The organism is Amycolatopsis sp. NPDC114504 (assembly GCF_055633595.1).
Genome location: NZ_JBVKDU010000002.1, coordinates 726,857 through 943,146, shown reverse-complemented (window position 1 = coordinate 943,146; position 216,290 = coordinate 726,857). Strand labels below are relative to the sequence as shown.

Sequence of the window (216,290 nt, the reverse complement as noted above, 5' to 3'; positions counted from 1 at the left end):
AGGACGAGGGTGCCGATCAGCCAGAGCGTGCCGCTGACCACGGCCATGTCGACCGGCAGCCGCAGCGCGCGCTTGGCTTCGCTTTCCGACGGTGGGCGGCCGAGCACGAACCAGATCGCGGTGCGGCGCTGCAGCCACGCCGTCCACAGTGTCCCGGCGAGCAGCGAGACGGCGACGATCCCGGCCGCGGTCAGGCCGAGGATCCAGCCGCGGTCACCGACGTCGCCAGGCAGGCCCTGCAGCAGCAGGAGCAGCGCGACGACCCCGGAGCCGGCGACGCTGGAGCCGAGGCCGAGCCCGGCGAAGCCCAGGCTGGTGCGCAACACCACCCGGAAGTTGCTCACGGCGATCTTGCGCACGGCCTTGATCGTACGGCCGGCGTCGCGTCAGAAGCGGTACCGCACGATGTTCGCCATCTTCGCCAGCGCCGGGAAGTACTTCGTCATGCGCAGCTGGAACCGGGTGAACGGCCGGAGACGGGCCAGGACGTCCGGCGTCGCCCAGTGCCCGGCGTCCAAAGAGGACACGAGCGTGAGGCCGTCGCGCTCCAGCTCGCGGGGATCGTCGACGCCCCAGTGCAGGGTCGCTTTCGTGCGCCGGACCGGGGTGTTGAGCTTCTGCGCCTTGATGCCGAGCCGGTTGAAGACGTCGCAGATCAGCTCGCCGGAGGGGAACTTCGCGACCAGCCGCCGGATGAGCTCGTGGCCGGACTCCGGCGTCAGGTACATCGTCAGCCCTTCGGCGACGATCAGCGCCGGACGGTCCGACGGCACCTGGTCGAGCCACCCGAAGTCCGTCACCGACGTGCCGATGTTCGTGTGGTTCGGCGCGGCCGCGTAGAGCTTCTCGCGCAGCTCGACGACCTCGGGGTAGTCGACGTCGTACCAGTGGACCGTCTCGGGCGGGGCGAGCCGCTGGAAGCGCGTGTCCATGCCGCAGCCGAGGTGCAGCACGATCGCGTCCGGGTGCTTCTCGAGGTACTCGCCGGCCCATTCGTCGATCGGCTTCGCCCGCAGGACGACCGACACGGCGCCGTCGCGGTTGATGCCGAGCTTGGCGAAGTCGTAGTCGATCTGCCGGACGGCTTCGTCGGCGGCGTGGTCGCCGAGGATGGGGTGGGCGCTGCGGTAGTCGAGCGCTCGGCCGTAGAGCGTGGCCAGGTTGGTGGCCTTTTCTTCGGTGAAGTGCACCTTCTCCATCAGCGCTCCTCCGCGGCGAAGTCGTGGGCGTAGGTCTTGGCGTCGACCAGGTGCTTGAGGGTCAGCTCGCGCGCCGCGGCCGGGTCGGACCGGCGGATGGCGTCGAGGATCGCGCGGTGGTCGTCGACGGCCTTGCGGATCTGGCCGGGCAGCCGCAGCGCCAGCCGCCGCTCCTCGCCGACCAGGGCGAGCACGGACCGCAGCAGCCCGGCGACGTCGTCGTTGCCGGCGTTCTGCGCGATCACCCGGTGGAACTCGGCGTCGGCGGCGATGACGTGCAGCATGTCGCCGTCCTCGGCGGCCTGCGCCATCTCGGCGACGTTGTCCTCGAGCCGGCTCACGGTCTTCGCGGTGGCTTGCCGGGCCAGCCGTTCGGCGAGGGTCGGCTCGACGGTCGCACGCAGGTCGAAGAGCTTCTCGACGAGCTGGTCGTGCTCGGTGAACCAGGTGCGCAGCGGCTGTTCCTGCTGCTCACGGACGTAGGTGCCGGACCCGGCGCGGATCCGGACGTAGCCGATGGAGTCGAGCACGCGCAGCGCCTGCCGCAGCGACCCGCGGCTGATGCCGAGGTCCTCGCACAGGACCCGTTCGGCGGGCAGTCGGGAGCCCGGCGGCAGCTTCCCGGAGTCGATCATCGACCGCAACCGGTCGACGGTCGCGCTCCAGACCTGCTCGGTGTCCACACCGCCATCCTCTCAGCTCCGGAAACTGTCGGTGGTGACTGTCATGATCGCGGACATGGACATCCTGGGGGCGTGGGTGCGGGGCTGGGCGGTGTCGCGGGCGGTACCACCGCCGGTCGCGGAGCCGGACGGCCTCCGCGTCGACGTCGGCCTGCCCGGCCACCGCGTCCGCTACCTGCTGCGGTCGCCGTCGACGGTGGCCACGCGGGCGCGGACGGTGGCGGCGCCGGGCACGTGGCTGAAGACGTGCGGCTCGCGGGCCTCGGTGCTCGCGGGCCTGACCACGGAATGGGAAGCGGGGGAGACGGAGTACTTGATGACCTTCGACGGCGGCTTCCCGCCGGCCGAGGTCCCGGCGCCGTACTCGGTGACGGTGACCGGCGAGGGCCCGGTGTGGGAGGCATCGGTGACGGCCGAGGGCGCGCCGGCCGCGCGCGGCTGGGTCGCGGTGGCATCGGGGGCGGCGGTGTTCGACCGGATCGTCACGGAGCCCGAGCACCGGCGCCGCGGCCTCGGCCGGGTGGTGATGCACCGCCTGGGCGTCGCGGCCGGGGCGCACTCGAGCGTCCTGCTGGCTTCGACGGCCGGGCGCGGGCTGTACCGCGCGCTCGGCTGGCGCGTGGTGTCCGACGTCGTCCCCGCTCACGTACCGGAAGGATCGAAATGACCGCGCAGTTCAAGGACCTCGCCCTCGACGCGACCGACCACCAGGCCCTGGCCGACTGGTGGTGCCGCGCCATGGGTTACGTCCGCCGCGACTCCTTGACCGGTGACTCGCGACCGGACGACTGGCCCGTCCCGATCGTCGACCCGGCCGGCAAGGGACCGCTGATCTGGCTCAACCCGGTCCCGGAGCAGAAGACGGTCAAGAACCGCCTGCACCTGGACGTCTTCGGCGACCCCGCCGAGTTGCTCGAACTGGGCGCGACGCTGGTCCGCGAACGCGACGACGACATCGAATGGGAGGTGATGGCGGATCCGGAAGGCAACGAATTCTGCGTCTTCACGCCGCGGTGAGTGTCCGACCGGCCACATCTGCGTCGCGGGACAGGCTCACGATGCTTAGGCTCCGCACGTGAATGCTTCATGACGTGGTGGCACGCGGCGATCATCGTGGTCGCCGGGATCTGGGCGGGCACCATCAACGCCGTCGTCGGGTCGGGGACGCTGGTGACCTTCCCCGTCCTGGTCGCGCTGGGGTATCCGCCGGTGACGGCGACGACGTCCAACGCCATCGGTCTCGCGCCCGGGACCCTCAGCGGTGCCTGGGGCTACCGGCACGAGCTGGCCGGCTACTGGCCGCAGGTCGTGAAGTTCGCCGTCGCGTCGTTCCTCGGCGCCATCGGTGGCACCATCCTGCTGCTGTCGCTGCCGAAGGACGCCTTCGAAGCCGTCGTCCCCGTGCTCGTCGGGCTGGCCGTGATCCTCGTGATCGTCCAGCCGCGCGTCTCCAAGTGGGTCGCGAAGCGGCGCGAAGAGAACGGCGCCGAGCACAAAGCCGGCCCGCTGCTGATGTTCTTCATCTTCCTCATCGGCATCTACGGCGGGTACTTCACCGCCGCGCAGGGCGTGATGCTGATGGCCGTCATGGGGATGCTGCTGTCCGAACCGCTGCAGAAGCTCAACGGCGTCAAGAACGTCCTCGCCGCCGTGGTCAACGTCGTCGCCGGGGTGATCTACGCGTTCGTCGCGCCGATCAGCTGGCCCGTGGTGCTCTGGCTGGCCGTCGGGTCGACCGCCGGCGGCTTCCTCGGCGCGAAGATCGGCCGGAAGCTGCCGCCGGCGGTGCTGCGCGGCGTGATCGTCGTGATCGGCGTCGCCGCCGTGATCCAGCTGGTGGTCAAGCAGTTCAGCGACTGAAGTCGCGCGCCGCGGCCAGGAAGAGGTCGTTCTCCTCGCGGGTCCCGATGGTCACGCGCACGCCGTCGCCGGCGAACGGGCGCACCACGAGCTTGCGGTCCAGCGCGTGCTCGGCGAACGGCACGGCCTGGTCACCCAAGGGCAGCCAGACGAAGTTCGCCTGCGTCTCGGGTACCCGGTAGCCGGTTTCGAGCAGCGCGTCCCGCACCCGGCCGCGTTCGACGACGATCTCCTCGCAGCGCGCGAGCAGCTCGTCGGCCGCGTCGAGCGACGCCAGCGCCGCGACCTGGGCCAGCATGTTCACCGAGAAGGCGACGTACACCTGGCGAAGCGCGTCGGCGATCGGCTCCGGCGCGACGGCGTAACCGACGCGAAGGCCCGCCAGGCCATAGGCCTTCGAGAACGTGCGCAGCACCATGACGTTCGGGCGCGTCCGCGTGTACTCGACGCCGTCGGGCACCTCGGGGTCGGTGACGAACTCCTTGTACGCCTCGTCCAGCACCACCAGCACGTGCTCCGGGACCGCGTCGAGGAAGCGCTCCAGCTCGGTGCGGCGGATCGCCGTGCCGGTCGGGTTGTTGGGGTTGCAGACGAAGACCACGCGCGTCTTCTCGGTGATCGCCGCGAGCATCGCGTCGAGGTCGAGCTCCTGGCCCTCGGTGATCGGGACCTTCACGGACACGGCGTTCGCCACCTGCGTGACGATCGGGTACGCCTCGAACGAGCGCCAGGCGAAGATCACCTCTTCGCCGGGCGCGCAGACCGCCTGGATCGTCTGCTGGCACAGGGAGACCGAGCCGCAGCCGATGGCGACGCGCTCCACCGGCACGTCCAGCTCGCGCGCCAGCCGCTCGCGCAGGGCCTGCGACCCGGTGTCCGGGTAGCGGTTGATGCCCGCGGCGGCTTCGGCGATCGCCCGCGCGACGCTCGGCAGCGCACCGCCGGGCACCTCGTTGCTCGCCAGCTTGATCGCGCCTTCGATCGTCCGGCCGGGGATGTATTTCGGCAACGATTCGAGATCGGCACGAGGGGACACGGACGACATCTTCGGCGCTCCTCCGATTGAACGGGACGACCCGGTCACCGTATCTTTTCCGCCCGCCGCCCCGCGACTCCCTTCAGGCGGTATGTGACCCGTGGACCTGCCAAACTGGGTTCCCGCCGTTCACCTCCGAGTGATTGAGTGACGCAATGACGTCGACCAGCACCGTGGATTACCAGCGCACCGACGGCAGGGCCCTGCGCCTGACCTTCTCGGAACCCGAAGGCGCGCTACGCGGCGGTTTGGTGGTGCTGCACGAGGCGGACGGGGTCACCGACGGCGTCAAGCTGCTGCTCGCCAGCCTCGCCCTCGAAGGCTGGCTGACCGTCACGCCGCACCTCGAAAACGCGGAGCTGACGCAGCAGGACCTGCTCGACGCGACGGACATCACACTCGCCTGGCTCGTCGACCGCGGCGTCGAGGCCGACCTGCTCGGCGTCATGGGCTTCGACCTCGGCGGCACCGCGGCGCTCGTCGTCGCGTCGCACCGCCGGCTGGGTGCGGCCGTCAGCGTCGGCGGGCAGCAGGCCGCCGAACTGCCCGCGCTGGTCGAGATCGCCGGGAAGCTCACCAGCCCGTGGCTCGGCATGTACGGCGACGCCGGCGACGAGGCGGGCGGCGCCGAGGTCGAGCGCCTGCGCGACGCCGCGGCGTCGGCGAAGGTCGCCACGAACGTCGTCCACTACCCGGGTGCGAACCACCGCTTCGACGCCGACCCCGGCGCGGCCGCCGAGGCCTGGCAGCGCACGCTGAATTGGTTCGACGCGCACCTGCGGTAGGCGGGATTACAGTCGTGACGTGACGCACACCGCCGACGTCCCCGAAGTGCTCTGGCGACCTGAGCCGAGCCACGTTGCCGACACCAAGATCGAGGCGTTCCGCCAGTGGCTGCGTGCCGAACGCGGCGCCGAGGTGGACGACTACCGCTCGCTCTGGGAGTTCTCGGTCGAGCGCGGCCCGGACTTCTGGACGGCGGTCGCGGACTTCCTCGGTGTCCGCTGGCACGACCAGCCGGGCGAGGTGCTCTCCGGCGAGATGCCGAACGCGGTCTGGTTCGACGGCGCCACGCTGAACTACGCCGAGCACGCGCTCACCCCCGGCGTCGCGGGCGCGGCCAAGGGCGACGACGAGACCGCGGTGATCTTCCACCGCGAAGACGGCTTCGCGGACCACCTCACGTACGGCAAGCTTCGCGCGCAGGTCGCGGCCGCGCGGGCGGCGTTCCTGGAGCTGGGGGTCGGCAAGGGCGACCGCGTCGTCGCGCTGGCCCCGAACTGCCCGCAGACGCTGGTCGCGTTCCTCGCCGCGGCGAGCATCGGGGCGATCTGGTCGTCGTGCTCGCCGGACTTCGGCGTCCGGGCGGTGGCGGACCGCTTCGTGCAGATCGAGCCGAAGGTGCTCTTCGCCGTCAACGCGTACGCGTACAACGGCCGTCAGTTCGACATCCGGACGACGGTCGCCGACCTGCAGGCGAAGCTGCCGTCGCTGGCCGCGACCGTGCTCGTCCAGTACGTCGGCGAAGGACGGATGGACGGCGCGCTCGACTGGGACGGGCTGCTCGCGGCGAACGAGGGGGCGCCGCTGCTGTTCGAGCCGGTCGAGTTCGCGCACCCGCTGTGGGTGCTCTACTCGTCCGGCACCACCGGCCTGCCGAAGGGCATCGTCCACGGCCACGGCGGCATCACGCTGGAGCACCTCAAGGCCCTCGCGCTGCAGACCGGCCTCGGGCCGGACGACCGGTTCTTCTGGTTCAGCACCACCGGCTGGATGATGTGGAACTTCCTCATCTCCGGCCTGCTGGTCGGCACGACGATCGTGCTCTACGACGGCAGCCCGGGGTACCCGGACCTGAACGCGCTCTGGCACCTGGCCGAGCAGCACCGCGTGACGTACTTCGGGACGTCGGCGCCCTTCATCCAGAGCTGCCTGAAGGCGGGCATCAAACCGGCCGAGCGCTACGACCTGACGGCGTTGCGCGCGCTCGGCTCGACCGGCGCGCCGCTGAGCGTCGAGGGCTTCCGGTGGATCGTGAACGAGGTCGGGAAGAAGGTGCAGATCTGCTCGGTCTCCGGCGGCACCGACCTGTGCGCGGCCTTCGTCGCGTCGGCGCCCGACGTGCCGGTGTGGCTGGGGGAGCTGTCCTGCCCGGCGCTGGGCGCCGCGGTCAACGCGTTCGACGAGGCCGGCAACGCCGTTGTCGAGCAGGTCGGCGAGCTGGTGATCACGAAGCCGATGCCGTCGATGCCGGTCTTCTTCTGGAACGACCCGGACGGCTCGCGCCTGCGTGAGGCGTACTTCGAGATGTACCCGGGCCTCTGGCGCCACGGCGACTGGATCCGCGTCACCGCCCGCGGGTCGGCGGTGATCTACGGCCGCAGCGACTCGACGCTCAACCGCGGTGGCGTCCGGATGGGCACGGCGGAGTTCTACCGGGTCGTCGAGGGCTACGACGAAGTCGCGGATTCCCTGGTCGTGGACACTTCGGCCGTCGGAAACGAGGACGGGCAGCTGATCTGTTTCCTCGTGCTCGCGGACGGCGCCGAACTCGAAGACGTCGAGCCTCGGCTGAAGAAGGAGCTCCGTAGCGCGCTGTCACCGAGGCATGTACCCGATCGGTTCGTCGTGGTTCAGGAGATTCCTCGTACCTTGAACGGTAAGAAGTGTGAGGTACCGGTGAAGAAGATTCTCGCCGGTGTGGCTCCTGACCGGGCCGTCAGCCGCGACGCGCTGGCCAACCCGGCGGCGTTGACGCCGTTCGTGGAGCTCGCCGGCGGGTAGATGGGGGAAGCATGATCGTCCACAACGGGTTGTACGGGTGGTGACGGGGACACGCGCGCAGACCACCTGGCGGGTGGCGGGAGCCACCACCGTGGGGGTGATCACCTGGGTGACCCGGCTGGCGGGACTGATGACGCTCGTGTCGGTCCTGGTGCCGGCCGGGCGCCGGAACCTGCGCGGGCACCTGTCGGAGTGGCTGGAGCTGCCGCAGGAGGCGACGGTCGCGGCGGCGACCGTGGCGCTGGTGACGGGCGTGCTGCTCGTACTGCTGGCCGCGGGGCTGCGGCGCCGCAAGCGCCGGGCCTGGCAGCTGGCGATCGGCGCGACGGTGCTGCTCACGGTGTCGCACATCGGGCTCCGGCACGTCTTCGGCGCCGGGATGGTGTCGGTCGTGCTGCTGGTGGGCCTGATCGCGAGCCGGCGCTACTTCGTCGCGAAGCCGGACCCGGTGGTCGGCCGCTGGCGTGCGGTGCGCGTGTTCCTGCAGCTGGCGCTGGCCGGGTTCGCGATCAACGTCATCCTGCTGTCGGTGGCGTCGCGGGCGGTCCTGCAGCCGATGAGCTTCCCGGACCGGCTGGCGGAGTCCGCGCTCGCGCTGGTCGGTGCGAGCGGGCCCGCCGTCTTCCACCAGATGTGGCTGGAGGACATGACCGCGGCCGTCGGCCTGCTGTTCGGGCTGGCCGCGATCCTGGTCTCGGCGTACTTCCTGCTGCGCTCGGCCGAGCCGGCGCCACAGCTGTCCGACGACGAGGTCGGCCGCCTGCGCAAGCTGCTCGACGAGCACGGTGAGCGGGATTCCCTCGGCTACTTCGCACTGCGCCGGGACAAGTTCGTGGTGTTCTCGCGGACCGGCAAGGCCGCGGTGACCTATCGGGTGATCGCCGGGGTCGCGCTGTGCTCGGCCGACCCGCTGGGCGACCACGAGGCGTGGCCGGGCGCGATCGAGGAGTACCTGGAGGTCTGCCGCCGCAACGGCTGGGTGCCGGCGGCGATGGGCGTCTCGGAGCTCGGCGCGACGGTCTGGGCCCGGTTCGGCCTGGAGGTCCTGGAGATCGGCGACGAAGCGGTCGTCGACGCCGAAGGGTTCACCTTGGACGGACGCGTCATGCGCGGCGTCCGCCAGGCCGCGGCCCGCACGAAGCGCGCGGGCTACAAGGTGCTGGTGCGCCGGGCCGAGGACCTGCGCGAAGGCGAGCTGAACGAGCTGGTGACGCTGGCCGCGAACTGGCGCGGCACGGACACCGAGCGCGGCTTTTCGATGGCGCTGGGCCGCATGGGCGACGCGGGTTCGGTGCTGGTGACGGCCGAGCAGGGCGGGCGCGTGCGGGGCGTGCTCCAGTTCGTGCCGTGGGGCGCGAAGGGGTTGTCGCTGGACGTGATGCGCCGCGACCGCACGGCCGACAACGGCGTCAACGAGCTGATGATTTCGGAGCTCCTCCTGGCGGCGGGAAGGCACGGCGTCGAGCAGGTGTCCCTCAACTTCGCCGCGTTCCGCGCGTTGATGGAACAGGGCCAGCGCATCGGCGCGGGCCCGGTCGCCAAGACGGCGGCGAAGGTCCTGCACTTCTTTTCACGCTGGATCCAGATCGAGACGCTGTACAAGTTCAACGCGAAGTTCCAGCCGCGCTGGGTGCCGCGGTACTTGGTGTACCCGGGAGTGCGCGAACTGCCCCGGGTCGGCATCGCGACGTTCGAGGCGGAAGGCCTCGGCGGACGCTCTCCGCGCCTGCTCAGACTGCTGCGCCGGGCGTGAGGGGGGTGCTGTCGGAGGGTGATCGGGGGGTGTGTAACCTATCTGAGCAGTGGTCGTTGGGCCCAGGAGGCTTCGCCTAGTCTGGTCTATGGCGCCGCACTGCTAATGCGGTTGGGGGTAACCCCCCCTCCCGGGTTCAAATCCCGGAGCCTCCGCTGGTACCCGGTTCGCCGGGTGCTAGGTTAGAGAACAACTGAACACGCGCCCGTAGCTCAGCTGGATAGAGCATCTGACTACGGATCAGAAGGTCAGGGGTTCGAATCCCTTCGGGCGCACGTCTGGTTGAGACAGCACTGGAGCCCCCTCGCGAGAGGGGGCTCTTTTGTGTCCGCCTTCCGGTTGGAAGCCCGCTTCGCGACAGAGTCTCCGAAGCCTTGAGGTACCGGCCGTCCGTGGTGGCGCCCCGCCGAATCGGCTGCTTTGCGTAACTGGACTGGACCAGTGAACACGCCAACGTCTCAGCTGGTCACCCTGTGTCCACCACTCTCCGTGGTTGTCCTTCCCTAATTGGTCTGGACCACGTAACGTCTTCGCAAACGGCGCATAAACACCACCGGGTCCCCGCCTGAGGTGGGCACGCCGTCCCCCTACCTGGCTCAAGGGAGAGCGATGTCCAGAAAGAGATGGCACCTCCTCGGTCTGTTCACCGCGGTCGGCGCGATCGCGGTCGGTCTCGTCACCGTGCCGGCGAGCGCCGCCGGCGGCGTTGGCGCCAGCTTCACCAAGGGCTCCGATTGGGGCACCGGCTACGAAGGCAAGTACACGATCAACAACGGCTCCGGCTCGACGCTGGCCGCCTGGACGGTCGAGTTCGACCTCCCGTCCGGCGCGAAGATCGGCTCCCTCTGGGATGGCAGCTACACCGCCGCCGGCCAGCACGTCACCGTCAAGAACACCTGGAACGGCAACGTCGGCAACGGAAGCACTGCCAGCTTCGGTTTCAACGTCAGCTACTCCGGCACCTACTCGGCGCCCGCGAACTGCAAGCTGAACGGCGGGTCCTGCGACGCCGGCGGTGGCACCCCGACCACCACGCCGACGACCCCGACCCAGCCGACGACCACCCCCACCACCCCGACCACGCCGCCGACGACGACCACCACCACGCCGCCCCCGCCGGGTGGGCTGAAGAACGTCGGCTACTTCGTGCAGTGGGGTGTCTACGGCCGCAACTACCACGTCAAGAACATCGAGACGTCGGGTTCGGCGAACAAGCTGACGCACATCAACTACTCGTTCGGCAACGTCACGAACGGCTCCTGCACCGCCAACGACGACCCGTACGCCGACTACCAGAAGACCTACGACGCCGCGGGTAGCGTCGACGGTGTCGCCGACACCTGGGACCAGCCGGTCGCGGGCAACTTCAACCAGCTGCGCAAGCTGAAGAAGATGCACCCGGGCCTCAAGGTGATCTGGTCGTTCGGTGGCTGGACGTACTCCGGTGGCTTCGGCCAGGCCGCGCAGAACCCGGCCGCCTTCGCGCAGTCCTGCTACAACCTGCTGAAGGACCCGCGTTGGGCGGACATCTGGGACGGCATCGACATCGACTGGGAGTACCCGAACGCGTGCGGGCTCTCGTGTGACTCCAGCGGCGCCAACTCGTACAAGAACGTGATGTCCGCGCTGCGCTCGAAGTTCGGCTCGTCGTTCCTGGTCACCTCGGCCATCTCGGCGGACGGCAGCAACGGCGGCAAGCTCGACGTCGCCGACTACGCCGGCGCGGCGCCGTACCTCGACTGGTTCAACGTCATGACCTACGACTACTTCGGTGCCTGGGCGCCGCAGGGTCCGACGGCCCCGCACTCGCCGCTGACCAACTTCACCGGCATCCCGACGCCGGGCTTCTACTCCGACGCGGCGATCCAGAAGCTGAAGAGCAAGGGTGTCCCGTCGAGCAAGCTGTTGCTGGGCATCGGCTTCTACGGCCGCGGCTGGACCGGCGTCACGCAGTCGACCCCGGGTGGCACGGCGACCGGCCCCGCGCCGGGCACGTACGAGCAGGGCATCGAGGACTACAAGGTCCTGAAGAACACCTGCCCGTCGACCGGCACGTTCGCCGGCACCGCGTACGCGAAGTGCGGCAGCAACTGGTGGAGCTACGACACCCCGGGCACCATCGGCGGGAAGATGTCCTACGCCAAGCAGCAGGGTCTCGGCGGTGCCTTCTTCTGGGAGCTCACCGGTGACACCAGCAATGGCGAGCTGATCACCGCCATGAAGAACGGCCTGTCATGACGCGCCGGTGGTTGCCCGCACTCGGGCTGGCGGCCGCGGCCGCCACGATCGGCGCGATGTTCGTGATCGCTCCGGCGAACGCGGCGGGCGGCGTGTCCGCGACCTTCTCGAAGGGCTCCGACTGGGGCACCGGGTACGAAGGCAAGTACACGATCGCCAACGGCTCTGGCTCGACGCTCGCCACCTGGACCGTCGAGTTCGACCTTCCGAGTGGAGCGAAGATCTCGTCGCTGTGGGACGGCAGCTACACCGCGTCCGGTCAGCACGTCACGGTGAAGAACTCGTGGAACGGCAACGTCGGCAACGGCTCGAGCGCCAGCTTCGGCTTCAACGTGGCGTACTCCGGTGCGTACACGGCGCCGTCGAACTGCAAGCTCAACGGCGGGTCGTGTGCGGCCGGGGGGACACCCCCCACTACGACACCGCCGCCTACGACGACGCCCCCGCCCACGACCACCCCGCCGCCGGGCACCGGTGGCAAGGGCGCGCCGTACCTGTACATGGGCTGGGGCAGCCCGCCGAACCCGCAGACGGTGATGAACGCGACCGGCGTCAAGTGGTTCACCATGGCGTTCATCAACGCCTCCGGTGGCTGCAACCCGGCGTGGGACAGCAGCCGTCCGCTTTCGGGCAGCGCGGACGCGAACGCGATCGCGCAGATCAAGGCGGCGGGCGGCCAGGTCGTCCCGTCGTTCGGCGGCTGGAGCGGCAACAAGCTCGGTCCGAACTGCTCGACGTCCGCCGCGCTGGCCGGTGCCTACCAGCAGGTCATCAACGCGTACGGGCTCAAGGCGATCGATATCGACATCGAGAACTCCGACGAGTTCGAGAACGAGGCCGTGCAGGACCGCATCCTGGGCGCGCTGAAGATCGTCAAGCAGAACAACCCGGGCGTGCAGACCATCCTGACGTTCGGCACGTCGACGACCGGCCCGAACTACTACGGCAACCGGCTCATCGACCAGTCGAAGGCCCTCGGCGCGAACGTGGACGTGTTCACGATCATGCCGTTCGACTTCGGCGGCGGTTCGAACATGTACCAGAGCACGGTGAACGCGGCGAACGGCTTGCGCGACAAGCTGAAGTCGACGTTCGGGTGGAGCGACGCCACGGCGTACAGCCACGTCGGCATCTCGGGTATGAACGGCCTGTCCGACCAGCAGGAGCTGACGGATCTTTCGACCTGGACCCAGATCACGAACTGGGCCAAGACGAACCACCTCGGCCGGCTGGCGTTCTGGTCGGTGAACCGGGATCGTGGTTGTCCCGGTGGTGGCGTGCAGTCGGCCTGCAGCGGCATCGCCCAGAACGACTGGGACTTCACCAAGGTGACGGCGGGCTTCTGACGTCGTCGTGAAAGAGGCCTCCTTGCCGGCTCCCCGGGCCGGCAAGGAGGTTCTTTCGTCTGCTCAGTGCCCCACGAAGAAGTGCCAGCCGACCCACCACCAGGCCAGCACGAACGCGATCCGCGCGGTCCGCCGTCGCATCACCACGGCCAGGACGCTCGTCAGCTTCGGCACTTTCTTCGGCCACACGTGGCTCGCCACACCCAGCCCGATCGCCGCCAGGACGATCAGCCCGAAGCCCAGCTCCGTGATGATCCGGCTGTTCACGGCCGCCTCGCCGCGGCGGCCGCGCGGAGCATCGCCAGGCCGGCCGCGAACCAGCCCGTGATCGCCAGTGCCTGGACCCAGCGGCTGGTCAGCAGCGGGTCGACCAGGTCGCTCATCGTCGGGTGGGTCGTCGACAGCCCGCCCGCCGCCTGCTCGTAGACGAACGACAGCAGCTCCCACGCGCACCAGCTCAACGCCACCGCCGACCAGAGCCACGCCCGGTGCGGCACCGGGCGGTCCGCCGGCAGCGACGGGTCGCGCCATTCCGCGAACAGCGCGACCACGCCGATCGCCGAGACCGCGACCGCCACCGGGACGCTGTCGCGGCCGAACGCCAGCACCAGCAGTCCGGCCGCGACCACGGCGAACCCCGGCACGCGGAACGGTTCCCCGAACTCGGCTTCGTTCGCCCTGGGCCGTTCGGTGATCAGGAGGACCAGCGTGACGGCCAGGAAGATCAGCGCGTCCGCGGGTGCGCCCCGGATCCAGTGCGCGATCGCCGCGAGGGTGAGCGCGATGACCGGGAGGTCGACGGTGAGCGAGTGACTGCGGAAGCCGAGAGCCATGGTGTAGCTCCTTCGCGACAGGTCCTTGTCATTGCTAACAAAAAACGTCGCGCACGGCCAGCGGATTCCTCGATCAGAGCGTCTTGACGGCGTCCCCGATCGCCTCGTCCAGGATCGAAAGGCCCAGCGAAATCTCCTCTTCGGACGCCGTCAGCGGCGGCGCGATCCGGAAGACCCCGCCCATTCCGGGCAGCTGCACGATGTTCATGTGCAGCCCCAGCTCGAGGCAGCGGGCGGTGACGCGCGCGCCCAGCTCGTCCGAGCTGCGCTTGGTCTCGCGGTCGACGACCAGCTCCAGCCCGGCCAGCAGGCCGCGGCCGCGGATGTCGCCGACGACCTCGTGCCGGTGGGCGATGCGCTCGAGGCCGTGGCGCAGCAGCGAGCCCAGCTGGAGCGCGCGCTCGTCGAGGCGGTCGCGCTGCAGGACGTCCAGGACGGTGTTGCCGACCGCCGCCGGCAGCGGGTCCGCGACGTGCGTGGTGAAGAACAGGAACCCGCGCTTGTGCGCCTCTTCCTCGATCTCGGCGCTGGTCAGCACCGCCGCGAGGGGCAGCCCGGCGCCGAGCGTCTTCGACAGCGTCAGGATGTCCGGGACGACGCCGTCGCGCTCGAACGCGTACCAGTTGCCGGTGCGGCAGAGGCCGGTCTGGGCCTCGTCGAGGATCAGCAGCATGCCGCGTTCCCGGCACTTCTCTTGAAGCGCGGCGAAGTAGCCGACGGGTGGTTCGATGATGCCGCCGGAGCTGAGGATCGGCTCGACGATGCACGCGGCGAGGCTCCCGACCGACTGCGCGTCGATCATCTCGAACGCGAAGTCGAGCTGACGCCGCCAGTCGAGCTTGCCGTCGGCGTCGGTGAAGTCGGGCCGGTACGCGTTCGGCGCCGGGATGGCGAAGTTGCCGGGCGCGGCGGGGCCGTAGCCCTTGCGGCCGGCGCTGTAGGTGGCGCTCGCCGCCGCCTGCGTCATGCCGTGCCACGACCGGGCGAACGAGACGATCTCGTGCTTGCCGGTGACGAGCTTCGCCATCCGGATGGCGGCCTCGTTGGACTCGGCGCCGGTGGTCAGCAGCAGCGCCTTTTCCAGCGGTTCGGGTAGGGACTCGGCGAGGCGCCGCGCGAGGTCGACGACCGGGCGGCTCACCATGCCGCTGAACAGGTGGTCGAGCTTCGAAATCTGGCGCTGGACGGTGTCGACGATCTCCGGGTGCGAGTGTCCGAGGATCGCGCTCATCTGGCCCGAGGTGAAGTCGAGGATGCGGCGGCCGTCTTCGGTGAAGACGAAGCTGCCTTCGGCGTGGTCGATGATCTCGTGGGTGAAGGTGCCGCCGTAGCGCACGAGGTGCCGGTCGGCGTCGGCCCAGAAGGCGTCGGACGTGGACAGTTCGGAGGTCGGAGCAGCCATGCTTCGACGGTAAGTCCGGTCCGAGCGACACGTCCAGCTCACAATTCCGGCTTTCTTGTTCGGTTCTTCCGTACAAGAATGCGGTGATGTTGAACCCGTGGCGCCTGAGGCTGCTGAGCCGGCTCGACACCCTCGGGACGGTCCGCGCGGTGGCGCAGGACGCGAACCTGAGCGCGTCGAGCGTGTCGCAGCAGCTGGCCGTGCTCGAAGCGGAAACCCGCACCCAGCTGCTGGAACGCACGGGTCGCCGGGTCAGGTTGACGCCGGCGGGGCTGATACTCGCGCGGCGCGCGCGGGCGATCCTCGACCACATGGACACGGTCGAGGCGGAGCTGCGCAGCCTCGGCGAGGAGCCCGTCGGCCAGGTCCGGCTCGGCGCGTTCCAGAGCGCGATCCACACGATGGCGGTCCCGGCGGTGACGCGGCTCGCGAGCGCGTACCCGCACCTGGAGGTCGAGCTGCTGGAGCTGGAGCCGCACGAGAGCATCCCGGCCCTGCGCGGCGGCGACGCGGACGTGATCATCACGACGACCGACTTCGTGCAGCAGCCGCTGGGTCCGGACCTCGACATCGTCCCGCTGGCGACGGACCCGATCGTGCTGGTGACGTCGTCGGAAGGCCCTCGCGGCCCGGCGGACCTGTCGGCGTACGCGGACTCGCCGTGGGCGCTGGACGTGCCGCGGTCGTACATGGCGAACCTGACGCTGCGCCTGTGCCGCGAGTCGGGTTTCGAGCCGCGGGTGGTGTGCCGGTTCAGCAATTACCTGATGACGTTGCAGCACGTCGAGGCCGGGTTGTCGATCGCGCTGCTGCCGGAGCTGGCGGTGGACCGCCGTTATCGAGTGTCGACGCGTGAGCTGATATCCCCGGTGACCCGCACGATCGCGGCGGTGGTGCGGAGGGGAACACCGTTGCGCGCGGGGGTGAACGTGGTGTTGGACGTCCTGCGGCAGCCGCCGGACCTCCCGGCCCTCACCGAGTGGAGCCCGTAGCGGCTATTTCTTGTCGTCTTCGTCCGGGGTTTCTTCCGGCATCATCGACGGCTCGCCACCGCGCAGCGATTTGATCGTGTCGGTGAACCCTTTGAGCCCCCGCTCGGACAGCGCGGCGATACCCAAGGCGGCGGAGGTGAGGACGCCGATGGTCGGTTCCGGCGGGGGCACCGAATCGATCCTCGCCTCGTGACCGGTCCGGATCTCGGTCTTTTCGTGGCCGGTCTTGGGTTTCTCCTCGCTGGTTTCGGCTTTTTCGCTTTCGGGACGTCCTTCGATGACCGAGTCGACGTATTCTTCCGCTTCCTCGGACTCTTCCAGCTCGTCCTTCTCCGGATCGTCCGGCACGTCGTCGTCGGCGACTCCGACCTCTTCACGGTTCGGCTTCTCGCGCTCGGGAGCCGGCTGACCCGGGGTTTGCAGTTCCTCGAGTTCGCCACGTTCGTTGACAACGGCCAGATAGTCGTTCGGTCCCAGTTCCGGGATCCTCGACTCCGGCGGGGGCGGGCCTCCGGGGTCGTCGTCCGTTCCAGGGCCGTCGGGCGGGTCGCCGGCGTCGGGCCCGGGAGGTCGGCCGGAGTCCTGCGCTTCCGCGCCGGCCTCCCGGACGCCCAGGTTCAGCTCCTGCTGATCCTGTCGCGCGGGGATCTCGACGGGTGACCGCTCGGGGCCGGGGATCTCGGGTCGCGCTTCGGCTTGGTCCGGCCCGTCGGGGATTTCCTGGCTCGGGGCTTGCTGCTCGACCCGCGCCTCGGCGGACGACTCGTTCGCGGCCTGGGTGCGCGGGGTGAGCTCCCGTTCCCGCTCGAAGTCGCCGTGTTCCTCGGGCGCATCGCGTTCGACGGCCTGTTGCTCCTGCCCGGCTGCCGGTTGTTCGGTCTGGGCCTCGGAAGTCGTCGAGTTCCACTGGCCGTCCCAGCGCGGGTCGTCCGGCTTTAGTTCCCGTTCCCGCTCGGTGTTGTCCGGGTCGTCGGCGTCGGTGTCGGACTGGTCGTCGTCGGGAGGGTTGGGGTCGTCGGCGGGGTCGGTGGCTTCGTCTTCGCGGCGGTCGGCTTGGTCGGCTCGATCAGCCTGGTCAGCCTGGTCGGTTTCGTCGGTTTCGTCGGTGCGTTGGTCGTCGGCGGTTTCGTCTTCGCTGCGGTCGGTCTCGTCCGCGGTGTTGTCGTCCTCGAGGCGGTCCGCCTCTTCGGTGCGGTCTTCCGCGCCCTCGGTGTCGCCGGGAGGGTTGGGGTCTTCGGCCTGCTCGTCGGCGGCGGGGGTTTCGTCGGTGTCTTCGGGAGGGTTCGGGTCCTCGGCGCCATCGTCGGCGGCTGGGGGCTCGTCGGCGTCGTCGGTCTCGTTGGTGGCGTTTTCCTCCGGAACCTCCGCACTCTCAGGTGCCGGCTCGTCGTCCTCGACCGGGCCCTCGTCGGGCGGCGGTGCCTCGGCTGAATCCGCTGGCTGGGCGCCGTCCTCGACTGGGCCCTCCGCCGAATCCGACGGCTGGGCGCCGTCCTCTACCGGGCTCTCCTCCGACGACTCCGTCGCGCCCGGCTCCTCGTCCTCCACCGGGCCTTCCGCGCGGTCGTCCGATGGCGGGTCCGGGGGCGGCTCCGGCGCCTCCGGTGCGTCGCTCGTCTCGCTCAACTCAGCCCCCTCGCTTCGTGTCCATCCGCAGGACCCGGGCCGCTGGGAACCTCAGGTTCAAGAACCCCGTCGCCGCGTTGAACTGCTCCACTCGATCTCGCGCGTTGCTCAGGCGCCCCGCTGCCACGCTGATCAACGTCGGCGACGTCGTCCCCAGCACCGTCGCGTCGTCGTTGCGCCAGGTGTCCGGCCGCTGCCGCAACGCTGACAGCTGCTCAGCGGGCGTCGAACCCGGAAGCGTCAACCCCCGCGACGCCGTGTCCACCGGCTCGTCCCGCTTCAACGCCACCAAAACGTCGTACCAGCGGTAACTCCCCGCCTGCCAGCGGACCTCGACGCCGTCGCACCCCGGACTACCCGACAACGTCTGCCGGGCCGACGAAACCAAATGCGCCAGGAACGCGTCCGCCGGGTTGTACTCCGTGATTCCCGCGTACCGGGCGTCCACCGCGGTCTGGAGACGGTGCGCCACCGCGCACTCCAACGTCCGCTCGTCGTACGCCGCGTGCAGCGAAGCGATCCACGACGAGGACGGCGAAGGCGCGGGACGACCCGTGATGTGCGCGACCGTCAGCAACTCCAGCCACAGCACCAGGCGCGGGTCCTCGTCCGCGCGGTACACCGCGTCGCCCAGCTCTCGGAGCGAGCACGGCCGAGCGGCACATGACTGTCCACAAGCAACACTGCGCAGCGAAGCCAAAGCCGGAGTCGAAGAAGCCAGAGAAGCGTCCTCGAGAGACGCGCGCAGCGGCATCGACAGCCGCAGCGGGCGGTCCATTCCGTCCGTGAACACCGCCGCTCGGCCCGGGGGCAGCGTCACGACGTGGCGGGACTGGGCCTCGCTCAGGTTCATCGTCGCGCCGACCGCCGAACGGTCGTCCAGGGCCGGGAGGCGGTGGAGGATCTTGCACGCCGTGTTCTTGATGACGTCCGGCACGATCTTGCCCGGGATCTGCTCCGCCACGACGATCCCTTCGCCGTACGCCCGGATCTCCGCCAGCAGCGACGTGAACAGCTCCACCGCGTGCTCGGTCGGGCTCCCCGGCTCCGCCCGCTTCAGCAACCGGTGCGCCTCCTCCAGCACCAGCACGTGCTTGAGACCCGACGCACCGGCCACGTGGTGGACGCGCAGGTGCTCGAACAGGCGGATCAGCACCGCGCCGATGAAGAACGCCTTGTCCATGTCGGACCCGATGTCCTCGATCTCCAGGACGACGTTGCCGCGCAACAACTCCGCGACATCCAACGGGTGGCCGCCCTCGAAGAACCGGCCGGGCGTCCCCAGCCGGAGGGAGCCGATACGGACGTCGACGAAGCCGCGGACGTTGTCGGCGACCTCCTTGCCGTAGCCGATGCCCTTGACCACCTCGATCGCCGTCGTCTGCAGGTCGCCGAGGCTCGGGTACTTCACCGGGCCGACACGCCCGCGGACCTCGCCGGTCACCGGGTCCCAGCCCTGGTCGACGTAACACCTGGTCAGCGCCTGCGCGAGCACCTGCGGGAACGGCTCGTCCGCGTCGAACGCCGCCAGGAACAGCGCTCGCGTGAGGTCCAGATGCGTCTGCAGCGGGAAGCCCGCCGCCGGTTCCAGCGGGTTCAGCCCGGCCGGGTACGCGTCCGGGTCGCCCGGGCGGATCACCGTCACCCGCCCGGAAGAGCCCAGCCGGCCCGCCATCGCCGCGTACTCGGCCTTCGCCGGCTCGATGACCAGCCACGGCACGCCCGCCTCGTGCAGGCCTTCGAGCAGGTGCCGGACGGTCTGGGACTTGCCCGAACCCGTCGCGCCCGCGACGAACGTGTGGCGGTTGAGCGTGTCGAGCGCGACGCGGAACTCGCCCACCGGCTGGTCGGCGTCGTCGAGGACCGTGCCGAGCGGGATCTCGCCGGTGAACTCCGGGGTGACGTCGAACAGCGGTGGCTCGGTCATCCGGATCCCCGGCAGCTCGCGCCGCGGCGGGCGGGCGATCGCGGCGACGAACTCGCCGGGCGCCGAGAAGGCACCCTCGTTCTTCCACACCGCGTCGAACGGGACGCAGTCCGTGCCGGGTGTCAGCACGTACGGGAGCGCGTCGAGGTCGCTGGCACTGCAGAGCAACGCCGCCGCGGCGCGGGTGCCCGGCTCGTCCGGGCCGCCGACCAGGACGTGCACCGTCCACAGCCCGGCGGACTGCGCCCGTGACAGCTCCCGGTACCGGCCCTCCGCCCGCAGCAGCGCGATCCGGTCCGGCTCGGAGTTCTCCCGCTGCCGCAGCCGCGGGATCGTCGTCTCGAGCCCGAGCAGCTCCCGCTCGACGGCGTCGGCACTCCGGGGCTCGGCGATGATCAGCCAGACGAACTCGCCGGGCAGGTGGGCGACGTAGTCGTCGAACCCGCCGCGGCCCGGTGGCCGCTCGCCCGACTGCGGTGTCCACAGTGGATCGGGCGCGCCCGTGCAGCGGGTCCACGCGGGCAGCGCGGCCCAGTCCGGCGTGGGTACCGGCGTACCCAGGCTGCCCGGCGGGTAGAGGATCGGCGCCGGCCCGTCAGCCGGGCGCGCGACAGGCGAGTGCGGCCGGCCGCCGACCAGCACACGCAGGGGTCGTGCCCCGCCCGTGCGCTCCCAGGCGACGGCGAACGCCGCGTCCGGGCCGCGGTGGCGCAGGTCGGCGTGGGCCGCGGTCAGCGCGGCGAAGAGCTGGGCCGGGACCCGGCCGCCGGTCTCATCGGGCCGGTCGGCGTCCGTCGCCAGGTCGTCGCCGCGGGGAACGGACAGCAGCCGGTGGAAGCGGAAGCCCTCCGACAGGGACATCAGCGCGGCAGCGCGTCGCGGGCGACCCGGTCGAGCAGGACGATGCCGGGGTTGCAGTCGCCCATGACCACCCGACGCCCGGTGGGACCGGCCTCGACCAGCACGAACGCCGTCGGCGCGAGCGACTGCAGCGCGGTCGGCTCCACCTGGAACTCGTACACGCGGGCCCGCGTCTCGCCCTCGCTGCGCGAGATGGCTTCGGACTGGTTGACGGTGTCCTGCCAGTTGCTCTCGCGTGAGGTCGACGAGCTGGTGTTCCGGCTCCAGTTCGAGCCCGACGACCACGACCCGCCGCTGCCGCCGCTACCGCTGTTGAAGCTGCTGCTGCCGCCGACGCTGTAGCCGCGGCTGTTCGACGAGCCGACCGAGCCGCCGGTGCTGGACGAGTTGCCCTCGGTGAAGGTCTTGCCCATCTCGGCGGTCAGCTGCGAGAGGACGAACTTGAAGCCGCGGCCGATGAACTCCGCCGCGTTCGCCGCCTCGTTCGCGTTGCCCAGCTGCATCAAGAGGCTGACGCTGCCGGAGCCGCCGAGCAGCTTCTGCAGGTCGTCACGCAGGTGCCGGAGCAGGAAGACGAGCCGGACGCCCGCGCGCCGGGCCTGCTGGGCCATCGCTTCCAGAGCTTCGAGGCCGATCTGGTCCGCCCCCGCGACGACCAGCACCTCACGGCCGGTCGTGTCCCGCGAATGCAGCTCCTGGAGCGCGCGGTGGAAGACGACGTGGTCGAGGAACCGCTTGTGCCGCCCGATCTTGGTCCGGGTCGCGACGACCGAGAGGCCGCGCGACGGCCAGCTCGCCCGGAACCCGGTGGGCACGCCTTCGGCGGCGCTCTCGGCCCGCGCCAGCCCGCGGATCTCGCCTTCGAGCGCGATCAGCTCGTTGCGAACCTGCTCGGTGTTGCCGACGGTGTCCACATAGGAGTTGAGCTTCCGCAGCTCCTCGGCCGACAGCGTCTCGTCGGAGCCCGCGTCGTACACGCGGCGCAGCACCTGCAGCCCGGCGACGAGCTTGGTGAACGTGACCGGCCCGCTCAGCCGCTCGGCGACGGTGGTGAGCAGGTCGGCGTGCAGGCCGCGCAGGTCCTGCCCGAGTGCGGTCCGGTTCAGGTTGTACATGGCTTCGGCGAGGACCTCGGCCAGCTCGTGCGGGTCGAGGTCGCCGAGCAGGCCGAACGCGCCGAGGTCGCGCGGCAGCTCGTGCACCGCGACCTCGTAGCCCTTGGCGGCCGCGGCGATCGCCAGGTCGTCGCCCACGGCCATGTCGGTCAGGTCCAGCAGCAGCATCGACGCGCCGCCGGCCAGCTGGGCGGCGCCGCTGGTGGCGAGCAGGCTCGCCCAGCCGTCCTCGGTCCCGCCGAAGACGTCGACGCGGTTCGGCCGCGAGCTCAGCTTCACCGGCTGCCACAGCATCGCGGAGCCGAAGCGGTCGCGCTCGCGGCGGTCGTGCTCGGCAACCCGCTGCTCCCAGGCGAAGTGGGCCTGCGTGTACGACTCGAGCGCGCGGTTGTAGTTGGACTCGTAGCCGCGCTTCATGACGGTGAACCGCCGCCGCGTCCGGAAGAAGTGCACGACCGCGAGGATGATCCCGATGCCGAGCACGACGGTGGTGGTCACCTCGGCGGCCTGCGGGATGGTCTTCGAGACAGCGTCCATCATCCCGCCGACCATCACGACGAGGACGAAGGTGAGCGCGAGCCAGCCCAGCAGCCCCAGCCAGGCACGCTTGCTGCGCCGCTGCCGCAGCTGGTAGTCGTGCGGCGCGTACACCTGCTCGGCGACCGGCGGGGCGGCCGCCTCCGGGCTCAGGGTGACCGCCGCCGGCGGGGTGAACTCCCAGCCCCAGTTTTCGCGTGCCCCGAAAAGCCGCTCCCACATTTCGGTCGTGCCGCCGACCGCAACGTCCCGCCCCTGCACTGGCCCCTCCGGAGTCCGCCATTCGCCCGGTTGCCGGATCAGTGTGCCCCGGGGGACCGACGAAAGTGACAGCGTTCCCCCGATCGTCCACATCCGGCCACTGTCCGCTGGACGGCACGTGGCCGGGGGCGGACACTCGGTGCGTGCGCTTGGCGATCAGGGTCGGCGGGGTCGTGCAGGGCGTCGGCTTCCGGCCCTTCGTCCACGGTCTGGCGCTGCGGATCGGCGTCTCCGGGCTCGTCGGGAACGACGTCCACGGCGTGTTCGCCGAGGCCGAAGGCACGCCGGATCGGGTCGGGGATTTCGTCGCCGCGCTGACGGCCGAAGCGCCGCCGCTGGCGGTCGTCGAGCACGTCGAGACCCGCGAAATTCCCCCGATCGGGGACACCGGGTTCCGGATCGTCGCCAGCTCGGCCGGTGGGGTCGCCGACACGCTGATCTCCGCCGATTCCGCGACCTGCGACGACTGCCTGCGGGAGCTGCGCGACCCCGGCGACCGGCGGTTCCGGTACCCGTTCGTCAACTGCACGAACTGCGGCCCGCGGTTCACGATCGTCCAGGGCGTGCCCTACGACCGGCCGCTCACCACCATGGCCGGCTTCGCGATGTGCGCCGAGTGCGAGCGGGAGTACGACGACCCGGCCGACCGGCGGTTCCACGCCCAGCCCGTCTGCTGCCCCGCCTGCGGGCCCACGCTGCGGTTCGAGCCCGGTGGCGGGGAGCCGATCGCGGCGACCGTCGAAGCCCTGCGTGAGGGGAAGGTGGTCGCGATCAAGGGCCTCGGCGGCTACCACCTCGCCGTCGGCGCCCGGCACGAAGAGGCCGCGACGAAACTGCGTGCGAGGAAACACCGCGAGGACAAGCCCTTCGCCGTCATGGTCGCGGACCTGGCGCAGGCCCGGGAGCTGGCCGAAGTCGACGCGACAGCCGAAGAGGTGCTCAACGGCAGGCGGCGACCCATCGTGCTGCTCCCGAAGACGGCGGATCTCGCGGCCGCCGTCGCGCCCGGGAACCGGCGGATCGGGCTGATGCTGCCCTACACGCCGCTGCACCACCTCCTCCTGCAGGAGACCGGGCCGATCGTGCTGACCAGCGCGAATGTGTCCGACGAGCCGATCGTGTACCGCGACGAAGACCTCGGCCGCCTGCAGGGCATCGCCGACGCGTTCCTCACCCACGATCGGCCGATCCACGTCCGGACCGACGATTCCGTCGTCCGGATCACCCGCGGCGGACCCCAGGTCCAACGGCGGTCACGCGGCTATGCGCCGGAGCCGGTCCGGCTCGACGCGAAGCGGGACCTGCTCGGCTGCGGCGCCGAGCTCAAGAACACCTTCTGCCTCGCCAAGGGGCGCCACGCCTTCGTCTCGCACCACATCGGCGACCTGGAGAACTACGAGACGCTCAAGTCCTTCACCGAAGGCATCGAGCACTTCAAGCGCCTCTTCGACATCGAGCCGGCGCTCGTCGCGCACGACCTGCACCCCGAGTACCTGTCCACGAAGTACGCGCTCGACCTGGACGTCGACCTGCTCGGCGTGCAGCACCATCACGCCCACATCGCCGCCTGCCTGGCCGACAACGGCGAAGACGGTCCGGTGCTGGGCGTCGCCTTCGACGGCACCGGCTTCGGCCCCGACGGCACCATCTGGGGCGGCGAGTTCCTCCTCGCCGACCTGACGAGCTACCGGCGTCTCAGCCATCTCCGGCCGGTCGCGATGCCCGGCGGTGTCATGGCCATCCGGCAGCCCTGGCGGATGGCAGCGTCCTATGTGGACGAACTCGGGCGGCCGGCCCGGGAAGACGTCGTGAAGCTCAAACGCAGCGGCCTCAACTCACCCCTGACCTCCAGCGCCGGCCGCCTCTTCGACGCCGCCGCCGCGCTGCTCGGCGTCCGGGACACCATCACCTACGAAGGCCAGGCCGCGATCGAGCTGGAGCAGCTGGCCGACCCGGCCGAAACGACCGCCTACCGGGCGCGCATCGACGAGGAAGTCCACGGTGAGGACCTCATCGCCGCCCTCCTGGACGACCCCAGCGCGAAACCGAAGAGAGCCGCCCGGTTCCACAACGGCGTCGCCGACGCGATCGCGCGGACCTGCGACCGCTTCCGGGACCACAGCACCACGGTCGCGCTCTCCGGCGGTGTGTTCCAGAACGTCCTGCTGCTCGACCGGACGGTCGACGAGCTGGAACGACGGGGCTTCCGCGTCCTGACCCACCGGAACGTGCCCACCAACGACGGCGGGATCAGCTTCGGACAGGTCGCCGTAGCCAGTCGTACCACTCGGTGAGGCCGTCGCCGCGCGTCGCGCTGACCCGCAGCACTGCGGCCGACGGGTTCACGCGGCGGACGTCCCGTTCGAACTCGGCGACGTCGAAGTCGACGTACGGCAGCAGGTCGACCTTGTTCAGCAGCACGAGGTCCGTCGCGGCGAACATGTGCGGGTACTTCAACGGCTTCCCCGGCCCCTCGGTCACCGACAGGACCACGACCCGCGCCGTCTCGCCGAGGTCGAACAGCGCCGGGCAGACCAGGTTGCCGACGTTCTCGATGAACAGCGTCGAGCCCGCCGGTGGTGACAGCGAATGCAGCGCCCGGTGCAGCATCGACGCGTCGAGGTGACAGCCGGCGCCGGTGTTGATCTGCACCACCGGCGCGCCCGTGGCCTTGATGCGTTCGGCGTCGAGCAGCGTCTCCTGGTCGCCCTCGATCACCGCGCACGGCGCGTCCGAGGCCCGGATGGTCCGCTCCAGCAGCGTCGTCTTCCCCGCGCCGGGCGAGCTCATCAGGTTGATCGCGAAGACGTCCGACGCACGCAGGTGCGCGCGGTTGTGCGACGCGAGTTCGTCGTTCTTCGCCAGGATGTCCTGCTCCATGACCACGGTGTGCGCGTGGTCGGTGATCCGGACGGCCGAATCCGAGCAGCCGCAGGTGTCACACATGGCTGACCTCCACCGAAGTGATGCGCAGTTCCCGCCCCGCGAGCACCGAAACGTCGGCGCTGCCGCAGGGGCACAGCAGGATGAAGTCGTCGAGGGTGAACTCGTCGCCGCAGTCGCGGCAGCGGGCCTGGCCCCTCGGCTCGGCGATGTCCAGGCGGGCACCTTCCAGCGAAGTCCCCGCGCAGAGGACGTCGAAGCAGAACCGGACGCTGTCCGGCACCACCCCGGACAGCCGCCCGATCTCCAGCCGGACGCACGACACCGCCGCCTCGCCGAGGCGGGCGACGATCGCGTCGACGACCGACTGCGTGATCGCCATTTCGTGCATTCAGCAGATCCTCGGCAGCGGGTCCCCGACCAGCAGATCCACGATCCGGGTGCCACCGAACGCGGTGTTCAGCAGCACGATCCCCGGCGGGTCGTCGGCGATCCGGCCGATCACCGCGGCGTCCGCGCCGAGCGGGTGCGAGCGCAGCGCGGCCAGGGCGGCGTCGGTCTGGGCGCCGTCGACGACGACCACGATCCGGCCTTCGCACGCGACGTACAGCGGGTCGATGCCGAGCAGCTCCGACGCGCCGCGGACCTCGTCGCGCACCGGGACGGCCTTCTCGTCGACGACCACGGCGACCTCCGCGGCCTTCGCGATCTCGTTGAGGATCGTCGCGACGCCGCCGCGGGTCGCGTCCCGCATCGCGCGCACGCCGGGGACCGCGGCCAGCAGCCCGGCGACCAGCTCGTGCACCGGCGCGGTGTCGGACTCCAGGTCGGCGTCGATGTCGAGCTCGCCGCGGGCCAGCATGATCGTGACGCCGTGGTCACCGATCGGCCCGGAGACGAGGACGGCGTCTCCGGGCTTCACGGTGGCCACGCCGAGGCCCGTGCGGGTGAGCACCCCGACCCCGGCCGTGTTGACGTACACGCCGTCGGCCTTGCCGCGCTGGACGACCTTGGTGTCTCCGGTGACGATCTGGACGTCCGCCGCGAGCGCCGCCGTCTTCATCGAGTCGACGATCTTCAGCAGGTCCTCGACCGGGAAGCCTTCTTCGAGGATGAACCCCGCGGTCAGGTACAGCGGCCGCGCGCCGGACACGGCGAGGTCGTTGACCGTGCCGTTGACCGCCAGGTCGCCGATGTTCCCGCCGGGGAAGAACAGCGGCGAGACGACGTAGGAGTCCGTGGTCAACGCGAGCCGCGCGTCGCCGATGGTCAGCGACGCCGAGTCTTCGAGGGGTTCCAGCAGCGGGTTGCGGAACGCGTCGAGGAACACCGCTTCGATCAGCGTGTGCGTCGACTTGCCGCCCGCGCCGTGCGACAGCGTGATGCGCTCCTCGCGCACCTTCGCGCGCCGGCGCCGCGCCCGCTCGATGCGGTCGAGGACCTGCTGCTCGCGTTCCGTCGTGGTCATGCGCGGCTCGCCTCCCGGACGCGCTGACGGCTGAACCGGCCGAAGTTGTAGTACGCCGCGCAGGCGCCTTCGGGCGAGACCATGCACGTCCCGATCGGCGTCTCCGGGGTGCACGCGGTGCCGAACACCTTGCACTCCCACGGCTTCAGCACGCCCTTGAGCACCTCGCCGCACTGGCACGCCTTCGGGTCGGCGACGCGCAGGCCGGGGATCTCGAAGATCCGCTCGGCGTCGAACTTCGCGTACTTCGCGCGGATCGCCATCGCCGAATGCGTGATGAACCCGAGGCCGCGCCACTCGAAGTACGGCCGCAGCTCCATGACCTCGTTGATCGCCTTCAGCGCGACGAGGTTGCCGTTCCAGGGGACGACCCGGGAGTACTGGTTCTCGACCTCGGACCGCCCCGACGAGAGCTGGACCATCAGCATGTAGATCGACTGCAGGATGTCCAGGGGCTCGAACCCGGCGACGACGACGGGCTTGCCGTAGTCGCGGGCGATGAACTCGTACGGCCGGCAGCCGATCACCGTGGAGACGTGGCCCGGGCCGATGAAGCCGTCGAGCCGCAGGTCGGGGGAGTCGAGGATGGCCTTGATCGCCGGGATGATCGTGACGTGGTTGGCGAACACCGAGAAGTTCTCGATGCCTTCGGCGGCCGCGCGCAGGAGCGTCATCGCGGTGGACGGCGTGGTCGTCTCGAACCCGATCGCCATGAACACGACGCGCAGGTCCGGGTTCTGCCGCGCGATCTTCAGCGAGTCGAGCGGCGAGTAGACCATCCGGATGTTCGTGCCTTCGGCGTTGGAGTCGAAGAAGTTCCCGCCGGAGCCGGGCACGCGCATCATGTCGCCGAACGACGTCATGAGCACCCCGGGCTGCCGGGCGATGTGGATGGCGTCGTCGATGCGGCCCATCGGGATCACGCACACCGGGCAGCCCGGCCCGTGCACCAGCGTGATGCTCTCGGGCAGGTAGTCCTCGAGGCCGTGCTTGTAGATGGTGTGCGTGTGCCCGCCGCAGACCTCCATGAACTTGTAGTGGCGGCCCGGCTCGCACAGCGACGTGATCTTCGCGGACAGCGCCCGCGCCTTCTCCGCGTCGCGGAACTCGTCGACGAAACGCATGACGACTCCTCTAGTCGATCCGGGATTCGAGCAGGGCGGCCATTTCGTCCTCGTAGGCCTTGCCGATGCTTTCGAGGAACTCCAGGGCGGCCGCGGCCTCCTGCTCGTCTATTTTGGACAGTGCGAAGCCGACGTGGATGAGGATCCAGTCGCCCGGCTTCGGCGGGTCGTCGTCGAGCAGGCCGATGTTGATGAGCCGCTTGACGCCGCTGACCGAGACTTTCGCGAGGTCCGGGCGCTCCTCGCTGAGTTCGATGATCTCGCCCGGGATCCCGAGGCACATGGCTCAGACCTCCGTGGTTTGCAGCCTCGGGCTGGTGCCCCAGGCCAGTTCGGTGACGGCGCGGACCGCGGCGGGGACGGCCGCGGTCACCTCGGGTGAGAGTCCGATCCCTTCGTCGAGGCAGGCCGGTTCGCAGCCGACGAGCAGGACGCGTCCGGCGTCGCCGCCGAGCAACCTGAGCAGCCGGAACACCGCGTCCGGCCGCATGCCGTGCGCGTCGATCGACGCCGTGGCGGCCAGGTCCTCGGTGTCGGCCTCGATCAGCGAGAGCGTCCCGGGCGGACGGCCGTGCGGGGTCGCGTCGAGCAGGATCGTCGTGTCGTAGCCGCCCATCAGGTCGTAGGCGAGGTGCATGCCGGCGATGCCGTAGTCGGCGATCTGCACCCAGGGCGGCAGGTCGGTCCCCTCCAGCTCCTTGATGACCTCGACGCCGAAACCGTCGTCGCCCAGGAAGATGTTGCCGATACCGGCGACCAGGACTCGTGGCCTCATTCCGCGACCTCCAAGGGTTCGATCTCGTCTGGGGAGAAGTACCGGTACCGCCCGTGCGCGTGCTGCAGGTCGGCGCCGGGGTCGTCGTCGAGGGTGACCGCGACGTGCGTGCCGCCGTCCACATCGGACAGGACGAGCCGCACGGTGGCGTCCCGGCCGGTGAGGAACATGTCCTGGGCGTCCGTACCGCGCAGGTTCGGCCGCAGCCGCACGCGCGATCCGACGGCGACGCGGACACCGGCGACGACCACCGAGGGCTCGACCGGTCGCAGGGACCGGACCGCGCCGTGCAGCCGCTCCAGCAGCTCGGGCGGCATCGAGTCGACGCGGTCCACGATGGCCGCCGCGCGCGGGTCGGTCGCCCGGGCCTCGCGCTTCTCCTCGTCGGTCAGCGTCATCGTGCGCAGCGTCAGGATCTCGTCGATCTCCGTGCCGTCGAAGAGCTCCCCGGCGCTTTCGGCGGCGATGGACGGGTCGTCGTAGAGGATGATCGGCGACGCGAGCACCACCGTGCTGCGTGACGTGTCGCCGATCAGCACCGGCCACAGCCGCTCCTGCCGGCAGGCTTCGACCGCGGGTTTCGCCCACTCCGGCGGGTCCAGCATCGACAGGAAGTGCCCGGTGTCGACGCTGAGCACCAGGTGGGCGGCGAGCAGCGCGTGGCGGAGGGCGTGCTCGCGGACGCCGTCGGACTGCCACGACGTCGTGTTGTGCAGGTCCAGCCGCAGGCGGGTGCCGCCGAACGGCCCGTCGAGCGGGTCGGCCCGGGCGGTGAGGACGCCGGACAGCTCGTGCGTCCGCTGCCCGTCGCCCGGCACGTGGAACGGCGCTTCGGCCGGGAGTTCCGAGAGCGGCAGCTCGAAGTCGATCTCGTGCTCGACGGCTTCGTCCCACGTCGTGTCCTGCGTCCGGGTCTGCAGGAACCGCAGCTTGACGTGCAGGATCGTGTGGGCCAGCGGCTCGATGACGCACTCGACGCGGGCCGACGCGTGCTCGCCGATCTCGGCCGACGCGTACGACGGCGACATCAGCACGCCCCACTGCCAGCGCACGCGGTTCTTCCCCGCCGACGCCCGGTACGGGTAGAGGAGGTAGCCCTCGTAGAGCACGGCGTCGCCGACCGCGCGGGCCTGCTCGAGAACGTTCACGGTCCACCGGCCAGCAGCTGTTCGACGGCGGCTTCCCAGGTCGGGATCGCGTGCTGCGCCTTGTACTTGAGCAGCGCGTCCACCGTCTCGCGCGGCAGCTTGATCCACGCGACGTTCGGGAAGTAGCGGGACATCAGGTCGTCCCAGACGCTCACCGGCATCCGGCACTCGGCCTGCGTGTGCCACGGCACCTGCTCGACCCAGAACCCCGGCCCGCCCTTGCCGAACACGGTCCCGCTGAACAGCAGCACCATCGGCACGACGCCCTCGGACAGTGCGTGGAAGTACTTGCCGGCGGCGACTTCGAGGTCGTAGGTGCACGGCACCTCGGCGTCGACCTCGGTGGCGCCGGTGAATCCCGGCACGGTCACCGAGATCGTCGTGAACTGGAACGGCTTGAGAGTGTCGCCCCACCGGGATCGCTCGCCGAAGAGGTGGGTGAGCAGCTCCGACTCGTCGTCGGCGTACCGGCGGCGCTGCGGCTCGATGCGGATCTGGACGCGCAGCACCATCGCGTGGACGGGCTGCCCGCTCAGCTCGGAGATCCGCAGCTTGAACGCCAGCGTCGGGGACGCGGCGTACTTCAGCGGCCGGACGTCGATGCAGTCGAAGGTCAGCTCAGCCATCGCTGCGCTCCCGCAGCCGCGCGAAGAAGCCGTCGATAGCCTCGTGTGCTTCGGTGCCGCCGTCGAAGCCGCGCCACGTCGTCCGGACGAGCCCGACCAGCTCGTAGCAGACGTCGATCGGCACCAGGAACCCCTCGAAGCCGTCGTCGAGCTGGTTCACCAGGAGTGCTTCGACGTCGTCGGTGACGTCGGCGAGCAGGTCGTCGCCCGTGCCCAGCGGGAGCAGGGACTCCGTCGCACCCGCCGGGCTCGGGTAGAACGCGACGATGCGGTCCTGCACCGAGTTCCGGAACAGGAACGCCGTCCGGACCGGGATGCCGGCCGACGCCCACAGCGCGGCGCCGGGCTCGAAGTGCGGGAGGTGCCGGACGCGGTCCGGCACCGCCCGGTGCCGTTTCCCGCCCGCGCCGCGGTGGGTGAAGAGCAGGTAGCAGCCCCGGCAGGCGCACATGATCGTCCGGGATTCGAGGTCGATGACGTGCCCGTGCCCGTCGCCGATCGGTTCCGCGCACATCTCGCACTTCTCGCCCGGCGCGGCGCGCTGGACGGGAGCGCGGAACCTGCGCAGGCCGCCCGTCACGGGACCTCCACGGGACACGGGACCAGCGGCAGCAGCGGACGGCCGCCGGGCCCGGTTTCCTCCGGCACGACCCCTTCGACGACGACGTCGGAGATCTCCGGCGCGGCTTCCCGGACCACGCGCTCGATGGCGTACTTGGCGGTGACCGTCGAGGACGGGCAGCCGTCGCAGGTGCCCTGCAGCCGCAGCCGCAGGACACCGTCGGCGATTTCGACGAACTCGACGTCTCCGGCGTGCGAACCCAGGTACGGACGGACCTTGTTGAGCGCCTCGGTGACGCGTTCGTGCGTCGACCGGGGGTGCAGGTCGTGCAGCACGAGCAGGCCGCGGATGTGCTCGTCCGCGGCCAGCCGGTCCAGCATCGGCCGGTCGACGAGCTCGACGATCCGGGCCAGTCCGGCGCCGTAGAACTCGAGCAGCGTGTGGACGAGGTCCTCGGCGAGCTCGGCGTCCGGTCCGCCGAACTCGCCCAGCAGCTGCTCGATGCGCTCGCCGACCCGGTCGACCTCCGTCATCCGAGCTCCCCGCCGAACGCGTGCGGGGTGTGCAGCCGCTCGATGACCTTGCCCTTGCCGGTGTACATGTGGACGCCGCAGGGCAGGCACGGGTCGAAGCTGCGGACCGCGCGCATGATGTCGATGCCCTTGAAGTTCTCCTGCGTGTTCTCCTCGAAGATCGGCGTGTTCTGGACGGCGTCCTCGTACGGCCCCGGCGTGCCGAAGCTGTCGCGCACGCTGCCGTTCCACGGCGTCGGCGGGTACGGGTGGTAGTTCGCGATCTTGCCGCCCTTGATCACCATGTGGTGCGAGAGCACGCCGCGGACCGCTTCGGTGAAGCCGCAGCTCACGCCCTCGTCCGGGACCTTGAACGGCTCCCACGTCTTGGTGTTGCCCTTGCGGACCTCACCGAGGGCCTGGTCGGCGAAGTGCAGTGCGAGGGCGGCCGCGTACGCCTGGAAGTACGTCCGGGCGCGGTTGCGCTCGAGCGCGTTGCTCCACTTCGGGATCTTCCACTCGAACTCGACTTCGGGCTTGGTCGCCGTGCGCGGCAAGGAGATCTTGACGCTGTGGCCGGTCGACTTCAGGTACGGCGTGTCGACGAGCCCGGCCAGCGCCGTCACCCACAGCCGGGCGATCGGGCCGCCGCCGGTGTCGAGGGCCAGGTGGTCCTTGCCGTCGAACCAGCGCGGCGACATCGTCCACGAGTACTTGCCGTCGAAGTCGCGCTTGGCCGGGCGCGGGATGGTGTGCTGGTTCCACGGGTGGCGCTGGTCGACCGGGTTGCCCAGCGGGTCCTGCGTGACGAACATCGGCTGGTCGGCCCAGTCCTCGTAGAACGAGCTGCCGAGCAGGATCCGGATCCCGAGGTTGATGTCGACCAGGCTCGTCGTGACGAGCTTGCCGTCGACGACCACGCCGGGCGTCACGAACATCTTGCGGCCCCAGGCCTCCATGTTCTCGTAGGTGAAGTCGCAGTGCACGGGGTCGTTGAGGCTGCCCCAGCAACCGAGCAGGATCCGGCGTCGCCCGACTTCTTCGTAGCCGGGCAGGGCTTCGTAGAAGAAGTCGAAGAGGTCGTCGTGCATCGGCAGGCAGCGCTTCATGAACTCGACGTAGCGCATGAGCCGGGTCAGGTAGTCGGTGAACAGCTGCACGGTCGCGACCGTGCCGACGCCGCCGGGGTACAAAGTGGACGGATGGACGTGCCGGCCTTCCATCAGGCAGAACATCTCGCGCGTTGACCGGCTGACCTGCAGGGCCTCGCGGTAGAACTCGCCTTCGAGCGGGTTGAGCGAGCGCATGATGTCGCCGATGGTGCGGTAACCGTGGTCACCCGCGTGCGGCGCCTCGGTGCGGTTGGCCAGCTCGAGGACGCCGGGGTTGGTCTCGGCGACCATCCTCTCGCAGTAGTCGACCCCGACCAGGTTCTCCTGGAAGATGTTGTGGTCGAACATGTACTCGGCGGCCTCGCCGAGGTTGATGATCCACTCGCCGAGGTGCGGCGGGCGCACCCCGTAGGCCATGTTCTGGGCGTACACCGAGCACGTCGCGTGGTTGTCGCCGCAGATCCCGCAGATCCGGCTGGTGATGAAGTGCGCGTCGCGCGGGTCCTTGCCCTTCATGAAGATGCTGTAGCCGCGGAAGACCGACGACGTGCTGTGGCACTCGACGACGCGCTTGGCCGCCCAGTCGATCTTCGTGTAGATCCCGAGGCTGCCGACGATCCGGGTGATCGGGTCCCACGCCATCTCGACGAGGTCGGTCTTGTCCTTCATCTCGGTCATGACCGCGCCTCCGCCTGGTAGCCGGTGTCGAGCTTCTTGCCCGTGTGCCGCCACTTGGGCTCTTTGTCGAGCTTGCGCTCGGTGATCTTCCGCAGCCGGCGGATCACCGACCCGTACGCGCCGCTGGCCAGCGACGACACCTGCGCGCCCGGCGGCTCGTCCATGAACGGCATGAACTTGTCCGGGAAGCCCGGCATGGTGCAGCCGATGCAGATCCCGCCGACGTTCGGGCAGCCGCCGACGCCGTTGATCCAGCCGCGCTTGGGCACGTTGCACTTCACGACCGGCCCCCAGCAACCCAGCTTGACCAGGCACTTCGGGGAGCCGTACTCGGTCGCGAACTCGCCCTGCTCGTAGTAGCCGCCGCGGTCGCAGCCTTCGTGCACGGTCGCGCCGAAGAGCCACTGCGGCCGCAGGTGGTCGTCGAGCGGGATCATCGGCGCCTGCCCGGCGGCCTGGTAGAGCAGGTAGGTGATGGTCTCGGACAGGTTGTCCGGGTGGGTCGGGCAGCCGGGCACGCAGACGATCGGGATGCCGGCGCCGGACTTCCAGTCCCAGCCCAGGTAGTCGGGCACGCCCATGGCGCCGGTCGGGTTGCCCTCCATCGCGTGGATGCCGCCGTAGGTCGCGCACGTGCCGACGGCCATCACCGCCAGCGCCTTGGGCGTCAGCCGGTCGAGCCACTCGCTGGTCGTCATCGGCTGGCCGGTCTCGGGGTTGTTCCCGAAGCCGCACCAGTAGCCCTCTTCCTTGATCGCCTCGTTCGGGATCGAGCCCTCGACGACCAGCACGAACGGTTCCAGCTCGCCGCGGTCGGCTTTGTAGAACCACTCGATGAACGTGTCGGCCCCCTTGTCCGGGCCGCACTCGAAGTCGATCAACGGCCAGTGGACCGCGATCTTGGGCAAGCCGGGCAAAGCGCCGAGGACGATTTCCTCGATGCTCGGTTGCGTGGCGGCGGTCAGCGCGACGGAGTCGCCGTCGCACGAGAGGCCGGCGTTGATCCAGAGGATGTGGATGGGCTGCTCTTCGGTTTGTTCTGCGGCATGCGTCACGGCTGATCACCCTTGGCGAAGTCGTCGAGCGCGCCGAGGGTCAGCTCCCACAGCGCGTGGTAGAGGGTCGTCTGGGCTTCCTGGATGCGGTGCACGGAAGGTGACGGGACGACGAAGAGGTGGTCGATGCTGTCCAGCTCGGCCATCTTTCCCCCGTCGTAGCCGGCGATGCCGACGGTCACCAGGCCGCGCCGGGCGGCTTCGTCGAAGGCGCGCAACAGGTTCGCGGAGTTGCCGCTCGTCGAGAGGCCGACCGCGATGTCGCCGGGACGCCCGAAAGCACCGATCTGCCGGGCGAACACGACGTCGAACCCGATGTCGTTGGACAGGGCGGTCACCACCGCGATGTCGTTCGTCAGCCCGAAGGCGGGCAACGGCTTCGCGTCGCCCGCCGGGCTGAGGAACAGACTGGCGAGGTCCTGGGCGTCGGTCGAGCTGCCGCCGTTGCCGAAGGCGAGCAGCCTGCCACCGCCGCGGAACGCGCGCGCCAGGTCCTGGGCGCACGCGAACAGGCGGTCGCGGTCGGCCGCGAGCACGTCGCCGCGCAGGGCGACGATCTCGCGCACCTTGTCCACAGTGGACTGCTCGACCTGGCGGATGACGGCGTCGAGGTCACCGGAACCCGCGTACAGGAACGGGTACAGCGCTTCGAGACCATCGGTGACGGGGTGTTCCCGCGTCATGCCGGTTCTCCCGCGGCTAAGACTTCTCCAGACGTGCGATGGCTTCCCCGGCGTGCACCAGGATGCGGTCGCCGACGCCGGCCTCGACCAGCGCCACACTGACCTCTTCCCGGGTGGATCCGGTGTCCACGACAGCGAGCTCGTCTTCGAGGAGCTCGACCACGGTCACCTCGACCGCGGTGTCGGAGCAGGTGATGCACACCCCGTCGTGGCAGACGGGGCCGGCTTGTCTGTCGGCGTCACGGGCGTTCACGACGCCACCTCCGGGGACAGCAGGCCGGGTTGCTCGAAGAAGACGTGCACCAGCTCCCACAGCACGTGGTAGGTGGTCACGTGGACCTCCTTGACGACGCGGGGGTCGGCCGACCGGGCGACGAGGACGTGGTCGAGCCCGGGGGTCGTGGCGATCGCGCCGCCGTCGCCGCCGGTCAGCGCGACGGTGAGCATGCCGGCGTCCCGGGCCGTTTCGAGCGCACGGCGGACGTTCGCGCAGGCGCCGTCGGTGGAGATGCCCAGCGCGATGTCCGCGGGCTCGCCGATGATCCGCAGCTGGTGGGCGAAGACGTCGTCGAGTCCGACGCGGTTGGCCACGCCGGTGACCGTCGCGACGTCGGCGGTGAGCGAGAGGGCCGGCAGCGCCCGCTTGCCGACGATCACCGGGTGGACGAACTCGACCGCGACGTGCTGGGCGTCGGTGCTGGGGCCGCCGTTGCCGAACACCACGAGCTTGCCGCCGCGGTGGAAGCGGCGGGCCATGCCGTGGCACGCCTCGGCGACCGTGTGCGCGTCATCGGCCAGCGCGAGCACGGGCGCCTTGCGGCGCTCGAAGAGGGCGTCGACGGAGTCCGGGTGATTCGGTGACCACGGCATCGCGGCACTTCCTCGGGACGACTGCTCGGTGGTGGGAGCGCACCCCAGATTAGAGATGTGAGTTGGATCACACAAGAGTACGAAGAGGGTCTCCGCTACGCCAAGTGGGTCTGATCAGCCGCTCAGACGTGGTGCTCGCGGTCGTCCTGGAGGTGCTCCGCCCGGGCGAGCCACTGTTCGGCCTCATGGCCGGACCCGCGTGACCGCAGCATCCGGGCCAGGCTGAGCATGCCCTGGACGTCTCCGGTCTCCGCGGCCCGCCGGAACCACTGCTCGGCTTCCGCGAGGTCGTCACGGTGTTCGGCGAGGTGCCCGAGATTGGTGAGCGCCGGAACGCTGCCGTGTTCGGCCGCCTTGCGGTACCAGGCGGCGGCCTCGCCTTCGTCGCCGCGGTTGCGGGCGAGCACGCCCAGGTTGGTCATCGCCGCGGGGTCGCCGCGCTCGGCGGCGTCGAGGTACCAGTTCTCGGCCTCTTCGAGGTCGCCGCGGCGGTGCAGTAGCAGCCCGAGCCGGACGATCGCCTCGACGTGCCCGCCGGTCGCGCCCTGGCGGTACCAGTTCTCGGCGTCGGCGGGCCGGCCGAGGCGTTCGGCCTGCCGGCCCAGCTGGCAGGTGGCCGCGAGGTCGCCGGCCAGCACGGCCGAGCGCCACCAGCGGGAAGCTTCGGCGGCCTGACCGCGGTCGCGGAGCACGATGCCCAGGTCGATCATCGCGTTGGTGATCCCGGCGTCGGCGGCCTGCCGCAGCCACGTCTCGGCCTCTTCGGTCCGGTGCTGCTCGCGGAGCAGGTGCCCGAGCGCGGCGATCGAGGGCAGGTCACCGGTGCGGGCCGCCTCGCCGTACCAGTGCTGGGCGTCTTCGCGCTTGCCGCGCCGCTCGTACGACTTGGCGAGGTTCAGCATCCCGTGCGGCTCGCCGGCCAGGGCGGCCTCGTGGTACCAGCGCTCGGCCTCGTCGAGCACGCCGCGGTCGGCCAGCAGGTGGGCGAGCGAGGTCATCGAGACGCGGTCGCCGCCCATGGCGGCCTTGCGGAACCACGTTTCGGCCTCGGCGAGGTCCCCGCGCTCCCGCATCGCCGACCCCATGCGGGCCATGGCGACGACGTTGCCGCCCTCGGCGGCTTTGCGCTGGAAGAACTCGTCGAACTTTTTGAGCCGGCCGGGCATCGGCTGCTCCCTCCGGATGGGTCCTGCTCCGGTAGTCGCAGTTGATCGGCTTGATGTGACACCTCTGCCGTGGGTGGGCGAGGTCACATTCGCGCCAGGTCGTCGTGTCGGCGCGGTTTTCCCAGGCCGGCAGGGGTGAGACTACGCCGCGCCCAGGTGAATTCGAGAGGAGAAAATCGTGTCGGCCCGCGGCTTTCGGCTCAGCGTGACCCAACGATCTCTGCTGGTAGTCGCGATACTGGCGATCGCACTCTTCGGGTACTGGGCCACGAGCAGAAGCTCCGGCGCGACCCCGCCGCCGTCGTCGTCCTCGGCACCGGTTCCGGCCACCGCCGCCGACGTCCAGAAGCAGCTCGGCGAGCTGACCATCGCCGCGCGGACGTCCATGGACGGCTACTCGCGCGAGAAGTTCCCGCACTGGGTCGGCCAGGGTTCGAGCTGCGACACCCGCGAGGTCGTCCTGAAGCGCGCCGGCACCGACGTCAAGACGGACAAGGACTGCAAGGCGACGTCCGGGACGTGGAAGAGCGTCTACGACGACGCGACCTGGACCAAGGCGACCGACCTCGACATCGACCACATGGTTCCGCTCGGGCAGGCCTGGGCCAGCGGCGCCAAGACGTGGACGACCGAGAAGCGCCAGCAGTTCGCCAACGACCTCACCCGGCCGCAGCTGTTCGCCGTCACCGACAACCTCAACCAGCAGAAGAGCGACAAGGCCCCGGACCAGTGGAAACCGCCGCTCGTGGCGTTCTGGTGCACCTACGCGACCGACTGGATCGTGGTGAAGCACTACTACGGGCTGACTGTCACCGAAGCGGAGAAAACGGCCTTGACGGACATGCTGCGGCGCTGCTGAGCTGGCCGCTATGACGACCTTCGCGCTGATCCACGGGGGCGGCGGCAGCGGGTGGGACTTCCACCGGCTCGGCCCGGAACTGGTCGCCCGCGGCCACGCCTTCGTGGCGCCGGACCTGCCGATCACCGACTCCTCGGCCGGGCTTTCCGACTTCACGGACACGGTGCTCGCCGCGTTGGGCGACGCTTCGGACGTCGCCGTCGTCGGGCACTCGTACGGCGGGTTCACGGCACCGCTGGTCGCCGAGAAGGTGCGCGCGCGGCTGCTGGTCTACCTGGCCGGGATGATCCCGGCGCCGGGGGAGCAGCCGGGGCAGTGGTGGGGCAACACGGGCTTCTCGGCACCCACCGGCTTGACCGACCTCGAGACGTACTTCAACGGCGTCCCGGCTCCGCTGGCCGAGGAAGGCATGGCGCACGGGCGCGACCAGGTGAGCAAGGAGTGGGACGAGCCGTGGCCGCTGGCGGCCCACCCGGACGTCCCGACCCGGGTCGTCCTGTGCCGCGACGACCGGTTCTTCACGCCGGACTTCCAGCGCCGCGTCGCCCAGGAGCGCCTGGGCATCGAGCCCGACGAGGTCGACGGCCCGCACTGCGCGCCGCTGAGCCACCCCGCGCAGATCGCCGATCTGCTGGTGAGCTGCCTGTAGGCCGTTCGGCGGACCGGAAAACTTAAAGGTCTAGACCTATTGACTGTGTGGTCCAGGCCACTTAACGTCGTTTTCGCGGCGAACCCGCACCTCCCCACCCGCGTCACCTCCACCCCGGTCCCCCCCCATGGAGGTTCCTCGTCATGCGCTTCGCCAGGGTCCTCGGACTCGCCGCCCTCACGGCCGGCAGCCTCCTCGTCGCTCCCGCCGCACCCGCGTCGGCCGCTGCTTTGCCCGCCTGCCAGCACTTCTACCAAGGCACCATCCCCGACCGCCCGGTCACCGGCGGCCACGGTCCCGGCACGCTCGTCGGCGCCGTGAACGTCGGCAACCGCCTGCCCGCGCCCGGCTCGGTCGCCGGTGGACTGGGTGCCGACGGCAAGGTCACCTTCACCTTCGCCCGCGTCTCCGGCGCGAAGGCCTATCGCGCGTTCCGCAACGGCCAGGCCCTCCAGTGGATCAGCGACTGGGGCCAGCCGACGCTCACCGTCACCGACGCGAGCCCCTGCCTGAACGCGAACTACCAGCTCTACGCGATGACGGCCGAGGACAACTCGCCGGGCTCGCTCGGCCAGATCTCCACTTCGTACCGCCTCGACAGCGGCAACCACCTCGCGACCTACCGCATCCCGGCCGGCACCACGCTCAGCTACCGCGTCACGTCCTACAACGACGTCGCCCAGACCGCGCTCGGCTACAGCGCCGGGCCGGGCTTCTGCGCCGTCGACGCCCGGATCATCCCGTGGGGCACTCGGTTCTCGGTGCCGGGCTACGGCGAGTGCTACGCGGCCGACATCGGCAGCTGGATCAAGGACGACATCGTCGACGTCTGGCTGCCCGGCTCGCAGGCCGACGCCTGGGGCATCCAGCGGCTCACCCTGACCGTGCGCTGAGAGGGGACGCCATGAAAGCGAAGCTCGCGCTCGCCGCGACGGTTCTCTCGGTGGCGACGGTGCTCGTCGTCGCCCCGGCGAACGCCGCCACCGCACCGTCGGCGGCCTTCGCCAAGGACTCCGACTGGGGCTCCGGCTACCAGGCCAAGTACACGATCAGCGCGGGCACGTCCGCGCTGACGAGCTGGAAGCTGGAGTTCGACCTGCCGGCCGGCTCGACGCTCGGGTCCTACTGGGACGCGCTCGACACGCCCTCCGGCTCGCACCACTCGTTCGCCAACCGCGAGTACAACGGGAACGTCGCCGCGGGCGCGTCGACGAGCTTCGGCTTCCTGGTCAGCGGCGGCGGCCTGCCCGCGAACTGCAAGCTGAACGGCCAGCCGTGCGCCGGCGGTACTTCGCCGACGACCACGCCCACGACCCCGACGACACCGCCGACCACCACGACGACGACGCCTCCCACGGGCGGCAGCGCGCGCGTGTCGCCGTACATCGACATCACGATGGCGACGCCGTCACTGGTCTCGGTGGCGAACGCGACGGGCCAGAAGAACTTCACGCTCGCCTTCGCCCTCGGCAGCAGCCTCGGCTGCGACCCGCAGTGGGGCGGCACGGTCCCGCTGCTGGACTCGCGGATCATCAACGACGTCAACGCGCTCCGGAACCTCGGCGGCGGCGTCACGGTGGCGTCCGGGGGAGCGCTGGGCCCGTACCTGGAGAACGTGTGCGGCTCGGTGGACGCGCTCTACAACGCGTACGTGAAGACGCTGGACGCGGTGGGCAGCAACAACCTGGACGTCGACGTCGAGGCGTCGATTCCGACGGCGACGGTCAACCAGGCCCTGTTGCGGCTGCAGCAGCAGCGCGGCACGCACATCAGCTACACGATGCGGATCCAGGGCCAGGACTACGGGATGGACCCGTTCTCGGTGTCGATCCTGCAGGACGCGGCGTCGCGCGGGCTGAACGTCGTGGTCAACCCGATGCTGATGGACTTCGGCTACAGCGGTTCATGGGGTGACGCGCTGGTCTCCGCGGCGAACGCGACGCTGGGCCAGATGAAGACGATCTGGCCGTCGAAGTCCGACGCGCAGATCAAGGCCCTGCTGGGCCTGACCCCGATGATCGGCCGCAACGACACGGGCTCGGTGACGGACCAGGCGGCCGCGCGTCAGCTGCTGTCGTTCGCGCAGGCGAACCACGTGGCGAGCATCGGCTTCTGGTCCGCGGGCCGCGACAACGGCGGCTGCCCCGGCGGCGGCGCGGTCGCGACGTGCTCGGGGATTTCCCAGTCGCTGTACGAGTTCACGAACATCTTCAAGGCGTACACGGGCTGAGCCACCCGACCGCCGAAAGGCCGTGACGGCCTCCTTGCCGACGTCCCCAAGCCCCGGCAAGGAGGCCTTCATGGCGGTCACCAGCGGTCGAGGTGCAGGACCTCCTCGAGAGGCTGCCGCGCCGCCGGCTTGAACGTGTCGCCCGTGTAGAACGCCGTCGGGATCAATGCCGCCTGGTGGACATTCTTCGGCAGCTCCAGCACCTCTGCCGCTTCCTGCTCGTACGCCAGGTGCAGCGTCGTCCACGCCGTTCCCAGCGTCACCGAGCGGGCCGCCAGCATGTAGCTCCACACCGCCGGGAGCAGGGACGCCCACAGCCCCGCCTGGTTGCCCGCCGGCAGCTCCGCCGACGGCGTCTCCAGGCACGGCACCACGAGCACCGGGACGTCACCCATCCGGTCGGCCAGGTACTCGACGCTGCTGCCGACCCGCTGCTGCACCGGCGCGCGCGCCGGGTCGTCCGCGAACAGCTTGCCCGCCGCGCGTTCCGACGACAGGTACTCGTGGCACGCCCGGCTGTAGATCTGCCCGAGCGCCGCCCGCTGGGCGGCGTCGGTGACGACCAGCCACTGCCAGCGCTGGGTGTTCGAGCCGCTCGGTGCCTGCAGGGCCACCTGTATGCAGTGTTTCACCAGGTCGAGCGGCACCGGTCGGTCGAAGTCGAGGCGCTTGCGGACGGTCCTGGTGGTCGTCAGGAGCTCTTCGGGCGTCATCATCGGCCCATCATGCCGGGACTACCAGCGATCGTGCACCAGCGGCCGGATCAGCTCGTCATACGTTTCGCGGACGCCGGCCAGCGCCTCCGGCGACAACGGCGGAAGAGCGGCCGCCGCCGTGTTCGCGGACGCCTGCGTGGCGTTCCGCGCGCCCGGGATCACCGTGCTCACGCCCGGCTGGTCGACGATCCACCGCAGCGCGAACTGCGCCAGCGTCTGCCCCTCGGGCACCAGCCCGCGCAGCCGCTCGACGGCCGTCAGCCCGACGTCGTACGGCACGCCCGAGAACGTCTCGCCGACGTCGAACGCCTCGCCGTGGCGGTTGAAGTTCCGGTGGTCGTTCTCGGCGAACGTCGTGGCGGCCGTGTAGCGACCGGACAGCAGGCCCGACGCCAGCGGCACCCGCGCGATGATCCCCGCGCCCGCCTCCGCCGCCGCGGGCAGCACGCGCTCCAGCGGCTTGAGGCGCAGGCAGTTCAGGATGATCTGGACGGAAGCAACGTTCGGCCGCGCCAACGCCGTCAGCGCCTCTTCGCACGTCTCGACACTCACGCCGTACGCCTTGATGCGGCCCTCGGACACCATCTCGTCCAGGGCGTCGTACACCGCGTCGGACGAGTACACCGGCGTCGGCGGGCAGTGCAGCTGGACGAGGTCGAGCGTGTCGACGCCGAGGTTGCGGCGCGACCGGTCGTTCCACTCGCGGAAGTTCGCGCGGACGTAGTTCTCCGGCACCTGCTCGACCCGGCGGCCCATCTTGGTCGCCACGAAGACGTCGCCGCGCTCGGCGCGGAACCGGCCGACCAGGCGCTCGCTGCGCCCGTCGCCGTAGACGTCGGCGGTGTCGAAGAAGGTGACGCCGGCGTCGGCCGCCGCGTGCAGCACCGCGAGGGCGTCGCTCTCGTCGACCTCGCCCCAGTCGGCGCCGAGCTGCCAGCAGCCGAGCCCGACGACGGACACCTCGCGGCCCAGCCGGGTGATCTTCCGGTTCTCCATGCCGCGATCCAAGCACACCGCCCCGCCTATGATCGGCCGTCATGGCCATGACGTCGGGTCCGGACGGACTCGGGACCCGGATGCGGCACGTCCTCGAGATCCTCGAGGCCGACGTCGCGCAGTTCCTCAAGGACATCGGCCTCGACGACTACCGCCCGCGGTACTCGGGGGTCGTGCGGGCGCTGCTCGCGCGCGGCCCGCTGGCCATCCGCGACCTCGCCGCCGAGATGGGCGTGACGCACTCGGCGGCCAGCCAGACCGTCGCGCAGATGACCCGCGCCGGGCTCGTCAGCCTCGAACCGGGCGCCGACGCCCGTCAGCGCATCGTGTCGCTCACCGAGAAGACGCGCGGGATCCTGCCGCTGATCGAGGCGGAGTGGACGGCGACGACCGAGGCGTCGGAGGCACTGGAAGCGGAGCTGCCGTACCCGTTGCGCGGGGTGCTGGCGGCGATCGTCGAAGCGCTGGAGCGCAAGCCGTTCCGGCAGCGGATCGGGGAGACGGCGGCCGCTCGGGAGCTCTTGGAGCCCTGATCAGATGGTGGGGATCCGGAAGACGGCCCAGACGAACTTACCGCCGGGGCAGAACTCGAAGCCCCAGTCCTCCGACAGCGCCTGGACCAGCACCAGCCCGCGGCTGCGTGCCTCGGCCGGCGCCGGCGCTCGCATCTCCGGCAGCCGGCTGCCGGAATCGTGTACCTGCAGCGTCAACTGCCCCTCGAAGTAGGACAGCTCCATCCGCTGCGGACACTCGCCGTGTTCGAAGGCGTTGGTGACCAGCTCGGACGCGGCCAGCAGGACGTCGTCCAGCTGCGCCTCTTCCAGGCCGAAGCCGAGCAGCATCGAGCGGATCTCGTGCCGGGCCCTGGCCGGGGCGGTGACGTCATCCGGGAGCAGCACTGTCAACGGCGCGACCGGCACTTCGGTGCGGTGCGAGATGTTCATCGTCATCGGTCCCCCTCCCAGTGAGTTCCGGTACCGTCCGCGAAGTACCCAAGCCGTTCAGCGGCTAATCAGGTGCCGTCGGCCAGCTCGGATTCGTCCAGGCCCGAACGCAGCTTCTTCAGCGTCGCGGCCAGCAACCGCGACACCTGCATCTGGGAGACCCCGACGCGGCGCGCGATGTCCGACTGGCTCATCCCGGAACCGAACCGCAGCGCGACGATCTTGCGCTCCCGGTCCGGCAGGCTGTCCAGCATCGGGCGCAGCGCCTCGCGCAGCTCGGCCTGGCCCAGCTCGGCGTCCGGCGCCCCGAACCGCGTGTGCGCCGCGTTCTCCAGCAGGTGGTCCAGCGACGCCCCGTAACGGCCCTGACCGGCGCGAAGCCCCTCGTAGACGTCCTCGATCGGGACGCCGAGGCGCCCGGCGATCTCGCTGGGCTTCGGCGCGCGCGAGAGCTGCACGGTGAGCTCTTCGCGCGCGGCGGAGATGTTCGCGTTCAGCTCCTTGAGCCGCCGCGGCACCCGCACCGACCAGCTGTTGTCCCGGAAGTGGTGCCGCAGCTCCCCGGAGATGGTGGGGACGGCGAAGGCCAGGAAGTCCGTCCCCTGCTCGGGGTCGAAGCGGTCGACGGCGTGGATGAGCCCGACCGTGGCGATCTGGACCAGGTCCTCCATCGCCTCGTCGCGGTTGCGGAACTTCCGGGCCAGGTTGCGCGCGAGCTCCAGGTGGCCGCGCACGAGCGTGTCCCGGACGCGCTCCCGCTCCGGGGAGCCCGCCGGCAGCGCGACGAGTTGGACGAACAGCGCGCCGACGTCGAGGTCGTTCCCGCTGCTCCCGGCGGGATCGCTCACGAGTCCGCCGCCTGGCTTTCCCGGACGAGGTCGACCCGGGACAGGTAGCGCCCGTCCTCGGGGGTCACGGTGCGCTGCGCCGACGTCGCGAGCGCGGTCAGCAGCTGCCACGACAGGCCGGAGTCGTCTTCGTGGTCAGGAGTGTCCGAAAGCACCGAGACCGAGACCTCGATGCGCGGCCCGCTCCACGAGAAGATGCAGGTGAGGCGGCCGTCCGAGGCGGCGGGGAGCAGCAGCGAGCAGGCTTCGTCCACCGCCATCCGGAGGTCCTCGACGGCGTCGAGGTCGAAGTCCTGGCGCATCGCGATGTCCGCCACGATGGTGCGCAGCGTCGGCACCACGTGCGGGATCGCGGCCGTCCGCACCTCGATGACCTGCGCGCCTTCCGGCACGAGCGGGGCGTTGTCCTCCACGTTTGTTCCTTTCTCCGGCTCGCGCTCCAGGTGTCGGCGGTGTCCTCTTCACGCCCGGTCGCGAGATGCCCGTGGGGTGAGCAAACCAAACCCGCGTTTGATCCGCTCCACCGGCGGGCATGTAGCGATCGACATGCTCATCCTGGGAAAGGCAGGGACGACATGGCTGACGTCAGCCGGCTGCCCAACGTGGTTGCTGAAGAGTGGGAATGGCAGCTGAATGGCTCGTGCCGAGGTGCGGACAGCAGCTTGTTCTTCCACACGGACAACGAACGGGGTTCGGCGCGGGAGCGGCGCGAGTCGCGGGCCAAGGCCATCTGCCAGACCTGCCCGGTCCTGGCCCAGTGCCGCACGCACGCGATGACGGTACAGGAGCCGTACGGCATCTGGGGCGGTCTCGGGGAGATCGAACGGCGGCAGCTGTTCCTGCGTCAACGCAGGGCGGCGCGGAAGGTGATGAGTGCGCACTGACCAGGCAGGATTCGATCGAACGTGAGCAGTCAGCGCGAAAGGACGGCGGCCGTGGCGGGCTCGGCCGCTTCCTGGGTTAGGGTTGGCCCCGGAGTTGCCTTGACCGTGCCGCCGCGAGCTTCTGGAAAGGCACGGTGACACGGTTGCCGCTTGAGACAGCAGGCGCGTACCCGGCGCAGGAGCAGCGCCTGACGAGGAGAAACTGCATGCCCGCAGCCGACCAGAACGCCACCCCGCCCGGGTTCGGCATCTCGCTGGACACCGACGCGACGGAGCCCCGGGTGGTGGTCACCGGCGAGCTCGATCTGCTGACCAGTCCGCAGCTGCAGGAAGCCCTGGCGGGGCTGATCGCGGACAAGCGCGCGCAGCGGGTCGTGGCCGATCTGACCGGGGTGACCTTCTTCGATTCCTCCGCGCTGAACGTGGTGCTCCGCGCACAACGCCAGGCCGGCGAGCAGGATGTCGAACTCGAGGTCGTCCCGAGCCCCGCGGTGAGCCGGGTGATCGAGCTCACCGGCGTGGCCGAACACCTGAGCGTGTCGGAGGACCCCCAAGCCTGACCGCCCGCTACGGTTCCGCGGACTGATTTCAGTTCGTGGACCTTGGGGGCGGCACGATGATGGGGCGGACGCATGCCCTGACCGGCTGGTGCGCGGGCTTGGCCCTGGCGCCCGCGGTCGGAGCGGGTTCGGTGCACCAGGCGGTGGTTTTCGCAGCCACGACAGCGGGGTTCGCCCTGCTGCCCGATCTCGACCACCCCGGAGCGAGCGCGTCCCGTCTGCTCGGTTGGCTGACGGGTGCTCTGTCCTGGCTGCTGCGCCGCGTGTCGGCGTCGTTCTACGCGCTGACGAAGGGCCCGCGCGACGAGAACGTGACAGGTAAGCACCGCCACCTGTCCCACACGGTCCTGTTCGCGGCCGGCCTCGGAGCGTTGACGTCGTGGGGCACGGAAGCCGGCGGTCCGTGGGCGGTCGTCGGCGTGGTGGTCTTCGGCCTGATGCTGGCGGAAGGCGCACTGGGCGACTGGCTGCTCCCGGTGAGCGGCGCCGCGGTGGCCTGGTGGTTCTTCACGGCGCCGCCCGACCGGGCGGGTGAGCTGGAGTCGATCACGGGCTGGCTGGGCGTCGCGGTGGCGGCGGGCTGCCTCACCCACTGCCTCGGCGACGCACTGACCGAGGCCGGCTGCCCGTTCCTGTTCCCGGTCCCCATCGCCGGCGAGACCTGGTACGAAATCCGCCCACCCAAGGTGCTGCGCTTCAAGACGGGCAAGAAGGTCGAGAAGCGGCTGATCTTCCCGGTGTTCGCGGTGCTCGCGGTCCTGCTGGTACCGGGGGTGTGGAACTACTCGGTGAGCACGTTCGAGCGCCTGTTCATCCCGCCGGCGTCCCAGCAGGCGACCACGCCTTGAGCCGTTCCGCCGCCGCGGCGGTGTCCGTGTAGTCACGGGTGTGCGTGATCAGGCCGTCCTTGATCGTCATCACCATCACGTACGTCGCCACGAAGCTCTCGCCGGCCATCTCCTGGTGGAGGTCGAACTCCGCGACGAGCACCGCCGGGTCGGCCGTCTCGTGCACGATCACGTTGTCCGCCTTCGTGATTCGGCGGGATTCGCCGGCGCGGCGGAACCGGCGGCGCAGCTCCTCGCGGCCCTTCGTCACGCGGGGCGCTCCGGGGAGGGTGAACGGCATTTCGAGGGTGACGTCTTCGGCGTAGCAGTCGGCGAGGTCGTCCCAGCGGTTCTCGACCGACGTCGTCAGGAAGCGGTCGAACGCAGCGCGGATTTCGGACATCGGAATTCTCCTGGAAGACTGGACGTTGAATCGGAACGGTGCACCCGCTTACGACGATACGGAGCGCTCGTTCCGGTTGTCAACGAGGAGAAGACATGGAGAAGATGCGCGCGGACGCGCGGCGCAACCGGGCGAAGGTCCTGGCTGCCGCCGAAGAGGCGTTCGCCGCCGACGGGCTCGCCGTGCCGCTCGACGACATCGCGCGGCTCGCGGGGGTCGGCGCCGGGACCGTCTACCGGCATTTTCCCAGCAAGGAAGCCCTCTTCCAGGCCGTCGTCCTCGAGCGCATCGAGCAGTTCGCCGAGGAAGCCCGCGCGCTCGCCACGGCGGAGAGCCCCGGCGAAGTCTTCCTCGACTACTTCGTCCGCGTGATCAAGCAGGCATCGCTCAACCGAGCCATCTGCGACGCGCTGGCCGAGAGCAGCGGCCACGCCTTCAAGGCCGGCGCGGGCGACGACTTCCGCGCGGCCCTGGGTGAACTCCTCCGCCGGGCCCAGGAGGTGGGCACCGTCCGCCCGGACATCGACGGCGACGACCTGCGCGCGCTCATCGTCGGCTGCCTCGCGGTCGAGCGGTATTCGCCGGGCAGCCGTCACCTGGTCCGCATCGTGGTCGACGGCCTGCGGGCCTCAGCCGGGAACCAGGTCGCGTAGCTTCCGCAGCGGCGAGCACACCAGGATCGCGGCCGAGGCGAGCACGCCCGCCGCGGCGATGTGCAGCGTCACCCGCATCCCGAACGCACTGGCCAGCGCGCCGCCGGCGAGGCTGCCGAGCGGAATGGCGCCGAACACCAGCGTGTGCGTGATCGAGCTGACCCGGCCCAGCACCTCCGGCGGCGCGACGGCCTGCTGGAAGCTCATGCCGAAGACGTTCAGCACGATGACGCCGAAGCTCGCGAAGAACCCGGCGACGACGTAGCAGGCGAGCGCCCAGCCGCGGCCGGTGAACGGGTAGAGTTGGTAGGCCAGGCCGTACAGCACCGCCGCGCCCAACAGGGCCCGCGCGCCGCCGATCCGATCGCCGATCCGCCGCGCGGTGAGCCCGGCGACGAGCGCGCCGGTCAGCGTCGACGTGCCGAGCAGGCCGATCGCCCACGGTGAGAGCCCGATGTCGCGGGCGAGGAAGACGATCACGATGGCCAGGTGCACCGACTGGAAGAAGCTCGACACCGCGCCGTGGACGCTGATCGCCAGCAGGACGCGGTCGCCGCGGACCAGCCGCAGGCCGTCGCCGATCTCGCGGAGCAGCCGTCGTTCGCGGGGCTCGGGTCGCGCGTCCGGCGTCTCGATCCGGCGCAGCCAGAGGGCCGACCACAGGTAGCTGACGGCGTCGACGGCCAGGGCGACGGCGGTGCCGAGCACCTGGATGATCAGCCCGGCCAGGCCCGGACCGGCGACCGCCGCCATCGACAGGTTCGTCTGGAGCCGGGCGTTCGCGTCCGGCAGCTGCGCGCGCGTCACCAGGCTGGGGACGTAGGTCTGGTGCGCGATGTCGAAGAACACGCCGAGCAGCCCGACCCCGAGGACCACGGCCAGCAGCTGCGCCAACCCGAGCACGCCGAACAGCGCGGCCACCGGGATCGACCCGATCAGCACCGCGCGCCCGAGGTCGGCGGCGATCAGCACCGGGCGGTGGCGCACGCGGTCGCACCACGCGCCGACCTGCAGACCCAGCACCAGGTAGGGGAGGTTCTCCACGGTCCGCAGCAGCGAGACCTCGAAGACGGACGCCCCGAGCGTGGTGGCCGCGAGCAGCGGCACCGCCAGTACGTCGATCCGGCTCCCGAGCTGGCTCACGAGGTCGGCCAGCCACAGGCGGCGGAAGTCGCGGTTTCCCAGAGCCCCCATGATCCCAACCTGGCACGCTCAACAAAGTTGAGTCAAGCAGACTCAAGGTGCACAGTCTGTAACAAGAGCTAAGATCAACGCGAGTTAGTCCTCGTACCTGCGCTACGCGTGGCGAGGGGGTGCCCGGATGCACAGCCGACCTACCTGGGGCTCCACCGCGGTGACCGGGCTGGCGGGATTCGCCACCGGATTGCTGGTGGCCGCGCTGCTCGTCGCCGGCAAACCCGTCTCCAAGCCCGCCGATGTCGTTGCCCCGCCGTCGCCCAGCACCGTCTCCGCCGTGCCCGTCACCGTGACCGCGTCGGTGCCGCCCGCCACCGTCACCTCCGTCGAGTCCTCGCCGCCGAGCACCACCACGAGCGTCGTCGAGGTCACCGTGACGCCCACCCCGACGTCGACCACACCGACGTCGACGTCACCCGTTCTTCCGCTCACCAGCGGGTGGCGCGACTGACCCGTGCAACCCGGGCGCGATCGATTCCGTCTGGTCGGCATGCGCATGTGGATCGCGGCACTCCTGCTCGTCGCCGCCGGGTGCGGCCAGGCCGGCTCGGGGACGGAGGTCGCCTGCCCGGCGATCGGCACCCGGGTCGGCATCGGCCTGACCGTCCCCGACCCCGCCGGCATCACCCGCGCGACGCTCGAAGCGTGCTGGGGCGACCAGTGCGTCACGCGTCCCGTCGAGCTCTTCCCCGAGACGGCCGCGGGCACCCAGACCTGCACCGGGACCGGCCCGGACGCCTCCTGCGGCGTCTCGATGGTCCCGACCGGCGGCCTGCAGGGCTTCGCCGACATTCCGGGCTTGCAGGCCGAGCCGATCCGGGTCACCGTCCGCTTCGACGACGGCGAGCCGCACACCGTCACCGTGACGCCCGTCTTCGTCCACCCGGGCGGCCCCGCTTGCGGGCAGGGCGGACCGCAGGCCCAGCTCGTGGCCGGCCCCGGCCACGAGCTGAAGCCGCGCTAGCCGACGTCGCGGCGTCGCCAGCCCACCAGGCCGGCGACCAGAGCGACCGCCGCCACCGCCGTGAGCCAGACGAGCGGCGTCGCGACGAGCTCCTGGCCGGGGAGCTTCGGCGGGTGCTGGAACGGCGAGACGTCCAGTACCGCCTGCGGCAGGTTGACGATCGGGCCGAACAGGCTTAGCAGCAGCGCCAACGAACCGACCGCCCAGGCCCCGGCCGAGAAGCCCGGCAGGAGCCCGAAGATCGTCACGGCCAGCGCGACCACGACCCACGCCGCGGGCAGCTGGACGAGCATCCCGGCGAGGGAGTCGCCGATCGAGCCGCCGAGGTCGCCGGCGCGCAACCCGTTGGCCAGTCCCATGAACAGGCCGCCGGAGAGCAGCAGCAACGCCGTGCCGAAGAACGCGAACACGAGGTGACCCGCGGCCCAGCGCAGCCTGCCGACGCTGGTGGCCAGCACCGGCTCGAGCCGGATCGCCGTCTCCTCGCCGCGCATGCGCAGCACCGCCTGGATCCCGTACAGCGACGCGACCATCGCGAACATCCCGGCCATGGCGGCGAGGAACGCCTGCGTGAGCGCCTCGCTGCCGCCGAGGCGGGCCATGATCTCCTGCGCCTGCGGGCTCGACCCGACCAGGCCGCCGATGCCGCTGGCGATCGAGCCGAACACCGCGCCGACGACCGCCATCCCGATCGTCCAGCCGAGCAGCGGGCCGCGGTGCAGCCGCCAGGCGAGCGCGAACGGCGTCCGCAGGCTCGCCGCCGCCCGCGCCGGACCCGGCCGCGGCGGCAGGATGCCGACGCCGACGTCGCGCCGGGGCAGCAGCCAGTACCCGGCCGCACCGACGAGCAGCGCGAACGCCACCGGCAGCAGGAGCACCCACCAGCGTTCGCCGGCGAACGCGCGAACCTGCTGCACCCAGCCGATCGGCGACAGCCACGACAGCCAGCGAGCGTCCACAGTGGAGTCTCCGGCGCCGCGCAGCAGGAACGCGGCGCCGACCACGGCGGTGCCGATCCCGTTGGCCGTGCGCGAGTACTCGGCGAGCTGGACGGCGACCGCCGCGACGGCCGTGAACACCAAGCCCGACAACGCTTGTGACGCGCCGAAAGCGAGTGAGCCGGTCGCGGGCAGCCCGGCGCCGGCCATGCTGCCGTACTGGATCAGGCCGATCAGCACGCTCGCCCCGCCGGCCACCATGACGGCCGACGTCAGCGCCGCGTACCGGCCGACGATCGCGGACGCGAGCAGCTCCGCGCGGCCCGTGTCCTCCTCGGCGCGCGTGTGCCGCGTGACCGTGAAGACCACCATCAGCCCGGTGAGCAGGGCCAGGAACCCGCACATGCGCCAGGAGATGAACCCGCCGGCGGTGGTCAGGTCGAACGGCGGTCCGTAGAGCAGCGCGTACGACGGGTTGGTGTTCGCGCCGGCCTGCAGCGCCTGCCGGTCGGCGGCCGTCGGGTAGAACTGCGTGAACGTCTTGACCGTGCTGGCCGGGACGACGCTGAGCAGCACGATCCAGATCGGCAGCACGACGCGGTCGCGGCGCAGCGCGAGTCGCGTGAGGTGCCAGGTGCCCGCCAGCTCGTGGGCGGGCGCGACCTCGGCTTCGGCGCGGGAGAGCGTCGCGGTCATTTCGCGCTCGCTTCGGTGGTGTAGTGGCGCAGGAACAGCTCTTCCAGCGTCGGCGGCTGGCTGACCAGGCTGCGCACGCCGACCTGGGTCAGCTGCCGCAGCGCTTCGTCGAGCGAGCGCGTTTCGACGTCGAACCGGACGCGGTTGCCGTCGACCTTGAGGTCGTGGATGTTCTCCAGCGTCGCCAGCCCGTTCGGCGGGCCGGCGAGCTCGGCGGTGATCGACGTCCGGGTGAGGTGGCGCAGCTCGGCCAGCGTGCCGGACTCGACCGTGGCGCCGTTGCGGATGATGCTCACCTTGTCGCACAGGGCCTCGACCTCGGCGAGGATGTGGCTGGAGAGCAGCACGGTCCGGCCCTGCTCGCGCTCCTCCTGGATGGCGTACTGGAACGTCGCCTCCATCAGCGGGTCGAGGCCGGACGTCGGCTCGTCGAGGATCAGCAGGTCGACCCGGGACGCGAGCGCCGCGACGATGGCGACCTTCTGCCGGTTGCCCTTCGAGTACGTCCGCCCCTTCTTCTTCGGGTCGAGGTCGAACCGTTCGACGAGGTCGGCGCGCCGCTTCTCGTCGAGCCCGCCGCGCAGGCGGCCGAGCAGGTCGATCACCTCGCCGCCGGAGAGGTTGGGCCAGAGGTTGACGTCGCCGGGCACGTAGGCCAGCCGGCGGTGCAGGCTCGCGGCGTCCTTCCAGGGGTCGCCGCCGAGCAGCCGGACGTCCCCCGAGTCCGCGTGGAGCAAGCCGAGCAGGACTCGGACGGTGGTCGACTTCCCGGCGCCGTTCGGGCCGAGAAAGCCGTGTACTTCCCCAGTAGGTACCTGCAGATCGAGGCCGTCCAAGGCCTTGGTCCGGCCGAACGACTTGTGCAGGCCGGAGATCGCGATGGCATTTTCCATGCTTCGGAAGCTACACTGATTTCACGAAGTTGTGAAGTTAAGAAAATGTCTAGATGGAGTGATCTTGCTGGGGCGATACGGGAGGATGGGCCGATGACGACGCCTGACACGAAAAGAGATGAAGACGCCGTCCGCCGGTACGTCGAGAGCCTGGCCCTGGTGCTCTCGCAGATCGGGATGCAGCGCATGTCCGCGCGGGTCTTCGCGGCCCTGATGACCACCGACGACGCCCGGCTGACCGCGGCCGACCTGGCTTCGCAGCTGTCGGTGAGTCCCGCGGCCATCTCCGGCGCCGTGCGCTTCCTCGAGCAGATCGGCCTGGTCGCCAAGGAACGCGAGCCGGGCGAGCGCCGCGACCACTACCGCCTCTTCGACGACCTCTGGTACGCCACGTTCCTCAAGCGCGACCGCATGATCATCATGTGGCGCGACGCGGCGGGCGACGGCATCGACGCCCTCGGCGAAGACTCCCCGGCCGGGCAGCGGCTCGCCGAGATGCGCGACTTCCTGTCGTTCATGCTGGAGGAGCTCAACGGCATGTACGAGCGCTGGCACAAGATGCGCGCGGAGAAGAACGCCTAGAGCCCGGCGAGCAGGGTGTCCACGAGCCGGTCGGCGAGGTCGGCCGGCTCGCGCTCTTCGAACGTGGCCAGGAAAGCCTGCTGGAAACAAGCGCCGAGCAGCAGTGACGCGACGGCCTCGGCGTCCGTGTCCGCCTTGAGCCGGCCCAGCGCCACCTCGGCTCGCACGTAGTCTTCGACGCCCTTCAGCGGGATGCGCGGCCCGGCGCCTCCCACGCGGTCCCGGTGTGAGCGCAGCAGGTCGCGGGACGAGAACATCGAGATGGCGATCGGGAAGCTGTCGGTGTAGAACGCCAGGCCGAGGCGCGCGACGCGGACGAAGTTGTCGCGCAGCGGCGCCTGCCCGGGGTTCCCGGTCAGCTCGGCCAGCGTGGCGCCCAGTGCCGGCAGCTCGTCGGAGAGCACGCTGAGGAACAGGTCGGTCTTGTCGCGGAAGTGCTTGTAGAGCATGGCTTCCGAGTATCCCGCGGTCCGCGCGATGACCTTGGTCGTCGCGTGGGCGTAGCCCTGCTCGCGCATCACCTTCGCGGCCGCGGCGACGATCTCCTCACGGCTTCCCATGGTGGCTCCTGAGTGCGTTCTCAGCGTGGTTAGTGAACACTCACCCTACCTGGTGAGTGTTCACTAACCGACGAGGAGACACCATGAAGATCACCGTGCTGGGCGCGACCGGCGGGGTCGGCACCGAGGTCGTCAAGCAGGCGCTGGAGCGGGGCTGGGACGTCACGGCGGTGGTCCGCGACCCGGCCCGGCTGACGCTGCCGGCGCACGTCGTGGTCGCCGGCCTGCACGAACACGACAAGCTCGCCGCCGCCATCGAGGGGCGCGACGCCGTCGTGTCGGCGCTCGGCTCCCGTGACCGCGGGCCGACGACGGTCTGCGTGGACGGTGCCCGTGCGGCGATCGACGCCGGGGCGAAGCGCCTGCTGGTCGTCAGCGCCAGCGGCATGCACACCGAGGGGGACGGCTTCTTCACCCGCGCGCTCGTCAAACCGCTGCTCAACACCTTCCTCAAGCACGGCTGGGCGGACATGCTCGCGATGGAGGCCGTGGTCACGGCGTCCGACGTGGACTGGACCGTGGTCCGCCCGCCGATGCTGCTCGACGGGCCGCGCACCGGCAAGGTCGTGAGCCGGCTCGACGGGAACGTCCGCACGTTCACCATCCGGCGCGCCGACGTCGCCGCGTTCCTGCTCGACGCCGTGGCGGAGCCCACGCTGACCAGGGCGAAGGTTTCGATCGCCCACGGTTAACGTCGAAGCATGGTGATCCTCGCTCAAGCCCTCTACGTCAAGCGGAAGACCCCGCGGCTCCCCGGCGCCGCCGGTCCCACCGAAGGGCTCGTGCCGGGCGAAGGGACCCCCTTCCGCCTGGCCGTGCTGGGGGAATCCACAGTGGACGGCGTCGGCGCGGCGAACCACGAGGAAGCGCTCACCGGCTGCCTCGCCCGCGAGCTCGCGCGCGATGGCCGGGCGGTCCGCTGGCAGGCCGTCGGCCGGACCGGGGCCAACGCCCGGGTCGTCCGGGCCGAGCTGGTTCCGCTGGTCCGCCCGGCCGACCTGGTGGTCGTCGCGCTGGGTGTCAACGACACCATCGAGCTCCGGTCGGCCGCGGGCTACCGCCGTGACCTGCTGGAACTGGTGATCGAGCTGAGAAGGCGCCTCGGCCCGGTCGACGTCCTCCTGGCCGGTGTGCCGCCGATGTCCCGCTTCCCGGCGCTGCCGCGACCGCTGCGAGACGTCCTCTCGGCCCGCTCGACCGCGCTCGACGCCGCCGCCGCGGCCCTCGGCCGGATCCCGGGCGTCCGGCACCTGCCGATGGACCCCGCGCTGCTCGACCCCGCCGCCTTCGCGTCGGACGACTTCCACCCGGGGCCCGCCGGGTACGCCCGCTGGGCCCGCACCCTCGCACTCCCTGTGATCGGTTAGCCGCCCTGCGTCGATCTTCAAAAAAAGTTCGCGGTTCGTGTATCTGGCCGCCCCTCCATTGCGTCCTGTGGAGCAGCCAAGCACGGAAATGGGAACACGGCAGGGGGTGCCGAGTTCGAAATGCGCGGTGGCCGGGAGCCGAGGGGGCTTCCGGACACCGTCGGCCGGGTGCTCTTCGGGGGAGGGGTCATCCGGCGGGGCCCGTTGGGGAGCGGGCCCTTGAGGGAGGGGAGTACCGGTCGGCGCGGGTGACGCGCCGGCCGGTACCTCCCTCGATCGTCCTTGACCGGAAGCGCGACCGACGAAGTAAGTGACCTTGATGTATCCGAGATCCACCTGCACGCTCCTTCCCCCCGAAGGACCCGCGATACTGCCGAAGCCGACTCGAAGACTTTTCCGAAGAGGGGCAGATACGGTGACCGACGTGCAAACCACAGAGGTAGACCCGCCTTGGGAGGGCTTGACCGGCGCCGAGCTGCACGCCGCGTGCATGCAGGCCGCCCGGGACGGTGACCGCCGCGCGATGGACCGCCTCGTCGCCGAGCTGACCCCGCTGGTCTGGCACGTCGCCCGGGCCAACGGCCTCGACCGCTCGGTCGCCGAAGACGTCGTCCAGACGGTGTGGCTCGCCCTCTTCAGCCAGCTCGGGAAGCTCAGAGACCCGAAAGCCCTGGCCGCGTGGCTGATCACGACCACCCGGCGCGAGGCCACGCACCCGTTCGGCCGGCGCGTGCAGCCCGTGCCGTTGAGCGACGAAGTCGCCGAAGCCATGCCGAGCACCCAACCGGCACCCGAAGACGAAGCCGTCCGCGCCGACCGCGACCGCCGGGTCTGGCGCGCCTTCGTCCGGCTGCCCCACCGCTGTCAGGACCTGCTCCGGCTGACCGTGCTCGCGGGTCGCGCGGAGTACCAGCTCGTCGCCGAGGCGCTGCGCATGCCCCGCGGCAGTGTCGGCCCGACCAGGGGACGCTGCCTCGACCAGATGCGCGATCTGCTCGTCAGTGAAGGGGGAAGCCGATGAACGACCTCGGAACGCCGGGCGAGGCCTTTTCCGACGAATTGATCCTGGCCGGAATCGGCCGCTTCCTCGACGAGCTGGACCCGCCGCCGGACGACCTGGTGCAGCGGGTCCAGTTCGCGCTCGCCCTCGAAGACCTCGACGTCGAGGTCGCGCGGTGGGAGCGGCTGGACAACCTGGCCGGGGTCCGCGGTGGCGGCACCGGGACGATCACCTTCACCGTCAGCGACCTGACCGTGATGATCAACCTGACCAAGATCGGCAAGCTGCACCGCATCGACGGCTGGCTCGTGCCCGCCGGCCAGTACGGCGTCGAGGTGCGGGTCGCCGAGCACGGGACGTCGTCCACGACCGCCGACGAAGGCGGCCGGTTCGTGCTCGACAACGTCCCGCGCGGGACCACGCAGATCCTCGTGCACCTCGGTGACGTGACGTGCCGGCGGACCGTCGTGACGCCGACGGTCGTGCTTTAGCCCAGGAAGTCGGCGAGGGGGACGGGCGTCAGTCCGTCCTTCTTCGCCTGCTCCACGAACGCCGTGTAGTCCTCTTTGAAGGTCTTGCGGAAGTGCATCAGCACGACGTCACCCGGCTTGAGCTTGTCCCCGGCCTGGAACTGGACGTGCCCGTCGTTGACCGCGGCCGTCCACAGCACCGAGGCGCGCATCCCGCACGCGGCCGCCGCGCGCAGCGTGTTCTGGTCGTAGTTGCCGAACGGCGGCCGGAACAGCGACGGCCGCACGCCGAGGCTCTTCTGGAAGTCGTCGGCGTCGTCGCAGATCTCCTTGCGCTGGAACTCGTACGGCTTGCCCTTGAGGTTCGGGTGGTCGACCGTGTGGTCGCCGAGCGTCGCGCCGGTGGCGTCGAGGATCTGCTTGAAATAGGCCTCGTGGCCCTTCACGTACTTCTGGTTCAGGAACAGCACCGGGTGGGTGCCGTTCTGCTGCATCAGCTTCAGCGCGTCGGGGTCCTTGACCGCGCCGTCGTCCATGGTGAGGAAGACGTACGGCTTGTCGGTGGTGATCCGCTTGACCACCGGGACCTCGCCGTTCGCGATCGCCGGCGCCTTCTGCTGGACCGTGCCGAACGGGTACGGCGCCGACGTCGTCCCGGCGGGGCCTCCGCCGGGTGCCGGGTTCGGCTGGCTGGTGCCGAACTCCCGTTGGGCCGGCTCGCTCGCCGAGCAAGCCGTGAGTGCCAGTGCCGCGGCGACGACCACCGCTGCGACGCGCTTCATCCCACGTCCCCCTTCCGCGTAGTGCAGAACTACACGAAAGAGTGACGTTGGAGCCCGGGGTCAAGTTGCGTCGGCTGATCTTGTGTGGCCGGAGCCACCCAGGTCAGCGTCCTTTTTCGGCCGCCTTGACCAGCTTGCCGGAGAACAGCCTGATCACACGTTCGAGTCCGGCCGCCAGGATCGGGCCGCTGCCCTTGACCGGCTCGGTGAACGACCCGGTCCAGCGCAGGTGCGTGCCGCCGTCTTCGGTCGGCGTGAACAGCACCTCGGCGCGGTAGTCCTTGATCGGGTTGGCGCCGAAGAACGTGTAGACGTGCTTGTGGCCGGGCTCGTACTCGAGCGTCTCCTCGCGGATCAGCACCGGCCAGAGGCCGACCTCGCGGACGGCGCCGACGCCGGCCGGGTCATCGGCGCCCTGGCGCTTCCAGCGGGCCTGCACGATGAGTGGCTTTCCCCACTCCGCCCAGCGCGGGCCGTCGGCTTCGAGTGCGAACAACGCCGCCGGTGGCGCGCTGCTCGTGCGGTTGACCTCGAAGGAGAACTTGCGGCCCACCGGAACCTCCCACGTTGTTGACAGATTGATAATTAAGCGTTCCGCGCAGCGTAGGTCAAGATGGGGGCGTGAGCACGCCGCGTCCCGACATCGCCGCGCCGCACTGGCTGACCCAGCTCCTGCGCAGCAAGCCGGTCCCGGTGCCGTGGAACATGGTCGCCCGCGCCGTCATCGCGCTGGCCGTGCCGCTCGCGGTCGCCTACGCGGCAGGTGACATCGCCGTCGGCGCGCTGATCTCGACCGGCGCGCTGCCCGCCGTGCTGTCCGAGTCGGCCGGTCCCTACCGCTACCGCGCCCGCCGGCTCGGCGGCGCGACGCTGGCGGCGGCGTTCGGGTACGCCGTCGGGCTGCTCACCGGCGGCACGCCCGCGCTGTCCGTGCCCGCGGTGATCCTGGTCGCGGCGGTGTCCGCGCTGATCAGCGCGGCCGGCAGCAACGCCTCGGTCGCCGGGCTGCAGATGTTCGTGTTCGCCGTGCTCGGCACCGGCCAGCACGCGACCGGCGTGCGCGTCGAGGTCCTGTTCGGCTTCTTCTGCCTCGGTGCCGTGTGGAGCCTCTTGGTGGCGCTCGCCAGCTGGACGTTCCGGGCGACCAGCCCCGAACGCTCCGCCGTCGCGCACGTCTACGTCGAGCTGGCCGCGATGCTCTCGGCGACCGACGAAGCCGTCTCGCGGGTCGCCCGCCACCGGCTGACCACGGCCATGAACACGGCGTACGACCAGCTGCTCACCGCGCGCTCGTGGCTGTCCGGCCGCGACGCCGCCTACCGGCACCTGCTCAACCTGCTCTCGGCGACGACGCCCGCGGTCGAGGCGTCGGTTGCGATGGTCAACGCCGGCCGCCGCACGCCGCAGGAGGTCATCGACCACTTCGTCGCGCTGTCGGCGACGGTCCTGGCCAGCCAGCCGCTGCCGGAACCGCCGCCGAGGCCGGACGACGACGCCGACCCGGTGCTGGCCGCGCTGTACGCGGGCCTGGTCCGGATCGGCAAGGGCGACGACCGCAAGCGCCGGGAGCTGACGCCCTGGTACCGGCGCCTGCGGACGTGGGCGGGTTCGCTCGCCTCCGGCCCGCTGACGTGGATCGCCGCGCTGCGGCTGACGCTGTGCGTCGCGATCGCCGAGATCGTCGGGCTGCTCGTGCCGCTCGAACGGTCCTACTGGATCACCCTGACCGTCGGGATCGTGCTCAAGCCGGACTTCGGCTCGGTCTTCGGCCGCGCGGTGCTGCGCGGGATCGGCACGGTCGTCGGCGTCGGGGTCGGCGCCATTGTCCTCGGCGTCGGCGGGCACGGCTGGCTCCTGGTCGCGCTGATCACGATCTTCGCCGGCGGCGTCGCGGTCGGGAAGGTGCGCAACTACGGCATCCTCAGCGCGTTCGTGACGCCGTTGATCATCCTGCAGATGGACCTGGCGAACACCGGCAGCTGGAACGTCGTGGTGGCGCGGCTGGTCGACACCGTGCTGGGCTGCGTGATCGTCCTCGTCTTCGGCTACCTGCTCTGGCCGGGCAGCCGTCGTCCCCAGGTCGGCGGCCGGCTGGCCGACGGGCTGGACGCCGTCGCGAAGTACGTCTCGTGCGCGCTGGTCGAAGCGTCTTCCGGGGACGCGCGGCTGGCGCGTTCACGGGCCCGGCGCGGCGCGTACCGGGCGCTGGCCGACCTGCGGACGGCGTTCCAGCAGGTCGTCGTCGAGCCGTCCGCGAACGGCCGCCAGGCGGTCGCGTGGTGGCCGGTCATCGCCGCGCAGGAACGCGTCGCGGACGCCGTCACCGAGGTCGGCGTGACGATCGGCCGGGGCCTGACCCCGCCGGAACCCGGGGACATCGAGCTGCTCACCGCCGCGTTGGCCGAGCTGGCGTCGGCGATCCGCGAGCAGCGGGAGCCCGCGTCGATGCCGCTGCCGGACAGCGCGCAGCTGGCCGGCGTGGTGGACCAGCTGGAGTCGGCGTTCGACGCCGTCCGCGGCCCTGACCTGGTGGAACGCACGCCGCTGCGGCTCGTCCGGCGGTTCCTGCCCTACCACAGGCGCACGTGACGGGAGTGCTGTTCAATTACGGCCATGGGAATCGACTTCGATGCGTTGAAGGGCAAGGCCGAAGAGGCCCTGCGGGAGCACGGCGACAAGATCGAGGACGGCCTCGACAAGGCGGGTGACTTCGCGAAGTCGAAGTTCGCCGGGCACGACGAGCAGATCGACAGCGGCATCGAGAAGGCGAAGAGCTTCCTCGACAAGTTCGACGACAAGCCGGACACCCCGCCGGCCCAGTAGGTCCTACTGGACTTCGCCGGTCGCGATCCCGTCCGCGAGGCCGGTGATCCGGCCGCCGCGTTCGCCGAGCGCGATCAGGCCCTGCCGCGCGTCCGGGGCCGCCAGGCTGATCCGGACGCCGGCGCGTTCGGCGTCCAGGCTGGCGGCCAGCGCTTGCGCGCCCTCGTACCCCGCGTTGATCGTGGCCGCCAGGCCGCCGGTCGACGCGAGCGAACCGCGCGCGGCGCCGAGCCGGCCGAGGGCTTCGTCGACGATCGGCAGCAGCGCGTCCCGGTTGCCTTCGGTCATCGCGCGCACGAGCTGCGGGTTCGACCCCGCGACCCGCGTCCCGTCGCGGTACGACCCGGCGGCCAGCGACATGGCCAGCGGCCCGCCCTCGGCGCCGATCGTGGCGAGGATCGCCGCGAGCAGGTGCGGCAGGTGCGAGATCCGGGCGACGGCTTCGTCATGCGACTCGGCGGGCAGCGGGACGACGTGCGCGCCGATGTCCAGCACGAGCCGCGTGACCTCGGACCAGGCGTCGAGGTCGGTGTCCTCCTCGACGCCGACCACCCACGCCGCCCCCTGGAACAGCGCGGCGTCGCCGGCCAGCCAGCCCGAGTTCGACGTCCCGGCCATCGGGTGCCCGCCGACGAACCGCGTGTACGGCACGCGCCGGCGGACGGCGTCCAGCACCGGCGCTTTCACGCTGGTCACGTCGGTGAGCAGGCAGTGCGACGCGTGCTGGGAGACCAGGCGCAGCAGGTCCTCGACCGCGGTGAGCGGCGCGGCCAGCACCACCATCGCGTCGGCGCCGTCGGCGCGGTGCAGGGCGGCTTCGACGTCCGTCGTGACGTCGTAACCCGCTCTGCTGGCCGCGTCGGCGTCCACTTCGGAAACCGCGGCGCCGAACGCCGTGCGGCCGCTGGCGGCCGCCGCGCGCAGCAGCGAACCGCCGATCAGCCCGAGCCCGATCACGCATACGTCTCGCACGGGGCCCATCCTGCCAGTGCCGGACGCATCTGGTGCTACAGCGCGGCGGCGAGCCTCGTTCCCTGGTCGATCGCGCGTTTCGCGTCGAGTTCCGCGGCGACATCGGCCCCGCCGATGAGGTGCACCGGGAGCCCCGCGGCACGCAGCTCGTCCGCGAGGTCCCGCACGGGTTCCTGACCGGCGCAGACGACGACCGTGTCGACCTCCAGCAGCCGCGGCGCGCCGTCCACGGTGACGTGCAGGCCGGCGTCGTCGATCCGCTCGTACGTGACGCCGGTGAGCTGCTCGACGCGCTTGGCCTTGAGCGCGGCCCGGTGCACCCAGCCCGACGTCTTGCCGAGCCCGGAACCGATCCCGGACTTCTTGCGCTGCAGCAGGTACACCTGCCGCGGCGACGGCTCGGGCTTCGGCGTCGCGAGCCCGCCCGCCGCCTGCTCGGGGTCGGTGACACCCCACTCGGCCATCCACGCGTCGAGGTCCAGCGCGGGCGAGTCGGCGTGTGTGAGGAACTCGCTGACGTCGACGCCGATGCCGCCGGCCCCGATCACCGCGACCCGCGCGCCGACCGGCTTCCCGTGCCGGACGACGTCGACGTAGGACAGCACCTTGGGGTGGTCGATCCCGGGCAGCGACGGCACGCGCGGCGCGACGCCGGTGGCCAGCACGACCTCGTCGAAGCCGGTGAGGTCGTTCGCGGTCACGCGGGTGCCGAGGTGCAGCTTCACGCCGGTCACCTCGACCCGCCGCCGGTAGTAGCGGATCGTCTCGGCGAACTCCTCCTTGCCGGGGATCTTCCGCGCGATGCCGAACTGGCCGCCGACCTCGTCGTCGGCCTCGAACAGCTCGACGCTGTGCCCGCGTTCGGCCAGCGCGGTCGCGGCCGACAGCCCGGCGGGCCCGGCGCCGACCACGGCGACGTGCTTCGAGCGTCGCGTCGGGGCGAGGGTCAGCGTGGTTTCGTGGCCGGCACGCGGGTTGACCATGCAGGACACGAGCTTGCGCTTGAACGCGTGGTCGAGGCAGGCCTGGTTGCAGGCGATGCAGGTGTTGATCTCGTCCTCGCGGCCGGTCTCGGCCTTGCGGATCCACTCGGGGTCGGCCAGGAACGGCCGCGCCATCGATACGAGATCGGCGTCACCGCTGCTCAGCGCTTCCTCGGCGACCTGCGGCATGTTGATCCGGTTCGACGTGACGACCGGGATCCCGACGTGCGGCTTGAGCTTCCCGGTCACCCACGTGAACGCGGCGCGCGGCACCGACGTCACGATCGTCGGCACGCGTGCCTCGTGCCAGCCGATGCCGGTGTTGATGATCGTCGCGCCGGCGGCTTCGACGTCCTTCGCGAGCGCGACGACGTCCTCCCAGCGCTGGCCGCCGGGAACGAGGTCGAGCATGGAAAGCCGGTAGATGATGATGAAGTCGTCGCCGACCTTTTCCCTGGTGCGCTTGACGATCTCGACGGCGAACCGGCGGCGCTTCTCCGGCGTGCCGCCCCAGGCGTCGGTGCGCTTGTTGGTGCGCTCGGCCAGGAACTGGTTGATCAGGTAGCCCTCGGAGCCCATGATCTCGACGCCGTCGTAGCCCGCTTCGCGCGCGAGAGCGGCGCAGTTCGCGAAGGCGTTGATCTGCTGCTTGACGCCGTAGCCCGTGAGAGCGCGTGGCCGGAACGGGTTGATCGGCGCCTTGATGCTCGACGCGGACACGCTCAACGGGTGGTAGGCGTACCGGCCCGCGTGCAGGACCTGCAGCGCGATCTTGCCGCCGGCCTCGTGGACGGGCGTGGTCAGCTGGCGGTGCTGCTTTGCTTCGGCGGACGTCGTCAGCTTGGACGCGAGCGGCAGCAGCCAGCCGGTCTTGTTCGGCGCGAACCCGCCGGTGACGATCAGGCCGACACCGCCGCGAGCGCGTTCGGCGTAGTACTCGGCGAGCTCGGGGAAGTGCGCGGCCTTGTCCTCGAGGCCGGTGTGCATCGACCCCATCAGGACGCGGTTGCGCAGCGTCGTGAAGCCGAGGTCGAGCGGCGACAGCAAGTTCGGGTACGGGGTCATCAGGCGTCCTTGGTGTGGTGGAGGGCGGCGAGGACTTCGTCGAACCACTCGACCTGACCCTCTTCGACGCGGATGCCGCCGCGCAGGACCAGGTACTGGTGCAGGTGCTGGCCCGTCAGGGCCCCGGGCGCGGGGAAGTCGCGCTTCTCGATCTGGCGGTAGACGTCGAGCCGGGCGGCGTGGGCCGAGCGGTGCCGGACGATCTCTTCGGCGACCTTCGACGGGTCCCCGAAGGTCGCGCCGCGGATCTTCACGGCCAGTTCGACCGGTCCCGCGCCCGGATCGGGCTCGGCCAGCCAGCGGACGAGTTCGGCGCGTCCGCCGTCGCTGACCGTGTAGACCTTCTTGTCCGGCCGCCCCGACTGCGCGACGACGTCGACGGCGACCCAGCCGGCCTCTTCCATCCGCTTCAGGACGCGGTAGATCTGCTGGTGGGTGGCGCTCCAGAACAGCCCGATCGACTTCTCGAAGCGGCGCGTCAGCTCGTAGCCCGAGCCGGCGCGCTCGGACAGCGAGACGAGGATCGCGTGCTCCAGTGCCATCCCTGGAGGGTCCTATGCAACGAGTTGCAGTGCAACGAGGCACACATCACTTCACCCCCCTGGGTGGCACAAATCGGGTCGACTTCACCCCGGAAAAGACCAGGATGGGTGGAGTGCACCCGGTACTCGAACTGATCTCCGAACGGCTGGCGACGGGCAGCGTCCCGGGAGAACGCACCGACGGCCGCCGTCTGGCGCTGGCCGTCGAAGGCGGCAGCAGCCGCGGCACCTACTCCAGCGGCATGGCCCTGGCGCTGGACGAACTCGGCGCCGTCCCCGTCTTCGACGCCGTCTACGGCTCCTCGGCCGGCGCGCTCAACGGCGCCTGGCTGCTGAGCGGGTGCTCGTCGACCGGCGTGCGGACCTGGTGGAACCCGGTCGTCATGCGCCGGATCATCAACCCGCTGCACACCCTGCGCGGCCGCGCGGTGATCGACCTCGAATACCTCGTCCACCAGGTGTATTCGGTGCTGGAGCCGATGGACTTCCCGGCGATCCTGGCCAACCCGGTGACGTTCCACCCGCTCGCCACCGACGCCGACACGGGGGAGTCGACCGACCTCCACCCCTTTCTCGGCGACGTGGACGCGATCAAGGTCGCGCTCGCGGCGTCGTCCTGCATGCCGGTGCTGGCCGGCCCGCCGATCCCGATGGCCGGCCGCCGGTTCGTCGACGCGGGGGTCGCGGAGCCGATCCCGTACCGCACGGCGCTGGCCCAGGACGCGACCGACGTCCTGGTGCTGCGCACGCGCCGCGCGGACGAGCTGCCGCTGCCGCCTCCGAGGGCCTACGACGTCGTGGTGCCGCGCTTCTTGCGCCGCCAGGCTCCGGGTGCGATCCCCGCGTGGCGCGACACCTTCCGGCGCGACGTCGAGGACGAGGAGATCCTGGCGTCCGACCCGCGGATCCTGAGCATCCGCCCGCCCGTCGGGTCGCCGGACATCGCGGTGCTGGAGCGCGACCCCGAGGTGCTGCGCAAGGCCGTCGAGCTGGGCAAGGACGCGGTCCTCGACGTGCTGGACGGCCTACGCGAAGCTTCCTAGCCGGTCGGCTCGCGCCTGCACGACCAGCCGCTGCACCCCCAGTGAGACGGCCAGGTACAGCAGGATCGACCCGGCGCCGAGCCCCTTCGCCGAGTCGTCGAACAGCAGGTCCAGTCCGATGTGGACACCGAGCCCGACCACCCACAGCGCGGCCGTGAGCCAGGTGCCCTGCCGCCACAGCTGCCCGTCCTGCCGCCAGAGCCGCGTGCTCCGCGCCCGCACGACGCCGAAGCCCGCCGCGAGCAGCAGGCTGACCACGAGGGCGACGATCAGCGTGCCCGACGTCGAGGCGGTCTTGAGGTAGGTGCTCAGCTGGAGGATCCCGAGCACCAGCAGGATCAGCAGCACGACCGGCCGGCGGTCCTCGCGCACCAGGCGCCGCTGCGTCTGCCGCCACACCAGCCACGCCAGCACGACGAGTCCGACGAGGATGTTGGCCGAGCTGTTCACGGGCTTCCCTTTCCGCGGTGATCTTCCGATCACCACGGTGCCCGCGCGGCGGCGCCCGGACGTCAACCCCGGGGTTGAAGCCAGGTGGATCAGGGCTTGCGCGCGATCCCGCCGATCACCCGCGACTCCGACGGCGAGCCGGCGAACACCGTCTGCTCGTCGGGGTGCCAAGCGGGCGCGTAGACGAGCCCCGGCTCCAGCATCGGCCAGCCGCCGAAGAAGCGTTCGAACTCGGCCATCGGCCGCAGGAACCCCGGGTTCGTCGTGGTCTCGTAGTACTCGAGCAGGTCGACGAGCGCCTGCCGTTCGTCGTCGTTGGCCGGGTTCTCGTTCGTCATCTGCGACAGCACCAGCAGCGAGCCCGACGGCAGCCGGTCGCGGTAGTACGCCAGGAGCTCGTCCGGGTTCTCCTCGTCCTTGATGAAGTGCATGACCGCGTTGATCACCAGGGCGACCGGCTCGGCCACGTCGATCACGGCCGACGCGGTCACGCGGTCCCAGAGGTCCTCGGGCTGCAGGAAGTCCGCGGCGATGGCGTGGTGGCGCTCCGGGTCGGCGGTGTCGGCGAGCAGCAGCGTCGAATGCGCGAGGGCGATCGGCTCGTTGTCGATGTAGAGCACGCGCGTGTCGAGTTCTTCGCGCTCTTCGTCGGCCACCTCGTGGACGTTGCCCGCGGTCGGCAGGCCCGAGCCGATGTCGACGAACTGCCGGATGCCGGCCCGCACGCACTCGCGGACCGCGCGGCCGAGGAACTGGCGGCTCGTCAGGCAGTAGTCGCCCATGAGCGGCAGCCGGGCGCGCACCTTCTCGGCGAAGTCGCGGTCGATCGCGTAGTTCGTGGTGCCGCCGATGAAGTAGTCGTAGATCCGCGCCGCGGACGGGCGGTCGAGGCTGCTCTCGACGGCCTTGAGAGCGTCGTCGTGGTTGATCATGACCGGGCCTCTCGGTAGGCGTTCACCGACTCTGTCAGGCGGTCCAGCTCGGCGCGCATCCGGGCCACGCCGGCGTCGTCGAGGCCCATCGCGGTGCCGATCACGTCGGGGATGCCCTCGGCCTTCGCGCGCAACGCCTGCCCGGCGTCGCTGAGGCTGATCATGACCGCGCGTTCGTCGTCGGCCTGCCGGACGCGTTCGACCAGCCCGGCCGCGTGCAGGCGCTTGAGCAGCGGCGACAGCGTGCCCGAGTCCAGGTTCAGCTCGGCGCCCAGCTCCTTCACGAGCCGGTGGTCGCGCTCCCAGAGCGCCAGCATGACCAGGTACTGGGGGTAGGTCAGGTCGAGGTCCTCCAGGACGACCCGGTACAACGCCGTCACCGCGCGCGACGCCGAGTACAGGCCGAAGCAGAGCTGGTCGTCCAGCCGCAGTGATGCCATGGCGTCCTCCTTGCTCGTAACACTCCATGCTCCCGTTCGAGGTGGATCTCCGCAACTTAAGTGCCCTTAATCTCATTGGATGTAATTCAGTTGTGCACAACTTAGTTGAGGGCTACGTTCAGTCGTGTCAGCTTGACCGCCCCCGAGGAGGACGCCATGACCGCCAACCCGCACAACCTCGCCCTGGAACCGGCCGCGCAGGCGTTCGCCGAGGCCACCGACCAGCCGCCGTACCTGTTCCAGCTGCCGCCGGAGGAGGGACGCAAGGCCGTCGACGGCGTCCAGGACGGCGACGTCGCCATGGCCGACGCGTCGGTCGAGCTGCTGAAGGTGCCCGGCGGGCCGACCGGCGAGGTCGAGACCCGGATCGTCCGCCCGGCCGGCGTTTCCGGCCCGCTCCCGGTCATCGTCTACATCCACGGCGCCGGTTGGGTCTTCGGCGACTTCCACACGCACGAGCGCCTCGTGCGCGAACTGGCCGCCGGCGTCGGCGCGGCCGTCGTGTTCCCCGAGTACGACCGCTCGCCGGAAGCGCGCTACCCGGTCGCCATCGAGCAGAGCTACGCCGTGGCGAAGTGGGTCGCTTCGCACGGCGCTTCGCAGGGTCTCGACACCTCGCGCATCGCGATCGCGGGCGACTCCGTCGGCGGGAACATGACGGCGGCGCTGACCCTGCTCGCGAAGCAGCGCGGCGACGTCACCTTCAAGCAGCAGGTGCTCTTCTACCCGGTGACCGACGCGAACTTCGACACCGAGTCGTACCTGAAGTTCGCCGAGGGCTACTTCCTCGGCCGCGAGGGCATGAAGTGGTTCTGGGACCAGTACACGACGGACCCCGCCCAGCGAGCGGAGATCACGGCGTCGCCGCTGCGCGCGTCGCTCGACGAGCTGGCCGGGCTGCCGCCGGCGCTGGTGATCACCGGCGAGGCGGACGTGCTCCGCGACGAAGGTGAGGCGTACGCGGCGAAGCTGCGTCAGGCCGGTGTGCCCGTCACGGCCGTGCGGTACCAGGGGACCATCCACGACTTCGTGATGGTCAACGCGCTCCGCGAGACCCACGCGGCGGAGGCCGCGATCACGCAGGCCGTCACCGTGCTGACCCGCGCTTTGGCGGAATAACTGAGAAAACGCTGAGTGCGCGACGCGTTGCGGCCCTATGACCCAAATCACAGGGCTGCAACGTGCATGCCTGCTCAAACGTGATATATACGCGACTCCCGATCGATCCGGGCGCGCATTCCTGCCCGCCCGGAAGGACCGCACCATGCACATCAGCAGCATCCGGCTGGATTCGCCGGTCAACATGATCGTGGTGGTCGTGCTGACGCTGCTCGCGATCATCGCGGTCCCGTGGTTCTGGGACCGCTGGAAGCGCAAGCGGTTGTGGCGCAGCGCCACGGTGCTGCTCGCGGTCGTGCTCCTGGTGCTCTCGACGGGCATGGCGGGCAACATGATCGGCGGGTTCTTCCCGACGGTCGGCTCACTGCTCGGCACGGGCGTGTACGCCGGCCAGGGCACCGACGCGGAGGCGGCGCCGAACGGCGAGGACCTCGAGAAGCTGCGCGATCAGGCGGTGGCGCACGCGCGCGAGGGCAAGGGGACGCTCGTCCACATGAAGGTGACGGGCCGGCGCACCAAGCTGACCCGCGACGTCACGGTCTACCTGCCCCCGCAGTACTTCGACGCGGCGTACAAGGACGTCCGGTTCCCGGCGATGGAGTGGATCCCGAACTACCCGTCCGGGCCCGAGGTGTTCGCCATCTACGGCATGCCCGAGCAGCTCGACAAGGCGATCGCCAAGAAGGCGATCCCGCCGACGGTGGTGGTCGTCCCCGACCCGACGGGCGTCCCGAAGGTGGGCCACGACACGGAATGCGTCGACGAGGTCAACGGAACGGCGAACGACACGTACCTGACGGCCGACCTGCGCGACTGGGCCCTGCAGAAGCTGGGCGTCTCACCGAACCGCCGGGCCTGGACGATAGGCGGCTGGTCCTCGGGCGGCTACTGCGCGATGAACCTGGTGACGCGCCACCCCCAGTGGTACGGCCAGGCGGTCAGCGTGAGCGGCTACGACAAGGCCCAGATCGACGCGGAGACCGAGGACCTGTTCCACGGCCGCCAGGACATCAACGACGCGAACAACGTCCGGGTGAACGTAAGGCTGCACCCGTCGCCGATCGAGATCCTGGCGGTCTCGGGCGAGAAGGAGAACTACGAAAGTTTCGCGATAGACCAGATCCGAGCGGCGGCGCGGCCTCCGCTGCAGGTCTCGTCCTGGCGCATCCCGGACGCGGGCCACAACATGAACACGTTCAAGTCCCAGATCCCGGATGTGCTGTCCTGGATCGGAGCCCACTCCCAGGCGCCGTCGACGACCGGCCGCCAGATCGAGACGACCGGCGGAGTGCTGCCGTGGCCCCTGCCGCGGTCGGGTGCGCACGGCGCCTTGGCGGACACGGACCAGTAGCGAGGGGCTGGCGGGCCGCACTGCTCCGGGGCCCGCGCGCCCGCGATGTCGCTCAGGCCGCGCGCCCCGCCGCTCATCGTGGCTGCCGGCCCCGCGTCTGCCTCGACCGCTGCCGGCCGCGCCCGTCTCCCCGCGCGGGTAAGCGCTTCCCCGCCGGTCCGCCAACCGAGCCCTGTTCCGGCGCGATCAGCCGGTAGCCGTCAACGTGTGCCTGCCGTGCCACCTCAGCCGAGCACGGCCGAGACCACCGCCGTCACCCGCTTCGAGGCGGTCGCGTAGTCCACCGAGGCCGGGTGCTCGCTCAGCACCGCCACGATGTACCGGCCGTCCTCGCCGACCAGGCCCGACGTGTGCAGCATCCGCGTCGGCCGGCAGCAGGACCAGCCCTGCTTCACCGCCCACGGCCGCCCGCCCGCGGCGTCCGGGATGCCGAAGTACTGGCGGAAACCGTCCGAACCCCGCTCGGTCGCGGCACGCAGTGCCGCGAGGATCGCGCCGGGCGCGTGCGCCACCACGTACTGGTAGATCCGCACCACGTCCCTCGCCGTGATCCGCGTGTCGCCCCACCGCCCCGGGTCCGCGGGCGCGCGGGTGCCGGTGAGGCCGATCTTCTTGGCCCAGCCCGTCACGATCGACGGTCCGCCGTAAGCGGCCCAGAACTGGCTCGCGAGATCGTCGTCGCTGCGGGACAGCATCCGCTGCACCTGCGCCGTGGGGCCGCCCCGCTCGAGCACGGCCAAGGCGATCAGCAGCTTCACGAGCGACGCCGACGTGTACGCCCGATCCGCGTGCACCGAGACGGTCGTTGCCCCGGCCTGCCGGTCGAACACGACGACGCTGACTTCGCCCCCGGCCACGATCCGGTCCAGCTCGGCGGCGTCCACCGTGGACTCGGGTTTGGGCTCGGACTTGGCCTCCGATGACGGTGTCGGAGTCGCCTTCGGCGTGGAACTCGGGCTTGAGCCGGCCGTGACGGGCGATTCGGACATCGTTGTCACCGTTCCGGTGACGGCGATCTCACGCGGCGCCTGAGCCACCCCGTGACCGATCGTGACGGCCACCGCGCCGATCGCCCCCACGCACAGTCCCACCAGGAAGATGCCGCTCAGCTTGCGCATGATCCGGATTGCCGGGAGCGCGGCCCGGCGTTCCCCGGATCGGGTGACTTTGTGGGATAGCTCTCGGATCGGCCCGGATCAGCGAACGCCCTGGAGGTGTGCGGGCAAGCGCCGTCGTTTCGCGCCCTGTGTTCGCGGGGTACCTGTGTGCGGTGACGGTCGTCACCACACGCTGGGAAGGACTGGAGTCATGACTCACGCGAAAGGCGCACGCATCCGGGTTCGCGGCCTGCAGCCGGCGCAGGTGCTGGCCGGACTGGCCGGGATCGCGTTCCTCATCGTCGGCATCATCGGGTTCACCCGCACCGGGGTGGGCAACTTCGCCGGCCACCACGACGCCGGGTTGTGGCGGTTCTCCGGGAACCCGCTCATGAGCCTGGTCCGCGTCGTGACCGGCGTCGTCGGTCTGCTGCTGGCGTTCGGCTCGGGCCGCGCCCGGACGTTCGGCTGGTTGCTCTTCATCTTCTACGGCGCCCTCTTCGTGTGGGGCCTGATGATCGACGGTCTTATTTCGAGCAACCCGTTCGCCAACGCCGGCAACCCGATGGACATGGGTCGCGCCGACACTTGGCTGCACCTCGGTGTCGCCGCGCTCGGTCTGCTGATCGCCGTGCTGCCCGCCCGCCGCACCATCCACGTCCCCGAGGACGAGGTGGTCGACGAGCCGACCGTCGTCGAGCAGCGCACCGACCGCGTCGTCGACACCGACCGCACGGACACGATCCCGGCTTCGGCCGAGCAGCCGCGTCGCCGTTCGTTCCTGCGTCGCCACAATGACGAGCGAGGCCCGGAGGTCGCTCGCGAAGAGCGTCCGCCGGGCCTCGCCCACTAAAGAAGTTCCGCTGGGTGGCTCAGTAGGTGGTGCCACCCGAGCCGGAGTTGCTGGTCCCAGCGCCACTGTCAGCCGGAGCCTGGCTGGCGGTGGCGTTGGAGCCGGTGCCGATCTTGCACCCGGCGGGCTCGATGACGAACCAGGTGCCGTTCACGCCGTTGCCGTTCGCGTCACCGGGCTTCGTGTCCTTCGAGAAGGTGTAGACCGGCCAGCCGCCGATGGTGACCTGCTCGGTTCCGTCCGCGCGCTTGATGCTGCCGAGCAGCTTCGAGTCGATGCCCTGCAGCTCGACCTTGCCGTTGGAGAGCACCGGCGGCCAGGTCTTGGCGCAGTCACCGTTGCAGGCGGAGGTCTTGGCCTTCTTGGTGTCCTTCTGGAACAGGTAGAGCGTCATGCCGTTCTGGTCGGTGATCGCCGCGCCGAGGCCGTCGATGTTGCTGGCGCTCAGCTTGACGACGCCCGCCTCGCTGGCAGCCTGCCCGGCCTTCCCGCCCTTGGCGTTCGCCGCGTACCAGGCGCCACCGACGCCCTGGCCGGTCGCGTCGCCGGCCTTGGTGTCCTTGGCGTAGCGGTAGAGCGCCCAGCCACCGACGGTGATCTGCTCGGTGCCGTCGGAGCGCGTCACCTTCCCGACGAGGTTCTTGTCGACGCCCTGCACCTGCACGTCCCCGGTGGCCAGCATCGGCGGCCAGGCCTTGGCGCAGTCACCGTCGCAATTGGACTTCGGCGGCTTGGCCGTGTCCTTGTCGAACCGGTAGAGGGTCATGCCGTTCTGGTCGGTGAGCACCTGCCCGACACTGGCGACGTCCGCGACGACCAGTTTCGACTCGTTCGACGCCGGGGCAGCGTTGCCGACCTGCCCGTTGGCGATCTGGCCGCCGCCGGTGCCACCAGCAGCTGCGGGGGCGATGACCGGCTGAGCAGTTTCGGCACCCGAGCAAGCGGTGAGCACTGCCAGCCCGGCTGCCGCCGCGGCGACGGAGACGGCGATGCGCGTGCGAAGCATGGAAGTTCTCCTTGTGTCCGTTGGGTTTCCCGCCGCTCGGTGCGGCTCCTGATACCCACTACACGGACACTCGGCGAAGACGGTTCAAAGAATTTTCGCCGGGGGCTCACGCCTGGTCAGAAGGGTGCGTCGGCCGGGGCGGCTCGCCGAGGGCGCGGTCGACCAGCGTCGCCGCCGCGCCGGTGTACCCGGACGGGTCGAGGAGAGCGTCCAGCGCCGCCGGGGTGAGGACCTCAGTGATCGCGGGCAGCTCGTCCAGTACCTCTCGCAACGGCCGGCCGTCGCGCACCGCCCGCTGGGACGCCTCCCCGAGCAGTTCCTTGGCCGTCGCCTTGCCGAGCAGTGGCGCGAGCACGGCGGAGAGCCGCTCGGACACGATCAGCCCGTGCGTAGACGCCACGTTCGCCCGCATCCGCCCGGGCTGCGCGGTGAGCCCGCGCGCCAGTTCGGCAGCCGTGTGCGCGGCGCCGCCGGTCAGCCGGAGGCATTCGCGGACCAGCTGCCACTCGGCGTGCCAGACCCCGGCCGAGCGCTCGTCTTCGGTCAGCATCGACTGCGTGACGCCCGCGGCCAGCACCGGCACCTGCAGCGCGGCCGAACGGATCAGCGTCGCGAGCACCGGGTTCCGCTTGTGCGGCATCGCCGTCGAGCCACCCCGCCCCTCGGCGGCCGGCTCGACGACCTCACCGAGCTCGGTCCGGGTGAGCGTCGCGACGTCGACGGCCAGCTTCCCCAGCGCCCCCGCGGTGAACGCGAGCGCGCTCGCGAGGTCCACGACCGGCGTCCGCAGCGAGTGCCACGGCAACACCGACGCGGCCAGCCCGGTCTCCTCGGCGAACGCGGCGGTCAGGCGTTCCGCGTAGTCGCCGAGGGCGCCGTGATCACCGCCGGCCAGGCGTGCGTACTCGAGGTACGCCGCCAGCGTTCCGGCCGCGCCGCCCAGTGAGACCGGCAGCCCGCCGTCCAGCACGCGCCGGACCCGGACGGCCGCGTCCAGCACCAGCTGCCGCCAGCCCGCCGCTTTGAGCCCGAACGTCGTCGGCACCGCGTGCGCCGTCAGCGTCCGGCCGGGCATCGTCGTGTCCCGGTGCTCGCGCGCCAGCCGGGCCAGCGCCTCCGCTGTCGCGTCGAGGTCGGCGGCGAGCAGTCGCATCGTCCGGTCCGCGACCAGCATCATCGCCGTGTCGAAGATGTCCTGGCTGGTCGAGCCGCGATGGACGTACTCGGCTGCCTCGGGCGCGATCGCGCCGACGGCCGACGTCAGCGCCTTGACCAGCCCGACGACCGGGTTCGCCGTCGCCCGCGACCCGCGCGCCAGCTCGACGACGTCGATCCGCACGCTGCCCGCGGCCTCCGTGATCGCGTCCGCAGCCTCAGGCGGCACCGTCCCCAGCCGCGCCTGCGCTCGCGCGAGGGCGGCCTCGGCGTCGAGCATGGCGCGCAACCAGGCCTCGTCGCCGGTCGACGCTTCGGCCGGCGTACCGGCCCGGACCGGGGACAGGAGTCCGGAATCGGGATCGACGGTCATGGGCGCCAGCATCGCACGCGGCTGACCTCGGCTGCGTTCCCACAGCCAGGTCTGGCAGGCTCACCCGCCATGAGCAGCGCCACCTCCGACGAGGAGACCACCGCCTCCGAAGCCCGGGGCATCGCCGCCGAGCACCTCACCTTCTTCTCGGACGCCGTCGTCGCCATCGCGATCACCCTGCTCGCGCTCGAGCTGCCGCTGCCGGAAGGCGCCACCAACGCCGAACTGCTGCGCTCACTCGGGCATCATCAATCCGAATACGTCTCCTTCCTGATCAGCTTCGCCATCGTCGCCGCGCACTGGCGCGCCCACCACCGCCTGTCCCACTACGTCACCACCGTGCGCGGCGGGCTCCTGCAGCTCACCTTCGGCTGGCTGCTGATGATGGTGCTCATGCCCTTCGCCACGAAGGTGGTCGCCGAGGACGGCGGGTTCGAGTTCCGCTTCGTCCTGTACGCACTCGTGCAGGTCGTCGCCCTGGCGCTGTTCCTCGCGATGACCAGGCAGATCCAACGGCACCACCTCCACCGCGCGGACACCCCGCCGGAGCTCTTCGGCGAGTTCTACCGCGGCCTCGGCACGATGATCGCCGCCTTCGCCGTCTCGATCCCGGTCGCCTTCCTCACGCACTGGGCTTACGCGTGCTGGGTCGTCGTTCCGTTCGTGGGCAACCTCCTCTTCCGGCTTCGCCGCCCGGTGGCGGGAGCCTGAGCCGTCATTCGCCGGTGGCGCCGTCGATCCGCTCGCGGACCAGGTCGGCCTGACCGATGTGGCGCGCGTACTCGCCGATCATGCGAAGCATCAGCCAGCGCAGCGTGAACGGTTCGCCGGTGCTGATCCGCGTCCCCGTCTGCTCCAGCGAACTCGCCGCGACGATCTCCCGGGCACGCGCGCATTCCGCGTGCCACAAGGAAAAGGCCTCGCCGACGTCATCGTCCAACGCCGTGAAGTCTTGCTCCGGGTCGTCGTCGGAGTAGTACAGGTTCGGAACGTCCTCGCCCGCGAACTGGATCCGGAACCACCAGCGCTCGACGCCGGTGAGGTGCCGCAGCAGGCCGTGCAGCGTCAACGTCGACGGTGGTACGGACCGCTCGGACAGGCGGGCCGGGTCCAGGCCTTCGCACTTCAGCTCGAAAGTGCGCCGGTAGTAGTCGAGGCTCTCGGTCAGTGCCCGGCGCTCGTCGGCGACCGGAGTCGGGTCGACCCGGTCGCCGGTCAGGCGGTTCGGGGCGACCACCGGGGTGGTGTGTTCGGTCATGTGCGGAGCGTGCCACAGGGGTCTGACAATTTCGGTTCGCGAGGGCGGCCGGTGACCGGGCAACGGCGGGAAACCCCAGTTCAGACACGGTTCCGCGAACCCGGTAACGAATGCCGGGGTGCGACGATCTGATCTTCGTCAGCTGCTTCGATCACCCGTCCCCACCCGGTTGGAGCGGCACTTCCTCGTCCGGAAACAGGAGATCACGACCATGGAGCGAACCGGTCGAAGAACCGCCGTGCTGGCCGCGCTGACCGCAGCGGCCCTCTTCGCGGCCCCCGCCGTCGCATCCGCCGCGCCGGCCCCCAGCACGATCGACGTCAGCGACACTTCGCTTCACGCCGGCGACACCTTCACGGTCACCGAGCAGCTGTACAACCCGACGGACTTCACCGTCACCGGCGCGAAAGCGGCGGTCTACGCCAAGGAAAAGTCGATCACCGACCTGGTGGACCTGGTCTCCTGCGCCGGCACGATCGGCTGCGACCAGTACCTCAGCAGCTACCGCGGCGGCGTCGGCGACCTCGGCGCGGGCGAGAGCCGCACCGTGACGTTCACCCTCCGCGTGAAGGAAGACGTCGCGGGCGGCCAGTTCACGCTGCAGCACCAGTTCGCCGGCGACAACTACGCGTTCAGCGTCGAAGACGGTCCCGCGATCACGATCACGGCGGCGCCCAAGGCCGACGTCAAGGTCGCGCTGACCGCCACCCCGCGCGCCGGCCTGGTCGCCCGCGTCGACTACGTGATCACGGTGTCGAACAGCGGCCCGGCCACCGCGACGGGCGTCCGCGTGACGGCCAACGCCGGCTCGGGCCGCACGGTGACGTCGGCGACCGGGTGCACCCGCTCGGGCGCGAACGTGAACTGCGCGATCGGCACCCTGGCACCGGGCGCTTCGGCCACGGCGAAGTTCACGTCGGAGGGCGGCGTCTTCGCCTGGGGCGCGTTCACGGCGACGGCCCAGCGGGCCGCCAGCGCCCCGGCCGACCCGGTCGCGGCGAACGACACGGCGTCGAAGAAGTGCACGGCCTACACCGGGCTGTTCGTGAACTGCTGACGACTGTCCGTCCACATCAGAGCAAGTACGGCGCCGAGCGTGCTCGGCGCCGTACTGCGTCGGCGGTCTCTTCGATGGTCTGGTCCGACGTGTCGATGACGTTCTTCTCGAGCTCGCCGAGGCCGGCGAACGCGCCATGCATGCCGGTGATGGGCGCGACCTCGGTGAGCTCCCGGCCTTCACGCGCGGTCCCGCGGGCGAGGGTGACGTCGAGGCTCGGCCGCAGCACGACGTAGAAGAGACCTAGAGAGTCGCGCTTCGCGACGTCGCGGAAGGGCTGAAGCGCCCAGGGCCCGATGATGCCGTCGAGCAGGACGTCGTAGCCCCCGCGGGCGTAGCCGCACGCGGCCTCGGCGATCACCCCGAGCACGACGTCGTTCTGCCGCGCGGCCTCGGGCAGGTACGGCGCCACTAAGCCGGTCCGGATCCAGACGTAGAAGCTGTCGGTGTGCAGGTGCACGGTCGGCCGCGGCGCATGTTCGGCGACCAGTCGCGCGACGGTGGTCTTCCCGGCCCCGGGCGGCCCGGTGAGGATCAGCAGTGAACCTGGCATGCAGGCATCGTGCGGTCCGGGTCGATCGAGAACCAGTCTTGACCTTCGGCGCGGCCTCAGCCGGACCCGGTGTGCGGGTGGGTGACAGGCCCCTGGCTAAACTTGGGGCGCGGGCCGTTAGCTCAATTGGTAGAGCTGCGGACTTTTAATCCGTAGGTTCTGGGTTCGAGCCCCAGGCGGCCCACTCAAACTCCCTGGTCAGCGGCCTGCCGGTCGCCACCGGTCAAGATCGGCTCCCCGGGTTATCCCCGGAATTGGGTCCGACGGTTTATCCAAGAGCCCTGCAAGGCGGACCCTCCGGGGCCGGCGGGGCGTGCGAAGACCGGCTATGAACCTATAAAGGCGCCAGTCACCGCAGGCGACTCATTGCTCATGACTTCGATGCCGGCTTCGGCACTGTGGACGTGCAACGTCTCGTCTCGCCATGGTGCCGCCGCTTCGCAACCGAGAACGGCTGTCACAGCAAATGCCGCTGTGATCCAGAAGTTGACGTGGGTGGACTTGCGCAGGTCAAACGGAATCATGGTTGTCAGCCTGCTTCCTGAGCTATTGCGATTGATGCACAAGATGCCCTCGCCGGGCGGGCAGGTCTCCGAGATGGCCGGCCGGGGTGCGGAGCTTGCGTCCGTGTGCGGCCTGGCGGCATCTCGTCGACCTCCCCGAGGGCTATCACGTCGTGTCAAGGGGGCGGGCATCGAAGACGAGGTCGCCCAGGAGCTGTGGTGCCCCCTTGACACGACGTGACCGGGCTTCGCCAGGTCGACGAGATGCCGAAAGGCCACCCACTTGTAGTCAGGGATTGAGATCACTGAACAAGGGGGTATACGCGCTTCCTGGTCGGAGCTACCGTGCAGAAGCCCCGTGGTCCGAGGTGTTGGTAGCACTTCGGAACGCGGGGCTTCTCATCACTGGGTGATGGATGCGCCCGCAGCCTGGTTGATGATGAGCTGCGCAGCGTGCACCGCGTCGACGCGGTTGTGGTACCGCTCACTGGTGGCGAGCACGTTGCCGTTACTCGAAACGATGTTGAAGTACCACTGGTATCCCGACGGGATGATCTTGAACTTCATTGATCTGACTCTCTACTAGCTGGGGTGTCGCAGCGTGACCGCCGCGAACACAGCTTGACTGTTCGTTGCATCGTGCGCAACTGGCTCGTCAGTCTCAGACCACAACATGTGGGGGGGCAGATCCTACAAATCTGCAATATATAGCGATGTTTCGAGTGACAGTGTTGTAGTTACGGGCGCGTACGGTCCAAGAGTGACTACGGTAAGTGCGCGGCAAACGATTTCGGACAGTTAGCCTTACCTGAGATTCCTCGTACGCATGTTTGTCTCGAAGTTCACTCTTATGGGGTAATTTCGCGGGCTGCGCGCGCTTCATGGAAGGGGCTTGCTTGCCTTTCGGCCGGTACCTGCTGGCCACGATGGCCGCCCGGAGGGGGCTTGACGACAAGATCATCTGGCCGGATTGTCCCCGGAATTGGGTCCGACGGTTTATCCAGGAGCCCTTCGAGGGCCTTCGCCGTGATCGGGTCCACGGTCCTCCGGCCCAAGTAGGTGTCCTGCGTCATCGACACCCGAGAGTGGCCGAGGTGATCAGCGATCAGCCGCGTCGGGACGCCCGCGTCGTCCAGGGCGGTCGCCGTCGTCTTCCGGAAGTTGTGTGACGTCAGCCAGAGGAAGTCGTCCGATCCCCGGATTTCACGGAGTACCCGCAGGACGTTATTCGGGTCCCGCAGCGTGCCGGTCGTGCTGGCGAAGATCGGGCTAACCAGAGGCCGGCCATCCGCCTTCGCCTCAGTCCACCGCCGCTCCAGCAGGGCCAGCGCCCAGGAAGGCAGGGGGAGCGCGCGCATGCTCGATTCGGTCTTCGGCCGAGGCTTGCGGAGCAGGCCCTCACCCTTGACCCGCACGACCGTGTGCGTGATGTCGATCGTGCCCTCGACGAAGTCGACGTCATCCCAGAACGTCGCCAGTGCCTCACCGACCCGGACGCCCGCCGCCATCATGAAGCGCGAGAGGTCCGGCAGGTCCCAGCGCCGGGCCTTCTCGTTGGCCTCGACTCGCGCCAGCCACTTCGTGCGTTCCTCCGCGTCGAGGGCCCGAGGCTTCTTCTTGCTCTTCGGGATACGGCGGGTGTCCCGCGTCGGGTTGCTGTCGATCGCGTCGTACCGCGCGGCCAGGCCGAGCATCCCGGACAGCGCCGTCCTCGCGGTCTTGGCCGTCGACGCCCCGACGGTCCGTTGGAGAGCGCCGAGGAACCGGTCCAGCCGCATCACGGTCGCTTCGCGCACCCGCAGCTCACCCATCCCGGGGACCACGTGCCGCTTGAGGATGGACTCATAGGTGTTGATGGTCGTCGGCGACTTGATGCCCTCCCGCACGTCCTGCTGCACCTGTTCGATCCACACGGCGGCGAGATCCTTGAGCCGGGTTTCCCGCGTGATCTCGCCGGTCGTCGAGCCCGACCAATCGAGGATTGCGTCACGAAGTCGTTGTGCCGCTTTGCCTTTCGTCTTCCCTGAGCGCTCTACCTCACGCGTCTGGCCGTCGAAGTCGCGGAAGAGGGCGCGAGCCCGCCAGCCCTTCGCAGTTGCCGAATAGCGGATCTCCCCGTACGTCCCGATCTCCAGCTGAGGGCGAGGCATCACGCCACCTCATCCGACAGCTGATCCACCCACGAACGGACGTCCTCCTGGCGGTACCGGACGTACTTGCCGATCCGACGGCCGGCCGGACCGTAGCCCTTGGCCCGCCACTGGTACAGCGTCGACACCGGGACGCCCAGGTAGTTCGAGACGTCCTCGACCGTCCACAGCCGACTGAACCCCGCGTAGTTGTTCATGCCTCCCCCTTCCAGATCAAGCCACGAGCTGAGTTGCCGAAGTTTCCGGACGGTCCCCTGGTGGTCCGGCGGCAGCGAGTAGCGCGCGGTCGTACTCGGCCTTCCACGTGATCCGCTCCGCGATGGCCCGCATGACCAGGTGCGGACGGGGCGGTACTTGCGGGTCGCCGGGCTCGACCTTCCGCCACACCAGTCGGGCAGGGTCCGGTTGTGGCTTCTCGATCCCGATCGCCGCCAACGCCTGCGTGACGAACGCCTTGCGGTCGACTTTGTGGTCGTCGAGGGTCTTCCCGGACCACTTCCGCGACACCAGCACCCGACGGCCCGGTAGTCCGAGCGTGGTCCGGCGGTGAGCGCGTCCCTTGCACTGGCCGGGGGTGGTCTTGCTGCCCGCGCCCTTGGGCTGGATCCCGTAGAGCAGCCAGACCGCGCAGCGCGGCGAGCACGGCGTCACGGACAGCTCGGCGTGCAGCCGGTCGTGGTGATCCCGCAGCCGCGCCGTGTCCGCCTCGACCACCTCACCAGTCGACTTGGTCAGATACTTGGTCAGGTAGCCGATGTGGCGGCCGGCCTCTTCGGTCCCGCCGAGGATGCCCTTCGAGTGCACCTGCTCCCCGAAGGTGGCAACGTGCGCCGGCTCCTCGACCGCTTCAACCGCGTCATCCCAGCTGGTCAGCGGCTCGCGGGTGTCCGGGTCGAGGAACATCCGGGTATCGCCGTCCCAGACCGGCAGCCGGTCGACGTAGAGCACCTGGTCGTGGTTAGGCCACCAGACCTGGTGATACGTCGCTTCGGTGACCTGCCGGATGACGTCATGCGGGATCGCCCCGCGGATCGCAGCGTGCAGGTGCGGAGCCGTGCGCTTCTGGGGTTCGACAGTCGCGAAGTACTGCGCGTCCCAGCCGACGACCCGCCGGAGGTTCTGCCACCACCGATCCACCAATGCCGAGAAGTGCACCGCATCCCGAGCCGCCCGCCGATAGTCATAGCGCGACGGGTCGACCGGGGCCCCATCCCGGACGGGGCCGTAGGTGTCACAGGTGAGCGTGACGAACATCGAGGGGCGGAACTTGCCTGCGTACTCCCGCCCGATGGTGGTCTTCGCGACCTTGCGCCGGGGCAGGTTCGGCGCGTCCTGCCGACGGCGGGTAGAGCGCTTGACGGCCCGCTTGGTCGGGACGTCGAGGGCGGGCAGCCGACCGCGCATCCCAAGTTGCCGAAGTTCCGCATCAACCCCGGCGACCTCCTCCCGCAGTTCCTCAGCTTCGGCCTGGTCGTGGTCGACAACCTCCCGGTACGCCGCGACGAGGTCGGCGCGGTAGGTCAGCAGCTCCTTGTGGTCCTCCGACGGCGGCTCGGCAGCGAGGATGGGCTCGTCGGTCATGTGCCAGCCCTCGCGGCACTGGGCCTGCCGAAGCGCCTTCGCCTTCCGCGCACACGGCAAGCACACCGACTCCACAGTGGACCCACACGGCACCGGGACGTAGCGGAGTTCGCCGGTCTCGGTGTCGCCGACCTCCATCGTGAAGGGCCGGACGCAGACGCCGTGCTTCTCCGCCGTCGCCCGGATCACGTCGGCGGCGAGCGGTGTCCGCATCCGTTCAGCCCGCGTCCCGGCCGGTGAGGTCTGTTCTTCCGTCATCAGGCAGCCACCTCCCCGGGGCGGGACCATTGGCGAAGCTGGAACACGGGCATGTCCTGCCGTTGGCCGGCGGGCAGGTCCGGGAACGTCGCCGGGTCGTAGGCGACGCTGCTGTAGACGTGCACCGGGATGCCGCACGGCGTCCGGCCGTTGACCGACAGGTGCACCGAGCCGCCGTCGTGGACCCGCCAGAGCGAGGCCGACACGTCATCGAGCGTGTCTGCCCAGGTCAGCAAGGCCCTGGCGACGTCGGGCAGCCGGTGGGCGTCGAGCTGGACTGTCAGCGGGTCCGACCACGTCCGCACGGTCAGCGCTGCCACCGAGGGCAGTTGGTGCAGGTCGAGGTGGTCCCGGATGGTGTCGAGGAAGACCATCAGCCGGTTCACGCGGCCACCCCCTCGCCGCCGAGCGCGGGACGAGCCGTGCCGCCGTTGGTGACGTACTGCTCCAGCGCCTTCACGGTTTCGTCCGACACCCAGCCCGCGCGGATGCGCAGCGGTTCTCGGATGCCCTCGCCCCACACGAACCCCACCCCGGCTTCGCTGTCGCCGATGCGGTTGGCCCACGCGCCCCGCTCATAGGCGCCGTCGCCGAGGACCATGCCGACGTGCGTCTTCGACGTGACGCGCAGGCAGACGCGGCGCGTGAACAACTCACGGACCGGGACGGTGTCTTTGGTCGGTTCCTGCACGTAACCGCGCACGGAGATGTTGAGCGCCCGCCCTTGGGTGTTCAGCAGCGCCACGCGCTCGACGATCTGTTCGCGGGTCTTCCGGTCCGTGTACTTGGTCAGGGCGCCGATCTCGTCGAACTCCAGCAGCTCAAGCGGATAGTCGGTCGAGAGCGGGATGGTGCGGACGTGGCCGGCGAACTCCCGCTTGCGGGATTCCATCTCCTCGACCAGGCCGTCGAGCACCTCGAGCGCATCCTTCCCCGACACCGCGTACCGGGTGAAGATCCCGCGCCCGTAGGCCAGCTCCATCCCCTTCGGGTCGATCCCCGACATGCGCACCAGACCCGACCGGATCGCCGGTGCCGCCGCGACGAGCGGGCACCACATGACGCTGTTCTTGCCCGCACCCGACGCGCCAGCTGTCAGGCAGTGCGCGCCCGAGCCGAGCAACGGGACCCGCCAGTCGTGCCCGTACTCGGTGCGACCGGCCCACACCTTGCGGAGATCCACCGAGGATTGCCCCTCCGGCAACGCGGGGGAGTGCACGAGCGTGGCGAGCTGGTCCCGGAGTTGGAAGTCGACGGAGACCACATTCGGAGCCAGTTCCCGCACCTGACACCGGGCGACCTTCCGTGCCGAGGCCAGGGCGCGGGCCGCCTCGTCGAAGTCCTCGGGCTTCTGGCCGGGCACGAGCTGTACCCGCACCTCATCCCACGACGGCCCTGAGCGGACGCCGAGGACCTTGGGGACCTGCACCCCGGACTGCCGAGCCGTCGCCCGCGAAGCCTTACGACGACCTACCAGGTTCACGGTGACCTCGACCGGCAGCGCGGCGTCCCGGACGCTCAGGCCACAGGCGTGCAGCCAGCCCGGGAGCTTGAGGTGGTAGACCGCCCAGCGCAGCCACCACGACCGCAGCGGCCGGCCGCACCACTGGTCGAACGAGGTGACGTCGAGCAGTCGCCACACGCCGAGGATGAGGGCCAGGCCGCCGAGGTTGACGACGAGCCAGACCCAGCCGACCCAGACGCACCACAGGTAGACCCCGATCACGGTCAGGCTGGTGCGCCAGTGAATGACGACTTGGGAGAACAGCCAGAACACGACCTTGCACGCCCACCACAGGCCGACGAACACGACCACCATCGCGGTCAGCAGCTCAGCCATCGACGCCAACGCGCGCCCGATCTTCGCCAGGATCCACACGCCGAGTCCGAGGCCGGCCAGGGCGAGCATGAGCATTCCGGGAGAGGCCATCACCGACCACCACCCGGCACCGCCGAGAGATCCAGCGGCAACGCCCCCGGGCAGGGGGCGCACTGGGTTTCGCCGGGCAGCAGCCGAGCGAACCGCTTGCATTCCGAGCATCGCGAGCGGGTGACCCCCACTGGCGATGGTTGCTTGTCATCGTCTAGCGTCTGCATTGTTCACACCTCGCGGTTGTGGACAGCGCAGGAGCGGCATGGTTGGTAGCCGAGTTTCCGCTTCTGCGCCTTGCCTTTTTGGTCGCCGCATTTGGGCGTGCGGCATCGCCGTGCGACCCGCGCACGTTGTGTCTAATGTGGACTAATCTAGTTGGACTTGTGTTGCTCGCGGTACCGTCGTTCGCGGTCGGCTATCGCCCGATCGATATGGGCGACGCAGTTGCGGCAGACGTGGTAGCCGTCCAGCTGGAGGAACGACCCGTGTCCGCACATGCGGCAGATGAGCCACTTGAGCCGGACGCGGCGCAGGCGCTTGTCCCGGTACGGGTGATCGCGTCGCCAGCGGGTGAGCCGTAGCCTGGCACTCACCGCTTCACCTCCTTTGTGGAGTGTGGACGGGAGGCACGGGGACGGTGGCAGGGCCAAACTTCCAACCGCCCCGTGCCGAACTTAGGTGCCGGGCTCGCTCGGCTCGTTCTGCAGAACCTTGACCATTTCGTCAGCCGCGTCGCGGAGTTCGCGGAGGAACCTGACGAACTCCGGCCACGTCGCCGGGCCACCCGGTGTCGTGATCGCGATGCTGTCCTTGTCCAGGTACATCACGAGCGCGGGTTGGTTGTGGTGGATTCCGACGACCTGCATTCCCGCGACCGCTTCCGGCCCGGGGGCCCACGTCGCGTTGAACGCCATGGCCTTGTCCTTCCTCGTTGTCCGAGCGCGCCTGCCACAGGAGCGCCTGTTCCTCGAACCCCTCGATTGCGGCGGTGACGGCCGCGAGCACCCACCAGGAGAGCTGGCCCTGACTCGCGAGATCCCGCCAAGCTGCCGCGACGTCGACCGAAGCGGCAGCCAGAGCCTGAGCGGTACGGCCGTCGGCCTGGTCACCTGCCCGTGTCGACAGGTCTCCATAGCGCCGGTAGGCCGCCTCCCAGGCCTCGACCAGGTGCCCGGGTGCCAGCGCGATGCTGCCGTTCCTGGGCACCAGGGCTCCCATCACGCGGCCTTGGGCGTCGACTCGGTGTTCGCCCGCGTCGACTTCGCGCCGCCGCCGGAAGCTGCCGACTTGAAGCCGGTCGCCCGGTACACGTACGACTGGTACTTGAACTCGCCCTGACCAGCGACTTTCGGTTCGGCGGTCAGGCCGTCGAGTTCGACCGGTCGCATCCCCGGCAGCGCTTCCGCTGTGGTCGGCACCGGCTGTACGTCGGCCAAGAGCGTGATCTCGAACGAAGCGCGCTTCGCCTTCGTCTCGTCCGGGTCCGTGACGGTGGCCTTCCACTGCCGCTTCCCGGTGACCTCGTCGACGCGCTGCCTGGTCGGCCGGCCAGCCGCCTTGTCCTCCCTGGACTGGTACTCGTTGTCCGGCGAGACGTCGCCGACCAGCACCAACCCCTGCGGGAAGGCGTCGTCGAAGCCGATCTCGAACCGGTGTCCCCTGGTGATCGCCATCGTGTGTCCCTTTGCTCTTCGTGGTGCCCGCCGTCCGGGCCTGCGCTGGTCCGTTCGAACCAACCTCGTATACGAAGGTAAACCTCGTATGTGAAGCTGTCAACATACGAGGTTCATGAGACGATGACCGCCGACGACCAGGAGGAGACATGTCAGAGCTGCTGTTCGGCGACCACCCGGAGTTCCCGGACAACGACGAGCCCCGCTACAAGCAGATCGCCAAGGAGTACCGGGCGCGGATCATCAGCGGCGAGCTGCAAGACGGGGAGAAGCTGCCGAGCGAGGCTCAGCTCTGCGAGATCCACGACGTCTCACCGATCACCGCGCGCGCAGCGATGCGCCTGCTGCGGGAGTGGGGCTTCGCGAACGGCATCCGAGGCAAGGGTGTGTTCGTCCGCCGTCTGGACAAGCTGACCCGGATCGCGCCGCTGCGCTACTTTCGAGGTCAGGAGGCACGCACGTACGTGCGCGAGGCCGAGGCCGCGAACGTCGAGATGCAGGTCGAGCACAAGACGACCAAGACGACGGCGCCGGCCAACATCGCCGAGCGGCTGGGCATCAACGAGGGCGACCCGGTGACCTGCACGCGCTACTTCATCCGGATGGGGAACCCGCCGCAACCGGTCACGAGCAGTCTGGCGTGGGAGCCGTTGGCCCTCACAGGCGGGACGGACATCGAGCTACCGCACGAGGGCCCGCATGCCGACAAGGGCATCGTCGATCGGTTCTCGGCTATCGGGCACGAGGTCAACCAGGTCGAAGAGCGCCTCGACATCCGCACGCCGACCGCCGAGGAAGCGAAGCTGCTGGACATCCCGGCCAACCGGCCAGTCGTGCAGATTACGCAGACGTTCCGTGTGGCAGATCGATTCGGCGCGGAAGATGACCTTGCCGTCGAGACCGCCGACATCCTCTTTCCAGCGGATCGCTACGAACTTCGCTATGTCATGGATGTCCGGTAACCGAATACTACTCAGCGTAGCAACTTGATGACCTAACGTTCGAGTGGTAACTCCAAAGAGTGATTAACTGTCACGGTTCATGTATATGAGTAACGGCGCAGCCTATCCAGCGACATAGCACCGTAAAAGTCGAAGGAGGACGGTATGTCGCGCGGGGCCGAGTGGAGCAAGTGGGATCTCCATATCCACACGCCGGCCTCACTTGTTCAGCAGTACGGGGCTGACAACGAGGAAAACTGGGAGCGATTTCTTCTCGATCTGGAAAACCTGCCCAGCGAATTTACGGTCGTGGGAATCAACGACTACTGGTTTCTTGACGGCTATCGAAAAGTTCTTGAAGCGAAAAACGACGGTCGCCTTAAGAACTTGAAATGCATAATTCCCGTAATTGAGCTCAGGGTCAATCAGTTTGGCGGTAGTGCGAGTAAGTTGAGTCGTGCCAATTTGCACGTACTTTTCGATCCGGCGATTAGTTCGGCTGTGATCGAAGCTCAATTCATCGGAGCTATGAGCTCAGAGTTCAAGTTGCTTCCAAATGGAAATGAAGAAGCAATTTGGAGCGGGGTAGTAACAAGAGATTCATTGAAGGACCTTGGAAAACGCATAAAGTCTTCGGTTCCCCCTGGGCGTCAAGGGGACTATGAATCGGACATGATCGAAGGCTTCAACAACCTCGTTGTGGATCTTGACTCTGTCTACAATGTGCTTAAGCGACCGTATTTTGAGGGTAGGACTCTTACTGCGCTCGGCAAAGTGGAGTGGGCGGATATCAAGTGGCAAGAAGCCTCCATTGCGTCCAAGAAGAACCTAATAAATAAATCCGACCTACTCTTCACTGCGTTTGAAGATCCATCGAGATGGCGTAAGAGTTGTGAGAAACTCGCCGCAGACAACGTGAACAGCAGACTCCTCGACTGCAGTGATGCGCACACGTTTTCGGATAATCTCGCGGAAAATAATAGGGTTGGACGGTGTTCTACATGGGTTCGTGCCGAAAGTACCTTTAATGGCTTAGTGCATGCACTTTCAGAGTTCGAGGATCGAATATTCGTCGGAACTGAGCCGTCTGACATAGCTCGCAGAAGGACGTCACCCGAAAGCATAATAAACTGGATTGGAGTTCATCCAGCAGGAAATGACTTGGAGAACGCCCTCTTTGACTATGAGCTAGATTTGAACCACGGCCTGGTGGCAATAGTCGGCAACAAGGGGCAGGGAAAGTCCGCGTTGCTGGACTGTATTGCGCGTGCGGGTAATTCTTCGCGCGACAACGACTTTGCTTTCCTCAATGGCACTCGGTTCTTGAATTCAAAGAACAAGGCGCGATCATCGTATCAAGCAACCATAAACTGGGTTAGTGGACAGTCTCGGACGGAGAACCTGTCGCACCCCTTCGACCCTTCCGGCATGGAATCCGTGGAATACCTGCCACAGAAGCTCATTGAGAGAATCTGTGCAAGTGACCCGCTCTCGCAGGAGCATGAAGCTTTCCAAAGCGAGTTACGCAAGGTCCTTTTCAGGCATATTCCAATATCTGAGCGAGCTGAGCAGCACACGCTTGAGGACCTCATAGAATTGCGGGTTGCGCCCTTTGAAAAGCTGCTCGAGCTGGCCAGGGCGAGAACGCTGAATGAATGCACAATTTGGGTCGAGTTGCATAGAAGGTTGGCTGAAAACAACCTTGACGACTTGAAGGCTCAGAGGGGCGTCGTTGTGGCGGCAATCGTAAGCGCCGAGGTCGATCTCAAGCAAGCTCACGAAGAACTGCGTTTAGCTACCGAACGTGGCGGTGATGGGGAGCTGTCGCCACTGCAGATGAGCAGGAATGCGATTGCATCTGTAGATTCCGAGATCGGTCGCCTTACTGCGGTGAAGGATGAGGCGCTGCGGAAGCTGAGTGAGACCCGAAGGCGTATCAATGAAATGGCGGATTTCCGCAGTGAAATATCGGTCCTTACAGCGCGCGCAGAAGAGCTTAGAGCAAGGATCAACGACCTGTTTCCTGAGGTTTTGTCGATATCTGACCCGGTTGTTGATATTTCTATTAATCAGTCTGCCATCTCAGGCTTTTCGGAGACATTGGCCAGTAATCAGCGCGAGTTGATCGAAGGTGTGGAGGCTAGTGAAAGGGCTATTCGTGACCTAGTCGTCAAGCGCGAGGAGTTGCGGATATGGTTGGAGGCGGAAGATACAGCGCGAGAAGAACGTCGTCGAGCTGTGCAGCATCTCACGCAGAGAGTTCGGAATCTGTATGGATCAATAGACGACGCTGGAACATTGAACTACCTTGACCACCAGATAGAACTTCGCGAACTTCTTCCAAGTCAAATCGCGGATGTAACTAAAAATATTCTTTCTAACGTGCGAACAATGCATGGATTTCTTGCGCAACAGCGTGATATCAGTGCGACGCTGTACGGTCCCGCCGCCGACTTCGTGGCTGGCGATGACCTCGCGCGCGACGCAGGTCTTGAGTTTAGGGCGGAGTTGTCTGCAAATGCCAGCCTGTGGGAACTATCGGAACAATTAGACGGTCGAAAAAACTCCGACCTCTTGGCGACTTTAGAGACCGTTGGGAACAATCTTAGCGTCGATGACGCTTATGACGTCGAAAAGTTTGTTGCGGATTATCTTGCCGGGCTATGTCATGAGCGTGGCGACTCAACTCAACCCGAACGAAATCCACATTCGGCCGTTAAATCGTCAACTACGTTGACGGACGCGATCTGGCAATTAGTCCGCCTGGAATGGATTGGTGTCAAGTTTTCGTTAACGGGGAGTGGTCTTCCGCTGGAATCTCTCTCGCCTGGTCAGCGAGGGCTGATCCTTCTTCTTTTCTACTTGGTTGTGGATCAGAACCAAGTGCCTCTCCTGCTCGATCAACCAGAAGAAAATCTTGATAATAAAGCCGTGCGCCAAGTGTTGGTACCGGCGCTGAGGCGGGCTAAGGCGCGCAGGCAGATAATCATGGTTACCCACAATGCCAACCTGGCGATTGTTGGCGACGCTGATCAAATTGTCTATTGCTCCTACGGGCAAGGAAAATTCTCCCTTCAGTCGGGTCCTCTCTCGGATCTTGTTACGGGAGAAAATGCAGTCGATGTACTCGAAGGAACTCGACCAGCATTTATTGTGCGGCGCGATAAGTACAGTAAAGTGATACCTCGCCCTCCGGCCGATTGAGGCCCAATGAAGCAGCTCTGCCGAACTTGGCTCTATGGGATCAAGGCGCGCCGCCAGCGGCGGCGCGCGGTCACCTTGGGTTCGGCGGCCCGCCCGATCGCGACACGGACGGCCTGCCGCTCCGCTCCGGCCGCCGGTCGCCGGGCGGCCGCCGGAACATCGGCACGGCCGGCTCCCCGCCGCTGACGGCGGTCATCTCATCGGCCTAGTTACGGCGAGCGTGCACGCTGGCATGGTCGATCCCATGGCGCGATCCGACAGGTCCACCGCAGACACCCACGCCGAGGCCGCCCGTCGAGCTATCAAAGCGGGAAAGTCGGCCAGCGATCCTGTCAGCTTGGCTACGGCCGAAGCGCTCCTGGCGATCTTTCACCAGCTCCGCCACATGGAGGACAACAGCATCACGCTGCGCGGCGCGGCCGATCTGGCCGACTCGATGGACCGGCTCAGCCGGAAGCTCGGCGACCGGTAGCCAGCCACCCCGAAGCTTGATCGTGACAACGGCCGGTAGCGCCGCGTGCTGGCTTCGTATCGGGATGGCGGAGGAGCTGTGGGCGGTACAGTAGGCACGCGCGAGCTGGCAGCAAGAGCCGCGAAGAGGGCATGATCATCTCCCCGGTTTTCCCCCGGGAAACGACGCAGAACGACGAGAACCAGCGACCGACCATGATCGGTTGGCGCGGACGTCCGTGCAGGTGAAGACTGGTATCGACAGATGACGAGAACCAGCCGCTGACCTGGGCTTATTCTCCGTAGGTTCTGGGTTCGAGCCCCAGGCGGCCCACTCAAACTCCCTGGTCAGCGTCCTACCGTCCGTCAACGGCCTTCGTCTTGATCGAGTCGGGCGAAGTGGCTTGGCTTCCCGGCCGGCCACATGGAAAGCTCCGCGGGTGGACCGAAAGTGATGGACGGCGCGGCCAATTGCTGGCGCACCTATCTGACTCGGCGCGTCGCGGTGTTCGCTGGACGCGGCCACGACGACAGGCGGTGAACATGGACTCGACCAGGCGGCTCATCGTCCTCCGGCACGCCAAATCGGCCTGGCCGGACGGCGTCCCCGATCACCAACGCCCGCTCGGGCCGCGGGGACTTCGGGATGCGCCCAACCTCGGCCGCTGGCTCAAGGACAACGGCTACCTCCCCGATCACGTCGTCTGCTCCACCGCCCGCCGCACGAGGGAAACCTGGGAGCGGGTCAGCGAGGCGCTCCCGGTGAAGCCGCCCGTCGAGTACGACGATGACCTCTACGGCGGCGACGTCGAAGAGTTCCTGAGGGCCGCCCGCAAGATTCCCGACGGCGTCACCACCCTCGCCCTCGTCGGGCATGAGCCCGGTGTCAGCGATCTGACCCTCCACCTCGCCGGCTATGGGGATGACACCCGGCTGGTCCAGGCCAAGTTCCCCACCGGTGCCGCGGCCGTGCTCGCCACCGGTGACACCTGGGCGGACCTCGCCGCCGCGCGGCTCGAAGCCTTCTTCCGGCCGCGGGACTGAACCCGGAGGCATTGCCTCAGCGATGTTCACATGCGTACGCTCCATTCACTCACAGGGTTGACGTTCATATTCGTGAATGGAGCGGACATGATCTTCCGCCACACCGTCGTGGCCGTGCTCGCCGCGGCTGGGCTTCTCGCCGCCTCTGTGGCGGCGCCTGCTGAAGCCGCCGCGCTGAACGGCTGCACCGTCCCGGTCATCGGGCCGATCTGTGCGCCCCAAACCACTGTTCTCGACGGGACCCAGTTGCTGCGGACCAAGTTCGCCGCGCTCGTCGGCGAACGTACGTCGAAAACCGCCTTGAACAACCTGCTTGCCGCCGCGAAGACCGATCTCACGAGCGGGCCCTGGAGCGTCACCGCCAAGAAGCAAGTCCCGCCCAGCGGGGACAAGCACGACTACCTCAGCCTCGCGCCCTACTGGTGGCCCACCACTGCGCCGACCGCCGAGAACCCCTGGGGCTGCCCCTTCGTCCAGAAAGACGGGCAGCGCAACCCGATCGTCGACGAGATCACCGATCACGCCTACCGCGGTGACGCCTTCGCCGCGATCTACCGCCTCGCGCTGGCCTGGTACTACACCGGGGACGCGCGCTACGCCCGGCGGGCGGCGCTCGATCTGCGCACGTGGTTCCTCGACGCCGCCACGAAGATGAACCCGAACATGAACTACGCGCAGGGCATCCCGTGCAAGGTCGACGGCCGTGGCATCGGCATCATCGAGTTCTCCTACACGCTGAGCCAGGTCGTCGACGCCACCGCGATCCTCGCGACCGGCGCCCCCGGCTGGAGCAGGACCGACCAGGCCGGCATGACCGGCTGGTACTCACAGTTCCTGAACTGGTTGCGCACCAGCAAGAACGGCACCGACGAGGCCAAAGCCCAGAACAACCACGGCAGCTTCTACGACATGCTGGCCGCGTCGCTCGCCCTCGGCACCGGGCAGCGTGACCTGGCGAAGACGATCGTCCAGGACGCCGGCCCGAACCGCATTGCGCCGCAAGTCAACGCCGACGGCTACCAGCCTGCGGAGGCGAGCCGGACGCGCAGCTGGCACTACTCCAACTTCAACCTCGTCGCGCTGACGCGGCTCGCGCAGATCGGCAAGCACGTCGGCGTCGACCTGTGGCATTACACCGCACCCAGCGGCGCGACGCTGTTCAAAGCCGTCGACTTCCTGATTCCGGCTACGACGACGGGACAGTGGTCTTACCCCGAGCTGGACTTCCGGCAGTACGCGGCATTGGACGTGCTGCACGCGGCAGCCGACGCCGGTGACAAAGCCGCGCGGACCGCTTTGCCCCGCGTGCCCGTCGAGCCGGGTGGCGATCTCTACCCGGTCCGGCCCGCCGCGGAACAGCTCGACGACATTTCGACGTCCTGACGGCAAAGGGCCCGGCCGCGCGGCCGGGCCCTTTCCGGGAAATCAGACCCCGGCCACCGAAGAAATCCAGCTGCGATAACGCGTGATGTTCGTGTACGCCGTGTTGTTCGACCGGTCGCTGGTCGACGCGACGCCGACCTGGCGGCCGTTGGCGAACATCGGGCCGCCCGAGTCGCCGCCGGCGGTGATGCCGTTGACGCGGTTCGCGCACACCGCGACGCCGCCCGCGTAGTCGCTGCAGCCGATCGAGTTCACCCGGACCGTCGCGACCTTCAGGTACCGCGACTGGCAGTTGATCTCGGAGCCGCACTGGCTCGTCGCGCCCCAGCCGTAGACCGAGACGTTCTGGCCGACCGCCACGTCGCCGACCGCGCCGAGCGGGGAGTACGTCGCGCTCACCGACGTCGTCAGGCGGACGATCGCCAGGTCAGCGCTCGCGTTCCTGGTGATCGTCGACCCGGTGGCCATCGTGCCGCCGCTGGTCTGGTCCAGGCTGCCGATCCGGAACGTGTACGTCCCGGAGCTGCTGACGCAGTGCTTCGCGGTCAGGATGTACTGCGGCGCGATGATCGTCGCGGTGCAGTTCTGCTGGCCGTTCACGAACAGCCGGGCCGCCCAAGGGCCGCTCGAGGCGGTGCTGCCACCGATGATCGACGGCTGGGCCTGCGGGGTGGTCTGGGCGGTCGCCGGGCCGCCGAGGCCGACGACGGCCAGCGCGGTACTAGCGGCCAGCAACACGAACTTGCCGAATTTCACGCTCACTCCTTTTCGTGCGGAGAACCCGCACGGGAAAGCCGGTGGGGACCGAACGAGATGAGTGTCCGAGTTCGCAGGGAATGTCCGGAACCGACGAAAGTCCGGTCGTATCCGTATTTATCTCGTCGAATGGGCTACGTGCAGTTCCCGTACTGTTCCGCGCTCAACCCACGGGTGGAGGCCACTTCAATCCGGAGCTTGAGGACTCCGGAGGCGCGCCGCCCTAGCGTTTCCGAGGGGAACAGGAGGGGGAGCCATGACGGCGAAGGCCGAGCGGATCGCGTTGGGGACGGTGCTGGGTGTCGCGGCGGTGCTGTGGGGATGGGCGCTGGGCAGCCGTCCGTTGCAGCCGTACTACGCCGCCGCCGTGCACTCGATGTCGCACGACGTCTCGGCGTTCTTCTTCGCGGGCTTCGACCCGGCGGGGGTCGTCACGGTCGACAAGCCGCCGCTCGCGTTCTGGACCCAGACGCTCGGCGTGGCCGTGTTCGGCTTCCACCCGTGGGCGATCGCGCTGGTCCAGATCGTCGAAGGCGTGGCCGCCGTGTTCGTGCTGGACCGGGTGGTGCGCCGCTGGGCCGGCCCGCGGACCGCGTTGCTCGCCGCGGCGCTGTTCGCGCTGACGCCGATCACCGCGGCGATCAACCGCGACAACCTGCCGGACACCCTCCTGGTGCTCCTGCTGCTGCTCGCCGCCTACTGCGTGACCCGCGCGATCGACGACGCGCGGTGGCTGCTGTGGGCCGGCGTGTTCGTCGGACTGGGCTTCATGACGAAGATGCTCGCCGCGTGGATCGTGTTGCCCGGCCTCGTTTTGGCGTACGTCGTCGGGGCGCGCGGCCGGCGTCTCGCCTGGATGGGCCTGGCCGGCGGGGTGACGCTGGTCGTGTCGCTGGCCTGGCCCGTTGTCGTCACGCTGTGGCCGGGCGCGAAGCCGTTCGTCGGCAGCACCACGGACGGCTCGGTGTGGCAGCTGGCCTTCGGCTACAACGGCGTGACACGGCTGGTCGGCGGTTCGACCGGGATCGGCGGTGGCTACGGCGCCACGGTCGGCGCGGCACTCGGCGGCGGCGCGGGTCCGCTGCGGCTGTTCGACGCCGAGGTCGGCGGGCAGATCGCCTGGCTGCTGCCGCTCGCGCTCGGGTCGCTGGTCGTCGCCGCGTTCCGCGCTCGCGGTGCCGCGCCGCGCACGAAGGCGGGCTGGGCGTTGTGGGGCGGCTGGCTCGTCGCCGGCGCCGCGGTCTTCTCGTTCACCGGCGGCATCTTCCACGCGTACTACACCGCCGAACTCGCCCCGGCGATCGCGGCGCTCTCCGCGGCGGGCCTGGCCACGGCCTGGCGGTGGCAGCGCTCCTCGGGACCGGTCCGGTTCGTGCTGCCGGCCGCCGTGGTGGGGACGGCGTTGCTCGCGTTCGTCCTCCTCGGCCGGACGCCGGACTGGCTGCCGTGGCTGCGGTACACCGTGCTCGCGCTGGCGATCCTCGCCGTCGTCGCGGTGCTCCTGCGGGCTCCACGCGTCGCGATCGTCATCGGGCTCGCCGCCGTCGTGGCCGGTCCCGCGGCCTTCGTCGTCGACACGGCGCTACGGCCGGTCAGCGTGCTGGAGACCGCCGATCCCGGTGCCGGGCCGCCGTCGACGGACGCGGTGCGCACCGTCGTCGGCATCAACACCGGCGCCGGCGCCGAGGCCGGGTACGTCCGGTTCATCGACGACGCGTACCGGCTCAGCGCTGGTCAGCGGGAGGTGCTCGCTTACGCGCAGGCGTCGTCGACGGGAGTCGTCCTGGCGGTCGAGGGCGGCACGTACGGCGCGGACCCGTTCCTGCTGAACACCGACGCGCGTGTGGCGCCGTTGGGCGGCTACATCGGCTTCGATCCCGCGCCGTCGGCCGCCGACCTGCCGCGGTGGGTGTCGGCTGGGAAAGTCCGGTTCGTGCTGTTGCCGCAGGTGTTCCTCGAGATCGGCCGCGGCGCTTCGAAGCAGCCGACGGCCGCGGCGGGGGACGCGGGCGAGCTGACCCGGCGCATCGCGTGGGAGGCCCAGCACTGCCGTCCGGTGCCGCCCGCGCGGATCGGCCCGGACGCCGCCACCGCCGGGGTGCTCTTCGACTGCGGCGTCAGGCGGTGACCTTCGACGGCGCGCTGCGGCGCAGCCAGTACAGGCCGATGACCGGCAGCACGAGCGGGATGAACAGGTAGCCCTCGCCGTAGACCGACCAGACGGTCGGGTGCCGGAACGCGGCCGCGTCGACCAGGCTCAGCGTGCCGATGGTCAGCACGCCCAGCAGCTCGATCGAGCACGCCGTCAGCGCTACGCGCCACCAGCCGTCGCCGCGCTTGGCCAGCGCGATCGTCGCGACGATGTAGACGACCGCGGCGAACGCCGAGAGCAGGTAGGCGAGCGGTGCCTCGTGGAACTTCGTGCTGATCTGGACGCCGGCCCGCGACGTCGCGGCCAGCGCGAAGATCGCGTACACGGCGACGAGCACCCGTCCGGGGCCGGAGGCCGTCCTACGCTGTTGCTCCACTCCACACCTCGTTCAGTCGCAGCACCATCACCGGGATGGCGATGCAGGCGATGCCGAGCACCGCGGTGCTCGACCGGCTCCGCTCGGCCAGCGCCCAGGCGGCGCCGACCGGCAGCACGACCAGGCTGCCGATCAGGTAGGCCAGGTAGGTCGCCAGGCTGCCCGGGCGGTCACCGCCGGCGAGCAGCACGATCCCGATCACCAGCTGGGCGACCAGCAGGACCTCGACGACCGCGATCCCGATCAGGAGGGGCTTGTCCGGCAGCTTGTTGCGGGCCGACTGGACGAAGCTCCAGAGCGCGACGAGCGTGGCCGCCACGGCGACCGTCACGGCGAATCCGAAGATCACCCGTTCCTCCTTCCGGTCCGCCGGCCGCCAACTTACTCCGTAGTACCGGCGGGGCCGTCCGCCGAGGTGCCACGGGCGTGGCGTGCGCCACCTGGATCGCTCCACAGTGGACGATCCGGGCCGACGAGGTGTGGCCGGGACGGGTTAGTTGATCACCAAACTGTCTTGATGGCATTGTGCCAATTCGGCGCTTTATTCCGTGTTATCCTGGTGTGGACCTGCGGGAATGTTGTAAAAGGCTTCGTGTTACACCCCGACAGGGTGGTTGGCCATCGGCCAAGAATCACGCTGGGTTCGACTACCGACTGGTAAGGGTCCTTTTTACCTACCTCGGATAGCCCAGTTGAACCCCCGCGTTGGCGGATAGGCGCGAGGCCGTCCGGCATGGGGGAATATTCCTCGTCCCCGGAGCCGAGGTGCCCGGGGGAACACGGAGGGGTATCTTCGATGGACCTGCGCTACGAAGCATTTTGCTTCGCCGACCCGTTGTTCTACGACGAACAACAGGAAATCGGCGCGCCGGTCGACGATTTTTCCCAGGTGCTGCCGGCACCGGCCACCGGCTGGGTCACGGCCGACCGCGGGGTCTGGCGGGCGCTGCGTCCCGAGAGTCGTCAACTTCCCGCTCAGGGCTGGAAAATCCACGTTTCCGCTGGTCTGGACAATGCGCGGCGCGTGCTCGTGCAGGTGCACGAGTACTGTGTCGAGCACCGGATCTCCTACAAGCACCTGCGCTCGCTGATGATCCTGCTGGCCCGGAATTCGAAATACGCCCCCCGTGACGGCAGCGCCAAGCTCATCACCATTTACCCGGCTGACGAAGACGAGCTGGGGCGTGTTCTCGAGGATCTGGCCGTCCGGCTCGAAGGTGAGCACGGCGCCTATATCCTGAGCGACCTCAGATACGGCGACGGCCCCCTCTACGTCCGTTACGGCGGATTCGTCGAGCAGTGGGTCGAGCATGACGGCAACCGCGTCCTGGCGATCCGCAAGCCGGATGGCCGGCTCGTTCCCGACAAGCGGGAGCCGACCTTCTCCGTCCCCGATTGGGTGAAGATTCCGGCCTGTCTGCAGAGCAGTATCGCTGCGCGTAAGGCAGGCGACCCGAGTCAGTTCCCCTACCGGGTGACGCGCTCCTTGCACTTCTCGAACGGTGGCGGCGTCTACCTCGCCGACCCCAAAGCGGGCGGTGACGAGGTCGTCCTCAAGGAGGCCCGTCCGCACGCCGGCCTGGACCGCGCCCAGATCGACGCCGTCGCCCGGCTGCGCCGTGAGCACGAGGTGCTCGACCGGCTGGCCGACGTCCCCGGTGTGCCGCGGGTCTTCGAGCACTTCACGGTCTGGGAGCACCACTACCTGGCCATGGAGTACATGCCGGGCAATTCGCTGGGCAACTGGCTGGCCCTCAACTACCCGCTGACCAGGCGCGACACGACGGACGCCGACCTGGCCGCGTACGCCAGGCGCGCGCTCGACGTCGTGGCCAAGGTCGAGGAGACGATCGAGGCGATCCACGCCCGCGGCGTCGTCTTCGGCGACCTGCACCCGCTGAACATCCTCATCGACGATGACGACGACGGCCGGATCTCCCTGATCGACTTCGAGATGGCCTTCGACGTCGAGTCCGACGACCGCCCGGCGCTGGGCGCACCCGGGTTCCGCGCACCGGCCGACCGCACCGGCTTCGAGATCGACGAGCACGCGATCGCGGCGTTGCGGCTGTGGCTGTTCCTGCCGCTCTCGCAGCTGACGGAGCTCGCGCCGGCGAAGCTGCGTGGCATCGCCGACTTCGTCGAACGCCGGTTCGCGCTGCCCCAGGGTTACGCGGACGCCGCAGTCACGGTGCTGGCCCCGCGTGACGCTCCCGCGGAGCCGGCACCGGTCCACACGGAGCTCGACCAGGAGAAGCCCGACTGGCCGCTGGTCCGCAAGCAGATCGCCGAAGCGATCCTGGCCAGCGCGACACCCGAGCGCCAGGACCGGCTGTTCCCCGGTGACATCGAGCAGTTCCGGGTCGGCGGCGCCTGTTTCGGCGTCGGGGCCGCGGGTGTGCTGCACGCTCTCGACGTCATCGGCGCCGGCCGGTTCCCCGAACACGAGCGCTGGCTGATCGATTCGGTCCGTCGTGAGCCGCCGACCCGGCCAGGGTTCTACGACGGCAGCTACGGCATCGCCTACGTGCTGGAGAACTTCGGTCACCACGACGAGGCGACCAAGCTGCTGGCGTCGTCCGCGCGGCTCGTCGAGCAGACGACCGACCACGCGCTGGAAGGTGGCTTGGCCGGCATCGGGCTGGGCATGCTGCACTTCGCGACGGTCCGGCAGGACAACGAGTTCGGCCGCCAGGCACTGACCACGGCGGTCCGGCTGGCCGAGGCGCTGGAGACGGCGGCGCCCCCGGCGAACTTCGCCCGCGCCGGCCTGCTGTCCGGCTGGTCCGGGCCCGCGCTGCTGTTCGTCCGGCTCTTCGAGCGCACCGGCGAGCCGGCGTGGCTGTCCTTCGCCGACCAGGCGCTGCGCCGTGACCTCGAAGAATGCGTGCTCGCCGACGACGCGTCACTGCAGGTTCGTGACGGCGCATCGCGGACGCTCCCGTACGCCGGCATCGGCAGCGCGGGGATTCTCCTCGTCGCCGAGCAGCTGGCGCGGCACCGGCCGGACGCCATCGCCTGCGAGAGCCTGCCCGAGCTGCGTCAGTCGTGCCGCGGCGAGTTCGTGATCCATCCCGGCCTGCTCTACGGCCGGTTGGGGCTCGCGGTCGCCCTCGGCATGGGCGCCGAACCCGAGCAACGCGTCCGCGACGCGATCGACCTGCACCTGGCTCGGTTGGCCTGGTACGCCGTGCCGTTCCGCGGCGGCCTCGCCTTCCCCGGCAACCAGCTGCTGCGGCTGTCGATGGACGTCACCACCGGCAGCGCGGGGATCCTCCTCGCGCTCGCCGCCCTCCTGGACGGCAAGGAGGTGCTGCCCTTCCTGGGCGGCACGCCGTCCCCCCACACCTCCGGTCACTGATGACCGGCGGGCATGAAGTAAACCGAGGAAAGGAACACCATGGAACTCGTTCTGGAGCTGCAGGCCCTGGAGACCCCCGAGGTGCTCAACGGTGGTCACGGCGGCGGGGGCGGCAACGCGCCGTCGAACCTGAGCCTGCTGGCCTCCTGCACCAACAGCACGATCAGCCTGCTGACCTGCCACTGACCTGGCAGCTCGCCGGCAAGTAGTGCCGAGGTGAACAGTGCGGGAGCGGCACAGGCCAAGTGCGCCGCTCCCGCACGTTCATTCTGACCCCGGAACCGCCCCGGCGGTAACTCGTCCGAAGGAGTGAGATGCGCGGCTCCGCCGATCGGCTGCTGGCCCGGGTGGCCGGCCTCGACCGACCGCGACTCGCCGCCATCGTGGGTACGGCCCTGGTCGCGACCGCGGCCGGCCTGCTCCTTCCCGGCGCGCTCGCGGCCGCGGTCGACGCCGTGGTGGCGGGCCGCCCGAGCGGGCGTGAGGTCTCCTGGCTGCTGCTCGTCGGCGGCGCGGAGATCGCCGCCGACGTCGTCGGCGGGATCCTGACCACCCGCGTGTCCGCGACCGCCGCCGCGTGGTTGCGCCGCGCGCTGTCCGACAAGCTCTTCACGCTCGGTACCCGATCGAAGTTCGCCGAGGGCGACGCGATCAGCAGGCTCACCGGCGACTGCGTCGGCACCGGCGGCATCGTGACGATCGTCGTCCAGTGCGGTTCGATGCTGGTCATCTCGTCCGGGGCCGTGGTGCTGCTCGCCCTGCTGGACTGGCGGCTGGCGCTCGTCTTCCTCGGCAGCATCCCGTTCGCGCTGCTGCTCGCTCGCAGCCACCTCAAGCACACGGCCGACGACGTTCTCGCCTACCAGCGGGTCTCCGGCGAACTCGCCGCCCGGATGGTCGACGCGGTCGCCGGCCTCCGCACGATCGCGGCGTCCGGCACCGCCGACCGCGAAGCCGAGCGCGTGCTGCGGCCCCTGCCGAAGCTGAGCACGGCCGGGCTCGGCATCTGGCGCACGCAGGCCCGCATGGTCTGGCGCGCCGGACTCCTGACACCAGCGGTCGAGTTGACCGTGCTCGCCGCGGCCGGCTTCGGCGTGCTCGCGGGCCGGCTCAGCGTCGGCGACGTCGTCGCGACGCTCGGCTACGTGACCCTCGCGCTCGGTCTTGTCACCCAGATCCCACTGCTCACCATGCTGTCCCGGGCGCGCGGCTGCGCCGAACGGCTCGTCGAGGTTCTCGACGAGCCCGAAGCAGTGCGCGGCAAGCTCCCGCTCCTGCCCGGCGACGGCACCGTCGACCTCCGCCACATCGGCGTCACGGGTGCGCTGGCGGAGATCGACCTGCGGATCGAGGGCGGCACCTTCCTCGCGGTCGTCGGCCGGTCGGGTGCGGGCAAGTCCGTGCTGGCCGGCGTACTCGGTGGGCTGATCACGCCTGACGAAGGCCAGGTCTTCCTCGACGGCCGTCCGCTCGAGCGCCTACGCCGCGAGGAGCTGCGCGCGGTCGTCGGCTACGCCTTCGAACGGCCGGCGCTGCTCGGCGCCACAGTCGCCGACGCGGTCGGCTACGGCACCTGGGCCGGCGAGTCCGCCGTCCGTGACGCGTGCCGGACCGCGCAGGTCGACGAGGTCGTCGTCCGCTTGCCCGACGGCTACCGCACGCCGTTGGCCGAGACGCCGCTTTCGGGCGGCGAAGCCCAGCGCCTCGGCCTGGCCCGCGCGATCGTGCACAACCCGCGCGTCCTGATCTTCGACGACGCCACGGCCAGCCTCGACACGGTCACCGAGGCTGCGGTCGAGCGCGCCTTGGCCGACGTGCTGCCGGGCCGCACCCGTGTCGTCGTGACCCACCGCGCGGGCACCGCCGCCCGCGCCGACCTGGTGGCCTGGCTCGAGGAGGGCCGGATCCGCGCGGTGGCACCGCACGCGGCCCTCTGGCAGGAGCCCAGGTACCGAGGTGTCTTCACGGAGGACGACGAGTGAGCCTGCACCGGTTGTACTGGTCCGCTCTCGCCGGGCAGTGGCGTGGCGGCGTGGTGCTGCTCGTGTGTTCGGTGCTCGAAGGCGTACCCGCTTTCTTCTCGGGACGGTTGGTCGAGCTGTCCGTGGATCGGGGGTTTTCCGTCGGCGACCCGGCGGCCGGCCTCGGCTGGCTGGCGTTGTTCGGACTGGCCGCGGTGCTCGGCGCGTTCGGCTCGCGGATGGTGTGGCACCAGCTCGGCAGGGTGGTCGAGCCGCTTCGCGACGCTCTGGTGACCGCGGTCGTCCGTGGCGTGCTGCACGACGAGTCGCCTCCGCGCAACCAGCCGGACTCCAGCGGCGTCGCCCGGATCACCCAGCACGTCGAAGTGGTCCGGGATGCGACCGCCGGCCTGCTGGTGCAGGCCCGCGGCATGCTGGTGACGACGGCCTCCGCGCTCGCGGGCCTCGTGACGGTCGCCGGTGCGCTGGTGCTCCCGGTCGCGGTGCCGGTGGTCGTCTCGTTGGCCGCCTTCGTCTGCCTCCTTCCTTCGCTCGCCCGCCGCCAGCGCGCGTTGGCCCTGGCCGACGAGCACACGGCCGCGACGGCCGGTGCCTCTCTGGCCGGGATGCGCGACATCGTGGCCTGCGGCGCCGAGCCGATCGCCGCGCTCGCGATGTACGACGCGGTCGACGAGCAGGCGACGGCCGCGATCCGGGTGGCGCGGTCGAGCGCCCTCCGGTCCCTGGTGATCTCGCTCGGCGGGTTCGTCCCGTTGTTGCTCGCGCTGGCGTTGGCTCCGGGCTTGGTCGCTCGCGGCGAACTGACCGCGGGCGCGGCGCTCGGCGCGCTCGTCTACCTGGCCACAACGATGCAACCGGCCCTCCGCGGTCTGGCGGCCACAGCCGGCACCGTCGTCCTGCGCCTGCTGGTCGCGCTCCGCAGACTGGCGGAGACGACCGAGCTACCCGTCGTTCCCGACGGCACGGCGATCCCGCGCGGCACCGACGTCGAGGTCCGCAGCCTGACGTTCGGCTGGGGCGCGACGGCCGAGCCCGTGGTCCGTGGGCTGGACCTGAGCCTGCGGCCGGGGGAGCACCTCGCCGTCGTCGGGCCGAGCGGTATCGGCAAGTCGACATTGGCCGGCTTGCTGACCGGGATGCTGATGCCGCAGGAAGGCCGGGTACTGCTGGGCGGCGTCCCGGTCAGGGACGTGCCCGCGGCGCTCCGGCACGAACTCGTGGCGCTGATCCCGCAGGAGGCCTACGTCTTCGCGGGAACGGTGCGCGACAACGTCGGCCTCTTCGCGTCGTCAGCTCCGGACGACGCGTTGTCGGCCGCCGTGGACGCGGTGGGCGCGGGCGCGTTGCTTCGCCGCCTTGGCGGTCTCGACGCCGAGATCGGTCACGGCGGCGAAGGCGTCTCCGCGGGCGAAGCGCAGTTGCTCGCGCTGGCCAGGGTCTATGCCAGTCCGGCGGAATTCGTGATCCTCGATGAAGCCACCTCCCATCTCGACCCGGTGTCGGAAGCGCGCGCGGAGCGGGCCTTCGCCGCGCGGGGTGGTGTCCTGGTGGTGATCGCGCACCGGCTTTCGTCGGCATTGCGGGCGGATCGCGTCCTCGTCGTAGACGGCCGCGAGACCGCGCTGGGCCACCACACCGACCTGGTGGGCAGGTCCGCGCGGTACGCCGAACTCATGCAGGCCTGGGCGACACCGGTGGCTGGGGAACCAGCCACCGGTGCCGGGCCGACCGCGGATGCAGGCGGCCAACCGGCCGGTACCGGGGGCTCGCCGCCTGCGGGCAGTGGCGCGACCGTGGGCGGGGCGCCTGCCGGCCACGGTCGCACCACTGCGAATCCGCCAGTGGGCACAGGGTCTGCGGTCGCCGCCGGGGCGCCTGCCGGCGACGAAGCCGCAGCTGCTGCTGGTCCGTCAGTGGAAGTGGGGACCGCCGCCGGCACGCCTGCCGGCAACGGCGCCACGGGCGGGCCGCCTTCTCACAACGGTGCCACCGGATCGACGCCTAGGTCGCCATCCGTGTCGCGAGCCGCTCGAGTGAGCTGACTTCCCGTCCACTGTGGACGTATCTCATGGGGAGCTTCCAGATTATCGCGGCCGGGCGGTCGCGGAACCCCTCGTCGCGAATCTGTGGACAACTCGCCGATCTTCACGTCGCCTGTGGATAACTCGGCCGTTCGGCCGGTTCTGTCGGTGCCGTGATGCATGATCGGAAGCGCGGGAAGAAACCGGCCCGGAACCGGCACCGTCAGAGAGGAGGTGAACCGCCGGCGGTCGACGTCATCCGGGTTGAAGTGCTTCCAGCGCCTCACGCAGTTTGCCGGCGAGCGGTGTCGGCCGGCGGGACTCGCGGTCCACGAAGACGTGCACGAAGTGCCCTTCCGCGACCAGGGACTCGTCGGCGGCGTACATGCCGATCTCGTAGCGCACGCTGGACTTCCCGAGGTGCGCCACGCGCAAACCCACCCGCAGCACCCCAGGAAAGGAAACCGATGAGTGATACCCGCAGTGCGACTCGACGCACAGCCCGATCACCTCCCCGGCTTCGATGTCGAGGCCGCCCTGCTCGATCAGCCACGTGTTGATCACGGTGTCCATCAGCGAGTAGTGCACCACGTTGTTGACGTGCCCGTAGACGTCGTTGTCCTTCCAGCGCAACGGAACCGTCTGCCAGTGCGGGTATCCGTTCACCACAGTGACACCGACTCGCGCAGGATGCCGGACAGGTCGTCCTCGGACGCCTCGCGGGGTGCGGTGGCCAGCAACCGCTGCTGCTTCAGCGTTCCCTCGACCAGGGAGTCCACATCGGACTCCGTGTAGCCGACGGCACCGATGCCGTCCGGGATGCCGATCTGCCGCATCAGGTCGATCAGCACCGCGGGCAGGTGGTCGGCGAAGTCGCCGGGCCACTCGAAGTCGGGCGCCAGCAGGCGCGCGACGCGCAGGTGGCGATCCGGCGCCGCGTCGAAGGTGAAGCGGAACGCTGCGGGCGCGGTCAGGGACACGGCCATGCCGTGCGGGACCATGGGTTCTTCGCCCGGGTAACCATCCGGGTGGAAATCCCTGACCTGGCCGGCGATCGGGTACGCGTTGGCGTGCGGGATGTGGACGCCGGCGTTGCCGAACCCGAGCCCGGCGAACGTCGCGGCCAGGGCCATGGCTTCGCGGGCCTTGAGGTCGTCGCCGTCACGCACGGCGGCGGGGAGGGCCCACGACAGCAGCCGCAGGGACTGCTCGGCGAACATGTCGGCCAGCGGGTTCGCGCCGCAGTACGGCACGCGCTGCTCCGGGCGCTTGCGCTCGAACTCGGTGTACGGCTTCGCTGTGTAACTCTCCGCGGCGTGGCAGAGGATGTCCATGCCGCTGGCGGCGGTCACGCCGGCCGGCTGGCTGACGGTGAGCCGGGGGTCGACGACGGCGAGGGTCGGGCGCAGCCGCAGGTGGCTGATCCCGCTCTTGACGCGCAGGGAGAGGACGTCGAGCACGCAGACCGTGGTGCTCTCCGAGCCGGTGCCGGTGGTCGTGGGAACGGCGACCAACGGCTTCAGCGGGCGGTCCGGCGCGCGACCGCCGCCGACCGGGGCGTTGACGTAGTCCATCAGCTCGCCGTCGTTGCTGGTGAGCAGGTTCGCGGCCTTGGCGGTGTCGATGGCCGACCCGCCGCCGACGGCGACGAAGGCGTCGTACGGACCGGTTCCGCGGGCGAAGTCAACCGCCTTCTGCATGCTGACATCGGTGGGTTCGACGTGTACGCCGTCGAAGATCTCGGTTTCGATGCCGTAGCCCGCGATCCCGTCGGCGATGCGGCGGGGCCAGCCGGTCGAGGCGACCTGCGGGTCCGTCACGACGAGCACGCGGTGCACGCCGTACTGGGTGAGGTCGTAGCCGATCTCGTCGCTGGCGCCGGTGCCGTACTTCAACGCCGGTGCGCCATAAGTAAAAACGGTTTCATGTTCGGTCGCGGTCAAGACTGCGGTCCTCGCTCCCTTGATCGGCTAGCAGTCGGTCAAAGCGGACATTCAGTCCATCCTTACCGGGTTTCGGCGAAGATCACTTGACTGCACTGAACGGTGCCCGCCTAAGCTCTCCTCATTAGATACCAACTGGGAGCGACCGTCGCCCAGACGGCCGTGCGGATCCTGACCGAGGCGAGGGTCCGCCGCGTGTACGCGGTGGTCGGCGAGTCCTTCCTGGAACTGCTCGACGCCCTGCAGCGCGAGCGGGAGATCACGTTGGTCTCGGCGCGTCACGACGCGGGCGCGGCGTTCATGGCGGAGGCGGAGGGCAAGCTCACCGAGCGGCCCGCCGTGCTGCTCGCCAGCCGGGGGCCGAGCGCGGCGAGCCTGGCGATCGGCGTCCAGACGGCGTACCAGGACGAGACCCCGATGGTCGTGCTGCTGGAGACGCCGGCGACCGAGCCGATGCCGTCGTCGTCCGGGGAGCTGCCGACGTCGGACCTGACGGCGATGTTCGAGTCGATCGCCAAGTCGACGTTGCGGGTGACCGACCCGGACAGCCTGCCGGCGCTGTTCGCGCACGCGCTGACCACGTCGCAGGAGGGCAGGCCGGGGCCGGTCGTGCTCGGCGTGCCCTGCGACATCTGGGGGATGCCCTACGACGCGGCGAAGCCGATGGCGCGGGTGCGGCCGCCGGCTTCCGGGACGCTGGGCCGTTCGGCGGACGCCGTCGCGCAGCTGGTGGACGAGGCGAAGTACCCCGTGGTCATCGTCGGCGGGCGGGCGCGGTCCGCGCGCGACGAGCTGATCGCGGTCGCCGACGAGCTCGCGCTGCCCGTCTACAACGCCTTCCGGCGGCAGGACGCCTTCCCGGAGAACCACGCGCGCTACGCCGGTCACCTCGGGCTCGGCATCCCGGCACGGCAGCTGGACGCGCTGGAACGGGCCGATTTGGTCCTCGCGCTCGGCACCCAGCTCGACGAGGTCACCACCCAGGCCTACCGCTACCCGACGGCCCAGCAGACGCTGATCCTGGTCGGCACCGGGATCGACGTCAGCTCGCGGCGGCGCGGTCTTACGTTCCGCGTCGACTCCGAGGTCGAGCCGTTCCTGCGGGAGCTGCGGGAGGTGGCGTCGCCGCGGACGCGGCGGGCTTCGGCGGCGAACGCGGCCGTCCACACCTTCATGACTCCGCCCGACACGAGCGGCAACACGCGGGTGCACCCGGTGGACGTCGTCCGCGCGCTGCGAAAACTGGCGCCCGAGGACACCATCGTGACCAGCGATGCCGGCAACTTCGCGCAGTTCATGCACCGGTACTGGTGCTTCACCGCGCCACGCAGCCAGCTCGGCCCGAGCAACGCCGCCATGGGCTACGCCGTGCCGGCCGCCGTGGCGGCGAAACTGGCCGAACCGAGGCGAACCGTGGTAGCCATGGTGGGAGACGCCGGGACGCTGATGACCGGCCAGGAGATCGAGACAGCCGTCCGTTACCGGGCGCCGGTGATGGTCGTCGTCTTCCAAAATGGCGTGCACGGAGCGCTCGCCATGCACCAGGCCCGCACACACGGCAGGCTGTCCGGAGTGTCCATCCCGTTGACCGACTTCGCGTCGTGGGCGCGTGGTCTCGGCGCGGCCGGGTACACGGTGGACGATCGCGAGGAGCTCGAGCCGATCATCGCCAGCGCGCTGGTGCGGCAGCGGCCGTGTGTCATCGACGTGCGGACCGACCCGGACGTCGTGACCCCGGACGTGCGGCTTTCGGCCCTGCTCGGACAAGCACGTCCGCAACCGCCCGCCCAGTAAGGGTTTGCTCGGTTTCGCTTCGGAAAACGCCGGGGAAGTTGTGTGGTAGCACGGCGGTGGCTCAGGTAATCTGACGTTGTTCCGGTGGTGGTTCGCCGCTGAACCTTCCCGGCCGGGTCCCGGCGGGAAACAACCGGTTTCTGTCGGTGCCGCATGGCACCATCACGGTCATGACCCGCAGGGAAGCGGGCAGGGAACGAGGGGAGTTTCGACGTGACCGATCACCAGCACGCATCCGAACCATCGCGGAAGTCCTCGGGCGTCGTACCGGTGCTGTTCAGCGCCAGCGCGGAGGCCCACGACGACGCCGTGGTCGCCGCCGAGCGCGACACCACCTGGCGGTCGCCCTTCAGCGCGGAGGGCCTGCGCCCGGCCAGTGGCGAATAGCTCACCCCTCCCGGGTGAAGACGGCTTGTCCGCCCTGCTCGAGGTGTGCTTTACTGACGGTGGTCTAGATTTTTGTGTTCGTGTTGAGTCACGCTCGCAGAATTCAGCGGGCGTAGTGTCTCCTCGCCGAGGAAGCAAACCGTCCTGGTGTTGACCCGGGGCGCCGAAGTGGCTTCCTGTTTTGTGGTTGCATATGGAGATTTTTAATGACTCAGGGCACTGTGAAGTGGTTCAACTCCGAGAAGGGGTTCGGCTTCATCACCCCCGACAACGGTGGCGGCGACGTCTTCGTTCACTACAGCGAGATCCAGGGTAACGGCTTCAAGAGCCTGGAAGAGAACGCTCGCGTCGAGTTCGAGATCGGCCAGGGCCAGAAGGGCCCGCAGGCCACGTCGGTCACCGTGATCTGACTTTGATCTTGGGGAAGGGCCGTCACCCGTTCGGGGTGGCGGCCCTTTTCGTATGCTGGGCACCATGATCGAGCACGGTTACACCGTCTCCGGGATGAGCTGCGGACACTGCGCCCAGTCGGTCACCGAAGAACTCACCGGTCTGCCGGGAGTGGTCGAAGTGGACGTCGACGTCGCGACCGGCCGGGTGGTCGTTCGCTCCGAAGGTCCGTTGGCCGAGGATGACGTGCGGACCGCGATCGATGAGGCCGGGTTCTCTTACGAGGGCACGGCGAGCCTGGTCTCGTAGCTCTTTCCCCCAGGTCGACCTTGGGTTGTTCTTCTCCGTCGCGTTGGCCTCCAGGTTGGACAGTCCACTGGAGATCCGCACGCCGCTGTGATCTTCGGCTCAGTCGGGCTGCCGCAGCTCGATCCGGCCGGCGAAGACCCTGCGCGACTGCCCGTGTGAACACTGCAACGCCCTGCAACCCTTCCCTTTCGTCCGGCTTCGGAGTCTGCTGTCCTCCGGCGCTTTGACAGGGAGGTCAGGTTGGGCGAGACGGTGGCGGGGATCGTCGCGAATCCGGCTTCGGGGCGGGACATCCGCCGGCTGGTCGCGCAGGCCTCGGTGTTCCCCACCGCGGAAAAGGCGAACATGGTCCAGCGGCTGCTGGCCGCCTTCGCGGTGACCGGGCTCGATCGGGCCCTTGTCTCGACCGATCTCGGGGGCATCTCCGCCGCGGTTCTCAAGGCTCTCGGACGAGGTGGGACCTGGCCCACGGTCGACTTCTGCGCGGACGATCCGATCACCGGCACCGCCGCCGACACGACCAACGCCGTCCGCCGGATGGTCGAAGCCGGGGCCGGGGTCATCGTCGTCCTCGGTGGGGACGGCACCGCTCGCGTTGCCGCCGCGGCCTGCGAAGACGTTCCGATCCTCGCCCTCTCCACCGGGACCAACAACGCCTTCCCGCAGATGCGGGAGGCCACCGTCGCCGGGCTGGCCGCCGGGCTGATCGCCTCCGGGCAGGTCGACCCCGATCTCGTCACGCACCGGGTCAGCGTGCTCGAAGTCGTCACGAAGGCGCGTCGTGAGATCGCGCTCGTGGACGTGTGCGTGTCGTCGAGCCGGCACATCGGCGCGCGGGCGCTGTGGGATCCGGCCTCCCTCACCGAGCTCTACTGCACCTTCGCCGAACCCGACGGCATCGGCCTGTCCAGCGTGCCAGGGCAGCTCTGTCCCAGCCCGCGGTCGAGCCCGGACGGCGTCGCGCTGCAGCTCGGGCCGGTGGATGAGACGCCGTACATCGTGCACGCGCCCATCGCGCCCGGGCTGGTCCGGCCCGTCGGCGTGCGCGGGTGGGGCGTGCTCAAGCCCGGGATGCGCGTCGAACTCGCCGCGTCGGGTGGCGTCATCGCGCTGGACGGGGAGCGCGAACTCGAACTGAAGACGGGCGAAAGCGCGTTCGTCGAGCTCAAGCCGGACGGCCCGTGGGTCGTGGACGTGCGGGCGGTGATGGCGGAAGCGGCACGGAAAGGGCTGTTGCGCACGGAAACCGAACTCGGGAAGGAGCGTCGAAGATGACGGACACCCTGCGGGAGGCGTATCGCGTGATGCGCACCATCCGAGCGTTCGAAGAGCGGGTGCACGAAGAGTTTGCGACGGGCGAAATCCCCGGGTTCGTGCACCTCTACGCCGGTGAGGAGGCCTCCGCCGCAGGGGTCTGCGCCCACCTCGACGACCGTGACGCCATCGCCAGCACCCACCGCGGTCACGGCCACTGCATCGCCAAGGGTGTGGACGTCAAGGCCATGATGGCCGAGATCTACGGCCGCCGGACAGGTTCCTGTCACGGCAAGGGCGGCTCGATGCACATCGCCGACCTCTCGAAGGGCATGCTCGGCGCGAACGGCATCGTCGGCGGCGGCCCGCCGCTCATCTGCGGCACCGCCCTCGCCGCCAAACAACAGCACACCGGCGGCGTCGGGGTCGCCTTCTTCGGCGACGGCGCCAGCAACCAGGGGACGACGCTGGAGGCGCTGAACCTCGCGTCGGTCTGGGACCTGCCCGCCCTCTTCATCGCCGAGAACAACGGCTACGCCGAAGCGACGTCGAGCAGCTGGTCCGTCGCCTCGGACAACATCGCCGACCGCGCCGCCGGGTTCGGCATGCCGGGCGTGATCGTCGACGGGTTCGACTTCTTCGCCGTCCACGAAGCCGCCGGGGAGGCCGTCGAACGCGCCCGCGCCGGCGGTGGCCCGACGCTCATCGAGGTCAAGTTCACCCGCTACTTCGGGCACTTCGAGGGCGACCAGCAGACCTACCGGGCCGGCGAAGTCGCCGACGCCCGCGAGAACCTCGACTGCCTCAACCGGTTCCGGGAACGCGTCACCGACAACGGCGAGCTGGACCGCGAGGTCATCGACGCCATCGACGCCGAAGTCGCGAAGTTGATCGAGGACGCCGTCTCCGAGGCCAAGGCCGCGCCGAAACCCACGAAGGAAGACCTCGAAACCGACGTCTACGTCTCGTACTGAACGGAGCGCATGCCATGACACGCACGATCAGCTACCGCGAGGCGATCAACGAGGCGCTCTGCCAGGAGATGGAGCGCGACGAGTCGGTCATCGTCATGGGGGAGGACAACGCGGGCGGCGCCGGCGGCCTGGGCGACGACGACGCCTGGGGCGGGGTCCTCGGCGTCACGAAAGGCCTGTTCCACAAGTTCCCGGGCCGCGTGCTCGACACGCCGATCTCGGAGTCCGCCTTCGTCGGCGCGGCGATCGGCGCCGCGACGCGCGGGCAGCGGCCGGTCGCGGAACTGATGTTCATCGACTTCATGGGCGTCTGCTTCGACCAGATCTTCAACCAGGCGGCCAAGTTCCGGTACATGTTCGGCGGCAACGCGCGGACGCCGGTGGTGATCCGGACGATGTACGGCGCCGGGCTGCGGGCCGCCGCGCAGCATTCGCAGTGCCTGTACCCGATCTTCACGCACATCCCGGGGCTGAAGGTCGTCGTGCCGTCGAGCCCGTACGAGGCGAAAGGCCTGCTCATCCAGGCCATCCGCGACGACGACCCGGTGATCTTCTGCGAGCACAAGGCCCTCTACGACACCAGCGGCGACGTCCCCGAGGACAGCTACACGATCCCGTTCGGCGAGGCGAACGTCGTGCGCGACGGCGGTGACGTGACGATCGTGGCGATCGGCCGCATGGTCGCCATCGCCCAGGAAGCGGCGAAAGAGCTGGCCAGCAACGGCATCGAAGCCGAGATCATCGACCCGCGCACCACCAGCCCGCTCGACGCCGACACGATCCTCGAAAGCGTCGAAAACACCGGACGCTTGGTCGTCGTCGACGAGGCTTCGCCGCGCTGCAACCTCGCCACGGACATCTCCGCGCTCGTCGCGAAGGACGCGTTCGGCTCGCTGCGGGCCCCGATCGAGATGGTGACGCCGCCGCACACGCCGGTCCCGTTCTCCGACGCGCTCGAGGACCTCTACATCCCGGACGCGCAGAAGGTCCTCAACGCGGCGAAGGCGGTCGTGGATTACCGGCGATGATCCGGCCGGTCACGATGCCCAAGTGGGGCCTTTCGATGGAACGCGGCCGCGTCACCGGCTGGTTCGTGGCCGAAGGCGACGAGGTCGGGACCGGTGACGACCTCGCCGACATCGACACCGACAAGATCAACGGCACGTTCGAATCCCTGGGTGACGGCGTGCTGCGGCGGGTGATCGCCGTGGCCGGTGAGGAGGTGCCGGTCGGCGGCACCCTCGCCCTGATCGCCGAAAGCACGACACCGGACGATGAGCTCGACGAAGCCGCCGGCAAGGCCCGCGAGGAGATCCGAAAAGGTGCGGTCGAGGCGCCGGAAGGCCCGGTCACCGGCACCGTCGAGGTCGGCGGGAGGACGCTCGCCTACGCGACCCTGGGCACCGAGGGCGACGACGTCGTCCTGGTCCACGGCTTCGGCGGCGACAAGAACTCCTGGCTGTTCGTGCAGGAGCCGTTGAGCAGGACAAAGCGTGTCCACGCCCTCGACCTGCCCGGACACGGCGACTCGACCAAGGACGTCGGCGACGGCTCCCTCGACACCCTCGCCGACGCGGTCCTCGGCTTCCTCGACGCGCGCGGCATCGGGAACGCCCACCTCGTCGGGCACTCACTGGGTGGCGCGGTCGTCACGGCCGCCGCGGCGTAAGCGCCTGGCAAGGTCGAAAAGCTCACACTTCTCGCCCCGGCCGGCTTCGGCACCGCCGTCAACGCCGGCTACCTGCGCGGATTCGCGACGGCGACGACCCGGCGTGAGCTGAAACCGCAGCTGGGCGCGTTGTTCGCCGACCCGGGCTTGGTGACCCGTCAGCTGGCCGATGACCTGCTCAGGTACAAGCGTCGGGACGGCGTCGACAAGGTCCTCGCGACGCTGCTGGACACGCTCCTCGACGGCGAGGCGCAGGCCATCGACGCAGCTCGGATGCTGTCCACAGTGGACTTGCCGGTCAAGGTCGTCTGGGGACGCCAGGACGCCGTGCTGCCGCCGGGAAACGCGGACGTGTACGTCGAGAACGCCGGGCACATGGTGCACCTCGAAGCTCCGGGTGCCGTGATCAGCGCGATCACGGGCTGACCCACTCGCCTCCGGCGGGGCCGCGCCGGCGAGATTGTCGCCACCTTCCGATCAGCAGCCCGAAAAGGCAGACTGAGGAGGCGGAGCGCAAGGAGCGGCAGTTGGGGCAGCGAGACCTCGAGGCAGCGTTGCCTGCCGGGGCGGACCCCCGGCGGCACGCCCGTGTCCTCGCGCAGGTGCACGAAGCGGCCCTGACCGGCAAAGACCTGCCCAGCCGGCCGCGGCCGGTGATCGACGCGTCCTGGCAACGCATGCGCCGGCTCGGCATGGATCCCGACGGCCGGTCCGACGCGCCCGTCCTGACCGTCGAAGAGCTGGAAGCGCGCCGTCGCACGAGCGGGATGGCCGAGGCGCTGCCGACGTTGCGCGGTGGCCTGACCAGTCTCGCCGAGCAGGCCGCGCACATCATGGTGATCGTCGACGCGGGCGGCAGCGTGCTCTGGCGCGACGGCAGTGCCGCGGTCCGCCGCCGCGCCGACCGGCTCGGGCTCGTCGAAGGCGCCGGCTGGCAGGAGGAAGCCGTCGGCACCAACGCGATCGGCACCGCGCTGGTCACGCGCCGCCCGGTCCAGATGTACGCCGCCGAGCACTACGTCCGCGCGCACCACTCCTGGACGTGCGCCGCCGCGCCGCTGCACGACCCGCGTGACGGCAGGCTGCTCGGCATCGTCGATCTCTCCGGCTCGGCCTCGACCGTCCACGCGACGACGTTGGCGCTGGTCGACGCCGTGACGCGGCTCGCGGAGTCCCAGCTGCGCACGACCCACCTCACCGAGCTCGAACGGCTGCGCGGCTTCGCCGTCCCGGTGCTCGCGAAGGTCGGCGGGCAGGCCGTCGTCGCCGACGGGCACGGCTGGGTCGCCGCGGCCGCCGGGCTCGCGCCGGTCGACCGGATCTCGCTGCCCGCGAACCTCGCGCCGGGCGGGGTCTGGCTGCCGGCGTACGGCCACTGCGCGGTCGAACCCGTGCCCGGCGGCTGGCTCATCCGCCCCACCGAGAACGACGCCGCGCCGCCGACCCGCGTCGTCCTCGACGTCCGGTCGCCGCGCGAACCCGAGCTGACCGTGGCCGGCGCGGCCGGGACCTGGACGCACCGGCTCAGCCCTCGTCACGCCGAGATGCTGTACGTGCTGGCCAGCCACCGCGCCGGCCGCTCGGCGTCGGAGCTGTCGTCGGACCTGTTCGGCGACGCGGGCCGCACGGTCACCGTCCGCGCGGAGATGTCCCGGCTGCGCCGCCACTTCGGCGGCATCCTCGGCGCGAAGCCGTACCGCTTCGCCGACGACGTCGAAGTGCTGGTCCGGCGCCCGCCGAGCCCCGAAGCCGTGCTGCCGCACTCGCTCGCCCCCGCCATCCGCGGCTGATCACCCCGGGGAAGATGGGGACGTGCCGAAACGTCCGCTGCTGCCCGACACCATCGCGCCGAGCTGGCTAGTGGTGCAGGTGCTCGGCACCCTGTTCGTCGCCGGCACGCTGGTGACCGCGCGCGAGCCGGACCCGCGGATCTGGACCGCCTACGGCGTCGCGAGCGCCTGCTGGCTCGGGTTCGTCGTGCTCGCGTCCCGGCGCCCGAAGCCGGCGGCCGCGCTGCTCGCCGTGGCCAGCGCGCTGCCGGCGGCGCTCGTCGGCCACGCCGGGGACTCGTCGGCGATCCTCCTGTCCGTCATCGCGCTCGGCCGGCTCGCGGCGCTCACCGCGGTCGGCGTCGGCGTGATCCTCGGGATCGGCGTGCTCGACATCGCGCTCGCGGTGAGCGCGCACCTGGTCGCCGCGCACTCGGCAGGCGACGCGCTCGGGGACGCCGCCGTGATGCTGCTGCTCGTGCTGGTCGGGCTCAACCGCCGCCAGTACGAGGTCCAGGCCATCCAGGCCGGGGAGCTGCTCGAACAGACCCGGCTCGCGCAGGCCGGACACGCGCGCGCCGCCGCGCTCGACGAACGCACCCGCATCGCCCGCGAGATCCACGACGTGCTGGCGCATTCCCTGGGGGCACTGGGAGTCCAGCTCGAGCTCGCCGAGGCGCTGCTGACCGAACGGTCCGATGTGGACGGTGCACTGCGGTCGGTCCGGCGGTCGCGGCGCCTGGCCGCCGACGGGCTGGCCGAAGCGCGCAACGCCGTCGCCGCGCTCCGCCGGGACGTCCCGCCGCTGGCCGAGGCGCTCGCCGCGGTGGCCGCCGAGCACGCCGGCAACCACGGCGTCGACGTCGGTTTCGCCACCGGCGGGGAACCCCGGCCACTGCCGTCCGCGGCGGTCGTCGCGCTGGTGGGCGTCGCGCGGGAAGCCCTGACGAACGCGGGCAAGCACGCGCCCGGTGAGGACGTCCGGATGCGGCTGACGTACGCACCGGCGGAGGTCCGGCTCGAGGTTCGCAACGCGCGAAGCGAATTCACTCGGACGAGTGAAGGTTTCGGGCTGGCCGGCATGCGCGAGCGCTTGGCCCTCGCCGGTGGCACGCTGGAATCGGGCGCCGAGGACGGTTACTGGCACGTACTCGCCGAAATGCGGGGCTGACCGGCCGAGCCGAGATCACGTGCTGGTGACGGCGGGCGGTGCCCGTGCCCGCGCGCCCGGTGACTCGGCTACCTTCTGCTGGTACTGCATTCGGGGAGGAATCGGGGATGACCAGCACTGCGACGGCCCCGGGTCCCGCGGCGCCCGCGCCCGGACCCCCACCGCCGCCGCCACCGGACGGCCGCGATCGGGGCCGCAGTGGCCTCCTCGGCCTGCTGGACCTGCCGGGGCAGGGTGTCCGCGCGATCGTCCGGTCCGCCGCGACCACGCCGGGCCGGCTCACCGTGATCGCCGTCGGGCTGGTTCTGCTGGCCCTCGTCGCCGGGCTGGTCGCGACGCTGTCGGTGCAGGACCGCGACGACACGATCAGCGGCGTCATCGACCACCGCGAGCCGCTCGCCGCCGCCGCGCAGCAGGTCTACAAGTCGCTGTCGGACGCCGACGCGACCGCGGCGAGCGCGTTCCTGTCGATCGGCACCGAGCCGCCCGAGCTGCGCTCGCGCTACGAGCGTGATGTCGCCGAAGCCGGCGCCGCGCTCGCGAAGGCCGCTTCCGACTCTTCCGACGTCGCCGGTGCGGCGGGCCCGGTCGACGTCCTCAACCAGTCGTTGCCGGTCTACACCGGGCTCGTCGAAACCGCCCGCGCGAACAACCGCCTCGGCTACCCGGTCGGCGCTTCCTACCTGCGCGAGGCGTCCGAGCTGATGCGCGCGAAGATTCTGCCCGCCGCGCAGGACCTCTACCGCGTCGACACCGAGCGGCTGGTCGAAGAGCAGGACAGCGCCACCGGGTTCCCGTGGCTCGCCACGATCCTGGTCGTCGCCCTGCTCGCCGCGCTGATCGCGGCCCAGGTCTACCTGACCCGGCGCACCAACCGGCTGCTCAACGTGGGGCTCGTCGTCGCGACCGGCGCCGTCGTGGTGTCGCTGCTGTGGGGCGCGGTCGCGCTGGTCGTGCAGGGCAGCCTGGTCGGCAGCGGCCAGGACGACGGTTCGCACCGCGTCGACGTCCTCGTCCGCGCGCGGATCGCCGCGCTGCAGGCCCGCGCCGACGAGACGCTGACGCTGGTCGCCCGCGGCGACGGCGCTGCGTACGATAAGGACTTCGGCACCAACGCGGCCCAGCTGGTCGGCCCGGACGGCCAGGGCGGCCTGCTCGGCGAAGCCCGCGGCCTGATCGCGGCCGGTGCCGGCGCCGGGCAGGTCGCCGACGCGACGAAGGCCGCGAACGACTGGATGAAGGCGCACAAGCAGGTCCGCGACCAGGACAACGCCGGCGCGTACCAGGAAGCCGTCGACGCCGCCGTCCTCGAGGACAAGACCGACGGCTCGGCACCGGCCTTCCGGCGCCTCGACGACAGCCTCCAGGCGGCGATCGACGTCGGCCGGCAGGAGTTCCTCGACGACACCCACGGTGGCGAGGCCGCGCTGACGCTGCTCGCGCCCGGCCTGGCGGTGCTCGCCGTCGTCGCCGCGGCGGGTGTCACCATGGGGATCCGGGAGCGACTGAGGGAGTACCGGTGAGCAGGCGGGGGAACACGGTCCGGGCGGGCGCGCTGGCGGTCGTCGCGCTGCTGCTGGCGGCCTGCGGCAGCCCGGGGAAGCCGGTCGACCCGGCCCCGGTGAGCAACGCGGCCTGGCCGCAGCCCGCGCACGTCGGCGGCCCGGACTCGACCGCGGGCGGCGCCACCGACACGAGCTGCAACCCGCTGGTCAGCCTCGCGCCGAACGGGACGAACATCGCCGACGGCTCGACCATGGCGAAGATCAAGGAACGCGGCAAGCTGATCGCCGGCGTCGACCAGACGACCTACCTCTTCGGGTTCCGCAACCCCACGACGGGCAACCTCGAGGGTTTCGACATCGACATGGTCAACGAGATCGCGCGGTCGATCTTCGGCACGCCGGAGGGACGCGTGCAGTTCCGCGCGATCCCGTCGTCGCAGCGTGAAGACGTCCTGACGCAGCACCAGGTCGACATCGTGGTCCGGACCTACAGCATCACCTGCAAGCGCCGGGAGTCCGTGCAATTCTCTTCGGTGTACTACGTGTCCGGGCAACGGATCCTGGTCACGAAGGAGTCGAAGGTGGCCAAGCTGGCCGACCTGAGCGGCAAGCGGGTGTGCGCGGCGAAGAAGTCGACGTCGCTGGCGAAGATCGCGACGGACCCCTCGAAGCCGGTGCCGGTCTCGGTGGACAACTGGTCGGACTGCCTGGTGATGCTCCAGCAGGGCCAGGTCCAGGCCGTCTCCACCGACGACACGATCCTCGCCGGGATGGCCGCGCAGGACCCGACGCTGAAGGTGGTCGGCGACCAGTTCACCCAGGAGAACTACGGCATCGGCGTGCCGAAGGACAACGAAGACATGGTCAAGTACGTCAACGCCGTGCTGGACAAGATCCGCGGCAGTGACGCGTGGCAGAACAGCTACCGCCGCTGGGTGGAGCCGTCGCTCGGCCCCGCGACGCCGCCGCAGCCGAACTACAAGTGAGCCGGTCGCGGCCAGGATCGGTCCCCGCACGCCGGGGATCTGGGAGGTAGCAGTGTCGGAGGAGCCGCGCCGTCCTCGGCACGCCGCACCGGACGAGCAGCAGCAGGTGGCGCCGCCGAGCTGGCAGCCACCGCCACCGGTGCGGTGGGAGACACCGGAGCCGTCGATCTCGGGCCGTCTCGACGACGGTGAGCCGCCTCGCCGCGACCAGCCGCCCGTCCGCCGCCCGCCGACGCCGCCGCGCGGCCAGCCGACGGTCGTGCGCGGGACGATCCCGGGTGCGGACGACCCCACGCGCCCGCCGGGCAGCATGAACCCCGTCCTGCCGCCGGTCCAGGCGACCCAGGTGGTGCAGCCCGCGACGCAGGCGATCCGCCAGGACCCGAACGCGCCGCAGCCGACGAGCGTGCTCGCCGCGCCGGCGCCGGAGACCCAGAGCATCATGCCGCCGGCGCCCCGGCCGGACACCGGGCCGGACGCCCCGCTGCCGGACCCGGGCACCGAAAGCGTGCTGCCCGAACGCACCAGCGAAGGCCGGCACACCGGGACCGGCACGGGAACCGGCAGCGGCTCGGGCTCCGGCTCGGGCGCGTTCCCCGGCACCGGCAGGCGGACGTCGTCGCGGACGTCGCGCTCGCGCCGCGGCCGGCTCGGCGCCGGGCTGGTCGAGGTCCCGCCGGTGCCCGCGCGCGACCCCGCGTCGGCGGTGCTGACGAACCCGATGGTGTCGGAGGAAAAGCGGTTCTGCGGCAGCTGCAGCGCGAAGGTCGGGCGCGGCAAGGACGGGAAACCCGGTTCGCCGGAAGGAAAGTGCGACAACTGCGGTGCGCCGTTCTCGTTCGTCCCGAAGCTGCGGCCGAACGAGCTGGTCGGCGGCCAGTACGAAGTCCTCGGCGCACTCGCGTACGGCGGCCTCGGCTGGATCTACCTGGCACAGGACCACAACGTCAGCGACCGCTGGGTCGTCCTCAAAGGACTGATCGACACCGGTGACCAGACGGCGATGGCGGCCGCGGCCAACGAGCAGCGGTTCCTCGCCGAGGTCGAGCACCCGAACATCGTCAAGATCCACAACTTCGTGCAGCACCCGGACGCCCACAGCGGGACGACCGTCGGCTACATCGTCATGGAGTACGTCGGCGGCCAGTCGCTGCGGCAGCTCGCGCTCGCGCACCACCGCGAGAGCCGCCGGCCGGAGCCGCTGCCGATCGGCCAGGTCATCGCGTACGGGCTGGAGATCCTGCCCGCCATGGGGTACCTGCACAGCCAGAACCTGCTCTACTGCGACCTCAAGCCGGACAACGTGATCCAGACCAACGAGCAGCTGAAGCTGATCGACCTGGGCGCGGTCCGGCGGATGGACGACTACGAGAGCCCGCTGTTCTTCACCACCGGCTACAGCGCGCCGGAGCTGGCGAAGCAGGGCGCGTCGGTGGCGTCGGACCTGTTCACCGTCGGGCGCACGCTCGCGGTGCTGAGCTTCGAGTTCACCGGCTACACCAGCAAGTTCAAGACGACGCTGCCCGGCCCGGACACGGTCCCGCTGTTCGCGCTCTTCGGTTCGTACTACCGGTTCCTGCGGCGCGCGACGCACGTCGACCCGGACCGGCGGTTCCTCTCCGCCGAGGAGATGGGCGACCAGCTGACCGGCGTGCTGCGCGAGATCATGGCGCTCGGCACCGGCAAGCCGCGGCCCGGCGCGTCGACGGTGTTCGGCCCGGAGAGCCGCACGTTCGGCGTGCAGCTGGTGGTGCCGGAGGCCGGCCGGAGCGTGCCGCTGCCCGGCGCGGACGAGGTCGTCGCCGGCCTGCCGATCCCGCAGGTCGACACGGACGACCCGGCGGCGGGCGTGCTCGCCACGACGACCGCGCTCGAGCCGCGCGGCGCCATCGAGGCGCTGGCCGGCGCGCCGCGCGAGTCGATCGAGGTGCGGCTGCGGATCGTGCGCGCCAGGATCGAGCTGGGCGAGCTGGCCGAGGCGCAGCGGCAGCTGCAGGCCGGGCAGTACCTGGCGATCAAGAACGGCTTCCCGCACGACTGGCGGATCGACTGGTACCGCGGCCTGATCGAGCTGGCCGGTGGCCGCTCGCGGGTCGCGCAGGTCGCGTTCGAATCCGTGTACGACGACCTGCCGGGCGAGATCGCGCCGAAGCTCGCGCTGGCGATCAGCGCCGAGGGCGTCGGCGACTACTTCGCCGCCGCGCGGTTCTACGAGCTGGTCTGGCGGACCGACCGCACGTACGTCAGCGCGGCGTTCGGCCTCGCGCGGGTGTACCTCGCGCAGGGCGCGCGCAACAGCGCGGTGGAGGTGCTGGAGACGGTCTCGCCGTCCTCGACGCACTACGTCGACGCGCAGGTCGCGGCGATCAAGATCAAGACCACGGCGACCAAGGCGAACGGCCGCGAGACGCCGGTGACCGAGCACGACCTGCTGGACGCGTCGTCCCGGCTGGAGCGCCTCCGGCTGGACCTCGAGCGTCGGACGCGGCTGTCCGCCGGGGTGCTCGAAGCCGCGCACGACTGGCTCAAGCAGGGCAAACCCACGCCGGGCGCGCGAGTGCTGGGGTGTGCGCTGGACGAACGCGACCTGCGGCTCGGGCTCGAGCGGTGCTACCGCGCGCTGGCGCGGCTGGCGGGCACGGTCGACGAGCGCGTGAAGCTCGTCGACCGGGCGAACGCCATCCGCCCGCGGACGCTCACCTGATCAGGGGTTGATGTCCCAGTCGCGCTCTTCGCGCTGACGCTGCTGGTTCTTCTCGTGCTGCGCCGCCAGCTTCTCCAGCGCCCCGGCGTCGCCGTGCGTGCTGAAGTGCTCGAAGCCCACCACGATGAACAGCGCCCGCGCGCTGACCGCGATCGGGCCGTCCTCGGCGTCGAGGCGGCCGTCGGCGCTGACGTAGATCTTGCGGCCCGCGATGCCGTCCAGGCGGGCCTCGATGAACAGCGTCGTGCCGACCGGGACCGGGCGGCGGAAGTCCGTCTCGAGCTTGCCCGTCACCGCCGGCCGGTGCATCAGGTTGCCGACCGTCGCCCCGAGCGCCTCGTCGAACGCGCAGGCCAGGAGGCCGCCGTGGGCGAGCCCGGGAGCGCCCTGGTGCGCCGCGGTCACGGTGAACCGCGAGTGGATGACATGACCCTCGCCGACGGTCGAGCGCAGGTGCAGCCCGGCGTCGGCCTCGTCGCCGCAGCCGAAGCACTCGCTGAAGTGCACGCCGAGCTCGGTACCCGGCTCCGGCGCCTTCGGGTGCGGGACGGCCGGCTCCACCGCCACCGGCGGCCAGGGTTGAGAAACACGACTCATGCGCTGACGTTAACTCGCGGGTAGCCGCCCGGCGCGCGCGACCCACGGCGTAAGCAGGCAACGCATACCTCTCGGTAGCCGGAAAGTTCCCCACCGTAGAAGATTCACGGCTCAGGCTGCCGACCCCGTCCTACCGGGCAAGACTGGGCTGATGAGCTCGAACGGCCCAGTGGGCACCGCACGGAGGAGGTCGTCGCCGGCATGAGCGAAGAAGCAGCTACGACGAGCAAACCGACACCGGACGAGAGAACCGTAAAACGCGCCGTGTGGGCGTCCGCGATGGGCAACGCCACCGAGTGGTACGACTACGGCGTCTTCACCTCGGGCGCGATCGCGGTGAGCATCGGCACGCAGTTCTTCCCCGGTGAGGGGAACGCCGTGCTGAAGTCGCTCGCGCTGCTCGCAGTCGGGTTCATCGTGCGGCCGTTCGGCGGGGCGTTCTTCGGGCCCCTCGGCGACAAGATCGGCCGCAAGCGGGTCCTCGCCGTCACGATCCTGCTGATGTCGGGGTGCACGTTCCTGGTCGGCGTCCTGCCGACGTATTCCGGCGGCTACAGCATGGGTATCGCGGCCCCGATCGCGATCCTGCTGCTCCGGATCATCCAGGGCTTCTCGACCGGTGGTGAGTACGGCGGAGCGGCGACGTTCATCGCCGAGTACTCACCGACGAAGCGTCGGGGGTTCTTCGGCAGCTTCCTGGAGCTCGGCACGCTGGGCGGCTACGTGCTCGGCAACCTCGTGGTGCTGTCGGTGACGCTCTCGCTGTCGGCCGACCAGGTGGACGCCTGGGGCTGGCGGATCCCGTTCTTCGTCGCGCTGCCGCTCGGCCTGATCGGGCTCTACCTGCGGAACAAGCTCGAGGACACCCCCGAGTTCCGCCGGATGGAAGCCGCGGGCGAGAAGCCGCACAAGGCGCCGCTGAAGGAGATCTTCGTCCGCAACTGGCGGATGATCCTCAACCTGATCGGCATCGTGCTGCTGCTGAACGTCGCGGACTACCTGCTGCTGACGACCATGCCGACGTACTTCACGGACACGCTGAAGATCAACGACAACACGTCGACGTTGATCATCATCGCCGTCGAAGTCATCCAGATGGCGATCATCATCCCGCTCGGCGCGCTGTCCGACCGGATCGGCCGGAAACCGCTGCTGCTCACCGCGGCCATCGGGTTCCTGGTGCTGAGCTGGCCGAGTCTCAAGCTGATGCAGTCCGGCAGCATCTTCTGGCTCTTCGTCGGCTTCCTGATCGTGGCGCTCCTGCTGGTGCTGATGCTCGCGGTGATCGGCTCGACGTTCCCGGCGATGTTCCCGACGCGGGTGCGCTACGGCTCGTTCGCGATCGGCTACAACATCTCGACGTCGCTGTTCGGTGGTACCTGCGGTGTCATCGTGACGGCGTTGATCAAGAGCACCGGCAACGAGGACTGGCCGGCGTACTACCTGATGGCCGCGGCGCTGATCGCGATCATCCCCATCATCAAGATCCCGGAGACGTCGCAGGTCCCGATGGACCAGATCGACACCGCCGACAGCGGCGGCAAGCTGACCTCCGCGGGCGCTCAGCGCTGAGCGTCCGCCGGAAACACGTGTGCCCCGCCCGGATCACCGGGCGGGGCACACGTGCGTCGTGGGTCAGCTGGCGTCGCTACGAGGAGCGAAGCGCTTGCGGGACCAAGCGGCGAGCGAGCCTGCGATGACGACAGCGATTCCGGTTTCGACGATGAGCGCGGCGAGCACCATGTGCTTCCTCCTCGGGTTCTCGGGCCGGCGGCAGAGCGTCCGGCTGAGCAGTTTCCAGTGTCCGTTCGGAACACCACACGGCATATCGCCACGGGACGCCCGGGTATTTCGTCGGAAACCCACATCGAGGCGGTGATCTGCGCCACGTCACTGACCTGCGGAAACGTCTAACGCGTCGTGGTCGCGACGGGTGCTTTCTGGCTCGTCTCGGTCGGGTTCGCCGAGGGCGGTGACGTCGGCCGTTCGGCCTTCCGGGTGGACGGCGTCGGCACGGTCGTCTTCGACGAGCGCGGCGGCGTCCGGCCCGGCTGGGCCTCCGGCGGCGCGATCGAGGTCGCCGGAACCTCGGCGGGTGACGGCGAGCTGGGGGTGGTGGTGCCGATCGTGGAGAGCCCCGGGTCGGCCGGCTGCACGGGGTCCGGCGGCCCGGCGCGGTGACCGGCCAGGAAACCGGCCACCGCGAGGATCACCGCCGTCGCCGTCGAGGTGCCGGCGACCGCCCAGCGCTTGCGTCGTCGCCGGACCCGGCCGCCGCGCTCGATCACGTCGGTGGCTTCGAGGCGCATCGGCGGCTGCGTGCCGCCGGCCGCGCCGGTCAGGAACGCGCGGACGTCGTCTTCGGGGTCCATGTTCGTCACCTCCCCTCCGTGGTCGCGCTGAAGGTCAGCGCGTAGTGCGGGCCGAGCCGGTTGCGCAGCGTCGCCAGGCCCCGGGAGGCCTGGCTCTTCACCGTGCCGGTGCTGCAGCCGAGGGCCTGCGCCGTCTCCTCGACGCTCAGGTCCTCGAAGTACCGCAGCACCAGCACGGCGCGCTGCTTGGGAGCCAGTACGGCCAAAGCCTGCCGGACCAGCATGTCCTGCTCGCTCCCGGCGTTCTCGGCCGGGAGCTCCGGTGGTGCGTCGGTGAGCCGCTCCCGTTTCCACCTGCTGCGCCGGTGCTCGGCGAGGAACGTGCGCAGCACGACCTTCCGGGCGTAGGCGTCCAAGGCGTCGTGGCGCGACAGCCTCGGCCAGGCGAGGTAGAGCTTGAGCAGCGCGGCCTGCGTGAGGTCCTCGGCCTGGTGCCAGTCACCGCAGAGCAGGAAGGCCGTGGACCGCAGGCTGTGCGCGCGCTCGCCGAAGTACCGGGCGAACTCGCCGTCCCACGGCGAGCTCGGCCCGGTCGACGGACGGGAGCGGGAGATCACCGAGCTACCGGGTCACCCCGATGGCCGGCAGGTGCAGGTCGCCGGTCGGCCCGGCGGGCACGGCCACGGGGACGCGCTGCGGGCGCGCGGAAGGTGCCTTCGTCGCCTCACGCGGCGGCGCGGGCACGGCGGTCGGCGCCTTGGTCGGCTTGCGGCTGGTGGTCGGGACGGCGGACGGCGGCTCGGTGGGCCGGGCGGTCGTGGTCGGTGCCGGCGGCTGCGCCTCCGAAGCCAGCGCGATGCCACCGGTCAGGGCACCACCGGCGAGCACGAGAGCGCCGAGGGAAAGGGCGATACGGATACGCAAGACAGCTCCTCTTCTCGCGGGCGCGGCCGGGATCGGCGCGCCTCTGCCCTTAGTCATGCGGTGGGTGATCACCGGGGTTGCATCGAATTTCCCGCTGATCCCCAGGACGTTCGCCGAGGGGTTCGGTGGCCCGCGAAACGCGAACGGCCGGGAAGCCCGCGAGGGACTTCCCGGCCGCCCGGTGTTCCGTGAAAGGTCTCAGCCGGCCAGCGCCGACAGCTTCTGCCAGCCCGCCCAGTCGTACGTCCAGTCGCTGTAGTCGCCGTCCTTGGCGCTCAGCGTCTGCGTGCTGCCGGTGATCTCGACCGGGTCACCGGTGAGCACGCCGTCGTAGTACTCCTTGGCCCGCGCGGGCGAGAGGTTCAGGCAGCCGTGCGAGATGTTCTTCTTGCCCTGCGCCCAGACCGACGCCGCGAGGCCGTGGATGAACTCGCCGTTGTTGGAGATCCGGACCGCCCACGGCACCACGACGTTCTCGTAGTGGTACTTCGGGTTGCTCATCGCGTACGTGGACTGCTTGCCCATCACGACGTGCACGCCGCTGTGGGTGACGCGGCCCGGGTCGGAGTCGAGGCCGTAGCTCACCGGGTAGTCGGCGATCTGCTGGCCGTCGCGGATCACCTGCATCGTGTGCTGCGTGGTGTTGCCCTTGACGATCTGCGAGCGGCCGATGGTGAAGCTCGCCGACACGTCCTGCTTGCCGTAGGTGCCTTCACCGATCTTGACGCCGTAGATCTTGGCGTTGACCTTCACCGTGGTGCCCGGCTTGTAGTACTCCTTGGGCCGCCAGTGCACCGAGGTGTCGCCGTCCGTCCAGCCCCACGAGCCTTCGGTCTTCGGCGTGGTCTCGACCGACAGCGCCTTCTCGACGGAAGCCTTGTCGGTGACGCGGCTCGGGAAGGACAGCGCGATCGGCATCGCGATGCCGTACGTCTGCCCGTCGCCGACGTTCAGGCTGGCCGACGTCTGGCGCTTCGGCTTCACCGTGGTGAAGGCGCCGCCGATCGCCACGTTCTTGCCGTCGGCGCCCTGCGCCTGGCCGGACCAGGTGTAGGTCTTGCCGTAGCCGAGCTGTTCGGTGGTGTTCCAAGTCTTCTTGTCCGCCGACGTCTGCCCCTGGACCTGCTTGCCGTCCGGGTTCGTCAGCGTGACCGAGACGATCGTGCCGCTGTCGACCTGCACGCCGACCGGTTCCCCGGGCGGCACGTCCTGCGCGCCGCCGGCCGGCGTCACGGTCAGCTTCGCCGGCTGCGCGGTGGGCGCCGGCGCGGAAGTCGGGCCCCCGCCCGAAGTCCCGCTCGCCGACACCGTCGGTTCACTGCTGCACGCCCCCAGCGTGAGAGCGGCGACCAAGCCCAGTGCCACAGCAGCGCCCCGGCGCCGTGTGGAAGTCCTCACCGTCAACCCATTCCCCTTTGCCCCTTTGGTGCTTCCCCTCTTCGAGACGTCTCGCGGACCTGCGACGTTGAGCAAGACTGACGTGACGAAGGTCACAACCGCTTGCCGACGCTGCTTAACAGAGGGGGCACGAGTGACTCCGAGCCGTATCCGGTGATCACGGTGTCGCTGTGCTGCGCAAGACTAACCGGTGGGTCCGACAGAACGTGGCGGGAGCCCTACGACGTTCCGGTGACCTTGGCCCGGACCGGCGTTTTTCGCCTCGATCACGGGGTTCAACTTTGGCCAGATCCCGGTAGTCTGCTGGGAGGCCGTCGTTTTGCGTGTTCGTGGCTTCACACTCGCGGAACTTCTGACGCGAGCCATGGAGCCGACACGCTCTTGACTCGTCTCGTTGGAACCGCCCGGGACGGTCGGGGTGCCGCTTCGGTGGCATTCGAAGCGGATCTGTGTAACGAGGAGAACAGCGGTGGCGCAAGGCACTGTGAAGTGGTTCAACGCGGAGAAGGGCTTCGGCTTCATCGCGCAGGACGGCGGCGAAGGCGACGTGTTCGTTCACTACTCGGAGATCGAGGGCCGCGGTTTCCGCACCCTCGAGGAGAACCAGCGAGTGGAGTTCGAGGTCGGCCAGGGACAGAAGGGCCCGCAGGCCCAGAAGGTCCGCGCGATCTGAGACCGGGGCTTGTTCCGGTCAGTCCACCGCGCCACGTACACAGACCGCTGGTTCCGTGCACAAGTCATGCGGCGGGCGACGGCTGAGACAAGCCTCGCAGGCCCTTTAGCGTTGTCTTAAGGCCTGAGCGAAGGGCCCCCGGTTCGCGCCGGGGGCCCTTCGTCATGAAGAGGGCTGGACGCTCGGCGTCGTCCGGACGTTCAGCGTCGTCCGGCGGCCGGCGCGTCGAAGGCGTCGGCGGGGAAGTGGAATTCGTCGGTGAGGTCGGTCAGCTCGCCGAAGTCGCCGAGATCCCCGGCCTGCTGCCGCTGATCCTGCAGCGAAGAGGCCTGACCTTCCCAGTTGAGCCGCTCGAGGATCCACTCCTGAGCGAGCGCCTGGGGCGAGATTTCCCGGTCTTCGGCGATGTCCTTCAGCTGCTGGTTGGCGATGAGGCTCATCCGCAGCTGGATGACCTGAGCTTCCCCGAACCGCTTACCGGTCCCGGTGCTCTCGTTGTCGGCATCAGGGGCCAGGGCGGCAAGGTAGGAGGTGAGTTCCTTGTCCTCGACAACACCATCATCCGCAGGCTTCGCGGCACCACGATGGCGTCCGGAGGACGCGGCTTTGAGGTTCGTCCGGCTGCTCAAGCGGCCAAGGGAGGGAAGAGGCACGCCAGCCACGATAACGGTTAGGTCTCACCCCGCAAACCACTGTGAGCCACAACACGCCAAGCGGTCGCCCCAATCGGCCCAGCGGCAACCCACTCGGAGCAGCACTAAACAACAGAGTGCAACAACCGCCTAACGCAAAGGGTCGATCAAGCGGGCAACGCAGAATCCCCCGAGGTGACAGGCCCGCGCACGCTGCCGGCGGCCGCCGCGCAGGCGGCAGGCGGAGTTTCCGTGAGTGGCGGCGAGGGGAGAAGAGCCGGGCGTGGAGGTGCAGCGGCGGAGGGCTCGTGAATGGGGCCGGCGGGGCGGGGCATAGCGATGGAGGGTTCGCGCGTCGAGGGGCGGGACGAGGAGCCGGGCGCGGGGGCGCAGAGGGCGCGTGAATGGTGCGGCGGGTCGGGCCCGAGCAGGAGGGGCGGCGCCAGAAGAGATGTGTGCGCGAGAAGAGGGGGCACGGAAGGTGCGGCAGGGATCGCCAGGGCGCAAAGCGCCCGAGGCGAAAACCAGCCACGCTGGAAGCCGAACCAGAGGCACCGTGGGGGGTCCGGGGGGCTCGGCCCCCCGGGTAATACGCCGGAATGAACTGGGGGAGGCGAAGGGCGAAGCCCGAGCACCCCAGAAAATGGAGGACCCCCGCGCCAGGGGGAGGAACGCGGGGGTCGGAGGGGATCTCCACAGGCGCTGACCGGGGGTGTGTCAGCACTTCGATTGTTGCACGAGTTCCCCCGCTGGGCGAGTGGAGAGCGGGATTTTTCCGCGTGCGGTGTCACTTCCGTCCCAGGTGACCGTCGTTCGGGTGGTCCCCTTCTCTCTCCGTGCTGATTGCGCTGCGTTGAGCGGAGCGTGGCCTCAGGTTCACTCTCCGGGGGGCTGTGTGTGGCGGCCGACGCTGGTTAGCCTCGCGGCCAAGCTGTTGTGAGCCGTATGGAGGGGCTATGAGCGGGTCTGTTGAAGTGCGGCAGTTCCTCCTTCGGTACGAAGGTGCCGATGGGGGGAGTGCTCCGTTCGCCGGGGGGTTGCCGGCGCAGCGGAGTGGGGCCGCGGATGCGCAGCGGGTGTCGGATGATCAGGTCCGGCGGGCTCGGCTGGCGGTGGCGAATGGTGCGCTGGGTGTCGAGGACTGCGTGCAGCTGCTGGAGATGCTGGGCTTGGATCTGGACGAGGGCGGGCAGGCGCCGGTTCAGCGCTGAGGTTGCGGGGGCCGGGGGCCTGGCGGGGGTTCGCTGGGCCTGTCCGGTGATGTTCGTGCTGGTTGTCGCCGTTTCCGGTGAGTGATTCGCAAGGTCGTCCGGCTTCCTTGACGCGGGTTTTGTAACAGTGTTACGTTTGCCGGGTCGAAAGGGGACGGACATGACGACGACCGAAGGTGCGGTGGGACCGGCGAACCGGATCCGGCCGGTGGTCCAGGTGCTGGGCGGCAGGTTCATGACGTCGCCGGAGCTGGCGGCGGTCGAGGCGGAGGCCGGGCTGCCGCCGCGTTCGCTCTACGTGCGGGGGCGCTCGGCGGTCCTCGGGGACGTCCCGCCGAAGGTGGCCGCGGAGCTGTTCGGGATCTTTCCGCACTGGCTGTTCGAGTTCGTCCTGCCGACGGCGACGGCGGCCTTGGACGCACCCGCGTCCGTCCGCGCCTACGCGGAGTCATCGGCTCGCTGGTCGCGCGTCAACCTTTCGGCCGTATCTGAGCCCGGCCGTCTGGCGGAGCTGCTGTTCCGCGTCATCGACGCGTCGGACGCGAGCGGGCTGGCGCTGTTCGCCGGTTGGAAGAACGCTTCGCGTCCCACCGAAGACGTCGAACGGCTCGGGTTCGCGTTGATGGTCTTCCGCGAGCTGCGCGGCGGCCTGCACTTCGCGGCGCTGCGGGCGATGGGCCTGTCGGTGCCGGAGGCGGTGATCGCGGACCCGGAGGGTGGCCGCGAGCGGTTGCTGCGCACGGCGTGGCCGGCGGAGGCGGCCGACGAGCTGGTGGCGGCGGCCGCGCGGAAGCCGGATCTGCGCGACCGGTGGGAGCGAGCGGAGTCCCTGACGGACGTTCGCGTCGACGAGCTTTTGGCATCGGCGCTGACGTCGGCGGAGCTGGCCGAGCTCGAAAGTCGCTTGGCTGAGCTGTTTGCGCAGGTCGCGGCTTCGCCGGGGGCTTAAGGGAACCCCCGTGCAAAGCGGTGGTGGCGTGCCCTATGCTTGTAATCGCTCCCGGGGGGACCTGAGAGCGCGGTCGGTCGGTCACCCGAAACCGACCGGGCTCCCATCGTCCAGCGGCCTAGGACTCCGCCCTTTCAAGGCGGCAACGCGGGTTCGAATCCCGTTGGGAGTACGCAGTACTGTAGTAGAAGCAAGTGCAAGGCCCTGTGGCGCAGTTGGTTAGCGCGTCGCCCTGTCACGGCGAAGGTCGCGGGTTCGAGTCCCGTCAGGGTCGCAAGATCGTTCGGCTCCTTGCCGGCGTTCCCGGCCAGGTAGCTCAGTTGGTACGAGCGTCCGCCTGAAAAGCGGAAGGTCGCCGGTTCGACCCCGGCCCTGGCCACCGCTCACGAGACCGCTCTGACTCAGGTCAGGGCGGTTTTCTCGTATCCGGGCCGATCTTGGCCGTGGCCGCTGTTGACCTTGGTTGGCTGCCAAGGATGCTGGTGTGGCGGAGCGTATGAAAGAGATCTGGGATGCCGAGGCGGCATCGTTCGACGAGCAGCCGGATCATGGCCTGAGAGACCCGTCGGTGCGGGCAGCGTGGTCCGATCTTCTTCTGCCGCTGATGCCGACGGCTCCCGCCACGGTGGTCGACCTCGGTTGCGGGACGGGCAGTCTCGCCGTCCTGCTGGCCCAGGCCGGGTACGCCGTGGACGGCGTGGATCTGTCCGGCCGGATGCTCGCCGTAGCCGAGGAGAAGGCCGAAGCGGCAGGGGTGAGCGTCGGGCTTCGCGAGGGCGACGCCGCCAACCCCCCGTGCTCGCCCGGCACGTTTGATGTCGTCCTCGCGCGGCACGTGCTGTGGGCGATGCCCGATCCGGCCGCCGCTCTGAGCAACTGGGTGCGTCTCCTGAAGCCGGGTGGTCGTCTGGTGCTCGTCGAAGGTCGCTGGTTCACCGGGGCAGGGATCTCGGCGGACGAGTGCGAACGACTCGTGCGTGCTCGTCGAGAGGACGCCACGGTGACGCTGCTGGACGACCCCTCTCTGTGGGGCGGTCCGATCGAAGATGAGCGGTATGTGCTTGTCAGTCTCAGCTGAACGGTCAAGCACCGCTCTGGTTCCACGCCGCCGCTAGGCCGAACGAGTGAACCGCGCGACGCCGTGTCCGGACCGCGCACCCGGCGCCGACCACCCGGCGAAAGGCAGCCCACCCGGGGCCGCCGCCCACAGCGGGGAGCCGACGTGCGATACCTCCTTACCCTCCACATGAACCCGACCCTCTGGGCCACCCTCACCGACGACCAGAAGAACGGCGTCTACGAAGGCCACGGCGACTTCATCAAGCTCGTCACCGGCACCGGCGAAATGGTCGAGACCAAGGCGCTCGCCGAACCGGCCGAAACCAAGACCGTTCGCGTCAAGGACGGCGCGACCGACGTCGGCGACGGCGCCTTCGTCGAGTCGGAGGCCTTCCTCTGTGGCTACTACGTCGTCGACGTCGCAACCGAAGCGCGCGCTGTCGAGCTGGCCGCGATGATTCCCGATGCGCAGTACGCCGCCGTCGAGGTGCGGAAGATCGTGCACGAAGGTTGACCTCCAGCGAGGTCGAGGGTGCACGCTGAAGCCATGACCAGCGAGTGGGGCTCCGACGCCGTCGACCTGGACGCCTACCTGACCAGGGTCGGGCAACGACGACGGCCGCCGTCCGAAGAAGCGCTCGGAGAGCTCGTGCGCGCGCACGTCCGGGCCATCCCCTTCGAGAACGTCGACGTCGTTCTCGGGCAGCACCAAGGGATTTCGCTCGACGTCGTGAGCGCGAAGCTCGTCGGACGGCGGCGGGGCGGCTACTGCTACGAACAGAGTGGCCTCTTCGCCGCCGTCCTCGAACAGCTCGGCTACACCGTCCACCGGCTCGCCGCGCGCGTCCAGCCGCGGCGGCCGGGGCCGTACACCCACATGACGCTCGTCGCCGAGATCGAGGGAAAACGCTTCCACGCCGACGTCGGGTTCGGGGCCGGGATCCTCGCCCCGATGCCGCTCGTCGACGGCCAGGAAACCGACCAGGCCGGCTGGCCGCACCGGCTGACCGAAAAGAACGGCTGGTGGACGCTGAGCAAGGGCGACGAGGACCTGCTCGACTTCCGGCTCGACGGCATGCACCCCATCGACTACGAGGTCTACCACCACTACACCTCGACGCACCCGAAGTCGCCGTTCACCGGACGGCTGGTGATCATGACGCTCGAGCCGGGCGTCAGCCGGAAGCTGCTGGGCCGCGAGCTGACCGTCGAAAAGCCCGACGGCACCAGCGAAACCACCACCGTCGCGCCGGAGGAGCTCGACGCCACCCTCAAGGACCTCGGGATCGAGCTGACCGCGGACGAGCTCGACCGGCTCAAAACCCTTTACTGACCGAACAGCTCGGCCGCCGGCACCGGCCGGCCCAGGTGGTAGCCCTGGGCCTGGTCGCAGTCCAACGCGCGGAGCAGCTCCACCTGCTCCGCGGTCTCGACGCCCTCGGCGATCACCGTCAGGTCGACGGCGTGGGCCATCGCGATGATGCTCGTGACGATCGCCGCCGCGTCGCGGGATTCGGCGATGCCGGTGATGAACGAGCGGTCGATCTTGAGCGTGTCCAGCGTCAGCCGGCGCAGCTGCGCGAGCGACGAATACCCGGTGCCGAAGTCGTCGATCGCCAGCAGGACACCCAGTGACCGCAGGGAAGCCAGTACTTCGGCGGCCGCTTCCTGGTCGCGCATCAACGCGCTCTCGGTGACTTCCAGGCAGAGCGCGCCGGCCGGCAGCCCGGTGTTGGCCAGCGCGTCCTGCACGGCGGGCACCAGGTGCGGGTCGTCGAGCTGGCGGGTCGACAGGTTGACCTTCAGCGTCAGGTCCAGACCTTGGTCACGGCGGCGGGTGGCGAGCTCGCGCGTCGTCGCGCGGAGCATCTCCTTGCCGATCACGTTGATCAGGTCGCTCTCTTCGGCGAGCGGGATGAACTCCACCGGCGAGATCGCGCCGTGGCGGGGGTGCGTCCAGCGCAGCAACGCCTCGACCGCGACCATTTCGCCGGTCTTCAGGTCGACGACCGGCTGGTACGCGGGCCAGAGCTGACCGTCGTGCACCGCGTCGCGCAGGTCCTGCTCCATCCGCAGCCGCCGCTGCATCCGCTCGCGCAGGCCGACGTCGAAGAAGTGGTGCCGCCCCCGGCCGAGCGTCTTGGCCTGGTACATCGCGACGTCGGCGTCGCGCAGCAGGTCCTCGGCGCTTCGACGGTCGGCGCTGCCGACGAGCACGACGCCGATGCTGGCGTCGAGGTGCAGCTGCCGGCCAAGCACGCCGATCGGTTCGGCCAGCGCGGCCCGCAGGTGCTCGGCCAGCGCGCGGACCTCGCCGGGTTCGGTGACCTCGCCGGTGACGACGACGAACTCGTCGCCGCCGAGCCTGCCCACCAGGTCGTCGCGGCCGGAGCAGCGGCGCAGGCGCTCGCCGACGATCCGCAGCACCTGGTCGCCGACCGAGTGCCCGAGCGAGTCGTTGATGACCTTGAACTTGTCCAGGTCGAGGAACAGCACGGTGACCGCGCCGCGGCCGCCGCCGTCGAGCCGGTCGAGCACCAGGGTCCGGTTCGCGAGGCGGGTGAGCGGGTCGTGGGTCGCGTCGTGCGCGAGGCGCGCGCTGATCGCGCGGGTCTCGGTGATGTCGGTGAACGACGTGACGACGGCCCTCGCCGTGGGGTCGTCGGGGTTGAGCAGCCGCGAGGTCAGCGACACCCAGACGTCGCGGCCGTCGGGCCGGCGCAGCCGCACGACCAGGCCGTTGTGCGTGACGCCGGTCCGCCGGGTCTGCACGGACGGCGTCTCGTCCGGCGGGATCCAGTGCCCGGACTCGGTGAACAGCACGAGCGTGTGGCACGGGACGCCGATCAGCTCGGCTTCGGCGACGCCGAGGATCCGGCAGGCCGCCGGGTTCGCCGCCTCGATGAGCCCGCCCGGGCCCATCACCAGCACACCTTCGTCCAGGGAGGTGACGACCGTGCGGTAGTTCTGCTCGGCCCGCCGCCGCGCGGTTTCGTCCGCGCAGACGAGCACGTACCCGTCGTTCATCTCAGCTGCCGAAACGCGGACCGCCAAGGGGGCGCCGTCCCGCCGCCGGTGCAGCGCTTCGGTGATCCCGCCGCCGCGCAGGTCGAGCGGCGCGCCGACCAGCTCGCTCGCCCGCCGTCCGACGGCTTCGGCCGCGGTCCAGCCGTACACCGCTTCGGCGGCCGGGTTCCAGCTGGTCACGACGCCTTCGCCGGTGGTCGCGATCAACGCGTCGCTGACGTGGGACACGAGCGCCGCCTGGTAGCGGAGGGCGTCCGCGGCCGCTTTCTTCGCCGTGATGTCCCGCATGACGACCTGGTAGGCGGGCCCGTCGAGGCGCACGGACACCGTCTCGACGGCGAACTTGCTCCCGTCCAGCCGGGACATCAGGGCTTCGACCGGCTCGCTGGCCTGACCCGGCTCGGTGAGCAACGCGAGCTTCTCCACGACGGCGGCGCGCGACTCCTCGGCGACGAAGTCGGTGAACCGGCGGCCGACGACCTCGGCCGCGGACCGCGCGGCGAACGTCTCGAGGGCCGCGCGGTTGGCATAGGTCAGGACGCCGTGCTCGTGGACGCAGATCGCGTCCGGACTCAGCTCGACCAGTGCGGCGAGGGAGCCTGCCTCCATGAGCGTCGTCCCCCTGGCAGTCGGCGTGTGGCTCGGTCGATTACACCACCGACTCCGGCCCCTGCCTACCCGCCGGAATCCGGGCCCTGCCTGCGGCTGGGCCGCGCAGCCGCGGCCCCCAGAACAGCAGCCCGAAGTGCGCGGCGACGGCGTGGCCGAGCAGCGTGACGACCGAGTCGAGGCTCGCCGGGTCGTCGGCGAGCCAGATCACCGCGATGAACGCTTCCACGGCGGCCAGCGCGGCCAGGCGCGCGCGGCCGCGGAGCAGGAAGACGAGCGCGCCGGCCGTCGTGAAGAAGCCGTAGCTGACGCCGATGTCGAGCCAGTGCCCGGCCGAGTTCGGCAGGACGTGGGTGCTGATCAGGGCCATCACCGGCAGCTCGGTGACGAGCGTGGCCAGCACGTGACCGGAGAAGAACACGGTCGCCGCGCGGCGGGCGCCGAACCGGCGTTCCAGCGGCGCGACGGCGATCGCGAAGATCACGACGTAGACGACCCAGCCTTCGTCGGACAGCCAGATCGCGCTGGTCAGCAGCGAGGTCAGCGGCCGTCGCCACAGGTTGTGGGCGTCGGTGCTGGACAGCTGGAGCAGCCGGTCGGTCAGCACCGGGTCGGCGAACCTGAGCAGCAGCGTCGTGCCGAGCAGGAGCACGAGGTAACCGAACGTGAAGGGGGTCACCTTCGGAGTGGGGATGATCTTGCCGAACGCCGTCAGGCCGCGACGCGGAACGGCGATCCGGGGGACCGGCCGATCGGCTTTCAGCAGCATGGTTCGAGCATCGCCCGTCATGCTGGGAGTCTCCCGAACCGCAGCTGTGAATCCGCTGTGGAATGTCACTCACGGTCAAACTGAACGTTACGTGACGAATTTTTGCCGAAAACTCACCCTTTTGGGGGGCTTGTGCGGTAAAAATACGGCCACGACGTCGGCCGAAAGGCCTTCCGGAAAGGTCTGTCGGGGTGAACGACGAGGTATCGGTCGCCGAGCTGCTCGTGCGCGAGGGCTGGGGCGACCGTTCGGCACCGGGCCAGTCGCGGTGGCGCGTGCTGGCGGTGATGCTCGCCGTCGTCATCGGCTGCGGGGCCGCGGCGGTGCTGGTCGGCCTCGGCGGCAAGGGCACCCCGGACGCGTCCCCGGTCGACCAGATCCAGGTCATCCCGTTCCCCCAGCGCACCACCGGGCTGGGTGGCGCCGGCCAGGCCACGGACTCCCCGCCGGAGGGCGGTACCGGTGGCGGCGACGTCGTCCCCGGCGTGGGCGTCCCCCGCGAGACCGTCACCGAAGTGCCGGGCACCGACCCGACCACCGAAACCAGCGCGGACTCCACGACGCCGACCACCTCGTCGACGAACCCCGGCGGCTCGGTCACCCCGACCACGACGCCGGCGGGTGGTCAGCCGCCGGCCCACACGCCGACGCCGACCAAGACGACGACGTGCCTGCTCGTCATCTGCTGGTGATCAGGCCAGTTTCTCCGCGAGGTCGCTGAAGTCCGAGGTGTTCCACCGCTCCGGGCGCATCACGATCGCGATGTTGCTCCCGTGGGTGTCGTCGGTCGCGTCGGTGTACGCCTCGCTGACGCCCGGGGGCAGGTAGCGGGCCGCCATCTCGTGGCGCTGGTCCTTCGTCATCGGCCACGACTCCACCACCGGACCCTCGACCGAGACGTACTTGTAGACGCCGTCCTGCTGCTGGACGCACAGCGAGAAGCGGCCGGCCGCCTCGATCAGCCGGGTCTTGCGCAGGCCGGGCGAGGTCATCACGACGACATCGCCGCCCGGCTCGTAGCGGTACCAGATCGGCGTGGTCAGCGGTGCCCGGCCGGTTTCGGCCGTCACGCTGAGGACGCCGACCTGCGGCCGGGCGAGGAACTCTTCGCGCTCTTCGACTGTCATCTTGCGGGCCATCGCCGTCTCCTTAAAGCCATCCGATTTGCCTTAAAGATAGCCGCACTCGGACGACAAAAGCAAGCTTGTTTGCTTTAAGATGAACCCATGACCCGACCCGGCGGCCGCAGCGCCCGCGTCCGAGACGCCGTGCACGACGCCGTCGTCGAGCTGCTCGCCATCGGCGAGATCAACGCGGCGATCCCGAAGATCGCCGAGCGGGCGGGCGTGAACCCGACGAGCGTCTACCGGCGCTGGGGCAGCCGCGAGCAGCTGCTGCTCGACGCCGCCGTGACGCGCCTGCGCGCGACGTCGCCGATCCCGGACACCGGCACGCTGCGCGGCGACCTGCTCGGCTGGGCCGAGGGGGTCGAACACGCGATGTGCGACCCGCGCGGCCAGATCCTGCTGCGCGCGCTCGTCGCCACCCTGGGGCCGGACAAGCAACCGCTCGAGTACCTCAAGGCACGCGGCGAAGACCTGCAGGCGACGCTCGACAGGGCCGCGGCGCGTGGTGAGGACGTGCCGACGGTCGACGAAATCCTCGACTTCGTCCTGGCCCCGCTCTACCTGCGGGTGCTGTTCCGGCGCCCGGTCGAAGCGGGCACCGGCGGCAAGCTTGTCGAACGGCTGCTCACGGCGCTTCGAGCAGGTCCGGCTCCGGACGCCGGCCGAGGTGGTTGAACAGCAGGTTCAGCGCGAACGCCAGCACCGCCGCCACCGTGATCGAGCTGCCGCAGATCGTCTGCAGCCATCCCGGGAAGTGCTGGAAGATCTTCGGCGCGAACGCCGGCAGGAGGCCGACGCCGAGCGCGACCGCGACGATGAAAGTGTTGTGGTTGCCCGAAAACTCGACCTTCTTGAGGTTCTGCGCGCCGACCGCGGCGACCATCGCGAACATCACCACCGCGACCCCGCCGACCACCGGCTGCGGGATCGCCGCGATGAACGCGCCGATCTTCGGGACCAGGCCCATCAGCACCAGGATCCCGCCGGTCACCGCGACCACCCAGCGGCTGCGCACGCCGGTCATCCGCACCAGCCCGACGTTCTGCGCGAACGCCGTGTCGGGGAAGGAGTTCAGCACGCCGCCGAGCACGGCCGAGAAGCCGTCGGTGGCCAGGCCGCGCGCGAGGTCGGAGTCGGTCGGCGGGCGCCCGGTGATCTCCCCGACGGCGATCATGTCCGCGGTCGACTCGGTGAACGTCACCAGCATGACCACGCACATCGAGAGGACCGCGGCGATCGGGAACGTCGGCGCGCCGAAGTGGAACGGCGACGCGAGCCCGAACCAGCTCGCCGCGCCGAGCCCGTCCCAGTGCACGAGCCCCATCGGGATCGCGACCACCAGGCCGATCGCCAGGGCGAGCAGCGGCCCGATCTGGTTGGCGAACCCGCGCAGCACCCGCGTGAACAGCACCAGCAGCGCGAGCACGCCGAACGCGAGCAGGATGTGCGACAGGGCCGCGTAGTCCGGTGCGGTCGGGTCGTTGCCCGCGATCAGCCCCGCGCCCGGGCCGAGCAGCGAGACGCCGATGACGAGCAGCAGCGTCCCGGTGACCAGCGGCGGGAAGAAGCGGATCAGCTTCGCGAACGGCCTGGCGATGAGCAGCCCGAAGACGCCGGATGCCAGCATCGCGCCGTAGACCGCGGGCAGGCCGTACTGGGACGCGATCAGGATCATCGGGTTGACGACGCTGAACGTCGCGCCCGCGACCACCGGCAGCCGGATGCCGAGGATCTTCCCGATGCCGATCGACTGGATCAGCGTCGCGATGCCCGCGACGAGCAGGTCGGCGTTGACCAACAGCCCGATCGTCGCCGCGTCCAGTTTCAACGCGCTGCCGACGATCAGCGGCACGGCGACCGCGCCCGCGTACATGATCGACATGTGCTGCAGGCCGAGCAGTGCCAGCCGTCCGGCCGGCAGGCCCTGGTCGACGGGGTGGACCGCGGGTTTCGTCATGATCAAGCCCCCTGGTTCGACGGCGCAGCCGCGCTACAGCGAACGCGGTGCGCGTGACGGTAGCAAGAACCCGGCGTCATGATCTTGTTTCAGGGGGCGGCGCGACGGCCGGGAATGTGTGACCATCGGTGCATGACTTCGGGCGGTATTTCCCAGGTGGGCCCGCCGTTTCGCGCCGATCACGTCGGGAGCCTCCTGCGGCCCCCGGTGCTGCGCGACGCGCGACGGCGGCGTGAAAGCGGTGAGATCAACGCGGAGCAGCTCCGCGCGGTCGAGGACGACACGATCCGCGACGTCATCAAGATGCAGCGGGTCGCCGGGCTCGCCTCGGCGACCGACGGCGAGTTCCGGCGCGCGTCGTGGCACATGGACTTCATCTACGCGCTCGGCGGCATCTCCAAGAGCGACCAGCGGCTGCACGTCAAGTTCCACAACCTGGCGGGCGACCTCGAGTTCAGCCCGCCGGGCCTGCAGGTCGACGGCAAGGTGCGGCTCGACGAGCCGATCTTCGCCTCGCACTTCGAGTTCCTGAAGTCCCATGTGGACCCCGGCGTGACGCCGAAGCTGACCATCCCGTCGCCGAGCATGGTCTACTACCGCGGCGGCCGGGCGGCGGTGAGCGAAAGCGTCTACCCGGACCTCGAAGAGTTCTTCGCCGACCTGAGCGCGGCGTACGCGGCGCAGGTCTCCGCGGTGCACGGGCTCGGCTGCCGGTACCTGCAGCTGGACGACACGAGCCTGGCGTACCTCAACGACCCGGCGCAGCGGGAGCTCGTCGCGCGGATGGGCGGCGACCCGGACACCCAGCACGTGCGCAACATCGCGACGATGAACGCGGCGCTGGCCGGCCGCCCCGACGACCTCAGGGTGACGACCCACCTGTGCCGCGGCAACTTCCGGTCGTCGTGGGTCGCGTCCGGGAGCTACGAGTTCGTCGCCGAGGCGCTGTTCGGCGAGCTGGCCGTCGACGGGTTCTTCTTGGAGTTCGACGACGAACGCTCTGGTGGCTTCGAGCCGCTGCGGTTCGTGCCGAAGGGCAAGAAGGTCGTCCTCGGCCTGGTCACGACGAAGCGGCCCGAGCTGGAGGACGCGGACGCCCTGGTGCGGCGGATCGAGGAGGCGTCGCAGTACGTCGACATCGACCAGCTCTGCCTTTCTCCGCAGTGCGGGTTCTCCTCGACCGAGGAGGGCAACGACCTCACGTCGGACGACCAGCTGCGCAAGCTGGAGCTGATCGTGGCGACGGCCGACCGCGTCTGGGGCGGCCGGTGATCACGTGCGTCGTCGACTACGTCATCGACCCCGCGAAGATCACCGACTTCGAACGCTTCGCCGCCGCGTGGATGCGGCTGGTGCAGCGCGAAGGCGGGATCCACCACGGCTACTTCCTGCCGTCGGAAGGGGCGAGCGACGAAGCCCGGGCGCTGTTCAGCTTCGAGAGCTTCGCCGCGTACGAGCGCTACAGGACGCTGTTCGGCGTGGACCCGGACTTCATCGAGGCCGACAAGATCCGTGAGGAAAGCGGGTGCGTGGTCCGGTACCGACGGTCGTTCATGCGCCCGCTCCTGCCGGACGACGACCTCTGACGTGCGGCACAGCGCGCGGCGGCCGCCTTCGGTCGTGGATCGCGTCCTCGATCTGCTGGGCGCCTTCACGGCCGAACGGCCGCGGCTGACGCTGTCCGAGCTCAGCCGGCGCGTCGACCTGCCGCTGTCGACCACGCACCGGCTGGCCGGTGAGCTGACGCGGCGCGGCGCCCTCGTGCGCGACGAAGCGGGCGTCTACCGCGTCGGGCTGTGGCTGTGGGAAGTCGCTTCGCTCGCTCCGCACGGCGCTGAACTCCGCGAGAGCGCGATGCCGTTCCTGGAGGACCTCTACGAGGCCACGCACCAGAACGTGCAGCTCGCCGTGCTCGACGGCGCGGAGGTCGTCTACGTCGAGCGCATCTCGGGCCGCGGTGCGGTCAACGTCCTGACGCGCGTCGGCGGCCGGCTGCCCGCGCACGCCACCGGTGTCGGCCAGGTGCTGCTCGCGCACTCGCCGGCCGAGGTGCAAGAGGAAGTCCTCGGCGGCCCGCTCAAGACGTTCACGCCTAAGACGATCGGCTCGTCGTCGCAGCTGCGGCGGGTGCTGGCCGACGTCCGCCGCGACGGCTACGCGATCAGCGACGGCCAGATCGAGCTCATCTCCCTCTCGGTCGCGGCGCCGGTCCGCGACTCGACGGACGAGGTCGTCGCGGCGATCTCGGTGGTCGTCCCGGCCGAAGGGACGGACCCGCGGACGCTGGTCCCGGCCGTGCGGGCGGCCGCGCGCGGGATCTCCCGCGTGCTCGGGGCCCCGCGGACGCTGCGCTCCCCGGGGGATTCCTCGACGGCTTAAGCCTCTTGTGATCGGATGGCGGGCATGGGTGCGCAGAACACGGTGGTCGTCGTCGGGGCGGGTCAGAGCGGGTTCCAGGCGGTGGCGTCGCTGCGGGACCGCGGCTTCGACGGCCGGGTCGTGCTGGTCGGGGACGAGCCGGGGGTGCCTTACCAGCGGCCGCCGCTGTCGAAGGCCTACCTGGCCGGGACCGCCGGGATCGAGCAACTGCACCTGCGCGGCGAGGACTTCTTCGCCGAGAAGGACATCGAGCTGGTGGCGGGCCGCGTCGCGGAGATCGACCGCGAAGCGGCAAAGGTGCGCCTCGAAGACGGCACCGAGCTGGCGTACGACCACCTGATCCTGGCCACCGGCGCGCGCAACCGGACGCTGCCCGTCCCCGGCGCGGACCTGCCGGGCGTGCTGACCCTGCGCACCCGCGACGACGCCGACCGCCTGCGCGCGTCGCTCACCGGTGCCGAAAACGTCGTCGTGGTCGGCGGTGGGTTCATCGGGCTGGAGTTCGCGTCGCACGCCGGGCGTCCCGTGACGGTCGTCGAGGCCCAGGAGCGGCTCCTCAACCGCGTCGCGACGCCGGAGATCTCCGCCTACTTCGCCGCGCTGCACCGGGAAGCCGGGCACACGGTCCTGCTCGGCCAAGGCGTCTCGGCGCTGCACGGCGACGAACGGGTGCGCGATGTCGAGCTGTCCGACGGCCGCCGGCTGCCCGCCGACCTGGTCGTCATCGCCGTCGGCGTCGTGCCGGAGACGACGCTCGCCGAGGAGGCCGGGCTCGAGGTGGACAACGGCGTGGTCGTCGACGCGCACCTGCGGACGGCCGACGAAAAGATCTTCGCGATCGGCGACTGCGCGAACTTCCCGTGCGTGCAGGCCGGCGCCGCGACCCGGCTGGAGTCCGTGCAGAACGCCGTCGACCAGGCCCGGTGCGTCGCGGCGGCGATCACCGGCGCGCCCGAGCCGTACGCGAGCCTGCCGTGGTTCTGGACCGACCAGTCCGGCGCGAAGCTGCAGATCGCCGGGATCCTGTCGGGTGCCGACCGGACGGTGGTCGCGGGCGACCAGGCCGCGGGCAAGTTCTCGGTGCTGTCCTTCCGCGACGACGTCCTCATCGCGGTCGAGTCGGTGAACAAGCCGGCCGACCACATCGCCGCGCGACGCCTCTTCACCGCGGACCCGCACCCGGCGTACGCCGATCTCGAGGTGAGCGAGTTCGACTTGAAAGCGCACCTGAAGGCAGCGTCAACCCGAGGTTGACGACGGGGGATCGTCAACCTACAGTTGACGGCATGACCTTACCGACCAACATCAAGCTCGACGACCTCATCAGCGCCATCAAGAGCAACAACGAGACGGACGCCCTCGCCCAGCTGACCGACGCGGTTTACGTCGGACAGCACCTCGGCGAGGTCGCCGACCACCTCATCGGCCACTTCGTGGATCAGGCCCGGCGGTCCGGGGCGTCCTGGACCGAGATCGGCTCCAGCATGGGCGTCACGAAACAGGCCGCGCAGAAGCGGTTCGTGCCGAAGGTCGATCCCGGTGGCGATCCGAGCGGCAGCATCGAGCGCGTCTACGGCCGCTACACCGACCGCGCGCGGCACGTCGTCGTCGAGGCCCAGAAGGCGGCCGTGGACCACGGCAGCCCCGAGATCGACACCGTGCACATCGTGCTGGGCCTGCTCACCGAACCCGCGGCGCTCGCGGCCGGGGCGATCCTCGCCCAGGGTGTCCGGCTCGACGCCGTCCGCGAAGCCGCCGAAGCGCGGCTGCCCGAGCGAGTCGAGCCGGCGCCGAACCCGGTGCCGTTCAGCGCGGCGGGGAAGAAGGCGCTCGAGCTGACCATGCGCGAGGGACTGCGGCTCGGGCACAACTACATCGGCACCGAGCACATGCTGCTGGCGCTGCTCGAACAGCGGGAGGGCACCGGCTTCGAGGTGCTCGACGGCCTGGGCATCAAGAAGGACAAGGCCGAGGCGAAGATCGTGGAGGTGCTGGCGGAGATCCTCGCCGCCCGAGGGCAGTGAGACTCCTTCTGTTCGCCGCGCTTCTCGCGGTGGTGCTGGTGACGCTGCTCTGATCGGGAAGGACCAGGGGGTTTTCCCGATCAGAGCAGCACCGGCTCAGGCTTCGGACTCCGGGCGGCCGTCGGCGGCCCAGGCCGTGTGGAACGAACCGTCGCGGTCGACGCGGCGGTAGGTGTGCGCTCCGAAGAAGTCACGCTGACCCTGGACGAGCGCGGCCGGCAACCGGTCGGCCCGCAGGCCGTCGTAGTACGCCAGCGCCGTCGAGAAGCCCGGCGTCGGGATGCCCAGCCGGACGGCCGTCGAGATCACCGAACGCCACGAGTCCTGCGCGTCCTCCACGGCCTTGCGGAAGCCGCCCGACGTCAGCAGCGTCGGCAGCTGCGGCTCGTCGGCGTAGGCCGAGGTGATGTCGTTGAGGAACTTCGCGCGGATGATGCAGCCGCCGCGCCAGATCGAGGCGACCTTGCCGAGGTCGATGTCCCAGCCGTACTCCGTCGCGCCGGCCTGGATCTGGTTGAAGCCCTGCGCGTACGCGACGACCTTCGACGCGTACAGCGCCTGCTCGACGTCGTCCGCGAAGCGCTCCAGCTCCGAGCCGGACAGCGGCGACCGGGTGGGACCACCCAGGCCACGAGCCGCCGAGCGCAGCGAAGTCGAGCCGGACAGCGAACGCGCGAAGACGGCTTCGGCGATGCCCGAGATCGGGACACCGAGGTCGAGGCCGATCTGCACGGTCCAGCGGCCGGTGCCCTTCTGCTCGGCGGCGTCCTCGACGACGTCGACGAACGGCTTGCCGGACGACTTGTCGACGTGCGCCAGCACCTCGGCGGTGATCTCGATCAGGTACGAGTCCAGCCGCCCGGTGTTCCAGGTCCGGAACACGTCGGCGATCTCGGCGGGGGAGTACCCACCCGCGCCGCGCAGCAGGTCGAACGACTCCGCGATCAGCTGCATGTCGGCGTACTCGATGCCGTTGTGCACCATCTTGACGAAGTGCCCGGCGCCGTCCGCGCCGATGTGCGTGCAGCACGGCTGCCCGTCGACCTTGGCCGAGATGTCCTCGAACAGCGGGCCGAGGGACTCGTAGGACTCCTTCGAGCCGCCGGGCATGATGCTCGGCCCGTGCAGCGCGCCTTCCTCGCCACCGGAGACGCCGCTGCCGACGAAGTGCAGCCCACGCTCGCGCAGCGCCTTCTCACGACGTCGAGTGTCGGCGAAGTGCGCGTTGCCGGCGTCGATGATCACGTCGCCCTCTTCGAGCAGCGGCGCGAACTCGTCGATGACGGCGTCCGTCGGGCCGCCCGCCTTGACCATGATCACGACCTGCCGCGGCCGTTCCAGCGCGTCGACGAACGCCTGCGCCGAGTATGCCGGGATGAAGTCGCCCTCGTCGCCGAACTGCTCCACCAGCGCGCGGGTCCGCTCCTCGGACCGGTTGTGCAGGGCCACCGTGTGCCCGTGCCGGGCCAGGTTGCGGGCCAGGTTGCGGCCCATGACCGCCAGGCCGGTGACCCCGATGCTCGCCTTCTTGCTCATCCGCATCCTCTCGAAGACTCTCTCGATTCAGACCCTAGTCCGATCGAGGCCTCAAGGAAGGGCACGGAGGAGCAGCTCACTCAGTTCAGGAGAAGCAGCGGATCGGTCCGCGGTTGATCGCGAGCATGTCCGTGATCGCCGCGACGAGGTCGATGTCCGCGCCCCACTCGGCACCGTCCAGCTCGGCGTACGCGCGGTGCAGGTTGCCCGGCAGCCGCTCCTGCTCGCTCATCGAGGCGAACTCACCGAGGTCCGCCTCCTGCGCGGCCTCCAGCGGCGACAGCCCGGCGGCCTTCCCGCGCTCGGCCGTCTCCTGGACGAACTTCAGGTACCTGTCCACTGTGTCCACGACGTCGAGCCCGCACGGGCCGCCGTGGCCGGGCAGGATCACCTCCGGCTCGAGTTCGCGGATGACGTCGAGGCCCTTCCGCCAGCCGGCCACCGAGCCCATGAGCGCGAACGGGCTGCCGCCGTTGAACACCAGGTCGCCGGCGTAGAGGACGCGCTGCTCCGGCAGCCAGACGAGGACGTCGTTGGTCGTGTGGGCCGCGTGGCCGGGGTGGATCAGCTCGAGGGCGAGGTCGCCCGCGTGCACGGTCAGCCGGTCGTCGAACACGACCTCCGGCGGCCGCGAGCGCAGCTCGCCCCAGTCGCTGCCGACGAAGACGCCCTCGAACGTCTGGATGCCCTCGGCGACCATCAGCTCGCGGGTCTTGCGGTGCCCGATGATCGTCGCGCCGCCGGCCAGGTAGTTGCCGTTGGTGTGGTCGCCGTGGTGGTGGGTGTTCACCAGCGTCGTCACCGGGCTGCCGGTCGCGGCCTCGACCGTCTCGAGCAGCGCGCGCGTGCGGCGCTCGGTCGAGCACGTGTCGATGAGCACGGTGTGGTCGCCGGCGTCGACGAACCCGCAGTTGTTGATGTACCAGGAGCCGTCGGGCTGGACGTAGCCGTGGACCCGGTCGGCCAGGCGGGTGACGGCGGCGGCGGAGGGCGAGCGATCGGTCACGGGGCCAGTCTGCCCGAGACCGGGCTCCGCCGGTTGGCCGAATAATTCGGAATTTCGCTGGTCCAGGCGAGTGATAGCGCAGGTGACTGGCATTCTGCGGCGTTTCCTGGAACGCTGCGCGATGTCATCATCGAGATCCGCAAGGTGAAGCACTAACCTGGGTGGGTTCGATAGTTCGCGTGCGACGGCGGCCGGTGGCCGTCGTCGCTTGGTAGTGGTCCGGGAGAGCAGGGCGATGGCCAGCACCGTCACCTCGCGCCGGAAGCAGCTCGGAAACGAGCTCCGGCATGCCCGCACCGCGGCGCGGATGACACAGCAGCAGGTCGCCGAGGTCCTCGGCTGCACCCAGGGCAAGGTCAACAAGATCGAGTCCGGTGCCGTCGGGGTCAAACTCGGGGATGTGCGATCCATGCTGAACGCGTTCGGGATCAACGGCGAAGAGGCCGACACGCTGATGAACCTGGCGCGGGCCGCCGCCGGGCAGCGCGGCCACTGGTCCGGCTACCGCTCGGTGGTGCCGCACTGGTTCCGCACCTTCACCGACCTGGAGCCCGCCGCCGCGGAGATCCTCACCTGGCACGGCGAGCGCATCCCGGGTCCGCTGCAGTCCGAGCACTACATGCTCAAGCAGTTCACCGAGGCCGGTGCGACGGACGTGACGTCGCTGGTGCGCAACCGGCTCGACCGCAAGGCGGTGTTCGAGCAGCAGCAGCCGCCGTACTACCGGTTCATCATCAGCGAGGGCGCGCTGCGCCGGGCTCCCGGCGGGTACGCGCCCGCGGTGATGCTGGACCAGGTCGAGCACCTGCTCTCGCTCGAACGGCACCCGCGGGTCTACGTCCACGTGCTGCCGTTCGGGGCGCGGCTGGCCGCGGTGCCCAACGACTTCACGATCATGCGCTTCCCGGACCGCACCCGGGACTTCGTCTACATCGAGCACTCCGCCGGCGGGCTGTACCTCGACGACGTCAAGGACTTCAACATCTTCGTCGACTCGTGGGACCGGCTGCGGGGAGCGGCGCTGGAGCGGCAAGAGACCCGGCAGTTCCTGAAGGAGCTCGCGGAGGGTTACCGCGGCCAGATGCAGCAGCTCCAATAGGGCGAACGGCGGCTCGAAGGGTCCCGAGTGGTGAACAACTGTCGGTAGAGTGGCTCTGTTGTGCCCTAAGCCACCGGAAGTGCCGCCCGAAGGGGACATCGTGGACCCCGACTTCCTCCCCGACGCCGTCGACCTCGACCGGCCGAACGTGGCGAGGATCTACGACTGGGCGCTCGGCGGCACCGCGAACTGGGCGGTCGACCGGCAGTACGGCGAGCTGGCCGTGAAAGCGTTTCCGCTGGCGAAGACCCTGGCGCGCGGCAACCGCGACTTCCTCGGCCGGGCCGTCCGCCACTGCGTCGCCGAGGGCATCACGCAGTTCCTCGACCTCGGGTCCGGCATCCCGACCGCCGGCAACGTCCACGAGGTCGCCGACGAGTACGCCGAGGACAGCCGCTGCGTCTACGTCGACAACGAGCCGGTGGCCGTCGCGCACGGGCGGATCCTGCTCGACGAAGAGGGCGATCCGGAGCGGCACGCCGTGCTGCACGCCGACCTGCGGGACGCCGAGGAGGTCTGGGAAGCCGCGCTGGCCACCGGGGTGCTCGACCCCGAGCGGCCGATCTGCCTGCTCAGCGTGGCCGTGCTGCACTTCCTGCCGGACGTCACCGGCGTGCGCGAAGCCATCCGCGACTACCGGACGCTGCTGGCGCCGGGGTCGGCGTACGTGCTCTCGCACGCGACCGAGTCCGGCGTCGAGGGCGACGAGCTGGCGCAGATCCGGCGGCTCGTGCAGCTGTCGGAGCGGTCGAGCTCTCCCGCGATTTCCCGGTCGCTCGACGAGATCGCCGCGTTCTTCGGTAACTTCGACGTCGTCGACCCCGGGATCGTGCCTGTGGGAGAGTGGCGCCCCGAGCCCGGCGCCGCCCCGGTCCCCCTCGCGAGCGTGGTCGGCGGTGTCGGCCGCAAGCCTGGAGGACGAAAATGACGACGCAGGATCCCGAGGCCCCCGAAGGCGTCGACCTCGAGCGGCCGAACGCGGCCCGCATCTACGACTGGTTCCTCGGCGGCGACGCCAACTGGGCCATCGACCGCCAGTTCGGTGAGCAGGCGGTCAAGACCTTCCCGATGATCAAGACGGTCGCCCGCGTCGGCCGTGACTTTCTCGGCCGCGGCGTCCGCTACCTGGCGCGCAACGGCATCGACCAGTTCCTCGACCTGGGGTCGGGCGTGCCGACGGTGGGGAACGTCCATGAGGTCGCGGCCGAGGTGAACCCGAACGCGCGGTGCGTGTACGTCGACAACGAGCCGGTCGCGGTGGCGCACTCGCAGGTGCTGCTGGAGAAGGAGGGTGTCGCGGACCGGCACGCGGTGCTGCAGGGCGACCTGCGCGACCCGGCCGACATCTGGAAGCGCGCGCTCGACACCGGCGTCCTCGACACGAACCGGCCGATCGGCCTGATCATGGTCGGCGTCCTGTACTTCCTCGGCCCGGACGAGCCGGTGGCCCCGACCATCCAGAAGTACCTCTCGCTGCTGCCGTCCGGCTCGTACTTCCTGTCCTCGCACCTGACCACCGAAGGCCTCGACGCGATGGCCGACGCCGAAAGCCGCGAGTCGATCGTCGCGCAGTACCAGCGGTCGAGCACCCCGCTGCACCTGCGCAGCAAGGCGGAGTTCACGACGTTCTTCGAAGGCCTGGAGCTCGTCGAGCCGGGCATCGTCTACCTGCCGGAGTGGCACCCGGAGGAGATCGAGTCGCGGGCGACGAAGAAGCTCGCGAACGACCCCTCGTTCGTCGGCCACATCTGCGGCCTCGGCCGCAAACCGTGACAGCGGCCTACGACGCGGTCGCCGTCCAGTACGCGGAGTTCGTCCGCGACATCTGGGACGGCGACCCGCTGGACCGGTCCGCGTGGGCGACGTTCGCGGAGTTCGTGCGCGGCCGCGGGCCGGTCGCCGACCTCGGGTGCGGGCCCGGCCACCTGACGGCGCACCTGCGTTCGCTCGGGGTCGACGCGTTCGGCGTCGACGTGTCGCCGGCGATGGTCGAGCTGGCGCGCACCGCGCTGCCAGAGCTGCGGTTCGAGGTCGGTTCGATGGCGGCGCTGGACCTGCCCGACGCGTCGCTCGCCGGGATCCTGTCGTGGTATTCGATGATCCACACGCCGCCGTCGGAGATTCCGGGGTACTTCGCCGAATTCACCCGGACGTTGGCGCCCGGTGGTCACGTTCTGTTGGGGTGCTTCGAGTCCGGGGACGGCCCGGTTTCGGAGTTCGACCACAAGGTCACGACGGCGTACCGGTGGCCGCTCGACGAACTGATGGCGCTGGCGGCCGCGGCCGGGCTCGTCGAGGTCGGGCGGATGTACCGCGAGCCCGTCGAAGGAGAGCGCCCCTTCCGACAGGGACGCCTGCTGCTGCGGAAACGGTAGCCACGAACGGCGAGAGCCCCGGTCCCATCAGGGAACCGGGGCTCTTGGTGGTGGTACGGCAGTTCAGGGCTTCAGACGCGCGAACCGATCCGCCCGCGCAGCAGCGGGGTCAGGTCGATCGTGGCCTCCAGCGGCCGGGTGGTCCGGAAGCCGTCGGAGTGGCGCTGCTGCGGAAGGTCCTGGTCCGCGGCCCACGTCGTCGTCTTGCGCAGCGGCGCCTGGATCAGGCTGAAGCCGAAGCGGTTCCTCAGTTCGTTGCCGATCCCGCGGCGGCCACGGTGCTCCTCCTCGCGGCGGAACAGCGAGTTCATCCGGACGGCCATCGTCTACACCCCCAGCTCTCGTCGCGGTGACCGGGCACGTTCGCCGCCGGTCAGTCCGAGACAGGGTTCACACGGCATGCCGGCCCCGGGGGCCAGCCATTCCACGTCGGCACGGGAAAGCGCTTCCCCGCACTTGGTTCGGACCAGCTCGCTCGTTCCCCGGGTGGCGTCCAGTCCGAAGACGTGGACCACCCGGCGGGCCTCGCCTGCGGTTCCCCTGGCGAGCCTGCCCACGACAATCGCGCTCGGTGGCGCGCTGTCCTCGACGATCACGCTGATCCTCCCCCATGAGGTCCTGCGGTGGTGGTTTGGTCGGTCGTCAACCAGTGGCCTGCGTTCGGGGACCGCCCGTCGCATGCAGGCAGTCATTCACCGACACCAGCGCCCCGGCCGATGCGATTAATCCTACTCCTGGAATAATCTTCATGTCGAGGCCGGACCTAGTTGATCACCCGCTTGGCCGTGTGGCGTACTCCATTGAGACACTGAGTAGCCGGGAGCGGGTACTTTCGACCAGGTCACGGCCGCGCCCCCCAACGATCCTCGGAGGTACGACCCATGGCGGATTATCCGTCGTTCGCGGATTACGATCCGAACACGGCCGTGTCCCTGTTCCAAGAGGCTGCTTGGGAGAAGTCGTTCGCCAGCGAACCCAATGGTGGGAGCTGCGTCGAGGTCAACCTCGGCCGCGAAGGCCTGATCGGTGTCCGCGACACCAAGCTCGCGACCAGCCCCGTGTTCGTGTTCGACACCGCCGAGTGGGAAGCGTTCCTGGTCGCCGTGAAAGCCGGGCAGTTCGACCTGCCCGCCTGATCCATCCCCCACCGCGGTGATCGTGTCCGAGCTGCGTCCTGGAAAAATGGCGAAGGCCCCCTTCCCCGTCACTGGAGAAGGAGGCCTTCGCGACGCCGCGGATACGCCCGGGTGCCGATTGTGAGGGGAATCTCACCCGGTTGCCGGAAGTCCGCCCCCGCGCAACCGGCTCCGGGTCCGGCGCCAGGCCAGCACGACCAGCACCACGAGCCCGATCAACGGCAGCGTGCTGATCGCCCAGCTCAAGCCCATCGGCGGCCCGGGCTGTTCGAGCACCGGCAGCGCCTTCAGGTCGCCCGTGCCGGACCCGGCCGGGCCGTTGACCGTGAAGCGGAACGTCCAGTCACCCGGCCGTGGCATCGAGCGGACGTCGAGCCCCCAGACCTCGAGCTTGCGCGGGTGGCGGACCAGCGGCTGCGTGCGGTTCTTCCCGCCCTCCGGGTTGATCATCGTGAGCGTGCCGGACTTGTCGTCGATCCCGCCGTCGGGGATGAACGTGAAGTCCAGCGACTGCATGGCTTTAAGCGGCCAGGTGCTGAACCCGATCGTCATCCCGTACGGCCCGGCCTGCACGTGCTCGGTGTGCACGATGTTGACCGGCTCGTAGGCGTTCGCCGGCGCGGCGGTGGCGAACAGCAGTCCGGCCACCGCCGCCATGGCCAGAAGTGCCTTACGCATCAGCGGTTTCCCCCTTCTTCACGGGCGCCAGCAGGCAGAGCATCCCGCCGAACCGCCACCCGGCGAACCCGCCGAGCAGCCCCAGCAGGCCGCTGAGCACGGCCGTCGTCGTCAGGTACCAGGCCGGCGGCAGGTGCGCGCCGGTGTAGAGCAGGACGCGCTGGATCGGCAGGCTCAGCCCGATCAGCAGCCCGGCGATCCCGCCGACGACCACCGAAACGCGGCCCGCGCACCACCCCCGGCGTCGCCCGGCCAGGAAGCCCAGCTCCATCAGCGCGGCCACCGGCAGCAACGCCATCGGCGTCAGCGACGGCATTTCCGGCACGCCGGAGATCGCGTCGCGCATCGGCAGGCCGACGAGGTCCGCGTACGCCTGGGCGGCCCACGGCGAGAACCACCAGAAGACCGCCTGCACGGCCGCGACCAGCGCCGCGGTGCCGACCGCCCCGCCCGGCCGGCGCAGGAACCCGGCGCCGACCGCGACGAGCAGCACGGCCATCATCGAGCAGCCGATCGAGACGGCGTCGGCGTAGTCATCGGGCACCTGCTGCAGGCCGAGCGCGAGCACCGGCCCGAACGTGAGCAGCACGGTCAGCGAAGCCAGCGTGCCGATCCGGCCCCAGCGGTGCTCCCGCGCCGCGGCGAACACCGCGGTCGTGCCGATCAGCGACACCGTGATCGACAGCAGCAGCCCGATGTGCGGCGGCGAGTCGATGACCGCGTCGAAGCCGTAGAGCCCGTGCCACCACTGGTCCCACAGGCCGTACAGCAGGAACGTGGCCGCGCCGACGCCGGAGACGAGGTAGCCCAGCGGCGCCGCGAAGGTCTGGCCGAACACGTTGACCACGCGCCCGCCGATCCGCGGGTCGACCGGGCGCCCCGCGCGCCGCGCCGCCGTCGTCAGCAGCACGACGGCGAGGCTCGCCAGCCCGACGACCGCGCTGCCCGCGTACAGGAACAGGTGGGGCAGCGTGAAGAACGTGTCCGGCCCGACGTCGCTGTGCCACTGGATGTCCCAGGTCAGCCCGACCAGTGACAACAGCGAACCGCCGAGCACGACGTTCGCCGGCAGCAACCCCATTCGAGCCTGTTTCGCCACCGACGTGGTGCGCACGCCGGATGCGGTGAGATCCATTCCCCCGAACCTTTCTCTTGACTACTTGACCAGCAACGGAAAGACGAGCTGCGCGGGCCCTCCCGGCCCGCGCAGCGACACGGAGATCTCCCACTGACCGGACATCGGCAGCGAGACCCCGGTGGCGCGGAACCGGCCGGGGCTGTCCGCCACGGCGAGCACCGGGGCGAACGCGTGTCCCATCTGCGCCATGACCGGCTCGACCAGGACGCTGTCGGGCGCGGGCCCGGTCACCGCGACCGCGAACGTGTTGCCGCCGATGCGCGGCGGGTCCGCGGAGAACTGGACCGTGTACGGCCCGGAAACCGCCTGCTGCGTGGTGGCTTTGGCGGCACCGGCCGGCCAGAACAGCCAGGCGGCGCCGGCCACGACCACCAGCGCGACCGCGGCGATCAGCACCTTGGGGCGTTTCATCGTCCGGCTCCTGTCGTCGGGACGTCCACCACGGCGGGGATGGTCAGTACGCGGTAGCCGCGCTCGGCCTGCAGCCAGATCCGGTACCGGCCGGGCGCGGCGAAGGTGTAGGTGAAGCTGACGTCCGGGCCGTACGCGGCGACGGTCTCGTCGGGCCGGTCGAGCTGGCCCGCGACCGGCGGGATCATCGCGTGGACGTGGGCCCAGGTGGGTGCCTTCGCGGCGGCCGCGCCGACGTCCGGGCCGGTGATCGGCCCGGCCACGATGAGGTGGCCGAGCATGCCCAGCCACGGCTGGAGGTCCTGCGTCCGGAAGTGCGCGGTGACGGTCGTCGGCGTGCCGGGGGTGATCGTGAGGTCGACCGGCGTGCCGTCGACCGTCCGCGGCCCGGCGCCGGCGGGTTCGGGCGCGGGTGCGGCGGTGCCCGTCAGGTCCACAGTGGACCGGACGAGCTGGACCCCGCCGCCGCGCCGGACGAGCTCCGCGGCGACGGTGTACGTGCCCGCTTCCGGATCGGCCACGCCGACGCGGAAGTCGCCGGGGCCGACGCGCACCGGGTGCAGGTGGCTCATCCGGCCGGACGGCGAAACCAGCACCAGGTGCACGAGTGCGTTGTCGTGGATCAGCAGGTCGTCGACCGGGCGCCCGGTGGCGCCGTCGGTGAGGTGCAGCGTCACCTCGCCGCGCTCGGCTTCGACGGCCAGGTTCACCGGCGGCCGCGAGTAGTCCACTGTGGACAGCTGAGCGTTCGCGTACGGGTCGGTGACGTTGTCGTACGTCGGATCGAGCTGGCTGCCGGGTGCGGGCGGCGGGGGAGTGCTCGCCGACAGCAGCGCGCCGGTGACCGCGACGGCGATCGCGGCGACCACGCCACCGGCCGGGATCAAGGCGAAGGCGGTTCGCTTCGCTCGCATCGCCACCACGAGCGCCAGCAGCAGGAACACGCCCGCGGCGACGAAGCCGCCGTAGGTCGCCTTCTCCCACGGCGGAACCACCCGCGCCGGGACGATGAACGGGATGGTCGCGGTGGTCCCGCTCCCGTCGTCCAGTCTCAGCTCCCACGGCCCCGGCTTGCCGACCTGGAGGTTTCCCGGGTACACGCCCGGTTCGGCACCGAGGACGACGTCACCCCTCGACGTCACGACGCCGTCCGCCGCGACGGCCAGGTGCAGCGTCCCGGGCGCGGTGCCCTGGTGCGTCACGACGTCGACCCGCAGCGGCGACGGCGTGACGTCGACCCGGCGGATGATCACGGTCAGCTCGCGCGCGCCGAGTGTCTGCGCGACCTGGATGTCGGTGCCGGACGGCGCGCCGTCGGCGTGCGCGGTCCCGCCGGCCAGTGCGATCCCCAGCACGGCCAGCAGCATCAGCAGCGCGGCTCTCGATTTGGTCCCCATCGTGGAGCGAACCTATCGACGGAGGACCGTGGCGGGCGTCACGGCGGGGAGGGAACTCCGGTCCCCAGTGCGGGGGACCGGAGCCCCCGGGGGTCTCAGGGGCGCAGGAACTTCCGCAGGTGGGAGACGACTTCGGCCGGTTGTTCCTCGGGCAGGAAGTGTCCGCATTCGGCCAGTGCCGCGCCCGTGACGTCGTTCGCGTACTCCTGCCAGATCTCGAGCGTCGGCAGGGTGCCGAGCAGGCCGTTCGCGCCCCAGAGCGCGAGAAGTGGCTGGGTGACGCGCTTTCCGGCGGCGAAGTCGGCGTCGTCGAGCTCGGCGTCGTCCGGGAAGGACGCGCGGTAGTCGTCGAAACCGGCGCGGAGCGCGCCGGGCTGGGAGAAGGCGCGGACGTACTCGGCGACGGCGTCCGGGTCGAGGGTGTGGCGCTGGTAGGTCCAGCGCTCGAAGAAGTAGCCGAGGTAGGCGGCGATGTTCTGGCCGGCGAGCAGTTCCGGCAGGTCGGGCTGGAGGTGGAAGAGCCAGTGCCAGTAGGCCTTCGCGATGCCGGTGTCGAGGCGCTGCCACATCGCGCGGGTCGGGGCGATGTCGAAGACGGCGACGCGGTCGACCTGGTCCGGGCGGTCGAGGGCCCAGCGGTGAGCGACGCGGCCGCCGCGGTCGTGCCCGGCGACGGCGACCCGCCCGAAGCCGAGGTGCTCCGCGAGCCCGGCGACGTCGGCGGCCATCGTGCGCTTGTCGTAGCCGGTCCGCGGCTTGTCGGTGCGGCCGTAGCCGCGCAGGTCGGGGGCGATGACGGTGTGCGTCTCGGCGAGCGGCTCGAGGACCTGGTGCCAGCAGTGCGACGTCTGCGGCCAGCCGTGCAGGAGGAACAGCGGCGGCCCTTCGCCGGCGCGCAGGTAGTGCATCCGGAGCCCGTTGACCGTGGCCGTGCTTTCTAACCTGTTCATACGGTTAGAAGGTAGCCGCACTTCTAACCTTCCGCAACGGTTAGAGTGGGGGCATGGAGTGGGCTTTCGACGGCGGACGGCCGTGCCTCGACCTGGTCAACACACTGCGCTCCCGGTACGCCGAGGGCGTCGAGCTGCTGACCGGGCCCGAAGCGCTGGCGGAGTGGCTCGTGCTCGCCGGCTTCACGACGGCGCCGGTGCCGGTGACGGCCGGGAACGTGCTGGCGGCGAAAGCGTTGCGGGAAGCGATCGACCGGGTGCTGCGGGCGCCCGAAGAGATGGACGTCGGCCTGGTGAACAACGCGGCGGCTTCGGCGCCGGCACCGACGCCGCGGCTGGTGCTGGCGGACGGTGTGCTGCGTCGTGAGGTGCCGGCCGCGAAGGATCCGGTGGCCTCGGCGTTCGCGGCCCTGGCAGCGGATGCGATCGACCTGGCGGCGAGCGACGCGGACGTCCGCATCTGCGCGGCGGACGACTGCGGAATCCGCTTCTGCGACGCCTCCCCGCGACGCAACCGGCAGTGGTGCTCGATGGCCCGCTGCGGCAACCGGGCCAAGGCCCGCGCGCACTACGCGCGGGTCAGTGGGCGCGAGGAGTAGCGCCGGGGCCGTTGCCGCCGATGAAACGCTGGTAGACCCGCGGGTGGGCGCGGAGCCAGACGTTGAGCTTGCCGATCCACCGCATGTGGGCGGTCCGCAGCCAGGCCGGGACCGGCGTCGCGAGAATCCGCACTGCGCGGGCGAACCGGTCGAACCGCCGCTGGTCGCGGAGTGTCCACTGTAGACCGAGGCGGGCGCGCAGTGCGGGCGGCAACGTCGCGCGGAGCAGGAACATCTGGGTCCGGGCGTGCCACCGCCACCAAGAGTCGGGCAGCCACCGCACCGGCTTCCGGACCGTGTGGATCGTCTCGAAGAGTTCCTCGATGGTCGGGTTCGTCGCGAAACCGGCCACCATGTCGTCGTAGTAGCGCTCGAACGCCGTCCAGTCCGGCGGCAGATCGCGCTCGCGCACGCCGAGCAGCCGGCCGACGTCGCACATCTGCGCGTAGTATTCGTCCAATTCGGACGGTGACAGTGGACGGCCGAAAAACCGTTGTGCGTCAACGGGAACCTTCACCAAGGTCGCGTGCACCCAGGCGTACGCGGCCGGGTCGAGCCCGCTGTAGCGCCGTCCGTCGAGAGACCCCGTGAACGAACGGTGCAGAGCGCGCAACCGTGACGCCTCCACCCGCGCCCCCGCGGTGCCGCCGTAGACGTAGATCGACAGCGACGCGCCCGTCCGCATCAGCCGCGTCCAGGGATCCGACGTGTAGTCCGAATGATCCCGGACCCCCGCCGCGACGACGGGGTGCGCGACCTGCAGCACCAGGACCTGTCCGGCCAGCAGCGCGTCGCGGAAGTCGCCGAAGTACTTCCACGCCGCCGTGCCGCGGACGATCGGCCGCGCCATCAAGCCCCGCGGATCAGCATCATCAGCGGCCCGGCGACGGGTGCGTCGGCCTCGCCGGTCGCCAGCCGGCGCAGCTGGAGCCCGGCGATCAGCGCGACGACCGGCCCGGCCAGCCGCTGCGGCTCCGGCACACCGACCGCCGACAGGATCGTCACGGCCAGCTCGTCGTACGCCGCGAAGCAGCGCGAAGAAGCTTCCTGCAGCTCGGGATCCCGGGCGGACTGGAGGTACAGCTCGTGCGCGCCGAGCTCGTCGGCGCCGAACGGCAGCTGCGCGATCACGTGCTCGACGACCGACGCGGCCTGCTCGACGCTGAGGCCGTCGGCGCGGTAGCCGTCGACGATCGCGCCGAGCTTCGCCGTCTCTTCCTCGACGAACAGCAGCATCGCTTCGCGCAGCAACGCCGTCTGGCTGGGGAAGTGGTAGGTGAGCGTGCCGAGCGAGACGCCGGCGGCGGCCACGATGCGGCGGTTCGTCAGGCCGCCGACGCCGTGCTCGCCGACGACCGTCAGCGCGCCGCGCAGGATGGCTTCCCGGGTGCTTACCAGCTTGTCTCGGGATGCCGCTCCGGCCACCGTTCGACCTCTTCCAGTTGCGCGGCGAGCGAAACCAGCCGCTCCTCGGCGTGCGAGGGGCCGAGCAGCTGCGCGCCCAGCGGCAGCCCGTCGGCGGTCAGCCCGGCCGGGACGTTGACCCCCGGCCAGCCCAGCACGTTCCACGGCCAAGCGTACGGGCAGGCGGCGATCATGGCCTGGTCGGTTTCCCAGCCGGACAGCCCGTCGAAGGTGCCGATCGGCGGCGGCGGGGTCGCGGTGGTCGGGGTCAGCAGCACGTCGACGCGGCCGAAGACCGAGCCGATCCGCCGGTGCAGCCCCGGCTCCAGCGCCCGCGCGAGCCGCAGCGCGGGCCCGGCCAGCAGACGGCCATGGCCGGCGTTGCTGCGCGTGCGCGGGTCGAGCCCGGCGCGGTCGGGCACCCGCAGCGTCCAGTCGCGGACGCCGGTGAGCGAGCGCGGCAGGAACGTCAGGCCGATCAGCCCGTAGTCCGGCTCGACCTCGACGATCTCGTGGCCCAGCCCGGCGAGCGACTCCGCGAGCCGCCGCACGTTCGCTTCGACGACCGGGTCGAGCCGGGTCTTGGTGGCGGTGAACGGGATCCGCGTCGACAGCCCGATCCGCAGCCTGCCGGGTTCGCGCACGGCGGCGGTCCGGAACGTGGTGCCGGTCGCGGCGACGACGTCCAGCAGCAGGGCGGCGTCGCCGACGGTCCGGGCGAGCGGGCCGAGCACGGTCAAGCCGTGGAACAGCTCGCCGTCGGTCGGGATCCGGCCGCGCTGGGGCTTGATGCCGACGAGCCCGGTCCACGCGGCCGGGATGCGCACCGAGCCGGCGCCGTCGGAACCGAGCGCGGCCGCGATGGCCCCCGACGCCACCGCGGCCGCGCTCCCGCCCGAAGAACCCCCGGGTGTGTGGCCGGGGTGCCACGGGTTCCGCGTCGCACCGAAGGCCGGGCCCTCGGTGAACGGCCATTGGCCCAGCTCGGGCGTGTTGGTCTTGCCGATGATGATCGCGCCGGCCTCGCGCAGCAGCGCGACAGCGGGCGCGTCGGTGGTGGCGCACGGGAACTCGCCGACGCAGCCGAAGGACGTCGGCAGGCCGGTGATGTCGACGTCGTCCTTGATCGCGACGGGCACGCCGAGCAGCGGCTTGCGGTCGCCGGCTTTCAGCCGCTGGTCCGCTTCGGCGGCCTCGGCGAGAGCAGCGTCGTCGCGCAGGTGCCGGAAGGCGTTGAGCGTGGGCTGGCTCGCGTGCGCCCGGCCGAGGGCCGTCGCGGTCAGCTCGGCGGACGTGACTTCGCCGGCGGCGAGCTGCGCGGCCTGCTGGGTGAGACCGGTGAAGTCCAGGCTCGTAGCTGTCATGTCGGCCCCCGGAGGTTCTCGTTCGTTCGAACGAACGTTACCGGATACCCGCGGTCTTTGGCCAGCCCGGTCGTGAGTGAGAAACCGGGTTCCAACCCGGTTTCTCACTCACGACGGCTGCGGCAGACTGGGCTCATGACGTTCGACTTCGCCGGATTCCCCGACGCCGCACTCGCCGCGATCCCCCGGGTCGACCTGGGTGGCTGGCCCACGCCGCTGCACGAGGCGCCGCGGCTCGGCGAAGCGCTCGGCCTGCGGAACCTCTGGCTCAAACGCGACGACGTCCACCCGCTCGGCGCCGGCGGCAACAAGCTGCGCAAGCTCGAATTCCACCTCGGCGCCGCGCTCGAAGCCGGCGCGGACACCGTGATCACCTTCGGCGCGCTGCAGACCAACCACGGCCGTCAGACGGCCGCCGCGTGCGCGAAGCTCGGCCTGCGCTGCGAACTCGTCCTCACCGCGAAGGTCCCTCGCGATGGCGAAGCGTACGAGCGTGGCGGCAACATCCCGCTCGACAAGCTCTTCGGCGCGACCGTCCACGTCTGCGCCGACGGTGAGGAGACCGGCCGCACCTACGACCGTCTCGTCGCCGAAGCCGCCGCCGAAGGCCGGAAGGTCGCCACCGTCCCGGTCGGCGGCTCCAACGACCTCGGCGCGCTGGGCTATGTCCGCGCCACGTACGAACTCGCGAAGCAGCTCGAAGAACGCGGTGTCGAGCGCGCCCACCTCGTCATCCCGCACGCCAGTGGCGGCACGGCGGCCGGCGTCGTGCTGGCCACCGGGCTCCTCGGGAACCTCGGCGTCGGCATCGCCTGCGTCAGCCACCCGCTCGACGAGGCCACGGAGAACCTCCGCGACCTCGTCGCCGGTGCGGCCAAGCTCCTCGGCGTCGAGCCGCCGGCGTTCACGCACTCGAAGATGAGCGACTCGACCCTCGGCCCCGGCTACGGCATCCCGACCGACGCCGTCTGGAACGCGCTACGGCTTTTCGGCCGCACCGAGGGGGTTGTGCTCGATCCGGTGTACACCGGCAAGGTGGCCGCCGCGCTGGTCGAATGGGCGGGCCACTTCGCCCCCGACGACCACGTGGTGTTCCTGCACACCGGCGGGATGCCCGGCCTGTACGGCTACGCGCCCGAATTCGCGGCTGCCGTCGAAGGCTGACTCGAGCCGGGTCGCGACCCACAACAGCGTGAGGATCAGGACGACGTCGGCGAGCATCAGCAGCCGTTGCGTGACGCCGATCGGGACCGCGTCCGAGATCTGCGGGAACAGCCAGATCCCGGCCTCGCTCAGCCGCACCAGCACGAAACTGACCGCGAACAGCCCGAACGCGACGGCGCTCAGCCGGATCGCCCGCACGATGGCGACGCGTTCAAGCCGTCCCCGCAACGGTTCCAGCAGTGAGATCGCCGCGCCGGGCAGGCTCAGGAACGCGATCAGGCACGCGTAGAGGTGGATTTCGCCGCTGACCGGGTCGGGCGCTTCCGGGTAGCTGGCCGGGAAGATCGCGGCCGCGGCCATCCCGAGCGACCAGAGCGCGAGCAGCAGCCGGGTCGTGCGCGACAGCGGGACGCCGGCCGCGTGCAGCGCGCCGAGCACCGCCAGCGAGCCGATGGCCAGCGACAGCACGCTCGCGGCGAGCATGCCTTCGCCCCGGTCGGTCACGGTGTAGCTCGACAGCGTGTCGTACACCGGGTTGTGCGAGCTGATGATGTGCAGCACCACGGCCGTGAACAGCCCCCAGCCGATCGCGCCCAGCGCCACGAGCCGCCACGGTCTCGTGCGCTTCCCCTGTTCCGTCCCCATGCCATCCAGGTTCTCGAAGAACCGGACGGCCGTGATCAGGGAAGACCCTGAATTCCCCCGGATGCGAAGTCGATCAGTACCAGGGCTTGGTCGTCGTGGCGCTTCGGACGCGGCCAGCGTTCACCGTCCGGATCCTGCTTTTCGGCGGTCCGGACGGCGTCCAGCACGGCGTCCGGCCCGTCGGCGCGGGTGATCGCCAGAACTTCGCGCCAGTCGAAGAGGGCGTACTGGTCGACGCCGATGGAGACGCCGTCACTGGCGAGCAGGACGGCGTCGACGTCGTGCCGTGGCCAGCTGCGGCGGACGGCGTGCGCGGCGGCGCCGGGGTCGGCTTCGGCGACCCAGAAGCCGTCGTGGGCGTTGCGCCGGCGCCGGACGTCCGCACCGGTCTGGAGCATCCCGCGCCGCCGCAGCCGCGCGAGCCGGTCGTCGGAGACGACGTCGACACCGAAGCCGCCGAACCCGACGACCGGGCTGTCGGCCAGGACGAGCGCTTCGACGCGGTCGCCGAGCCACCGCACGGCGGCGACCGTGCTGGACGGCGACTGTTGCGGACGCAGGGCGTTCTCGGCCGTCACGACGGCGATCGCGCTGGTCAGGAGGTCCGTCAGGTCGGCTTCGGGGGCCGCGCGGAGGTCGTCGGCGAGGCGCCGGGCCAGCCGTTCGGCGTACCAGCCGCCCGGGGGCAGCGCGGGGTCCGGCGAGGTGGCGCCGTCGAGCACGAGGACGGCGTTGTCCAGCACGACGACGTGGTCTTCGGTCGGGCGGGGGTGGCCGTCGGCGCCCACCCCGGCCCGCTCGGCGATCACGATCTCGGGCATCACCCGACTGTACGTCGGCCGCCGCGGACCTTCGCGCCGAAGCTCCGCAGCCTTCTCCTGCCGTGCGATTGTCGCTGCCGTGGGCCGTTGTCAACTCAGGTTGACAACACCGCACCTGTCAACGTAGGTTGACAGACATGACGGAAGCGACAGACCTGGCCGCCCGGGCCGGCGACCGCGATCCCCGGGTGGGGCTTCGCGCGGTCGCCGCGCTTCGGCGGCTGGTGGAACAACTCGAGGCCGTGCAGGTCCGCAGTGCGCGGATCAACGGCTGGTCGTGGCAGGAGATCGCCGCCGAGCTGGGGGTCAGCCGGCAGGCCGTGCACAAGAAGTACGGGAGGCACTGATGTTCGAGCGGTTCACGGCGGACGCGCGGCTCGCGGTAGTCGAAGCGCAGATGACGGCGCGGCAGTCCGGCTCGGTGGAAGTCGGGCCGGTGGACCTGCTGGCCGGGTTGCTCAAGACCGGGGTCCCCCTGCTCACCGAGCTGGGCGTCGCCACCGACGACCTGGCCGCGGAACTGGAGCGGACGAGACGGCGGGGCGGGGTCAGCGACGCCGACGCCGAGGCGCTCACCGAGTTCGGCATCGACGTCGAGCAGATCGTCGAAAGCGTCGAGCGGACCCACGGCGAGGGCGCGCTCGCCGGCCGGCTGGGCCCGGCCAAGCGGGGGCACGTCCCGTTCACGCCCCAGTCGAAGAAGACCCTGGAGCTGAGCCTCAAGGAAGCCGTCCGGCTGGGGGACAAACACCTCGGGCAGGAGCACATCCTGCTCGCGCTGGCCCAGCAGCGCGGCACTGACGACGTCCTCGCCCGGCGCGGCGCCGACTACCTGACGCTGCGCCGGGCGGTGCAGCAGCGCAAAGCGGGTTAGCTCTCACGCCAGGTGGTCAGCGGCAGCAGGGCCTGGGTGAGCGGGCCGATGGCCAGCGCGTAGAGCACGGTGCCGACGCCGACGGTCCCGCCGAGCAGGAAGCCGATGGCGACCACGATGACCTCGATGCCGGTGCGCACCAGCCGGACCGACCAGCCGGTGCGCCCCGCGAGCCCGGTCATCAGGCCGTCGCGGGGGCCCGGGCCGAGCCGCGCGCCGACGTAGGTGGCGGTCGCGACGCCGTTGAGTGCCACCCCGCCGGCCAGCAGTGCGATCTGCCACCCCAGGTCGTGCTGGTCGGGGAGGAAGGCCCGGACGACGTCGACCATGACCGAGATGACCACGACGTTCGCGATGGTCCCGATCCCGGGCCGCTGGCGCAGCGGGACCCACAGCAGGAGCACCACCACGGAGATCAGCCCGGTGACCGTGCCGAATGTCAGTCCGGTGTGCTTCAGGACGCCTTCGGCCAGCACGCTCCACGGCTCGAGGCCGAGGCCGGCGCGGGTCACGAAGGCGACGCTGGTGCCGTAGAGGGCGAGGCCCGCGAACAGCTGGACGCTGCGGCGGACGGGGTCGCGGGAGATCCGGACGGGCCGGAGATCGATCTGAGCCACGACTCCACTATCGGCTTCAAGTGGCCTTGTAAACCATAGCCAATTCCAGGATATTGGCCTTATGGAACCCGTCATCCCGGTAGGTGGACGCATCTCCGGTCCCCGATTGGCCGTCATGCTGGGCTCGTGGCGGCAGGGCGGATCACGACAGGGTGCGGTCGACCTGGCCGCGGCGATCGAGCTGCAGGTGCTCGACGGCCAGCTCCCGCTCGGCACCCGCTTGCCCGCCGAGCGGGAGCTGGCCGACGCGCTCGGCGCCAGCCGGACGCTGATCGGCGCGGCCCTGGACCGGTTGCGCGAGAACGGGTTCGTCGCGAGCCGCCGGGGCGCGGGGTCGTGGATCGCCGCACCCGGACGTCGTCGTCGCGGACCGCTCGCCCCGGTGAACGACGGCTCGATCGACTTCACGCACGCGTCGTCGCCGGCCATCGCGGGCACCGCCGCGGCGGTCGACGCGGCCCGCTTCCGGCTCGCCGAGCACCTGGGGGACCACGGCTACCAGGAACGCGGCCTGCTCGGCCTGCGGGAGAAGATCGCGCGGCGCTACACCGAGCGCGGGCTCCCGACGACGCCCGCGCAGGTCATGGTGACCAACGGCGCGCACCACGCGTTCGTCCTGGTCCTGCGGATGCTGTCGGGCCCCGGCGACCGCGTGCTCGTCGAGCAGCCGACGTACCCGAACGCGCTGGAAGCGATCCGCGCCGCGCACGCGATCCCGGTGCCGGTGGCGCTCGACCCGACCGGGGCGCGCGGCTGGGACATCGCGGGCATCGACGCGGCGCTGCGCCAGGCGAACCCGCGGTTCGCCTACCTCGTCGTCGACTTCCAGAACCCGACCGGGCTGCGGCTGGACACCGAGGGCCGCGAACGGCTCGGCACCGTGCTGGCCCGCGCCCGGACGCCGGTCGTCGTCGACGAGACGCTCGTCGAGCTGGACCTGGAAGGCGACCCGCTCCACGGGCCGCCGCCGCTGGCCGCGTTCGCCGGTGACCTGGCGATCTGCGTCGGCTCGGCGTCGAAGACGCACTGGGGCGGGCTGCGGCTCGGCTGGATCCGCGCGTCGGAGGACCTGCTCGGCAGGCTGGTTTCGGCGCGGTACGCGGTCGACCTCGGGTCACCGGTGTTCGAGCAGATCGTGCTCACCGAGCTGCTGGCCGACGAGACCGCGCTGGCCCGGCGGCGCGAGGAGCTGCGCGGCTACCGCGACGCACTGGCCGGCGCGGTGCACCGGTACCTGCCGGACTGGACGTTCACGCTGCCGAAGGGCGGCCTGTCGCTGTGGTGCCGCATGCCGGAGCCGGTGAGCTCGCGGCTGGCGGTGGCGGCGGCGAGCCACGGCGTCCAGGTGGCGCCCGGCTCCCGGTTCGGTGTCCACGGCGGCCTCGAGCGCTGGATCCGGCTGCCGTTCTCCTTGCCGCCGGACAAGATCGACGAAGCGGTCCGGCGGCTGAGCGCCGCGGCGGCCTCGGTCAGCGGCACCCCGGAATCACTGGCGGCGCCGATCGCCTGAAACGGACGAACCGGTGCGCTGGATGCGAGCCTGCTCCCAGGGATGGGCGGCGTTCATGTGCATCCAGCGCACCGGTTCATTCGTACACACCCCCGTTCGCGGACGTGACCCCGCTCGCGGGTAACCGCTGGCTTCCCGGCACAGCCCCTCGACGTGCCGGGAAGCCCGCGGTTCAGGCGCGCTCTCGGTACTGCGAGATCTCGCTCGGCGCGGTGAGCGAAAACTCCCGGAGCGCACCCGGTGTGGGTCCCGGCGCCACGGGGGCAGCGCGGCGCCGGGACCGGGATCCGACCCGGCCGGGCGCGGTCGGCCGGTCGGAAAGACTGTGGTTTCGCATGGCTTTCAGCCCCTGGGGTACGTCGGACGCGATGGCGCGTCACGAGACGTGAAGGAGTCACGAATTTCGTACTGGAGCAGGGGAATCGTCACGCCACTACGGCGTGGGCGCGCGTCCAGTTGATCTTGTTTTGGACGCAGTTCTCCCCGGCTGCCCGGTCAGGAGTCAGTCGGGGGAGGTGGTGGGCAGGGCGGCTTCCCTGCCCGCGCCGTCGACATCGTGGTCGAGGCTGGCACCGATCAGCTTCAGCTGGGTGGTGGTGACGCGGTCGGTGTGGACGGCGAACGGGTGGCGGGCGCCACCGGGGCCGTCGTGGCCGGCCGCCGCGGTCGGGGCCGGCGCGCTGGGGGCGCTGGTGCCGCCGGGCAGGCCCGGGGTGGAGTCGCCGCCGCCGTTGCGGGCGTGGACGCCGGAGTCGCGCGGCTGCTCCTGCTTGGCGGGCAGTGTGTTCTGCACCTCGACGAGGTGCACGACCGCGACCCGCGAGGTCTGCGACGACGTCGTCGAGGGCGCCTCGGCGGGCGTGGTCTCGGCGACGGCGGACGTGGTCGTCTGGGTGGTGGTGCCCCCGGTGACGCCGGGCACGGTGACCGTGACGCCGCCCGAGTTCGAGCCGCCGTTGAGGATCGGGCTCAGGATGTCGTCGAGGGGGAGCAGGACGGGCGCGTCCGGGTTGTTCGCGGGCGGCTGGGTGAGCGGCGCGAGGACGGTGTGGGACAGCGTGTCCGTGACGGCGCCGACGGTGCTCAGGGTCCCGTTGACGGTGGTCGTGACCGTGTTCAGCGTGCCGCCGACCACGTTGAGGACGCCGCCGACGAGCCCGCCGAGCAGGCCTCCGGACGACGTCGCCTTCGTCTTGGCTGCCGGTTCCGCCGGCTCTTCGGTGGTCTGAGTGTCCTTCGTGGACTGCTTCGCGACGGCTTCGGTCTCGGTCTTGGTCGCGGTTTTCGCGGTGTCGGCCGTGTCGCCGGCCGGCTGCTGCGCACACGTGGCGGTTTCGCGGTGGCTCTTGAGGTGGAGCCCTTGCAGCAGGCCGCGGTGCTCCACAGTGGACGCGGCGGGGTGCTCGCACCCGGTGGCCTCGGCGGCGTTCGCGGTGCTGCCGGAGAGTGCGCCGGTGAGCAGCCAGCCGGCCAGCGTGAGGCCGCCGGCGACGAGGATCTTGGCGGCGGGGCGCTGCAGCGAGGCCGTCCACGGCCGCGGCGTGCGGCCGCGCGCGGGGGTTTCACCCGCTGTGAGCGCAGGCTGCGCGGGAGCGCTGCGGCGCGCGTTCGCCGTGCTGCTCACCGCCACCACCACCGTCCGCGCCTGAAACTCTCGCGATGCCCGCTCGAGATTCTGTTCTTGCTGGGGTCTTTCTCCGGCCAGGTCGCAGTTCCCCCGGGGCTGCACTCTTTCTAGCACCGCTCGGGAGTCTTTCATCTCTCCCGCGTTCGATCCAGCCCGTAAGGCGGAACGGCCCGACCGGGCAAGGTATCTGGGGCCGACGAGTTGATCACTCTCAGTGCCGTTCGGGTGCTCCTCTGCGGCCATTCGGACGAGTACTGCAAATTGCACATTCGAGCGTTGACCTGATGTTTCCGGCAACGCGGTCGCTTTACGTGCCTACACAGCGACTTTGGGTGCGCGCGACCCCGTTCGGGCCGGGCGATCGAACAGGCGCCCGGAGGGTGGGACGGGCGCTGGGCCGAACGGGTCCACAGTGGCCGGCGAACCGGGATCCGCGCCGCTCGGACCCGCTCCGGTCCGTGATCACCGGCGGCCGGACACCCGCTGGTCCGGACCGCGCTCGCCAGGCGGCGCCACAAACACGGAATCGCCTTCATGATCGCGGAGCGTCACCGGCGGCTACGGCAACCGGTCGACCCCGCCGCGGCGTGTCGAGCCGGCCGCCGGGCGCGCCCGGCCTCGGCGCGCGCGGTGCGCCGACTTTCCCGCCGCGAATTCACGGCCGGAAAGTTTCCGCCTCGCCGCCGGGGTCGTCAGACCAGTTTGCGCAATCGGGTGACGCCCTCGTCGATGACCTCATTGCGCTTGCAGAACGCGAAACGCAGGAGGTGTTTCCACTCGTCCGGGTGATCGGTGAACACCTTGACGGGCACCGCGGCGACACCGACCCGGCTCGGCAGCTCCCACGCGAGGTCGGCGGCGTCGGTGAAGCCCAGCGGCCGCACGTCGACGCAGACGAAGTACGTGCCCGCCGTCGGCCGCACCGCGAACCCGGCGTCGGCCAGCCCGGCCGAAAGCCGGTCGCGCTTCTCCTGGAGGCTCGAGCGCAGGCCGTCGACCCAGGGCAGCTCGTGGTCGAGCGCGTGCGCGACGGCCGGCTGCAGCGGCCCGCCGGAGACGAAGGTGATGAACTGCTTCGCCGCCTTCACCGCCGCGACCAGCTCCGGCGTCGAGCAGACCCAGCCGATCTTCCAGCCGGTGCAGTTGAACGTCTTCCCGGCGCTGGAGATGCTCACCGTCCGCGGGCGCATCCCGGGCAGCGTGACCAGCGGGATGTGCTCGTTGCCGTCGAAGACGAGGTGCTCGTAGACCTCGTCGCAGATCGCGATGAGGTCGTGGTCGACGCACAGCGCGGCCAGCGCCTCCAGCTCGGCGCGCGTGAACACCGTGCCGGTCGGGTTGTGCGGCGAGTTGACCAGGATCGCCCTGGTCCGCGGCGTGACGGCGGCCCGCAGCCCCTCGACGTCGAGGCCGAACCGCCCGTCCTCGCCCTCGACCAGCCCGACGACCTTGCGTTCGGCGCCCGCCATCGCGACCGCGGCGGCGTAGGAGTCGTAGTACGGCTCGATGACGATGACCTCGTCGCCGGGCTCGGTCAGCGCGATGAGCGTCGCGGTGATGGCCTCGGTCGCCCCCGCGGTGACCAGGATCTCCGTGTCGGGGTCGTACTCGGTGCCGTAGCGCAGCCGGTGCCGCGCGATGGCCGCGCGCAGCTCGGGGCGCCCGGGGCCGGGTGGGTACTGGTTGGCCCCGCCGAACAGCGCGTTCTTGGCCGCGTCGAGCATGCCGGCCGGGCCGTCGGTGTCCGGGAAGCCCTGGCCGAGGTTGACGGCGTCGTGCTTGACCGCGAGCGCCGTCATCTCGGCGAAGATGGTCGAGGTGAACGGCCGGAGACGGGGGACGAGAGCAGGTTCGCGCACGATCACCGATCCTCGCGGACAATGGCAGTGTGGAGCAACTGACCCCCGCCAAGGTGACGCCCGCCGACCCGCCGGGCGGCGCGGCCGGCGAAGAGGAAAAGCGGCGCGCACTGCGCAAGATGAAGCTGGTCGCGCTGTCGTTCCTGGTCGGCGCGACCGTCGTGTTCCTGCTGACCAGCTGGGCGCAGTCGAGCGGCTGGCCGGGCTGGGTCGGCTACGTGCGGGCCGCGGCCGAAGCCGGCATGGTCGGCGCGCTGGCCGACTGGTTCGCCGTCACGGCGCTGTTCCGGCACCCGCTCGGGCTGAAGATCCCGCACACGGCGATCATCCCGAACAAGAAGGACGCGCTGGGCAACAGCCTCGGTGACTTCGTCGGGTCGAACTTCCTGTCCGAGGAGGTCGTCCGCGACAAGCTGAAGCGCGTCGAGATCGCGCGGCGGCTCGGCGCGTGGCTGGCGCAGGAGGACAACGCCGAGCGCGTGACGTCCGAGCTGGCCACGGTCGTCCGGGCGGCGGTGCGCGTCCTCCGCGACGAGGACGTCCAGGCGATCATGGAGCAGGCCGTCGCGCGCCGGATCATCGACAAGCCGTGGGGTCCGCCGCTGGGCAAGATCCTGCAGGGCGTGTTCGCCGACGGCGCGCACCACAAGCTCGTCGACCTCATGTGCGACCGCGCGTACGAGTGGGTCCGCGACAACCACACGACGATGCTGCGCGTGGTGTCCGACCGCGCGCCGACGTGGTCGCCGAAGTTCGTCGACGAGATGCTGGCGGACAAGGTGTACGGCGAGGTGCTCTCGTTCGCGTGGGCGGTGAAGACCGACGTGAACCACCCGATGCGGCTGGCGCTGGACAAGTTCCTCGGCGAGTTCGCTCAGGACCTGCAGACCAACCCCGACGTGATGGCCCGCGCCGAGCAGGTCAAGGGCCAGATCGTGAGCCACGAAGAGGTGCAGCGGCTGATCGGTTCGGCGTGGAGCACGGCGAAGGAGATGCTGCTGACGGCGGCGGAGGACCCGTCGAGCGAGCTGCGCCGGCGCGTCCGGCTGGGTCTCACGTCGCTGGGATCGCGCCTGGTGTCCGACGACCAGCTGCGCTCGAAGGCCGACGGCTGGGTCGAGGGCGCGGCGGCGTACCTGGTGAAGAACTACTCACGCGAGATCACGACGATCATCACGGACACGGTCGAGCGCTGGGACGCCGAGGAGACGTCCCGCAAGATCGAGCTCCAGGTGGGCCGCGACCTGCAGTTCATCCGCATCAACGGCACGGTCGTGGGTGCGCTGGCCGGGCTCGTCATCTACGCGGTGGCGGAGCTGCTGTTCTGAGGGCTGAGTCGTATACCACACCTGGGGGAGGTTCAAACGAGTTGTCCACAGGAAGCTGAGTTATCCCCGGGGTTATCCACAGGTTTTCACGGTGATGGCCTAATCGCTGTCCACAACGTGTGGGGGTGAGGGGGCGGGGGGCGTGGATATGTGGTGCTCGGTTACCGAGTTGTCCACAGCCTTTCGAGGGTCCGCCGCTCGGATGAGAGCGTTCGGGGCCGCTCAGCCCGCCGCGGTCTCCGCCGCCCGTGGCTTCCGCCGCTGATGGCCGAGGTCACCGCGGCCGGCGCTTGGGTCGGTGCCGCCCGCCGCGCGCTCCTTCAGCCGTAAACGGGCGGGCCGAGTCGCAACGCCTCGCCGCTTCGGTCGCACCTGGGCGACCGAGGCCGGCGCCGCTGTCGTGAACGGCTCGCCCATGCCGTTCGGGGCCGCTCAACCCGCTGCGGTCTCCGCCGCCCGTGCTCGCCAGCCGCGGGCCTTCTCGCGGTTTCCGCAGACCCTCATCGAGCACCACGTGCGGGACCTGTTGCGGGACTCGTCGTAGAACGCCCACAAGCACGTGTCCGCCGGGCAGATCTTCAGCCGGATCCAGTCGCCGCGGACGACCAGCCTCGCGCACGCCGCGAACACCGCGCCCACGACGTCTTCCGCTACCAGGGCCGGGCCGTCGTCGGTCAGGGAGATCCGCGTGCCGACGTCGAGGCTGCCGCCGGGTAGGCGGGGGTCGCCGATCGCGGCGCGCAGGGCGTCGCGGGCCGCGCGGGCCTCGGGGGCGGGGTTGGCCGTCAACGCGCGGCCGGCCGCCCACCTGTGCCACTGCCCGGGATCTTCGAGCAGGTCAGTGCCCTCTTCGACGTTGACCGTGTTGAGGAACTCCACGACGAGAGACGCGTCGGTGTGCACGAACCCAGTGTACGGCGGTCGGTGGTTGTCCCCGCATGCGCTAACCCTCATACTTCGTTCGATGGTTACTCGCGATCGAAGGGAGCGACGATGAGTGCGGTACCGACGCTGGGTGTGGTGGCCCTCGACTGCCCCGACCCGCTGACGCTGGCCGGGTTCTACCGGGCGGTGCTGGAGTGGGACGCGCCCGAAGCCGCCGAAGACGGTCACTGGGTCACGCTGGTCAACCCCGCCGGCGGCGCGGGCATCGCCTTCCAGCGGGTGCCCGACTACCGGCCGCCGGCGTGGCCGTCCGCGGAGAACCCCCAGCAGATGCACCTGGACCTCAACGTCACGGACCTGGAAGCGGCGCACGTGCGCGTGCTCGGCCTCGGCGCGAAACTGCTGGACGACGAGCCGGAGACGTTCCGCGTCTACGCCGATCCGGTGGGCCACCCGTTCTGCCTCTGCGCCTGCTGACGGATTTGTGCGTAGTCTCGCATGTGTGATTTGTCCGAAGTGTCAGAACCAGATGCGGACCGTGGACAAGAACGGCGTCCACATCGACCAGTGCGAAGGCTGCCGCGGGATCTTCCTGGACCGCGGTGAGCTCGAAGCGATCTCCGGCGCGGAGAGTTCGTTCTACGGCCAGCAGCCACCGCCCTACCAGGGTGGTCACGGCCGTCCCGACTCGCCGCGCCCGTACCGCGGCGGCTACCCGGATTCGCCCAAGGCCTACCGCGGCGGGTACGGGGACTCGCCACGGCCGCACCGCGGGTACTCGGATTCGCCGAGGCCGTACGGGCACGGCCACCGCAAGCGCGGCTTCCTCGAGAACCTCTTCGACTGAGGTGGGTCTCGACCTGCGGATCTGCCCGTCGTGCGGCGATCGGGCCAACCGCCCGGTCGTCGCCGCGGGTTCCCTGGAATGCGCCCGGTGCGGACACCGGTGGCCGTTCCGGCGGCTGCCGCTGTTCGCGCTGACGGGCCCGAGCGGCGCCGGCAAGTCGACGCTCGGCCCCCTGCTGGCCGCACGCTTCGGCGGCGAAGTCGTGGTGCTGGAGCAGGACGTCCTCTGGACGGGAGCCCTGCGCGACGACGTCTCGGCGTTCCGCGCGGTGTGGCTCCGGATGGCGGCGATGCTGCACCAGAACGGCCGCCCGGTGGTGCTGTGCGGAACGGTCGTGCCCCCGGAGTTCGAACCCCTGCCGGAGCGCGCGTTCTTCAGCGAGATCCACTACCTGGCGCTGGTCGGCACGCCGGAGTCGCTGAGCACGCGGTTGCGGGCGCGCCCGGCCTGGCGGGAGTGGGACGAGCCGCGGATCGCGGAGATGCTGGAGTTCAACGACTGGCTCCGGACGTCGGCACCGGAGCTCGGGGTGGACCTCTTCGACACGACGGAGGCCGAAGTCGAGACGACGGCCGACCACGTCGAGAAGTGGATCAGGGACCGGCTGCCCTAACCGAGCGGCCAGGTGCGGCCGCCCGGTTCGTCGAGCCAGAACTCCTGGCGGTCCGCGGTGACCGTCACCCCGAACCGGTCGCGGTCCGGCTTGCCCAGTTCGCACCAGTCGACGTACGCCGCTTCGACGAGCTCCCACAGCGCCCGCGGGCCGCCCTGCGCCACCTCGTCCGCGCCGGCGCGCTTGCGGTGCCGGACCCACGAGCCGTCCGGGTGGGTCAGCGAGACGCTGTCGTCCGTGGCGTCGCGCACCGGCCGCACGCCCGGTATCGCCAGCCCGGCGAAGAACTCGAACTGCTTGCGCGGCTGGATCACCGACGCCATCGGCAGCCGCGTCTGCTCCCAGTCGTCCCGCGACGGCATCGGCAGCGGGTCGGCCTGCGCCAGCCGGTGCGCGCGAAGCGGCATGAAACGGCCGTCGCGCGCGAGGACGTGGCCCTGCCCGGTGCCGTCTTCGCCGGCGACGAGCCGGATCAGCCCAGCGCCGATCGGCCGGTTCAGCGTCGTGACGATCAGTCCGCCCGGCGTGGTCTGCGCCAGCCACGCGAGCGGGATCGAGGAAACCGAAGCGGTGCACAGCACCCGGTCGAACAGCGTGCCGGCCGGGAAGCCGAGCGCGCCGTCGCCCTCCTCGCACGCCGGCCGGTAGCCCGCCGCGGCCAGCCGTTCGCGAGCCTGCTCGACGATCACCGGGTCGATGTCCACTGTGGACACCTGACCGGCGCCGCAGCGGTGGCTCAGCAGCGCGGCGTTGTAGCCGGTGCCGGTGCCGATCTCGAGCACGCGCTGCCCGTCCCGCACCCGCAGCTCCTCGAGCATGATCGCCATGATCGACGGCATGCTCGACGAGCTCGTCGGCGTGCCCGCGACCGGTCCGGTGCGCCGGGCGAGCTCCCAGCGGTCCGGGTCGTCGTCGAGCTGCGTGACCAGCACGTCGCGTGAGTAGACGGTCTCGAGCCAGCCCGGGTCGTCGCGGTCGACGGCCGCCCAGAGCCCGCCCGCCGGCGCGAAGAACCGGGGAAGGAAGACGTGGCGCGGCACCGCGCGGAAGGCGGCGATCCATTCCGGGGCGTGCAGGACGTCCTCGTCGAGGAGGTGCTCGACGAGGCGCCGCCGCAGCCGGGCCGAGCGCGTCATGCGACCACGTTAGCGGTGAGCAGGACCACAGCCACTATTGCAAGCAGGGTGCTTGCAATAGCTAGCACTCGGGCGTACCGTCGGAATGGTCGCGAGGAGGTGGCCGGATGGCAGAGACCGGTGGGACATCAGGATCCGGAAGTCCCATGGAGAAGGTCGCGGACATCGCTTCCGACATCGGTGAGTACATCCGCCAGCAGCGCAACACCGCGAAGATCTCGTTGCGCCAGCTGTCGAAGCTCGCCGGCGTGTCCAACCCGTACCTGAGCCAGATCGAGCGCGGGGTGCGCAAACCCAGCGCGGAGATCCTGCAGCAGATCGCCAAGGGCCTGCGCATCTCAGCGGAAGCGCTGTACGTGCAAGCCGGGATCCTCGATCTGCCGACGGGTGGTCCGGTGGGCGACGCGATTCGCGCCGACGCCGAGCTGACCGAACGGCAGAAGCAGGTCCTGCTCGACGTCTACGAGTCCTTCCGCCGGGAGAACGCCGCGGCACGGCCGGCCGCCGGGTCGTCTCCCGCACCGGACACCTCGGACACCCCAGACACCACTCCAGCCGCGAACACCAAGGAGTAACCATGACCACGCCCAAGACCGAAGACGTCAAGAAGGCCGTCACCACCGCCCTCGACCAGGTCCGCACCCCGCTGCTCGCCGCGCTCGGCGCCGGCAACCTGGCCGGTCAGGCCGTCACCGACGCCGTGGCGAAGGCCCGCGAGAACGTGACCAAGGGCAGCGAGACCGCCCGCAAGAACCTGCAGGAGCTGCCGACCGACGTCGAGAGCCTCCGCGAGAAGCTGGACCCGGCCGAGCTGCGCAAGGTCATCGACGAGTACACCGAGGCCGCGCTCAAGCTGTACAACAAGCTGGCCGAGTCGGGCGAGCAGGCGTGGGACAAGTTCTCCGCCCAGCCGCAGGTCAAGAAGGCCATCGAGCAGCTCGAGGAGGCCGTCGCCACCGCGCAGGGCCAGGTCGAGGGCGTCACCACCGAGGTCCGCGAGCGCGTCGACGGCGTGCTGGGCACCTTCACCAAGCGCACCCGCTCTGTCGGCGAGAAGACCGCCCGCAAGGTGACCGAGGTTGCCGGCGACGCCGCCGAGGCCATCGAGGAGCTGGGTGACGACGTCGCCCACGAGACCCGTTCCGCGAGCCGCAAGGTCGCGAACAAGACGGCCCCGAAGACGGCCGCCCCGGCCCGCCGCACCACCACCGGGACGACCACCAGCGCCGCCGCGAAGAAGCCGGCCGCGCCCAAGGCCGACAAGTAACCGAGCCGAAGGCCGACAAGTAAAAACGTCGTGAACACCCCGGCCCCGCCACCGCACCCCGGTGGCGGGGCCGGGGTCGTTCGGGCGGTTTGCCGTAAGCTGTCGCTGTGCTGGTTGCCATCTGGATCCTCGAAGTAGTCCACTGGGGCAGCGCGCTGGTCGGGCTCTTCGCGTTCGTGCACGCGCTCCTGCAGCGTGCCGACGCCTATTCCGCGGCCGACCGCAAGACCAAGCCCGTCTGGATGCTGATCACCGGCGGCGCGACGCTCGCGATGGCGCTGTTCAGCGTGATGGGCCCGGGAATGATCTTCTGGGTGCCGGCCATGGCCGCGGCCCTCGTCTACATCGTGGACGTCCGCCCCAAGCTGATCGAGGTCCAGCGCGGCGGCTCCAACTGGTAGCTACGCTGTGCTGATCGGTACTAATCCGACCACAGCCACGGCCGAATGACTTTGCCTTGACGAGTTGCGTGCCGCGTCGAGGTCGGCCTGCTTTTGGCCGGATTAGTACCCTGGCGGGGTGACCTGGACGATTGCCGGGAGCCTCACCGTGGTTCCCGCCCCCACGCGTACCGACCTGCTCGCCGATCCCGTCGCCAAGGCGCTCGCCGCGCTCGCCGACCCGGACGCCGTCGGCGTCGCCGAGATCGACCCCGAGCTGGCCGACACCGCCGCCTTCTGCGAGACGTACGGCTCGCCGCTCGACGCGTCCGCGAACTGCGTCGTCGTCGCCGGCAAGCGCGCGGGTGAAGTCCGCTTCGCCGCCGCGCTCGTGCTCGCGACCACCCGCGCCGACGTCAACGGCGTGATCAAGCGCCGGCTCGACGTCCGCAAGGCGTCGTTCGCGCCGATGGACGAGGCCGTCTCGCTGACCGGGATGGAGTACGGCGGCATCACCCCCGTCGGCCTGCCCGCCGACTGGCCGATCCTGATCGACAAGCGGGTCGCCGACGCTCCCGAGCTCGTCATCGGCAGCGGGATCCGCGGCGGCAAGCTGCTGATCTCCGGTGCCGCGCTGGCCTCGCTGCCCGGGGCCGAGGTCATCGAGGACCTCGCCAAGTGACGTCCGTCTGGCTCCGGTACCTGACCGGTGCCGACATCGACTCGCTCGGCGTCACGGACGCGGACATCGTCGGCGCGGTCGAGGACGTGCTCGCCGACCACGGCCGCGGCCAGGTCGTGTTCGAGCCGCGTACGCACCTCGTGCCGGACAACGGCGGCAAGGGCCACTTCAACATCCTTCGCGGCCACCTGTCCGCGAAGCAGGTCAGTGGCGTGAAGGTCGTCGGTGACTTCGTGGGGAACTTCGAGCGGGGCCTCCCTTCGGAAATGGCGTTGATCCTGCTGCTGGACCCGGACACGGGCATGCCGCGGGCCATCGTCGACGGCACGATGATCACCGAGGCCCGCACCGGCGCGATGACCGCCGTCGGCGCGAAGTACCTGGCCCGCCCGGACTCCCGGGTGCTCGGGCACATCGGTGCTCGCGGTACCGCCTGGTGGAACGTCGTCCTCCTCGACTCGTTGTTCGACTTCGCCGAAATCCGCGTGACCAGCAAGCGCCCGGAGTCCCGCGAGGACTTCGGCCGGCGGCTGTCCGAGCGGCTCGGCAAGGACATCCGCGTCTGCGCCACGGCCGAGGAGACCCTGGACGGCGCGGACATCCAGGTCGAGGCCTCCCGGCTGGTCGAGCCCGAGGCACTCGTGCGTCGCGAGTTCCTCCGGCCGGGCACCTTCCTGGTGCCCTACGGCACGATCAGCGCGCTGGAGCTCACGCTGCTCGACGACGTCGACAAGGTCGTCGTCGACGACTGGCGCGAATCGCAGTCCGGCAACCCGCGGTTCGGCGCCCTGCGCCCGCAGCTCAACGCCGGCCTCCTCACCGCGGACGGGGTCCACGCCGAGATCGGCGACATCGTGGCCGGGAAGAAGCCGGGCCGCGAGCACGACGCCGAGCGGATCCTGTTCTGGCACCGCGGACTGTCCACAACGGACGTCGCGGTGGCGAACATGATCCTGGCCCGTGCCGAGGCTTCCGGCGTCGGCACCATGCTGCCGTACCGATGATCATCGACGGAAGCGAGTTCGCCGACGGTGAACGGCTGGTTCTGGACAAAGCGCTGGTAGAAGCCCTGACACAGCGCCGGAACGAGCTGTTGACAGCGCTGGAAAAGCGCGAGGAACCGGTCTACGGCGTCAACACCGGGATGGGCCGCCTGGCGGGTGTCGCGCTCGACGTGCGGCAGCAGGCGGAGCACCAGCGCAACCTGCTGATCGGCCGCGCGGTCGGCGGGCCGCCGTGGCTGCCACCGGCGGACGTCCGCGCGCTGCTCGTCGAGCGGCTGCGCGACTTCCTGCAGCCGTGGTCCGGGGTGAGCGCGGAACTGGTGCGGTTCCTCGTCGACCGCCTGAACGACGGCTTCACCCCGGCGGTCCCGCGCGGCGGCCTCGGCAGCTCGGGCGAGATCATCCCGCTGTCGCACGCCTTCCAGACGTTCCTCGGCGTCGGCATGGTGCTCGAAGACGGCGTCGAGACCCCGGCGGCGGACGCGCTCGCTCGCCGGGGTGCCGAGCCGTATGTGCTGGGGCCCAAGGAAGGTGCTTCGCTGCTTCAGGGTTCTCCGATGGCCGTGATGCACGCGCGGCGCGGCTGGGCCGAGGCGCGGCAGCTCATCCAGCTGCAGACGCTCACCGAGGCGATGGCGATCGACGTCCTCGGGGCGCCGCGCGAGGTGTTCTCGCCGGTCATGGCGGGCGGCGACGACCACCTCCGACGGCTGCTGACCGCCCTGACCGGAATGGTCGGTGCGGGTCCGGTGCGCCCTGGGGTCGTCCAGGCGCCGCTGTCGGTGCGGGTCGCGCCGCGCGCGCTGGCCCATGCTTCCCGGGCCAACACCGACCTGCACGAGGCAGTCGCGCGCTGGCGGACGATGCCGGGCGACTCGCCGTCGTTCGTCGAGGGCGACTTCATCCCGGGGACGGCGTACCACGCGGTCGACCTCGGCCTGCGCATGGACGCGGTGACGGCGGCGCTGGTCCACCTCGGCGAGATTTCGGTGCAGCGCACGCACCGCCTGCTCGACGAGCGCTTCAGCGGGCTCCCGGCCCAGCTCACGACGGACCCCGGGCCGCGCGCGGGATTGGTGCCGCTGCACAAGCGGGCCGTCGGCGAGCTGCACGCCCTGCGACGGCTCGCGACGCCCGCGACGCTCGGCTCGATCGACACATCGGCCGGTCAGGAGGACGTGCAAGCGTTTGCGTGGGCGGCGGGGGAGCAGCTCCGGGCGGCCGCGACGCACCTCTTCGCGATCACGGCGTCCGAGCTGATCACCGGTTCGCAGGCGCGGTACCTGGCTTCGGACGGAGTCCCGGGCTTGGGTGCGGCCTACGGGTGGGTGCGGTCGGTGGTGCCCCCGGTCGAGGCGGACCGGCCGCTGGGGCCCGAGGTGGAGCGGCTGATCGCGGCCTGCCGGGCGGACGCCCTCGACGATTCGCCGGAGTGAGCTTGGACTTCGGGCTGAACGGACGCGCGGCGGCGATGTTCGCCGTGACCAACGTCGACGATCTGGTGCTGCTCGCCGTCTTCTTCGCGCGGGCCAAGGCGCGCACGGTCGTGGCCGGGCAGTTCCTCGGCTTCGGCGCGATCCTGGCCGTCTCGGTCGCGGGAGCGCTCGGTGCCGGGCTGCTGCCCGACGGCGCCGTTCGCTGGCTGGGCGTGCTGCCGGTGTTGCTCGGGATCCGGGCGGCCTGGCAGGCGTGGCGCCAGGACGACGCCGAGCCCGCGCCGGCCGCCGGGGTGCTCGGCATCGCCCTCGTGTGCTTCGCCAACGGCGGGGACAACGTCGGCGTCTACGTGCCCGCCTTCGCCGCGAGCGCGAGCGGGACTGGGACCGCCGGCCTGGTCGGCTACACCGTGGTCTTCCTGGTCGGCCTGGCCCTGTGGTGCCTCGCCGGCCGGTTCCTCGTGACCCGGCCGGCCGTGGCGCGGGTGCTCGCGCGGTGGGGGCACGTCGTGCTGCCGGTGGTGCTGGTCGCGCTCGGGGTGCTGATCCTGCTCGGCGCGTTCTAGCGGATCCCTACGACTCGCGCCGGGCGTTCTGCAGGGCCAGACCCCGGGGCGTCGCCCAGCGGGTGATCAGCGCGAACGCGCCGTCGCAGACCAGGGCCAGGACGACCGCGGCCAGACCGCCCGCGAAGATCTCGCCGTAGCCCGACGCGCCGAGGGCGAAGCCGTCGACGATGTAGCGGCCCAGTCCGCCGCCGTCGTTGACGATCGCGCCGATCGCGACCGTCGCGATCAGCTGGAGGAACGCCACGCGCGCGCCGGCCAGGAGCACCGGGGACGCCAGCGGCAGCTCGACGCGGAACATGATCTGCCACTCGCGGTAGCCCGTCCCGCGGGCCGCGTCGACCGTTTCCTGCTCCAGGGACACCACGCCCGCGTACGTGTTCGTGAACAGCGGCGGCATCGCCAGCGCGACGAGCGCGAGCAGCAACGGCCAGAACGTCGTGTCGACCTCCCAGCGGCTGGCCAGGAACCAGAACAGGATGATCAGGCCGAAGCTGGGGATCGCGCGGCCGATGTTCACCGCGCTGCTCGCGAGGAACGCGCCCTTGCGGTAGTGGGCCAGCCACAGCGCCGCCGGGATCGTCAGAATCGCCGCGATCACCAGTGCCAGCAACGAAAACCGGAGGTGCTCCAGCGTCCGGTACGGGATGCCTGCCTTGTCCGTCCAGCTCCAGCGGTGGGGGTCCGCGAGCCACGCGTTCAGCTGGTCGAGGAAGCTCATCGCGCCCGCACCTTCCGCGACCACGGCGCCAGCAGGCGCTCGCTGAACCACAGCAGGAGGTCCACGATCACCGCCAGGACCACCGACAGCACCACGCCGACGATGATCTCCGTCGGGTTGGGCGTCGCCGTCTGGATGCCCGCGCGGATGAAGTAGCCCAGGCCGCCGAGGCCGAGCATCGACGTCACCGTGACCAGGCCGATCGTCGTCACCGCGGCGACGCGCAGCCCGGCGATCACCACCGGCAGCGCGAGCGGCAGCTCGATCTGCCAGAGCAGCCTGCCGCGCGTGTAGCCCATGCCGACCGCGGCCTCGCGGACCTCGTTCGGCACCTGGTCGACGCCCGTGACGATGTTGCGGACCAGGATGAGCAGCGTGTACGTCGCGAGCGGGATCATCGCGGTGAGGAACGTCAGCCCGAAGAACGGCACCAGCACGGCGAACGCGCCGAGGCTCGGGATCACGTAGAGCGCGCCGGTCGTGCCCAGGATGATCGGGTACGACCAGCGGTACCGCAGCGAGAGCACCGCCAGCGCGATCGAAACGACCAGCCCGACGCCGAGTGCGGCGGCGGTGAGCGAGATGTGTTCGCCGAGGCGCTGGACGATGTCGTCCGCGTTGCGGTCGACCCACTTCCACTGGAAGATCGGGGGCCCGCTGTCGGCGGCCAGCGGGGTCACCGCGGTCACGTGCACCTGGCGACCCTACCCCGTTTGGTGGGGACTCATTCCGAAGTCTGGGAATTCGAGGGGTTTTCTCCCAATATGTGGGCGCTTGTCGGTGGGCGGGGCTAGGGTCCTTTCGTCTGTTCGAGTGACGAGGGAGTGGGATTCGTGCGCTGGTTCCGGAACGCGTCCGTGGTGGCGGTGGCCGTCGCGGCGACGCTCGGTTTGGCCGCCTGTGGGGGTGGCAGCGACAGCGGTGACAAGCCCGCCGCGCAGGGCAAGGGTGGGGCGCCGATCGTCGTCGCGTCCTTCAACTTCACCGACAGCCAGATCCTCGCCGAGATCTACGCGCAGGCGCTGGAGGCCAAGGGCTACCCGGTGACGCGCAAGCTGAACCTCGGTTCGCGGGAGCTGATCTACCCGTCGCTGAAGTCGGGTGAGCTGCAGTTCATCCCGGAGTACCAGGGTGCGGCGATCACCACCGGCTTCGGCAAGGAGGCCGGGAAGACCGCGCAGGAGGAGCACGACCAGCTGGCCAAGCTGTTCGAGCCCAGCGGCGTCGGCCTGCTGAACTTCGCCGCGGCGGAGGACAAGAACACCTACATCATCAAGTCCGACCTGGCCAAGGAAAAGGGCATCGCGTCCATCAGCGACCTGAAGAAGCTCGACAAGGTCGTCATGGCGGGGCCGCCGGAATGCGAAAAGCGCCTTCCGTGCTTCCTGGGCTTCAAGGACGTCTACAAGCTGACGAACGCGACGTTCCAGACCGTCCAGGAGGCCGGGCCGCGGGTCGAGCAGCTGAAGTCGGGCGCGGTCACGGTGATCCCGGTCGACTCGGTCAGCCCGCTGACCGGCGACTCGAACTACACGGTGCTCAAGGACGACCTGAACATCGTGCCGACGGAGAACGTCGTGCCGGCGGTGAACAAGAAGGTGCTCGACGAGCGCGGCGCCGACTTCGCGACCGCGGTCAACGCGGTGAGCGCGAAGCTGACCACGGACGTCATGCGCGACCTGAACAAGCGAGTCGACTCGGACGGCGAGAAGGCCGCCGACGTCGCGAAGGACTGGCTGTCGCAGGCCGGTCTCTGAGCTGAACCCGCGTAGGGCCGCTCCGCTGGGGCGGCCCTACGTCGTTCCCTGGACCACCCAGGCCCGGGCCGACAGCGGGATCGAGCCGTCCGGGTTCGTCGGCAGGCGGCTGCGCAGCAGCTCGCGCACCTGGTCGCGGCGGGCTTCCGGCAGCGTCGCGAGGTACGCCGGCGCCGGGCCCTGCGCGCCGAGGAACGGCTGCCAGTAGTCGTCGAAGCCGGTGAACACCGTCGGGATCTTGATCTCGCCGACGGACACGCCGCCGAAGCCCGCTTCCGTCCACAGCCGGCCCAGCGGCTCGGGCCGGCACAGCGTGAACCGGCGGCCTTCGTCCAGCTCGGCGACCTTCGCCGGGTCCAGCTCCGCGGCGGCCTCCCAGAAGTGCCGGATCAGCTCCATGCCCTCCGAGAGGTCCCAGACGTACGCCGCGGCCGGGCCCCGCGTCACCCGGGCGATCTCCGCCGCCGCGCGCGCCGGGTCGGGCACGAAGTTCAGCACCAGGCCCGACACCACCACGTCGAAGCTGTCGTCCGCGAAGGGCAGTTCACGCGCGTCGGCGACCTCGAACGACGCTCGCGGGTCGGTCACCCGGTCGCGGGCGGTGGCGAGGAAGCCCTCGGAAGGGTCGGCGCCCACGACCTCGACGGGATCGGCCGCGGCCAGCACCGCCGAGGTCAGCGCGCCGGTGCCGCAGCCGACGTCGAGCCAGCGGCGGCTCGCCGGGACGCCGAGCTGCCGGACGAAGGTCTCCGCGACGCGCCGGCTCCACCGCCCGATGTAGGCCTCGTACGCGTCGCCCGTCTGCCACATGTCTGGCAGTACAGCACAAAGAACCGCTGGTCAGCCGTTAGCCAGATCACCCGTCGCGGTGTTGCCCGCTGACGTCGCGCGCCGCAGGAAACCGGCGATCAGCGCCAGCTCCTCTTCGCTGTAGCCGTCGCAGAGCTCGTCCATCGCCGCGTTCATGCCCGCGTACAGCCGGAAAAGCTCGGCGTTGCGGTCGCGGACCGCGCGCACGGCGACCGCGCGCCGGTCGGCCGCTTCGGGGTCGCGCTCCCGGACGATCCAGCCGCCCTTCTGGAGCCGGTCGAGGATGCCGGTCATCGTCGCGGGGTGCAGTCCGGCGCGGCGGGCGAGGGCGCTCGGGCTCAGCGGGCCGTGCCGCGAGATCAGCTCCAGGCAGTCGAGGTCGACGTCCTTGAGCGCCAGGTGCGCGCTGACCTGGTGGTTGAGCAGGGAAAGCTGGTTGCGCAGGTCGCGCAGCGACTCCTTGACCTCGACCGTCGACCGGCGCTTTCGCGTGGTGTCCGGGGTGGCGGTCATGACCGTCAGCCTACTGTGGTCACGATCGGTACCCCGGGTTAAGGAGCGAAATGGGAAAGGTCACGGCCACCGCGGAGCGCACCATCGACGCCCCGGCCGACAAGGTCCGCGCGCTCGTCGCCGACTACGCCGAAACGCGCCCGAAGCTGCTCACCGAGCACTACCGCGACTACGAGGTGACCGAGGGCGGCGTCGGCGCCGGGACGAAGGCCGGCTGGAAGCTCCAGGCGACGTCCAAGCGCGTGCGCGACGTCAAGGCCACGGTCACCGAGCCGAAGCCCGGCACGCTGGTCGAGACCGACGCGAACTCCAGCATGGTCACCACGTGGACGGTCGCCGAGTCCGGCGAGCGCAGCGTCGTGCGGATCGAGACGTCGTGGGACGGTGCCGGCGGCGTCGGCGGCTTCTTCGAGAAGACGTTCGCGCCCGGTGGGCTCAAGAAGATCTACGACGGCGTCCTCGGGAAGCTCGCCGAGATCGTGTAGCGCGTCACAATCGGAATGTGCGCCCCGGTTAGCCGGTTCTACCCGGTGGAATCCGGGGCGCCTGCCCCGCTTCGAGATTTGAGGAGTTCGACGGTGAACGCACCCACTCAGGCGACCGAAATCCGGCTGGCTTCGCGTCCGGACGGTGTCCCGACGCACGACAACTTCGACGTCGTCGACACCGAGATCCCCACCCCGGGTGAGGGGCAGATCCTGGTGCGCAACCTGGTCATGAGCGTCGACCCGGCCATGCGCGGCCGCATGCGCGACGTCAAGTCGTACGCGCCGCCCTTCGAGGTCGGCGAGGTCATGTCCGGCGGGGCGGTCGGCGAGGTCGTCGAGTCGAACGTCGACGATGTGAAGCCCGGTGACCACGTGCTGCACCAGGCCGGCTGGCGCACCCACGCCGTCCTCGACGCCAAGCGGTTCGTCAAGGTCGACGCTGCCGCGGCCCCGCTCTCGACGTACCTCGGCGTGCTCGGCATGCCGGGCCTGACCGCGTACGCGGGCCTGCTGGAGTCGGCCGAGTTCAAGCCGGGCGACACGGTGTTCGTCTCGGGTGCGGCCGGCGCGGTCGGCTCGCTCGTCGGGCAGCTCGCGAAGCTGAAGGGCGCCAAGCGGGTCATCGGCTCGGCGGGGTCGGCGGAGAAGGTGCGGCACCTGGTCGAGGACCTCGGCTTCGACGCGGCGTTCAACTACAAGGACGGCCCGGTCGCCGAGCAGCTGCGCGAGGCGGCGCCCGAGGGCATCGACGTCTACTTCGACAACGTCGGCGGCGAGCACCTCGAAGCCGCGATCAGCGCCATCAACCTGCACGGCCGGATCGCCGTCTGCGGCATGATTTCGCAGTACAACGCGACCGAGCCGACGCCGGCGCCGCGCAACCTCGCGCAGATCATCGCCAAGCGCATCACCATCCGCGGCCTGCTGGTGCTCGACCACTGGGGCCTGCAGCAGCAGTTCGTCACGGAGATCGCGCCGCTGGTGAAGTCCGGCGAGATCAAGTACTCCGAGACGTTCGTCGACGGCATCCGCAACGCGCCGGAGGCGTTCCTGGGCCTGCTGTCCGGGGCCAACACCGGCAAGATGCTGGTCCGGATCGCGGACTAGAGGACGCCGGCCAGTTCGGTCAGCGTCGAGATCGTGTACGTCGGCTCGGGTGAGCCGGGCAGCGGGCGGACGCCGGGGCGGGCGAGCAGTGCCGTCCGCAGCCCGGCCGCCTGCGCGCCCGCGATGTCCCAGTCGTGGGCGGCGATCATGACCGCGTCGCCGGGTTCGACGGCGTAGGCGTCCAGGACCTGCCGGTACGGCTCCGGCGCCGGCTTGAGCCGGCCGGCCTGCTCGGCCGAGAAGATCCGGTCGAAGCGCGTGGCCAGGCCCGAGTTCCGCAGCTGCGCCTCGGCGGTGGCGAGCGGCGAGTTCGTCAGCGCGACGACGTCGTGGCCGGCTTCGCGCAGCCTGGTGAGGCCGGGCTCGGCGTCCGGGTGGGCGGGGAGACCGCGCAGTCGTTCGCCGATCGCGGCGAGGTCCACCTCGCGCCCGTGCCGGGCGGCGACTTCGGTGGCGGCTTCGCCCGCGATGCCGGCGAAGTCGCGGTAGCCACCCGTCGCCGTCACGGTCAGGACGGTGTGGATGGCCAGCCCGAACCACTCGCGCCGCAGCTCGGGACCGCCGACGAGGTCGTCCATGGCGCCGAGGTCGAGCAGGGTCTCGTTGACGTCGAACACGCACAGCATGGGTTCAGTATTGCTGGCTCAGCGACCGTTCGTTGAGATCCGCGTCCAGGTCCTCGGCCGAGGTCGACAGCGACAGCTGGTCGTGCAGGATCGTGCCGAGCGAGGGCAGCGTGGTGCGGTCCGGCCACGTCGCCGGGTCCCACAGCGACGACCGCAGGAACGCCTTCGCGCAGTGCATGTAGAGCTCTTCGACCTCGATGACCACCGCGAGCTTCGGCCGCTTCCCCCGCACGGCGAGCGAGTCGAAGAACGGCGCGTCCGACAGCAGCTTCGCGCGGCCGTTCACCCTGAGCGTCTCGTTCATCCCCGGCACCAGGAACAACAGGCCCGCGTGCGGGTTGTCGACGATGTTGCGGAAGCTGTCGATCAGCTTGTTGCCCGGCCGGTCGGCCAGCACCAGCGTCCGGTCGTCGAGCACCAGTACCGAGCCGGCCGGGTCGCCGCGGGGCGAGACGTCACAGCTGCCGTCCGGCGCCGACGTCGCGAGCAGCACGAACGGCGAGTGCGCGATCAGGTTCCGCGCGTGCTCGTCGATGTGCGCGAGGACCTTCTGCCTGGTCCTCGGCTTCGGTTCGCCCAGCAGCTCGCGCAGGGCCTCGTGCGTGTCGATGTGTGTGCCGGTGATCCCCATGGACCCAAGCTAGCGCGTGCCACCGACAGTCCGGCCCGCGATCGCGATGCGGGCGGCCTCGGTCGACTTCTTCACGACCAGGTCCACCGAGTAGCCGTGCTTCACGAAGACGCCGTCGAGCTGGAACGTGCCGTAGCCGTGGGCCTGCGTGAACAGCTGCTCCATCAGCTCCAGCGCCGTCGCCGGGTCGGGGGCGACGACCAGGCAGCGCATGAGGAACTCGTCGGTCAGCCGCCGGGTCTGCTCGTGGAGGTGGGTGTGTTCCTCGCCGTGCAGGCCGTCGGCGTAGAGGACGTTCATCCCGGCCCGGCGCTCGATGAGGTAACGCGTGTAGGCGCCGGCGGCCGCGGCCAGTGCGTCCACCGGGTCCTCGTACGCGCCGGCCGCTTCGGCGACGCGCTCGGCGAGCTGGCAGGCGATGTGGCAGGCGACCTCGGCCAGCAGGCTCCCGCGGTCCGGGAAGTGCCGGTAGGGCGCGCCGGGGCTCACGTTCGCGAGCTTCGCGACCTTCGCCACCGAGAAGCCCTCGAGGCCCTGCTCGGCGATGAGGTCCAGCGAGACGCGCACGAGCTCGGCCCGCAGATCGCCGTGGTGGTACTTGCCGCCCATGACCTGGATCACATCTCTCGCTCGAAATATGTAAGACCCCTCTTACGTAGACATGTAAGAGACCTCTTACGAGGACCAACGGTACTTGAACCTGGAGGGTTCCATGAGCACCACCACGCACGCCATTGCCGCACCGGCGCCGGGTGCGCCGCTCGCTCCGACCACGATCGAGCGCCGTGACCTGCGCGCGGACGACGTCCTGATCGACATCGCCTACGCCGGCATCTGCCACAGCGACATCCACCAGGCCAAGGAGGACTGGGGCCAGGCGATCTTCCCGATGGTCCCGGGCCACGAGATCGCCGGCGTGGTCGCCGCGGTCGGCGCGAACGTCACGAAGTACCAGGTCGGCGACCGCGTCGGCGTCGGCTGCATGGTCGACTCCTGCGGCGAGTGCGAGTACTGCAAGGCCGGCACCGAGCAGTTCTGCGTCAAGGGCAACGTCCAGACGTACAACGGCGTCGGCTTCGACGGCGAGAACACCTACGGCGGCTACAGCAACCAGATCGTCGTGAAGGACGCCTTCGTCTGCCGCATCCCCGAAGGCATCAGCCTCGACATCGCCGCGCCGCTGCTGTGCGCGGGCATCACCACCTACTCGCCGCTGCACCACTGGGGCGCCGGGCCGGGCAAGAAGGTCGCCGTGATCGGTCTCGGCGGGCTCGGGCACATGGGCGTCAAGATCGCCGCCGCGATGGGCGCCGAGGTGACCGTGCTGAGCCAGAGCCTCAAGAAGCAGGAAGACGGCCTCAAGCTCGGCGCGCAGCACTACTACGCGACCAGCGACGAGGCGACGTTCGACGTCCTGCGCGGGACCTTCGACGTCATCCTCAACACCGTGTCGGCCAAGCTGCCGATCGACGCCTACCTCGGCCTGCTGAAGGTCGGCGGCGCGATGGTGAACGTCGGCGCGCCCGGCGAACCGCTGTCGTACAACGCTTTCTCGCTGCTGGGCGGCAACAAGGTGCTGGCCGGCTCGATGATCGGCGGCATCGCCGAGACGCAGGAGATGCTGGACTTCTGCGCCGAGCACGGCATCGGCGCGGAGATCGAGACGATCTCGGCCGACAAGGTCAACGACGCCTACGAGCGCGTCGAGAACTCCGACGTGCGCTACCGCTTCGTCATCGACGCCTCGACCATCGGGGCGTGATCCCGGGGCACGGCAACCGCGTCAGAACACCACTGTCCGGTTGCCGTGCACCAGCACCCGGTTCTCCAGGTGCCAGCGCAGGCCGCGGGCCAGCGTGACCTTCTCGATGTCGCGGCCCTTGCGGACCATGTCCTCGACCGAGTCGCCGTGGTCGACGCGGATGACGTCTTGGTCGATGATCGGGCCCGCGTCGAGGTCCGCCGTCACGTAGTGGCACGTCGCGCCGACCAGCTTCACCCCGCGCGTGTGCGCCTGGTGGTACGGCTTCGCGCCGATGAACGACGGCAGGAAGCTGTGGTGGATGTTGATCGCCCGGCCGGCCCAGTCGCGGCACAGGTCCGCGGGCAGGATCTGCATGAACCGGGCCAGCACCACCGCGTGCGGCTCGTGCTCGTCGACCAGCTTGCGGACCTCTTCGAACGCCGCTTCCTTGCCCCCGGCCGGGAACGGTACGTGGTGGAACGGGATCCCGTGCGCGCGGGTGATGTCGGCGAGCGACTCGTGGTTGCCGATCACCGCGGCGATGTCGACGTCGAGCTCGCCGGACGCGACGCGGCCGAGCAGGTCGTACAGGCAGTGCCCGGCCTTCGAGACCAGCACCACCGCCCGGCGCCGCTCGCCGGTGTCGCTGACCTGCCAGCTCGACTCCTCCGACAGGTCCGCGGCCACCTCGCCGAAGCGGGCGCGCAGCTCGGCGGCGTCGAACGGCAGGGAGTCGGCCCGGACGACCTGGCGCGTGAAGAACCAGCCCGTGTCCGGGTCGGTGTGGTAGGCCGCTTCGACGATCCAGCCGCCGTGCTCGGCGAGGAACCCGGAGATCCGGGCGATGATGCCGGTGCGGTCGGGGCAGCCGAAGGTGATGACGTAGCGGCGTTCGGGAGCGGTCACGCGGAGCATTGTCCCCCGCGGGTGGTCAGGGTGCCGCCAGTGGTGTGAGGTCGCCCGTGACGGACGCGGCGTGCGGACGGCCCCACAGCGCCCGGTAGACGTCGTCGGCGGCGCCGTCGACTTCGGCTCCCGGTGCGCCCAGGGTCCACGTGCGCTCCGGAGTCGTGACGCGGACGTCGGCCTTCTTGCCGAGGCGCGGGGTGAGGTAGGTCAGGAACTCGTCGATGCCGTCGTTGGCGAAGCCGGGTCCGAACCGCGTCGGCGGGACGTCGGCGAGCGCCGATTCCGCGTCGAGGCGGTGGATCGCCGTCTCGTGCGCCATCCGGCGGGTCCAGTCGCCGACCGTCACGTCGAAGCCCGGGTACGGCGAGTACGCCGGGGATTCCGGGTCGCGTCCGAGGGCTTCGCGCAGGGCCAGGCGCTGGCCGTCCCACCACCCCAGCAGGTCTTCCCAGTCCGTCGGGGGTGCCGGCTTCGCGGGCCGGTTCACCGCCAGGCCGACGGCGAAGCAGTGCACGAAGGCGATATGCCCCACCAGGTCATGCACAGTCCACTTCGGACAGTTCGGCACCCGGGCCGCCGGGCCCGCCGTCAGCGCCGCCCGCTTCAGGGCGTCCGCGTGGATGTCGATCGCTTCCCGCATGGGCCGACCGTAGCCGTCGCCCGGCCTCGATCGCGACCACCAGACCGAGGCCGAGGCTGAAGGACAGCAACAGGCCCTTCACCGGCTCGTCCGCGAAGGCGGCTCCACCGGCCAGACCGATCAGCACGCTGTAGACCGCCCAGATCGCCGCGCCGGCGAGGTCGAGGGGCACGAACCGGCGCAGGGGATACCCGAGGCTGCCGTTGGCGAGCGCGCTGGCGACGCGTCCGCCGGGCAGGTACCGCGCGGCGATGATCAGCAGTCCGCCGTTGCGCCGCACCTGGTCCTGCGCCCACGCATGACGCCGTTGCCCTTCCGGCCCGCGCTGCAGCCGCGCGATCGCCCGCGGCCCGGCGGCCCGGCCGACGGCGTACCCGAGGCAGTCGCCCGCCCAAGCACCCCCGGCGGCCACGGCGGCGAGCAGCGCGAGGTTCGCCGGATCGGGCCCGAGCAGCACGGCGACGGTCACGACGGTCGTCTCACTGGGCATGAACGGCAGCAGCGCGTCCAACCCGGACACGGCGAAGACGAGCACCCACAGCCACGGCGAGCCCAAGGCGTCGCGCAGCAGTTCGGTGACGTGCGCCAGCAGTTCCACGGCTCAATGGTGATCACCGCAGGTCACTTCGGGGTGACGCAGCGGGGGTGGCCCGGTGAACGTTCGCTTCAGGCAGGGGCGACCGAGTCCCAGGGGACCGTCAGCTCACCCAGCCGGATGCGCGACGGTGGCCCCGACACCGGCCAGCCCCTCGCCGTCAGCAGCCGGACCGTCTCCAGCCAGCGTGACCGGACGCCGAACGCCTGCTGTGGCGCGGCCGTCGCCCAGCAGGCGTCCAACGCCGACAGCAGCGCGTGGACCCGCTCGCCCGGGACGTTCCGGTGGATCAGCGCCTTCGGCAGCCGCTCGGCGATCGTCGACGGCTTCTCGAGCCCGGCCAGCCGCATCGACAGCGTCAGCGAGACCGGGCCGGACGAAGTCACCAGCACCCACGTCGACAGCCGGCCGATCTCGTCGCACGTGCCCTCGACCAGGAGGCCGCCCGGGGCCATCGACGCCAGCACCAGCTCCCACGCGCCCGCGACCTCGTCCTCCGCGTACTGCCGCAGCACGTTGAACGCCCGGACCAGTACCGGCCGCGTCCCGGCCAGCTCGAACCCGCCGCGGCGGAAGTCCAGCAGCGGCGGCGACGCGGCGGGCAAAGCGGCAGCCACCCGAGCGGGATCCAGCTCCAGACCCAGCACCCGGACGTCCGGCCGGACGCGCCGCACCCACCGCGCCAGCTCGACCGTCGTCACCGGGGACGCGCCGTACCCGAGGTCGACGACCAGCGGGTCCGGGGCCGCGCGCAGCAACCGGGTCGTGGGCGGCGCGGAAGCGATCCACCGGTCCACCCGGCGGAGGCGGTTCGGGTTGGTCGTGCCGCGGGTCGGGGCGCCGACCGGGCTCAGTTTGGTTCGGTGAGCCACTTCGCCGTGAATTCGGCCTCGTGTTCCAGCAGCTTCGTGACCTGCTCGGCGATGACGCTCTCCAGCTTCCCGCCGAACAGCGGGATCCGGACCGTCACCTCGCCGCTGATCCGCAGCACCGTCTTGGCGCCGTTGGCCAGCAGCGCCGTCCGCGCGGTGATCTCACCCGGGACGCCACCGACCTCGACCGTCGCGTTGCCCTGGTGGCCGGTGCCGTCGTTGCTCACGCGCCAGGTCTGCGTGCGGGTCACCAGCAGGTCGCCCTTGTGCAGCGTCCGCACCGCCTGCGGCAGCTTGTCCGCGCTGATCCCCTGCCGCAGCTCGTACCGCAGGTCCGTGCCGGAGACCTCGTACGACAGCAGCGCCGCGCTGTGTCCGCCGAGCTGCTCGAGCCGCGCGCGCAGCGCGTCTTCGCCGGCGACCGCCGCGTACGTCGCGGCGACGTCGGCGGAGAACTCAGCGCGGTGCTCGATCCGGGATCCCATGAGCCGGACAGTACCGTCAGACGCGTGGACACCGCCCGAACTCCCGCACTCCCGAAGCTCTCCGCGTACACCACGCTGCGCCTCGGCGGCCCGGCCCGCCGGTTCGTCAGCGCCGTGACCAGCGAAGACCTCGTCGCGGCGGTCCGCGAGGCCGACGCGGCGGGCGAACCGGCCCTGCTGCTCGGCGGCGGCTCCAACCTGGTGGTCGGCGACGCGGGGTTCGACGGCACGCTGATCGAGGTCGCGAACACCGGCTGGCGCCAGGACGGCGACGTCGTGGAGGTCGAGGCCGGCCAGAACTGGGACGCGTTCGTCGCCGGGCTCGTCGAATCGGGCCTGGGCGGGCTCGAATGCCTCTCCGGGATCCCGGGCAGCGTCGGCGCGACGCCGATCCAGAACGTCGGCGCGTACGGCTGCGAAGTCGCCGAGTCGATCGTCTCGGTGGAGCTGTACGACCGGCGGACGCGGGAAGTGCGCACGCTCAAGGCGGACGAGCTCGGCTTCGCCTACCGCACCAGCGTCCTCAAGGGCACCGACTCCGGCGTCGTCCTCTCGGTCCGCTTCGAAATCCGCGAAGACGGCCTCTCCGCGCCCATCCGCTACGCCGAGCTGGCGCGCACCCTCGGCGTCGAGATCGGCTCGCGCGTCCCGGCGGCCGACGCGCGCGAAGCCGTGCTGAAGCTGCGTCGCGGCAAGGGCATGGTGCTCGACCCGGACGACCACGACACGTGGAGCGCGGGCTCGTTCTTCACCAACCCGATCGTCCCGTCGGCCGAGGCGGAAGCGGTGCTGCGGCGCATCACCGACAGCGTCGGCGCCGAGGCCCCGCAGTACCCGGCCGAGGGCGGCGTCAAGCTGTCCGCGGCCTGGCTGATCGAGCGCGCCGGCTTCGCGAAGGGTTACCCCGGGCCGGGGAACCGCGTCTCGCTGTCGACCAAGCACACCCTCGCGCTGACCAACCGCGGCGAGGCGACGACCGAAGACCTGCTGGGGCTGGCCAGGGAGGTCCGCGACGGCGTTTTCGCGCGGTTCGGCGTCCGGCTGCACCCCGAACCGCTCTTGATCAACTGCGTCATTTGAGCCGAACCGGGCAACCTGGACGTGTATGAGACGTCTTTGTCGACATGTGTGGCGTCCACCTGATCGGATGGTCTTTACCTTTCGGGAGGTAACGTCGGGCGGGTAACCAGCGCTAAGGGCGTGGACCCGCTGGTCGGTGGGGGAAACTCAGGAGGTTTCGGTGATCGAACGGCGAATGGTCTTCAAGGCCGCTCTGGCGGCGGGGGCCGCCCTGGTCGCCGCGGCGTGTTCGAGCACGAACGACGGCACCGCGCTGCCCACCGGCGCCGCGGGCGCCGACGGTGAGGGCGGCGCGCAGCCCGTGGCGAAGATCACGGCCGAGCCCGCCGTCAACACCAAGGACGCCGCCGTCCTCAAGCCGGTCACCATCAAGGTCGCCGACGGCAAGCTCACCGAGTGCAAGGTGACCGCCGACGGCGGCAAGGCCGTCAAGGGCGACACCGCGCCGGACGGGCTCACCTGGACCAGCTCCGAGCCGCTCGGCTACGGCAAGACCTACACCTACGCGGCCAAGGCCACCGGCACCGACGGCAAGCCGGTCGAGCTCACCGGCACCTTCAGCACGGTCACCCCGGCCAAGCAGGTCCGCGCCACGCTCAACCCGGCCGACAACCAGCAGGTCGGCGTCGCCATGCCGATCAGCGTCAAGTTCCAGTCGCCGGTCAAGGACCGCGCGGCGGTCGAGAAGGCCCTGTCGGTGAAGACGGACAAGAACGTCGAAGGCGCCTGGGGCTGGCTGTCGGACTCGCAGGTCGACTACCGGCCGAAGGAGTACTGGCCGCAGAACATCACCGTGAGCGTCGAGGCGAAGCTGTACGGCGTCGAGCTGGGTGGCGGCGCGTACGGCAAGGCCGACGTCACGACGAAGTTCAAGATCGGCCGCAACCAGGTGGTCAAGGTCAACACCCCCGAGCACCAGATGCACGTCTACCGCGGCGGCTCGCAGTACAAGAGCTACCCGTGCGCGAACGGGCTGGACGCCGAGGTCGACCGCAACACGCCGAACGGCACCTACATCGTCATGAGCAAGGAGCCGACGGCGGTGTTCGACAACGCCCGCTACGGCTACACGAACGTCAACAAGAAGTGGGCCTGCCGCTTCTCCAACCACGGCGAGTACATCCACGAGAACCAGGACAACGCGGCCAACATCGGGAAGACCAACAACTCCCACGGCTGCGTCAACCTGCTCGAGGCCGACGCCAAGGACTTCTTCGACTCCGCGCTGGTCGGCGACCCGGTCGAGATCACCGGCTCCAAGCTGGGCGCGCCGATGGCCTCGGACGTCAAGGACTGGAACTACAGCTGGGCGGCCTGGCAAGGGCTGGGAGCGAAGTAACCCGTGCGCACCGAGGTCGTCGGGTACGGCGGGGTCCGGCTCGGCCTGCGGGTCGAAGGCGCGGAGAACACCAGGCCGATCGTCTTCGTGCACGGCTGGGCGCAGTCGGCAGGCTGCTGGGCCGCGCAGCTCGCCGACCCGGCGCTGACCGAGCGGTTCCGGCTGGTCGCGATGGACCTGCGCGGCCACGGCGCGTCCGACGTCCCGGCCGCGGGCTACGACGACCCCGTCGCCTGGGCCGACGACCTCGCCGCGGTGCTCGACTTCGCCGGACCGGACGCGATCGTCGTCGCCTGGTCCTACGGCGGCCTGGTGCTCGCCGACCACATCCGGGTGCACGGCACCGCACGGCTGCGCGGGATCGTGCTCGTCGGCGCGATCACCGAGATCGGCCGCGACCGCGCGGGCGGGCGCGTCGGCCCGCTGATGCGCGAGCACATGCGGGCGATGCTTTCGGACGATCCGGACATCGCGGTCCCGGCGCTCACCGAGTTCTGCCGCGACATGGCCGGCGGCCCCGTGCCCGGAGCGCAGGTGCAGGCCCTGCTCGGCGCCTCCCTGAGCGTTCCTCCGTCGGTCCGTGCGGCCCTGTTCCGGCGCGACATCGGCAGTGAAGAAGTCCTGGTCGCGGTCGACAAACCGACCCTCGTCGTGCACGGCTCGCACGACCGCGTGATCGACCCGTCGACGGCGGAGCACACGATCGGGAAGATTCCGGGTGCCACCGGGCGTTGGTTCCTTGACGGGGGGCATGCGCCCTTCGCCGAGTCCGCGGACGAGTTCGACGCGGTACTCCGGCAGTTCGCCGAGGAATGCTGACGTAACGCGGGAGACGACCAGGTGACCAGCTCCATCCCGGGGTTCCGTGCTGCGCCGCGCCGGGTCGCGGTGCTGTCCGTGCACACCTCGCCACTCGAGCAGCCGGGGACCGGCGACGCGGGCGGGTTGAACGTCTACGTCAGCCAGACGGCGGTCGAGATGGCCCGCCAGGGCGTCGAGGTCGAGGTGTTCACCCGCGCGACGGCGTCGGACCAGCCGCCGGTGGCCGAGCTCGCGCCCGGCGTGACCGTCCGCCACGTGCAGGCCGGTCCGTTCGAGCCGCTGAGCCGCGACGAGCTGCCCGCGCAGCTGTGCGCGTTCACCTCCGGCGTGCTGCGCACCGAGGCCTTCCACGAGCCCGGGTACTACGACCTCATCCACTCGCACTACTGGCTCTCGGGCCAGGTCGGCTGGCTGGCGCGCGACCGCTGGTCGGTGCCGCTGGTGCACACCGCGCACACGCTGGCGAAGGTGAAGAACGCCGCGCTCGCCGAGGGCGACCGCCCCGAGTCGCGCGTCCGCGTCATCGGCGAGGAGCAGGTGGTCGCCGAGGCCGACCGGCTGGTCGCCAACACCGCGGTCGAGGCGCGGCAGCTCGTCGACCTCTACGACGCCGAGCCGCACGCGGTGCACGCCGTGCCGCCGGGTGTCGACCTCGAACGCTTCACGCCGGGTTCCCAGGCCGTCGCGCGGGCCGAGCTGGGCCTGGCCGACGACGACGTCGTGCTGGCGTTCGCCGGCCGGATCCAGCCGCTCAAGGCGCCGGACGTGCTGCTGCACGCCGCGGCCGCGATGCTGCGCCGACGCCCCGAGCTGGCCGCTCGCCTGGTCGTGCTGATCGTCGGCGGGCCGTCGGGCACCGGGCTGGAGCAGCCGCAGGCCCTGCGCGAGCTGGCCGTGTCGCTGGGCATCGAGCGGCAGGTCCGGTTCCTGCCGCCGCAGCCGGGCGAAGCGCTCGCCCGGGTCTTCCGCGCCGCCGACGTCGTCGCGGTGCCCAGCTACAACGAGTCGTTCGGCCTGGTCGCGCTGGAGGCGCAGGCCTGCGGGACGCCGGTGGTCGCGGCGGAGGTCGGCGGGCTGCCGGTGGCGGTGCCGCACGGGGTCTCCGGGCTGCTGGTTCCCGGGCACGGCGCCGAGGAGTGGGCGGACGCGCTGGCCGCCGTCGCCCTGCGCCCGGACCGCCGCGCCGAGCTCGGCGCGAACGCCGTCGTGCACGCGGGGCGGTTCTCCTGGCGCCGCACGACGGACGCCCTCCTGGACATCTATGCTCAGGCCACCAGCGCTTTCCGGCACGCGCTGGACCTGCGCGCGGAGGTGGCGGTGTGAGCCTGGACGAGCTGATCCAGTCTACTTTGGACTCTTCGGAGCTCGAGTACGACAAGCGCGGTCCGGGAAAGTACTTCGTCACGTTGCCGGGGACGAAGAAGCTGCAGACGAACGCGTGGCTCGTCGACGGCGACCACGCGTTTTCGGTGGAGGCCTTCGTCTGCCGCCGTCCCGATGAGTCCCATGAGGACGTCTACCGGTTCCTGTTGCAGCGCAACGCGAAGCTCTACGGCGTGCACTACACAGTGGACAGTCTGGGCGACATCTACCTGGTCGGCCGGTTCGGCAAGGACACGATGTCCGCCGAGGAGCTCGACAAGGTCCTCGGCCAGGTCCTCGAAGCCGCCGACGGCGACTTCAACACGCTGCTGGAGATCGGCTTCGCGACGTCGATCAAGCGTGAGTGGGACTGGCGCGTCTCCCGCGGCGAGTCGCTGGCCAACCTGCAGGCGTTCAAGCACCTCGTCGCGCCGGCGAAGCCGCACGAACCGGGCTTGACCGAGTCGTGACCCGGGCCGTGCAACGGCCCTGAACCGGACATCCGTCTCACCGCCAGTCGAAACTGGAGGGAGACCCACGATGCGGACTCGATGGAGAGCGGCGCTGGCGGCTACCGCGGTGGCGTTCGTGCTGGCCGGCTGCTCGTCGGCGGGGAACGGGGCGTCCACGGCGGACAGCGCCGGGCCGGCCCGGGTGCCCGCCGCGCCCCAGCAGGGCACCGGCGGCAACGGCAAGGCCGAACAGAACTCGAAGGTCACCCCGCCGCAGGCCGGGGCCACCGACCGCAAGCTTTCGCGCAGCGCCCGGCTGGAGCTGACGGCCACCAAGGTCGTCGACGTCGTCGCGCAGGCCCGCGGGATCGCGCAGGGCGCGGGCGGCTACACCGGGCAGGAGAGCACCGGCGAGGACACGGCGACGCTGTCGCTGGCGGTGCCCGCGGAGCGGCTCGACCCCGTGCTCGACCAGCTTTCGCACCTGGGCTTGAGCCTGGTGAAGCGGGAGCTGAACACCCAGGACGTGACCGAGCAGGTCGTCGACGTCGAAGCGCGGCTGGCGACGCAGCGGAAGTCGGTCGAGCGGATCCGCGCGCTGCTTTCGCAGGCGACGTCCGTGTCGGACATCACGTCGATCGAAAGCGAGCTGACGAGCCGCGAGTCGGCGCTCGAATCCCTCGAACAGCAGCGGAACTCCCTCGCGGGCAGCGTCGCGATGGCGACCGTGGCGATGAGCATCCGCAGCGTGGCGGCGCCGGCGCCGGTCACCGAAGACCGCAGCGGGTTCCTGGGCGGGCTGGCCGGCGGCTGGGACGCGTTCCTGACCTTCGGCGGCGGCCTGCTGACCGTGCTGGGGGCGATCGCGCCGTTCCTGCTGATCGTGGTGCCGCTCGGGTGGCTGGGCTGGCGGCTGAACCGCCGTCGCCGTCCGGTGAAGCCGGAGCCGGTGCACACGGAGGTGTGAGCGGGCAGGCGGGACGGCTCGAGGGAGGGGGGAGTCGCGATCTCGAGCCGCCCCGCTGAAGTTCCCGCCGATCAGGACCCGGTGACGAGGGGGGTGTCAACGGGGCCGGCGGGCCGCGGCTCGGCAGGGGGGAGACGAGCCGCGGTCGAAGCCCGAAACCGGCCGGGGAGTGCGTGGAATCCGGCCGCTCGGGACGTAAGTCAACCTGTCAGATCTCGACCTGTAATCACAAGACTACTCACTAGTCCGTTCGAGTGAACTTTGATCGAGACGATAACGGTGTGCAGTCTGATGCCCGGATTTTGCGCGTTGTTGGCACTTGGACTTGTTGAAGGGTGAGGTGTTACTCCGGGGTAACGCACTCTGCGTAGGACGCGAGGTCACCAGTGAGCGCCGTGGTCCGTCATGGCAGGCTGAGTCCATGGCTGAACTCGGGACGTTGGTGCTGCTCCGCCACGGGCAGAGCACGTGGAACGCGGAAAACCTGTTCACCGGCTGGGTGGACGTGCCGCTGTCGGAGCAGGGCGAGGGCGAAGCCCGCCAGGGCGGGCAGCTGCTGTCCGACGCCGGCCTGCTGCCGGACGTGGTGCACACCTCGCTGCTGCGCCGGGCGATCTCCACCGCGAACATCGCGCTGGACGCCGCCGACCGGCATTGGATCCCGGTCAAGCGCGACTGGCGCCTCAACGAGCGCCACTACGGCGCGCTGCAGGGCAAGGACAAGAAGCAGACCCTGGCCGAGTTCGGCGAAGAGCAGTTCATGCTCTGGCGCCGCTCGTACGACACCCCGCCGCCGCCGATCGACCCGAAGGACGAGTGGAGCCAGGCGGACGACCCCCGCTACGCGAACCTCGGCGACAAGGCGCCGCTGACCGAGTGCCTCAAGGACGTCGTCGAGCGGCTGCTGCCGTACTGGGAGTCCGAGATCGTGCCGGACCTGCGCGCGGGCAAGACCGTCCTGGTCGCCGCGCACGGCAACTCGCTGCGCGCGCTCGTGAAGCACCTCGACGGGATCTCCGACGCCGACATCGCCGGCCTGAACATCCCGACCGGCATCCCGCTGCGCTACGACCTCACGGCCGACCTGAAGCCGGTCAAGGCCGGCGGCGAGTACCTCGACCCCGAGGCCGCCAAGGAAGCCGCGGCCGCGGTCGCCAACCAGGGTCGCTGACTCAGGGCCCGATGACCGGCCGGACGCCGGTCGCCTTCCACGCGGACCCTTCACGGACGACGTCGAGCTCGGCCGTGAAGGGCCTGCCGGTCACCTTCCCGGCCGAGTCGGTCACCTGCAGCGTCGTGAAGAACAGCACAACGGCCCCGGCGTCGTTGATCGCGAGCACCCCGGCCACCGGGTTCGCCCCCAGGCTGACCTTCGTGCCGCTCCGGCGGACCGAGTCGATGTAGGTCGCCTTCTTCGCGCGGTAGCCGTTCAGCAGCTGATCGGTGGTGACGGCCTCGGCCCGCGCGTACCAGCCCTCCGGGTCGGCGCTGTCGGCCGTGAACAGGGCGCCGGCGATCGTGCGGGCCCCGGCCAGCGCCGCGTCGCGCCTCCCGCCCGGGCTGCCGTCGTCCGGCTGCGGCGCGGGAGCCGGCAGGGCCGGGTCCACCGTGATGTCGGAGAGCCGCCAGCGCCCGCTTTCCCGGACCGCGGTGAGCGAGACCGTGCGCAGCCCCTCCGAGGGGCCGCTGCCCTGCGCGAGCACGGCCAGTTCGCGGAGCCGGTCGCCGGTGAACTCCACCGCGGCCGCCGTCCGCACCTGCGTGACCTGGTGCACCGCCTGGGAGCTCTTCCGGATCGGATCGAACCACGCCGCGAGCTGGTCCTTCGCCGCTCCCGTGACGTTCGCCGCGACGGTCTGGTCGAACGCCGCCGGGTTCGCGGAGTCGTAGCTGAACACCGCCTCGGTGACCGTCTTCACCGCGTCGAGGGCGGCGCTCGTCCCGTGCCCGTCGACCAGGGCGAGGTTCTCCGGGATCGGCGCGGTCGTGCCGGTGACCGTGCACGCGGACGTCACCAGGAGCAGTCCCAGCAGCGCGAGCTTCACAGGAGGCCGGCCTCGCGAGCCCGTGCCCCGGCCTGGAACCGCGACGACGCGCCGAGGAGCTCCATCAGCTCCGCCACCCGCCGCCGGTAGGTCCGCAGGCCGACGCCGAGTGCGCGGGCCGCCGTCTCGTCCTTGCAGCCGGACGCCAGCTGCACGAGGATTTCGCGCGCGCCCAGCTCGGTGAACCGGGCCTGGTAGGACTCGAGGTCGGTGGCGCCGGCCCAGGCCGCCTCGAACAGCGACTGGATGCCCTGGACCAGGTCCGGGCTGCTGACGACCGTGTAGCTGCGGACGCCACCGACGTTGTCGCCCGCCACGATCGCGATCCGCCGGTCGAGCAGGATCGTTTCGTTGACCTCGCGCTCGGTGATCCGGATGCGCGCGCCGTGCGTGGCCATGAACCGCAGGTGCTCGGCCAGCGCCGGGTCGAACAGCACGCCGGGCAGGTACATCTTGCGCACGTTCGTGTCCCGCACCGCCTGCTCCCGCTCGGGCGCGGTCGGGTGCGCCACCGACCACGTGTGCAGGTCGCGGGCCGCGCACGAAACCTCCGTCGCGGCCGCGAACAGGTGGGCGGTCCGCTCGAACAGCTCCGCTTCACCCCGCACGACGACGACGTCACTGACTCTCTCCACGCATTCCAGTGTGGCAGCAAACTGCCATTCCCGGCGGCTTCCCGGCCAGGTGGGAAGGCTGGAGCCATGACCACGAACACCCTCCCCGCCGCCGCGGCGGGCACCTGGAAGCTCGGCTCCTTCGAAGTCAACCGGCTCGGCTTCGGCGCCATGCGCCTGATGTCCACTTCGGACGGCGGCGTCCGCGACCGCGAGACGTCGATCGCCGTGCTCCGCCGCGCCGTCGAGCTCGGCGTGAACCACATCGACACCGCCGTCTTCTACTTCGCCGGCCCGCGTTCGGCGAACGAGCTGATCAACCGGGCCCTCGCGCCGTACGACGACCTGACGATCACCACCAAGGTCGGCCCGGGCCGCGACTTCACCGGCGCGTTCTACACCGCCCGGCCGGACCAGCTGCGCGCCCAGGTCGAAGAGAACCTGCGCGAGCTGGGCCTCGAGCACCTCGACGTCGCCAACTACCGGATCGGCGAGGGCCTCGACCGCGGGGAGGGCTCGCTCGCGGACGGCTTCGGCGCGCTCGCCGAGCTGCGCGAGCAGGGCCTCATCCGCGAGCTGGGCATCTCCAACGTCGCGCCGCACCACCTGACGGAGGCGCTCGAGATCGCGCCGGTCGTCTGCGTCCAGAACCAGTACGGCCTCACCGCGCGGCGCGAGGACGACGAGATCGTCCGGATGTGCGCCGAGCGCGGGATCGCCTTCGTGCCGTTCTTCGCCGTCGCGAGCGGGACGGGCGAGGACGCCCGCGTCGCCGAGGTCGCGCGCCGGCATGACGCCACCCCGGCCCAGGTGCGGCTCGCGTGGACCCTCCACCAAGGACCGCACGTGCTCGCCATCCCGGGCACCGGCGATGTCGCCCACCTCGAACAGAACGTCGCCGCGGCCGCGTTGAAGCTCACGGACGACGATTTGAAGACTCTCGACGGCGACGCGTGATTCACCCGGAATGTCTCGCCGCGGAATCGATCGGGTGAACGCCGCCTGAAGCACCGGCGAACAAGTCTTCGCCAGGTGTCGCGGTGCTCACGACAAGGCGGACAACGCTAGGCCGAAGGGCCACTTCTCAGCTTACGATCGGCCTGTGACCACGCCTGTTTCCCTCGCACTGGCCATCGGGACACTGGTGGCCGGTGCGGTGGTCGGCTACCTCGTCGCGCGGGCCCGGACCCGGCGCGAAGAGGCCCGGCCGCCGGGGCCGACCATCGCGGAGCTCCTCGAACGGCTGGTCCGGTCGTCCCACAACGGCGTCGTCGTGCTCAACAAGTTCGGCGACATGGTGCTGCACAACCCGCGTGCCTACGAGCTGGGCCTGGTGAAGGTCAACCAGGCCGACGCGCGGGCCCGCAGGGCCGCCGAGCAGGTCGTCGAGACCGACGAGCCGATGGAGATCGACCTCTCGCCCCTCGAAGCGCGCGGCCGCCAGCCGGAGGCGGTGCTCGGCCAGGTCCGGCCGCTCGGCGACGGTTTCACCGTCGTCGAGGCCGTCGACCACTCCGAGGCCATCCGGCTGGAGGCCGTGCGCCGCGACTTCGTCGCCAACGTCAGCCACGAGCTCAAGACCCCGGTCGGCGCGATCGCGCTGCTCACCGAGGCCGTGCTCGACGCCGCCGAGGACGTCGAGGAGGTCCGCCGCTTCGGCGGCAAGATCCTCCGCGAGTCCACCCGGCTCGGCCAGCTCGTCACCGAGCTGATCGCGCTTTCGCGGCTGCAGGGCGCCGAGCGGCTGCCGGACCTCAACGTCGTCGAGGTCGACGCGGTCGTGCGCGAGGCGCTCGGCCGGACGACGCTCTCGGCCGAGTCGGCCGACATCCGGATCACCACCGACACCCCCAGCGGCCTGCTCATCGAAGGCGACCGGACGCTGCTGGTCACCGCGCTGTCGAACCTGCTGGAGAACGCCGTCGCGTACTCGCCGGCCGGCAGCCCGGTGTCGATCTCGCGCCGGCTCGCCGACGGGATGGTCGAGGTCGCCGTCACCGACCGCGGCATCGGCATCCCGGAGGACGAGCAGACCCGGGTGTTCGAGCGCTTCTACCGCGCCGACAAGGCCCGCTCGCGCGCCACCGGCGGCACCGGGCTGGGCCTGGCGATCGTCAAGCACGTCGCGGCCAACCACGGCGGCTCGGTCGGGCTGTGGAGCCGCGCGGGCACCGGCTCGACGTTCACGCTGCGCATCCCCGCGCACGTCAGCCCGGAGCCGGCTCCCGAGCCGGCGCGGGCGACCAAGACCTCGCCGGCACCACGGCAGGAGAAGACCCCCGAGCGCACCCCGAGGCTCGTGGTTACCGGGCAGGACAGCCCAGATCATGGAGGAAACCTGTGACCAGGGTTCTCATCGTCGAGGACGAGGAGTCGTTCGCCGACCCCCTCGCCTTCCTGCTGCGCAAGGAAGGGTTCACCGCGGCCGTGGCCGGCACCGGCCAGGCCGCGCTGGAGGAGTTCGACCGCAACGGCGCCGACATCGTGCTGCTCGACCTCATGCTGCCCGGGATGAGCGGCACCGACGTCTGCAAGCAGCTGCGGCAGCGCTCGGCCGTGCCGGTGATCATGGTGACCGCGCGTGACAGCGAGATCGACAAGGTCGTCGGCCTGGAACTGGGCGCGGACGACTACGTCACGAAGCCGTACTCGGCCCGTGAGCTCATCGCGCGCGTGCGGGCGGTGCTGCGGCGCGGCGGCGAGCCGGGCGCCGAAGGCGAGCTGGCCCCGCTGGTGCTGTCGGCGGGCCCGGTGCGGATGGACGTCGAGCGCCACGTGGTGACGGTGGACGGCGCCGAGGTGTCGCTGCCGCTCAAGGAGTTCGACCTGCTGGAGTACCTGCTCCGCAACGTCGGCCGGGTGCTCACGCGCGGCCAGCTGATCGACCGGGTGTGGGGCGCGGACTACGTCGGCGACACGAAGACGCTCGACGTCCACGTGAAGCGGCTGCGGTCGAAGATCGAACCGGACCCGGGCTCGCCGCGGCACCTGGTGACGGTCCGGGGCCTGGGCTACAAGTTCGAGACGTAAGTCCCGTTTCGGGTGGTACCGCCCTCGCGCAGGCGCGCCGGGGCGGTACCACACCGAGTGTTGTTGGTTACAAGTTCGAGACCTGGCGCTGGGCCCGGTACCCTGGACCCCCGTGCGCCTAGGGGTACTCGACGTCGGTTCCAACACCGTCCACCTGCTCGTGGTCGACGCCCACCGTGGCGCCCACCCGACCCCGATGCATTCCGAAAAGTCCGTGCTCCGCCTGGCCGAGCAGCTCACCCCCGGCGGCGAGCTCAGCAAGGCCGGCGCCGACGACCTCGTGACCGCCGTCGAGTCCGCCAAGGAAGCCGCCGTCCGGCTCGGCTGCGAAGAGGTCATGGCCTTCGCCACCTCCGCGGTCCGCGAAGCGAAGAACTCCGCCAAGGTGCTCGCCCGCGTGGCCGACCGCACCGGCGTCGAGCTGCGGGTCCTCTCCGGCACCGACGAAGCCCGGCTCACCTTCCTCGCCGTCCGCCGGTGGTACGGCTGGTCGGCCGGCCAGCTGCTCGTGCTGGACATCGGCGGCGGCTCGCTGGAGATCGCGATGGGCCGCGACGAAGAGCCCGTCCTGGCCGAGTCGCTGCCGCTGGGCGCGGGCCGCACCACGCGCACCCGCTTCAAGCACGACCCGCCGACGCGCTCCGAGCTCGTCGCGACGTCGGCGTGGCTGGACGACCAGCTCACCGAGCTCGCGCGGAAGGTCACCAAATGGGGTGAACCCGATCGTGTCGTGGCGACGTCGAAGACGTTCCGGTCGCTCGCCCGGCTGACCGGCGCCGCCCCCTCGGCGGCCGGCCCGCGCGTCCGACGTACGCTCACGGACACCGCATTGCGCCAGCTCCTGGCGTTCATCTCGCGGATGCCGTCGGCCGACCTCGCCCAGCTCGAGGGCGTCAGCTCGAGCCGGTCGCACCAGCTGGTGGCCGGCGCGCTCGTCGCGCAGGCCACGATGCGGGCGCTCGGATTGCCGGAACTCGAGATCTGCCCGTGGGCTCTGCGAGAAGGTGTCATCCTGCGGCGGCTGGACCATTCCACCGGCGCGGATGAAACTGGAGCCGCTCTCGTGGCGCGCTTCGGCGCACAGGAGGACCGGTGAAAGCAGGCGACTGGACTTCCCGAACGGATAACGGGCACGGTGGAGAGGTGACGGACATGCAGAGGTCGGCGTACAGCGCGCGCGGCGCCGCCGGCGGGCCGTCGGATATGGCTTCGCCGAGTGCCGAGGACCCGGAGCGCGCAGGGGATTGCCAGGTATGACGGACCAGACCGGAGACGGCCAGCCGCAGAAGACCGTGGCTGAGCTGCTCGCCCAGCACGGTGCCCAGGTCGACGGCGGCAACCGCCGTCGCCGGCGGCGCGCGGCCGATGACGACGACGAGCCCGCCACCCCGGACGCCCCGCCCGGTGCCACCGGTTCCCACCGGCGTCCTGGTGTGCCGGGTGTGACCGACACCGGCCCGCAGGCGATCATCGACCGGGTCGCCGGCGAGGGCACGCCTCCGCCGCCGAACCGGCCCGCCGGACGGCGCCGCGCCGAGCCGCCGTCCCCGCCGCCGCCCGCGCCCCGCGCGGTCCCGCAGGACTCCCAGCCGCTGCCGCGGCCGGTCCAGCAGCCCCCGGCCCGTCCCGCTCCCGGCGGCGGCGAGTCCGGTCAGTACGCGCGTCCCCCGGCGCCGCCGCAGCCCTCGGGCCAGTACGCGCGGCCGCCCCAGGAATCGGGGCAGTTCGCGAGCCCGCCGTCCGCGCCGCAGCCGTCGGGGCAGTACCCGAGCCCGCAGGAGTCGGCGCAGCTGCCGGTGCCGCCGCGCGCGCCACGGCGTCAGCCGCCGCCCCCGCAGCCGTCCCAGCAGCTGCCGACCCCGCCGCCGGTGGCCGAGGAGACCCGCGGGGCCGTCCCGCCGGTCCGGCGCCGCCCGCCCCCGCAGGCTTCGCAGCAGTTGCCGACCCCGCCGCAGCCCTCGCAGCAGCTGCCGACGCCCCCGCCGCCCAGCGGGCCGCTCTCGGCCCGGCTCGACGGTCTCAACGGCACCCCGGACGCCGAGGTCGACGTCCCGCCGGGCCCGATGGCCAGCGGGACCTTCGCGCCGCCGCCGGCCGCGCCCGGGCGTCCGCGCCGGGGCCCGGCGCGCCGTCCGCAGCCGCAGCAGGAGGCGTACACCGAGCAGTTCGACGCGGTGGCCGGTGGGCCGCCGCCGCTCCCGCCGGCGCCCGGGAAGAAGCCCGACGCGGCCGACCAGCCGCCGTCGTCGCCGGGTGGGCTCGCGAACTGGCGCAAGCGCCGGCAGAAGGAGCAGTTGGAGGACACCGAGATCGGCGTCATGCCGGTGGTGCCCACCGACGCCCCGGCCGACGGCTACCCCGACGACGACTTCGAGCCCGAGGGCTTCGCGCCGGAAAGCAGCGGCTACCAGGCCGCCTACGACGCGGGACCGCCGACCGGGACGTACCCGCCGCCGATGCCGTTCGCGCCCGGCGACCGTGCCGCGCGGACGCCGATCCCGGACGACCTCGAGCCCTACGAGCGCGAGTTCGCCGACGGCTACCCGGCGGACGGCCCGGACTTCGAGCAGGACGACTACGGCTACGAGCAGGGCGAAGGCTACGAGGACGACGAGTACGACGACGCGCCCGAGCCGGCCGGCGAGCCGGAGCCCGCGACGTCGCCCGGCAAGGCGTGGCTGGCGCTGGCCGGCCAGCTGGCGATGGGTGTCGTCGGCGGCGCGGCCGTTTGGCTGGGCTTCAACTGGCTGTGGGTGAACATCCCGGCGGCCGCGCTGGTGGCGGCGCTGCTGGTGGTGGTCGCGCTGGTCTGGATCGTGCGGAAGATCCGCCGCGCCGAGGACCTGCAGACCACGGTGCTGGCGGTGCTGGTCGGCCTGGTGGTGACGGTGTCCCCGGCGGCACTGCTGCTCGTCGGCCGCTGACCGGGCGGGACGCGCGGTGAGACGCGCGTCCCCCTTCCGGCCCGGCGATTCCGCGCACCCGCGGTGAGCGGGCAGGATGGCGCGCGTGACAGACGAGAAGCCGGTCCCCGTCGGGCTCAGCACGGCGTCCGTGTGGCCCCTCAAGGCCGGGACCGCCTTCGAGCTCGCCGCCGAGCTCGGGTACGACGGCGTCGAGGTCATGGTCTGGGCCGACCCGGTCAGCCAGGACGTCAGCGCCCTGCGGCGGTGGTCGCGCCGGACCGGGGTGCCCGTGCTGTCCGTCCACTCGCCGTCGCTGCTGATCACCCAGCGGATCTGGTCGCCCGATCCCGTGGTGCGGCTGCGGATGTCCGTGGAGGCCGCGGCCGAGCTCGGAGCGCGGACCGTCGTCGTCCATCCGCCATTCCGGTGGCAACGGCGGTACGGCGACGCGTTCGGTGATCTCGTCGACGAGCTGGAGGAGTCCAGTGGCATCGAAATCGCCGTCGAGAACATGTTCAAGGTGCGCCCACCGGGTGGTTCGAAGAATTCACGGGTCTCCGCGTTCCGGCCGTCGATCGACCCGACGGACGTCGGTTTCCGGCACTACACGCTCGACCTGTCCCACACAGCGGCAGCCCGGATGGACGCTCTGGCGCTGGCGCAGCGCATGGGCGAAGGCCTCTCACACGTCCATCTGGCGGACGGCACCGGCCTCCCGAAGGACGAACACCTGGTACCCGGCCGCGGTGGCCAGCCCTGCGCCGAACTGCTGGAGAAGCTGGTCAGCAGCGGTTTCGCCGGGCAGATCGTGCTGGAGATCAACACCAGGCACGCCGTCACCGGCGCACAGCGGGTCCGTGATCTGGCGGAGGCATTGCTGTTCGCGCGTTTCCACCTAGGGCAGTAATTGCGCACTTCGGGCACGGACACGACTACTCCCGGGTCCATTTACCGGGACCGAACACGTAAAGTCCCGACTGTGAAACCGTCGCGCTCGTTGATCGTCACCTCTCCGGATTCCTCCATTGGTACGGCGCGTTCGTGAGCGGAACGGACGGCACCGCCGTGTCCTTCGACACGGCGAGTGCGGCGCGGTCGCTGGGGGACGGCACCTTCACCGCGGTGCTGCGTGCGGAATGGGCCATCGGCTCGCACCCGCACGGGGGTTTCCTGCTGGCCCTGCTGGCCAAGGCGGCGATCGCCGCGCTGCACGAGCGCGGTGAGCCGCACGCGGAGCCGCTGGTCGTCAGCGCCGAGTTCCTGCACGCGCCCGCGCTCGGCCCGGTGCTGCTGCGCACGGACGTCCGCAAGGTCGGCCGCCGCGCGACGGTCGTCGAGGTCCGGCTGGAGCAGCGCGGCCGCAGCTGCGTCGAGGCGCGCGTGACGACCGGTCGGCTGCCGATGCGGCGCCCGGAGTGGACGGACGTGCCGTCGATGCCCGCCGAGCCGTCCCCGGGCGCGCTCGCGATGGCCGAGAGCACCGAGGGCCCGTTCAACCTGGCCAAGGGCTGCGAGGTCCGCCTGGACCCGGCAACGGCCGGTTACCTCGCGGGGCGCACGGGCGAGCCGCCCCGGATGCGGCTGTGGGTCCGGCCGCGCCACGGCCTGATCGACCCGTACTTCACGCTGCTGGCGTCCGACGTGAACCCACCGGTGGTGATGAACCTGGGGAGGATCGGCTGGGCCCCGACGGTCCAGCTGACGGCCCTGCTCCGCACCCGCCCGGCCCCGGGCTGGCTGCGGGTGGTGGTGGAGTCGAGGTCGGTGCACGAGTCCTGGTTCGACTCGGACGCAACGGTGGTGGACTCCCAGGGGCGGCTCGTGTGCCAGGCCCGGCAGCTCGGCCTGGCCCCGGCTCCGGGCGGCTGAGCGCGGGTCGGACGCCGCGGTGGCGCTGGGCGATACCACCGGCTCGCGGAGGAGCGGGCGTTGCCAGGCCCGGCAGCTCGGCTTGCGCCGGCTCGGGTGGCTGAGCGCGGGTTCGGTTCGGCGGTGCGCTGGGCCCCGGGGCGGGCGCTCGATTCGCCGCCGGCCGGACTCGCCGTGGCGCCGAGTGGCTGACCTTGGCGCCGGTCGGCTTGGATGCCGCGGTCGCGGCGCGGCACTGCTGCCGACTCGCGGAGGAGTCAGCGTTGCCAGGCTCGGCAGCCCGGCCCCGGGCGACTGCGCGCGGGCTCGGGTCCTGCGGTGGCGGTGGCGATGTCACCCAGGCAGCCCGGCCCCGGGCCGCTGAGGCGCGTTTGGCACGCTTTAGCGCATGACGGTCATCGCGGTGCTGGGTGCGGGAAAGATCGGCGAGGCGTTGCTCTCGGGGCTGCTGCACGGCGGCCACGAGCCGGGCGACCTGCTCTTCACCGAGCGGTACCCGGCGCGCGTCGAGGAGCTGACCGCGCGCTACGGCGTTCGCGGGGTCGAGGTCGAGGAAGCCGCCAAGCAGGCTGATGTCCTGGTCGTCGCCGTCAAGCCGCAGGACATCGACCCCGTGCTCGATGAGCTCGCGCCGCTGCTGAGCCCTTCGTCGCTGGTCGTGTCGCTGTGCGCCGGGCTGCCGACCTCGCTTTACGAGCGCCGGCTGGCCGAGGGCGTCCCCGTGGTGCGGGTCATGCCGAACACGCCGATGCTGGTCAACGAGGCGATGAGCGCGATGTCGGCGGGCCGCTGGGCGTCCGCCGGCCACCTCGACCTCGTGCGCGACCTGCTTTCGCACGTCGGCAAGGTCGTCGAGGTGCCGGAAGGGCAGCAGGACGCGGTCACAGCGCTCTCCGGGTCCGGCCCGGCGTACTTCTTCTACCTGGTCGAGGCCATGATCGACGCCGGCATCCTGCTCGGCCTGCCGCGGGCGCTCGCCGGGCAGCTGATCATCCAGTCGGCCGTCGGCGCGGCGAAGATGCTGGCCGAGTCGGACGAGCACCCGGTGCTGCTGCGCGAGGCCGTGACGTCGCCGGCCGGCACGACCATCAACGCCATCCGCGAGCTGGAGAAGCACGGCGTCCGGGCGGCGCTGCTGGCGGCCATCGAGGCGGCGAAGGACCGGTCCGAGGAGCTGGGCAAGGCTCACGAGGGCTGACGGGGCCGCCACTCCGCGGCCCAGGCGTCGAGCCGCACCAGCGTCTCGAACAGGGATCGGCCCTGCTCGGTGAGGGTGTAACCGTCGCCGGCGTGGTCGGCCAGGTCCGCTTCGCCCAGTTCGCGCAGCCGCGTGGCCAGGACGCTCGACGAGACGCCGTCGCAGCGCTGCTGCAGCTCGCGGAACGTCGGCTTCGCGTCGTCGCGCAGCTCCCAGAGGATCCGCAGGGTCCAGCGGCGGCCGAGCAGGTCGAGCAGCGCCATCACCGGGCGGCCGGTCGACGACCCGCGCACGGGACGGCCGGGCAGTGGTGTCATCGTGCTTTCCTTTCCGAAGCGCCGATGTTAGCGTGCCCGACATGCCTCTGAATTCGAAGCAGGCACGGATCGTGCCGCTGGAACCGCCGTTCGACGCCGACGCCGCGGACGTCCTCGAGCGGCTCGGGCCGCCCCTTCGGCTGTTCCGGGTCTGGGCGCGACGTCCTGACCTGGCCCGCGGGGTCGCGGACTGGGGCCGCTACTACTTCTCGCGGCAGTCGGCGCTGACCGTCCGGCAGCGCGAGCTGGTCATCGACCGCACGACCGCGCTGTGCGGCGCCGACTACGAATGGGGCGTCCACATCGCGGCCTTCGCGGCCAAGGCCGGCTTCGACGACGAGCAGATCCGCTCGCTCGGCAGCGGCGGCCCGGCCGACGCCTGCTGGTCCCCGGACGACCGCGCGGTGCTCGCGGCCGTCGACGAGCTGCGGGCGACCTCGGACCTGTCGGACGCGGCGTGGGCGGACCTCGTGGCCGCCGTGGGCGACGACGGCGCGCTCGACGTCCTGCTCGTCTGCGGGTGGTACCACGCCATCTCGTTCACGGTTCGCGCCCTCCGGCTGCCGCTCGAGCCGGCTACCGAGCGTCCGATTTCGCCGTAATGGGCGATTGCGGAGGTCTTGCACGCGCGGGTGCCCGTGCGTTAGCGCTGGTTGGAGCCCATCTCGGTGACAGGCGTCGCATTAGTCCCACCAGTCCCGCTACTCTCGATAGAGCACGTGCGTGTCGGTACCACAGGTGGGGAAGCCTCGTGGCGCGACGCGTGTCGAAGGACGCGGTAAACATGTCGCCGAACAAGAAGGAGGATCTGCCGGCTGTCGGGCAGGTCCAGTTCCTGACGGTCGCCGAGGTGGCCACGCTGATGCGGGTCTCCAAGATGACCGTCTACCGTCTCGTGCACTCGGGTGAGCTGCCCGCCGTCAGGGTCGGCAAGTCGTTCCGGGTGCCGGAGAAAGCAGTGCACGAGTACCTCCAGGGTGCGTATTACGACGTGGGCTGAACCGGGTGACGGGCACGCCGTGGCAGAGCTACAACGTGCCCGCCGACCGGCCCGCCCCGGGTGACGGGTAACCTGGAAAACCGCTCGTGCCTGTGCGCTCCACCCGTTGGACGCTGCGCCGGGCAGCGTGACCGACGACGACCTAAGGAGCGCCCATGGGCTCTGTGATCAAGAAGCGCCGCAAGCGCATGTCGAAGAAGAAGCACCGCAAGCTGCTTCGCCGTACGCGCGTCCAGCGTCGTAAGGCCGGCAAGTAGATCGACCCGCGCGTAGCCGTGGCCCGTCCAGTCTCTGGACGGGCCACGTCCATGTGGTGGGCCGATGCCCCCCGTTCGAGTGAGGCGTTCGTCGCTTTACGGGGGATAGCGGTTAATAGCACGTAAGACACCCCTGAGCTACCACTGAAGAGCGGTAACATCTCAAGGGTGTCCGCGCGATGCTTCCAGTGAGTGCAGGCCCGCGCACTTCGGGTGATCGTCCACCCCCACCACGCCCTACGCCGCAGGGAGTCGCATGCCGTCGAACATCGTGCTCGTCACCGGAGTCGCCGGCGAACTGGGCGGGAAACTCCTCGCCCGGCTGGGCAACAACCCCGACTTCGAGCGGGTCATCGGTGTCGACACGGTCGCCCCGGACAAGACGGTCCTGCAGCGCATGGGCCACGCGGAATTCGTCCGCGCGGACATCCGGAACCCCTTGATCGCCAAGGTGATCAGCACCGCGAAGGTCGACACGGTCGTGCACGCGTCGTGCACCGCGCACCCGGCCGGCCCCGGGCGCCGCACCGCCATCAAGGAAGTCAACGTCATCGGCACCATGCGGCTGCTGGCCGCGTGCCAGCGCTCGCCGCTGGTCCGCAAGCTGGTGGTCAAGTCGACGGCGGCGGTGTACGGCGCCGGCGCGCGCTCGCAGGCGGTGTTCACCGAGGACTCCGAGCTGATCCCGACGTCGTCCAGCGGGTACGCGAAGGACGCCGTCGAGATGGAGGGGTACGTGCGCGGCCTGGTCCGGCGCCGTCCCGACATCACCACGACGCTGTTCCGCTTCGCCAACATCATCGGGCCGTCGACCGACACTGTCCTTTCGCGCTACTTCGCGCTCCCGGTCGTGCCGACCGTTTTCGGTTACGACGCCCGCATCCAGCTGCTGCACTCTTCGGACGCGCTGGCGGTGCTGGAACGCGCGTCCCTGAACGACAAACCCGGCGTGTTCAACGTCGGCTCCGAAGGGGTACTCACCCTTTCGCAGGCGATCCGGCGAGCGGGCCGGGTCGAGCTGCCGATGCCGCGGACGGTGGTGCCGTCGGTCGGGAAAGTGCTGCGCGGCGCCCGCGTGGTCGACTTCTCCGCCGACCAGGTCCGGTTGCTGAACTTCGGCCGGGTCGTCGACATCACCAAGCTGAAGACCGAGTTCGGGTACACCCCGCGGTGGACCACGCGTGAGGCGTTCGACGACTACATCGTCGGACGCGGGCTCCGGCCGGTGCTCGACGGCGGCAAGCTGGCGGGCCTGGCAGGCAAGGTGCTCGTCGCCGCGGCGACTGGGCAGAGCCGATGAGCAGGCCGCACGACTTCGACGACTTGGGAAGCGAGGCGGGAACGGTGGGCGGTGCCGAGGCGCAGGTCATCCCCCTGCACGGACCGGGCCGGGAGAAACCGGACGCTCTGACCGCGGAACGCGATCTCCGTGAGGACGAAGCCGCCCGCGACGCGCCGGTGGTCGCCTTCCCCGGCGCGGACCAGCCGGCCCCCGAAGAACCCCTTTCGGCCGCCGCGCGCTCGGCGCTCGGCTTCATCCGCGACCGGCTGACCGGCGACTACACGGTCGACGAGTTCGGGTTCGACGCCGAGCTGACCGACGCGGTCTTCCTGCCGCCGCTGCGCGCGCTGTACAAGAAGTGGTTCCGCGTCGACACGTTCGGCGTCGAGAACCTCCCGGCGTCGGGTGGCGCGCTCCTCGTGTCGAACCACTCGGGCACGGTGCCGCTGGACTCGCTGATGACGGCGGTGGCGGTCCACGACGAGACCGGCGGCCGGCACCTGCGCGGCCTCGGCGCCGACCTGGTGTTCCAGCTGCCGCTGGTGGGCTCGTTCGCCCGGAAGTCCGGCCAGACGCTGGCCTGCAACGCGGACGCGGAACGCCTCCTGGGCAACGGTGAGCTGGTCGGCGTGTGGCCGGAAGGCTTCAAGGGCGTCGGAAAGCCGTTCTCGTCGCGCTACAAGCTGCAGCGTTTCGGCCGCGGCGGCTTCGTGTCCGCGGCGCTGCGCGCGGGTGTCCCGATCATCCCGGTGTCGGTGATCGGCGCGGAGGAGATCTACCCGAAGCTGGGCGACATCAAGATCCTGGCGCGCATGTTCGGGCTGCCGTACTTCCCGGTGACGCCGCTCTTCCCGCTGTTCGGCGCGCTGGGCGCGATCCCGCTGCCGACGAAGTGGACCATCGAGTTCGGCGAGCCGATCGCGACGGACTCGTACGGCCCGGAGGCGGTGGACGACCCGATGCTGGTGTTCCAGCTGACGGACCAGGTGCGCGAGTCGATCCAGCAGACGCTGTACCAGCGCCTTTCGCAGCGGAAGTCGATCTTCCGCGGCTGACCGCTCCGTGTCGTCGCCCCGAGTCGACACGCGTGATTGAACGGACGACACGGGGCACAGCGGCTGACCGCTCCGGAACCGGCGGTCAGCGGCGGCGGTAGGCCATCCCGGCCGCCACCGCGCCGGCCAGCGCGCCCGCGCCCAGCACCGACGGCACGCCGATCTTCGCCGCCTTGCGGCCGGTCCGGAAGTCGCGGATCTCCCAGCCGCGCGCCCGGGCCACGTCACGGAGGCCGCCGTCCGGGTTGACCGCCACCGCGGTGCCCACCGCCGACAGCATCGGGATGTCGTTCGCCGAGTCCGAATAAGCCGTGCAGCGCTTGAGGTTCAGGCCCTCGCGGGACGCCAGCGCGCGCACCGCGTGCGCCTTCGCGCGGCCGTGCAGGAGGTCGCCCACCAGGCGTCCTGTGTAGACGCCGTCGCGGGTTTCCGCCACCGTGCCCAACGCGCCCGTCAGCCCGAGGCGGCGCGAGATGATCGCCGCCAGCTCGATCGGGGTCGCCGTCACCAGCCAGACCCGCTGGCCCGCGTCCAGGTGCATCTGGGCGAGCGCGCGCGTACCGGACCAGATCTTGTCCGCCATCAGCTCGTCGTAGATCTCTTCGCTGATCGACGTCAGCTCCGCCACCGTGCGACCGGCCACAAAGGACAGAGCGCGCTCGCGGTGGGTCTTGATGTCTTCCTTGTTCTCACGGCCGCCGAGGCGGAACTTGATCTGGCCCCAGACGAACCCGGCCAGGTCCGACGACGTGAAGAACTTCCGCGCCGCGAGCCCGCGGGCGAAGTAGAAGATCGACGCGCCCATCATCATGGTGTTGTCGACGTCGAAGAACGCGGCCGCGGTCAGGTCCGGCGGCGCGGGCGGGGCGGGAGGCTCGGCGACCACGCGGGCGTGGGCGGCCTCGGCCGACGCCTCGCCCGCGATCGTGGCGAGCCGTTCCAGCTCCTGACTCTTATCCCTGCCACGCCAAGCTGACACGCACACCGCCTCCACGTCTGCCCACGTCCGGCCACGTCTCCCGGTCCTTCGCACAGCGTAGCGAGCCGCCCACCGGCCCGTCGCAGGTGTGGCCCGGACCTCAGCCGATCACGATCGGCGGCAGACCGGGGAGCAGCGGCGGGATCGAAATCAGCGGCGGCGGCTGCGTGGTCGACGTCACCGGGGGCCGCTGCGTGGTCGTCGGAACCTGGCCGTACACCGGCGGCGGCGTCACCCCGCCGGTCGGCTGGGGCGAGCCCGGCGTCGCGGTCGCGTCCGACGGCGGCAGCTCGGTGCCGGTCGGCGTCGGCGAGGTGCTCTCCACCGAGGGCGCGGTCGACGCCGACGTCGGTTCGCCGCCGGACGAGGGGGCCGGCCGCTGGGTGCACTCGCCGGTCGCCGGGAGCGGGCCGAGGTCGTCGGACGTGCCGGTGGTGATCTGGTAGCAGTTCATCCGCTCGACCAGCCCGCTCGTGCGCTCCTGGACCTTGCCGAGCAGGTCGCGCACGTCGCCGAACACCGTCGCGGCGTCGGCGGGGAGGGCGGGCTGCTGAGCCGCGAGCCGCGCCGCCTGGTTCCGCGCCCACAGCCGGACGTCGGACAGTGCCTGCGTGCCGCCGCTGTCGCTGGTCGCCACCGCGGCCATCTGGGCGACGCCGGCGCGGAGGTCGGCCGCGAAGTCGTCGTACGCCGTCCGGTAGGCGGCCTCGCTCGCGCCCTTCTCGGCGAGCTCGCCGAGCTCGGTGACGCGGTTGGTGGCGAACTCGAGGTGCTTGTTCGCCTTCGCCTGGTCACCGAACGTCAGGCCCAGCGCCGTCGACTCGCCGGCCCGCTTGACGCCGTACAGCGCGTCGCCCGGCAACGCGCTGCGCGAGAGCACCAAGGCCAAGCCGGAGAGGACGAGGAAGAGGAAGAGCGCGGCGGCCACCAGGTCGGCGGTCCGCGGCCGCCACCTCCGACGCGGGGTGGCCGCCGCCGTCTCCAAGCGGCCCGCGATCTCCGCGCGGATCCGCTGCCGGGTTTCCAGGTCCGGGGCCCCGGCCGCACCGAGCTCGCGCAGCGCACCGACGAGGGCCAGCTCGTCGGCGAACTCGCCGTCCCGGCGTACCGGGGACGGCTCCAGGGCACGCGCGAACCGCTCTACGTCGGCTCGCTCACGCGCAAACCTCACTGCGCTGCTCCATCTCGGGCCTTGGCCGGTCCTGACACCGGTCTGGCAGGAGTAACGATCCAGAAGGCGTCAGGGTTACCGGTTTCGGTCGACGGGCCGAAAAGTTCGCGGGATCAGCGCAATCCGGTGGGCAGAAGTTGTGCCAAACGGCGTACCGCGCGGTGCTGGAGCGCCTTGATCGCGCCCTCGTTGCGGTTCATGATCTCGGCCGTCTCGGCCACCGACAGGCCCTGCAGGAACCGCAGAATGATGCATTCCCGCTGGTCATCGCCCAGTTCGGCGACGCAGCGCAGCAGCTCGGTGCGGGTCGCGCGGCTGATCGCCTCCTGCTCCGGACCCGCCTGGACGCTCGCGCCGACGCTGAAGGGCGCCGAACCCGGTTCGGTCACCTCGTCGGTGACGACCTCGAGGCGGAACCGGCTCGACTTCACGTGGTCGAGCACGAGGTTGCGGGCGATGGTGACGAACCAGGCGCCGACGTCACGTCCCTGGTAGCTCACCGACGTGATCCGGCGCAGCGCGCGCAGGAACGTCTCGCTGGTGACGTCCTCGGCCAGGTCGCGGTCGCCCAGCCGGAAGAGCACGTACCGGTAGACGACGTCGACGTAGCGGTCGTAGAGCCGGCCGAACGCGGACGAGTCGCCGTCCTGCGCGGCGCGCACCAGGTCCCAGGCCTCGGCCTTGGCCGCCTCGGCGCGCTCCTCGTCGACCGCTTGCCTGCTCATCGGCACGGACGTCGAGCGGCCGAAGACGCGCTCGGCGAACATGAAGACGGGCCCGCGGCTCACGGCGGTCGGCACGGTCATCGGGCGGCACCTCCGGCGGCGGCTTCGGCCCAGTGCTGGGCCACGGTACCCCCGGAACCCCGGCGAGCAGGGGCCTGCCGGCTCGCATGCCCCACGACCTCGTGGGCAGGCAAGTTCGTCACGGCGACTCCCTCTCTCCGGTCATGGCGGTGATCAACAACACCCCACGACGCAGTGCAGCATACGTGTAGTTACCGCGAAGTAGGTAGTGGCTCCGGGGTTGCAGAAACGCGACGCTCGCGGTCAGCACCCATGACGTCGCTCCGAATGACAGACTTGCAACGGTTTGGTCCGGGCGAGGAGAGGTGGACCGCGGGTGAGTGCTCCAGAGGGGACGCAGGCGGGGGTCGGCGGGCTGCTCACGCGGGCTGCGGCCACGTGGCCGGACCACCCGGCCGTGCAGGAGACGGGCACCGGGCGCGGACTGACGTACCGCCAGGTCGAGGCGGCCGCGCAGGCCCAGGCCAGGCGGCTGGCGGACGCGGGTGTCGAGCCCGGCGACCGCGTCGCGCTGAGGCTGCCGACGTCGGTGGACTTCGTGGTCGCCCTGTTCGGCGCGCTGCGGGCCGGGGCGGTCGTCGTGCCGCTGTCGCCGCAGGCGCCGGGGCCCGAGCTCGAGAAGCTGCTCGAGCACAGCGGTGCCAAGGTTGTCATCACGCGCGACGCCGAAGAGGCGCTCCCGGACGGCGTGAGCGGGCTCACTCCGGAATCCGACCCGGATGGAGCAGCCGACCCCGCCGAAGCCGGCCGGGACGGCTCCGGCGAGGACATCGCCGTCGTCTCGTACACGTCGGGCACCACCGGCCCGCCGCGCGGCGTGATGCTCTCGCACCGCGCGCTGCTGGCGAACCTGGAGCAGCTGAGCGGCGTCGAAGGCGTCCTCACCCACGACGACCGCGTGCTGATCACCATCCCGCTCTTCCACGTCTACGGCCTCGGGCCCGGCCTGCTGCAGGCGGTGTCCGTGGGCGCGACGGCGATCCTGTCGGAGCGTTTCGAGGCGCAGCGCACGCTGGACGACTGCGCCGAACACGGCGTCACGACGATCACCGGCGTCCCGACCATGTACTCGGAGTTCGCCGCGCTCGGCTCCGAAGAGCTGAGCCGGGGGCTGGCGACCGTCCGGCGGATGACGTCGGGCGCCGCGCCGCTGCACCCGAAGGTGCTGGGCGCGATCCGCGAGGCCACCGGCGTCGACGTCTACGAGGGCTACGGGCTCACCGAGTGCGCGCCGGTGGTGACGTCGACGCTGGTCACCGGCTACCCGAAGCCCGGTTCGGTCGGGCGCCCGCTGCCCGGGATCGAGCTGCGGCTGGTCGACAGCGACGGCACCGACCAGGCCGTGCCGCTGGACCCGGACGACGTCGACGACGTCTTCGAGGCCGAAGGCGAGACGGGGCTGGTGTCGATCCGCGGCGCGAACCTCTTCTCCGGCTACTGGCCCGACGGCGGCCACGGGCCGGACGACGAGGGCTGGTTCCGCACCGGCGACGTCGGCTACCTCGACGTCGACGGCGACCTGCACCTGGTCGACCGGGCCAACGACCTGATCATCGTCAACGGCTTCAACGTCTTCCCGAACGAGGTCGAGTCGGTCATCGGGCAGCTGCCGGAGGTGGCCGAGGCCGCCGTCGTCGGCGTCGTGGACGAGCGAAGCGGCGAAGCGGTGAAGGCGTTCGTGGTGCCGGTGGCGGGGGCGTCGCTGTCCGAACAGCAGGTCGTCGACCACTGCGCGGCCCACCTCGCGGGGTACAAGGTGCCGCACGCGGTGGAGTTCGCCGAGTCGCTGCCGCACTCGGCCACCGGCAAGCTGCGCCGCGTGCGGTTGCGGTAGTACTGACGGCATGGCGCACGAAGTGACGGTGATGAGCCGGGCCGGCTGCCACCTCTGCGAGGTCGCGGAGGCGGACGTCGCCCGGATCTGCGGCGAGCTCGGAGCCGCGTGGAAGACGGAGGACGTCGACACGGACCCGGAGTGGCGCGCGGAGTACGGCGACCGCGTCCCGGTGATCCTGGTCGACGGCGCCGAGCACGGGTACTGGCGCGTGGAAGAGGACCGGCTGCGGAAGGCGCTGGCCTGACGCGGGCGCTTTCGCCCGTCGTGTCCGGCCTCCCGGAAGCCGTAACACGCTCGTAAGGGGGATCGGGCAGCCTTCCGGAGCGAGTGCTCCGAAGATGGAGGCGTGAGCACTCTGCAGGAAGCGCCGCCCGAAGCGCCGAGGCGGCTTTCGCTGCCCGTCGCCACCCTCATCGGGCTTCTCGCGCTGGCCGCGGCCCTCGGGGTCGGGCACCTCGTCGCGGGCTTCGTCGGCTACACCGCTTCGCCGTTCATCGCGGTCGCCAACTACGTCATCGACCACAGCCCGACCGGGATCGTGAAGTGGGCCGAGCGGACGCTGGGCACCTGGGACAAGCCGGTCCTCAAGATCGGGCTCGCCGTCGTCCTCGTCCTGTTCGCGCTGCTCGCGGGCCAGCTCTCGCGCCGGACGCCGCGGGCCGGGCAGGTCCTCGTCTTCCTGCTCGGCGCCGCCGGGGTCGCCGCCGTCTACGCGCGCAGCGACCTCGGGCAGGTCTCGCTGCTCGCGCCGGTCGCCGCCCTCGTCGCCGGGCTCGTCGTGTTCACCCAGCTGCACCGGATCGCGCTGCCCGTGGACGTCGTGCACGACCGGGGCTTCGGCCGCCGGAAGTTCCTGCGCGCCGGGGTCGGCGTCGCCGCGGGTTCGGGGATCGCCGCCGTCGTCGGCCAGGTGGCCGGGACCAGCTCGAACGCCGAGGACTCCCGGGCCGCCGTCGGGCCACTCGTACCCGCCCGCACCGCGCCGCCGCTGCCCGCGGACGCCGACTTCGCGAAGCTGGGCTCGCCGCCGTTCCTCACCCCGAACGGCGACTTCTACCGCATCGACACCGCGCTGGTCGTCCCGCAGATCCGCACCGAGGACTGGAGCCTCAAGATCCACGGCATGGTCGACAAGGAGGTCACCTTCTCCTACGCCGACATCCGCAACCGGCCGCTGGTCGAGCGCCGCGTCACGCTCACCTGCGTCTCCAACGAGGTCGGCGGCCCGCTGATCTCGAACGCGACCTGGCTCGGCGTCGACCTCGTCGACCTGCTCGACGAAGCCGGCGTGCAGACCGGCGCCGAGCAGATGTTCGCCACCAGCGTCGACGGCTGGACGTGCGGCACCCCGGCGAACGTCGCGCTCGACCCGCAGCGCGGCGCGATGCTGGCGATCGGCATGAACGGCGAGCCGCTGCCGGTCGAGCACGGCTTCCCGGCGCGGCTCGTCATCCCGGGTCTCTACGGCTACGTCTCCGCGACGAAGTGGGTCGAATCCCTCGAATTCACGAAGTGGGACGCCCGGCAGGCGTACTGGCTCAGCCGCGGCTGGGCCGAGCAGGCGCCGATCAAGACGGAGTCCCGGATCGACACTCCGAGCGGCTTCGCCGGCGTCACCGCGGGCAAGGTCCGGCTGGCCGGCACGGCGTGGGCGCAGCACACCGGCATCGCGAAGGTCGAGGTACGGCTGGACCAGGGCCCGTGGCAGCCGGCGGTGCTCTCGGCCGAGGTGAGCAAGGACACCTGGCGCATGTGGTGGGTCGAGCTGGACGTGCCGAAGGGGACGCACCAGGCGTCCGTCCGGGCGACCGACCAGGACGGCTACACGCAGACGGAGAACCGCGCGGACCCGGTCCCCGACGGTGCCACCGGCTGGCACTCGGTGACCCTCGACGCCCACTGAGGGTGACTGGCGCGCCGGAGCCGTTCGGCGCGCCCGGCGGGCCGCTCGCCGCGTCGCGACGACGGGCTCCCGATCACCCCCGGCACCCGCGAACCCCCGGAAGTGCCTGGCGGACAAGGATTCTGACGCGGTGTCATGATCGCGCGGCCCCCGGAACCGCCTCCGACCAGTGACTTTGTGCGCGCGTTCACAAGTGGTCTACCGTAGGACCATCGCCCCCGGGCGGTCCGCATCGAACCGGACCCCGCGCCCTGGGTCAAGACACAGTTCGGCAAGGCCGTGGCGATGGCCGCCGGGTGCACAGCGGGCAGGAGACGACGGCGTGGTGACACAGCGGGGGCGGCGCGACGACGCGGACTCCCCGGGCCGGGCGCCGCGCCGGGCGCGCCGCCGGGACACCCCGGACGCCGACAACGCGCCGACCGCCGAAATCCCCGCCGTGCCCGCCGCGGGCAACGGCCGCGGCCCCACCGGGGATGCCCCCGAGGCCGTCCGGGCGAAGCAGATCCCCGAGGCCGCGGTGGCCCGTCTCGCCGTCTACCTCCGCGTCCTGTCCGGAATGTCCGAGCAGGGCGCGACGACCGTTTCGAGCGAGGAACTCTCGCAAGCCGCCGGCGTCAATTCCGCCAAATTGCGCAAAGACCTGTCGTACCTCGGCTCGTACGGCACCCGCGGCGTCGGCTACGAAGTCAGCGTCCTGGTCAGCCAGATCGAGCGCATCCTCGGCCTGACCCGGCAGCACAAAGTGGCCGTGGTCGGGATCGGAAACCTGGGTCACGCGCTGGCCAACTACGGTGGCTTCCCGGGGCGCGGGTTCCCGGTCGAAGCGCTGTTCGACCTGGACGCGGACCTGATCGGCGTGCCGGTCGGCGGCCTCCCGGTGTCGCACATGGACGACATCCCGCGGGTCTGCGCCGAGCGCGGCATCTCCATCGGCGTGATCGCCACGCCGCCGACCGCCGCGCAATCGGTGTGTGACCGCCTGGTCGCGGGCGGTGTCCAGTGCATCCTCAACTTCGCCCCGGTCGTGCTGCAGGTTCCTGCTCACATCGAGGTCCGCAAAGTGGATTTGGCCGTCGAGCTGCAGATACTCTCGTTCCATGTAGCCCGCCGCGCGGATGACGCCGCCGGCAATCAGGGCAATTCCGGATTACCCGGGACAGGCCTGCCGTCCGAGAATGGGAAGGGCGGCCGGAACGGTTCGGGCCCGGACGGCGGACGGGAAATGGTGGTGCGCTCATGAGCGTGTTGGCGGTCGGTCTCTCGCATCGGAGTGCGGAGCTGAGCACGCTCGAGCGCGTCGCGGTCCCCGCACCGGAGATCGGCAAGATC

General features: G+C 70.4%; 231 protein-coding genes, 6 tRNA genes and 1 pseudogene (2 of these 238 running past the window's edge). 128 read left to right on the top strand and 110 right to left on the bottom strand.

Translation table 11 applies throughout. The features are described 5' to 3' along the window. The 3 genes in view from ACZ7PG_RS16360 to ACZ7PG_RS16350 are tightly spaced (at most 27 nt apart) and all read right to left on the bottom strand, a layout consistent with a single transcriptional unit that may run on beyond the window. Window positions 1-359: the start of an adenylate/guanylate cyclase domain-containing protein gene (locus ACZ7PG_RS16360; protein WP_470239863.1), read on the bottom strand. 1,141 nt of this gene lie to the left of the window's left edge; 359 of the gene's 1,500 nt are visible here — the first part of the coding sequence; it begins with the start codon at window positions 357-359; its stop codon lies beyond the left edge, outside the window. A 27-nt stretch (window positions 360-386) separates the two neighbouring features. Then, window positions 387-1,199, bottom strand: a complete 813-nt coding sequence (locus tag ACZ7PG_RS16355) for a class I SAM-dependent methyltransferase (RefSeq protein ID WP_470239862.1) — start codon at window positions 1,197-1,199, stop codon at window positions 387-389. Next, window positions 1,199-1,882 (bottom strand): FadR/GntR family transcriptional regulator, encoded by a 684-nt coding sequence (locus tag ACZ7PG_RS16350; protein WP_470239861.1) that lies wholly within the window; start codon window positions 1,880-1,882, stop codon window positions 1,199-1,201. Before ACZ7PG_RS16350 ends, ACZ7PG_RS16355 begins: the two co-directional genes overlap by 1 nt. A 43-nt stretch (window positions 1,883-1,925) precedes the next feature. Here ACZ7PG_RS16350 and ACZ7PG_RS16345 point away from each other — a divergent pair, with 43 nt between their 5' ends. The 3 genes from ACZ7PG_RS16345 to ACZ7PG_RS16335 all read left to right on the top strand — a co-directional run bounded on the left by ACZ7PG_RS16345 (window position 1,926) and on the right by ACZ7PG_RS16335 (window position 3,742). Beyond that, window positions 1,926-2,549 (top strand): GNAT family N-acetyltransferase, encoded by a 624-nt coding sequence (locus tag ACZ7PG_RS16345; protein ID WP_470240773.1) that lies wholly within the window; start codon window positions 1,926-1,928, stop codon window positions 2,547-2,549. Next, a complete protein-coding gene (locus ACZ7PG_RS16340; protein ID WP_470239860.1) occupies window positions 2,546-2,899 on the top strand; it encodes a VOC family protein in 354 nt (117 codons plus the stop codon). The genes ACZ7PG_RS16345 and ACZ7PG_RS16340 overlap by 4 nt, the downstream gene beginning before the upstream one ends. A gap of 69 nt (window positions 2,900-2,968) precedes the next feature. Then, entirely contained in the window at window positions 2,969-3,742 is a 774-nt protein-coding gene (locus ACZ7PG_RS16335; RefSeq protein ID WP_470239859.1) for a sulfite exporter TauE/SafE family protein, read from the top strand. Here ACZ7PG_RS16335 and hisC read toward each other — a convergent pair. Then, window positions 3,732-4,787 carry a histidinol-phosphate transaminase gene (hisC, locus tag ACZ7PG_RS16330; RefSeq protein ID WP_470239858.1) on the bottom strand — a complete coding sequence of 352 codons (1,056 nt, stop codon included), beginning with the start codon at window positions 4,785-4,787 and terminating at the stop codon, window positions 3,732-3,734. The genes ACZ7PG_RS16335 and hisC overlap by 11 nt on opposite strands. A 146-nt stretch (window positions 4,788-4,933) precedes the next feature. On the opposite strand from hisC, the gene ACZ7PG_RS16325 reads away from it, so the two are divergent. The 7 genes from ACZ7PG_RS16325 to ACZ7PG_RS16295 all read left to right on the top strand — a co-directional run bounded on the left by ACZ7PG_RS16325 (window position 4,934) and on the right by ACZ7PG_RS16295 (window position 12,899). After that, complete coding sequence (locus ACZ7PG_RS16325; protein ID WP_470239857.1) at window positions 4,934-5,563, top strand: dienelactone hydrolase family protein; 630 nt, start codon at window positions 4,934-4,936, stop codon at window positions 5,561-5,563. Between the two features lie 19 nt (window positions 5,564-5,582). Beyond that, the gene (locus tag ACZ7PG_RS16320) at window positions 5,583-7,562 is read left to right on the top strand and encodes an acetoacetate--CoA ligase (RefSeq protein ID WP_470239856.1); all 1,980 of its coding nucleotides are present in this window, start codon (window positions 5,583-5,585) and stop codon (window positions 7,560-7,562) included. A gap of 37 nt (window positions 7,563-7,599) precedes the next feature. Beyond that, the gene (locus ACZ7PG_RS16315) at window positions 7,600-9,315 is read left to right on the top strand and encodes a phosphatidylglycerol lysyltransferase domain-containing protein (RefSeq protein ID WP_470239855.1); all 1,716 of its coding nucleotides are present in this window, start codon (window positions 7,600-7,602) and stop codon (window positions 9,313-9,315) included. Window positions 9,316-9,380: 65 nt separating this feature from the next. Next, window positions 9,381-9,470, top strand: a tRNA-Ser gene (locus ACZ7PG_RS16310). Window positions 9,471-9,516: 46 nt separating this feature from the next. Next, window positions 9,517-9,590, top strand: a tRNA-Arg gene (locus tag ACZ7PG_RS16305). 334 nt (window positions 9,591-9,924) lie between these two features. Next, window positions 9,925-11,553 carry a glycosyl hydrolase family 18 protein gene (locus ACZ7PG_RS16300; RefSeq protein WP_470239854.1) on the top strand — a complete coding sequence of 543 codons (1,629 nt, stop codon included), beginning with the start codon at window positions 9,925-9,927 and terminating at the stop codon, window positions 11,551-11,553. After that, window positions 11,550-12,899 carry a cellulose binding domain-containing protein gene (locus ACZ7PG_RS16295; protein ID WP_470239853.1) on the top strand — a complete coding sequence of 450 codons (1,350 nt, stop codon included), beginning with the start codon at window positions 11,550-11,552 and terminating at the stop codon, window positions 12,897-12,899. The genes ACZ7PG_RS16300 and ACZ7PG_RS16295 overlap by 4 nt, the downstream gene beginning before the upstream one ends. A 63-nt stretch (window positions 12,900-12,962) precedes the next feature. Here ACZ7PG_RS16295 and ACZ7PG_RS16290 read toward each other — a convergent pair whose 3' ends face one another. From ACZ7PG_RS16290 to ACZ7PG_RS16280, 3 genes are all read right to left on the bottom strand, one after another. Next, window positions 12,963-13,166, bottom strand: coding sequence for a DUF6186 family protein (locus ACZ7PG_RS16290; RefSeq protein ID WP_470239852.1), 204 nt, complete (start codon window positions 13,164-13,166; stop codon window positions 12,963-12,965). Next, a complete protein-coding gene (locus ACZ7PG_RS16285) occupies window positions 13,163-13,732 on the bottom strand; it encodes a hypothetical protein (RefSeq protein WP_470239851.1) in 570 nt (189 codons plus the stop codon). Before ACZ7PG_RS16285 ends, ACZ7PG_RS16290 begins: the two co-directional genes overlap by 4 nt. Before the next feature lie 73 nt (window positions 13,733-13,805). Beyond that, window positions 13,806-15,134, bottom strand: coding sequence for an aspartate aminotransferase family protein (locus ACZ7PG_RS16280; RefSeq protein WP_470239850.1), 1,329 nt, complete (start codon window positions 15,132-15,134; stop codon window positions 13,806-13,808). Window positions 15,135-15,220: 86 nt separating this feature from the next. Here ACZ7PG_RS16280 and ACZ7PG_RS16275 point away from each other — a divergent pair, with 86 nt between their 5' ends. Further along, entirely contained in the window at window positions 15,221-16,126 is a 906-nt protein-coding gene (locus tag ACZ7PG_RS16275) for a LysR family transcriptional regulator (protein ID WP_470239849.1), read from the top strand. A 3-nt stretch (window positions 16,127-16,129) separates the two neighbouring features. Here the strand turns inward: ACZ7PG_RS16275 and ACZ7PG_RS16270 are convergent, their stop codons facing one another. The 3 genes from ACZ7PG_RS16270 to ACZ7PG_RS16260 all read right to left on the bottom strand — a co-directional run bounded on the left by ACZ7PG_RS16270 (window position 16,130) and on the right by ACZ7PG_RS16260 (window position 22,414). After that, on the bottom strand, window positions 16,130-17,674 hold the full coding sequence (locus ACZ7PG_RS16270) for a hypothetical protein (RefSeq protein WP_470239848.1): 1,545 nt from the start codon (window positions 17,672-17,674) through the stop codon (window positions 16,130-16,132). A 79-nt stretch (window positions 17,675-17,753) separates the two neighbouring features. Continuing rightward, window positions 17,754-20,540 carry an ATP-binding protein gene (locus ACZ7PG_RS16265; RefSeq protein ID WP_470239847.1) on the bottom strand — a complete coding sequence of 929 codons (2,787 nt, stop codon included), beginning with the start codon at window positions 20,538-20,540 and terminating at the stop codon, window positions 17,754-17,756. Continuing rightward, complete coding sequence (locus tag ACZ7PG_RS16260; protein WP_470239846.1) at window positions 20,540-22,414, bottom strand: hypothetical protein; 1,875 nt, start codon at window positions 22,412-22,414, stop codon at window positions 20,540-20,542. Before ACZ7PG_RS16260 ends, ACZ7PG_RS16265 begins: the two co-directional genes overlap by 1 nt. A 182-nt stretch (window positions 22,415-22,596) precedes the next feature. Between ACZ7PG_RS16260 and hypF the strand changes: the two genes are divergently transcribed. Then, window positions 22,597-24,747, top strand: a complete 2,151-nt coding sequence (gene hypF / locus ACZ7PG_RS16255) for a carbamoyltransferase HypF (RefSeq protein ID WP_470239845.1) — start codon at window positions 22,597-22,599, stop codon at window positions 24,745-24,747. Here hypF and hypB read toward each other — a convergent pair. The 16 genes from hypB to ACZ7PG_RS16175 form a co-directional block, all read right to left on the bottom strand. After that, window positions 24,704-25,399: a hydrogenase nickel incorporation protein HypB gene (hypB, locus tag ACZ7PG_RS16250; RefSeq protein WP_470239844.1), complete on the bottom strand. Its 696-nt coding sequence runs from the start codon at window positions 25,397-25,399 to the stop codon at window positions 24,704-24,706. The genes hypF and hypB overlap by 44 nt on opposite strands. Then, window positions 25,392-25,727 (bottom strand): hydrogenase maturation nickel metallochaperone HypA/HybF, encoded by a 336-nt coding sequence (locus ACZ7PG_RS16245; RefSeq protein WP_470239843.1) that lies wholly within the window; start codon window positions 25,725-25,727, stop codon window positions 25,392-25,394. The genes hypB and ACZ7PG_RS16245 overlap by 8 nt, the downstream gene beginning before the upstream one ends. Beyond that, window positions 25,728-26,804 carry a hydrogenase expression/formation protein HypE gene (gene hypE / locus ACZ7PG_RS16240; RefSeq protein ID WP_470239842.1) on the bottom strand — a complete coding sequence of 359 codons (1,077 nt, stop codon included), beginning with the start codon at window positions 26,802-26,804 and terminating at the stop codon, window positions 25,728-25,730. Beyond that, a complete protein-coding gene (hypD, locus tag ACZ7PG_RS16235) occupies window positions 26,801-27,928 on the bottom strand; it encodes a hydrogenase formation protein HypD (protein ID WP_470239841.1) in 1,128 nt (375 codons plus the stop codon). The genes hypE and hypD overlap by 4 nt, the downstream gene beginning before the upstream one ends. Window positions 27,929-27,938: 10 nt before the next feature. Next, complete coding sequence (locus tag ACZ7PG_RS16230; RefSeq protein WP_155548558.1) at window positions 27,939-28,211, bottom strand: HypC/HybG/HupF family hydrogenase formation chaperone; 273 nt, start codon at window positions 28,209-28,211, stop codon at window positions 27,939-27,941. A gap of 3 nt (window positions 28,212-28,214) precedes the next feature. Continuing rightward, window positions 28,215-28,703, bottom strand: a complete 489-nt coding sequence (locus ACZ7PG_RS16225; protein ID WP_470239840.1) for a hydrogenase maturation protease — start codon at window positions 28,701-28,703, stop codon at window positions 28,215-28,217. Further along, window positions 28,700-29,851, bottom strand: a complete 1,152-nt coding sequence (locus ACZ7PG_RS16220) for a hypothetical protein (RefSeq protein ID WP_470239839.1) — start codon at window positions 29,849-29,851, stop codon at window positions 28,700-28,702. Before ACZ7PG_RS16220 ends, ACZ7PG_RS16225 begins: the two co-directional genes overlap by 4 nt. After that, window positions 29,848-30,477, bottom strand: coding sequence for a DUF6084 family protein (locus tag ACZ7PG_RS16215; protein WP_470239838.1), 630 nt, complete (start codon window positions 30,475-30,477; stop codon window positions 29,848-29,850). The genes ACZ7PG_RS16220 and ACZ7PG_RS16215 overlap by 4 nt, the downstream gene beginning before the upstream one ends. Further along, window positions 30,470-31,057, bottom strand: a complete 588-nt coding sequence (locus ACZ7PG_RS16210) for a DUF5947 family protein (RefSeq protein WP_470239837.1) — start codon at window positions 31,055-31,057, stop codon at window positions 30,470-30,472. Before ACZ7PG_RS16210 ends, ACZ7PG_RS16215 begins: the two co-directional genes overlap by 8 nt. Next, window positions 31,054-31,572, bottom strand: coding sequence for a NifU family protein (locus tag ACZ7PG_RS16205; protein WP_470239836.1), 519 nt, complete (start codon window positions 31,570-31,572; stop codon window positions 31,054-31,056). Before ACZ7PG_RS16205 ends, ACZ7PG_RS16210 begins: the two co-directional genes overlap by 4 nt. Beyond that, window positions 31,569-33,341, bottom strand: a complete 1,773-nt coding sequence (locus tag ACZ7PG_RS16200; RefSeq protein WP_470239835.1) for a nickel-dependent hydrogenase large subunit — start codon at window positions 33,339-33,341, stop codon at window positions 31,569-31,571. Before ACZ7PG_RS16200 ends, ACZ7PG_RS16205 begins: the two co-directional genes overlap by 4 nt. After that, window positions 33,338-34,396, bottom strand: a complete 1,059-nt coding sequence (locus ACZ7PG_RS16195; protein WP_470239834.1) for an NADH-quinone oxidoreductase subunit B family protein — start codon at window positions 34,394-34,396, stop codon at window positions 33,338-33,340. Before ACZ7PG_RS16195 ends, ACZ7PG_RS16200 begins: the two co-directional genes overlap by 4 nt. After that, window positions 34,393-35,079 carry a D-sedoheptulose-7-phosphate isomerase gene (locus ACZ7PG_RS16190; RefSeq protein ID WP_470239833.1) on the bottom strand — a complete coding sequence of 229 codons (687 nt, stop codon included), beginning with the start codon at window positions 35,077-35,079 and terminating at the stop codon, window positions 34,393-34,395. The genes ACZ7PG_RS16195 and ACZ7PG_RS16190 overlap by 4 nt, the downstream gene beginning before the upstream one ends. A 16-nt stretch (window positions 35,080-35,095) precedes the next feature. Further along, window positions 35,096-35,281: a HypC/HybG/HupF family hydrogenase formation chaperone gene (locus tag ACZ7PG_RS16185; RefSeq protein ID WP_470240772.1), complete on the bottom strand. Its 186-nt coding sequence runs from the start codon at window positions 35,279-35,281 to the stop codon at window positions 35,096-35,098. 47 nt (window positions 35,282-35,328) lie between these two features. Further along, window positions 35,329-35,949 carry a D-sedoheptulose-7-phosphate isomerase gene (locus ACZ7PG_RS16180; RefSeq protein ID WP_470239832.1) on the bottom strand — a complete coding sequence of 207 codons (621 nt, stop codon included), beginning with the start codon at window positions 35,947-35,949 and terminating at the stop codon, window positions 35,329-35,331. Window positions 35,950-36,071: 122 nt separating this feature from the next. Beyond that, entirely contained in the window at window positions 36,072-37,115 is a 1,044-nt protein-coding gene (locus ACZ7PG_RS16175) for a tetratricopeptide repeat protein (protein ID WP_470239831.1), read from the bottom strand. Between the two features lie 178 nt (window positions 37,116-37,293). Here ACZ7PG_RS16175 and ACZ7PG_RS16170 point away from each other — a divergent pair, with 178 nt between their 5' ends. The 4 genes from ACZ7PG_RS16170 to ACZ7PG_RS16155 all read left to right on the top strand — a co-directional run bounded on the left by ACZ7PG_RS16170 (window position 37,294) and on the right by ACZ7PG_RS16155 (window position 40,853). Continuing rightward, window positions 37,294-37,974 carry an HNH endonuclease family protein gene (locus ACZ7PG_RS16170; protein ID WP_470239830.1) on the top strand — a complete coding sequence of 227 codons (681 nt, stop codon included), beginning with the start codon at window positions 37,294-37,296 and terminating at the stop codon, window positions 37,972-37,974. Window positions 37,975-37,984: 10 nt separating this feature from the next. Continuing rightward, complete coding sequence (locus tag ACZ7PG_RS16165) at window positions 37,985-38,623, top strand: alpha/beta fold hydrolase (RefSeq protein WP_470239829.1); 639 nt, start codon at window positions 37,985-37,987, stop codon at window positions 38,621-38,623. A gap of 143 nt (window positions 38,624-38,766) precedes the next feature. After that, on the top strand, window positions 38,767-39,516 hold the full coding sequence (locus ACZ7PG_RS16160; protein ID WP_470239828.1) for a 3D domain-containing protein: 750 nt from the start codon (window positions 38,767-38,769) through the stop codon (window positions 39,514-39,516). Window positions 39,517-39,527: 11 nt separating this feature from the next. Beyond that, window positions 39,528-40,853 (top strand): cellulose binding domain-containing protein, encoded by a 1,326-nt coding sequence (locus ACZ7PG_RS16155; RefSeq protein WP_470239827.1) that lies wholly within the window; start codon window positions 39,528-39,530, stop codon window positions 40,851-40,853. 77 nt (window positions 40,854-40,930) lie between these two features. Here ACZ7PG_RS16155 and ACZ7PG_RS16150 read toward each other — a convergent pair whose 3' ends face one another. Together ACZ7PG_RS16150 and ACZ7PG_RS16145 are read right to left on the bottom strand one after the other, a co-directional pair. Then, window positions 40,931-41,569, bottom strand: a complete 639-nt coding sequence (locus ACZ7PG_RS16150) for a nitroreductase family protein (RefSeq protein ID WP_470239826.1) — start codon at window positions 41,567-41,569, stop codon at window positions 40,931-40,933. An 18-nt stretch (window positions 41,570-41,587) separates the two neighbouring features. Further along, window positions 41,588-42,565 (bottom strand): aldo/keto reductase, encoded by a 978-nt coding sequence (locus ACZ7PG_RS16145; protein ID WP_470239825.1) that lies wholly within the window; start codon window positions 42,563-42,565, stop codon window positions 41,588-41,590. Window positions 42,566-42,606: 41 nt separating this feature from the next. Between ACZ7PG_RS16145 and ACZ7PG_RS16140 the strand changes: the two genes are divergently transcribed. Next, entirely contained in the window at window positions 42,607-43,098 is a 492-nt protein-coding gene (locus ACZ7PG_RS16140) for a MarR family winged helix-turn-helix transcriptional regulator (RefSeq protein WP_470239824.1), read from the top strand. Here the strand turns inward: ACZ7PG_RS16140 and ACZ7PG_RS16135 are convergent, their stop codons facing one another. The 3 genes from ACZ7PG_RS16135 to ACZ7PG_RS16125 form a co-directional block, all read right to left on the bottom strand. Beyond that, window positions 43,099-43,515, bottom strand: a complete 417-nt coding sequence (locus ACZ7PG_RS16135; protein ID WP_470239823.1) for an ATP-binding protein — start codon at window positions 43,513-43,515, stop codon at window positions 43,099-43,101. Window positions 43,516-43,577: 62 nt separating this feature from the next. Next, window positions 43,578-44,357, bottom strand: a complete 780-nt coding sequence (locus ACZ7PG_RS16130) for a SigB/SigF/SigG family RNA polymerase sigma factor (RefSeq protein ID WP_470239822.1) — start codon at window positions 44,355-44,357, stop codon at window positions 43,578-43,580. Continuing rightward, a complete protein-coding gene (locus ACZ7PG_RS16125) occupies window positions 44,354-44,770 on the bottom strand; it encodes an anti-sigma factor (RefSeq protein WP_470239821.1) in 417 nt (138 codons plus the stop codon). Before ACZ7PG_RS16125 ends, ACZ7PG_RS16130 begins: the two co-directional genes overlap by 4 nt. A 162-nt stretch (window positions 44,771-44,932) precedes the next feature. On the opposite strand from ACZ7PG_RS16125, the gene ACZ7PG_RS16120 reads away from it, so the two are divergent. The 3 genes from ACZ7PG_RS16120 (at window position 44,933) to ACZ7PG_RS16110 (ending at window position 46,649) form a co-directional block, all read left to right on the top strand. Further along, on the top strand, window positions 44,933-45,241 hold the full coding sequence (locus tag ACZ7PG_RS16120; protein ID WP_155548578.1) for a WhiB family transcriptional regulator: 309 nt from the start codon (window positions 44,933-44,935) through the stop codon (window positions 45,239-45,241). A gap of 206 nt (window positions 45,242-45,447) precedes the next feature. After that, window positions 45,448-45,801 (top strand): STAS domain-containing protein, encoded by a 354-nt coding sequence (locus ACZ7PG_RS16115; protein WP_470239820.1) that lies wholly within the window; start codon window positions 45,448-45,450, stop codon window positions 45,799-45,801. 59 nt (window positions 45,802-45,860) lie between these two features. Further along, a complete protein-coding gene (locus ACZ7PG_RS16110) occupies window positions 45,861-46,649 on the top strand; it encodes a metal-dependent hydrolase (RefSeq protein ID WP_470240771.1) in 789 nt (262 codons plus the stop codon). On the opposite strand, the gene ACZ7PG_RS16105 is transcribed toward ACZ7PG_RS16110, so the two are convergent. Next, a complete protein-coding gene (locus ACZ7PG_RS16105) occupies window positions 46,612-47,031 on the bottom strand; it encodes a nuclear transport factor 2 family protein (protein WP_470239819.1) in 420 nt (139 codons plus the stop codon). The two genes, ACZ7PG_RS16110 and ACZ7PG_RS16105, sit on opposite strands and share 38 nt — an antisense overlap. Before the next feature lie 95 nt (window positions 47,032-47,126). Between ACZ7PG_RS16105 and ACZ7PG_RS16100 the strand changes: the two genes are divergently transcribed. Beyond that, window positions 47,127-47,684 carry a TetR/AcrR family transcriptional regulator gene (locus tag ACZ7PG_RS16100; protein WP_470239818.1) on the top strand — a complete coding sequence of 186 codons (558 nt, stop codon included), beginning with the start codon at window positions 47,127-47,129 and terminating at the stop codon, window positions 47,682-47,684. On the opposite strand, the gene ACZ7PG_RS16095 is transcribed toward ACZ7PG_RS16100, so the two are convergent. Then, window positions 47,661-48,878 (bottom strand): MFS transporter, encoded by a 1,218-nt coding sequence (locus ACZ7PG_RS16095; RefSeq protein ID WP_470239817.1) that lies wholly within the window; start codon window positions 48,876-48,878, stop codon window positions 47,661-47,663. The two genes, ACZ7PG_RS16100 and ACZ7PG_RS16095, sit on opposite strands and share 24 nt — an antisense overlap. A gap of 127 nt (window positions 48,879-49,005) precedes the next feature. On the opposite strand from ACZ7PG_RS16095, the gene ACZ7PG_RS16090 reads away from it, so the two are divergent. Continuing rightward, a complete protein-coding gene (locus ACZ7PG_RS16090; protein ID WP_470239816.1) occupies window positions 49,006-49,332 on the top strand; it encodes a hypothetical protein in 327 nt (108 codons plus the stop codon). A 39-nt stretch (window positions 49,333-49,371) separates the two neighbouring features. Next, the gene (locus ACZ7PG_RS16085) at window positions 49,372-49,845 is read left to right on the top strand and encodes a hypothetical protein (RefSeq protein WP_470239815.1); all 474 of its coding nucleotides are present in this window, start codon (window positions 49,372-49,374) and stop codon (window positions 49,843-49,845) included. Here ACZ7PG_RS16085 and ACZ7PG_RS16080 read toward each other — a convergent pair. Together ACZ7PG_RS16080 and ACZ7PG_RS16075 are read right to left on the bottom strand one after the other, a co-directional pair. Beyond that, a complete protein-coding gene (locus tag ACZ7PG_RS16080; protein ID WP_470239814.1) occupies window positions 49,842-51,479 on the bottom strand; it encodes an ABC transporter permease in 1,638 nt (545 codons plus the stop codon). The genes ACZ7PG_RS16085 and ACZ7PG_RS16080 overlap by 4 nt on opposite strands. After that, window positions 51,476-52,372 carry an ABC transporter ATP-binding protein gene (locus ACZ7PG_RS16075; protein WP_470239813.1) on the bottom strand — a complete coding sequence of 299 codons (897 nt, stop codon included), beginning with the start codon at window positions 52,370-52,372 and terminating at the stop codon, window positions 51,476-51,478. The genes ACZ7PG_RS16080 and ACZ7PG_RS16075 overlap by 4 nt, the downstream gene beginning before the upstream one ends. 93 nt (window positions 52,373-52,465) lie before the next feature. Here ACZ7PG_RS16075 and ACZ7PG_RS16070 point away from each other — a divergent pair, with 93 nt between their 5' ends. Further along, the gene (locus ACZ7PG_RS16070) at window positions 52,466-52,954 is read left to right on the top strand and encodes a GbsR/MarR family transcriptional regulator (RefSeq protein WP_470239812.1); all 489 of its coding nucleotides are present in this window, start codon (window positions 52,466-52,468) and stop codon (window positions 52,952-52,954) included. On the opposite strand, the gene ACZ7PG_RS16065 is transcribed toward ACZ7PG_RS16070, so the two are convergent. Beyond that, window positions 52,951-53,514, bottom strand: coding sequence for a TetR/AcrR family transcriptional regulator (locus ACZ7PG_RS16065; protein ID WP_470239811.1), 564 nt, complete (start codon window positions 53,512-53,514; stop codon window positions 52,951-52,953). The two genes, ACZ7PG_RS16070 and ACZ7PG_RS16065, sit on opposite strands and share 4 nt — an antisense overlap. Before the next feature lie 83 nt (window positions 53,515-53,597). Between ACZ7PG_RS16065 and ACZ7PG_RS16060 the strand changes: the two genes are divergently transcribed. The 4 genes from ACZ7PG_RS16060 to ACZ7PG_RS16045 all read left to right on the top strand — a co-directional run bounded on the left by ACZ7PG_RS16060 (window position 53,598) and on the right by ACZ7PG_RS16045 (window position 56,372). After that, window positions 53,598-54,206 carry an NAD(P)-dependent oxidoreductase gene (locus tag ACZ7PG_RS16060; RefSeq protein WP_470239810.1) on the top strand — a complete coding sequence of 203 codons (609 nt, stop codon included), beginning with the start codon at window positions 53,598-53,600 and terminating at the stop codon, window positions 54,204-54,206. Between the two features lie 9 nt (window positions 54,207-54,215). Further along, on the top strand, window positions 54,216-54,881 hold the full coding sequence (locus ACZ7PG_RS16055; RefSeq protein ID WP_470239809.1) for an SGNH/GDSL hydrolase family protein: 666 nt from the start codon (window positions 54,216-54,218) through the stop codon (window positions 54,879-54,881). Window positions 54,882-55,296: 415 nt separating this feature from the next. Continuing rightward, the gene (locus ACZ7PG_RS16050; protein WP_470239808.1) at window positions 55,297-55,902 is read left to right on the top strand and encodes an RNA polymerase sigma factor; all 606 of its coding nucleotides are present in this window, start codon (window positions 55,297-55,299) and stop codon (window positions 55,900-55,902) included. Continuing rightward, window positions 55,899-56,372 carry a carboxypeptidase regulatory-like domain-containing protein gene (locus ACZ7PG_RS16045; RefSeq protein WP_364379156.1) on the top strand — a complete coding sequence of 158 codons (474 nt, stop codon included), beginning with the start codon at window positions 55,899-55,901 and terminating at the stop codon, window positions 56,370-56,372. Before ACZ7PG_RS16050 ends, ACZ7PG_RS16045 begins: the two co-directional genes overlap by 4 nt. On the opposite strand, the gene ACZ7PG_RS16040 is transcribed toward ACZ7PG_RS16045, so the two are convergent. Both ACZ7PG_RS16040 and ACZ7PG_RS16035 read right to left on the bottom strand, forming a co-directional pair. Next, the gene (locus ACZ7PG_RS16040) at window positions 56,369-57,133 is read right to left on the bottom strand and encodes a polysaccharide deacetylase family protein (protein ID WP_470239807.1); all 765 of its coding nucleotides are present in this window, start codon (window positions 57,131-57,133) and stop codon (window positions 56,369-56,371) included. The two genes, ACZ7PG_RS16045 and ACZ7PG_RS16040, sit on opposite strands and share 4 nt — an antisense overlap. A 103-nt stretch (window positions 57,134-57,236) precedes the next feature. Beyond that, window positions 57,237-57,686 carry an SRPBCC family protein gene (locus ACZ7PG_RS16035; protein WP_470239806.1) on the bottom strand — a complete coding sequence of 150 codons (450 nt, stop codon included), beginning with the start codon at window positions 57,684-57,686 and terminating at the stop codon, window positions 57,237-57,239. Between the two features lie 68 nt (window positions 57,687-57,754). Here ACZ7PG_RS16035 and ACZ7PG_RS16030 point away from each other — a divergent pair, with 68 nt between their 5' ends. Together ACZ7PG_RS16030 and ACZ7PG_RS16025 are read left to right on the top strand one after the other, a co-directional pair. Continuing rightward, window positions 57,755-59,722 (top strand): FUSC family protein, encoded by a 1,968-nt coding sequence (locus tag ACZ7PG_RS16030; RefSeq protein ID WP_470239805.1) that lies wholly within the window; start codon window positions 57,755-57,757, stop codon window positions 59,720-59,722. Window positions 59,723-59,746: 24 nt separating this feature from the next. Continuing rightward, complete coding sequence (locus ACZ7PG_RS16025) at window positions 59,747-59,956, top strand: antitoxin (protein ID WP_284744550.1); 210 nt, start codon at window positions 59,747-59,749, stop codon at window positions 59,954-59,956. A gap of 3 nt (window positions 59,957-59,959) precedes the next feature. Here ACZ7PG_RS16025 and ACZ7PG_RS16020 read toward each other — a convergent pair whose 3' ends face one another. Genes ACZ7PG_RS16020 through ACZ7PG_RS16010 form a run of 3 tightly spaced genes read right to left on the bottom strand, consistent with a single transcriptional unit; the run spans window position 59,960 to window position 63,518 of the window. Beyond that, complete coding sequence (locus ACZ7PG_RS16020; protein ID WP_470240770.1) at window positions 59,960-60,913, bottom strand: prephenate dehydrogenase; 954 nt, start codon at window positions 60,911-60,913, stop codon at window positions 59,960-59,962. A gap of 50 nt (window positions 60,914-60,963) precedes the next feature. Continuing rightward, window positions 60,964-62,976, bottom strand: a complete 2,013-nt coding sequence (locus ACZ7PG_RS16015; protein WP_470239804.1) for an FAD-dependent oxidoreductase — start codon at window positions 62,974-62,976, stop codon at window positions 60,964-60,966. Continuing rightward, window positions 62,976-63,518, bottom strand: a complete 543-nt coding sequence (locus tag ACZ7PG_RS16010) for a PadR family transcriptional regulator (protein ID WP_470239803.1) — start codon at window positions 63,516-63,518, stop codon at window positions 62,976-62,978. Before ACZ7PG_RS16010 ends, ACZ7PG_RS16015 begins: the two co-directional genes overlap by 1 nt. A gap of 104 nt (window positions 63,519-63,622) precedes the next feature. Between ACZ7PG_RS16010 and ACZ7PG_RS16005 the strand changes: the two genes are divergently transcribed. Beyond that, on the top strand, window positions 63,623-64,561 hold the full coding sequence (locus ACZ7PG_RS16005; protein WP_470239802.1) for a patatin-like phospholipase family protein: 939 nt from the start codon (window positions 63,623-63,625) through the stop codon (window positions 64,559-64,561). Here ACZ7PG_RS16005 and ACZ7PG_RS16000 read toward each other — a convergent pair. The 3 genes from ACZ7PG_RS16000 to ACZ7PG_RS15990 form a co-directional block, all read right to left on the bottom strand. Further along, complete coding sequence (locus ACZ7PG_RS16000; RefSeq protein ID WP_470239801.1) at window positions 64,544-65,011, bottom strand: hypothetical protein; 468 nt, start codon at window positions 65,009-65,011, stop codon at window positions 64,544-64,546. The two genes, ACZ7PG_RS16005 and ACZ7PG_RS16000, sit on opposite strands and share 18 nt — an antisense overlap. Window positions 65,012-65,100: 89 nt before the next feature. Next, a complete protein-coding gene (locus ACZ7PG_RS15995; RefSeq protein ID WP_470239800.1) occupies window positions 65,101-65,943 on the bottom strand; it encodes an SAM-dependent methyltransferase in 843 nt (280 codons plus the stop codon). After that, window positions 65,940-66,383 (bottom strand): MarR family winged helix-turn-helix transcriptional regulator, encoded by a 444-nt coding sequence (locus ACZ7PG_RS15990; RefSeq protein WP_470239799.1) that lies wholly within the window; start codon window positions 66,381-66,383, stop codon window positions 65,940-65,942. The genes ACZ7PG_RS15995 and ACZ7PG_RS15990 overlap by 4 nt, the downstream gene beginning before the upstream one ends. 156 nt (window positions 66,384-66,539) lie before the next feature. Here ACZ7PG_RS15990 and ACZ7PG_RS15985 point away from each other — a divergent pair, with 156 nt between their 5' ends. Together ACZ7PG_RS15985 and ACZ7PG_RS15980 are read left to right on the top strand one after the other, a co-directional pair. Continuing rightward, window positions 66,540-67,502 carry an alpha/beta hydrolase gene (locus ACZ7PG_RS15985; RefSeq protein WP_470239798.1) on the top strand — a complete coding sequence of 321 codons (963 nt, stop codon included), beginning with the start codon at window positions 66,540-66,542 and terminating at the stop codon, window positions 67,500-67,502. Window positions 67,503-67,647: 145 nt separating this feature from the next. Continuing rightward, a complete protein-coding gene (locus ACZ7PG_RS15980) occupies window positions 67,648-68,853 on the top strand; it encodes an alpha/beta hydrolase (protein ID WP_470239797.1) in 1,206 nt (401 codons plus the stop codon). Between the two features lie 224 nt (window positions 68,854-69,077). Here the strand turns inward: ACZ7PG_RS15980 and ACZ7PG_RS15975 are convergent, their stop codons facing one another. Next, window positions 69,078-69,971 carry a serine hydrolase gene (locus tag ACZ7PG_RS15975; protein ID WP_470239796.1) on the bottom strand — a complete coding sequence of 298 codons (894 nt, stop codon included), beginning with the start codon at window positions 69,969-69,971 and terminating at the stop codon, window positions 69,078-69,080. Window positions 69,972-70,161: 190 nt separating this feature from the next. Here ACZ7PG_RS15975 and ACZ7PG_RS15970 point away from each other — a divergent pair, with 190 nt between their 5' ends. Further along, the gene (locus ACZ7PG_RS15970) at window positions 70,162-70,803 is read left to right on the top strand and encodes a DUF4383 domain-containing protein (RefSeq protein WP_470239795.1); all 642 of its coding nucleotides are present in this window, start codon (window positions 70,162-70,164) and stop codon (window positions 70,801-70,803) included. Window positions 70,804-70,822: 19 nt separating this feature from the next. Here the strand turns inward: ACZ7PG_RS15970 and ACZ7PG_RS15965 are convergent, their stop codons facing one another. Beyond that, window positions 70,823-71,809, bottom strand: coding sequence for an SCO0930 family lipoprotein (locus tag ACZ7PG_RS15965; protein ID WP_470239794.1), 987 nt, complete (start codon window positions 71,807-71,809; stop codon window positions 70,823-70,825). 106 nt (window positions 71,810-71,915) lie between these two features. Next, entirely contained in the window at window positions 71,916-73,337 is a 1,422-nt protein-coding gene (locus ACZ7PG_RS15960) for a nitrosuccinate lyase (RefSeq protein WP_470239793.1), read from the bottom strand. Window positions 73,338-73,406: 69 nt separating this feature from the next. On the opposite strand from ACZ7PG_RS15960, the gene ACZ7PG_RS15955 reads away from it, so the two are divergent. After that, window positions 73,407-74,048, top strand: a complete 642-nt coding sequence (locus tag ACZ7PG_RS15955; RefSeq protein WP_470239792.1) for a TMEM175 family protein — start codon at window positions 73,407-73,409, stop codon at window positions 74,046-74,048. Window positions 74,049-74,052: 4 nt separating this feature from the next. On the opposite strand, the gene ACZ7PG_RS15950 is transcribed toward ACZ7PG_RS15955, so the two are convergent. Continuing rightward, complete coding sequence (locus tag ACZ7PG_RS15950; protein ID WP_470239791.1) at window positions 74,053-74,595, bottom strand: DinB family protein; 543 nt, start codon at window positions 74,593-74,595, stop codon at window positions 74,053-74,055. 211 nt (window positions 74,596-74,806) lie between these two features. Here ACZ7PG_RS15950 and ACZ7PG_RS15945 point away from each other — a divergent pair, with 211 nt between their 5' ends. Then, entirely contained in the window at window positions 74,807-75,652 is an 846-nt protein-coding gene (locus ACZ7PG_RS15945) for a COG1361 family protein (RefSeq protein ID WP_470239790.1), read from the top strand. Window positions 75,653-75,668: 16 nt separating this feature from the next. On the opposite strand, the gene ACZ7PG_RS15940 is transcribed toward ACZ7PG_RS15945, so the two are convergent. Next, complete coding sequence (locus ACZ7PG_RS15940) at window positions 75,669-76,205, bottom strand: AAA family ATPase (protein ID WP_470239789.1); 537 nt, start codon at window positions 76,203-76,205, stop codon at window positions 75,669-75,671. Between the two features lie 111 nt (window positions 76,206-76,316). Here ACZ7PG_RS15940 and ACZ7PG_RS15935 point away from each other — a divergent pair. Beyond that, a tRNA-Lys gene (locus tag ACZ7PG_RS15935) sits at window positions 76,317-76,389 on the top strand. A gap of 142 nt (window positions 76,390-76,531) precedes the next feature. Here the strand turns inward: ACZ7PG_RS15935 and ACZ7PG_RS15930 are convergent. The 10 genes from ACZ7PG_RS15930 to ACZ7PG_RS15885 form a co-directional block, all read right to left on the bottom strand. Next, window positions 76,532-76,729 (bottom strand): hypothetical protein, encoded by a 198-nt coding sequence (locus tag ACZ7PG_RS15930; RefSeq protein WP_470239788.1) that lies wholly within the window; start codon window positions 76,727-76,729, stop codon window positions 76,532-76,534. Between the two features lie 381 nt (window positions 76,730-77,110). Next, on the bottom strand, window positions 77,111-77,275 hold the full coding sequence (locus tag ACZ7PG_RS15925; RefSeq protein WP_410638061.1) for a YegP family protein: 165 nt from the start codon (window positions 77,273-77,275) through the stop codon (window positions 77,111-77,113). A 281-nt stretch (window positions 77,276-77,556) separates the two neighbouring features. Then, on the bottom strand, window positions 77,557-78,858 hold the full coding sequence (locus ACZ7PG_RS15920) for a tyrosine-type recombinase/integrase (protein WP_470239787.1): 1,302 nt from the start codon (window positions 78,856-78,858) through the stop codon (window positions 77,557-77,559). Next, entirely contained in the window at window positions 78,858-79,055 is a 198-nt protein-coding gene (locus tag ACZ7PG_RS15915; RefSeq protein ID WP_470239786.1) for a helix-turn-helix transcriptional regulator, read from the bottom strand. Before ACZ7PG_RS15915 ends, ACZ7PG_RS15920 begins: the two co-directional genes overlap by 1 nt. Window positions 79,056-79,071: 16 nt before the next feature. Further along, complete coding sequence (locus tag ACZ7PG_RS15910) at window positions 79,072-80,697, bottom strand: replication initiator (protein WP_470239785.1); 1,626 nt, start codon at window positions 80,695-80,697, stop codon at window positions 79,072-79,074. After that, complete coding sequence (locus ACZ7PG_RS15905; protein ID WP_470239784.1) at window positions 80,697-81,083, bottom strand: hypothetical protein; 387 nt, start codon at window positions 81,081-81,083, stop codon at window positions 80,697-80,699. The genes ACZ7PG_RS15910 and ACZ7PG_RS15905 overlap by 1 nt, the downstream gene beginning before the upstream one ends. Further along, window positions 81,080-82,627 (bottom strand): FtsK/SpoIIIE domain-containing protein, encoded by a 1,548-nt coding sequence (locus tag ACZ7PG_RS15900; protein ID WP_470239783.1) that lies wholly within the window; start codon window positions 82,625-82,627, stop codon window positions 81,080-81,082. Before ACZ7PG_RS15900 ends, ACZ7PG_RS15905 begins: the two co-directional genes overlap by 4 nt. 314 nt (window positions 82,628-82,941) lie before the next feature. Next, on the bottom strand, window positions 82,942-83,163 hold the full coding sequence (locus tag ACZ7PG_RS15895; RefSeq protein WP_470239782.1) for a hypothetical protein: 222 nt from the start codon (window positions 83,161-83,163) through the stop codon (window positions 82,942-82,944). Between the two features lie 81 nt (window positions 83,164-83,244). Then, window positions 83,245-83,484 carry a hypothetical protein gene (locus tag ACZ7PG_RS15890; protein WP_470239781.1) on the bottom strand — a complete coding sequence of 80 codons (240 nt, stop codon included), beginning with the start codon at window positions 83,482-83,484 and terminating at the stop codon, window positions 83,245-83,247. A 303-nt stretch (window positions 83,485-83,787) separates the two neighbouring features. Further along, window positions 83,788-84,243 carry a hypothetical protein gene (locus ACZ7PG_RS15885; RefSeq protein ID WP_470239780.1) on the bottom strand — a complete coding sequence of 152 codons (456 nt, stop codon included), beginning with the start codon at window positions 84,241-84,243 and terminating at the stop codon, window positions 83,788-83,790. A gap of 149 nt (window positions 84,244-84,392) precedes the next feature. Between ACZ7PG_RS15885 and ACZ7PG_RS15880 the strand changes: the two genes are divergently transcribed. The 5 genes from ACZ7PG_RS15880 (at window position 84,393) to ACZ7PG_RS15860 (ending at window position 91,265) form a co-directional block, all read left to right on the top strand. Next, window positions 84,393-85,205, top strand: a complete 813-nt coding sequence (locus tag ACZ7PG_RS15880) for a GntR family transcriptional regulator (protein WP_470239779.1) — start codon at window positions 84,393-84,395, stop codon at window positions 85,203-85,205. Window positions 85,206-85,349: 144 nt separating this feature from the next. After that, window positions 85,350-88,388, top strand: coding sequence for a TrlF family AAA-like ATPase (locus tag ACZ7PG_RS15875; RefSeq protein ID WP_470239778.1), 3,039 nt, complete (start codon window positions 85,350-85,352; stop codon window positions 88,386-88,388). 337 nt (window positions 88,389-88,725) lie between these two features. Beyond that, window positions 88,726-88,860, top strand: coding sequence for a hypothetical protein (locus ACZ7PG_RS15870; RefSeq protein ID WP_470239777.1), 135 nt, complete (start codon window positions 88,726-88,728; stop codon window positions 88,858-88,860). Window positions 88,861-89,381: 521 nt separating this feature from the next. Next, window positions 89,382-89,882, top strand: coding sequence for a SixA phosphatase family protein (locus ACZ7PG_RS15865; RefSeq protein ID WP_470239776.1), 501 nt, complete (start codon window positions 89,382-89,384; stop codon window positions 89,880-89,882). Window positions 89,883-89,969: 87 nt separating this feature from the next. Then, window positions 89,970-91,265: an alginate lyase family protein gene (locus tag ACZ7PG_RS15860; RefSeq protein WP_470239775.1), complete on the top strand. Its 1,296-nt coding sequence runs from the start codon at window positions 89,970-89,972 to the stop codon at window positions 91,263-91,265. Between the two features lie 42 nt (window positions 91,266-91,307). On the opposite strand, the gene ACZ7PG_RS15855 is transcribed toward ACZ7PG_RS15860, so the two are convergent. Continuing rightward, a complete protein-coding gene (locus tag ACZ7PG_RS15855) occupies window positions 91,308-91,979 on the bottom strand; it encodes a S1 family peptidase (RefSeq protein WP_470240769.1) in 672 nt (223 codons plus the stop codon). 298 nt (window positions 91,980-92,277) lie between these two features. Here ACZ7PG_RS15855 and ACZ7PG_RS15850 point away from each other — a divergent pair, with 298 nt between their 5' ends. Then, window positions 92,278-94,149, top strand: a complete 1,872-nt coding sequence (locus tag ACZ7PG_RS15850) for an ArnT family glycosyltransferase (RefSeq protein WP_470239774.1) — start codon at window positions 92,278-92,280, stop codon at window positions 94,147-94,149. Here ACZ7PG_RS15850 and ACZ7PG_RS15845 read toward each other — a convergent pair. Further along, entirely contained in the window at window positions 94,139-94,510 is a 372-nt protein-coding gene (locus ACZ7PG_RS15845; RefSeq protein WP_470240768.1) for a hypothetical protein, read from the bottom strand. The genes ACZ7PG_RS15850 and ACZ7PG_RS15845 overlap by 11 nt on opposite strands. Window positions 94,511-94,532: 22 nt before the next feature. Continuing rightward, the gene (locus ACZ7PG_RS15840; RefSeq protein ID WP_470239773.1) at window positions 94,533-94,898 is read right to left on the bottom strand and encodes a hypothetical protein; all 366 of its coding nucleotides are present in this window, start codon (window positions 94,896-94,898) and stop codon (window positions 94,533-94,535) included. Window positions 94,899-95,345: 447 nt separating this feature from the next. Between ACZ7PG_RS15840 and lanKC the strand changes: the two genes are divergently transcribed. The 4 genes from lanKC to ACZ7PG_RS15820 all read left to right on the top strand — a co-directional run bounded on the left by lanKC (window position 95,346) and on the right by ACZ7PG_RS15820 (window position 101,934). Continuing rightward, complete coding sequence (lanKC, locus tag ACZ7PG_RS15835) at window positions 95,346-97,910, top strand: class III lanthionine synthetase LanKC (RefSeq protein ID WP_470239772.1); 2,565 nt, start codon at window positions 95,346-95,348, stop codon at window positions 97,908-97,910. A gap of 39 nt (window positions 97,911-97,949) precedes the next feature. Continuing rightward, entirely contained in the window at window positions 97,950-98,096 is a 147-nt protein-coding gene (locus ACZ7PG_RS15830) for a SapB/AmfS family lanthipeptide (protein ID WP_470239771.1), read from the top strand. A 128-nt stretch (window positions 98,097-98,224) separates the two neighbouring features. Further along, window positions 98,225-99,892, top strand: a complete 1,668-nt coding sequence (locus ACZ7PG_RS15825; protein WP_470239770.1) for an ABC transporter ATP-binding protein — start codon at window positions 98,225-98,227, stop codon at window positions 99,890-99,892. Next, the gene (locus ACZ7PG_RS15820; RefSeq protein WP_470239769.1) at window positions 99,889-101,934 is read left to right on the top strand and encodes an ATP-binding cassette domain-containing protein; all 2,046 of its coding nucleotides are present in this window, start codon (window positions 99,889-99,891) and stop codon (window positions 101,932-101,934) included. Before ACZ7PG_RS15825 ends, ACZ7PG_RS15820 begins: the two co-directional genes overlap by 4 nt. Window positions 101,935-102,168: 234 nt before the next feature. Here ACZ7PG_RS15820 and ACZ7PG_RS15815 read toward each other — a convergent pair whose 3' ends face one another. Together ACZ7PG_RS15815 and ACZ7PG_RS15810 are read right to left on the bottom strand one after the other, a co-directional pair. Continuing rightward, window positions 102,169-102,582 (bottom strand): acyl-CoA thioesterase, encoded by a 414-nt coding sequence (locus ACZ7PG_RS15815; protein WP_470239768.1) that lies wholly within the window; start codon window positions 102,580-102,582, stop codon window positions 102,169-102,171. Then, complete coding sequence (locus tag ACZ7PG_RS15810) at window positions 102,576-103,856, bottom strand: hydroxyacid-oxoacid transhydrogenase (protein WP_470239767.1); 1,281 nt, start codon at window positions 103,854-103,856, stop codon at window positions 102,576-102,578. The genes ACZ7PG_RS15815 and ACZ7PG_RS15810 overlap by 7 nt, the downstream gene beginning before the upstream one ends. Before the next feature lie 135 nt (window positions 103,857-103,991). Here ACZ7PG_RS15810 and ACZ7PG_RS15805 point away from each other — a divergent pair, with 135 nt between their 5' ends. From ACZ7PG_RS15805 to ACZ7PG_RS15740, 14 genes are all read left to right on the top strand, one after another. After that, window positions 103,992-105,650 (top strand): thiamine pyrophosphate-binding protein, encoded by a 1,659-nt coding sequence (locus tag ACZ7PG_RS15805; protein ID WP_470240767.1) that lies wholly within the window; start codon window positions 103,992-103,994, stop codon window positions 105,648-105,650. A gap of 213 nt (window positions 105,651-105,863) precedes the next feature. Next, window positions 105,864-106,037, top strand: coding sequence for a hypothetical protein (locus ACZ7PG_RS15800; protein ID WP_470239766.1), 174 nt, complete (start codon window positions 105,864-105,866; stop codon window positions 106,035-106,037). A gap of 206 nt (window positions 106,038-106,243) precedes the next feature. Then, window positions 106,244-106,447: a cold-shock protein gene (locus tag ACZ7PG_RS15795; protein WP_013222289.1), complete on the top strand. Its 204-nt coding sequence runs from the start codon at window positions 106,244-106,246 to the stop codon at window positions 106,445-106,447. A 64-nt stretch (window positions 106,448-106,511) separates the two neighbouring features. Then, window positions 106,512-106,736 (top strand): heavy-metal-associated domain-containing protein, encoded by a 225-nt coding sequence (locus tag ACZ7PG_RS15790; RefSeq protein WP_470239765.1) that lies wholly within the window; start codon window positions 106,512-106,514, stop codon window positions 106,734-106,736. Between the two features lie 240 nt (window positions 106,737-106,976). Next, on the top strand, window positions 106,977-108,011 hold the full coding sequence (locus ACZ7PG_RS15785; RefSeq protein ID WP_470239764.1) for an ATP-NAD kinase family protein: 1,035 nt from the start codon (window positions 106,977-106,979) through the stop codon (window positions 108,009-108,011). Continuing rightward, on the top strand, window positions 108,008-108,964 hold the full coding sequence (locus tag ACZ7PG_RS15780) for a thiamine pyrophosphate-dependent dehydrogenase E1 component subunit alpha (protein WP_470239763.1): 957 nt from the start codon (window positions 108,008-108,010) through the stop codon (window positions 108,962-108,964). The genes ACZ7PG_RS15785 and ACZ7PG_RS15780 overlap by 4 nt, the downstream gene beginning before the upstream one ends. A 14-nt stretch (window positions 108,965-108,978) precedes the next feature. Further along, on the top strand, window positions 108,979-109,992 hold the full coding sequence (locus ACZ7PG_RS15775) for an alpha-ketoacid dehydrogenase subunit beta (protein ID WP_470239762.1): 1,014 nt from the start codon (window positions 108,979-108,981) through the stop codon (window positions 109,990-109,992). Continuing rightward, the gene (locus ACZ7PG_RS15770) at window positions 109,989-110,633 is read left to right on the top strand and encodes an alpha/beta fold hydrolase (RefSeq protein ID WP_470239761.1); all 645 of its coding nucleotides are present in this window, start codon (window positions 109,989-109,991) and stop codon (window positions 110,631-110,633) included. The genes ACZ7PG_RS15775 and ACZ7PG_RS15770 overlap by 4 nt, the downstream gene beginning before the upstream one ends. A gap of 150 nt (window positions 110,634-110,783) precedes the next feature. Then, window positions 110,784-111,059, top strand: a complete 276-nt coding sequence (locus tag ACZ7PG_RS15765) for a hypothetical protein (RefSeq protein WP_470239760.1) — start codon at window positions 110,784-110,786, stop codon at window positions 111,057-111,059. Between the two features lie 101 nt (window positions 111,060-111,160). Continuing rightward, window positions 111,161-112,423 (top strand): helix-turn-helix domain-containing protein, encoded by a 1,263-nt coding sequence (locus ACZ7PG_RS15760; RefSeq protein WP_470239759.1) that lies wholly within the window; start codon window positions 111,161-111,163, stop codon window positions 112,421-112,423. 22 nt (window positions 112,424-112,445) lie between these two features. Continuing rightward, on the top strand, window positions 112,446-113,573 hold the full coding sequence (locus ACZ7PG_RS15755; RefSeq protein ID WP_470239758.1) for a sensor histidine kinase: 1,128 nt from the start codon (window positions 112,446-112,448) through the stop codon (window positions 113,571-113,573). 107 nt (window positions 113,574-113,680) lie between these two features. Next, on the top strand, window positions 113,681-115,096 hold the full coding sequence (locus ACZ7PG_RS15750; RefSeq protein ID WP_470239757.1) for a hypothetical protein: 1,416 nt from the start codon (window positions 113,681-113,683) through the stop codon (window positions 115,094-115,096). Continuing rightward, window positions 115,093-116,064, top strand: coding sequence for a glutamate ABC transporter substrate-binding protein (locus ACZ7PG_RS15745; protein ID WP_470239756.1), 972 nt, complete (start codon window positions 115,093-115,095; stop codon window positions 116,062-116,064). The genes ACZ7PG_RS15750 and ACZ7PG_RS15745 overlap by 4 nt, the downstream gene beginning before the upstream one ends. 52 nt (window positions 116,065-116,116) lie before the next feature. Beyond that, window positions 116,117-118,768: a serine/threonine-protein kinase gene (locus ACZ7PG_RS15740; protein ID WP_470239755.1), complete on the top strand. Its 2,652-nt coding sequence runs from the start codon at window positions 116,117-116,119 to the stop codon at window positions 118,766-118,768. On the opposite strand, the gene ACZ7PG_RS15735 is transcribed toward ACZ7PG_RS15740, so the two are convergent. After that, complete coding sequence (locus tag ACZ7PG_RS15735) at window positions 118,769-119,365, bottom strand: PaaI family thioesterase (RefSeq protein WP_470239754.1); 597 nt, start codon at window positions 119,363-119,365, stop codon at window positions 118,769-118,771. Between the two features lie 279 nt (window positions 119,366-119,644). Between ACZ7PG_RS15735 and ACZ7PG_RS15730 the strand changes: the two genes are divergently transcribed. Beyond that, complete coding sequence (locus ACZ7PG_RS15730; protein WP_470239753.1) at window positions 119,645-120,937, top strand: MFS transporter; 1,293 nt, start codon at window positions 119,645-119,647, stop codon at window positions 120,935-120,937. 338 nt (window positions 120,938-121,275) lie between these two features. Here the strand turns inward: ACZ7PG_RS15730 and ACZ7PG_RS15725 are convergent, their stop codons facing one another. The 4 genes from ACZ7PG_RS15725 to ACZ7PG_RS15710 form a co-directional block, all read right to left on the bottom strand. After that, a complete protein-coding gene (locus ACZ7PG_RS15725) occupies window positions 121,276-121,737 on the bottom strand; it encodes a hypothetical protein (protein ID WP_470239752.1) in 462 nt (153 codons plus the stop codon). A gap of 5 nt (window positions 121,738-121,742) precedes the next feature. Further along, entirely contained in the window at window positions 121,743-122,294 is a 552-nt protein-coding gene (locus ACZ7PG_RS15720) for a SigE family RNA polymerase sigma factor (protein ID WP_470239751.1), read from the bottom strand. A gap of 4 nt (window positions 122,295-122,298) precedes the next feature. Further along, on the bottom strand, window positions 122,299-122,601 hold the full coding sequence (locus tag ACZ7PG_RS15715) for a hypothetical protein (protein ID WP_470239750.1): 303 nt from the start codon (window positions 122,599-122,601) through the stop codon (window positions 122,299-122,301). Window positions 122,602-122,799: 198 nt separating this feature from the next. Next, complete coding sequence (locus ACZ7PG_RS15710) at window positions 122,800-123,999, bottom strand: L,D-transpeptidase (RefSeq protein ID WP_470239749.1); 1,200 nt, start codon at window positions 123,997-123,999, stop codon at window positions 122,800-122,802. 469 nt (window positions 124,000-124,468) lie between these two features. Here ACZ7PG_RS15710 and ACZ7PG_RS15705 point away from each other — a divergent pair, with 469 nt between their 5' ends. After that, window positions 124,469-124,672 (top strand): cold-shock protein, encoded by a 204-nt coding sequence (locus ACZ7PG_RS15705; protein ID WP_003097368.1) that lies wholly within the window; start codon window positions 124,469-124,471, stop codon window positions 124,670-124,672. A gap of 200 nt (window positions 124,673-124,872) precedes the next feature. Here the strand turns inward: ACZ7PG_RS15705 and ACZ7PG_RS15700 are convergent, their stop codons facing one another. Further along, entirely contained in the window at window positions 124,873-125,325 is a 453-nt protein-coding gene (locus ACZ7PG_RS15700) for a hypothetical protein (protein WP_470239748.1), read from the bottom strand. Between the two features lie 935 nt (window positions 125,326-126,260). On the opposite strand from ACZ7PG_RS15700, the gene ACZ7PG_RS15695 reads away from it, so the two are divergent. From ACZ7PG_RS15695 to ACZ7PG_RS15660, 8 genes are all read left to right on the top strand, one after another. Then, a complete protein-coding gene (locus tag ACZ7PG_RS15695) occupies window positions 126,261-126,515 on the top strand; it encodes a hypothetical protein (RefSeq protein ID WP_470239747.1) in 255 nt (84 codons plus the stop codon). A gap of 160 nt (window positions 126,516-126,675) precedes the next feature. Beyond that, entirely contained in the window at window positions 126,676-127,464 is a 789-nt protein-coding gene (locus ACZ7PG_RS15690; RefSeq protein ID WP_470239746.1) for an SCO6745 family protein, read from the top strand. 99 nt (window positions 127,465-127,563) lie between these two features. Continuing rightward, window positions 127,564-127,636, top strand: a tRNA-Glu gene (locus tag ACZ7PG_RS15685). Between the two features lie 28 nt (window positions 127,637-127,664). Then, window positions 127,665-127,738, top strand: a tRNA-Asp gene (locus tag ACZ7PG_RS15680). A gap of 31 nt (window positions 127,739-127,769) precedes the next feature. Continuing rightward, window positions 127,770-127,843 (top strand) — tRNA-Phe (locus ACZ7PG_RS15675). A 105-nt stretch (window positions 127,844-127,948) separates the two neighbouring features. Beyond that, a complete protein-coding gene (locus ACZ7PG_RS15670) occupies window positions 127,949-128,542 on the top strand; it encodes a class I SAM-dependent methyltransferase (protein WP_470239745.1) in 594 nt (197 codons plus the stop codon). Between the two features lie 144 nt (window positions 128,543-128,686). Beyond that, entirely contained in the window at window positions 128,687-129,037 is a 351-nt protein-coding gene (locus tag ACZ7PG_RS15665) for a YciI family protein (RefSeq protein WP_470239744.1), read from the top strand. 33 nt (window positions 129,038-129,070) lie between these two features. After that, window positions 129,071-129,856 (top strand): arylamine N-acetyltransferase family protein, encoded by a 786-nt coding sequence (locus ACZ7PG_RS15660; RefSeq protein WP_470239743.1) that lies wholly within the window; start codon window positions 129,071-129,073, stop codon window positions 129,854-129,856. Here ACZ7PG_RS15660 and ACZ7PG_RS15655 read toward each other — a convergent pair. Together ACZ7PG_RS15655 and ACZ7PG_RS15650 are read right to left on the bottom strand one after the other, a co-directional pair. Further along, entirely contained in the window at window positions 129,850-132,159 is a 2,310-nt protein-coding gene (locus tag ACZ7PG_RS15655) for a sensor domain-containing protein (RefSeq protein ID WP_470239742.1), read from the bottom strand. The two genes, ACZ7PG_RS15660 and ACZ7PG_RS15655, sit on opposite strands and share 7 nt — an antisense overlap. A 40-nt stretch (window positions 132,160-132,199) precedes the next feature. Further along, window positions 132,200-132,928, bottom strand: coding sequence for a rhomboid-like protein (locus tag ACZ7PG_RS15650; RefSeq protein WP_470239741.1), 729 nt, complete (start codon window positions 132,926-132,928; stop codon window positions 132,200-132,202). 191 nt (window positions 132,929-133,119) lie between these two features. On the opposite strand from ACZ7PG_RS15650, the gene ACZ7PG_RS15645 reads away from it, so the two are divergent. After that, window positions 133,120-133,620, top strand: coding sequence for a hypothetical protein (locus tag ACZ7PG_RS15645; RefSeq protein WP_470239740.1), 501 nt, complete (start codon window positions 133,120-133,122; stop codon window positions 133,618-133,620). On the opposite strand, the gene ACZ7PG_RS15640 is transcribed toward ACZ7PG_RS15645, so the two are convergent. Beyond that, a complete protein-coding gene (locus tag ACZ7PG_RS15640; RefSeq protein ID WP_470239739.1) occupies window positions 133,621-134,067 on the bottom strand; it encodes a pyridoxamine 5'-phosphate oxidase family protein in 447 nt (148 codons plus the stop codon). An 87-nt stretch (window positions 134,068-134,154) separates the two neighbouring features. Here ACZ7PG_RS15640 and ACZ7PG_RS15635 point away from each other — a divergent pair, with 87 nt between their 5' ends. After that, entirely contained in the window at window positions 134,155-134,730 is a 576-nt protein-coding gene (locus tag ACZ7PG_RS15635; RefSeq protein WP_470239738.1) for a TetR/AcrR family transcriptional regulator, read from the top strand. Here ACZ7PG_RS15635 and ACZ7PG_RS15630 read toward each other — a convergent pair. After that, entirely contained in the window at window positions 134,681-136,012 is a 1,332-nt protein-coding gene (locus ACZ7PG_RS15630; RefSeq protein WP_470239737.1) for a nucleobase:cation symporter-2 family protein, read from the bottom strand. The two genes, ACZ7PG_RS15635 and ACZ7PG_RS15630, sit on opposite strands and share 50 nt — an antisense overlap. A 132-nt stretch (window positions 136,013-136,144) precedes the next feature. Between ACZ7PG_RS15630 and ACZ7PG_RS15625 the strand changes: the two genes are divergently transcribed. The 5 genes from ACZ7PG_RS15625 to ACZ7PG_RS15605 are packed head-to-tail and all read left to right on the top strand — an operon-like array spanning window position 136,145 to window position 140,415. Beyond that, complete coding sequence (locus ACZ7PG_RS15625) at window positions 136,145-137,284, top strand: 5-methyltetrahydropteroyltriglutamate--homocysteine S-methyltransferase (protein WP_470239736.1); 1,140 nt, start codon at window positions 136,145-136,147, stop codon at window positions 137,282-137,284. Next, window positions 137,281-137,598: an NIPSNAP family protein gene (locus tag ACZ7PG_RS15620; RefSeq protein ID WP_284744609.1), complete on the top strand. Its 318-nt coding sequence runs from the start codon at window positions 137,281-137,283 to the stop codon at window positions 137,596-137,598. The genes ACZ7PG_RS15625 and ACZ7PG_RS15620 overlap by 4 nt, the downstream gene beginning before the upstream one ends. A gap of 1 nt (window position 137,599) precedes the next feature. Beyond that, a complete protein-coding gene (locus ACZ7PG_RS15615; RefSeq protein WP_470239735.1) occupies window positions 137,600-138,391 on the top strand; it encodes an IclR family transcriptional regulator in 792 nt (263 codons plus the stop codon). A 24-nt stretch (window positions 138,392-138,415) separates the two neighbouring features. Further along, window positions 138,416-139,645: an NAD(P)/FAD-dependent oxidoreductase gene (locus ACZ7PG_RS15610; RefSeq protein ID WP_470239734.1), complete on the top strand. Its 1,230-nt coding sequence runs from the start codon at window positions 138,416-138,418 to the stop codon at window positions 139,643-139,645. A gap of 32 nt (window positions 139,646-139,677) precedes the next feature. After that, the gene (locus tag ACZ7PG_RS15605) at window positions 139,678-140,415 is read left to right on the top strand and encodes a Clp protease N-terminal domain-containing protein (RefSeq protein WP_470239733.1); all 738 of its coding nucleotides are present in this window, start codon (window positions 139,678-139,680) and stop codon (window positions 140,413-140,415) included. Window positions 140,416-140,511: 96 nt separating this feature from the next. Here ACZ7PG_RS15605 and gndA read toward each other — a convergent pair whose 3' ends face one another. Both gndA and ACZ7PG_RS15595 read right to left on the bottom strand, forming a co-directional pair. Further along, complete coding sequence (gene gndA, locus ACZ7PG_RS15600; RefSeq protein WP_470239732.1) at window positions 140,512-141,951, bottom strand: NADP-dependent phosphogluconate dehydrogenase; 1,440 nt, start codon at window positions 141,949-141,951, stop codon at window positions 140,512-140,514. Between the two features lie 85 nt (window positions 141,952-142,036). Beyond that, window positions 142,037-142,957, bottom strand: coding sequence for an MBL fold metallo-hydrolase (locus ACZ7PG_RS15595; RefSeq protein WP_470239731.1), 921 nt, complete (start codon window positions 142,955-142,957; stop codon window positions 142,037-142,039). A 235-nt stretch (window positions 142,958-143,192) separates the two neighbouring features. Between ACZ7PG_RS15595 and ACZ7PG_RS15590 the strand changes: the two genes are divergently transcribed. The 4 genes from ACZ7PG_RS15590 to ACZ7PG_RS15575 all read left to right on the top strand — a co-directional run bounded on the left by ACZ7PG_RS15590 (window position 143,193) and on the right by ACZ7PG_RS15575 (window position 146,431). Continuing rightward, a complete protein-coding gene (locus ACZ7PG_RS15590; RefSeq protein WP_155548665.1) occupies window positions 143,193-144,056 on the top strand; it encodes a helix-turn-helix domain-containing protein in 864 nt (287 codons plus the stop codon). A gap of 100 nt (window positions 144,057-144,156) precedes the next feature. After that, window positions 144,157-144,984, top strand: coding sequence for an SAM-dependent methyltransferase (locus tag ACZ7PG_RS15585; RefSeq protein WP_470239730.1), 828 nt, complete (start codon window positions 144,157-144,159; stop codon window positions 144,982-144,984). Next, a complete protein-coding gene (locus ACZ7PG_RS15580; RefSeq protein WP_470239729.1) occupies window positions 144,981-145,829 on the top strand; it encodes an SAM-dependent methyltransferase in 849 nt (282 codons plus the stop codon). Before ACZ7PG_RS15585 ends, ACZ7PG_RS15580 begins: the two co-directional genes overlap by 4 nt. Continuing rightward, entirely contained in the window at window positions 145,826-146,431 is a 606-nt protein-coding gene (locus ACZ7PG_RS15575; RefSeq protein ID WP_470239728.1) for a class I SAM-dependent methyltransferase, read from the top strand. Before ACZ7PG_RS15580 ends, ACZ7PG_RS15575 begins: the two co-directional genes overlap by 4 nt. Before the next feature lie 71 nt (window positions 146,432-146,502). Here the strand turns inward: ACZ7PG_RS15575 and ACZ7PG_RS15570 are convergent, their stop codons facing one another. Further along, window positions 146,503-146,754 (bottom strand): hypothetical protein, encoded by a 252-nt coding sequence (locus tag ACZ7PG_RS15570; RefSeq protein WP_470239727.1) that lies wholly within the window; start codon window positions 146,752-146,754, stop codon window positions 146,503-146,505. A 558-nt stretch (window positions 146,755-147,312) separates the two neighbouring features. On the opposite strand from ACZ7PG_RS15570, the gene ACZ7PG_RS15565 reads away from it, so the two are divergent. After that, window positions 147,313-147,567: a DUF397 domain-containing protein gene (locus ACZ7PG_RS15565; RefSeq protein ID WP_285482105.1), complete on the top strand. Its 255-nt coding sequence runs from the start codon at window positions 147,313-147,315 to the stop codon at window positions 147,565-147,567. A gap of 132 nt (window positions 147,568-147,699) precedes the next feature. Here the strand turns inward: ACZ7PG_RS15565 and ACZ7PG_RS15560 are convergent, their stop codons facing one another. The 5 genes from ACZ7PG_RS15560 to ACZ7PG_RS15540 all read right to left on the bottom strand — a co-directional run bounded on the left by ACZ7PG_RS15560 (window position 147,700) and on the right by ACZ7PG_RS15540 (window position 152,141). Further along, window positions 147,700-148,245: a hypothetical protein gene (locus ACZ7PG_RS15560; RefSeq protein ID WP_470239726.1), complete on the bottom strand. Its 546-nt coding sequence runs from the start codon at window positions 148,243-148,245 to the stop codon at window positions 147,700-147,702. Next, complete coding sequence (locus ACZ7PG_RS15555; protein WP_470239725.1) at window positions 148,238-149,380, bottom strand: hypothetical protein; 1,143 nt, start codon at window positions 149,378-149,380, stop codon at window positions 148,238-148,240. The genes ACZ7PG_RS15560 and ACZ7PG_RS15555 overlap by 8 nt, the downstream gene beginning before the upstream one ends. A 21-nt stretch (window positions 149,381-149,401) precedes the next feature. Next, the gene (locus ACZ7PG_RS15550) at window positions 149,402-149,794 is read right to left on the bottom strand and encodes a FixH family protein (protein WP_470239724.1); all 393 of its coding nucleotides are present in this window, start codon (window positions 149,792-149,794) and stop codon (window positions 149,402-149,404) included. Continuing rightward, a complete protein-coding gene (locus ACZ7PG_RS15545; RefSeq protein WP_470239723.1) occupies window positions 149,791-151,191 on the bottom strand; it encodes a hypothetical protein in 1,401 nt (466 codons plus the stop codon). The genes ACZ7PG_RS15550 and ACZ7PG_RS15545 overlap by 4 nt, the downstream gene beginning before the upstream one ends. Before the next feature lie 95 nt (window positions 151,192-151,286). Next, window positions 151,287-152,141 (bottom strand): alpha/beta fold hydrolase, encoded by an 855-nt coding sequence (locus tag ACZ7PG_RS15540; RefSeq protein WP_470239722.1) that lies wholly within the window; start codon window positions 152,139-152,141, stop codon window positions 151,287-151,289. 53 nt (window positions 152,142-152,194) lie between these two features. Here ACZ7PG_RS15540 and ACZ7PG_RS15535 point away from each other — a divergent pair, with 53 nt between their 5' ends. After that, window positions 152,195-152,740 carry a CGNR zinc finger domain-containing protein gene (locus ACZ7PG_RS15535; protein WP_470239721.1) on the top strand — a complete coding sequence of 182 codons (546 nt, stop codon included), beginning with the start codon at window positions 152,195-152,197 and terminating at the stop codon, window positions 152,738-152,740. On the opposite strand, the gene ACZ7PG_RS15530 is transcribed toward ACZ7PG_RS15535, so the two are convergent. From ACZ7PG_RS15530 to ACZ7PG_RS15520, 3 genes are read right to left on the bottom strand one after another with little or no spacing between them, the layout of a single operon-like run. Continuing rightward, a complete protein-coding gene (locus tag ACZ7PG_RS15530; protein ID WP_470239720.1) occupies window positions 152,721-153,590 on the bottom strand; it encodes an oxygenase MpaB family protein in 870 nt (289 codons plus the stop codon). The genes ACZ7PG_RS15535 and ACZ7PG_RS15530 overlap by 20 nt on opposite strands. Then, complete coding sequence (locus ACZ7PG_RS15525) at window positions 153,590-154,165, bottom strand: TetR/AcrR family transcriptional regulator (RefSeq protein ID WP_470239719.1); 576 nt, start codon at window positions 154,163-154,165, stop codon at window positions 153,590-153,592. The genes ACZ7PG_RS15530 and ACZ7PG_RS15525 overlap by 1 nt, the downstream gene beginning before the upstream one ends. Next, window positions 154,132-155,508: an amidase gene (locus ACZ7PG_RS15520; protein WP_470239718.1), complete on the bottom strand. Its 1,377-nt coding sequence runs from the start codon at window positions 155,506-155,508 to the stop codon at window positions 154,132-154,134. Before ACZ7PG_RS15520 ends, ACZ7PG_RS15525 begins: the two co-directional genes overlap by 34 nt. A 135-nt stretch (window positions 155,509-155,643) precedes the next feature. Between ACZ7PG_RS15520 and ACZ7PG_RS15515 the strand changes: the two genes are divergently transcribed. Further along, entirely contained in the window at window positions 155,644-156,672 is a 1,029-nt protein-coding gene (locus ACZ7PG_RS15515) for a D-cysteine desulfhydrase family protein (protein ID WP_470239717.1), read from the top strand. 78 nt (window positions 156,673-156,750) lie between these two features. Here ACZ7PG_RS15515 and ACZ7PG_RS15510 read toward each other — a convergent pair. After that, window positions 156,751-157,317: pseudogene (locus tag ACZ7PG_RS15510) on the bottom strand (DUF998 domain-containing protein); the annotation flags it as partial. A gap of 35 nt (window positions 157,318-157,352) precedes the next feature. Then, window positions 157,353-158,138, bottom strand: a complete 786-nt coding sequence (locus ACZ7PG_RS15505) for a protein phosphatase 2C domain-containing protein (protein WP_470239716.1) — start codon at window positions 158,136-158,138, stop codon at window positions 157,353-157,355. A 137-nt stretch (window positions 158,139-158,275) separates the two neighbouring features. On the opposite strand from ACZ7PG_RS15505, the gene ACZ7PG_RS15500 reads away from it, so the two are divergent. Together ACZ7PG_RS15500 and ACZ7PG_RS15495 are read left to right on the top strand one after the other, a co-directional pair. Continuing rightward, entirely contained in the window at window positions 158,276-158,485 is a 210-nt protein-coding gene (locus tag ACZ7PG_RS15500; RefSeq protein ID WP_284750436.1) for a helix-turn-helix domain-containing protein, read from the top strand. Next, complete coding sequence (locus ACZ7PG_RS15495) at window positions 158,485-159,012, top strand: Clp protease N-terminal domain-containing protein (RefSeq protein ID WP_470239715.1); 528 nt, start codon at window positions 158,485-158,487, stop codon at window positions 159,010-159,012. Before ACZ7PG_RS15500 ends, ACZ7PG_RS15495 begins: the two co-directional genes overlap by 1 nt. Here the strand turns inward: ACZ7PG_RS15495 and yczE are convergent. Beyond that, window positions 159,009-159,629 carry a membrane protein YczE gene (gene yczE / locus ACZ7PG_RS15490; protein ID WP_470239714.1) on the bottom strand — a complete coding sequence of 207 codons (621 nt, stop codon included), beginning with the start codon at window positions 159,627-159,629 and terminating at the stop codon, window positions 159,009-159,011. The two genes, ACZ7PG_RS15495 and yczE, sit on opposite strands and share 4 nt — an antisense overlap. Before the next feature lie 61 nt (window positions 159,630-159,690). Between yczE and yczR the strand changes: the two genes are divergently transcribed. Next, on the top strand, window positions 159,691-161,139 hold the full coding sequence (gene yczR, locus ACZ7PG_RS15485) for a MocR-like transcription factor YczR (protein WP_470239713.1): 1,449 nt from the start codon (window positions 159,691-159,693) through the stop codon (window positions 161,137-161,139). Window positions 161,140-161,641: 502 nt separating this feature from the next. Here the strand turns inward: yczR and ACZ7PG_RS15480 are convergent. Both ACZ7PG_RS15480 and ACZ7PG_RS15475 read right to left on the bottom strand, forming a co-directional pair. Beyond that, window positions 161,642-162,763, bottom strand: a complete 1,122-nt coding sequence (locus tag ACZ7PG_RS15480) for a hypothetical protein (protein ID WP_470239712.1) — start codon at window positions 162,761-162,763, stop codon at window positions 161,642-161,644. A 695-nt stretch (window positions 162,764-163,458) separates the two neighbouring features. Beyond that, window positions 163,459-164,625, bottom strand: a complete 1,167-nt coding sequence (locus tag ACZ7PG_RS15475; RefSeq protein ID WP_470239711.1) for a pyridoxal phosphate-dependent aminotransferase — start codon at window positions 164,623-164,625, stop codon at window positions 163,459-163,461. 29 nt (window positions 164,626-164,654) lie between these two features. On the opposite strand from ACZ7PG_RS15475, the gene ACZ7PG_RS15470 reads away from it, so the two are divergent. Next, window positions 164,655-165,953, top strand: coding sequence for a DUF445 domain-containing protein (locus tag ACZ7PG_RS15470; RefSeq protein WP_470239710.1), 1,299 nt, complete (start codon window positions 164,655-164,657; stop codon window positions 165,951-165,953). A gap of 432 nt (window positions 165,954-166,385) precedes the next feature. Here the strand turns inward: ACZ7PG_RS15470 and ACZ7PG_RS15465 are convergent, their stop codons facing one another. Then, window positions 166,386-166,856, bottom strand: a complete 471-nt coding sequence (locus ACZ7PG_RS15465) for a CGNR zinc finger domain-containing protein (RefSeq protein ID WP_470239709.1) — start codon at window positions 166,854-166,856, stop codon at window positions 166,386-166,388. 90 nt (window positions 166,857-166,946) lie between these two features. Between ACZ7PG_RS15465 and ACZ7PG_RS15460 the strand changes: the two genes are divergently transcribed. From ACZ7PG_RS15460 to ACZ7PG_RS15450, 3 genes are read left to right on the top strand one after another with little or no spacing between them, the layout of a single operon-like run. Further along, the gene (locus ACZ7PG_RS15460) at window positions 166,947-167,315 is read left to right on the top strand and encodes a VOC family protein (RefSeq protein WP_470239708.1); all 369 of its coding nucleotides are present in this window, start codon (window positions 166,947-166,949) and stop codon (window positions 167,313-167,315) included. Between the two features lie 28 nt (window positions 167,316-167,343). After that, window positions 167,344-167,685, top strand: a complete 342-nt coding sequence (locus ACZ7PG_RS15455; RefSeq protein ID WP_470240766.1) for a TFIIB-type zinc ribbon-containing protein — start codon at window positions 167,344-167,346, stop codon at window positions 167,683-167,685. A gap of 1 nt (window position 167,686) precedes the next feature. Continuing rightward, window positions 167,687-168,298, top strand: coding sequence for a P-loop nucleotide/nucleoside kinase family protein (locus tag ACZ7PG_RS15450; protein WP_470239707.1), 612 nt, complete (start codon window positions 167,687-167,689; stop codon window positions 168,296-168,298). Here the strand turns inward: ACZ7PG_RS15450 and ACZ7PG_RS15445 are convergent. Continuing rightward, entirely contained in the window at window positions 168,295-169,434 is a 1,140-nt protein-coding gene (locus tag ACZ7PG_RS15445; protein WP_470239706.1) for a methyltransferase domain-containing protein, read from the bottom strand. The two genes, ACZ7PG_RS15450 and ACZ7PG_RS15445, sit on opposite strands and share 4 nt — an antisense overlap. 146 nt (window positions 169,435-169,580) lie before the next feature. Between ACZ7PG_RS15445 and ACZ7PG_RS15440 the strand changes: the two genes are divergently transcribed. The 7 genes from ACZ7PG_RS15440 to ACZ7PG_RS15410 all read left to right on the top strand — a co-directional run bounded on the left by ACZ7PG_RS15440 (window position 169,581) and on the right by ACZ7PG_RS15410 (window position 174,769). Next, window positions 169,581-170,009 (top strand): helix-turn-helix domain-containing protein, encoded by a 429-nt coding sequence (locus ACZ7PG_RS15440; protein WP_470239705.1) that lies wholly within the window; start codon window positions 169,581-169,583, stop codon window positions 170,007-170,009. 2 nt (window positions 170,010-170,011) lie between these two features. Beyond that, a complete protein-coding gene (locus ACZ7PG_RS15435) occupies window positions 170,012-170,701 on the top strand; it encodes a hypothetical protein (RefSeq protein WP_470239704.1) in 690 nt (229 codons plus the stop codon). A 107-nt stretch (window positions 170,702-170,808) separates the two neighbouring features. Continuing rightward, complete coding sequence (locus ACZ7PG_RS15430) at window positions 170,809-171,102, top strand: DUF2516 family protein (protein WP_329052779.1); 294 nt, start codon at window positions 170,809-170,811, stop codon at window positions 171,100-171,102. A gap of 118 nt (window positions 171,103-171,220) precedes the next feature. Beyond that, window positions 171,221-171,763, top strand: a complete 543-nt coding sequence (locus tag ACZ7PG_RS15425) for a YbaK/EbsC family protein (RefSeq protein ID WP_470239703.1) — start codon at window positions 171,221-171,223, stop codon at window positions 171,761-171,763. Continuing rightward, window positions 171,760-172,767, top strand: coding sequence for an ornithine cyclodeaminase family protein (locus ACZ7PG_RS15420; protein WP_470239702.1), 1,008 nt, complete (start codon window positions 171,760-171,762; stop codon window positions 172,765-172,767). Before ACZ7PG_RS15425 ends, ACZ7PG_RS15420 begins: the two co-directional genes overlap by 4 nt. Next, window positions 172,764-174,203: an aromatic amino acid lyase gene (locus ACZ7PG_RS15415; protein ID WP_470239701.1), complete on the top strand. Its 1,440-nt coding sequence runs from the start codon at window positions 172,764-172,766 to the stop codon at window positions 174,201-174,203. Before ACZ7PG_RS15420 ends, ACZ7PG_RS15415 begins: the two co-directional genes overlap by 4 nt. A gap of 2 nt (window positions 174,204-174,205) precedes the next feature. Next, a complete protein-coding gene (locus ACZ7PG_RS15410; protein ID WP_470240765.1) occupies window positions 174,206-174,769 on the top strand; it encodes a cadmium resistance transporter in 564 nt (187 codons plus the stop codon). 7 nt (window positions 174,770-174,776) lie between these two features. On the opposite strand, the gene ACZ7PG_RS15405 is transcribed toward ACZ7PG_RS15410, so the two are convergent. After that, window positions 174,777-175,490 carry an ABC transporter permease gene (locus tag ACZ7PG_RS15405; RefSeq protein WP_470239700.1) on the bottom strand — a complete coding sequence of 238 codons (714 nt, stop codon included), beginning with the start codon at window positions 175,488-175,490 and terminating at the stop codon, window positions 174,777-174,779. After that, a complete protein-coding gene (locus tag ACZ7PG_RS15400; protein ID WP_470239699.1) occupies window positions 175,487-176,185 on the bottom strand; it encodes an ABC transporter permease in 699 nt (232 codons plus the stop codon). Before ACZ7PG_RS15400 ends, ACZ7PG_RS15405 begins: the two co-directional genes overlap by 4 nt. Window positions 176,186-176,323: 138 nt before the next feature. Between ACZ7PG_RS15400 and ACZ7PG_RS15395 the strand changes: the two genes are divergently transcribed. After that, window positions 176,324-177,247 (top strand): ABC transporter substrate-binding protein, encoded by a 924-nt coding sequence (locus ACZ7PG_RS15395; protein ID WP_470239698.1) that lies wholly within the window; start codon window positions 176,324-176,326, stop codon window positions 177,245-177,247. 36 nt (window positions 177,248-177,283) lie between these two features. On the opposite strand, the gene ACZ7PG_RS15390 is transcribed toward ACZ7PG_RS15395, so the two are convergent. Together ACZ7PG_RS15390 and ACZ7PG_RS15385 are read right to left on the bottom strand one after the other, a co-directional pair. Beyond that, window positions 177,284-178,057 (bottom strand): class I SAM-dependent methyltransferase, encoded by a 774-nt coding sequence (locus ACZ7PG_RS15390; RefSeq protein WP_470239697.1) that lies wholly within the window; start codon window positions 178,055-178,057, stop codon window positions 177,284-177,286. Window positions 178,058-178,087: 30 nt separating this feature from the next. Continuing rightward, a complete protein-coding gene (locus tag ACZ7PG_RS15385) occupies window positions 178,088-178,570 on the bottom strand; it encodes a MarR family transcriptional regulator (protein ID WP_470239696.1) in 483 nt (160 codons plus the stop codon). A gap of 50 nt (window positions 178,571-178,620) precedes the next feature. On the opposite strand from ACZ7PG_RS15385, the gene ACZ7PG_RS15380 reads away from it, so the two are divergent. Then, complete coding sequence (locus tag ACZ7PG_RS15380; RefSeq protein WP_470239695.1) at window positions 178,621-179,055, top strand: SRPBCC family protein; 435 nt, start codon at window positions 178,621-178,623, stop codon at window positions 179,053-179,055. Between the two features lie 93 nt (window positions 179,056-179,148). Continuing rightward, window positions 179,149-180,165: an NADP-dependent oxidoreductase gene (locus ACZ7PG_RS15375; RefSeq protein WP_470239694.1), complete on the top strand. Its 1,017-nt coding sequence runs from the start codon at window positions 179,149-179,151 to the stop codon at window positions 180,163-180,165. Here ACZ7PG_RS15375 and ACZ7PG_RS15370 read toward each other — a convergent pair. Genes ACZ7PG_RS15370 through ACZ7PG_RS15360 form a run of 3 tightly spaced genes read right to left on the bottom strand, consistent with a single transcriptional unit; the run spans window position 180,162 to window position 182,031 of the window. After that, window positions 180,162-180,791: a haloacid dehalogenase type II gene (locus ACZ7PG_RS15370; protein ID WP_470239693.1), complete on the bottom strand. Its 630-nt coding sequence runs from the start codon at window positions 180,789-180,791 to the stop codon at window positions 180,162-180,164. The genes ACZ7PG_RS15375 and ACZ7PG_RS15370 overlap by 4 nt on opposite strands. A 4-nt stretch (window positions 180,792-180,795) precedes the next feature. Next, the gene (locus tag ACZ7PG_RS15365) at window positions 180,796-181,422 is read right to left on the bottom strand and encodes a pyridoxamine 5'-phosphate oxidase family protein (protein ID WP_470239692.1); all 627 of its coding nucleotides are present in this window, start codon (window positions 181,420-181,422) and stop codon (window positions 180,796-180,798) included. Between the two features lie 9 nt (window positions 181,423-181,431). Next, a complete protein-coding gene (locus ACZ7PG_RS15360) occupies window positions 181,432-182,031 on the bottom strand; it encodes a TetR/AcrR family transcriptional regulator (protein ID WP_470239691.1) in 600 nt (199 codons plus the stop codon). A 103-nt stretch (window positions 182,032-182,134) separates the two neighbouring features. Between ACZ7PG_RS15360 and ACZ7PG_RS15355 the strand changes: the two genes are divergently transcribed. After that, entirely contained in the window at window positions 182,135-183,184 is a 1,050-nt protein-coding gene (locus ACZ7PG_RS15355) for an NAD(P)-dependent alcohol dehydrogenase (protein ID WP_470239690.1), read from the top strand. Window positions 183,185-183,205: 21 nt separating this feature from the next. Here the strand turns inward: ACZ7PG_RS15355 and purU are convergent, their stop codons facing one another. The 5 genes from purU to ACZ7PG_RS15330 all read right to left on the bottom strand — a co-directional run bounded on the left by purU (window position 183,206) and on the right by ACZ7PG_RS15330 (window position 186,667). Next, window positions 183,206-184,081 carry a formyltetrahydrofolate deformylase gene (gene purU, locus ACZ7PG_RS15350; protein WP_470239689.1) on the bottom strand — a complete coding sequence of 292 codons (876 nt, stop codon included), beginning with the start codon at window positions 184,079-184,081 and terminating at the stop codon, window positions 183,206-183,208. 16 nt (window positions 184,082-184,097) lie between these two features. Then, complete coding sequence (locus tag ACZ7PG_RS15345) at window positions 184,098-184,715, bottom strand: maleylpyruvate isomerase family mycothiol-dependent enzyme (protein WP_470239688.1); 618 nt, start codon at window positions 184,713-184,715, stop codon at window positions 184,098-184,100. Then, window positions 184,612-185,313, bottom strand: coding sequence for a DedA family protein (locus ACZ7PG_RS15340; protein WP_470239687.1), 702 nt, complete (start codon window positions 185,311-185,313; stop codon window positions 184,612-184,614). Before ACZ7PG_RS15340 ends, ACZ7PG_RS15345 begins: the two co-directional genes overlap by 104 nt. A 68-nt stretch (window positions 185,314-185,381) precedes the next feature. Then, a complete protein-coding gene (locus tag ACZ7PG_RS15335) occupies window positions 185,382-186,182 on the bottom strand; it encodes a class I SAM-dependent methyltransferase (protein WP_470239686.1) in 801 nt (266 codons plus the stop codon). Continuing rightward, window positions 186,161-186,667 carry a DUF2505 domain-containing protein gene (locus ACZ7PG_RS15330; RefSeq protein WP_470239685.1) on the bottom strand — a complete coding sequence of 169 codons (507 nt, stop codon included), beginning with the start codon at window positions 186,665-186,667 and terminating at the stop codon, window positions 186,161-186,163. Before ACZ7PG_RS15330 ends, ACZ7PG_RS15335 begins: the two co-directional genes overlap by 22 nt. Before the next feature lie 24 nt (window positions 186,668-186,691). Between ACZ7PG_RS15330 and ACZ7PG_RS15325 the strand changes: the two genes are divergently transcribed. The 7 genes from ACZ7PG_RS15325 to ACZ7PG_RS15295 all read left to right on the top strand — a co-directional run bounded on the left by ACZ7PG_RS15325 (window position 186,692) and on the right by ACZ7PG_RS15295 (window position 193,860). Further along, window positions 186,692-187,747: a UDP-N-acetylmuramate dehydrogenase gene (locus ACZ7PG_RS15325; protein ID WP_470239684.1), complete on the top strand. Its 1,056-nt coding sequence runs from the start codon at window positions 186,692-186,694 to the stop codon at window positions 187,745-187,747. 160 nt (window positions 187,748-187,907) lie between these two features. Next, entirely contained in the window at window positions 187,908-189,086 is a 1,179-nt protein-coding gene (locus ACZ7PG_RS15320) for a L,D-transpeptidase (protein WP_470239683.1), read from the top strand. Between the two features lie 3 nt (window positions 189,087-189,089). Next, window positions 189,090-189,905 carry an alpha/beta fold hydrolase gene (locus tag ACZ7PG_RS15315; RefSeq protein WP_470239682.1) on the top strand — a complete coding sequence of 272 codons (816 nt, stop codon included), beginning with the start codon at window positions 189,090-189,092 and terminating at the stop codon, window positions 189,903-189,905. Between the two features lie 21 nt (window positions 189,906-189,926). After that, window positions 189,927-191,231, top strand: coding sequence for a D-inositol-3-phosphate glycosyltransferase (gene mshA, locus ACZ7PG_RS15310; protein WP_470239681.1), 1,305 nt, complete (start codon window positions 189,927-189,929; stop codon window positions 191,229-191,231). Then, window positions 191,228-191,740, top strand: coding sequence for a type III secretion system chaperone family protein (locus ACZ7PG_RS15305; protein ID WP_470239680.1), 513 nt, complete (start codon window positions 191,228-191,230; stop codon window positions 191,738-191,740). Before mshA ends, ACZ7PG_RS15305 begins: the two co-directional genes overlap by 4 nt. Before the next feature lie 70 nt (window positions 191,741-191,810). Continuing rightward, window positions 191,811-192,689: a DUF4349 domain-containing protein gene (locus ACZ7PG_RS15300; protein WP_470239679.1), complete on the top strand. Its 879-nt coding sequence runs from the start codon at window positions 191,811-191,813 to the stop codon at window positions 192,687-192,689. A 421-nt stretch (window positions 192,690-193,110) separates the two neighbouring features. After that, the gene (locus tag ACZ7PG_RS15295) at window positions 193,111-193,860 is read left to right on the top strand and encodes a phosphoglyceromutase (protein ID WP_470239678.1); all 750 of its coding nucleotides are present in this window, start codon (window positions 193,111-193,113) and stop codon (window positions 193,858-193,860) included. 1 nt (window position 193,861) lies between these two features. Here ACZ7PG_RS15295 and ACZ7PG_RS15290 read toward each other — a convergent pair whose 3' ends face one another. Then, complete coding sequence (locus ACZ7PG_RS15290) at window positions 193,862-194,734, bottom strand: hypothetical protein (RefSeq protein ID WP_470239677.1); 873 nt, start codon at window positions 194,732-194,734, stop codon at window positions 193,862-193,864. Beyond that, complete coding sequence (locus ACZ7PG_RS15285; protein WP_470239676.1) at window positions 194,731-195,369, bottom strand: DNA-binding response regulator; 639 nt, start codon at window positions 195,367-195,369, stop codon at window positions 194,731-194,733. Before ACZ7PG_RS15285 ends, ACZ7PG_RS15290 begins: the two co-directional genes overlap by 4 nt. Window positions 195,370-195,435: 66 nt before the next feature. Here ACZ7PG_RS15285 and ACZ7PG_RS15280 point away from each other — a divergent pair, with 66 nt between their 5' ends. From ACZ7PG_RS15280 to proC, 8 genes are all read left to right on the top strand, one after another. Then, on the top strand, window positions 195,436-196,305 hold the full coding sequence (locus ACZ7PG_RS15280; RefSeq protein WP_470239675.1) for an oxidoreductase: 870 nt from the start codon (window positions 195,436-195,438) through the stop codon (window positions 196,303-196,305). A 145-nt stretch (window positions 196,306-196,450) separates the two neighbouring features. Continuing rightward, window positions 196,451-197,692, top strand: coding sequence for a sensor histidine kinase (locus ACZ7PG_RS15275; protein WP_470239674.1), 1,242 nt, complete (start codon window positions 196,451-196,453; stop codon window positions 197,690-197,692). Next, window positions 197,689-198,378, top strand: a complete 690-nt coding sequence (locus tag ACZ7PG_RS15270) for a response regulator transcription factor (protein WP_125310281.1) — start codon at window positions 197,689-197,691, stop codon at window positions 198,376-198,378. The genes ACZ7PG_RS15275 and ACZ7PG_RS15270 overlap by 4 nt, the downstream gene beginning before the upstream one ends. A gap of 112 nt (window positions 198,379-198,490) precedes the next feature. Beyond that, a complete protein-coding gene (locus ACZ7PG_RS15265; protein WP_470239673.1) occupies window positions 198,491-199,474 on the top strand; it encodes a Ppx/GppA phosphatase family protein in 984 nt (327 codons plus the stop codon). A 157-nt stretch (window positions 199,475-199,631) separates the two neighbouring features. Beyond that, on the top strand, window positions 199,632-201,302 hold the full coding sequence (locus tag ACZ7PG_RS15260) for a hypothetical protein (RefSeq protein ID WP_470239672.1): 1,671 nt from the start codon (window positions 199,632-199,634) through the stop codon (window positions 201,300-201,302). 76 nt (window positions 201,303-201,378) lie between these two features. Further along, entirely contained in the window at window positions 201,379-202,191 is an 813-nt protein-coding gene (locus tag ACZ7PG_RS15255) for a sugar phosphate isomerase/epimerase family protein (protein WP_470239671.1), read from the top strand. A gap of 134 nt (window positions 202,192-202,325) precedes the next feature. Further along, window positions 202,326-203,153, top strand: coding sequence for a thioesterase family protein (locus ACZ7PG_RS15250; RefSeq protein WP_470239670.1), 828 nt, complete (start codon window positions 202,326-202,328; stop codon window positions 203,151-203,153). 388 nt (window positions 203,154-203,541) lie between these two features. Beyond that, window positions 203,542-204,351, top strand: coding sequence for a pyrroline-5-carboxylate reductase (gene proC, locus ACZ7PG_RS15245; protein WP_470239669.1), 810 nt, complete (start codon window positions 203,542-203,544; stop codon window positions 204,349-204,351). On the opposite strand, the gene ACZ7PG_RS15240 is transcribed toward proC, so the two are convergent. Further along, window positions 204,339-204,668 carry a winged helix-turn-helix transcriptional regulator gene (locus ACZ7PG_RS15240; RefSeq protein WP_470239668.1) on the bottom strand — a complete coding sequence of 110 codons (330 nt, stop codon included), beginning with the start codon at window positions 204,666-204,668 and terminating at the stop codon, window positions 204,339-204,341. The genes proC and ACZ7PG_RS15240 overlap by 13 nt on opposite strands. 41 nt (window positions 204,669-204,709) lie before the next feature. On the opposite strand from ACZ7PG_RS15240, the gene ACZ7PG_RS15235 reads away from it, so the two are divergent. From ACZ7PG_RS15235 to ACZ7PG_RS15215, 5 genes are all read left to right on the top strand, one after another. Then, a complete protein-coding gene (locus ACZ7PG_RS15235) occupies window positions 204,710-205,270 on the top strand; it encodes a carboxymuconolactone decarboxylase family protein (RefSeq protein WP_470239667.1) in 561 nt (186 codons plus the stop codon). Window positions 205,271-205,452: 182 nt separating this feature from the next. Continuing rightward, window positions 205,453-205,668, top strand: coding sequence for a helix-turn-helix domain-containing protein (locus ACZ7PG_RS15230; protein ID WP_013222402.1), 216 nt, complete (start codon window positions 205,453-205,455; stop codon window positions 205,666-205,668). Between the two features lie 155 nt (window positions 205,669-205,823). Continuing rightward, complete coding sequence (locus ACZ7PG_RS15225; protein ID WP_007030867.1) at window positions 205,824-205,925, top strand: 30S ribosomal protein bS22; 102 nt, start codon at window positions 205,824-205,826, stop codon at window positions 205,923-205,925. A gap of 256 nt (window positions 205,926-206,181) precedes the next feature. Further along, window positions 206,182-207,225: an NAD-dependent epimerase/dehydratase family protein gene (locus ACZ7PG_RS15220; RefSeq protein WP_470239666.1), complete on the top strand. Its 1,044-nt coding sequence runs from the start codon at window positions 206,182-206,184 to the stop codon at window positions 207,223-207,225. Then, entirely contained in the window at window positions 207,222-208,262 is a 1,041-nt protein-coding gene (locus tag ACZ7PG_RS15215; protein ID WP_470239665.1) for a lysophospholipid acyltransferase family protein, read from the top strand. The genes ACZ7PG_RS15220 and ACZ7PG_RS15215 overlap by 4 nt, the downstream gene beginning before the upstream one ends. Before the next feature lie 85 nt (window positions 208,263-208,347). On the opposite strand, the gene ACZ7PG_RS15210 is transcribed toward ACZ7PG_RS15215, so the two are convergent. The 3 genes from ACZ7PG_RS15210 to ACZ7PG_RS15200 form a co-directional block, all read right to left on the bottom strand. Then, a complete protein-coding gene (locus ACZ7PG_RS15210) occupies window positions 208,348-209,241 on the bottom strand; it encodes an HAD family hydrolase (protein WP_284748125.1) in 894 nt (297 codons plus the stop codon). 100 nt (window positions 209,242-209,341) lie between these two features. Next, window positions 209,342-210,412 (bottom strand): DUF5667 domain-containing protein, encoded by a 1,071-nt coding sequence (locus tag ACZ7PG_RS15205; protein WP_470239664.1) that lies wholly within the window; start codon window positions 210,410-210,412, stop codon window positions 209,342-209,344. A 113-nt stretch (window positions 210,413-210,525) separates the two neighbouring features. Then, complete coding sequence (locus tag ACZ7PG_RS15200; RefSeq protein ID WP_470239663.1) at window positions 210,526-211,218, bottom strand: sigma-70 family RNA polymerase sigma factor; 693 nt, start codon at window positions 211,216-211,218, stop codon at window positions 210,526-210,528. Between the two features lie 316 nt (window positions 211,219-211,534). Between ACZ7PG_RS15200 and ACZ7PG_RS15195 the strand changes: the two genes are divergently transcribed. The 5 genes from ACZ7PG_RS15195 to ACZ7PG_RS15175 all read left to right on the top strand — a co-directional run. Continuing rightward, window positions 211,535-213,052, top strand: a complete 1,518-nt coding sequence (locus ACZ7PG_RS15195) for an AMP-binding protein (RefSeq protein ID WP_470239662.1) — start codon at window positions 211,535-211,537, stop codon at window positions 213,050-213,052. Window positions 213,053-213,062: 10 nt separating this feature from the next. Beyond that, window positions 213,063-213,299 (top strand): glutaredoxin family protein, encoded by a 237-nt coding sequence (locus tag ACZ7PG_RS15190; protein ID WP_470239661.1) that lies wholly within the window; start codon window positions 213,063-213,065, stop codon window positions 213,297-213,299. 102 nt (window positions 213,300-213,401) lie between these two features. After that, window positions 213,402-214,958 carry a molybdopterin-dependent oxidoreductase gene (locus ACZ7PG_RS15185; protein WP_470239660.1) on the top strand — a complete coding sequence of 519 codons (1,557 nt, stop codon included), beginning with the start codon at window positions 213,402-213,404 and terminating at the stop codon, window positions 214,956-214,958. Window positions 214,959-215,280: 322 nt separating this feature from the next. After that, a complete protein-coding gene (locus tag ACZ7PG_RS15180) occupies window positions 215,281-216,201 on the top strand; it encodes a redox-sensing transcriptional repressor Rex (protein ID WP_470239659.1) in 921 nt (306 codons plus the stop codon). Continuing rightward, a protein-coding gene (locus ACZ7PG_RS15175) for a glutamyl-tRNA reductase (RefSeq protein ID WP_470239658.1) crosses the window boundary here: on the top strand, window positions 216,198-216,290 show its beginning. The gene runs 1,215 nt beyond the window's last position; only the first 93 of its 1,308 coding nucleotides appear in the window; its start codon is at window positions 216,198-216,200; its stop codon lies off the right edge, out of view. The genes ACZ7PG_RS15180 and ACZ7PG_RS15175 overlap by 4 nt, the downstream gene beginning before the upstream one ends.

What these genes read in the sequence shown, in the direction of transcription:
- ACZ7PG_RS15965 (WP_470239794.1), bottom strand. Translation starts at nt 71,809, where the DNA reads ATGCTTCGCACGCGCATCGCCGTCTCCGTCGCCGCGGCGGCAGCCGGG.
- ACZ7PG_RS16110 (WP_470240771.1), top strand. Translation starts at nt 45,861, where the DNA reads ATGGGGCGGACGCATGCCCTGACCGGCTGGTGCGCGGGCTTGGCCCTG.
- ACZ7PG_RS15505 (WP_470239716.1), bottom strand. Translation starts at nt 158,138, where the DNA reads ATGCCCGAGATCGTGATCGCCGAGCGGGCCGGGGTGGGCGCCGACGGC.
- lanKC (WP_470239772.1), top strand. Translation starts at nt 95,346, where the DNA reads ATGGACCTGCGCTACGAAGCATTTTGCTTCGCCGACCCGTTGTTCTAC.
- hisC (WP_470239858.1), bottom strand. Translation starts at nt 4,787, where the DNA reads ATGTCGTCCGTGTCCCCTCGTGCCGATCTCGAATCGTTGCCGAAATAC.
- ACZ7PG_RS15530 (WP_470239720.1), bottom strand. Translation starts at nt 153,590, where the DNA reads ATGGCGCGGCCGATCGTCCGCGGCACGGCGGCGTGGAAGTACTTCGGC.
- ACZ7PG_RS15365 (WP_470239692.1), bottom strand. Translation starts at nt 181,422, where the DNA reads ATGGGGATCACCGGCACACACATCGACACGCACGAGGCCCTGCGCGAG.
- ACZ7PG_RS15435 (WP_470239704.1), top strand. Translation starts at nt 170,012, where the DNA reads ATGACCACGCCCAAGACCGAAGACGTCAAGAAGGCCGTCACCACCGCC.
- ACZ7PG_RS15640 (WP_470239739.1), bottom strand. Translation starts at nt 134,067, where the DNA reads ATGGCCCGCAAGATGACAGTCGAAGAGCGCGAAGAGTTCCTCGCCCGG.
- ACZ7PG_RS15495 (WP_470239715.1), top strand. Translation starts at nt 158,485, where the DNA reads ATGTTCGAGCGGTTCACGGCGGACGCGCGGCTCGCGGTAGTCGAAGCG.
- ACZ7PG_RS15650 (WP_470239741.1), bottom strand. Translation starts at nt 132,928, where the DNA reads ATGCTGCTGAAAGCCGATCGGCCGGTCCCCCGGATCGCCGTTCCGCGT.
- ACZ7PG_RS16205 (WP_470239836.1), bottom strand. Translation starts at nt 31,572, where the DNA reads ATGACGGAGGTCGACCGGGTCGGCGAGCGCATCGAGCAGCTGCTGGGC.
- ACZ7PG_RS15590 (WP_155548665.1), top strand. Translation starts at nt 143,193, where the DNA reads ATGGCCAGCACCGTCACCTCGCGCCGGAAGCAGCTCGGAAACGAGCTC.
- ACZ7PG_RS15565 (WP_285482105.1), top strand. Translation starts at nt 147,313, where the DNA reads ATGGCGGATTATCCGTCGTTCGCGGATTACGATCCGAACACGGCCGTG.
- ACZ7PG_RS15190 (WP_470239661.1), top strand. Translation starts at nt 213,063, where the DNA reads ATGGCGCACGAAGTGACGGTGATGAGCCGGGCCGGCTGCCACCTCTGC.
- ACZ7PG_RS15635 (WP_470239738.1), top strand. Translation starts at nt 134,155, where the DNA reads ATGACCCGACCCGGCGGCCGCAGCGCCCGCGTCCGAGACGCCGTGCAC.
- ACZ7PG_RS16055 (WP_470239809.1), top strand. Translation starts at nt 54,216, where the DNA reads ATGGTGATCCTCGCTCAAGCCCTCTACGTCAAGCGGAAGACCCCGCGG.
- ACZ7PG_RS16280 (WP_470239850.1), bottom strand. Translation starts at nt 15,134, where the DNA reads ATGGCTGCTCCGACCTCCGAACTGTCCACGTCCGACGCCTTCTGGGCC.
- ACZ7PG_RS16120 (WP_155548578.1), top strand. Translation starts at nt 44,933, where the DNA reads ATGGCTGACGTCAGCCGGCTGCCCAACGTGGTTGCTGAAGAGTGGGAA.
- ACZ7PG_RS16150 (WP_470239826.1), bottom strand. Translation starts at nt 41,569, where the DNA reads ATGATGACGCCCGAAGAGCTCCTGACGACCACCAGGACCGTCCGCAAG.
- ACZ7PG_RS16015 (WP_470239804.1), bottom strand. Translation starts at nt 62,976, where the DNA reads ATGACCCCGTACCCGAACTTGCTGTCGCCGCTCGACCTCGGCTTCACG.
- ACZ7PG_RS16230 (WP_155548558.1), bottom strand. Translation starts at nt 28,211, where the DNA reads ATGTGCCTCGGGATCCCGGGCGAGATCATCGAACTCAGCGAGGAGCGC.
- ACZ7PG_RS15540 (WP_470239722.1), bottom strand. Translation starts at nt 152,141, where the DNA reads ATGAACAGGTTAGAAAGCACGGCCACGGTCAACGGGCTCCGGATGCAC.
- ACZ7PG_RS15780 (WP_470239763.1), top strand. Translation starts at nt 108,008, where the DNA reads ATGACGGACACCCTGCGGGAGGCGTATCGCGTGATGCGCACCATCCGA.
- ACZ7PG_RS15770 (WP_470239761.1), top strand. Translation starts at nt 109,989, where the DNA reads ATGATCCGGCCGGTCACGATGCCCAAGTGGGGCCTTTCGATGGAACGC.
- ACZ7PG_RS16165 (WP_470239829.1), top strand. Translation starts at nt 37,985, where the DNA reads ATGACGACCTTCGCGCTGATCCACGGGGGCGGCGGCAGCGGGTGGGAC.
- ACZ7PG_RS15980 (WP_470239797.1), top strand. Translation starts at nt 67,648, where the DNA reads ATGCACATCAGCAGCATCCGGCTGGATTCGCCGGTCAACATGATCGTG.
- ACZ7PG_RS15695 (WP_470239747.1), top strand. Translation starts at nt 126,261, where the DNA reads ATGAGCGGGTCTGTTGAAGTGCGGCAGTTCCTCCTTCGGTACGAAGGT.
- ACZ7PG_RS15735 (WP_470239754.1), bottom strand. Translation starts at nt 119,365, where the DNA reads ATGAGTCGTGTTTCTCAACCCTGGCCGCCGGTGGCGGTGGAGCCGGCC.
- ACZ7PG_RS15570 (WP_470239727.1), bottom strand. Translation starts at nt 146,754, where the DNA reads ATGGCCGTCCGGATGAACTCGCTGTTCCGCCGCGAGGAGGAGCACCGT.
- ACZ7PG_RS16245 (WP_470239843.1), bottom strand. Translation starts at nt 25,727, where the DNA reads ATGCACGAAATGGCGATCACGCAGTCGGTCGTCGACGCGATCGTCGCC.
- ACZ7PG_RS15945 (WP_470239790.1), top strand. Translation starts at nt 74,807, where the DNA reads ATGGAGCGAACCGGTCGAAGAACCGCCGTGCTGGCCGCGCTGACCGCA.
- ACZ7PG_RS15790 (WP_470239765.1), top strand. Translation starts at nt 106,512, where the DNA reads ATGATCGAGCACGGTTACACCGTCTCCGGGATGAGCTGCGGACACTGC.
- ACZ7PG_RS16285 (WP_470239851.1), bottom strand. Translation starts at nt 13,732, where the DNA reads ATGGCTCTCGGCTTCCGCAGTCACTCGCTCACCGTCGACCTCCCGGTC.
- ACZ7PG_RS15515 (WP_470239717.1), top strand. Translation starts at nt 155,644, where the DNA reads ATGACGTTCGACTTCGCCGGATTCCCCGACGCCGCACTCGCCGCGATC.
- ACZ7PG_RS16010 (WP_470239803.1), bottom strand. Translation starts at nt 63,518, where the DNA reads ATGGCACTGGAGCACGCGATCCTCGTCTCGCTGTCCGAGCGCGCCGGC.
- ACZ7PG_RS15360 (WP_470239691.1), bottom strand. Translation starts at nt 182,031, where the DNA reads ATGGGCGGCAAGTACCACCACGGCGATCTGCGGGCCGAGCTCGTGCGC.
- ACZ7PG_RS15380 (WP_470239695.1), top strand. Translation starts at nt 178,621, where the DNA reads ATGGGAAAGGTCACGGCCACCGCGGAGCGCACCATCGACGCCCCGGCC.
- ACZ7PG_RS15330 (WP_470239685.1), bottom strand. Translation starts at nt 186,667, where the DNA reads ATGGGATCCCGGATCGAGCACCGCGCTGAGTTCTCCGCCGACGTCGCC.
- ACZ7PG_RS15940 (WP_470239789.1), bottom strand. Translation starts at nt 76,205, where the DNA reads ATGCCAGGTTCACTGCTGATCCTCACCGGGCCGCCCGGGGCCGGGAAG.
- ACZ7PG_RS15460 (WP_470239708.1), top strand. Translation starts at nt 166,947, where the DNA reads ATGAGTGCGGTACCGACGCTGGGTGTGGTGGCCCTCGACTGCCCCGAC.
- ACZ7PG_RS15890 (WP_470239781.1), bottom strand. Translation starts at nt 83,484, where the DNA reads ATGGCGTTCAACGCGACGTGGGCCCCCGGGCCGGAAGCGGTCGCGGGA.
- ACZ7PG_RS15750 (WP_470239757.1), top strand. Translation starts at nt 113,681, where the DNA reads ATGACCAGCACTGCGACGGCCCCGGGTCCCGCGGCGCCCGCGCCCGGA.
- ACZ7PG_RS16325 (WP_470239857.1), top strand. Translation starts at nt 4,934, where the DNA reads ATGACGTCGACCAGCACCGTGGATTACCAGCGCACCGACGGCAGGGCC.
- proC (WP_470239669.1), top strand. Translation starts at nt 203,542, where the DNA reads ATGACGGTCATCGCGGTGCTGGGTGCGGGAAAGATCGGCGAGGCGTTG.
- hypE (WP_470239842.1), bottom strand. Translation starts at nt 26,804, where the DNA reads ATGACCACGACGGAACGCGAGCAGCAGGTCCTCGACCGCATCGAGCGG.
- ACZ7PG_RS15990 (WP_470239799.1), bottom strand. Translation starts at nt 66,383, where the DNA reads ATGGCATCACTGCGGCTGGACGACCAGCTCTGCTTCGGCCTGTACTCG.
- ACZ7PG_RS16025 (WP_284744550.1), top strand. Translation starts at nt 59,747, where the DNA reads ATGGGAATCGACTTCGATGCGTTGAAGGGCAAGGCCGAAGAGGCCCTG.
- ACZ7PG_RS15960 (WP_470239793.1), bottom strand. Translation starts at nt 73,337, where the DNA reads ATGACCGTCGATCCCGATTCCGGACTCCTGTCCCCGGTCCGGGCCGGT.
- ACZ7PG_RS15445 (WP_470239706.1), bottom strand. Translation starts at nt 169,434, where the DNA reads ATGACGCGCTCGGCCCGGCTGCGGCGGCGCCTCGTCGAGCACCTCCTC.
- ACZ7PG_RS15925 (WP_410638061.1), bottom strand. Translation starts at nt 77,275, where the DNA reads ATGAAGTTCAAGATCATCCCGTCGGGATACCAGTGGTACTTCAACATC.
- yczR (WP_470239713.1), top strand. Translation starts at nt 159,691, where the DNA reads ATGGAACCCGTCATCCCGGTAGGTGGACGCATCTCCGGTCCCCGATTG.
- ACZ7PG_RS16095 (WP_470239817.1), bottom strand. Translation starts at nt 48,878, where the DNA reads ATGGGGGCTCTGGGAAACCGCGACTTCCGCCGCCTGTGGCTGGCCGAC.
- ACZ7PG_RS15985 (WP_470239798.1), top strand. Translation starts at nt 66,540, where the DNA reads ATGACCGCCAACCCGCACAACCTCGCCCTGGAACCGGCCGCGCAGGCG.
- ACZ7PG_RS16160 (WP_470239828.1), top strand. Translation starts at nt 38,767, where the DNA reads ATGCGCTTCGCCAGGGTCCTCGGACTCGCCGCCCTCACGGCCGGCAGC.
- ACZ7PG_RS15995 (WP_470239800.1), bottom strand. Translation starts at nt 65,943, where the DNA reads ATGATCAACCACGACGACGCTCTCAAGGCCGTCGAGAGCAGCCTCGAC.
- ACZ7PG_RS15535 (WP_470239721.1), top strand. Translation starts at nt 152,195, where the DNA reads ATGGAGTGGGCTTTCGACGGCGGACGGCCGTGCCTCGACCTGGTCAAC.
- ACZ7PG_RS15560 (WP_470239726.1), bottom strand. Translation starts at nt 148,245, where the DNA reads ATGCGTAAGGCACTTCTGGCCATGGCGGCGGTGGCCGGACTGCTGTTC.
- ACZ7PG_RS16135 (WP_470239823.1), bottom strand. Translation starts at nt 43,515, where the DNA reads ATGACGATGAACATCTCGCACCGCACCGAAGTGCCGGTCGCGCCGTTG.
- ACZ7PG_RS15610 (WP_470239734.1), top strand. Translation starts at nt 138,416, where the DNA reads ATGGGTGCGCAGAACACGGTGGTCGTCGTCGGGGCGGGTCAGAGCGGG.
- ACZ7PG_RS16345 (WP_470240773.1), top strand. Translation starts at nt 1,926, where the DNA reads ATGATCGCGGACATGGACATCCTGGGGGCGTGGGTGCGGGGCTGGGCG.
- ACZ7PG_RS15440 (WP_470239705.1), top strand. Translation starts at nt 169,581, where the DNA reads ATGGAGAAGGTCGCGGACATCGCTTCCGACATCGGTGAGTACATCCGC.
- ACZ7PG_RS15605 (WP_470239733.1), top strand. Translation starts at nt 139,678, where the DNA reads ATGACCTTACCGACCAACATCAAGCTCGACGACCTCATCAGCGCCATC.
- ACZ7PG_RS16115 (WP_470239820.1), top strand. Translation starts at nt 45,448, where the DNA reads ATGCCCGCAGCCGACCAGAACGCCACCCCGCCCGGGTTCGGCATCTCG.
- ACZ7PG_RS15345 (WP_470239688.1), bottom strand. Translation starts at nt 184,715, where the DNA reads ATGCGGGAAGCGATCGACATCCACGCGGACGCCCTGAAGCGGGCGGCG.
- ACZ7PG_RS15260 (WP_470239672.1), top strand. Translation starts at nt 199,632, where the DNA reads ATGACGGACCAGACCGGAGACGGCCAGCCGCAGAAGACCGTGGCTGAG.
- ACZ7PG_RS15215 (WP_470239665.1), top strand. Translation starts at nt 207,222, where the DNA reads ATGAGCAGGCCGCACGACTTCGACGACTTGGGAAGCGAGGCGGGAACG.
- ACZ7PG_RS16355 (WP_470239862.1), bottom strand. Translation starts at nt 1,199, where the DNA reads ATGGAGAAGGTGCACTTCACCGAAGAAAAGGCCACCAACCTGGCCACG.
- ACZ7PG_RS15405 (WP_470239700.1), bottom strand. Translation starts at nt 175,490, where the DNA reads ATGAGCTTCCTCGACCAGCTGAACGCGTGGCTCGCGGACCCCCACCGC.
- ACZ7PG_RS15390 (WP_470239697.1), bottom strand. Translation starts at nt 178,057, where the DNA reads ATGTGGCAGACGGGCGACGCGTACGAGGCCTACATCGGGCGGTGGAGC.
- ACZ7PG_RS16200 (WP_470239835.1), bottom strand. Translation starts at nt 33,341, where the DNA reads ATGACCGAGATGAAGGACAAGACCGACCTCGTCGAGATGGCGTGGGAC.
- ACZ7PG_RS15240 (WP_470239668.1), bottom strand. Translation starts at nt 204,668, where the DNA reads ATGACACCACTGCCCGGCCGTCCCGTGCGCGGGTCGTCGACCGGCCGC.
- ACZ7PG_RS16225 (WP_470239840.1), bottom strand. Translation starts at nt 28,703, where the DNA reads ATGAGGCCACGAGTCCTGGTCGCCGGTATCGGCAACATCTTCCTGGGC.
- ACZ7PG_RS15830 (WP_470239771.1), top strand. Translation starts at nt 97,950, where the DNA reads ATGGAACTCGTTCTGGAGCTGCAGGCCCTGGAGACCCCCGAGGTGCTC.
- ACZ7PG_RS15660 (WP_470239743.1), top strand. Translation starts at nt 129,071, where the DNA reads ATGACCAGCGAGTGGGGCTCCGACGCCGTCGACCTGGACGCCTACCTG.
- ACZ7PG_RS16070 (WP_470239812.1), top strand. Translation starts at nt 52,466, where the DNA reads ATGACGACGCCTGACACGAAAAGAGATGAAGACGCCGTCCGCCGGTAC.
- ACZ7PG_RS16060 (WP_470239810.1), top strand. Translation starts at nt 53,598, where the DNA reads ATGAAGATCACCGTGCTGGGCGCGACCGGCGGGGTCGGCACCGAGGTC.
- ACZ7PG_RS16105 (WP_470239819.1), bottom strand. Translation starts at nt 47,031, where the DNA reads ATGTCCGAAATCCGCGCTGCGTTCGACCGCTTCCTGACGACGTCGGTC.
- ACZ7PG_RS15580 (WP_470239729.1), top strand. Translation starts at nt 144,981, where the DNA reads ATGACGACGCAGGATCCCGAGGCCCCCGAAGGCGTCGACCTCGAGCGG.
- ACZ7PG_RS15370 (WP_470239693.1), bottom strand. Translation starts at nt 180,791, where the DNA reads ATGCTGTGCGTGTTCGACGTCAACGAGACCCTGCTCGACCTCGGCGCC.
- ACZ7PG_RS15500 (WP_284750436.1), top strand. Translation starts at nt 158,276, where the DNA reads ATGACGGAAGCGACAGACCTGGCCGCCCGGGCCGGCGACCGCGATCCC.
- purU (WP_470239689.1), bottom strand. Translation starts at nt 184,081, where the DNA reads ATGCTCCGCGTGACCGCTCCCGAACGCCGCTACGTCATCACCTTCGGC.
- ACZ7PG_RS16080 (WP_470239814.1), bottom strand. Translation starts at nt 51,479, where the DNA reads ATGACCGCGACGCTCTCCCGCGCCGAAGCCGAGGTCGCGCCCGCCCAC.
- ACZ7PG_RS15930 (WP_470239788.1), bottom strand. Translation starts at nt 76,729, where the DNA reads ATGATTCCGTTTGACCTGCGCAAGTCCACCCACGTCAACTTCTGGATC.
- ACZ7PG_RS15520 (WP_470239718.1), bottom strand. Translation starts at nt 155,508, where the DNA reads ATGACAGCTACGAGCCTGGACTTCACCGGTCTCACCCAGCAGGCCGCG.
- ACZ7PG_RS15950 (WP_470239791.1), bottom strand. Translation starts at nt 74,595, where the DNA reads ATGACCGAACACACCACCCCGGTGGTCGCCCCGAACCGCCTGACCGGC.
- ACZ7PG_RS15255 (WP_470239671.1), top strand. Translation starts at nt 201,379, where the DNA reads ATGGCGCGCGTGACAGACGAGAAGCCGGTCCCCGTCGGGCTCAGCACG.
- ACZ7PG_RS15230 (WP_013222402.1), top strand. Translation starts at nt 205,453, where the DNA reads ATGTCGCCGAACAAGAAGGAGGATCTGCCGGCTGTCGGGCAGGTCCAG.
- ACZ7PG_RS15955 (WP_470239792.1), top strand. Translation starts at nt 73,407, where the DNA reads ATGAGCAGCGCCACCTCCGACGAGGAGACCACCGCCTCCGAAGCCCGG.
- ACZ7PG_RS15690 (WP_470239746.1), top strand. Translation starts at nt 126,676, where the DNA reads ATGACGACGACCGAAGGTGCGGTGGGACCGGCGAACCGGATCCGGCCG.
- hypD (WP_470239841.1), bottom strand. Translation starts at nt 27,928, where the DNA reads ATGCGTTTCGTCGACGAGTTCCGCGACGCGGAGAAGGCGCGGGCGCTG.
- ACZ7PG_RS16300 (WP_470239854.1), top strand. Translation starts at nt 9,925, where the DNA reads ATGTCCAGAAAGAGATGGCACCTCCTCGGTCTGTTCACCGCGGTCGGC.
- ACZ7PG_RS16275 (WP_470239849.1), top strand. Translation starts at nt 15,221, where the DNA reads ATGTTGAACCCGTGGCGCCTGAGGCTGCTGAGCCGGCTCGACACCCTC.
- ACZ7PG_RS16175 (WP_470239831.1), bottom strand. Translation starts at nt 37,115, where the DNA reads ATGCCCGGCCGGCTCAAAAAGTTCGACGAGTTCTTCCAGCGCAAAGCC.
- ACZ7PG_RS16065 (WP_470239811.1), bottom strand. Translation starts at nt 53,514, where the DNA reads ATGGGAAGCCGTGAGGAGATCGTCGCCGCGGCCGCGAAGGTGATGCGC.
- ACZ7PG_RS16155 (WP_470239827.1), top strand. Translation starts at nt 39,528, where the DNA reads ATGAAAGCGAAGCTCGCGCTCGCCGCGACGGTTCTCTCGGTGGCGACG.
- ACZ7PG_RS15795 (WP_013222289.1), top strand. Translation starts at nt 106,244, where the DNA reads ATGACTCAGGGCACTGTGAAGTGGTTCAACTCCGAGAAGGGGTTCGGC.
- ACZ7PG_RS15885 (WP_470239780.1), bottom strand. Translation starts at nt 84,243, where the DNA reads ATGGCGATCACCAGGGGACACCGGTTCGAGATCGGCTTCGACGACGCC.
- ACZ7PG_RS15385 (WP_470239696.1), bottom strand. Translation starts at nt 178,570, where the DNA reads ATGACCGCCACCCCGGACACCACGCGAAAGCGCCGGTCGACGGTCGAG.
- ACZ7PG_RS16180 (WP_470239832.1), bottom strand. Translation starts at nt 35,949, where the DNA reads ATGCCGTGGTCACCGAATCACCCGGACTCCGTCGACGCCCTCTTCGAG.
- ACZ7PG_RS15300 (WP_470239679.1), top strand. Translation starts at nt 191,811, where the DNA reads ATGCGGACTCGATGGAGAGCGGCGCTGGCGGCTACCGCGGTGGCGTTC.
- ACZ7PG_RS15825 (WP_470239770.1), top strand. Translation starts at nt 98,225, where the DNA reads ATGCGCGGCTCCGCCGATCGGCTGCTGGCCCGGGTGGCCGGCCTCGAC.
- ACZ7PG_RS16085 (WP_470239815.1), top strand. Translation starts at nt 49,372, where the DNA reads ATGCGCATGTGGATCGCGGCACTCCTGCTCGTCGCCGCCGGGTGCGGC.
- hypB (WP_470239844.1), bottom strand. Translation starts at nt 25,399, where the DNA reads ATGTGTGACACCTGCGGCTGCTCGGATTCGGCCGTCCGGATCACCGAC.
- ACZ7PG_RS15730 (WP_470239753.1), top strand. Translation starts at nt 119,645, where the DNA reads ATGGGCAACGCCACCGAGTGGTACGACTACGGCGTCTTCACCTCGGGC.
- ACZ7PG_RS15970 (WP_470239795.1), top strand. Translation starts at nt 70,162, where the DNA reads ATGACTCACGCGAAAGGCGCACGCATCCGGGTTCGCGGCCTGCAGCCG.
- ACZ7PG_RS15280 (WP_470239675.1), top strand. Translation starts at nt 195,436, where the DNA reads ATGACCACGAACACCCTCCCCGCCGCCGCGGCGGGCACCTGGAAGCTC.
- ACZ7PG_RS15550 (WP_470239724.1), bottom strand. Translation starts at nt 149,794, where the DNA reads ATGAAACGCCCCAAGGTGCTGATCGCCGCGGTCGCGCTGGTGGTCGTG.
- ACZ7PG_RS16190 (WP_470239833.1), bottom strand. Translation starts at nt 35,079, where the DNA reads ATGACGCGGGAACACCCCGTCACCGATGGTCTCGAAGCGCTGTACCCG.
- ACZ7PG_RS16075 (WP_470239813.1), bottom strand. Translation starts at nt 52,372, where the DNA reads ATGGAAAATGCCATCGCGATCTCCGGCCTGCACAAGTCGTTCGGCCGG.
- ACZ7PG_RS16215 (WP_470239838.1), bottom strand. Translation starts at nt 30,477, where the DNA reads ATGGCTGAGCTGACCTTCGACTGCATCGACGTCCGGCCGCTGAAGTAC.
- ACZ7PG_RS15915 (WP_470239786.1), bottom strand. Translation starts at nt 79,055, where the DNA reads ATGAACAACTACGCGGGGTTCAGTCGGCTGTGGACGGTCGAGGACGTC.
- ACZ7PG_RS15235 (WP_470239667.1), top strand. Translation starts at nt 204,710, where the DNA reads ATGCCTCTGAATTCGAAGCAGGCACGGATCGTGCCGCTGGAACCGCCG.
- ACZ7PG_RS15875 (WP_470239778.1), top strand. Translation starts at nt 85,350, where the DNA reads ATGTCGCGCGGGGCCGAGTGGAGCAAGTGGGATCTCCATATCCACACG.
- ACZ7PG_RS15220 (WP_470239666.1), top strand. Translation starts at nt 206,182, where the DNA reads ATGCCGTCGAACATCGTGCTCGTCACCGGAGTCGCCGGCGAACTGGGC.
- ACZ7PG_RS16045 (WP_364379156.1), top strand. Translation starts at nt 55,899, where the DNA reads ATGAACGACCTCGGAACGCCGGGCGAGGCCTTTTCCGACGAATTGATC.
- ACZ7PG_RS16140 (WP_470239824.1), top strand. Translation starts at nt 42,607, where the DNA reads ATGGCCATGACGTCGGGTCCGGACGGACTCGGGACCCGGATGCGGCAC.
- ACZ7PG_RS15225 (WP_007030867.1), top strand. Translation starts at nt 205,824, where the DNA reads ATGGGCTCTGTGATCAAGAAGCGCCGCAAGCGCATGTCGAAGAAGAAG.
- ACZ7PG_RS15355 (WP_470239690.1), top strand. Translation starts at nt 182,135, where the DNA reads ATGAGCACCACCACGCACGCCATTGCCGCACCGGCGCCGGGTGCGCCG.
- ACZ7PG_RS16100 (WP_470239818.1), top strand. Translation starts at nt 47,127, where the DNA reads ATGGAGAAGATGCGCGCGGACGCGCGGCGCAACCGGGCGAAGGTCCTG.
- ACZ7PG_RS15555 (WP_470239725.1), bottom strand. Translation starts at nt 149,380, where the DNA reads ATGGATCTCACCGCATCCGGCGTGCGCACCACGTCGGTGGCGAAACAG.
- ACZ7PG_RS15630 (WP_470239737.1), bottom strand. Translation starts at nt 136,012, where the DNA reads ATGACGAAACCCGCGGTCCACCCCGTCGACCAGGGCCTGCCGGCCGGA.
- ACZ7PG_RS15725 (WP_470239752.1), bottom strand. Translation starts at nt 121,737, where the DNA reads ATGGACCCCGAAGACGACGTCCGCGCGTTCCTGACCGGCGCGGCCGGC.
- ACZ7PG_RS15415 (WP_470239701.1), top strand. Translation starts at nt 172,764, where the DNA reads ATGATCATCGACGGAAGCGAGTTCGCCGACGGTGAACGGCTGGTTCTG.
- ACZ7PG_RS16260 (WP_470239846.1), bottom strand. Translation starts at nt 22,414, where the DNA reads ATGTGGGAGCGGCTTTTCGGGGCACGCGAAAACTGGGGCTGGGAGTTC.
- ACZ7PG_RS15900 (WP_470239783.1), bottom strand. Translation starts at nt 82,627, where the DNA reads ATGGCCTCTCCCGGAATGCTCATGCTCGCCCTGGCCGGCCTCGGACTC.
- ACZ7PG_RS16090 (WP_470239816.1), top strand. Translation starts at nt 49,006, where the DNA reads ATGCACAGCCGACCTACCTGGGGCTCCACCGCGGTGACCGGGCTGGCG.
- ACZ7PG_RS16005 (WP_470239802.1), top strand. Translation starts at nt 63,623, where the DNA reads ATGGGTGGAGTGCACCCGGTACTCGAACTGATCTCCGAACGGCTGGCG.
- ACZ7PG_RS15975 (WP_470239796.1), bottom strand. Translation starts at nt 69,971, where the DNA reads ATGCGCAAGCTGAGCGGCATCTTCCTGGTGGGACTGTGCGTGGGGGCG.
- gndA (WP_470239732.1), bottom strand. Translation starts at nt 141,951, where the DNA reads ATGAGCAAGAAGGCGAGCATCGGGGTCACCGGCCTGGCGGTCATGGGC.
- ACZ7PG_RS15865 (WP_470239776.1), top strand. Translation starts at nt 89,382, where the DNA reads ATGGACTCGACCAGGCGGCTCATCGTCCTCCGGCACGCCAAATCGGCC.
- ACZ7PG_RS15625 (WP_470239736.1), top strand. Translation starts at nt 136,145, where the DNA reads ATGACTTCGGGCGGTATTTCCCAGGTGGGCCCGCCGTTTCGCGCCGAT.
- ACZ7PG_RS16295 (WP_470239853.1), top strand. Translation starts at nt 11,550, where the DNA reads ATGACGCGCCGGTGGTTGCCCGCACTCGGGCTGGCGGCCGCGGCCGCC.
- ACZ7PG_RS16145 (WP_470239825.1), bottom strand. Translation starts at nt 42,565, where the DNA reads ATGGAGAACCGGAAGATCACCCGGCTGGGCCGCGAGGTGTCCGTCGTC.
- ACZ7PG_RS15655 (WP_470239742.1), bottom strand. Translation starts at nt 132,159, where the DNA reads ATGGAGGCAGGCTCCCTCGCCGCACTGGTCGAGCTGAGTCCGGACGCG.
- ACZ7PG_RS15775 (WP_470239762.1), top strand. Translation starts at nt 108,979, where the DNA reads ATGACACGCACGATCAGCTACCGCGAGGCGATCAACGAGGCGCTCTGC.
- ACZ7PG_RS16340 (WP_470239860.1), top strand. Translation starts at nt 2,546, where the DNA reads ATGACCGCGCAGTTCAAGGACCTCGCCCTCGACGCGACCGACCACCAG.
- ACZ7PG_RS15200 (WP_470239663.1), bottom strand. Translation starts at nt 211,218, where the DNA reads ATGACCGTGCCGACCGCCGTGAGCCGCGGGCCCGTCTTCATGTTCGCC.
- ACZ7PG_RS15920 (WP_470239787.1), bottom strand. Translation starts at nt 78,858, where the DNA reads ATGCCTCGCCCTCAGCTGGAGATCGGGACGTACGGGGAGATCCGCTAT.
- ACZ7PG_RS15860 (WP_470239775.1), top strand. Translation starts at nt 89,970, where the DNA reads ATGATCTTCCGCCACACCGTCGTGGCCGTGCTCGCCGCGGCTGGGCTT.
- ACZ7PG_RS15295 (WP_470239678.1), top strand. Translation starts at nt 193,111, where the DNA reads ATGGCTGAACTCGGGACGTTGGTGCTGCTCCGCCACGGGCAGAGCACG.
- ACZ7PG_RS16040 (WP_470239807.1), bottom strand. Translation starts at nt 57,133, where the DNA reads ATGAAGCGCGTCGCAGCGGTGGTCGTCGCCGCGGCACTGGCACTCACG.
- ACZ7PG_RS15910 (WP_470239785.1), bottom strand. Translation starts at nt 80,697, where the DNA reads ATGACGGAAGAACAGACCTCACCGGCCGGGACGCGGGCTGAACGGATG.
- ACZ7PG_RS15880 (WP_470239779.1), top strand. Translation starts at nt 84,393, where the DNA reads ATGTCAGAGCTGCTGTTCGGCGACCACCCGGAGTTCCCGGACAACGAC.
- ACZ7PG_RS15545 (WP_470239723.1), bottom strand. Translation starts at nt 151,191, where the DNA reads ATGGGGACCAAATCGAGAGCCGCGCTGCTGATGCTGCTGGCCGTGCTG.
- ACZ7PG_RS15850 (WP_470239774.1), top strand. Translation starts at nt 92,278, where the DNA reads ATGACGGCGAAGGCCGAGCGGATCGCGTTGGGGACGGTGCTGGGTGTC.
- ACZ7PG_RS16335 (WP_470239859.1), top strand. Translation starts at nt 2,969, where the DNA reads ATGACGTGGTGGCACGCGGCGATCATCGTGGTCGCCGGGATCTGGGCG.
- ACZ7PG_RS16265 (WP_470239847.1), bottom strand. Translation starts at nt 20,540, where the DNA reads ATGTCCCTGTCGGAGGGCTTCCGCTTCCACCGGCTGCTGTCCGTTCCC.